Origin of the sequence: Ensifer sp. BR816 (assembly GCF_000378985.1) — a bacterium.
Classification (GTDB): Bacteria; Pseudomonadota; Alphaproteobacteria; order Rhizobiales; family Rhizobiaceae; genus Sinorhizobium.
In genome coordinates this window covers 3,104,306-3,332,258 of the sequence record NZ_KB905370.1, presented here as the reverse complement: position 1 = coordinate 3,332,258, position 227,953 = coordinate 3,104,306, and the positions used below count along the sequence as shown (strand labels likewise).

At 63.6% G+C, this 227,953-nt stretch carries 199 protein-coding genes and 7 pseudogenes (2 of these 206 cut by a window edge); 121 read left to right on the top strand and 85 right to left on the bottom strand.

Annotated elements, in window-relative coordinates; all coding sequences use genetic code 11:
• From RHIBR816_RS0115905 to RHIBR816_RS0115885, 5 genes are all read left to right on the top strand, one after another.
• Positions 1-1,258, top strand: partial view of an acetolactate synthase catalytic subunit gene (locus RHIBR816_RS0115905; protein WP_018237560.1) — the 3' portion only. It extends 455 nt beyond the left edge of the window; 1,258 of the gene's 1,713 nt are visible here — the last part of the coding sequence; the start codon falls outside the window, past its left edge; it ends in the stop codon at positions 1,256-1,258.
• On the top strand, positions 1,255-2,031 hold the full coding sequence (locus RHIBR816_RS0115900) for an SDR family oxidoreductase (protein WP_018237559.1): 777 nt from the start codon (positions 1,255-1,257) through the stop codon (positions 2,029-2,031). Before RHIBR816_RS0115905 ends, RHIBR816_RS0115900 begins: the two co-directional genes overlap by 4 nt.
• Positions 2,032-2,043: 12 nt before the next feature.
• Positions 2,044-2,745, top strand: a complete 702-nt coding sequence (locus tag RHIBR816_RS0115895) for a response regulator transcription factor (protein WP_018237558.1) — start codon at positions 2,044-2,046, stop codon at positions 2,743-2,745.
• A 393-nt stretch (positions 2,746-3,138) separates the two neighbouring features.
• Positions 3,139-3,405 carry a type II toxin-antitoxin system Phd/YefM family antitoxin gene (locus RHIBR816_RS0115890; RefSeq protein WP_018237557.1) on the top strand — a complete coding sequence of 89 codons (267 nt, stop codon included), beginning with the start codon at positions 3,139-3,141 and terminating at the stop codon, positions 3,403-3,405.
• Positions 3,402-3,848, top strand: a complete 447-nt coding sequence (locus RHIBR816_RS0115885; RefSeq protein WP_018237556.1) for a type II toxin-antitoxin system VapC family toxin — start codon at positions 3,402-3,404, stop codon at positions 3,846-3,848. The genes RHIBR816_RS0115890 and RHIBR816_RS0115885 overlap by 4 nt, the downstream gene beginning before the upstream one ends.
• A 99-nt stretch (positions 3,849-3,947) precedes the next feature.
• On the opposite strand, the gene RHIBR816_RS0115880 is transcribed toward RHIBR816_RS0115885, so the two are convergent.
• Positions 3,948-4,178, bottom strand: a complete 231-nt coding sequence (locus RHIBR816_RS0115880) for a hypothetical protein (protein WP_026187051.1) — start codon at positions 4,176-4,178, stop codon at positions 3,948-3,950.
• A gap of 146 nt (positions 4,179-4,324) precedes the next feature.
• On the bottom strand, positions 4,325-5,245 hold the full coding sequence (locus RHIBR816_RS0115875) for a nucleotidyltransferase and HEPN domain-containing protein (RefSeq protein ID WP_026187050.1): 921 nt from the start codon (positions 5,243-5,245) through the stop codon (positions 4,325-4,327).
• A 261-nt stretch (positions 5,246-5,506) separates the two neighbouring features.
• On the opposite strand from RHIBR816_RS0115875, the gene RHIBR816_RS0115870 reads away from it, so the two are divergent.
• The 6 genes from RHIBR816_RS0115870 (at position 5,507) to RHIBR816_RS0115840 (ending at position 12,318) form a co-directional block, all read left to right on the top strand.
• Positions 5,507-6,226: a response regulator transcription factor gene (locus RHIBR816_RS0115870; protein WP_018237553.1), complete on the top strand. Its 720-nt coding sequence runs from the start codon at positions 5,507-5,509 to the stop codon at positions 6,224-6,226.
• Positions 6,227-6,412: 186 nt separating this feature from the next.
• Complete coding sequence (locus RHIBR816_RS0115865) at positions 6,413-7,675, top strand: aminotransferase class I/II-fold pyridoxal phosphate-dependent enzyme (protein ID WP_018237552.1); 1,263 nt, start codon at positions 6,413-6,415, stop codon at positions 7,673-7,675.
• A gap of 64 nt (positions 7,676-7,739) precedes the next feature.
• Complete coding sequence (locus RHIBR816_RS0115860; RefSeq protein WP_018237551.1) at positions 7,740-8,057, top strand: hypothetical protein; 318 nt, start codon at positions 7,740-7,742, stop codon at positions 8,055-8,057.
• A 525-nt stretch (positions 8,058-8,582) separates the two neighbouring features.
• Positions 8,583-10,343, top strand: a complete 1,761-nt coding sequence (locus RHIBR816_RS0115850; protein WP_018237549.1) for a type I secretion system permease/ATPase — start codon at positions 8,583-8,585, stop codon at positions 10,341-10,343.
• The gene (locus tag RHIBR816_RS0115845; RefSeq protein WP_018237548.1) at positions 10,340-11,656 is read left to right on the top strand and encodes an HlyD family type I secretion periplasmic adaptor subunit; all 1,317 of its coding nucleotides are present in this window, start codon (positions 10,340-10,342) and stop codon (positions 11,654-11,656) included. Before RHIBR816_RS0115850 ends, RHIBR816_RS0115845 begins: the two co-directional genes overlap by 4 nt.
• 224 nt (positions 11,657-11,880) lie before the next feature.
• Positions 11,881-12,318: a hypothetical protein gene (locus tag RHIBR816_RS0115840; RefSeq protein ID WP_018237547.1), complete on the top strand. Its 438-nt coding sequence runs from the start codon at positions 11,881-11,883 to the stop codon at positions 12,316-12,318.
• A 265-nt stretch (positions 12,319-12,583) separates the two neighbouring features.
• Here the strand turns inward: RHIBR816_RS0115840 and RHIBR816_RS0115835 are convergent, their stop codons facing one another.
• Positions 12,584-13,912: an FAD-binding oxidoreductase gene (locus RHIBR816_RS0115835; RefSeq protein ID WP_018237546.1), complete on the bottom strand. Its 1,329-nt coding sequence runs from the start codon at positions 13,910-13,912 to the stop codon at positions 12,584-12,586.
• Between the two features lie 246 nt (positions 13,913-14,158).
• Here RHIBR816_RS0115835 and RHIBR816_RS0115830 point away from each other — a divergent pair, with 246 nt between their 5' ends.
• On the top strand, positions 14,159-14,635 hold the full coding sequence (locus RHIBR816_RS0115830) for an Lrp/AsnC family transcriptional regulator (RefSeq protein ID WP_018237545.1): 477 nt from the start codon (positions 14,159-14,161) through the stop codon (positions 14,633-14,635).
• A 36-nt stretch (positions 14,636-14,671) separates the two neighbouring features.
• Here the strand turns inward: RHIBR816_RS0115830 and RHIBR816_RS0115825 are convergent, their stop codons facing one another.
• The 8 genes from RHIBR816_RS0115825 to RHIBR816_RS0115790 form a co-directional block, all read right to left on the bottom strand.
• Positions 14,672-16,207, bottom strand: a complete 1,536-nt coding sequence (locus RHIBR816_RS0115825; protein WP_018237544.1) for a gamma-glutamyltransferase family protein — start codon at positions 16,205-16,207, stop codon at positions 14,672-14,674.
• Between the two features lie 198 nt (positions 16,208-16,405).
• The gene (locus tag RHIBR816_RS0115820) at positions 16,406-18,067 is read right to left on the bottom strand and encodes an ABC transporter ATP-binding protein (protein WP_018237543.1); all 1,662 of its coding nucleotides are present in this window, start codon (positions 18,065-18,067) and stop codon (positions 16,406-16,408) included.
• A complete protein-coding gene (locus RHIBR816_RS0115815) occupies positions 18,067-18,927 on the bottom strand; it encodes an ABC transporter permease (RefSeq protein ID WP_034815361.1) in 861 nt (286 codons plus the stop codon). Before RHIBR816_RS0115815 ends, RHIBR816_RS0115820 begins: the two co-directional genes overlap by 1 nt.
• A gap of 2 nt (positions 18,928-18,929) precedes the next feature.
• The gene (locus tag RHIBR816_RS0115810) at positions 18,930-19,880 is read right to left on the bottom strand and encodes an ABC transporter permease (RefSeq protein ID WP_026187048.1); all 951 of its coding nucleotides are present in this window, start codon (positions 19,878-19,880) and stop codon (positions 18,930-18,932) included.
• A gap of 189 nt (positions 19,881-20,069) precedes the next feature.
• Positions 20,070-21,680 carry an ABC transporter substrate-binding protein gene (locus RHIBR816_RS0115805; RefSeq protein WP_026187047.1) on the bottom strand — a complete coding sequence of 537 codons (1,611 nt, stop codon included), beginning with the start codon at positions 21,678-21,680 and terminating at the stop codon, positions 20,070-20,072.
• Between the two features lie 82 nt (positions 21,681-21,762).
• The gene (locus RHIBR816_RS0115800; protein ID WP_026187046.1) at positions 21,763-22,479 is read right to left on the bottom strand and encodes an HAD-IA family hydrolase; all 717 of its coding nucleotides are present in this window, start codon (positions 22,477-22,479) and stop codon (positions 21,763-21,765) included.
• Positions 22,480-22,758: 279 nt separating this feature from the next.
• Positions 22,759-24,132: an aspartate aminotransferase family protein gene (locus RHIBR816_RS0115795; protein WP_018237538.1), complete on the bottom strand. Its 1,374-nt coding sequence runs from the start codon at positions 24,130-24,132 to the stop codon at positions 22,759-22,761.
• Positions 24,133-24,145: 13 nt separating this feature from the next.
• The gene (locus RHIBR816_RS0115790; RefSeq protein WP_018237537.1) at positions 24,146-24,982 is read right to left on the bottom strand and encodes a GNAT family N-acetyltransferase; all 837 of its coding nucleotides are present in this window, start codon (positions 24,980-24,982) and stop codon (positions 24,146-24,148) included.
• A gap of 322 nt (positions 24,983-25,304) precedes the next feature.
• Here RHIBR816_RS0115790 and RHIBR816_RS0115785 point away from each other — a divergent pair, with 322 nt between their 5' ends.
• The 3 genes from RHIBR816_RS0115785 (at position 25,305) to RHIBR816_RS0115775 (ending at position 29,690) form a co-directional block, all read left to right on the top strand.
• On the top strand, positions 25,305-25,973 hold the full coding sequence (locus RHIBR816_RS0115785) for a haloacid dehalogenase type II (protein WP_018237536.1): 669 nt from the start codon (positions 25,305-25,307) through the stop codon (positions 25,971-25,973).
• Between the two features lie 12 nt (positions 25,974-25,985).
• Positions 25,986-27,263 carry an FAD-binding oxidoreductase gene (locus tag RHIBR816_RS0115780; protein ID WP_018237535.1) on the top strand — a complete coding sequence of 426 codons (1,278 nt, stop codon included), beginning with the start codon at positions 25,986-25,988 and terminating at the stop codon, positions 27,261-27,263.
• 294 nt (positions 27,264-27,557) lie between these two features.
• Complete coding sequence (locus RHIBR816_RS0115775) at positions 27,558-29,690, top strand: adenylate/guanylate cyclase domain-containing protein (RefSeq protein WP_018237534.1); 2,133 nt, start codon at positions 27,558-27,560, stop codon at positions 29,688-29,690.
• Positions 29,691-29,741: 51 nt separating this feature from the next.
• On the opposite strand, the gene RHIBR816_RS0115770 is transcribed toward RHIBR816_RS0115775, so the two are convergent.
• The 7 genes from RHIBR816_RS0115770 to argE form a co-directional block, all read right to left on the bottom strand.
• Positions 29,742-31,199: an NAD-dependent succinate-semialdehyde dehydrogenase gene (locus RHIBR816_RS0115770; protein WP_018237533.1), complete on the bottom strand. Its 1,458-nt coding sequence runs from the start codon at positions 31,197-31,199 to the stop codon at positions 29,742-29,744.
• A gap of 15 nt (positions 31,200-31,214) precedes the next feature.
• Positions 31,215-32,258, bottom strand: coding sequence for a tartrate dehydrogenase (locus RHIBR816_RS0115765; protein ID WP_018237532.1), 1,044 nt, complete (start codon positions 32,256-32,258; stop codon positions 31,215-31,217).
• Between the two features lie 19 nt (positions 32,259-32,277).
• Entirely contained in the window at positions 32,278-33,741 is a 1,464-nt protein-coding gene (locus RHIBR816_RS0115760; protein ID WP_018237531.1) for an aldehyde dehydrogenase, read from the bottom strand.
• A 441-nt stretch (positions 33,742-34,182) separates the two neighbouring features.
• Positions 34,183-34,305: a hypothetical protein gene (locus tag RHIBR816_RS38880; protein ID WP_018237530.1), complete on the bottom strand. Its 123-nt coding sequence runs from the start codon at positions 34,303-34,305 to the stop codon at positions 34,183-34,185.
• Positions 34,305-34,661: a cupin domain-containing protein gene (locus tag RHIBR816_RS0115750; protein ID WP_018237529.1), complete on the bottom strand. Its 357-nt coding sequence runs from the start codon at positions 34,659-34,661 to the stop codon at positions 34,305-34,307. Before RHIBR816_RS0115750 ends, RHIBR816_RS38880 begins: the two co-directional genes overlap by 1 nt.
• Before the next feature lie 27 nt (positions 34,662-34,688).
• A complete protein-coding gene (locus tag RHIBR816_RS0115745) occupies positions 34,689-35,612 on the bottom strand; it encodes a glyoxylate/hydroxypyruvate reductase A (RefSeq protein ID WP_026187043.1) in 924 nt (307 codons plus the stop codon).
• 125 nt (positions 35,613-35,737) lie between these two features.
• Positions 35,738-36,862, bottom strand: coding sequence for an acetylornithine deacetylase (argE, locus tag RHIBR816_RS0115740; protein WP_018237527.1), 1,125 nt, complete (start codon positions 36,860-36,862; stop codon positions 35,738-35,740).
• A gap of 240 nt (positions 36,863-37,102) precedes the next feature.
• Here argE and RHIBR816_RS0115735 point away from each other — a divergent pair, with 240 nt between their 5' ends.
• The 3 genes from RHIBR816_RS0115735 (at position 37,103) to RHIBR816_RS0115725 (ending at position 39,921) form a co-directional block, all read left to right on the top strand.
• Positions 37,103-37,993, top strand: coding sequence for a GNAT family N-acetyltransferase (locus RHIBR816_RS0115735; protein WP_018237526.1), 891 nt, complete (start codon positions 37,103-37,105; stop codon positions 37,991-37,993).
• A 95-nt stretch (positions 37,994-38,088) separates the two neighbouring features.
• On the top strand, positions 38,089-38,652 hold the full coding sequence (locus RHIBR816_RS0115730) for a methylated-DNA--[protein]-cysteine S-methyltransferase (RefSeq protein ID WP_026187042.1): 564 nt from the start codon (positions 38,089-38,091) through the stop codon (positions 38,650-38,652).
• A 39-nt stretch (positions 38,653-38,691) separates the two neighbouring features.
• A complete protein-coding gene (locus RHIBR816_RS0115725; protein WP_084811086.1) occupies positions 38,692-39,921 on the top strand; it encodes an adenylate/guanylate cyclase domain-containing protein in 1,230 nt (409 codons plus the stop codon).
• 58 nt (positions 39,922-39,979) lie between these two features.
• On the opposite strand, the pseudogene RHIBR816_RS35985 reads toward RHIBR816_RS0115725, so the two are convergent.
• Positions 39,980-40,140 (bottom strand): annotated as a pseudogene (locus RHIBR816_RS35985) (amino acid ABC transporter); the annotation flags it as partial.
• Between the two features lie 154 nt (positions 40,141-40,294).
• Between RHIBR816_RS35985 and RHIBR816_RS0115720 the strand changes: the two are divergent.
• Positions 40,295-41,134 carry a fumarylacetoacetate hydrolase family protein gene (locus RHIBR816_RS0115720; RefSeq protein ID WP_018237523.1) on the top strand — a complete coding sequence of 280 codons (840 nt, stop codon included), beginning with the start codon at positions 40,295-40,297 and terminating at the stop codon, positions 41,132-41,134.
• 196 nt (positions 41,135-41,330) lie between these two features.
• On the opposite strand, the gene RHIBR816_RS0115715 is transcribed toward RHIBR816_RS0115720, so the two are convergent.
• Complete coding sequence (locus RHIBR816_RS0115715) at positions 41,331-42,242, bottom strand: DMT family transporter (protein ID WP_018237522.1); 912 nt, start codon at positions 42,240-42,242, stop codon at positions 41,331-41,333.
• A gap of 147 nt (positions 42,243-42,389) precedes the next feature.
• Positions 42,390-43,844 (bottom strand): glycogen synthase GlgA, encoded by a 1,455-nt coding sequence (gene glgA / locus RHIBR816_RS0115710; RefSeq protein ID WP_018237521.1) that lies wholly within the window; start codon positions 43,842-43,844, stop codon positions 42,390-42,392.
• 253 nt (positions 43,845-44,097) lie between these two features.
• Between glgA and RHIBR816_RS0115705 the strand changes: the two genes are divergently transcribed.
• The 3 genes from RHIBR816_RS0115705 (at position 44,098) to RHIBR816_RS0115695 (ending at position 47,923) form a co-directional block, all read left to right on the top strand.
• Complete coding sequence (locus RHIBR816_RS0115705; protein ID WP_018237520.1) at positions 44,098-44,559, top strand: YbhB/YbcL family Raf kinase inhibitor-like protein; 462 nt, start codon at positions 44,098-44,100, stop codon at positions 44,557-44,559.
• Between the two features lie 102 nt (positions 44,560-44,661).
• Positions 44,662-46,779 carry a catalase C gene (gene catE, locus RHIBR816_RS0115700; protein ID WP_018237519.1) on the top strand — a complete coding sequence of 706 codons (2,118 nt, stop codon included), beginning with the start codon at positions 44,662-44,664 and terminating at the stop codon, positions 46,777-46,779.
• Positions 46,780-46,804: 25 nt separating this feature from the next.
• The gene (locus RHIBR816_RS0115695) at positions 46,805-47,923 is read left to right on the top strand and encodes an ATP-dependent DNA ligase (protein WP_018237518.1); all 1,119 of its coding nucleotides are present in this window, start codon (positions 46,805-46,807) and stop codon (positions 47,921-47,923) included.
• Here the strand turns inward: RHIBR816_RS0115695 and RHIBR816_RS0115690 are convergent.
• Entirely contained in the window at positions 47,897-48,445 is a 549-nt protein-coding gene (locus RHIBR816_RS0115690) for a DNA-3-methyladenine glycosylase (RefSeq protein ID WP_018237517.1), read from the bottom strand. The genes RHIBR816_RS0115695 and RHIBR816_RS0115690 overlap by 27 nt on opposite strands.
• A 154-nt stretch (positions 48,446-48,599) precedes the next feature.
• Between RHIBR816_RS0115690 and RHIBR816_RS0115685 the strand changes: the two genes are divergently transcribed.
• On the top strand, positions 48,600-49,886 hold the full coding sequence (locus RHIBR816_RS0115685) for a DUF763 domain-containing protein (protein WP_018237516.1): 1,287 nt from the start codon (positions 48,600-48,602) through the stop codon (positions 49,884-49,886).
• A 103-nt stretch (positions 49,887-49,989) separates the two neighbouring features.
• Positions 49,990-50,253, top strand: coding sequence for a hypothetical protein (locus RHIBR816_RS0115680; protein ID WP_018237515.1), 264 nt, complete (start codon positions 49,990-49,992; stop codon positions 50,251-50,253).
• A 287-nt stretch (positions 50,254-50,540) separates the two neighbouring features.
• Here RHIBR816_RS0115680 and RHIBR816_RS0115670 read toward each other — a convergent pair whose 3' ends face one another.
• Positions 50,541-50,870: a hypothetical protein gene (locus RHIBR816_RS0115670; RefSeq protein WP_018237514.1), complete on the bottom strand. Its 330-nt coding sequence runs from the start codon at positions 50,868-50,870 to the stop codon at positions 50,541-50,543.
• 162 nt (positions 50,871-51,032) lie between these two features.
• On the opposite strand from RHIBR816_RS0115670, the gene RHIBR816_RS0115665 reads away from it, so the two are divergent.
• The 3 genes and pseudogenes from RHIBR816_RS0115665 to RHIBR816_RS0115655 all read left to right on the top strand — a co-directional run bounded on the left by RHIBR816_RS0115665 (position 51,033) and on the right by RHIBR816_RS0115655 (position 52,306).
• Entirely contained in the window at positions 51,033-51,248 is a 216-nt protein-coding gene (locus tag RHIBR816_RS0115665; RefSeq protein ID WP_018237513.1) for a hypothetical protein, read from the top strand.
• A gap of 17 nt (positions 51,249-51,265) precedes the next feature.
• Positions 51,266-51,564, top strand: a pseudogene (locus RHIBR816_RS34215) (DUF3175 domain-containing protein).
• Between the two features lie 19 nt (positions 51,565-51,583).
• Positions 51,584-52,306, top strand: coding sequence for a glutathione S-transferase (locus tag RHIBR816_RS0115655; RefSeq protein WP_018237511.1), 723 nt, complete (start codon positions 51,584-51,586; stop codon positions 52,304-52,306).
• A gap of 4 nt (positions 52,307-52,310) precedes the next feature.
• Here RHIBR816_RS0115655 and RHIBR816_RS0115650 read toward each other — a convergent pair whose 3' ends face one another.
• Positions 52,311-52,952: a UdgX family uracil-DNA binding protein gene (locus tag RHIBR816_RS0115650; RefSeq protein ID WP_026187040.1), complete on the bottom strand. Its 642-nt coding sequence runs from the start codon at positions 52,950-52,952 to the stop codon at positions 52,311-52,313.
• Between the two features lie 88 nt (positions 52,953-53,040).
• A complete protein-coding gene (gene treZ / locus RHIBR816_RS0115645) occupies positions 53,041-54,810 on the bottom strand; it encodes a malto-oligosyltrehalose trehalohydrolase (RefSeq protein WP_018237509.1) in 1,770 nt (589 codons plus the stop codon).
• Between the two features lie 163 nt (positions 54,811-54,973).
• Here treZ and glgX point away from each other — a divergent pair, with 163 nt between their 5' ends.
• The 5 genes from glgX to RHIBR816_RS0115620 all read left to right on the top strand — a co-directional run bounded on the left by glgX (position 54,974) and on the right by RHIBR816_RS0115620 (position 59,436).
• Positions 54,974-57,061 carry a glycogen debranching protein GlgX gene (glgX, locus tag RHIBR816_RS0115640; RefSeq protein WP_018237508.1) on the top strand — a complete coding sequence of 696 codons (2,088 nt, stop codon included), beginning with the start codon at positions 54,974-54,976 and terminating at the stop codon, positions 57,059-57,061.
• 369 nt (positions 57,062-57,430) lie between these two features.
• Positions 57,431-57,676 carry a DUF2934 domain-containing protein gene (locus tag RHIBR816_RS0115635; protein ID WP_026187039.1) on the top strand — a complete coding sequence of 82 codons (246 nt, stop codon included), beginning with the start codon at positions 57,431-57,433 and terminating at the stop codon, positions 57,674-57,676.
• A 75-nt stretch (positions 57,677-57,751) separates the two neighbouring features.
• Entirely contained in the window at positions 57,752-58,189 is a 438-nt protein-coding gene (locus tag RHIBR816_RS0115630) for a CBS domain-containing protein (protein WP_018237506.1), read from the top strand.
• A gap of 61 nt (positions 58,190-58,250) precedes the next feature.
• Positions 58,251-58,736 (top strand): hypothetical protein, encoded by a 486-nt coding sequence (locus RHIBR816_RS0115625; RefSeq protein ID WP_157628192.1) that lies wholly within the window; start codon positions 58,251-58,253, stop codon positions 58,734-58,736.
• A 37-nt stretch (positions 58,737-58,773) separates the two neighbouring features.
• Positions 58,774-59,436 (top strand): DUF6766 family protein, encoded by a 663-nt coding sequence (locus tag RHIBR816_RS0115620; RefSeq protein WP_018237504.1) that lies wholly within the window; start codon positions 58,774-58,776, stop codon positions 59,434-59,436.
• A gap of 71 nt (positions 59,437-59,507) precedes the next feature.
• On the opposite strand, the gene RHIBR816_RS0115615 is transcribed toward RHIBR816_RS0115620, so the two are convergent.
• Positions 59,508-59,951, bottom strand: coding sequence for a DUF4168 domain-containing protein (locus RHIBR816_RS0115615; protein WP_026187038.1), 444 nt, complete (start codon positions 59,949-59,951; stop codon positions 59,508-59,510).
• Between the two features lie 231 nt (positions 59,952-60,182).
• A complete protein-coding gene (locus tag RHIBR816_RS0115610) occupies positions 60,183-60,992 on the bottom strand; it encodes a class I SAM-dependent methyltransferase (protein ID WP_018237502.1) in 810 nt (269 codons plus the stop codon).
• 102 nt (positions 60,993-61,094) lie between these two features.
• Here RHIBR816_RS0115610 and RHIBR816_RS0115605 point away from each other — a divergent pair, with 102 nt between their 5' ends.
• From RHIBR816_RS0115605 to RHIBR816_RS0115590, 4 genes are read left to right on the top strand one after another with little or no spacing between them, the layout of a single operon-like run.
• Positions 61,095-62,228 carry an ABC transporter substrate-binding protein gene (locus RHIBR816_RS0115605; RefSeq protein WP_018237501.1) on the top strand — a complete coding sequence of 378 codons (1,134 nt, stop codon included), beginning with the start codon at positions 61,095-61,097 and terminating at the stop codon, positions 62,226-62,228.
• Positions 62,229-62,280: 52 nt separating this feature from the next.
• A complete protein-coding gene (locus RHIBR816_RS0115600) occupies positions 62,281-63,417 on the top strand; it encodes an ABC transporter substrate-binding protein (protein WP_026187037.1) in 1,137 nt (378 codons plus the stop codon).
• The gene (locus RHIBR816_RS0115595) at positions 63,414-64,484 is read left to right on the top strand and encodes an iron ABC transporter permease (RefSeq protein ID WP_034815354.1); all 1,071 of its coding nucleotides are present in this window, start codon (positions 63,414-63,416) and stop codon (positions 64,482-64,484) included. Before RHIBR816_RS0115600 ends, RHIBR816_RS0115595 begins: the two co-directional genes overlap by 4 nt.
• Positions 64,478-65,239: an ABC transporter ATP-binding protein gene (locus tag RHIBR816_RS0115590; protein ID WP_018237498.1), complete on the top strand. Its 762-nt coding sequence runs from the start codon at positions 64,478-64,480 to the stop codon at positions 65,237-65,239. The genes RHIBR816_RS0115595 and RHIBR816_RS0115590 overlap by 7 nt, the downstream gene beginning before the upstream one ends.
• Before the next feature lie 54 nt (positions 65,240-65,293).
• Here RHIBR816_RS0115590 and RHIBR816_RS0115585 read toward each other — a convergent pair whose 3' ends face one another.
• The 6 genes from RHIBR816_RS0115585 to RHIBR816_RS0115560 form a co-directional block, all read right to left on the bottom strand.
• Positions 65,294-66,340, bottom strand: a complete 1,047-nt coding sequence (locus RHIBR816_RS0115585) for an ABC transporter ATP-binding protein (RefSeq protein WP_018237497.1) — start codon at positions 66,338-66,340, stop codon at positions 65,294-65,296.
• A gap of 24 nt (positions 66,341-66,364) precedes the next feature.
• On the bottom strand, positions 66,365-68,086 hold the full coding sequence (locus tag RHIBR816_RS0115580) for a GH32 C-terminal domain-containing protein (RefSeq protein WP_018237496.1): 1,722 nt from the start codon (positions 68,084-68,086) through the stop codon (positions 66,365-66,367).
• Between the two features lie 3 nt (positions 68,087-68,089).
• Entirely contained in the window at positions 68,090-68,983 is an 894-nt protein-coding gene (locus tag RHIBR816_RS0115575; protein ID WP_026187036.1) for a carbohydrate ABC transporter permease, read from the bottom strand.
• The gene (locus RHIBR816_RS0115570) at positions 68,976-69,917 is read right to left on the bottom strand and encodes a carbohydrate ABC transporter permease (RefSeq protein ID WP_018237494.1); all 942 of its coding nucleotides are present in this window, start codon (positions 69,915-69,917) and stop codon (positions 68,976-68,978) included. The genes RHIBR816_RS0115575 and RHIBR816_RS0115570 overlap by 8 nt, the downstream gene beginning before the upstream one ends.
• A gap of 89 nt (positions 69,918-70,006) precedes the next feature.
• Positions 70,007-71,299 (bottom strand): sugar ABC transporter substrate-binding protein, encoded by a 1,293-nt coding sequence (locus RHIBR816_RS0115565; protein ID WP_026187035.1) that lies wholly within the window; start codon positions 71,297-71,299, stop codon positions 70,007-70,009.
• A 41-nt stretch (positions 71,300-71,340) separates the two neighbouring features.
• Positions 71,341-72,345 (bottom strand): LacI family DNA-binding transcriptional regulator, encoded by a 1,005-nt coding sequence (locus tag RHIBR816_RS0115560; protein WP_018237492.1) that lies wholly within the window; start codon positions 72,343-72,345, stop codon positions 71,341-71,343.
• A gap of 285 nt (positions 72,346-72,630) precedes the next feature.
• Here RHIBR816_RS0115560 and RHIBR816_RS0115555 point away from each other — a divergent pair, with 285 nt between their 5' ends.
• On the top strand, positions 72,631-73,998 hold the full coding sequence (locus tag RHIBR816_RS0115555; RefSeq protein ID WP_018237491.1) for a nodulation protein NfeD: 1,368 nt from the start codon (positions 72,631-72,633) through the stop codon (positions 73,996-73,998).
• A 27-nt stretch (positions 73,999-74,025) separates the two neighbouring features.
• Entirely contained in the window at positions 74,026-74,799 is a 774-nt protein-coding gene (locus RHIBR816_RS0115550; RefSeq protein WP_018237490.1) for a slipin family protein, read from the top strand.
• 25 nt (positions 74,800-74,824) lie between these two features.
• On the opposite strand, the gene RHIBR816_RS0115545 is transcribed toward RHIBR816_RS0115550, so the two are convergent.
• Positions 74,825-75,214, bottom strand: a complete 390-nt coding sequence (locus RHIBR816_RS0115545) for a hypothetical protein (RefSeq protein WP_018237489.1) — start codon at positions 75,212-75,214, stop codon at positions 74,825-74,827.
• Between the two features lie 289 nt (positions 75,215-75,503).
• Between RHIBR816_RS0115545 and RHIBR816_RS0115540 the strand changes: the two genes are divergently transcribed.
• Positions 75,504-75,977: a pyridoxamine 5'-phosphate oxidase family protein gene (locus RHIBR816_RS0115540; protein WP_018237488.1), complete on the top strand. Its 474-nt coding sequence runs from the start codon at positions 75,504-75,506 to the stop codon at positions 75,975-75,977.
• A 7-nt stretch (positions 75,978-75,984) separates the two neighbouring features.
• Here RHIBR816_RS0115540 and RHIBR816_RS0115535 read toward each other — a convergent pair whose 3' ends face one another.
• Positions 75,985-76,968, bottom strand: a complete 984-nt coding sequence (locus RHIBR816_RS0115535) for a zinc-dependent alcohol dehydrogenase family protein (RefSeq protein WP_018237487.1) — start codon at positions 76,966-76,968, stop codon at positions 75,985-75,987.
• A gap of 126 nt (positions 76,969-77,094) precedes the next feature.
• Between RHIBR816_RS0115535 and RHIBR816_RS0115530 the strand changes: the two genes are divergently transcribed.
• Positions 77,095-77,568 carry an NUDIX domain-containing protein gene (locus RHIBR816_RS0115530; RefSeq protein WP_018237486.1) on the top strand — a complete coding sequence of 158 codons (474 nt, stop codon included), beginning with the start codon at positions 77,095-77,097 and terminating at the stop codon, positions 77,566-77,568.
• A 56-nt stretch (positions 77,569-77,624) separates the two neighbouring features.
• Here the strand turns inward: RHIBR816_RS0115530 and RHIBR816_RS0115525 are convergent, their stop codons facing one another.
• From RHIBR816_RS0115525 to RHIBR816_RS0115495, 7 genes and pseudogenes are all read right to left on the bottom strand, one after another.
• Entirely contained in the window at positions 77,625-78,779 is a 1,155-nt protein-coding gene (locus RHIBR816_RS0115525) for an SAM-dependent methyltransferase (RefSeq protein WP_018237485.1), read from the bottom strand.
• On the bottom strand, positions 78,751-81,408 hold the full coding sequence (locus tag RHIBR816_RS0115520) for a nitrate reductase (protein WP_018237484.1): 2,658 nt from the start codon (positions 81,406-81,408) through the stop codon (positions 78,751-78,753). The genes RHIBR816_RS0115525 and RHIBR816_RS0115520 overlap by 29 nt, the downstream gene beginning before the upstream one ends.
• Positions 81,409-81,410: 2 nt before the next feature.
• The gene (nirD, locus tag RHIBR816_RS0115515) at positions 81,411-81,749 is read right to left on the bottom strand and encodes a nitrite reductase small subunit NirD (RefSeq protein ID WP_026187034.1); all 339 of its coding nucleotides are present in this window, start codon (positions 81,747-81,749) and stop codon (positions 81,411-81,413) included.
• A 4-nt stretch (positions 81,750-81,753) separates the two neighbouring features.
• Positions 81,754-84,216 carry a nitrite reductase large subunit NirB gene (gene nirB / locus RHIBR816_RS0115510; protein ID WP_018237482.1) on the bottom strand — a complete coding sequence of 821 codons (2,463 nt, stop codon included), beginning with the start codon at positions 84,214-84,216 and terminating at the stop codon, positions 81,754-81,756.
• A 7-nt stretch (positions 84,217-84,223) separates the two neighbouring features.
• A pseudogene (locus RHIBR816_RS0115505) lies at positions 84,224-84,391 on the bottom strand (ABC transporter ATP-binding protein); the annotation flags it as partial.
• Between the two features lie 348 nt (positions 84,392-84,739).
• Positions 84,740-86,044: a CmpA/NrtA family ABC transporter substrate-binding protein gene (locus RHIBR816_RS0115500; protein ID WP_052522690.1), complete on the bottom strand. Its 1,305-nt coding sequence runs from the start codon at positions 86,042-86,044 to the stop codon at positions 84,740-84,742.
• Between the two features lie 34 nt (positions 86,045-86,078).
• The gene (locus tag RHIBR816_RS0115495; RefSeq protein ID WP_018237479.1) at positions 86,079-86,669 is read right to left on the bottom strand and encodes an ANTAR domain-containing response regulator; all 591 of its coding nucleotides are present in this window, start codon (positions 86,667-86,669) and stop codon (positions 86,079-86,081) included.
• Positions 86,670-86,859: 190 nt separating this feature from the next.
• On the opposite strand from RHIBR816_RS0115495, the pseudogene RHIBR816_RS34210 reads away from it, so the two are divergent.
• From RHIBR816_RS34210 to RHIBR816_RS0115475, 4 genes and pseudogenes are all read left to right on the top strand, one after another.
• Positions 86,860-87,264, top strand: a pseudogene (locus RHIBR816_RS34210) (ATP-binding cassette domain-containing protein); the annotation flags it as partial.
• Positions 87,261-88,044 (top strand): annotated as a pseudogene (locus RHIBR816_RS34205) (ABC transporter permease). The pseudogenes RHIBR816_RS34210 and RHIBR816_RS34205, both read left to right, overlap by 4 nt.
• 257 nt (positions 88,045-88,301) lie before the next feature.
• Positions 88,302-89,327, top strand: coding sequence for a sulfate ABC transporter substrate-binding protein (locus tag RHIBR816_RS0115480; RefSeq protein ID WP_018237477.1), 1,026 nt, complete (start codon positions 88,302-88,304; stop codon positions 89,325-89,327).
• 64 nt (positions 89,328-89,391) lie between these two features.
• On the top strand, positions 89,392-90,435 hold the full coding sequence (locus tag RHIBR816_RS0115475) for a sulfate/molybdate ABC transporter ATP-binding protein (RefSeq protein ID WP_018237476.1): 1,044 nt from the start codon (positions 89,392-89,394) through the stop codon (positions 90,433-90,435).
• Positions 90,436-90,496: 61 nt separating this feature from the next.
• Here RHIBR816_RS0115475 and RHIBR816_RS0115470 read toward each other — a convergent pair whose 3' ends face one another.
• A complete protein-coding gene (locus tag RHIBR816_RS0115470) occupies positions 90,497-91,264 on the bottom strand; it encodes a pyrroline-5-carboxylate reductase (protein ID WP_018237475.1) in 768 nt (255 codons plus the stop codon).
• Positions 91,264-91,983, bottom strand: coding sequence for a GntR family transcriptional regulator (locus RHIBR816_RS0115465; protein ID WP_018237474.1), 720 nt, complete (start codon positions 91,981-91,983; stop codon positions 91,264-91,266). The genes RHIBR816_RS0115470 and RHIBR816_RS0115465 overlap by 1 nt, the downstream gene beginning before the upstream one ends.
• A gap of 197 nt (positions 91,984-92,180) precedes the next feature.
• Here RHIBR816_RS0115465 and RHIBR816_RS0115460 point away from each other — a divergent pair, with 197 nt between their 5' ends.
• The 11 genes from RHIBR816_RS0115460 (at position 92,181) to RHIBR816_RS0115410 (ending at position 102,612) form a co-directional block, all read left to right on the top strand.
• Complete coding sequence (locus RHIBR816_RS0115460; RefSeq protein ID WP_018237473.1) at positions 92,181-93,014, top strand: ABC transporter substrate-binding protein; 834 nt, start codon at positions 92,181-92,183, stop codon at positions 93,012-93,014.
• A gap of 79 nt (positions 93,015-93,093) precedes the next feature.
• The gene (locus RHIBR816_RS0115455; RefSeq protein ID WP_034815348.1) at positions 93,094-93,873 is read left to right on the top strand and encodes an amino acid ABC transporter ATP-binding protein; all 780 of its coding nucleotides are present in this window, start codon (positions 93,094-93,096) and stop codon (positions 93,871-93,873) included.
• Positions 93,874-93,882: 9 nt separating this feature from the next.
• Positions 93,883-94,545, top strand: coding sequence for an amino acid ABC transporter permease (locus tag RHIBR816_RS0115450; RefSeq protein WP_018237471.1), 663 nt, complete (start codon positions 93,883-93,885; stop codon positions 94,543-94,545).
• Positions 94,546-94,556: 11 nt separating this feature from the next.
• Positions 94,557-95,222, top strand: coding sequence for an amino acid ABC transporter permease (locus tag RHIBR816_RS0115445; protein ID WP_018237470.1), 666 nt, complete (start codon positions 94,557-94,559; stop codon positions 95,220-95,222).
• Positions 95,223-95,250: 28 nt separating this feature from the next.
• Positions 95,251-96,129: a dihydrodipicolinate synthase family protein gene (locus RHIBR816_RS0115440; protein ID WP_018237469.1), complete on the top strand. Its 879-nt coding sequence runs from the start codon at positions 95,251-95,253 to the stop codon at positions 96,127-96,129.
• 87 nt (positions 96,130-96,216) lie between these two features.
• The gene (locus RHIBR816_RS0115435; RefSeq protein WP_018237468.1) at positions 96,217-97,251 is read left to right on the top strand and encodes a proline racemase family protein; all 1,035 of its coding nucleotides are present in this window, start codon (positions 96,217-96,219) and stop codon (positions 97,249-97,251) included.
• Between the two features lie 29 nt (positions 97,252-97,280).
• Complete coding sequence (locus RHIBR816_RS0115430) at positions 97,281-98,528, top strand: FAD-binding oxidoreductase (RefSeq protein ID WP_018237467.1); 1,248 nt, start codon at positions 97,281-97,283, stop codon at positions 98,526-98,528.
• A gap of 30 nt (positions 98,529-98,558) precedes the next feature.
• The gene (locus RHIBR816_RS0115425) at positions 98,559-100,034 is read left to right on the top strand and encodes an aldehyde dehydrogenase family protein (RefSeq protein WP_018237466.1); all 1,476 of its coding nucleotides are present in this window, start codon (positions 98,559-98,561) and stop codon (positions 100,032-100,034) included.
• The gene (locus tag RHIBR816_RS0115420; protein WP_026187032.1) at positions 100,034-101,068 is read left to right on the top strand and encodes a proline racemase family protein; all 1,035 of its coding nucleotides are present in this window, start codon (positions 100,034-100,036) and stop codon (positions 101,066-101,068) included. Before RHIBR816_RS0115425 ends, RHIBR816_RS0115420 begins: the two co-directional genes overlap by 1 nt.
• Before the next feature lie 10 nt (positions 101,069-101,078).
• Entirely contained in the window at positions 101,079-101,840 is a 762-nt protein-coding gene (locus RHIBR816_RS0115415) for an SDR family NAD(P)-dependent oxidoreductase (protein ID WP_018237464.1), read from the top strand.
• A 16-nt stretch (positions 101,841-101,856) separates the two neighbouring features.
• Positions 101,857-102,612 carry an SDR family NAD(P)-dependent oxidoreductase gene (locus tag RHIBR816_RS0115410; protein ID WP_018237463.1) on the top strand — a complete coding sequence of 252 codons (756 nt, stop codon included), beginning with the start codon at positions 101,857-101,859 and terminating at the stop codon, positions 102,610-102,612.
• A gap of 88 nt (positions 102,613-102,700) precedes the next feature.
• Here RHIBR816_RS0115410 and RHIBR816_RS0115405 read toward each other — a convergent pair whose 3' ends face one another.
• Positions 102,701-103,720 carry an AraC family transcriptional regulator gene (locus RHIBR816_RS0115405; protein ID WP_018237462.1) on the bottom strand — a complete coding sequence of 340 codons (1,020 nt, stop codon included), beginning with the start codon at positions 103,718-103,720 and terminating at the stop codon, positions 102,701-102,703.
• A 340-nt stretch (positions 103,721-104,060) separates the two neighbouring features.
• On the opposite strand from RHIBR816_RS0115405, the gene RHIBR816_RS0115400 reads away from it, so the two are divergent.
• The 10 genes from RHIBR816_RS0115400 (at position 104,061) to RHIBR816_RS0115355 (ending at position 115,022) form a co-directional block, all read left to right on the top strand.
• On the top strand, positions 104,061-104,528 hold the full coding sequence (locus RHIBR816_RS0115400) for an SRPBCC family protein (protein WP_018237461.1): 468 nt from the start codon (positions 104,061-104,063) through the stop codon (positions 104,526-104,528).
• A gap of 253 nt (positions 104,529-104,781) precedes the next feature.
• Positions 104,782-105,648: a DUF4118 domain-containing protein gene (locus RHIBR816_RS0115395; protein WP_157628191.1), complete on the top strand. Its 867-nt coding sequence runs from the start codon at positions 104,782-104,784 to the stop codon at positions 105,646-105,648.
• Positions 105,649-106,251: 603 nt separating this feature from the next.
• Positions 106,252-106,341 (top strand): K(+)-transporting ATPase subunit F, encoded by a 90-nt coding sequence (locus RHIBR816_RS34200; RefSeq protein ID WP_018237459.1) that lies wholly within the window; start codon positions 106,252-106,254, stop codon positions 106,339-106,341.
• A gap of 33 nt (positions 106,342-106,374) precedes the next feature.
• Positions 106,375-108,078 carry a potassium-transporting ATPase subunit KdpA gene (gene kdpA / locus RHIBR816_RS0115385; protein ID WP_018237458.1) on the top strand — a complete coding sequence of 568 codons (1,704 nt, stop codon included), beginning with the start codon at positions 106,375-106,377 and terminating at the stop codon, positions 108,076-108,078.
• A 10-nt stretch (positions 108,079-108,088) separates the two neighbouring features.
• Positions 108,089-108,262 (top strand): hypothetical protein, encoded by a 174-nt coding sequence (locus RHIBR816_RS37965; protein ID WP_018237457.1) that lies wholly within the window; start codon positions 108,089-108,091, stop codon positions 108,260-108,262.
• Between the two features lie 36 nt (positions 108,263-108,298).
• Complete coding sequence (kdpB, locus tag RHIBR816_RS0115375; RefSeq protein WP_018237456.1) at positions 108,299-110,383, top strand: potassium-transporting ATPase subunit KdpB; 2,085 nt, start codon at positions 108,299-108,301, stop codon at positions 110,381-110,383.
• Positions 110,384-110,394: 11 nt separating this feature from the next.
• Entirely contained in the window at positions 110,395-110,964 is a 570-nt protein-coding gene (gene kdpC, locus RHIBR816_RS0115370) for a potassium-transporting ATPase subunit KdpC (RefSeq protein WP_026187031.1), read from the top strand.
• Between the two features lie 152 nt (positions 110,965-111,116).
• Positions 111,117-113,822: a sensor histidine kinase KdpD gene (locus RHIBR816_RS0115365; RefSeq protein WP_018237454.1), complete on the top strand. Its 2,706-nt coding sequence runs from the start codon at positions 111,117-111,119 to the stop codon at positions 113,820-113,822.
• Positions 113,819-114,517, top strand: coding sequence for a response regulator transcription factor (locus RHIBR816_RS0115360; RefSeq protein ID WP_018237453.1), 699 nt, complete (start codon positions 113,819-113,821; stop codon positions 114,515-114,517). Before RHIBR816_RS0115365 ends, RHIBR816_RS0115360 begins: the two co-directional genes overlap by 4 nt.
• A 37-nt stretch (positions 114,518-114,554) precedes the next feature.
• Entirely contained in the window at positions 114,555-115,022 is a 468-nt protein-coding gene (locus RHIBR816_RS0115355; protein WP_018237452.1) for a PTS sugar transporter subunit IIA, read from the top strand.
• Here the strand turns inward: RHIBR816_RS0115355 and RHIBR816_RS0115350 are convergent.
• Positions 115,012-115,458: a thiol-disulfide oxidoreductase DCC family protein gene (locus RHIBR816_RS0115350; RefSeq protein WP_018237451.1), complete on the bottom strand. Its 447-nt coding sequence runs from the start codon at positions 115,456-115,458 to the stop codon at positions 115,012-115,014. The genes RHIBR816_RS0115355 and RHIBR816_RS0115350 overlap by 11 nt on opposite strands.
• A 176-nt stretch (positions 115,459-115,634) precedes the next feature.
• On the opposite strand from RHIBR816_RS0115350, the gene panD reads away from it, so the two are divergent.
• Complete coding sequence (gene panD / locus RHIBR816_RS0115345; RefSeq protein WP_018237450.1) at positions 115,635-116,087, top strand: aspartate 1-decarboxylase; 453 nt, start codon at positions 115,635-115,637, stop codon at positions 116,085-116,087.
• Between the two features lie 78 nt (positions 116,088-116,165).
• Here the strand turns inward: panD and RHIBR816_RS0115340 are convergent, their stop codons facing one another.
• Entirely contained in the window at positions 116,166-116,846 is a 681-nt protein-coding gene (locus RHIBR816_RS0115340) for a peroxiredoxin-like family protein (RefSeq protein WP_018237449.1), read from the bottom strand.
• Positions 116,847-117,085: 239 nt separating this feature from the next.
• Here RHIBR816_RS0115340 and RHIBR816_RS0115335 point away from each other — a divergent pair, with 239 nt between their 5' ends.
• Positions 117,086-118,561, top strand: coding sequence for an FAD-dependent oxidoreductase (locus RHIBR816_RS0115335; RefSeq protein ID WP_018237448.1), 1,476 nt, complete (start codon positions 117,086-117,088; stop codon positions 118,559-118,561).
• 289 nt (positions 118,562-118,850) lie between these two features.
• Positions 118,851-121,049 carry a catalase/peroxidase HPI gene (gene katG / locus RHIBR816_RS0115330; RefSeq protein WP_018237447.1) on the top strand — a complete coding sequence of 733 codons (2,199 nt, stop codon included), beginning with the start codon at positions 118,851-118,853 and terminating at the stop codon, positions 121,047-121,049.
• A 72-nt stretch (positions 121,050-121,121) separates the two neighbouring features.
• Here katG and RHIBR816_RS0115325 read toward each other — a convergent pair whose 3' ends face one another.
• Positions 121,122-122,009 (bottom strand): helix-turn-helix domain-containing protein, encoded by an 888-nt coding sequence (locus tag RHIBR816_RS0115325; protein WP_018237446.1) that lies wholly within the window; start codon positions 122,007-122,009, stop codon positions 121,122-121,124.
• A gap of 177 nt (positions 122,010-122,186) precedes the next feature.
• Here RHIBR816_RS0115325 and pobA point away from each other — a divergent pair, with 177 nt between their 5' ends.
• The 7 genes from pobA (at position 122,187) to RHIBR816_RS0115290 (ending at position 129,874) form a co-directional block, all read left to right on the top strand.
• The gene (pobA, locus tag RHIBR816_RS0115320; RefSeq protein WP_018237445.1) at positions 122,187-123,359 is read left to right on the top strand and encodes a 4-hydroxybenzoate 3-monooxygenase; all 1,173 of its coding nucleotides are present in this window, start codon (positions 122,187-122,189) and stop codon (positions 123,357-123,359) included.
• A 228-nt stretch (positions 123,360-123,587) separates the two neighbouring features.
• On the top strand, positions 123,588-124,760 hold the full coding sequence (locus RHIBR816_RS0115315; RefSeq protein WP_018237444.1) for an ABC transporter substrate-binding protein: 1,173 nt from the start codon (positions 123,588-123,590) through the stop codon (positions 124,758-124,760).
• Positions 124,761-124,925: 165 nt separating this feature from the next.
• Complete coding sequence (locus RHIBR816_RS0115310; protein WP_018237443.1) at positions 124,926-125,792, top strand: branched-chain amino acid ABC transporter permease; 867 nt, start codon at positions 124,926-124,928, stop codon at positions 125,790-125,792.
• A 2-nt stretch (positions 125,793-125,794) separates the two neighbouring features.
• On the top strand, positions 125,795-126,796 hold the full coding sequence (locus RHIBR816_RS0115305) for a branched-chain amino acid ABC transporter permease (protein ID WP_026187030.1): 1,002 nt from the start codon (positions 125,795-125,797) through the stop codon (positions 126,794-126,796).
• Positions 126,793-127,557, top strand: a complete 765-nt coding sequence (locus RHIBR816_RS0115300) for an ABC transporter ATP-binding protein (RefSeq protein ID WP_026187029.1) — start codon at positions 126,793-126,795, stop codon at positions 127,555-127,557. Before RHIBR816_RS0115305 ends, RHIBR816_RS0115300 begins: the two co-directional genes overlap by 4 nt.
• A complete protein-coding gene (locus RHIBR816_RS0115295) occupies positions 127,538-128,254 on the top strand; it encodes an ABC transporter ATP-binding protein (RefSeq protein ID WP_018237440.1) in 717 nt (238 codons plus the stop codon). Before RHIBR816_RS0115300 ends, RHIBR816_RS0115295 begins: the two co-directional genes overlap by 20 nt.
• Before the next feature lie 327 nt (positions 128,255-128,581).
• Positions 128,582-129,874, top strand: coding sequence for an NCS2 family permease (locus RHIBR816_RS0115290; protein ID WP_026187028.1), 1,293 nt, complete (start codon positions 128,582-128,584; stop codon positions 129,872-129,874).
• Positions 129,875-130,195: 321 nt separating this feature from the next.
• Here the strand turns inward: RHIBR816_RS0115290 and puuE are convergent, their stop codons facing one another.
• Complete coding sequence (gene puuE / locus RHIBR816_RS0115285) at positions 130,196-131,611, bottom strand: allantoinase PuuE (RefSeq protein WP_018237438.1); 1,416 nt, start codon at positions 131,609-131,611, stop codon at positions 130,196-130,198.
• 165 nt (positions 131,612-131,776) lie between these two features.
• Between puuE and uraH the strand changes: the two genes are divergently transcribed.
• From uraH to RHIBR816_RS0115260, 5 genes are all read left to right on the top strand, one after another.
• Complete coding sequence (gene uraH, locus RHIBR816_RS0115280; RefSeq protein WP_018237437.1) at positions 131,777-132,142, top strand: hydroxyisourate hydrolase; 366 nt, start codon at positions 131,777-131,779, stop codon at positions 132,140-132,142.
• A 6-nt stretch (positions 132,143-132,148) separates the two neighbouring features.
• Positions 132,149-133,630: a xanthine dehydrogenase small subunit gene (gene xdhA / locus RHIBR816_RS0115275; RefSeq protein WP_018237436.1), complete on the top strand. Its 1,482-nt coding sequence runs from the start codon at positions 132,149-132,151 to the stop codon at positions 133,628-133,630.
• Between the two features lie 12 nt (positions 133,631-133,642).
• Entirely contained in the window at positions 133,643-135,991 is a 2,349-nt protein-coding gene (gene xdhB / locus RHIBR816_RS0115270) for a xanthine dehydrogenase molybdopterin binding subunit (protein ID WP_018237435.1), read from the top strand.
• A 5-nt stretch (positions 135,992-135,996) separates the two neighbouring features.
• Positions 135,997-136,878, top strand: coding sequence for a xanthine dehydrogenase accessory protein XdhC (xdhC, locus tag RHIBR816_RS0115265; protein WP_026187027.1), 882 nt, complete (start codon positions 135,997-135,999; stop codon positions 136,876-136,878).
• Between the two features lie 73 nt (positions 136,879-136,951).
• Entirely contained in the window at positions 136,952-137,257 is a 306-nt protein-coding gene (locus tag RHIBR816_RS0115260) for a hypothetical protein (RefSeq protein ID WP_018237433.1), read from the top strand.
• A gap of 80 nt (positions 137,258-137,337) precedes the next feature.
• On the opposite strand, the gene RHIBR816_RS0115255 is transcribed toward RHIBR816_RS0115260, so the two are convergent.
• Complete coding sequence (locus tag RHIBR816_RS0115255) at positions 137,338-137,988, bottom strand: glutathione S-transferase family protein (RefSeq protein ID WP_018237432.1); 651 nt, start codon at positions 137,986-137,988, stop codon at positions 137,338-137,340.
• Positions 137,989-138,073: 85 nt separating this feature from the next.
• Positions 138,074-139,024: a LysR family transcriptional regulator gene (locus tag RHIBR816_RS0115250; protein WP_018237431.1), complete on the bottom strand. Its 951-nt coding sequence runs from the start codon at positions 139,022-139,024 to the stop codon at positions 138,074-138,076.
• Between the two features lie 356 nt (positions 139,025-139,380).
• On the opposite strand from RHIBR816_RS0115250, the gene RHIBR816_RS0115245 reads away from it, so the two are divergent.
• Both RHIBR816_RS0115245 and guaD read left to right on the top strand, forming a co-directional pair.
• On the top strand, positions 139,381-140,619 hold the full coding sequence (locus RHIBR816_RS0115245; RefSeq protein WP_018237430.1) for a urate hydroxylase PuuD: 1,239 nt from the start codon (positions 139,381-139,383) through the stop codon (positions 140,617-140,619).
• The gene (guaD, locus tag RHIBR816_RS0115240) at positions 140,616-141,962 is read left to right on the top strand and encodes a guanine deaminase (protein WP_018237429.1); all 1,347 of its coding nucleotides are present in this window, start codon (positions 140,616-140,618) and stop codon (positions 141,960-141,962) included. The genes RHIBR816_RS0115245 and guaD overlap by 4 nt, the downstream gene beginning before the upstream one ends.
• A gap of 135 nt (positions 141,963-142,097) precedes the next feature.
• On the opposite strand, the gene RHIBR816_RS0115235 is transcribed toward guaD, so the two are convergent.
• Both RHIBR816_RS0115235 and RHIBR816_RS0115230 read right to left on the bottom strand, forming a co-directional pair.
• The gene (locus RHIBR816_RS0115235; protein ID WP_018237428.1) at positions 142,098-142,607 is read right to left on the bottom strand and encodes an Hsp20/alpha crystallin family protein; all 510 of its coding nucleotides are present in this window, start codon (positions 142,605-142,607) and stop codon (positions 142,098-142,100) included.
• Positions 142,608-142,740: 133 nt separating this feature from the next.
• The gene (locus RHIBR816_RS0115230; RefSeq protein ID WP_026187026.1) at positions 142,741-143,220 is read right to left on the bottom strand and encodes an Hsp20 family protein; all 480 of its coding nucleotides are present in this window, start codon (positions 143,218-143,220) and stop codon (positions 142,741-142,743) included.
• A 267-nt stretch (positions 143,221-143,487) separates the two neighbouring features.
• Between RHIBR816_RS0115230 and RHIBR816_RS0115225 the strand changes: the two genes are divergently transcribed.
• Complete coding sequence (locus RHIBR816_RS0115225) at positions 143,488-143,793, top strand: DUF982 domain-containing protein (protein WP_026187025.1); 306 nt, start codon at positions 143,488-143,490, stop codon at positions 143,791-143,793.
• A 56-nt stretch (positions 143,794-143,849) separates the two neighbouring features.
• Here RHIBR816_RS0115225 and pbpC read toward each other — a convergent pair whose 3' ends face one another.
• The 7 genes from pbpC to RHIBR816_RS0115190 all read right to left on the bottom strand — a co-directional run bounded on the left by pbpC (position 143,850) and on the right by RHIBR816_RS0115190 (position 156,928).
• Entirely contained in the window at positions 143,850-145,901 is a 2,052-nt protein-coding gene (gene pbpC, locus RHIBR816_RS0115220) for a penicillin-binding protein 1C (RefSeq protein WP_018237425.1), read from the bottom strand.
• 326 nt (positions 145,902-146,227) lie between these two features.
• The gene (locus RHIBR816_RS0115215; protein ID WP_026187024.1) at positions 146,228-151,678 is read right to left on the bottom strand and encodes an alpha-2-macroglobulin family protein; all 5,451 of its coding nucleotides are present in this window, start codon (positions 151,676-151,678) and stop codon (positions 146,228-146,230) included.
• A 143-nt stretch (positions 151,679-151,821) separates the two neighbouring features.
• Positions 151,822-152,559, bottom strand: coding sequence for an aspartate/glutamate racemase family protein (locus tag RHIBR816_RS0115210; protein WP_018237423.1), 738 nt, complete (start codon positions 152,557-152,559; stop codon positions 151,822-151,824).
• Positions 152,560-152,564: 5 nt separating this feature from the next.
• Positions 152,565-153,386: an ABC transporter permease gene (locus tag RHIBR816_RS0115205; RefSeq protein WP_018237422.1), complete on the bottom strand. Its 822-nt coding sequence runs from the start codon at positions 153,384-153,386 to the stop codon at positions 152,565-152,567.
• Between the two features lies 1 nt (position 153,387).
• Positions 153,388-154,305: an ABC transporter permease gene (locus RHIBR816_RS0115200; RefSeq protein WP_018237421.1), complete on the bottom strand. Its 918-nt coding sequence runs from the start codon at positions 154,303-154,305 to the stop codon at positions 153,388-153,390.
• Positions 154,306-154,463: 158 nt separating this feature from the next.
• Positions 154,464-155,762, bottom strand: a complete 1,299-nt coding sequence (locus RHIBR816_RS0115195) for a PotD/PotF family extracellular solute-binding protein (RefSeq protein ID WP_018237420.1) — start codon at positions 155,760-155,762, stop codon at positions 154,464-154,466.
• A gap of 77 nt (positions 155,763-155,839) precedes the next feature.
• Positions 155,840-156,928 carry an ABC transporter ATP-binding protein gene (locus RHIBR816_RS0115190; protein WP_018237419.1) on the bottom strand — a complete coding sequence of 363 codons (1,089 nt, stop codon included), beginning with the start codon at positions 156,926-156,928 and terminating at the stop codon, positions 155,840-155,842.
• Between the two features lie 255 nt (positions 156,929-157,183).
• On the opposite strand from RHIBR816_RS0115190, the gene RHIBR816_RS0115185 reads away from it, so the two are divergent.
• The 9 genes from RHIBR816_RS0115185 to RHIBR816_RS0115145 all read left to right on the top strand — a co-directional run bounded on the left by RHIBR816_RS0115185 (position 157,184) and on the right by RHIBR816_RS0115145 (position 165,951).
• Complete coding sequence (locus RHIBR816_RS0115185; protein ID WP_018237418.1) at positions 157,184-157,891, top strand: GntR family transcriptional regulator; 708 nt, start codon at positions 157,184-157,186, stop codon at positions 157,889-157,891.
• 128 nt (positions 157,892-158,019) lie between these two features.
• Positions 158,020-158,766, top strand: coding sequence for a DeoR family transcriptional regulator (locus tag RHIBR816_RS0115180; RefSeq protein WP_018237417.1), 747 nt, complete (start codon positions 158,020-158,022; stop codon positions 158,764-158,766).
• A 153-nt stretch (positions 158,767-158,919) separates the two neighbouring features.
• Entirely contained in the window at positions 158,920-159,933 is a 1,014-nt protein-coding gene (gene deoC / locus RHIBR816_RS0115175) for a deoxyribose-phosphate aldolase (RefSeq protein ID WP_018237416.1), read from the top strand.
• A gap of 4 nt (positions 159,934-159,937) precedes the next feature.
• Entirely contained in the window at positions 159,938-162,322 is a 2,385-nt protein-coding gene (locus tag RHIBR816_RS0115170) for an aldehyde dehydrogenase family protein (protein WP_018237415.1), read from the top strand.
• A 138-nt stretch (positions 162,323-162,460) separates the two neighbouring features.
• A complete protein-coding gene (locus RHIBR816_RS0115165) occupies positions 162,461-162,916 on the top strand; it encodes an RbsD/FucU family protein (protein WP_018237414.1) in 456 nt (151 codons plus the stop codon).
• A gap of 16 nt (positions 162,917-162,932) precedes the next feature.
• A complete protein-coding gene (locus RHIBR816_RS0115160) occupies positions 162,933-163,361 on the top strand; it encodes an OsmC family protein (protein WP_018237413.1) in 429 nt (142 codons plus the stop codon).
• A gap of 21 nt (positions 163,362-163,382) precedes the next feature.
• Complete coding sequence (locus tag RHIBR816_RS0115155) at positions 163,383-164,183, top strand: arginine deiminase family protein (RefSeq protein ID WP_018237412.1); 801 nt, start codon at positions 163,383-163,385, stop codon at positions 164,181-164,183.
• A 163-nt stretch (positions 164,184-164,346) separates the two neighbouring features.
• Positions 164,347-164,889 (top strand): hypothetical protein, encoded by a 543-nt coding sequence (locus RHIBR816_RS0115150; RefSeq protein WP_018237411.1) that lies wholly within the window; start codon positions 164,347-164,349, stop codon positions 164,887-164,889.
• 285 nt (positions 164,890-165,174) lie between these two features.
• Positions 165,175-165,951 carry a sulfite exporter TauE/SafE family protein gene (locus RHIBR816_RS0115145; RefSeq protein ID WP_018237410.1) on the top strand — a complete coding sequence of 259 codons (777 nt, stop codon included), beginning with the start codon at positions 165,175-165,177 and terminating at the stop codon, positions 165,949-165,951.
• 9 nt (positions 165,952-165,960) lie between these two features.
• Here the strand turns inward: RHIBR816_RS0115145 and RHIBR816_RS0115140 are convergent, their stop codons facing one another.
• Complete coding sequence (locus tag RHIBR816_RS0115140; protein ID WP_018237409.1) at positions 165,961-167,337, bottom strand: FAD-containing oxidoreductase; 1,377 nt, start codon at positions 167,335-167,337, stop codon at positions 165,961-165,963.
• Positions 167,334-167,795 (bottom strand): membrane protein, encoded by a 462-nt coding sequence (locus RHIBR816_RS0115135; RefSeq protein WP_018237408.1) that lies wholly within the window; start codon positions 167,793-167,795, stop codon positions 167,334-167,336. Before RHIBR816_RS0115135 ends, RHIBR816_RS0115140 begins: the two co-directional genes overlap by 4 nt.
• A gap of 347 nt (positions 167,796-168,142) precedes the next feature.
• Here RHIBR816_RS0115135 and RHIBR816_RS0115130 point away from each other — a divergent pair, with 347 nt between their 5' ends.
• From RHIBR816_RS0115130 to RHIBR816_RS0115085, 10 genes are all read left to right on the top strand, one after another.
• A complete protein-coding gene (locus tag RHIBR816_RS0115130; RefSeq protein ID WP_018237407.1) occupies positions 168,143-169,060 on the top strand; it encodes an ABC transporter substrate-binding protein in 918 nt (305 codons plus the stop codon).
• 65 nt (positions 169,061-169,125) lie between these two features.
• Positions 169,126-170,325, top strand: a complete 1,200-nt coding sequence (locus RHIBR816_RS0115125; protein ID WP_018237406.1) for an ABC transporter permease — start codon at positions 169,126-169,128, stop codon at positions 170,323-170,325.
• Positions 170,322-171,260, top strand: a complete 939-nt coding sequence (locus tag RHIBR816_RS0115120) for an ABC transporter ATP-binding protein (RefSeq protein ID WP_018237405.1) — start codon at positions 170,322-170,324, stop codon at positions 171,258-171,260. Before RHIBR816_RS0115125 ends, RHIBR816_RS0115120 begins: the two co-directional genes overlap by 4 nt.
• On the top strand, positions 171,260-171,997 hold the full coding sequence (locus RHIBR816_RS0115115; RefSeq protein WP_018237404.1) for an ABC transporter permease: 738 nt from the start codon (positions 171,260-171,262) through the stop codon (positions 171,995-171,997). Before RHIBR816_RS0115120 ends, RHIBR816_RS0115115 begins: the two co-directional genes overlap by 1 nt.
• A gap of 163 nt (positions 171,998-172,160) precedes the next feature.
• Positions 172,161-173,321: a Gfo/Idh/MocA family protein gene (locus tag RHIBR816_RS0115110; protein ID WP_018237403.1), complete on the top strand. Its 1,161-nt coding sequence runs from the start codon at positions 172,161-172,163 to the stop codon at positions 173,319-173,321.
• A 13-nt stretch (positions 173,322-173,334) separates the two neighbouring features.
• Entirely contained in the window at positions 173,335-174,219 is an 885-nt protein-coding gene (locus tag RHIBR816_RS0115105; protein WP_018237402.1) for a carbohydrate ABC transporter permease, read from the top strand.
• The gene (locus RHIBR816_RS0115100; protein WP_018237401.1) at positions 174,216-175,073 is read left to right on the top strand and encodes a carbohydrate ABC transporter permease; all 858 of its coding nucleotides are present in this window, start codon (positions 174,216-174,218) and stop codon (positions 175,071-175,073) included. The genes RHIBR816_RS0115105 and RHIBR816_RS0115100 overlap by 4 nt, the downstream gene beginning before the upstream one ends.
• A 34-nt stretch (positions 175,074-175,107) precedes the next feature.
• Complete coding sequence (locus tag RHIBR816_RS0115095) at positions 175,108-176,322, top strand: ABC transporter substrate-binding protein (RefSeq protein WP_018237400.1); 1,215 nt, start codon at positions 175,108-175,110, stop codon at positions 176,320-176,322.
• 86 nt (positions 176,323-176,408) lie between these two features.
• Positions 176,409-177,539, top strand: coding sequence for an ABC transporter ATP-binding protein (locus RHIBR816_RS0115090; protein WP_018237399.1), 1,131 nt, complete (start codon positions 176,409-176,411; stop codon positions 177,537-177,539).
• Between the two features lie 2 nt (positions 177,540-177,541).
• A complete protein-coding gene (locus RHIBR816_RS0115085) occupies positions 177,542-178,042 on the top strand; it encodes a GNAT family N-acetyltransferase (protein ID WP_018237398.1) in 501 nt (166 codons plus the stop codon).
• Positions 178,043-178,069: 27 nt separating this feature from the next.
• Here the strand turns inward: RHIBR816_RS0115085 and RHIBR816_RS0115080 are convergent, their stop codons facing one another.
• The 3 genes from RHIBR816_RS0115080 to RHIBR816_RS0115070 all read right to left on the bottom strand — a co-directional run bounded on the left by RHIBR816_RS0115080 (position 178,070) and on the right by RHIBR816_RS0115070 (position 180,584).
• The gene (locus tag RHIBR816_RS0115080) at positions 178,070-178,849 is read right to left on the bottom strand and encodes an SDR family oxidoreductase (RefSeq protein ID WP_018237397.1); all 780 of its coding nucleotides are present in this window, start codon (positions 178,847-178,849) and stop codon (positions 178,070-178,072) included.
• Between the two features lie 74 nt (positions 178,850-178,923).
• Entirely contained in the window at positions 178,924-180,114 is a 1,191-nt protein-coding gene (locus RHIBR816_RS0115075; protein WP_018237396.1) for an aminotransferase class V-fold PLP-dependent enzyme, read from the bottom strand.
• The gene (locus tag RHIBR816_RS0115070; RefSeq protein WP_018237395.1) at positions 180,111-180,584 is read right to left on the bottom strand and encodes a RidA family protein; all 474 of its coding nucleotides are present in this window, start codon (positions 180,582-180,584) and stop codon (positions 180,111-180,113) included. The genes RHIBR816_RS0115075 and RHIBR816_RS0115070 overlap by 4 nt, the downstream gene beginning before the upstream one ends.
• A gap of 110 nt (positions 180,585-180,694) precedes the next feature.
• On the opposite strand from RHIBR816_RS0115070, the gene gcvA reads away from it, so the two are divergent.
• Positions 180,695-181,591 carry a transcriptional regulator GcvA gene (gcvA, locus tag RHIBR816_RS0115065; protein ID WP_026187022.1) on the top strand — a complete coding sequence of 299 codons (897 nt, stop codon included), beginning with the start codon at positions 180,695-180,697 and terminating at the stop codon, positions 181,589-181,591.
• A 37-nt stretch (positions 181,592-181,628) separates the two neighbouring features.
• Here the strand turns inward: gcvA and RHIBR816_RS0115060 are convergent, their stop codons facing one another.
• Both RHIBR816_RS0115060 and RHIBR816_RS0115055 read right to left on the bottom strand, forming a co-directional pair.
• Positions 181,629-183,104 carry a M81 family metallopeptidase gene (locus RHIBR816_RS0115060; RefSeq protein WP_018237393.1) on the bottom strand — a complete coding sequence of 492 codons (1,476 nt, stop codon included), beginning with the start codon at positions 183,102-183,104 and terminating at the stop codon, positions 181,629-181,631.
• Positions 183,105-183,117: 13 nt separating this feature from the next.
• The gene (locus RHIBR816_RS0115055; protein ID WP_018237392.1) at positions 183,118-183,606 is read right to left on the bottom strand and encodes a hypothetical protein; all 489 of its coding nucleotides are present in this window, start codon (positions 183,604-183,606) and stop codon (positions 183,118-183,120) included.
• Positions 183,607-183,722: 116 nt separating this feature from the next.
• Here RHIBR816_RS0115055 and RHIBR816_RS0115050 point away from each other — a divergent pair, with 116 nt between their 5' ends.
• From RHIBR816_RS0115050 to RHIBR816_RS0115025, 6 genes are all read left to right on the top strand, one after another.
• On the top strand, positions 183,723-184,124 hold the full coding sequence (locus RHIBR816_RS0115050) for a RidA family protein (protein WP_018237391.1): 402 nt from the start codon (positions 183,723-183,725) through the stop codon (positions 184,122-184,124).
• A 66-nt stretch (positions 184,125-184,190) separates the two neighbouring features.
• Positions 184,191-185,054 (top strand): MurR/RpiR family transcriptional regulator, encoded by an 864-nt coding sequence (locus tag RHIBR816_RS0115045; RefSeq protein WP_018237390.1) that lies wholly within the window; start codon positions 184,191-184,193, stop codon positions 185,052-185,054.
• Positions 185,055-185,073: 19 nt separating this feature from the next.
• A complete protein-coding gene (locus RHIBR816_RS0115040; RefSeq protein WP_026187021.1) occupies positions 185,074-185,850 on the top strand; it encodes an SDR family oxidoreductase in 777 nt (258 codons plus the stop codon).
• Positions 185,851-185,872: 22 nt separating this feature from the next.
• Positions 185,873-187,792: a beta-N-acetylhexosaminidase gene (locus tag RHIBR816_RS0115035; protein ID WP_018237388.1), complete on the top strand. Its 1,920-nt coding sequence runs from the start codon at positions 185,873-185,875 to the stop codon at positions 187,790-187,792.
• 8 nt (positions 187,793-187,800) lie between these two features.
• A complete protein-coding gene (locus RHIBR816_RS0115030) occupies positions 187,801-189,234 on the top strand; it encodes a M81 family metallopeptidase (RefSeq protein ID WP_018237387.1) in 1,434 nt (477 codons plus the stop codon).
• Between the two features lie 79 nt (positions 189,235-189,313).
• Positions 189,314-190,525: an MFS transporter gene (locus RHIBR816_RS0115025; protein WP_018237386.1), complete on the top strand. Its 1,212-nt coding sequence runs from the start codon at positions 189,314-189,316 to the stop codon at positions 190,523-190,525.
• Between the two features lie 43 nt (positions 190,526-190,568).
• On the opposite strand, the gene hutU is transcribed toward RHIBR816_RS0115025, so the two are convergent.
• The 13 genes from hutU to RHIBR816_RS0114960 all read right to left on the bottom strand — a co-directional run bounded on the left by hutU (position 190,569) and on the right by RHIBR816_RS0114960 (position 205,824).
• Positions 190,569-192,242, bottom strand: a complete 1,674-nt coding sequence (hutU, locus tag RHIBR816_RS0115020) for a urocanate hydratase (protein WP_026187020.1) — start codon at positions 192,240-192,242, stop codon at positions 190,569-190,571.
• 113 nt (positions 192,243-192,355) lie between these two features.
• Entirely contained in the window at positions 192,356-193,162 is an 807-nt protein-coding gene (gene hutG / locus RHIBR816_RS0115015; RefSeq protein ID WP_018237384.1) for an N-formylglutamate deformylase, read from the bottom strand.
• A gap of 1 nt (position 193,163) precedes the next feature.
• Positions 193,164-194,699: a histidine ammonia-lyase gene (gene hutH / locus RHIBR816_RS0115010; RefSeq protein WP_018237383.1), complete on the bottom strand. Its 1,536-nt coding sequence runs from the start codon at positions 194,697-194,699 to the stop codon at positions 193,164-193,166.
• Positions 194,696-195,943 carry an imidazolonepropionase gene (gene hutI, locus RHIBR816_RS0115005; RefSeq protein WP_018237382.1) on the bottom strand — a complete coding sequence of 416 codons (1,248 nt, stop codon included), beginning with the start codon at positions 195,941-195,943 and terminating at the stop codon, positions 194,696-194,698. The genes hutH and hutI overlap by 4 nt, the downstream gene beginning before the upstream one ends.
• 177 nt (positions 195,944-196,120) lie before the next feature.
• Entirely contained in the window at positions 196,121-196,708 is a 588-nt protein-coding gene (phnN, locus tag RHIBR816_RS0115000; RefSeq protein WP_018237381.1) for a phosphonate metabolism protein/1,5-bisphosphokinase (PRPP-forming) PhnN, read from the bottom strand.
• A complete protein-coding gene (locus RHIBR816_RS0114995; RefSeq protein WP_018237380.1) occupies positions 196,705-197,844 on the bottom strand; it encodes an alpha-D-ribose 1-methylphosphonate 5-triphosphate diphosphatase in 1,140 nt (379 codons plus the stop codon). The genes phnN and RHIBR816_RS0114995 overlap by 4 nt, the downstream gene beginning before the upstream one ends.
• 1 nt (position 197,845) lies before the next feature.
• Positions 197,846-198,553 (bottom strand): DUF1045 domain-containing protein, encoded by a 708-nt coding sequence (locus RHIBR816_RS0114990; protein WP_018237379.1) that lies wholly within the window; start codon positions 198,551-198,553, stop codon positions 197,846-197,848.
• 124 nt (positions 198,554-198,677) lie between these two features.
• On the bottom strand, positions 198,678-200,192 hold the full coding sequence (gene phnE / locus RHIBR816_RS0114985; RefSeq protein ID WP_018237378.1) for a phosphonate ABC transporter, permease protein PhnE: 1,515 nt from the start codon (positions 200,190-200,192) through the stop codon (positions 198,678-198,680).
• A gap of 9 nt (positions 200,193-200,201) precedes the next feature.
• Positions 200,202-201,164 (bottom strand): phosphonate ABC transporter, permease protein PhnE, encoded by a 963-nt coding sequence (phnE, locus tag RHIBR816_RS0114980; protein ID WP_018237377.1) that lies wholly within the window; start codon positions 201,162-201,164, stop codon positions 200,202-200,204.
• A 108-nt stretch (positions 201,165-201,272) separates the two neighbouring features.
• On the bottom strand, positions 201,273-202,178 hold the full coding sequence (gene phnD, locus RHIBR816_RS0114975; protein WP_018237376.1) for a phosphonate ABC transporter substrate-binding protein: 906 nt from the start codon (positions 202,176-202,178) through the stop codon (positions 201,273-201,275).
• A gap of 88 nt (positions 202,179-202,266) precedes the next feature.
• On the bottom strand, positions 202,267-203,109 hold the full coding sequence (phnC, locus tag RHIBR816_RS0114970; RefSeq protein ID WP_018237375.1) for a phosphonate ABC transporter ATP-binding protein: 843 nt from the start codon (positions 203,107-203,109) through the stop codon (positions 202,267-202,269).
• A gap of 388 nt (positions 203,110-203,497) precedes the next feature.
• Positions 203,498-204,877: a hypothetical protein gene (locus tag RHIBR816_RS0114965; protein ID WP_018237374.1), complete on the bottom strand. Its 1,380-nt coding sequence runs from the start codon at positions 204,875-204,877 to the stop codon at positions 203,498-203,500.
• A 320-nt stretch (positions 204,878-205,197) separates the two neighbouring features.
• A complete protein-coding gene (locus tag RHIBR816_RS0114960; RefSeq protein ID WP_018237373.1) occupies positions 205,198-205,824 on the bottom strand; it encodes a TetR/AcrR family transcriptional regulator in 627 nt (208 codons plus the stop codon).
• A 90-nt stretch (positions 205,825-205,914) separates the two neighbouring features.
• Between RHIBR816_RS0114960 and RHIBR816_RS0114955 the strand changes: the two genes are divergently transcribed.
• Together RHIBR816_RS0114955 and RHIBR816_RS0114950 are read left to right on the top strand one after the other, a co-directional pair.
• Positions 205,915-206,949: an HlyD family secretion protein gene (locus RHIBR816_RS0114955; protein WP_018237372.1), complete on the top strand. Its 1,035-nt coding sequence runs from the start codon at positions 205,915-205,917 to the stop codon at positions 206,947-206,949.
• Positions 206,946-208,571 (top strand): MFS transporter, encoded by a 1,626-nt coding sequence (locus RHIBR816_RS0114950; RefSeq protein ID WP_018237371.1) that lies wholly within the window; start codon positions 206,946-206,948, stop codon positions 208,569-208,571. The genes RHIBR816_RS0114955 and RHIBR816_RS0114950 overlap by 4 nt, the downstream gene beginning before the upstream one ends.
• A gap of 11 nt (positions 208,572-208,582) precedes the next feature.
• Here RHIBR816_RS0114950 and RHIBR816_RS0114945 read toward each other — a convergent pair whose 3' ends face one another.
• Positions 208,583-209,710, bottom strand: a complete 1,128-nt coding sequence (locus tag RHIBR816_RS0114945; RefSeq protein ID WP_018237370.1) for an FAD-binding oxidoreductase — start codon at positions 209,708-209,710, stop codon at positions 208,583-208,585.
• A gap of 85 nt (positions 209,711-209,795) precedes the next feature.
• Positions 209,796-210,752 carry a LysR family transcriptional regulator gene (locus RHIBR816_RS0114940; RefSeq protein ID WP_018237369.1) on the bottom strand — a complete coding sequence of 319 codons (957 nt, stop codon included), beginning with the start codon at positions 210,750-210,752 and terminating at the stop codon, positions 209,796-209,798.
• A 174-nt stretch (positions 210,753-210,926) separates the two neighbouring features.
• Here RHIBR816_RS0114940 and RHIBR816_RS0114935 point away from each other — a divergent pair, with 174 nt between their 5' ends.
• Both RHIBR816_RS0114935 and RHIBR816_RS0114930 read left to right on the top strand, forming a co-directional pair.
• Positions 210,927-212,111, top strand: a complete 1,185-nt coding sequence (locus RHIBR816_RS0114935; protein ID WP_018237368.1) for an acyl-CoA dehydrogenase — start codon at positions 210,927-210,929, stop codon at positions 212,109-212,111.
• Positions 212,112-212,122: 11 nt separating this feature from the next.
• Positions 212,123-213,313, top strand: coding sequence for a CaiB/BaiF CoA-transferase family protein (locus tag RHIBR816_RS0114930; protein WP_018237367.1), 1,191 nt, complete (start codon positions 212,123-212,125; stop codon positions 213,311-213,313).
• 161 nt (positions 213,314-213,474) lie between these two features.
• Here the strand turns inward: RHIBR816_RS0114930 and htpG are convergent, their stop codons facing one another.
• Entirely contained in the window at positions 213,475-215,361 is a 1,887-nt protein-coding gene (htpG, locus tag RHIBR816_RS0114925; protein WP_018237366.1) for a molecular chaperone HtpG, read from the bottom strand.
• Positions 215,362-215,761: 400 nt separating this feature from the next.
• On the opposite strand from htpG, the gene RHIBR816_RS0114920 reads away from it, so the two are divergent.
• From RHIBR816_RS0114920 to fabI, 4 genes and pseudogenes are all read left to right on the top strand, one after another.
• On the top strand, positions 215,762-217,963 hold the full coding sequence (locus RHIBR816_RS0114920) for a DUF3141 domain-containing protein (RefSeq protein WP_018237365.1): 2,202 nt from the start codon (positions 215,762-215,764) through the stop codon (positions 217,961-217,963).
• A 19-nt stretch (positions 217,964-217,982) separates the two neighbouring features.
• Positions 217,983-218,939 (top strand): phosphate acetyltransferase, encoded by a 957-nt coding sequence (locus tag RHIBR816_RS0114915; protein ID WP_026187019.1) that lies wholly within the window; start codon positions 217,983-217,985, stop codon positions 218,937-218,939.
• 4 nt (positions 218,940-218,943) lie between these two features.
• Positions 218,944-220,127: pseudogene (locus tag RHIBR816_RS34195) on the top strand (acetate/propionate family kinase).
• A 15-nt stretch (positions 220,128-220,142) separates the two neighbouring features.
• On the top strand, positions 220,143-220,928 hold the full coding sequence (fabI, locus tag RHIBR816_RS0114905) for an enoyl-ACP reductase FabI (protein ID WP_018237363.1): 786 nt from the start codon (positions 220,143-220,145) through the stop codon (positions 220,926-220,928).
• 21 nt (positions 220,929-220,949) lie between these two features.
• On the opposite strand, the gene RHIBR816_RS0114900 is transcribed toward fabI, so the two are convergent.
• Together RHIBR816_RS0114900 and RHIBR816_RS0114895 are read right to left on the bottom strand one after the other, a co-directional pair.
• Complete coding sequence (locus tag RHIBR816_RS0114900; RefSeq protein ID WP_018237362.1) at positions 220,950-222,425, bottom strand: NAD-dependent succinate-semialdehyde dehydrogenase; 1,476 nt, start codon at positions 222,423-222,425, stop codon at positions 220,950-220,952.
• Between the two features lie 125 nt (positions 222,426-222,550).
• Positions 222,551-223,819, bottom strand: coding sequence for a 4-aminobutyrate--2-oxoglutarate transaminase (locus tag RHIBR816_RS0114895; RefSeq protein ID WP_026187018.1), 1,269 nt, complete (start codon positions 223,817-223,819; stop codon positions 222,551-222,553).
• A gap of 228 nt (positions 223,820-224,047) precedes the next feature.
• On the opposite strand from RHIBR816_RS0114895, the gene RHIBR816_RS0114890 reads away from it, so the two are divergent.
• The 4 genes and pseudogenes from RHIBR816_RS0114890 to RHIBR816_RS0114875 form a co-directional block, all read left to right on the top strand.
• Positions 224,048-224,875, top strand: coding sequence for a MerR family transcriptional regulator (locus RHIBR816_RS0114890; RefSeq protein ID WP_018237360.1), 828 nt, complete (start codon positions 224,048-224,050; stop codon positions 224,873-224,875).
• A 378-nt stretch (positions 224,876-225,253) separates the two neighbouring features.
• Entirely contained in the window at positions 225,254-226,441 is a 1,188-nt protein-coding gene (locus tag RHIBR816_RS34190) for an acyltransferase (RefSeq protein WP_034816348.1), read from the top strand.
• Positions 226,442-226,457: 16 nt separating this feature from the next.
• Positions 226,458-227,561: a glycosyltransferase family 2 protein gene (locus tag RHIBR816_RS0114880; RefSeq protein ID WP_026187017.1), complete on the top strand. Its 1,104-nt coding sequence runs from the start codon at positions 226,458-226,460 to the stop codon at positions 227,559-227,561.
• 1 nt (position 227,562) lies between these two features.
• Positions 227,563-227,953, top strand: a pseudogene (locus RHIBR816_RS0114875) (glycosyltransferase family 2 protein); it runs 650 nt beyond the window's last position.

Below are 227,953 nucleotides of genomic sequence, written 5' to 3'. Positions count from 1 at the left end.
CGGCCGGGCCGGACCGGCCGCTCTGCTGCTGCCGGCCGACCTTCTTCGTAGCGAGGCGCAAGCGCCGACAGCCGCGCGCTCGAGGAACCTGGGCCATTGGCCGCTGGACCGCGTCCGCCCCTCGGATGGTGCACTGGCAGAGGTCGCCTCTCTCATCGCCGCCGCGAAAGCGCCGATCATCATCGCCGGCGGCGGCGTTCATTGCGGCGGCGCCGCGGCGGAGCTTGCTGGCCTACAGCAGGAAGCAAGCCTGCCGGTCTTCACCACGAACATGGGCAAGGGAGCGGTTGACGAATACCATCCGCTGTCGGCCGGCGTACTCGGCTCGATGGTCGGCCCACGCTCGCTCGGACGCCACTCGTCTGTCTTGGTCGAGGGCGCGGATCTCGTCCTTCTGATCGGAACGCGAACCAACCAGAACGGCACCGACAATTGGCGCCAAATCCCCCCGGACGCGACGGTCGTGCACATCGATGTCGATCCGGTGGAGATCGGGCGCAATTACGAATCGGTCCGGCTCGTCGGCGACGCGCGGGAGACGCTTGCGGCGTTGCGAGCGGCGCTCAGCCGCGTCGACCTCACGCGGCGGCATGCCGATCGCGCCGGGCTGGAGGAATCGATCGCCGAATACTGGAAGCGGTTCGAGCTTGACCGGCATGAGGTGGCGACATCGCGCTCGCGCCCGATCCGCCCGGAGCGAGTGATGGCAGAGCTCCAGGACCTGCTGACCGACGACATTACGGTCGTTGCCGACGCGAGCTATTCGTCCATGTGGGCATTGGGCCAGCTGCGGGCGCCGGCGAGTGGGACGCGCTTCATCACGCCGCGTGGCCTGGCGGGGCTTGGCTGGGGCGTGCCGCTTGCGATCGGCGCCAAGGTCGCCCGGCCGGACAAGCCGGTCATCGCCATCGTCGGCGACGGCGGTTTTGCGCACAGCTGGGCGGAGCTCGAGACAATGGTGCGGATGAAGCTTCCGGTCACCATCGTCGTTCTCAACAATGGCATTCTCGGTTTCCAACGCGATGCGGAGACGGTCAAGTTCGGCAGCTACACATCGGCATGCCACTTCGCCGAGGTCGACCACGCGAAACTGGCGGAGGCCTGCGGCTGCCCGGCGGTTCGCATCGAGGATCCGAGCGAACTTGCCTATCATTTGCAGCGCGGCCTGGAGGAGGGGCCGCTTCTGATCGAGGTGATGACCGATCCAGAAGCGCATCCTCCGCTCTCGCTCTTCGCCAAGATGGATGAAGCAGCATGACGAGCGATACCACACAAAGGATTGCCGTCGTGACCGGCGGCACTTCGGGAATAGGGCTGGCAACGGCCCGACATCTGCTCAAGCGTGGATGCCGGGTCGCCGTCTTCGGTCAGAGTCCTGCCAATGTCGAAAATGCCGCCCGGGTGTTGTCGCGGGAGTTCGGCACCGAGCGCGTGTTTGCGCGGGTCGTCAATCTGGCCGAACCGGCGCAGATAGCGGCCTTCTTTCGCGAACTGGATGAGCGTTGGGGCAAGGCCGAGATCCTGGTGTGCAACGCCGGAATCTCGCCGAAGGGGCCAGATGGCCCCGCTCCATTCCAGGAGATCATGCTCGAGGAATGGAACACCGTTCTTGCCGTCAACCTGACCGGAACAATGCTGTGCTGCCAGTCGGCGTTGCCGGGCATGGTCGAAGCCCACTTTGGCCGGATCGTGTTCGTCGGCTCCATCGCCGGGCGCGCCATGCCGAGGATTGCCGGCACAGCCTATGTGGCTTCGAAAGCCGCACTTTCCGGCCTTGCCCGTTCGCTCGTGGCACGCCACGCCGCGCAGGGGATCACAGTGAATGTCGTGGCGCCCGGCCGGATCGCCACCGACATGGCCGGGCCGCGCGACAGCGCGGTCAACCGCGCGGCCGTTGCCCGCATTCCGGCGGGTCGCATGGGCGAGCCGGAGGAGGTCGCGGCCGCCATCGGCTTCCTGACCTCCGACGAAGCGGCGTTCATCAACGGCGCGACGCTCGACGTCAACGGCGGAGAGTATGCGCCGCTCTGAGGTGGAGGTCCTATGCATGCGGATGTGCTGATTTATACGGGCGATCCCGAACTCTTCCTTCTCCTGGAGTATATTCTCGAGGCGGAAGGTTTCCCCGTTCGGCTGTGCGTTCATGAAAGCGAGCTGCTTGCTGCGATCCGGGCCGAAGAGCCGCTGGCCGTACTGGCCGATTGCTCCGATTCTCGCCCGGGGGAATTTAGCCTTTGCCGCCGCATCGGGGAGGCGGGTGGTGACAGCATCCCCGTTGCCGCGTTGACAAACGCGTCGCGAGCGGAATTCAGCCGTGATACCCCCGCGGTCGACGCCGTCATATGCAGTCCCTACGACCCACGTCGGCTGCTCGATTTCCTCGAGGGCATTCGAGCAAACTTGCCAAACGATAGACGCTCAGGCGCCGCGCCCGAGCAGATCTACAGGCACGCGGATATTGAGCTGAGCGTCCCGAGCGTTCGAGTCACGCGGAGCGGTCACGCCGTGTACCTCTCCGCGCTCCAGTTCAGGCTGCTTCTGCATCTCATGAGGATGCCCGCTGTCGTGCACAGTCGCGACGACCTGATCGCGGCATGCTGGCCCCGAGAAGCCGAAGTAGAGCCCCGCACCGTCGATATCCATATCGGCCACGTCAGGCGTGCGCTCAACCGTTTTGGGCCAGACGTAATTCGCACCGTGCGATCCGTTGGCTATGCGCTCGACGCGCTCAATCAGCCATTTTGAACTTGATCGTTTTCCAAGGCGGTTCAGCCGCGCTATCGTGCCGGGACAGGCTCTCGGAAAAGCGGAGTCAGAGATCGCCCGGACCGCCGAGCGGCGCATGTGGACGGCGACGCCGATCAAGCCCGCGCAACTTCTCATCCCGGTCGCCAAGACGACCGCGCCGACGACCTCTGGACCATCGTCTACGTGCCGTAGAAAACCTCCATCAGGGGTGATTTGCGCGGCGTTTTCCCTAGCCGAGTGGGACCCCGCCCTCGGGTCTGGAACCGCCCCGTCTGATAGGTTGGGGAGAGGCACCGACTTCGCCCTCTGCCTTGAAAGTGCGGGTCCCCATTGATTTCATCGGCCGCAACGCCTAAAAAGGTCACATATGACCACTCTTGGGAGGCCATAATGTCAACCATCAGCCTCAAGGACGCCAAAGCCGGCTTTTCGAATATCGTCGATCAAGCTGCCGCTGGTGAGTTTGTCACGATCACGCGGCACGGCCGCGCGGCTGCCGTGCTCGTCTCTGTAGGAGCCGCGGAAGCGGCAAAGAAGGCGCTTCATAAGGAACGCCCCAGCCTCGTTCAGTACCTGAGATCATTCCCCGCCGACATCGATCTTGACGACGATGTTTTCGCCCGAAATCCGGCGCCCTCGCGTGAGGTCGATCTGTGACCGGCTACCTTCTTGATACGAACGCGATTTCCATGTTCTCGCCCTCCAGGGCCACGGCCACGCCGGAATTTGCGGACTGGCTGGAAGAGCAGGAGCAGGTTAGCGCGGTCTACCTCTCAGCCGTTACCGTCCACGAACTTGAAAAGGGCCTTCGGCTTCTGGAAGCCAGGGGCGCGAGGGCCAAGGCGGCAGGAATCGCGTTATTCTTGCAAGGCTTGATCGCCGGTTACGGCGACAGGATTTTGCCTGTAGACGCGGACGTTGCACGCGAAGGCGGCAAGTTGGAAGCCAGGGCCATTGCAGCCGGTCACAATCCCGGCGCGTCCGATGCCATGATTGCGGGAACCGCCAGCTTTCACCGCCTGACGGTTATCACCGCGAACCTGAAACACTTCCATCCTTTCGGGATCAAGGTGAAATCACCGGTTCAAGTGGCCCCCTAACACGGCCGATCGGAACCCGCGATTTTGGCCAACTCGACGAACGTTGCCCTCGCTTCTCCCGACATGCCGCTCAGTGTTCATCTGAGCAGATGAACACCGCTACTCCATACGGTCTCTAAGCCGCAGGAACACCTCGAACCAGAAGCCGTAGTCGCTGTGTCGGCGTTCGGTCCAGGCCTCGAGCGCGCAATAGGCCGCCGCCGTTGCGGCTTCGCTGCCGTAGAGATGGATCGCCGCCTCCACCATTTCAGCCTGTTGGTGCTTTTGCCAGAAGCCGTCTCGCCGGGGGCTGTGCTCCCCGGAAGCGGGAATTCGAAAAACTTTGGACACGCTGAACCTCCTGCTGTCCGGCGCAGGGGATCGAGGGGTTTGCCGGACGTTGGAACTCAGCATTCGCGAGCCACAGAACCCATTCGGGTTAAATCGTGCCGTCCCTGGCAAACGTGTCCTATTGGAGAAGTGTGGAACAGGTGAACTCAATCGCTCCTGTTTTCCGCTTCCACGCGCAATCGGTCGAGGTGATCTTTACATAAGTGCTCTACTTGGGCGATCAGGTCGCCAACCCTTTCCGCGAGCCAATCGAGTGCCTCCTGGGTGATTTCGTAGTGATCGGAGTACCTGGCTTTCACATAGGCTTCGTTGATGATGTTGAACCAGGCGTTGTGACGTTGCCTGTCACGTGGCCAGACATCAACGAGACGTTGGTCCCTGTCTTCAGCCAACTGACGCAAATGCTTTAAATTGTGCGAGGGAGGGGAGTAGTTCGTCAGTGTGAGGAGTAACGTCGCATACGAATGCTCGATTGCTTGATGAAGGAGAAACGCTGAGTCGTTGAACATGACGGACTCAGTTGCAGCCGTTTGCGCGAGCTTCAGGGCATTAATTGCCCTCTGGATGCGAACGAAATGCCTCCTCGCGGTTTCGTATTCGTCAGCCGGACTAAGTGGCTTTGGCGTGGCTAAGGGCTCGTCGTCCAACTCGTAGAGAACGATACCGTCCTTGCGGATATCGACGAAGAAATATCGTCCCTCGCGCAAGGCGGTGTTCACCTCGCGGCGAGAGTGGACGATAAAACTGACCGGCGTTTCCACCCCCTGGAGCCGAAGCAAGCGATCCTGCGCCTTGTGCCAGTAAGCCGCGAAATCCGTCAGCTTCCGGTTGTTGACGATGATAAGCAGGTCGTAGTCTGACTTGTACCCCTTCCTCGTATGCGGCTCGTCGACCCATGTTCCTCTGGCATAAGACCCGAAGAGGATGATCTTCAGGATCCGGCCAAGCTTCTTGAAATCCGCCGTTCCCTCCTTGAGGGCGTCCTCGAACTCCTCGTGCAACACCTCGACGATCCGCGCGAGTTCGCGCTGCTTTCGATGTGGAAGGTGGTCGAGATTGGTCTTCATCGGTTCTGCGGTGCTTTCTGAGGTCATCGTGCATGCATAGCGAACCCGGTTCGCTGAATCCACAGAGTGCCTATCGCGCGCCGAAATTCAATAAGGTGTTGCAACAAAAAGAAGGAAAAAATGCAAATTTTATGCGTCAATGTCGCTGTTATAGACTGATGCAATGAATTTTTGGGGGTTACACGGCCGATACGAACGTATTATTCCCGATTTTTGTGACATCAAATCTCGGGACGAGAGCAGCGACGAGGACAAAGACTGATGAAGGCTCAGCATACGAAACCCTCTGTCCTGATCTGCTCGGACGACGCCAATTTCTATGTGTTGCTCGCATATATCCTCTCTCGGGAAGGCTTCCAGACGACCCTGGTCAGCGAGAACGAGGTGGCGGACCAGGCGGCGATGAGACCCGTCACGGCAATCATTTTGGTTGCCGCTGAGGATTCCGGCCCGGCGTTGAGAGCCTGTGCGGCGATCAAGGCCTCCGACACGACCGCGCATGTCCCGACGATCGCCGTCGTTTCGTCGGGGGATTATCTGGCATTGCTCAAGGCGGGAGCGGACGAAAACTTCGTGCGCCCGATCTCGCCGGCGCGGCTGATGGCCTATCTTGGTTCTCTGCCAAAGAACGACGCAAATCATGCCCGGCTGCCCGATGAGGATCTGGAAGAGGCAAGAGCCTGCGGGCCGCTGAGTATAGAGCCTGGGCGCCGTATCGTCAGATATGGCGGTCAAGAAGTGCAATTCGGCCCGATCGAATTCAATCTGCTGCGGTGCTTTCTGGAGGCGCCGGGCCGGGTGCGCAGCCGCTCGGACTTGATAGAGGCGGCGTGGCCGCCCGATCGCTACGTTCAGCCGCGCACAGTGGATGTGCATGTCGGTCGCTTGCGCCGATCGCTTGAGGGCCTGACCGGCCGCACTTTAATCCGCACGGTCCGGGCCACGGGCTATGCCATCGAACTGGACGAGAGATCGGGCTGATCTGGAGCGTGTTCACAATTCGCGTGTTGTTTTGCACTGCATAACAATAAAGTTTGATTTGTGAAACAACATTGCCAATTTTGCAAAATGATGCTTGGAAATAATTTGCATATAGTTTGTTGATTCTGGCGGTCAACGAAGTAAACCTCCCAATCATTCATGTTCAGGCATCGGGAGATATTTCGGATGGAAAACAAAGCGCCAAGGCAAGGCAGTATCGCGGGCGGCGGTTCTCAAAGGAACACCAGCAGCCTGATCCAGTACGCCCAAAGCCATTTCGATGCCGCGCATTTTCAGGGGCTGATGGCGATTTACGGGCGTCCCCTCGAGGGCCGCGCCGTGGCGCTTTCCCACGACCGCGGGCGCAAGGTCGTCGACTTCGTGCGCTGTTCCTATCTCGGCCTTGACAACCATCCGAAGATAATCGCTGGCGCGATCGAGGCGCTGAACAAATACGGCGCGCTCCATTGGTCATGTGCAAGAACGCGCCTCAATTTCTCGATCCTTGGTGACCTGGAGGCGGCCTTGTCGGACCTGTTCGCCGCGCGGGTGATCACCTACACCACTGTTCTCGCCGCAAACATGAGTGCATTGCCGCTGATCGCCTCCGGACACCTGACCGGCGGTGAGAAGCCGGTGATGGTGTTCGACCGCTTAGCCCATGCAACGCTTGCCTTTCACAAAGGCACCATCGCCGCCGAAACCAGAGTGGAGACGATCGCGCACAACGATCTCGATGCCCTGGAGACCCTCTGCCGCAGCAATCCCTGTGTCGCTTACGTTTGTGACGGCGTTTATTCGATGGGCGGAAGCGCCAACATCGAGCAACTGCGTCGGCTTCAAGACCGATACGGACTGTTTCTTTACATCGACGACGCCCACGGAATATCGATTTTCGGCGCGCGGGGGGAAGGTTTCGCCAGGTCTCAAATCGCAGGCTCCTTGGGTGAACGGACGATCATTGCCGCGTCGCTCGGAAAAGGATTCGGAGCTTCGGGTGGTCTGATCATGCTCGGCACGGCGCGACAGGAAGAGCTGTTTCGCAGGTTCGCCGTAGCGCACGCGTTCTCGGCATCGCTGAACGTTGCAGCCATCGGCGCAGCAATGGCATCCCAGGAGCTGCATCGGACGGAGGAGCTTGCGCTCCTTCAGCAGACGCTCAGGAAGAGGATCGCCCTCTTCGACAGCATTGTTCCAACGGAACAAAACGGTTCACCCCTGCCGATCCGGACGGTGGAAGTGGGTGACGAACTCACGGCGATCGCGGCGGCAAGGGGCCTGCTGGATGGCGGCTGTTACACGTCGGCAATTTTCTTTCCCACAGTTGCGAAGGGAAGGGCGGGACTGCGGCTGTGCCCGACAGCGGGTCACTCGCAGGATGAAATCCGTGCGTTGGGGAGCGCGCTCCAAGACGTTCTTGGAGAAATTGGCGATGCCTCGGTTAGATAATTCACGCTCACGCACTCAACGTGCTTCAGGCCAGACAGTAGGTGCGTGGAGCGGGAAGCGCTATATGCGTGCTTTCGTCTTTGAGTGCCGTATTTCCCTCCCGAACACGACGTGGTTCGTTGATCAAACGCGCCTGCGACTTGCCGGATACTACGAGTTTATGATCGACCATGGGACTATAAAAACCTTCGTGTTCAGCGATGGTTATGCAGCTACGGGGGCTGTGGATGGTGGCCTTCGAATGCAGGTAGGAGCGACGAACCTCGTTTCGTCCCACGCGATCAGAACAGCTTTCGAAGAGTCCATTGTTGACGTCCTCCCATCTGCACCAGAGAAAATCGCTTGGTATTCGATCCGTCAGGGGCAGCCTGTCACGATTTAAGGTGCCAGGCTGTCTAACTGATGTCCGAAATTGCTCTCGGGCTTTGAGGTTGCAGCCGGCATAGCGCCTGCCTATTGGCGCGCCGACGGCCGTCGATCTCTGCGAGACTGGCGCTCACCATCATCAGCCGAAATAGAATAGCACTCGGTTCCGTCGGGAGGTCATCCTGGTCGCACTACCAGAAGTGCGTCTGCAGCTGCGCGTGTCCCATCGACCTCAAGTTCGCGTCGCCCCGCACATAGAGCCTTTCCGGGTCAAATGGAACCATTCTGTTGGCGAGCGAAGTGCTGGTACACGCCGCACGACTGCCTTACGCGCCCGTTGGCCAACGAACAACCTTTGGATTAAACTCTGTTTCCCCGGGAACAACTGATCCGTGCGCGCTTTGAAAAATTAATGCGGCATGATTTAAGCTGCGGATAACGAACATGACCGTGCATCCCCTTTCTCCGGCGCGCCGGCGCCGGAAGCCCATCATCAAAGCCGCCGCGGCGGCGGGACATACCTACCTGGAGACCTTGGCCAGTGCCTGAACCTTACACTGCATCGAACGGCAGGAACGTCGATCCCGCCACCGCCCTGCGCGATTGCCGATCCGCCTTTGTCGGCGTCGGCATTGCCAGCGCGCTCGTCAATATCCTCTATCTTACCGGCTCGTTCTTCATGCTCGAGGTCTATGACCGGGTTCTGCCGAGCCGCAGCATTCCCTCGCTGATCGCGCTCTGTCTGCTGGCTTTGCTGCTCTATGCCTTTCAGGGTGCCTTCGAACTGATCCGCGGGCGCATGCTGGTGCGCATCGCCGGCGCGCTCGACGAGAGCCTGAGCGGCCGCATCTATCGGGCCGTTGTGAGGGCGCCGCTGAAGCTTCGGATGCAGGGGGATGGGCTGCAGGCGCTGCGCGACTTCGATCAGGTCCGCTCGTTCCTTTCGAGCGCAGGGCCGGCGGCGCTGTTCGATCTGCCGTGGCTGCCCTTCTATGTCGCAATCTGCTTCCTGTTCCATCCCGTGATCGGCTTCGTGGCGATCGGCGGCGGGCTGATCCTGACGCTGCTCACCTATCTCACCAACCGCGGCACCCAGGCGCCGGCCAGGAAGGCATCCGAAGCGGGAAGCCTTCGCAACGCCTTTGCCCAGGCCTCGCAGCGCAATGCAGAAGTCGTCCAGGCGATGGGCATGACCGGCCGGCTCACCGAACTCTGGGAGCGCCGCAACACCGAGTTCCGCGAACAGAACAGGCGCACGTCCGATATCGGCAATGGCTATGGCGCGCTTTCCAAGGTTTTTCGCATGGCGCTGCAGTCCGGGGTGCTCGCCGCTGGCGCGGTGCTGGTGATCGAGGGGCAGGCTTCGCCCGGCATCATCATCGCCGGCTCGATCCTGACCGCCCGGGCGCTTGCCCCGGTCGAGCTCGCCATCGGCAACTGGCGCGGGCTCGTCCAGGCGCGGCAGAGCTGGCAGCGACTGAAGGAACTCCTGAAGGCGTTGCCGGAGGCCGAAGCGCCGCTGGCACTGCCGAACCCGCACGAGCGCTTGACAGTCGAGGCCCTGGGAAGCGGACCTCCGGCGGCGCAGCGGCTGGTTTTCACCGATGTCAATTTCACCGTCCGCGCCGGCAGCGCCCTCGGCGTCATCGGGCCGAGCGGTTCCGGCAAGTCGTCCTTGGCGCGCGCCATCATCGGCGTCTGGCCGGCCTATCGCGGCTCGGTGCGGCTCGACGGCGCGGCCCTCGACCAATGGGACGGTGACGCGCTTGGGCGGCATATCGGCTACCTGCCACAGGACGTGGAGCTTTTTGCCGGAACCGTGGCGCAGAACATCTGCCGCTTCGCCGCGGATGCGACCTCCGAGGCCATCGTCGCGGCCGCAAAGGCGGCGCGCGTCCATGAGCTGATCCTGCGTCTTCCGAACGGTTTCGATACCGAGATCGGGGACGGCGGCACCGCACTCTCGGCCGGCCAGCGTCAGCGCATCGCGCTCGCCCGAGCGCTCTATGGCGATCCCTTCCTGGTGGTCCTCGACGAGCCGAATTCGAACCTCGATGCGGAGGGCGAGCAGGCACTCGGCGAGGCGATCATGAATGTGCGCGCCCGCCACGGCATCGTAGTGGTCATCGCCCACCGGCCGAGTGCGCTTCAGAGCGCCGACCTCGTGCTGATGATGAACGAGGGGCGGCAGCAGGCTTTCGGTCCGAAGGAGGACGTGCTCGGCAAGGTGTTGAGGCCGCAACAGGGCGATCGTCCGGCGCCGCTGAAGGTCGTCTCGGAAGGCCAGGAGGCAAAACAATGAGCGACAGCACACATGAGACGCCGAATGCGCGCCGTTCGCTTTCTCGCCACATGATGGGGGTCTCGGTCCTGGCGCTTGCGCTCGTCGCCGGCGTAGGCGGTTGGGCGGCGACGACGGAACTGTCGAGCGCGATCGTCGCCGGCGGCGTGGTCGTCGTCGACGACAACGTCAAGAAGGTCCAGCATCTGACCGGCGGCATTGTCGGCGAACTCAAGGTCAAGGAAGGCGACCGCGTCGAAGCCGGCCAGGTCCTGATCCGCCTCGATGGCACCACGGTGCGTGCGAACCTTGCGATCGTCGATAGCACGCTGGCGCAGCTTTATGCACGCCGCGCCCGGCTCCAGGCGGAGCGGATCGGCGCCGCGTCGTTCGAAATCGACAAGGACCTCGAGAATTTGATCTCCGGGGCGGCTGCGGCGAAACTCGTCGACGGCGAACAGAAGCTCTTCGCCAGCCGCCGCACGGCGCTCATCGGCATGAAGGGTCAGCTTCAATCGCGCAAGGCCCAATTGGCCGATGAGATCGAAGGCCTGACCGTGCAGTTGAAGGCGATCGAGGACGCCCTGGCGCTGATCGCCGAAGAACTGGTCGGGGTCGATTCGCTCTACGGCCAGGGACTGGTGCCGATGCAGCGCGTCACGACGCTGAAGCGGCAGCGGGCGGAACTCGAGGGCGACCGCGGGCGGCATATCGCCTCGCGTGCCCAGGCGCGCGGCAAGTCGAGCGAGGTCGACCTGCAGATCCTGCAATTGGACGAGGACCGGCGCACGGAGATCTCCAAGGAACTAACCGACGTCGAGGCGAAGATCGCCGAGTATGAGGAGCGGCGCACGGCGGCGACCGACCAGTTGCGCCGCCTCGACATCACCGCGCCCTTGCCCGGCCGCGTCTATCAGCTGGCCGTCCACACCGTAAACGGCGTCGTCAATCCCGGCGAGACGCTGATGCTGGTCGTGCCGGAGGCCGATGACCTGACCGTCGAGGCGCGGGTGGCGACCCATGATATCGACCAGATCCATGTCGGCCAGCCGGTCGAGATCCGTTTCAGCGCCTTCAATCAGCGCACGACGCCAGAGGTCGAGGCGGAGGTCGTGACCGTCGCCCCGGACCTCGTCAGCGACGAGCGGACCGGCGCCAGCTACTATCCGCTGCGCATTCGCCCGAAGCCGGAAAGCCTTGCCAAGCTCAAGGGGCTTTCGCTCTATCCCGGCATGCCGGCCGAGGTGTTCATCAAGATCGCCGACCGCACGGTCATCTCCTATCTGGCGAAACCTCTCACCGACCAGATGCGGCACGCATTCCGCGAGGATTGAGGCGGCCTCGCGACACGGCCGGCGCGTCTCAAGCAGGCACAGGAGGCCCGCCCATCTTGCGTGGACGGGCGCCGCCGGAGCGCGGTTGGCCCGGATTCGGCCGCTTCGCGCCGGATAAGCGTTTGCGGGTATTTTCGTGATTGGACTTCCCGCCCGGTTGGAGTCAGTTTTATCAGGCGTATGAGGTGGAATGGGGGACCAACTAAGGTGATTAGGAGGTCACAATGAAGCACCATGCAATCGAGGAACTGCAAAGCGTCGCCGAGGTCAAACAGGACCTTCCACGCCGGACCCTGTCGCGCAGCGAGCGTCTGGAGCGCTGGGCGGAACTCCTGGAGCGCAGCCCGCACAGACGGCTCTCGACATTGCACGAGACCGAGTATCAGCCGGCGCATGTACGCGCAACGATGCGCAGCGACGGCACGCCGATCTCCGTTGCATTCGAGGACCCGGTCCTTCGGACAGCCGGACTGGACAATGACAGCTACGGCGAGGCGAAGCGGTTCTTTGAACTGAGTGACGAGCAGTTGCACAAGGTCATCTGCTATTGCCATTTCGGCGCCACGGTCAGTGCGTCGACGGCCTCACGTCACATTCGCGCGATGCTTGTCGAAAATCAGCCGGGCCTGTTTGCACGCCTGCGTCAGATATTCTTCGGCTGAGCAGGCGACGTTTGCGCGACCGCGGCTTCTGCTGGCGGCCCGCGATGCGGGCCGCGGAGAGGGTATGTTCGGCGGCTGGTCCGCCGCTCCCGCAATGACGTGGCCAGTGTGACGTGGTCTCGGGAACGTCTTCAGCCCGGATACGAAGCGGGGGAAGCACTTCGCCGCTGCGCAACCCGGCATCTTCGGACGCCAGGGTCGCGGGAGCGGCGAAGTGTGCGCACAGCGATTCGTTGCCCTGCGCCGCCGCGCATGTCCTTTCGAGTCAGAAATCGGCGACCTTGCCCCAGGCCGAGCCTTTCAGCCGGTCCGGCTGATAGGGCTTGGGGTCGACGATCGGTTGCTCACCGGTCACGAGGTCGGCGACGAGGTGGCCGGCGCCGGGACCGATGCCGAAACCATGGCCGCTGAAGCCGGCAGCCAGCACCAGCCCGGGCAGCGAGCCGATTTCGCCGATCGCCGGGACCCCGTCCGGGGTGCTGTCGATGTAGCCGGCCCAGGCGGCGCTGACCGGCACCTTTCCAAGAGCCGGCAGGAGTTTTCTGGCCCGTTCCAAGGTCAGCCGTATCTGCGTCCGGTCGGGGCGAGGATCGAGGACGCGGTTGAACTCCATCGGCGTCGGCGCGTCGAGCCGCCAGCGTCCAAGCGTCTCATGGCCGGATTTCCAGCCTTCGATCCCGCCCGGTGCAAGGCTGCGCCAGCGTCGCGCGAACATCGGCGCGAAATGCCGGGCAAAGCGGATCTGCTGGGCCGTCGGGTCGACCCGGGCGCGGCCGCTGATCGCCAGCGTGTACCCGCCGTCGCCGCCGCGCCGCGTTACCGAGACCGCGGCGGTGTGCAGCGCCGCCGGCAGGTCTTTCGGGCCGGGCGCGACGGAGAGGATCGAGGCGCGGACCGAGGCCTGCGGAAAGCGGATGCCGAGTTGCCGGCAGAAGGAAGAGGCCCAGGCGCCGCCGGAAAGCACCGCGACGCGGGTGCGGATCGTGCCGGCTTCGGTGACGACGCCGCTGACGCGGCCTGCCTCCAGTTCGATGCCGCGGGCGGCGCACATCTGGTGGACGGTTCCGCCGAGCTTCATGACGGCGCGGGCGACCACAGGCGCGGCGCGCGACGGGTCGGCCGTCCCGTCTGTCGGCGAAATGACGCCGCCCTTCCAGCGGCGGCCGGTCGCCGCGCCGTGTTCACTCGCTTGGATCCCGTCCAGCATATGGGTCGTCACCCCGACGGTGCGGGCGAATTCACCCCAGCGCGCCCAGCCGGCAAGCTCGCTCTCGTCATTGCTGAGATAGAGCAGGCCGCAGCGCCGGAAGCCGGTGTCCTCGCCGGTCTCCTCGGCGAAACTCTCCCAGAGCGACAGGCTCTTGGTCGCCATCGGCAGTTCGCGGGCATCGCGGTTCTGCTGGCGGCACCAGCCCCAATTGCGGCTGGATTGCTCGGCGCCGATCAAGCCCTTCTCGACGAGGGCAACCTTGAGGCCGCGCCGCGCGAGATGATACGCGGCAAAAACCCCGACAATGCCGCCGCCGATGATGACGGCGTCGGCGCTCGCGGGCAGGGCGGGCGTCGTTTCGATATGAAGAAGCGGGGCAGGCATCGAAGGTCTCCGGTATAACCGAACGGAATTCTAGCGATTCGGCAATAGCAAGACTGCCGCACATCAGGCGTTCGCAGCATATTCTTCCGTTCGCTCGGCCATTGGCCAATGCTTATTCTGAGCGAAATCTCATACGCTTATCAGAGCAGAATAGGCTTATTCAGCTTGTCAGTGAGCCCAGGCCGCATAAAATGCTGAGCAGAGCAGGGAACCGCACCCGGCCCTGCAACAATTGGAGAGCGCCCGATGAAACTCGACCGGATCGACATCAAGATCCTCTACGAACTGCAGAAGAACGGGCGCATCACCAATGTCGAGCTTGCCGAGCTCGTCAATCTCTCGCCCAGCCCATGCCTGATGCGGGTGAAGAAATTGCAGGCGGAGGGCTACATCGTCGGCTATTCGGCGCAGATCAACATCGCCAAGCTCGGGCAGACCCTCACGGTCTTCACCGAGGTCACGCTCAAGAACCATCGCCAGATCGACTTCGCCCGGTTTCTCGCGGCCGTCGAGAAGCTCGACTCCGTCGTGGAGTGCCACCTGGTGTCCGGCGGTTACGACTATCTTCTGAAGTTCGTGACCGGCGGCATCGTCGAATACCAGACGATCATGGAGCGGCTGATCGACATGGATGTCGGCATCGACAAGTACTTCAGCTATGTCGTGCTGAAATCGCCGATCGTCAAATCGCACATGCCGCTGACCAGCCTCTTTCCGGTCTGAAGCCCGCGGAGCAACTGCTCCGATATCGGTTACTGATTAGAAACCGAGCGCGCACCCGTCCTTGCGAGAGTCGGAGCCGCCGATGAGAACGCCGCGCTCGTGATCGATCCATATGGCCTGCGCGCCGCCGAGCGGTCGAAGAGCCGTTTCAACGCGATGTCCGCGCAGCGCGAGGGTTTCGAGCGCCGATGCTTCGACTGCCGGCTCCACCTCCAGGATGCCGTCATGGGCAAAGCTGCGCGGCGCATCGATTGCCTGCTGGATGTCGAGGCCGCGGTCGAACAGCCCGGAGAGGAAGGCAGCGTGGCCCGCGGTCTGGTAGTGTCCTCCCATCACGCCGAACGGCATCACCGTCCGTCCATTCTTGCGGACCATGCCGGGAATGATCGTATGCAGCGGCCGTTTTCCGGGGCCGATGGCGTTGGGATGACCCTCGATCATGCGAAACGACATGCCGCGGCTCTGCAGCAGGATGCCGGTTTGCGGGTCGAGCCGTGCGGAGCCGAAGGCGTGGAAGAGCGAATTGATGAAGGAGATGGCATTGCCGTCGCGGTCGACGGCGCACAGATAGACGGTATCCTTGTGCTCCGGCTCGTTCCATAGCCTCGGCTCGAGGGCCGTATCCATAGCGATCTTTCGCCGCAGCGTCGCGGCCGTCTGTTCCGACAGCAGGGTTTCCACTGGATAGGGCAGATGCGCGGGGTCCCCCAGCAGTGCGTCGCGATGAAAATAGGCGAGCTTCGTTGCTTCCGCGTGCAGGTGGATGCGGTCGGCAGGCGGCATCTTCTCCGAGAGCTCGAAGCCCTGCAGAATGTTCAGCATCATCAGAGCTGCGACACCCTGTCCGTTCGGCGGGCACTCGAAGACGTCGTGACCGCGATAGGAGGTGCTGATAGGTGTGACGTAGTCGGCCCCATCCACAGCGGCTGCGAAATCATCGAGCGTATGCAGGCCGCCGATGGAGCGGAGATAGGCAACCAGCGATTCCGCTGTCCGGCCGAGGTAAAAGGCCGCGGCTCCGTCCCTTGCAATCGCGCGGAATTGTTCTGCGAGCTTCGGCTGTACATGGCGCTCGCCCGCTTCCGGCGCCCGGCCGCGCGGTAAGAAGACGGCGCCAGCACCCGGATCGCCGGCGATGATGCCGGCTTCCCTCTGCCAGTCATAGGCAACGCGTGGCGTGACGGGATAACCGTTTTCGGCATAGCCGATGGCACGGCGGAAGAGCCTGTCGAGCGGCAGGCTGCCATGGTCGCGGTGGAGCTTCGTCCAGGCGGCGATGCAGCCGGGGATGGTGACCGCATGCGGGCTGGTTTGCGTGATCTCGGTTACGCCCAGTTCCTGCAGCCGGGAGACGCTCGCCGCGGCGGGCGCGCGACCGCTGCCATTGAGGCCGATGACTTCACCGCCCGCCGGCGCATAGAGAACAAAGCAGTCGCCGCCGATACCGGTCATCAGCGGGTCCACGACGCATTGAACCGAGACGGCGGCAATTGCCGCGTCGACCGCGTTGCCCCCCGCCGCCAGCACCTCAAGCCCAGCAGTGGTCGACAGCGGGTGGGACGTGGCGATCATCGCCTCACCCGCGAGGCTTGGCCCACGGCTAGGAGTGAAGAAATCGCGGGTGCTCAACTGTCCCTCCTGGCTCTACCGGTCTTGAGGCGCCCGCGACTGTAGCACTTTGATCTCGCGCATCTATCCGCAAATCGGCTCCGATTGGCGGATAGATGCAGCGAGCGGGAGGAGGAGCGTGTGCGGCCCTCGGCTGCCAGATTATCCGGCTCTACCGTAAGCGCGGGCCAGTTCCGGCTGCTGGTCGAGGCCGTCGAGCCAGCCGGTGTCGAGTTTCGGCACGGAAGCGAAGAGCAGCTTGGAATAGGGGTGCTTTGCCCCCATTGCGAGGTCGGACGCGGCAAGCTGCTCGACTTTCTCGCCCCCATACATGACGACCACCTCGTCGCAGATCGCCTGGACCGTCGACAGGTCGTGGCTGATGAACACGTAGGAGAGGCCGAGTTCGCGCTGCAATTCCTTGAGAAGATCGATGATCGCAGCGGCGACGACCGTGTCGAGGGCGGAGGTGATCTCGTCGCAAAGGATCAGCTTCGGCTCGGCGGCGAGCGCCCGGGCAAAATTGACGCGCTGCTTCTGGCCGCCCGAGAGTTCCTGCGGGCGGCGGTGGCGCAGGTTGCGCGGCAGGCGCACCATGTCGAGCAATTCGTCGATGCGGGCGCTGCGAGCGCTGCGGCCCATGCTGTGGTAGAAGGCGAGCGGCCGATCGAGGATATCCTCGACCGATTTTGCCGGGTTGAGCGCCGTGTCGGCATATTGGAAGACGATCTGCATTTCGCGCAGCTGTTCGCGCGAGCGCTCGCGGGCGCTACGGCCGAGTTCGCGCCCGTCGAACTGGATGCTGCCCGAAGCCGCGGGCAGGATGCCGGCGATGGCGCGGGCAAGGGTCGACTTGCCGCAGCCGGATTCGCCGATGATGCCGAGATTGCGGCCCTTTTCCACTTCGAGGGACACGTGCTGGACCGCACGCACGAGCGGCAGACCGTCCGCCTGCCGCGGCCCGTAACCGGCGACCAGCGTGTTGATCTTCAGAAGCGGCGCCGGTTGAGGCTCGGCGGGACCGGCCGCGCCGCGCGGCTTCGGCTCGAAGGCGTCGAGCAGTTCGCGCGTATAGGGGTGCTTGGCGTTGGTGAGGATCTCTTGCGTCGTGCCGGTTTCCTGCATTTCGCCGCCCTTCAAGACGACGATGCGATCGGCGATCTGGGCGACGACGGCGAGGTCGTGCGAGACATAGATGCCGGCAATGCCGCCGGCCTTCATGACGGACTTGAAGGCGCGCAGCACCTCGATCTGGGTCGTCACGTCGAGCGCGGTGGTCGGCTCGTCGAAGATCACCAGCTTCGGGTCGCCGATCAGCGCCATGGCGGCGGAAAGGCGCTGCAGTTGCCCGCCGGAAACCTGGTGGGGATAGCGGCCGCCGATCGTCTCAGGCTCGGGCAGCGACAGCGCCCGGAAAAGCTCCACCGCCTTGGCGCGCGCCTCATCGGGCGTCATCAGCTGGTGGATGCGGGTGATCTCGATCACCTGGTCCATGATGGTCGCGGCCGGGTTGAACGCGGCGGCGGCCGATTGCGGCACATAGGCAACCTCGGTGCCGCGGATACGGGAACGCTCCTTTTCGCTGAGCCGGACCATGTCCTTGCCGGCGACGGAAACGCTGCCGCCGGAAATACGGCAGCCGGGGCGGGCGTATCCCATCAGCGTCAGGGCGATCGTCGTCTTGCCCGAGCCGCTTTCGCCGATCAGCGCTACGATTTCGCCCTCGGCAACGTCCAGGCTGATCCCCTTGATGATCTCGACCCGGCGTCCGGAATCGGTGGTTGCCTCGACCTTCAGGTCACGGATTTCGACGAGGTTTGCCATTATGCGCGGTCCCTGATTTTCTGCGGCAGGTTGTCGATCAACAGGTTCACGCTGATCGTCAGGCTGGCGATCGCAAGCGACGGAAACATCACCGCCGGCGCGCCGAAGGGCAGGCCGCCGATGTTCTCGCGCACCAGCGCGCCCCAGTCGGCATAGGGCGGCTGGACGCCGAGGCCGAGGAAGGAGAGGCCGGAGAGCAGGAGAACGATGAAGACGAAGCGGATGCCGAGATCGGCAAGCACCGGCCCGACGATGTTCGGCAGGATTTCCGAGCGGATGAGATACAGCGTGCTCTCGCCGCGGATGCGGGCGACGGTGATGAAATCCATCGCATTGATGTTGACGGCGAGCGCCCGGGAAAAGCGGTAGGCACCGGGGATGTAGATCACCGACAGCGTCAGGATCAGCACCGGAATGGAGGAGCCGACGGCGGCGACGACGACGAGGCCGAAGAGTTTGCTCGGGATCGAGTTGAGCGCGTCAAGGAAGCGGCTCAAGATCGTGTCGAGCCAACCGCCGGCGACCGCTGCGATCATGCCGAGCACCACGCCCGAGAAGCAGGCGATCGTCACGGCCGCAAGCGAGATGCCGACCGTGTAGCGGGCGCCCATCAGGATCCGCGAGAGCATGTCGCGGCCGAGATAGTCGGAGCCGAGCCAGAAGTCGTGGCTCATCGGACCGAAGTAGTCGAGGTCGACGATCTCACCGACCGGATAGGGGATGATCAGCGGCGCGAAGACCGCGACAAGTGCCCAGGACAGGATGACCGCGAGGCCGATGACGCCGACGAGATTGAAGCGATAGCCGAGCCGGCTTCCCGACTTTCGGACGGAGGTGGTCGATGTGCTCGAAGTGGTCATTGTCATCGAAGCCTCGGATTGGAAAGAATGGCGATGATGTCGGCCGTGGTGATCAACAGCAGGTAGCCGAGACAGAAGATCATCGCGCAGCTCTGGATGAGCGGCAGGTCGCGGGTGGAAACCGCATCGACCATCAGCTTGGCGATGCCCGGATAGTTGAAGATCGTCTCGACGATGATGACGCCGCCAAGCAGATAGGAAAGCGAAAGCGCGACGGCGTTGACGATCGGACCCAGCGCATTCGGAAGCGCGTGGCGGAATACCATGCGCGGCCGGGAGGCGCCCTTCAACAGCGCCATCTCGACATAGGGCGTATTGAGCGTCTCGATCACCGCTGCCCGTGTCATGCGGATCATCTGCGCCGAGATGACGAAGGTGAGCGTGATCACCGGCATGGCATAGATGCGAAGCATGTCGGTGAGGCTATGGATCTCATTGGCGAAGGAGAGCGCCGGCAGCCACTTCAGATAGACTGCGAAGATGAGGACAGCGGAAGTCGCTATCATGAATTCCGGCACCGAGATGACGCCGATCGTCAGCACGGTGACGATGCGGTCGTAGAGCGAACCGCGCAGCATCGCCGCGGTGATGCCGAGTGTCAGCGCGATCGGCACGGCAAAGAGCGCAGTGACGCCAGCAAGCTTCAGGGTGTTGACGAAGCGACCGCCGATCAGATCCGCCACTGGCATCTCGTTGGCATAGGATCTACCGAGATCGCCCTGCACGAGGCCGACGATCCAGCGCAGGAAGCGGAAGATGGCCGGCTCGTCGAGATGCATGGCCTTGCGCAGGCCTTCGACGGCTTCCGGCGTGGCGGCCTGGCCGAGCAGGATGGTCGCCGTGTCACCCGGCAAGAGCGTCGTCGCGAAGAAGACGGCGAAGGAGACGATCACCAGGGTGATCAGGGCGATGAGCAACCTGCTCAGGACAAGAGATAGGACCCGGCTATTCACGCGCGCCCCCTTTCGGCATTCGAGACAAGGACTACCGCATGTCTGCTCAAATCGACCTCGATTTAAGGACAAAGACATACAGCAATTCAAAGTGCTACAGCCACCTTTGCGCGTCTGATAAGACGCGCGGCGCTGTAGATCGGAGAGGGGCTGCAGCGGCGCCGCTGCAACCCCCAGCAGTTTGCCTCGTCAGGCTTCGAGCCAGACATACTCCGCGAAGGCATAGCCCATCTGTCCGCCGAGCGGATTTGGTTGCAGGCCCTTGAGCTTGGCGGTGATCGCGTCGACGTTGGAGATGTAGGCCGGGATGATGGTGCCGGCTTCGTTGGCGACCATGACCTGCATCTCGTTGTAGATAGACTTGCGCTTCTCCTGATCGAGCGAACCGCGCGCCTCGATCAGCATCTTGTCGAACTTCTCGGACTTGTACCGGCTCTCGTTCCACGGTGCTTCCGAAGTATAGAGCAGCGAGAACAGGATGTCAGGCGTCGGGCGCGGGTTGATGTTGCCGAAGTGGACCGGCGCCTTCAGCCAGTAATCGTCCCAGTAGCCGTCGGACGGAACGCGCTGGACGTCGAGCTTCAGGCCGATCTCGGCGGCGGAGGCCTGGATGATCATCGCCATGTCGACCGATGCCGTGGCCGCCTCGGAGGCAACCACCGGGATCGATTGGCCGAACACGCCGGCCTTCTCGAAATGGAACTTCGCCTTTTCCGGATCGAAGGCCCGGGATTTCAGGTCGGCGTTGTGATAGACGTTCGCTGGCGAAACCGGCTGGTCGTTGCCGACTTCGCCTAGGCCGCGCAGCGCCGACTTGACGATCTGCTCGCGGTTGACGAGGTATTTCATGCCCTCGACGAAGTCCCGCTTGCTGCCGGGCTCCATGTCGAGGCGAATGTTGAGGTTGGTGTAATTGCCGGAGGTCGTCTTCGACAATGCGAAGCCTTCGCCCTGGGCCTCGACGAGGCGCATCGAGCGCGGGTTGATCGCGGCGGCGAGATGGATATCGCCCGAAAGCAGAGCGTTGACGCGTGAACTGTCGTCGCTGATCGCGAAATACTCGAAGGAGTCGACGTTCGGACCGGCCTTCCAGTAGTTCTTGTTCTTGATGCCGACCGAGCGGACGCCCGGCTCGAAGACTTCCCTGACGAAGGCGCCGGTGCCGTTCCCCTTGGAGAAGTCGGTGGTGCCGTCGGCGACGATCATGAAGTGGTGCATCGACAGGATCGTCGGCAGATCGGCGTTCGGATTGGCAAGAGTGATCTCGACCGTCTGCTTATCGACCGCCTTGAAGCCGGTCATCTGGGCGGCGATCTTGGCGACCTTCGAACCGACCGACGGATCGAGATGGCGTTTCAGCGAGAAGATCACGTCGTCGGCCGTCAGCGGCTTGCCGTCGTGGAACGTGACGCCGCTCCTGAGCTTGACGGTCCAGGTCTTCGCGTCCTTGGATTCGATCGCTTCGGCAAGCTCCATCTGCGGTGTGCCGCCCTGGTCGAGGAAGGTGAGGCGGTTATAGAAGGAGCAGCAGCGCACGTAGTCGGTGGAAAGCGAGGCTTTCGCCGGGTCGAGCGTATCGGCGGTGGAAGCCGACCAGCCGGCCGCCTTCAGCGTGCCGCCTGCGACCGGCGTTGCTGCAACCGCATTGCCGGCGCGGCCGAGCACGAGGCCGCCGGCCGACATCGCGACGCCGCCGGCCAGCAGCATCTGCAGGAGCTCGCGGCGGGTGGCGCCGCGGCGAATGGCGTTTTCGACGACTGCGTCGTCTTTTCCGGTCCAGTTGGTAATTTTGTCAGTCATGTCGTTCCCCATTCGTTGGTGGTTGGTCGGATCGCCCCGTCTTCTTTGCATACGGGGTTCAGGTGGAATGCTTCGCTCCCTTTCAGGCGGCCTTGACTTTCTCCACGGCGTCGGCAAGGCCCGCCATGGAGGTGAAATGAAAATCGGGCTTGGTGAACTCGGCCGGTTCGATCGTGCCGCCATAGCCCTGCTGCGCGTGACGCCGCTCGATCCAGCAATTGGTCAGCCCGAGTTTCCGCGAAATGCCGATGTCGTGATACTGGCTCTGGGCGACGTGGAGGATGTCGTCCTTCGAATTCCCTTCTGATGCGACGAAGGCGAAGACCTTCTCGAAGAAAGCCGGATCGGGCTTTTCCGTGCCCGTGTCGTCGGCTGTGAAGGCGGCGTAGAAGGGATTGCCGAGCTCGCGGGAGAAATGCTCGAAGGCCCAGCGCCGGGCGTTCGTCATGGCGACAAGGCGGTAACGCTTGGCAAGCCGGGCAAGCGCCTCGGCGCTGTCGGCAAAGCCTTTCCAATCTTTTGCGGAATCACGCAGTCGTTCGCCATATTTTGCTTCGACGGGAAGACCGAGCTCCGGAGCAATGGCGAGATAGACGCGCACCAGATCGTCGGGGAAGAGGTCGGCATCGGCAGAATAGCGCGCCGCGCGGTAGAGCTTCAGCGCCTCTTCGCCATCAACCGCGACACCCACTTCCGTGGCGATGCCGGCCAGGCAATCCTTGATGCCGCCCTCGAAGTCGATCAACGTCCCGACGACATCGAAGGTGAGATATTTGAAATCCGCGAAGGTCTTTGCCAAGTCTCTTTCCTCGATTTGGCGCGGGCGGAGTTCGCTCGCGCTGGGCTGCATCAGAAGAAAATGCTGTTCTCAACTGGCCGATGGCGCCGGCAAAATTCGGGAAAAACCTGCTTTCCCGGGCATTCCTGCGCCCCTTAACCCATACAGTTTCGCAGCATCGGCTCGCCGGATTCTCTGAATGGCAGAAGGATCGCGGCACAAAATTGCGAATACGAGAATAAACCGGTATTTCGCCGTTCCGACCGCCGATCCGCTCTTCGTGCGACCGGATGCCGGATCTCAGGCGAGGGCCGCGCGGACGTCGGGGTCCTCCAAAGTCTGGTCGAGCGTCAGCCGCGTGCGCTCGACGATGGCGTCGATTTCCGCTTCGCTGCAGCAGAGCGGCGGCGCGTAGCCGAGAACGCCATTGCCGAAGGCGCGGATGACGAGGCCATTGTCCCAGGCACGGTCGAATATGCGCCGCGCCGGCTCTGCCGCGGCGGGAAGCGGCGTCTTGGCTTCCTTGTCGGTGACGAGCTCGATCGCGGCCAGCATGCCGCGGCCGCGGACATCGCCGACCAGCGGATGATCGCCGAGGCTCTGCAGTCCTGCCATCAGCCGCTTTCCGGCCCTGACGCCGTTTTCCAGAAGCCCGTTCTCGTAAAGGCGCAGCACTTCGAGGCCGACGGCGGCGCTGACCGGATGGGCGGAATAGGTGTAGCCGTGACCGACGGCAGCGGCACCGGCGCCATCGGCGATCGTGTCGTAGACCTTGTCCGAGAGAAAGACGGCGCCCATCGGGACGTAGCCGGAGGTGAGCCCCTTGGCGGTGGTCATCAGGTCGGGGACGATGTCCTCGTCGCTACAGGCGAAGAGCGGGCCGGTACGGCCGAAAGCGGTGATCACCTCGTCGGCGACGAACAGGATGTCGAGTTCACGGCAGAGGTCGCGCATCGCCTTCATCCAGCCGGGCGGCGGCACGAGCACGCCGCCCGAGCCCTGGATAGGCTCGACATAAAACGCCGCCACCCGATCGGCACCGAGCGCCTCGACCTTGGCCCGCAGTGAAGCGACCGAAGCGGCGATGATTGCGGCCGGCTCGCTTCCGGCGGGGTTGCGATAGGCGTAGTGCGAAGGGATCTTGTGCTGCCATGCGAACGGCACGCCGAAGCCCGCATGGAAGGCCGGCAGCGCCGTCAGGCCCGCACCGACAGTCGAAGAGCCGTGATAGCCCTGTTCGACCGAGATGAACTGGTCCTTCTGTGGCCGTCCCTGCGCATTGTAATAGTAGCGGATGAAGCGGATCGTGCTGTCGACGGCGTCCGATCCGCCAAGCGTGAAATAGACGTGGTTGAGGTCGCCCGGCGCCCGGTCCGCCAGTTCGGCCGCAAGCCGGATCGCCGGTTCGGAGCCGAGGCCGAAATAGCCGGTGGCATAGGGCAGTTCACGCATCTGCCGGGCCGCCGCCTCGACGATCGATTCATGACCGTAGCCGGCATTGACGCACCAGAGGCCCGCAAAACCGTCGATCATCATATGCCCCGAGGCATCGGTCACGGTGGCGCCCTTGGCGGATTTGAGGACGCGCACGCCGACCCGCTCGTGGCCGCGATAGGAGGCGACCGGGTGGACCAGATGGGCGCGATCGAGTTCGATGAGGGAATTGCTGTACATCTAAATCTCCAGATCAGCCGAGCGCCTGGTTGGCGAGGGCGAAGGTGAAAGCCGCGCGGTCGGCGGCGCGGTCAACGGACGGCCTTTCCATGGCGATCCCGCCGCCGACATGGCCAAGTCCCTGGTCGGCGAGCCACGGGGCGAGGCCGGTGTCCGCGGTGGTATCGACCCGGACGAATTGGCCGGTACGCCTTGCGATGAAATGGGTTATGAGCGCCTTGGCATCGTCGACATTTGCAGCAACGACGGGCCCGATGACATCGCCACGACCAAAGGCGCGCAGGGCGGCGAAGCCGACGACGCGGCCGCTGCGGCGGATGACCGCGAACGCGCCGACCTTGGCGAGATAAGCGATCAGATCCCGGCGATCGGCACCGAAGGCGACGCTGTCGAGCGCGGCGATCGCGGCAGTATCTTCTGCGGTCGCCGGCTCGGTCTGAGCGGCGCCGGCGAGCGCTCTCGCGATGCCCTGGTGCTGCAGAACGGTACCGGTTTCGCGGAAGCCGAGCTTTTCATAAAGAGGCAGGCCGTCCGCCGTCGCCACCAGCCGGAGCGGGCGGTTACCGGCGATCCGCAGGGCCGCATCCATCAGGCCGCGGCCGAGGCCGCGACCGCGCATCGCCTCGTCGACGATCACCATGTTGATCGTGGCGCAGTCGTTCCCATAGGCGGTCACAAATGTGGTTCCGACGACCCGGCCGGCCTCGAGAGCAACGACGCCCTCGCTCAGCGCCAGCGCCATCTGCCAGTCCTCCGGCCGGTGCGGCCAGCCGGCCTGGCGGGAGAGGCGCACGGCACTCTCCAGGTGCTCGGAGCCGAAGGGGGCAAGTTCGATCTGACTTGGCTGCATGAAAGGGTCCTTGATTTCCTGCAGCAAGTGTTACGGAGAGCCGACCGGCAGATCGCCCGAAGGCGGCGCTCGGGGCGGTATCTTATACCTTTGCTTCGGCGGGTCGCCGCATCTTATGCCGTCAGGGCTCCGGGAAAGGCCGATGCCGGGCGGGAAGGCGTCCAGCGGGACGGCAAGGGCACACAACCATGTGCCAAAGCCAGCCGCGGATACGGTACAATCTGCTTCGATCCATGCCAAAACACGCAGGTCGATGGGCGGACGCTTGCCTATGATCCTTCTTAGACATTCCGGATCGCGTCATTGAAGAGGAGAAATGCGCATGGCGAGCTTCCGTCCGAAATACATCACCTTCGACTGCTACGGCACGCTGACCAACTTCCAGATGGCCGAGGCGGCGCGCGACCTTTACGGTGAGCAGCTCGATGAACCGCGCATGGCCGAGTTCATCAAGAACTTTGCCGCCTATCGCCTCGACGAGATCATGGGCGACTGGAAGCCCTATGCGGAAGTGGTGCACAATTCGCTGGAACGCACCTGCAAGCGCAACGGCATAAAATTCCGCGACGAGGCCGCCCGTGTCGTCTATGAGCGAGTGCCGACTTGGGGTCCGCATGCGGACGTTCCGGCCGGCCTCGCCAAGGTCGCCAAAGAGATCCCGTTGGTGATCCTGTCGAACGCTATGAATTCGCAGATCATGTCGAATGTCGAGAAACTCGGTGCTCCCTTTCACGCGGTCTACACAGCCGAGCAGGCACAGGCCTACAAGCCGCGCTTCAAGGCTTTCGAATATATGTTCGACATGCTGGGCTGCGGCCCGGAGGACATTCTCCACTGCTCGTCCTCGTTCCGCTACGACCTGATGTCCGCGCACGATCTCGGCATCAAGAACAAGGTCTGGGTCAACCGAGGCCACGAGCCGGCAAATCCCTTCTATGGATATACGGAAATCAAGGATATTTCCGGCCTGCCCGGCGTCGTCGGGCTCTGACAGGAGATGGCCATGCAGCTCAAGTCCTACTGGCACGATACGGCTCGCCCATTTGAAATGGGCAGCCGCGCACCGGTCGAGGGCCACTATGACGTCGCCGTCATCGGCGGCGGCTTCACGGGGCTCGGAGCTGCACGTCAGCTTGCATTGGCCGGCGCGAAAGTGATCGTGCTGGAGGCGGGGGCGGTCGGATCGGGCGCCTCCGGCCGCAATGGCGGCCATCTCAACAACGGCATCGCCCACAGCTTCGTCGCCGCCAAGGCGGAACTTGGACCCGAGCGGGCGGCGGCGCTCTACCGCGCCTATGACGCCTCCGTCGACACGATCGAGCGCATCGTGGCGGAGGAGGGGATCGACTGCAGCTTCCGGCGTGCCGGCAAGCTGAAGCTCGCCTCGAAGCCGCAGCATTTCGAGGCGATCGCCCGGAACTTCGAGGTGGTGAACCGCGAGGTCGACCCGGACACGGCGCTTCTGACGAAAAATGATCTGAAGAGCGAGGTCGGCTCGGACTGCTTCCACGGTGCAATGCTGTCGAAGAAAAGCGCCATGATGCATATGGGCCGCTTCGTCGTCGGTCTTGCGGATGCGGCCGTCCGCCACGGGGCGATCGTCGTCGAGAATGCCCCGGTCACCGGGCGGCGCCAATCGGGCGGCAAGCAGGAACTGACGACGCCGCGCGGCAGCGTGACGGCCGATACGGTGCTGTTGGCGACCGGCGCCTATACGACGGGCGCTTTCGGCTATTTCCGCCGCCGCATCGTGCCGGTCGGCAGCTTCATTATCGCAACCAAGCCGCTGACCGAGGCCGAGATTGCCGCGACGATGCCCGGCAACCGCACCTGCGTCACCTCGCTCAATATCGGCAACTATTTCCGGCTGTCGCCCGACAACCGGCTGATCTTCGGCGGCCGGGCGCGGTTCTCGGCAACCTCGGACCAGCGCTCCGACGAAAAGAGCGGCGCCATCCTGCGTGCGAGCCTCGCCGAGATCTTCCCGCATCTCGCCAAGGTCGAGATCGACTACTGCTGGGGCGGCCTCGTCGACATGACCAAGGACCGTTTCCCGCGGGCGGGATTTACCGACGGGCTCTGGTACGCCATGGGCTATTCCGGCCACGGGGCGCAGATGTCGACCCATATGGGCATGCTGATCGCCGACGCCATTCTCGGCAAGGCCGATCGCAACCCGGTCAAGGACCTCGCATGGCCGGCCGTGCCCGGGCATTTCGGCAAGCCATGGTTCCTGCCTCTGGTCGGCATGTACTACAAGATGCTCGACAGGGTGCAGTAACGAGCGCTGCCAAGCCGCGCCTGCCAAGTCCTCGTCGGGGCCGCCCGCGCGGCGCTGTAGCGCTGAAAATCTGCGGCTTGATCCCGACGCGGATACCCCAACGGGCGACGCGTCTCTGCCGGACCAAAAAAAGCGCTGTCATCGGGTCGCGAGTCCGGTAGCATCTGTCATCGGAAGCAGATGTTGCGGGCGATGGTCTGACCGAACCGCGACCGGAGAGGGTCTTGTCGACGTGCGGCTGTGATCGCCGCTGATATCTGCGCGACGTTTGGCGTTGTGGTTTAGAGGTCGAGGATGTCTTTCAAAGGCGTGACCGGCACACCGCGCCCCGCGCGCTGGGGCCTGGCCGCAAAGCTGTTCACGACTCTCGCGCTGCTTGGCGCGGTCGCCGTCTTGCTGACTGCGGTGCTCGGTTACTTCCGCGCCCGCGAGGCCCTCGAACAGGCCATCTTCGACCAGCTCACGACAGCGCGGCAGACCAAGGCACGGCAGATCGAAACCTACTTCCGCACGATCCAGGCCGAGTTGCGCCTGCTTGCCACCTCGAAGATGGTGGTCGAATCGACACGCGAGTTCCGCGCCGCGGTCGAACAGCTCGACCGGGCAGGCGTGTCATCCGAATTGAGCCAGAAGGTCAGCGAGTGGTATGCCGAGAATTTCATCCCGCAGATAACGGCCATACAGGGCAGGAAACCGGCCCTGTCGGACTACTTGCCGGTCGGCGGCGCCCCCTACTATCTGCAGTATCACTACATCGTGGCCAATCCCAACCCGGCCGATCGGCGCGGGCTTGTCGACGACGCCGGCGACGGCAGCGAATACAGTCGTCTGCACGCCATCTACCATCCGATGATGCGAGCGGCGGCGGCAACGGTTGGGTTCTTCGACTTCATGGTGGCCGATCCGAAATCGGGGCGGCTGATCTATACCGTTCAGAAGGAGACGGACTTCACCACCTCCCTCCAGTTCGGTCCCTACCGGCGCTCCAACGTCGCAGCTGCTGTCGCCCGCTGCTCGCTGACCCCCGACCAGTCGGCCTCCTGCCTTGCGGATTTCGCGTCCTATGAGCCGTCGGGCGGTGCGCCGATCGCCTTTTTGGGGGCTCCGGTGATCGACAAGGGCGTCGTCATCGGCGTGTTGGTCGCGCAATTGTCGAACGAGGAGATCGACAACGTCGTCACCGGCAGTCGCCGTTGGCGGCAGGACGGATTTGGCGACACGGGCGAGGCATATCTCGTCGGGCCCGACTATCTCGTGCGCTCGGCCCCGCGCGCGTTCTACGAGAATCGAGACGGTTATTTCGCCGGACTTCAGAGCGTAGGCACCCCCGAAGACGAGATAGCAGCCATCCGCCGCTACGGGACACCGGTGCTGCATCAGCGCATCGACACCCAGGCCACCAGGGCTGGGCTGGCGGGTGTCGAGGGTACGGGCGAGATCACCGGCTATCGTGGCGTTCCGACGCTCGCTTCGTGGGGGCCGCTCGCAATTGACGACGTCAAGTGGGCGCTTGTCGCCAAGATCGACAGCGCCGAGGCCTTCGCGCCGATCGACCGACTGCGCCGGGATCTGATGGTTGTCGGGGGATTGGCGGCGCTGGTGGTGGCTGCCGCGGCGGCGTGGCTTTCGCGCGCGCTGCTGGAGCCGCTGCGCGAGCTCACCACCGGGGTGAAACGTTTCGCCGCCGGCGACTACGGGGCGAGCGTCCCGGTCCGCACCGGCGACGAGATCGGGCAACTCTGCTCGGCCTTCAACAGCATGGTCGAGGATATTCGACAGAAGAACGTCGCGATCGAGGATAAGAATCGCGAGAACGAGCAACTGCTGCTGAATGTGCTGCCGGCGCCGATTGCCAACCGGCTGCGCAGTGGCGAAGTGAGGATTGCCGACGGCTTCGCGGAGGTCACCGTCGCTTTCGCCGACATCGTCGGCTTCACCGAGCTGACGTCTGACATGCCGCCGCAGGAGGTCGTGACCCTGCTCAATGGGCTCTTCACCCGCTTCGATGCCGCTGCTGACGATCTCGGTGTCGAAAAGATCAAAACGGTGGGCGATGCCTATATGGCGGTGTGCGGCCTGCCCGTGCCTGCGGCCGACCACGCCGAGCGTATGGTCCGCATGGCCATCCGCATGGTTCACATTACCCGCGAGCACGCCCTGGAGCACAACGCCTCGTTTAGCATCAGGGTGGGCATCAACACCGGCCCGGTCGTGGCCGGCGTCATCGGCAAGAGCAAATACATCTATGACCTTTGGGGCGACACGGTGAACCTCGCGAGCCGGATGGAGGCAGGCGGCATTCCCGGATCGATCCAGGTTACGCGCGCGGTCTACGAAAAGCTCAAAGACCAGTTCGTCTTCGAACCGCGCGGCGCAATCGACGTCAAGGGCAAGGGGAAGGTAGAGGCATGGCTCCTGCGATTATAGAATTAGGAAGCGCCATGCCTGCCAGCCTCTCCATCCCATGCCCCGAGCTGGTCACGCCAGCCCGCCGATGTGGAAGCTCTTCATTTCGAGATATTCGTCGATGCCGCATTGCGCGCCCTCGCGGCCGAGGCCGGATTGCTTGACGCCGCCGAAGGGCGCGACTTCGGTGGAGATCGCGCCGGTGTTGAGGCCGATCATGCCGAATTCCAGTGCTTCGCCGACCCGCCAGGAGCGCTTCAGGCTTTCCGTGTAGAAATAGGCGGCGAGGCCGAAGGGCGTCCCGTTGGCGATCGTGATCGCCTCCTCCTCGGTCTCAAAGCGGAAGAGCGGCGCGACCGGGCCGAAGGTCTCTTCGCTGGCGAGCAGCATTTCGGTGGTGGCGCCGGTGAGCACCAGCGGGGCCGTATACTGCCGGCCCTCCGGTACGGATCTGCCCCGCGCTGCGAGCTTCGCGCCCTTGGCAAGCGCATCTTCGACATGGCGGTCGATCTTGGCGATCGCAGCCTCGTTGATCATCGGGCCGATTTCGACGCCTGGCTCGGTCCCCGGTCCGACCTTCATGGCGTCGACGCGGGCGGCGAGCTTTTCCGCGAAGGCGTCATAGACGCCCGCCTGCACCAGGATGCGGTTGGCGCAGACGCAGGTCTGGCCGCCGTTACGGAACTTCGAGGCGATCGCGCCTTCCACCGCAAGGTCTAGATCGGCGTCGTCGAAGACGATGAACGGGGCATTGCCGCCGAGCTCGAGCGAGAGCCGCTTGACGCTGTCGGCGGCGCCGCGCATCAAGAGCGAGCCGACACGCGTCGATCCGGTGAAGGAAATCTTGCGGACAGTCTCGTTCGCCATGAATTCGTCGCCGATCTTCGTCGGCATGCCGGTGACGATGTTGATGACGCCGGCCGGAATGCCGGCGCGCTCGGCAAGCACACCGAGGGCGAGCGCTGAGAACGGCGTGAATTCCGAGGGTTTGATGACGACGGTGCAGCCGGCGGCGAGCGCCGGGGCGACCTTGCGGGTGATCATCGCGTTCGGGAAGTTCCAGGGCGTGACGATGGCGCAGACGCCCACCGCTTCCTTGAGCACGACGATGCGACGGTCCGCCGTCGGCGAGGGGATGGTGTGGCCGCCGATGCGGCGGGCCTCCTCGGCGAACCATTTGACGAAGGCCGCGCCATAGCGGATCTCGCCGCGCGCTTCGTCGAGCGGCTTGCCCTGCTCCAGGGTGAGGAGCAGCGCCAGGTCCTCGAGGTTTTCGATCATCAGCGCGTGCCAGCGTTCGAGCAGCGCGGCGCGCTCGGCATGGGTCTTCTTCTTCCACGGCCCGAAGGCGGCTTCGGCTGCCTCGATTGCAGCCCGGGTCTCATCCGTCCCCATGTCCGGGACCGTGCCGAGGACGTCCTGAGACGCGGGGTCGATGACCTCGACGACCTCTCCGGAGGCTGCGCCGATCCATGCGCCATTGATCAGGCCGGCCTGGCGGAAAAGGTCCTTGTCGTTCAACTTCAGCATGTCGTTCCCCTGTGATCAGTCGAGCGCGGCAAGAACCGCGGCCGTGATGAATTCCGTTCTGTCCTTGCCGGGCACTGTGCCGATGCCGGCGGCAGTGGCCGCCGCAATCGCCGCCATGATCGATTCCGACGCGGCCGCCTCGCCGAGATGCTCCAGCATCATCGCCGCCGACCAGATCGCGGCGATCGGGTTGGCGATGCCGAGATGGGCGATGTCCGGCGCCGATCCGTGCACCGGCTCGAACATCGAGGGGGCGCTGCGATCGGGATTGATGTTGGCGGAGGCCGCGAAGCCGAGACCGCCCTGGATGGCCGCACCGAGATCGGTGAGGATGTCGCCGAAGAGATTGGAGGCGACGACGACGTCGAGGCTTTCCGGCGCCATGACCATGCGGGCGGCCATCGCGTCGATGTGGTAGCTGGCGACCGTCACATCCGGATATTCCCCGGCAAGACGCCCGGTGATCTCGTCCCAGAAGACCATCGAATATTTCTGCGCATTCGACTTCGTCACCGAGGCGAGCTTGCCGCGCCGGGCGCGGGCCTGCTCGAAGCCGAAGCGGAGGATGCGTTCGACACCGGTCCGGGTGAAGATCGAGGTCTCGACCGCGACCTCGTCCGCCGTGCCCTGGTGGACGCGGCCGCCGGCGCCCGAATATTCGCCCTCAGTGTTTTCGCGAATGCAGAGGATGTCGAAGTTGCGTGCCGTCAGCGGACCTTCGACGCCGGGCAGCAGACGATGAGGTCGGATATTGGCGTACTGCACGAAGGCCTTGCGGATCGGCAGCAGCAGCCCGTGCAGCGACACCGAGTCGGGAACCTCCGCCGGCCAGCCGACCGCGCCGAGCAGGATGGCGTCGAAGTCGCGCAGCGTCTCGATGCCGTCGGCCGGCATCATCACCCCGGTCTCCTTGTAATAGGCGCAGGACCAGGGGAAAGCCGTGGCCCCCAGCGCGAAGCCCGACCGGGCCGAGACCTTCTCCAGCACCTCCCAGGCGGCGGCCGTCACGTCCTTGCCGATGCCGTCTCCGGGGATCAATGCGATCGAATAGCTCTTCATCTTCGTCTGTGCCCCATTTTCACAGATTGATCAGCACGCTCTTGCTGCGGCGGTTGGCGAGATAGGCGTCGCGGCCGAGATCCTTGCCGATGCCGGAGCTCTTGTAGCCGCCGGTCGGCAGGATGTGGTCGCGCGAGCGGCCGTAGCGGTTGACCCAGACGGTTCCCGCCTCGAGCCGGCGCGTTACCCGCACGGCACGCGACAGATCACGGGTGAAAACGCCGGCGGCGAGCCCGTAGGTCGGGTGGTCGGCGAGCGCCAACGCTTCCTCCTCGTCGTCGAAGGTCTGCAGCGTCAGCACCGGCCCGAAGATCTCCTCGGTCACGGCCGGAGAGGACTGGTCGACGCCGGCGATCAGCGTCGGCGCGTAGAAATAGCCCTCCCGCTCAAGCTGCCGGCCGCCGAGCAGGCATTCGCCGCCGGCCGCCGCGGCTCTCCGCACGATCGCATCGATGCGGCCGATCTGGCGCTCGGAGATGATCGGAGAATATTGGCTTGCCTCGTCCCAGGTCGGTCCGGGCTGGATCGCCGACATGTGCCCGACGATCGCCGCGGTCAGGCGCTCGGCGATCTTCCGGTCGGCGATGAGCCGCGAACCGGCGACGCAGGCCTGGCCGGCATTGGCGGTGATGTTGCGGGCGATCGCCTCTGCGGCGCGGTCGAGATCGGCATCGGCGAAGACCAGCTGCGGGCTTTTTCCGCCGAGTTCGAGCGTCATCGGCTTGATGCCGGTGCGGGCGACGTTTTCCATGATCGCCGTTCCGGCCGCCGTCGAGCCGGTGAAGCTCACCTTGGCAATGCCTGGATGACCGGTAATGGCATTGCCGGTGGTCGGCCCGTCGCCGAGCACGATATTGACGAGACCGACCGGAAGGCCGGCGCGCACCGAAAGCTCGGCGAGATAGAGCGTCGAGAAGGGCGTCATCTCGGACGGCTTCAAGACGACCGCATTGCCGGCGGCGAGCGCCGGCCCGAGCTTCCAGCCGGCCATCGAGATCGGAAAGTTCCAGGGCGTGATCGCACCGACGACGCCATAGGGCTCGGTCACGATCATTCCGAGATTGTCGTCGTCGGTCGGCACCAGGTCGCCGCCTTCCTTGTCGGCGAATTCGGCGAAGAAGCGGATCTGCTCGGCGGTAACGGCAATATCGCCATCGACGAGATGAGCGACGGGGCGGGTGGAGGCGACCGCCTCGAGTCGAGCAAGCGTCGCCGCTTCCGCTTCGATCAGGTCGGCCCAGCGCGAAAGCGCTCGCGTTCTTTCGCGCGGACGCAGACCCGACCAGCCGCTTTCCTTCAGGGCCCGCCGCGCACTCGCGACCGCCTGATCGACCAGGTCTTCGCCGGCGATGGGGCACTCGGCATAGGCGACGCCATCGGAAGGGCGATGCATGGCGAGCCCGCCGGCCGCGGGCACGTAGCGGCCGCCGATGAAATGGCCCTTGGGGAGTTCGAGCATATCGGGATTGAAACTGAGGGTCATCGCTGCTCCTTGCCTTCCGGGCAAGATTAGCGGCGGTTTTCCGGCAGTTTCACTCGACTGTGCCGATGGCGATGATCGAATACGCTGTTTGACGGGAGCGTTTCAGCGCAATCTTCGGCCGTGTATTCGGTCGCGAGGCTAGCGAGGGACGGCTTTGCGAAGGCGAGGCAGGACGGACGTCATAGGTTGCCATGACGGCTTGCATCGCGGTGCGTGGCTGAAAAGGGCGGGCGACCGGCCCATCGAAATCGCCACAGCGACGAGCCTGTCGAGAGAGCCATTCCCAAGCCCCCCGCAGGTGATCGGGTTCGGCATGCTGGCGGATGTCCTTTGCTAACTCGGCGGCAAATCCTCGCCCGCGATCAGCGGGCAGGGTGAAGAGGTCGCGGAGATGGCGAAGACGGCGAGGGCGCAGAAAAGAGCGCAATCGGAACCGAGAGCCTAGGAGATTTCATAGGCAAGATGCCTGTGGATCAGGTTGAGGTTGAGCCGGCTACGGGCAATGCTGAGCCAGTAGCCGTCCCCCGGGATCTCCTGGTGCTGGAGATCCCGAAATGCCGCCATCAGCCGACCGTCAAATAAATCTTGCGCACGGTCTCGACCGTTCGCCAGACGCCCTTGAAGCCGGGTTTCATCACGAAGCTGTCGCCGGCGCGGTAGGTGACCGGAGCCGCACCACCTTCTTCCGTCAGTTCGACGACGCCCTCGATGATATGGCAGAACTCGAATGTCTCACCCTTGATCGAGCGGGTCTCGCCCGGCGTCGCTTCCCAGACGCCGGTATTGATCATGCCGTCGCGGGCGACGTCCTGCGCCCAGGTCTTGAAGGACGGGTTGCCGGAAATCAGCCGCTCAGGCGTCGGCGTCGCCCGCTTCGGCTCGAACTGCGGATCGGTGTCGATTTTCTTCAGAAGAGACATGGCTTTCCTTTCGGGGTTGCGCTTGATTCAATAGCCGCGATCGCGGTCGATGAGGCCGATGAGGTCGAGGCCGGCTTCATGGCGCCGGATATTGGCGATGACGGTTTTTGCCGCGGTCTCCGGCTGGGTGACGCTGGCGATGTGGGGCGTGATGATCACCTTCGGGTGCCGCCAGAGCGGGTGGTCCGACGGCAGCGGTTCCGGGTCGGTGACGTCGAGGACTGCGCCGGAGAGCTGCCCGCCATCCAGTGCGGTAACGAGCGCGTCCGTATCGAGCTGTGGCCCGCGCCCCGCATGCACGAGGCCGGCGCCGCGCGGGAGTTTCGAAAACAGCGACGCGTCGAGGATGCCGCGTGTCTCCGGGGTGAGCGGCAGCAGGCAGATGAGGATGTCCTGGGCGGCGAGAAAATCGGCAAGACCTCTTTCGCCATGGTAGCACGTGACCCCCGGGATCTCGTGCGGCGAGCGGCTCCAGCCGGCAAGCGGGAAGCCGAAGGGACGGAGGCGGTCCAGGACCGCCTGGCCGAGATTTCCGAGGCCCATGACGCCGACCCGCCGCTCCGTCGCCTGCCGGACCGGGCGCATGCGCCATTCGCCGGCACTCTGCTGGCCGATGTAGCCGGGAAGGTCGCGATGCAGCGCGAGGACGGCGAGCGTCGCATATTCCTGCATCATCCGGGTGATGCCGTCCTCGATCATTCGGACGAGCTTGACCCGTTTCGGCAGGCGGTCGAGCGCGAACTGGTCGACGCCGGCGCCGATAGAGAACAGGACTTCGAGATTGACGTAGCGCTCGAGATCCGGCGGTGCGGTCCATGTCAGCAGATAGCGGACCGCGGCGGGATCGACGCTGCCGGCATCCGTGACGAAAGAAAGCGAGGGAAGCTCGCCGGCGAATTCAGCCGCAAAGATCTTCGCCCGTTCGGCATCCGAGTTGAACAGAAAGGTCATCGTCTTCCCCATTCCTTTTCACGCATCGTTGCCGCATTGCCCCGGCAGAATGCTCCGAAGCTGGCGGAATCGACGGCATTTGGCACCGATTTAATGGGTGGCTTTGACTTGCCGGTCGACCGGATTCAGGCACACAGCCTTTGCCCCAGCGCCTCGATCATGGTTCGGCAGACTGCAAGCTCGCCGATCTCGATATACTCGTCCGCCCGGTGAGCGCGTGCGATGTCGCCCGGACCGCAGATGATCGCGTCGATGCCGGCCGCCTGATAGAGACCCGCTTCCGTTCCGTAGCTGACGGCGGGAAGCGGCTCCTGACCTGTGAGGTCGCGCAGCAGCGCGGCAAGCGGCGCATCTTCATTGAGCGACAGCGACGGATAGGTGCTCAAGCTATCCCAGCGGGTCTTGAAGCCGCGGTCGGCCAGGCTTTCGAGCTTCGCTTCGACGGCCGCGACGAGCCGAGCAGGATCGACCCCCGCCACGGCGCGGGCTTCCAGTTCGATCGTGCAGCGGTCGGGAATGATGTTGACGGCCTGGCCGCCGGCAATCGTGCCGACCTGCAGCGACGAATAGGGGGGCTCGAAATTGCCGTCGAAAGGCCCTTCGGCCAAGGCCTCGGCGGAACGGACCGCTTCGGCGACGATCTCTGCCATGGCGTGAATGGCGTTGAGGCCGAGGTCCGGCCGTGAGGAATGGCCGGATCGGCCGACGATCTCGATGCGGGCGGCGGCCTTGCCCTTGTGGGCACGAATGGCGCGCATTCCGCTAGGCTCGCCCACAATGCAGCCCTCGGGCTTTGCGCAGAGATCCGCAAGGCGCGTGATCAGATGCGGGACGCCGCGGCAACCAGCTTCCTCGTCATAGGAGAAGGCGAGGTGGAGCGGCCGGGAAAGCGGCAGGGAGGCGATCGCCGGCAGGGCCGCGAGAGCGCAAGCCAGAAACCCCTTCATGTCGCTGGTGCCGCGGCCGTAGAGCCGCTCGTCTTCGCGCCGGAGGGTGAACGGGTCGCTGGTCCACGTCGGCTCATTGGCCGGCACCACGTCCATGTGTCCCGACAGCATGATACCCGGCCGGTCGACGGGGCCGATACTGGCGAAAAGGTTGGAGCGATCGCCTTCCGGACCCGGTAGCACGGTCACCTTGGCTCCGAACTCGGTGAGGTAGGTGCGGATCCACTCGACGATGTCGTGGTTCGCCGTTCCGACCACCGAGGGAAAGGCTACGAGCCGGGCGAGGATTTCTTCTGTCTTCATTCTTGCCTCACAGCATGCCGGGTTGGCCGGGGTCGAGGTGGCGTCGCATCAGGATAGGTCCAGAGCGGGCAAATGCCTGCCGAATGATTTGCGGCTTCGGTGGAAAGTGCTGAACTGGGAAAGATCTGAAACGTTTTGTGTTGGGGGCAAGCGGCTACAACTGAACTGGGGCACTCGCTTCCGCCGAGCGAATGCCCATAACGCAGATATCGAGCCAGTGCCTCCGGGGGCGGAACAAACATGGAAAGAACCAATTCGATACAGTTGGATTCCTACGAACTGACCATCGCCGACATCGCCGAAGCCGATCTCGACGCGCTCCATGCCCTATCCATGTCCGTGGGCTGGCCGCATCGGGACGAGGATTGGCAGATCGCCCGCGAGCTTGGCCAAGGCGTCGTGGCGCGCGATGCGATCGGGCGCATACTCGGCTCCGCCATGTGGTTCAACTACGCTCCGGATTTCACCAATATAGGCATGGTCATTACTTCGCCGCGCCTGCAGATGCTTGGCGCCGGCCGGTGGATGATGAACCACGTGTTGGCGCAAATAGGCTCGCGGGCGATCGGACTCAACGCCACCCGCTCGGCGCGGCGGCTTTATGGATCTCTCGGTTTCGTCGCCGAGCGAACCGTCTTCCAGTGTAACGGCGAGGCGGTCGCGCCGCCGGAGGGCTCACTTCCGCCGGGAACGAGGTTGCGCGCTCTGGTGCCGGACGATCTCGACGAAATCACCGCGCTCGATCTCGCCGCCTATCACGCCGATCGCACGCATGTGCTGGCCCGCCTTCTCGGCGTGTCGAAAGGCGTGGCGCTTGTGCGCGACGATCGGATGGCGGCCTATTCGCTCTGCCGGCGCTTCGGGCGCGGCCATCTGGTTGGTCCCGTCGTCGCGGCAAACGACGCCGACGCGATTGCAGTGACGAGGCCGCATGTCGCTGACCATGCGGGAGCGTTCCTCCGTCTCGACACCCGCGAGAAGAGCGGCGCTTTCGCGGAATTCCTCGCGCAGTCGGGCCTTCCGGTCTTTGACACGGTTACCAGCATGTCGCTGGGGCGACGTTGGTTGGTTGAGAAAACGGTCAGCGCAATGCCTGTTATCTATGGCCTCGCCACCCAGGCGCTGGGATAGGGGATCGCGCTTACCGCAACGACAGCCCAAGAAACGGGTTGAATTCGCAGCCTTGCCGCACGATTTTCATGGAAACTCCAGAATCGTGGGAGGCTGTGGCTATGACAGCGCACCAATACCGGATCTTCGAAACGGCGGCCGGCTTCTGCGGCATCGCCTGGAGCGAGCGGGGGATCACACGCTTCCAATTGCCGACGAAAAGCGCGGAAGCCGCCGAGCGCCTTCTGCTCAGGCGCCTGCCCGAGGCGGAACCGCATGAGCCGCCGACGGCAGTCGTGGAAGCCGTTGCCGCGCTGAAACGCTATTTCGAGGGGAGGGAGACGGATTTTTCCGGATTCCCGCTCGATCTCGAAGGACAGGACGCCCTTTTCAAGCAGATCTATGCAGCAGTACGAAATATCCCCTGGGGGCACACGACCACCTATGGCGCGCTCGCCAAGGCGCTCGGTGCCGGTCCGGAAGCGGCGCGCGATGTCGGCCAGGCAATGGCCAAAAATCCGGTGGCGCTGATCATACCGTGCCACCGCGTGCTGGCGGCCGGCGGCAAGGTCGGCGGGTTTTCCGCACCGGGTGGCGCCACCACGAAGCTGCGCATGCTCGAATTGGAAGGCGTTCATCTCGGCCCGCCGGCGCCGGCCCAACATTCTCTGGGATTTTGAACCATGGCTGCGATGGAACCCCGGCCGAAGGAGGGAGCAATGCAGACTTTATCTGAGGCGCGGTTGGGTTCCGCTCGCATGAGCGATACGGCATGGTCCGTCGAGCGACGGAAGATTCTCGACTGGCTCGTGATGGAGACGCGCGAAGAACGCTTCATCGACAATATCTTCGTGGATCTGTGCCGGAGATTGTCGGAGGCCGGGTTGCCCGTTGCCCGCGCAACGCTGCATTTCAGGATTCATCACCCGCAATGGATCGGGGCGCGGATTCTGTGGCGGAAAGGATTGTCGGAGGCGGAAATCGACACCTATGAATATGGCGTCGAAGACAGCACGCAATATCTGAACAGCCCGTTGCACGAGTTCAACGAGGGGGCCGACGAGGTGCGCCGGCATCTGGACGACCCGACGGCCGACGGTCCGGACTACCCGCTCTACGACGAGCTCAGGGCCGAGGGGCTCACCGATTACATGATCTGGCCGCTCTACCACACGCTGGGCAAGCGCCACGCGATCACCTTCGCGAGCGACCGGCCGGGCGGATTCGACGCCGATGATACCGCCTTCCTTTCGGACATTCTCCCCGCGCTGGCGCTCGTCAGCGAAATCCGCCTGAAGAACCGTATGGCTCGAACGCTGCTCGAAACCTATGTCGGGCCGCATGCGAGCGAGCAGATTCTGGCGGGAGCGACGACGCGCGGCAGCGGCGTGACGGTCGGCGCGGCGATCCTGATCTGCGACCTGCGCGACTTCACCAGATTGTCCGATCTCTGGCCGCGGGACGACGTCATCGAGCTCCTCAACGACTACTTCGATGCGATGTCCGAGCCGATCGAGCGGCACGGTGGGGAGATACTGAAATTCATGGGCGACGGGCTGCTGGCGATCTTCCCGCTTGCCGATCCTTGCGCCTGCAGCCAGCTTCTTGCCGCCATCGACGAAGCACAGGCGGCGCTTTCCAGGCTCAACGAGGCCAATCTCAAAAAGGGCCACGATCCGCTCGGCTACGGCATAGGCGTCCATGTCGGCGACGTGATGTACGGCAATATCGGCTCGCGCAAGCGCCTCGATTTCACCGTCATCGGACCGGCCGTCAACATCGCCTCCCGGCTCGAGAGCCTGACCAAGGAACTCAAGCGCCCGGTTCTTCTTTCGAGGGCCTTCGTCGAAAGGGCAGGTTGCGCCGGAGAGCTTGAAAGTCTCGGTTCCTATGCCCTGAGGGGACTGGACGAGCCTGTCGATGTGTTTGCGTTCTCCAACGGCAAATAGGGCAAGGGCGATCAACATCCTTGCCCGTGCATCCGGCCCGTCCTGACGTCGCCGGCTCTTACTTCATCGTATAGACGTTGATCGTGAAATACTTGTCGTCTTGTAGGTGCCGTCGGCGCGAATTTCCTCAAGTGCTTTGTTCAGTTTCTCTCGTAAGTCGTTGTCTTTTTTGCGGGTGGCGATGCCGACGCCGTCGCCGACGAATTTCTTGTTGGCGATAATCGATATTGCTTCTGTTGATCCCCTGCCTCGGCTGGGGCCTCTGGCTCGCATGCGCTTTTCCGCCGGTCACCTTGGAAAACAACTTTACATCCACCGCGTCGTTTGGTTTGTCAGGCGCAGACTTTCGTCGCGATCGTTTTGGAGGAATGGAATGAAACTGCTGCGCTATGGACCCGAAGGGGCGGAGAAGCCCGGCCTGCTGGACGGTGCCGGCAAGATCCGCGATCTCTCCGGTGTGGTCGCCGACGTCGCCGGCGGAGCGCTCGCCGACCTTGGCTGGGCGCGCGGCCTCGAGATCGAGAGCCTTCCGGTGGTCGAGGGCGCGCCCCGGCTCGGCGCCTGCGTTGGCGGCAGCGGAAAGTTTATCTGCATCGGCCTCAACTACGCCGACCACGCGGCGGAGTCCGGTCTCGAGGTTCCGCCGGAGCCGGTGGTCTTCATGAAAGCGACCTCGGCGATCGTCGGCCCCAACGACAATGTCATCATCCCGCGTGGTTCGGTCGCAACCGATTGGGAGGTCGAACTCGGCGTCGTTATCGGCAAAAGGGCCAAATACGTGTCGCAAGCCGAAGCGATGGACCATGTCGCCGGCTATTGCGTCATCAACGACGTCTCGGAGCGCGACTTCCAGACGAAGCGCTCGGGTCAGTGGACCAAGGGCAAGTCCTGCGACTCCTTCGGTCCGACCGGGCCGTGGCTCGTGACCCGCGACGAGATCGCCGATCCACAGAAACTCGCGATGCGGCTGACGGTCAATGGCGAGACCAAGCAGGACGGCTCGACCGAGACAATGGTCTATGGCGTCGCCTATCTGGTCAGCTATCTTTCGCAGTTCATGACGCTCCATCCGGGCGACATCATCTCCACCGGCACCCCGCCCGGCGTCGGCATGGGCTTCAAGCCGCCGCAATACCTGAAGCCCGGCGATGTCATTGAACTGGGCATAGAAGGTCTCGGCACGCAGAAGCAGACCGTCGTCGCGGATGACTGATTGATGGCGTGCGGGGATTGCCCCTCCCCAACCCCACAAGGGGGAGGGGCTCGGCGGGCGCCGCGGTCAACCCACCATTCTCTGCCTTTGCGACTGACAAAAGGAACAATATCGGGGAAGCAGTGCGGCCCAGTAAGTCCCTCCCCCTTGTGGGGAGGGGTTGGGGAGGGGCTGATTGCCGCGTGCTCTTTTCTCGCTAAGCCTTCAGCCGTCCCTGCCGCTTGAGCTGCTGTTCGCGGAAGAAGATGAAGAGGCCGGAGGCGACGATCAGCCCGGCGCCGAGAACCATCGACAGGCGAGGCGTGTCGCCGAAGAACAGCCAGCCGAAGACGATCGCCCAGAAGAGCAGCGTGTACTGAAGCGGCGCGACCGTCGCGGCATCGGCGAGCTTCAGCGCGCGATTGACGAGGACATGGGCGATCATGGCGACGACGCCCAGCAGGCAGAGCAGCCCGGTGTCGATCGGCTTCAGCGGTGTCCAGTCAAAGGGCGCCCAAAGGAGGCCGGCAAGCGCCGCGCCGACGAGCTGCCAGAAGGCGAGCGTCGTATCCGGGGTGCCGCGCAGCGAGCGCCCGGATACCATCATGAATGCAAAGCACATGCTGCCGAGGATGGAAATCAGTGCCGGCAGGGTGAAGGCCTGCGACGAGGGGTCGAGCGCGATGATGACGCCGACGAAGCCGATGCCGATCGCCGTCCAGCGCCGCCAGCCGACATGTTCCTTCAAAACGAGCGGCGACACTGCCGCGACATAGATCGGGGCCGCCAGCCAATAGGTCATGACATCGGCAAGCGGCAGATAGATGACGGCGAAATAGAAGGCGAAAACCTCGGCGGTGGAGGTTACGACTCGCGCCAGTTGCAGGCCCGGCCGCTCGAGGGCGAGAAGCTTGCGTGGGCCGCCAATCCAGAGGAACGGGATGAGCAGCACGACCGCCGCGAGGCTGCGAACCAGCACGACCTGGCCGACCGAATAGGTCGCTACCAGCCATTTGCCCATGACGTCGTTGAGCGAGAACATCAGCATGCCGAGGAGCATAACCAGTACGCCGGCGCGGGCGGCGTTCGATGCAGTGGATGGGGCGGCGGGTACGGTCTCGACGGCCATGGCGGGTTCCTCTTGGAATGCGCAGCCACTGGCATATTCCGACGCTGCAATCCATGCTGCGTTCCTGATCAACTCATCAGCATTGCGAATGAGAGGCTGCGTTCAGCCATCAAGCGCATCGATCCGGCGGGGTAATTCGGCGCCGCGCTAGCCTGCCAACCGCATGTCGGCCCTGGTAAGACCGCCATAGAGTTCGGCATATTTGGCTGCGCTATCGTGCCAGGAGGAGTCCGTCTTCATCCCCTGTTGCTGCAATCCCTCCCAGATGCGCCGGTGCCGGAAGAGCTTCAAGGCGCGGCGCAGCGCAAGCCGCAAACCGTGCGCATCGACCGGAGAAAACTGTATCCCGGTGGCGGCCTGCGCCTGTAGCGCGGCGACATTGGCGTCGATGATCGTTTCCGACAGACCGCCGGTCCGCGCCACGATCGGCACGCAGCCGTATCTCAGCGCATAGAGTTGGGTCAGACCACAGGGTTCGAAGCGGGAGGGAACGAGCATCGCGTCGGCCCCTGCATGGATCTTGTGGGCGATGTACTCTTCGTAGCCGAGCTTCATGGCTATGTGCTGTGGAAATCGCCGGGCGGCATTTTGGAAGGCCTGTTCGATGTCCGCGTCGCCGTTTCCGTGCACGATCAGACGGCCGTCCATCGCGACGATTTCGTCGACGACGGCCGCGAGAAGATCCATGCCTTTCTGCCATGTCAGCCTGTTGATGCTGGCGAACACCGGACCGCTGGTTTGCGGCAAGCCGAAAAGCTCAAGCAGCGACTCGCGGTTCGGCAGCCGCCGGAGAAGCGTTCTCGACGAGTATTGATGCTCGATATGAGGATCCGTGGACGGATCCCACACGTCGACGTCGATGCCGTTGACAATGCCGACGACGTCGTCATGACGTGCATTCATCACGCCTTCGAGGCCCATTCCGAAGGTCGGCGACATGATTTCGCGCGCATAGGTGGGGCTGACCACGGTGACGGCATCTGCGGCCTGCAGGCCGCCCTTCAAGTATCCGAGATCACCATAATATTCGAGGCAGTCGATGGAATAGGCCTCGTCCGGCAAGCCGAGTTCGGAGAAGAGGTGGGCGGGAAATTGTCCCTGGAAGGCCATGTTGTGGACGGTCAGGACGCGCGGGACCTGCGCGTCGGATGCGTATTTGAGATAGACGAGGCTCAAGGCCGCGTGCCAGTCGTGAGCGTGAACGATGTCCGGTCGCCAGTGCTGAACGACGCCGCGCCCGATCTGCGCGGCGACGAGCGAAAAGGCGGCGAAGCGCTTCCAGTTGTCCGGATAGTCCTTGCCGTACTTGTCGGTATACGGGCCACCCGACCTGTGAAAGAAGCCGGGCGCATCGAGGACGAAGAGCTCCAGCCCCTCTGCACGTCCCGCAAGGAGCGTCGCGCTCTCGCCGAAAAGGTTATCATAGCATGCAACCGGCGTGGCTTCGTCGAGTGTCTCCGTCACGGACCGATAGCCCGGCACAAGGCTACGCGTGCGTATGCCGTGCGGTTTCAAGGCCTTGGGAAGCGAACCGGCAAAATCGGCCAGCCCGCCGGTCTTCACCAAGGGAAAAATCTCAGCCGTCACCGAGAGAAGGTTCATCGATCATGTTCCGGAAATTGTCTTGGCCGTTGCCGGCCAGCCGCCGCCCACCTATGCACTACCTTCAACACCAACCACTGCGCAAAGTTCCGCACCGGAATCGAAATTTTTGGACCGCCGGCGGCGCGGGCGGCGGCGGGGCCATTCTGTTGGGGGCGTTTCCCGCCGGCGGCCTCAACTCCGACCCGCTTTGGGGGTACAATCATGATGGTCGTGCGCTCGTTCAATGTGCCAACATGGAAGGAGACTGGTGATGACTTTCAGCCTGATAAGCCCCGCCTTCGCCGAAGGCCAGGCGATCCCGAAAAAATACACGCGCTTCGGCGAGAACATTTTTCCGCCGCTGAAATGGACGGGTACACCCGACGGGACGCAGAGCTTCGCATTGATCGTCGAGGATCCGGATGCCGTCAGGGGCGTTTTTCGGCATTGTGCCATCGTCAACATACCTGGCAATTGGACCGAGCTTTCCGAAGCCGTCGATACCGGACCGGAACATGCCATCAAGTTCATCAGGAACGATTTCGGCAATGCGCGCTATGACGGGCCGCAGCCGCCGGCGGGAACGGGCGTCCATCACTATCACTTCAAGCTCGCCGCGCTGGACACCCGCAATATGTCGATCTCGGATGATGTCGGGGCAGCGCAGGCCTGGGCAGAAGCGCACAAGCACCGGATCGCGGAGGCTGATCTTATCGGCACCTATCAAGGCTGACGACCTCCAGCACCGAGAATTCCTAAAATTCGGCTCGCGGGGGAACCAACCTCCGCGGCCAAGGTTTCGTGGCCATTCCATCCCCGATCAAGGAGCGTTGCGATGGCCAAGAAACCCTCTGCGCCGAACAAATCGAAGCCGGCCACCATCCACGACCAGAAGGCGACCCGCGGCAACGGCGGAGAACTTCATCAGATCGCCGAAGGCGACACTCCCATCTTGACGACGGCGCAGGGCGGACCGGTTGCCGACGATCAGAACAGCCTGCGCGCCGGCGCGCGCGGCCCGACATTGATCGAGGATTTCCATTTCCGCGAAAAGCTTTTCCACTTCGACCATGAGCGTATCCCGGAGCGTGTGGTGCATGCTCGCGGCTATGGCGCGCATGGCTTCTTCGAGACCTATGAATCGCTTGCCGCCTATACGCGGGCGGACCTTTTTCAGCGGGCCGGCGAAAAGACGCCCGCCTTCGTGCGCTTCTCGACGGTTGCCGGCAGCAAGGGTTCCGTCGACCTTGCACGCGACGTGCGCGGTTTCGCCGTCAAGATCTACACCAAGGAGGGCAATTGGGACCTCGTCGGAAACAACATCCCCGTCTTCTTCATCCAGGACGCAATCAAATTTCCGGACGTCATACACGCGGTAAAGCCGGAGCCCGACCGGGAGTTTCCACAGGCGCAATCGGCGCACGACAATTTCTGGGATTTCATCAGCCTGACGCCGGAAAGCATGCATATGGTCATGTGGGTCATGTCCGACCGGGCAATCCCCCGTTCCTTCCGCTTCATGGAGGGCTTCGGCGTTCACACCTTCCGCTTCGTCAATGCCAAGGACGATTCCACCTTCGTCAAGTTCCACTGGAAACCGAAACTGGGCCTGCAGTCCGTTGCCTGGAACGAGGCGGTGAAGATCAACGGTGCGGACCCCGACTTCCACCGGCGCGACCTGTGGCTGGCCATTCAGTCCGGGAATTTCCCGGAGTGGGAGCTGCAGGTGCAGCTTTTCGACCAGGACTTTGCCGACAAGTTCGATTTCGACATCCTCGATCCGACCAAGATCATTCCGGAGGAGGTCCTGCCGACGAAACCTGTCGGGCGGCTGGTTCTGGATCGCATGCCGGACAACTTCTTCGCCGAGACCGAGCAGGTTGCCTTCATGACACAGAACGTGCCGCCGGGCATCGACTTCAGCGACGATCCTTTGCTGCAGGGTCGCAACTTCTCCTATCTCGACACGCAGTTGAAGCGGCTCGGCAGCCCGAATTTCACCCATCTGCCGATCAACGCACCCAAATGTCCCTTCCAACACTTCCAGCAGGACGGTCACATGGCCATGCGCAACCCGGTCGGCCGGGTGAACTACCAGCCGAACTCCTGGGGCGAGGGACCGCGCGAGTCGCCGACGAAGGGCTTCCGCCATTTTGCATCGGAGGAGCAGGGGCCGAAGCTTCGCATTCGGGCGGAAAGCTTCGCGGATCACTATAGCCAGGCGCGCCAGTTCTTCATCAGCCAGACCCCGCCCGAGCAGCGCCATATCGCCGACGCCCTGACCTTCGAATTGAGCAAGGTGGAGACGCCGGTGATCCGCGAGCGGATGGTCGCCCATCTTCTCAACATAGACGAGTCGCTCGGCAAGAAGGTCGGCCATGCGCTCGGCTTCAAGACCATGCCGAAGCCGGCAGAAGCGGCAGTGGCGACCCGGCAGGATCTCGATCCGTCGCCGGCGCTCAGTATCATCGAGCGCGGTCCGAAGCGGTTCGAAGGCCGCAAGCTCGGCATCTTGGCAACGGATGGCGCGGACGCCCAGTTGCTCGACGCAGTCACGGCGGCCGTCACCAAGGAGAAGGCCCTGTACGAAGTGATCGCCCCGAAGATCAGCGGCTTCACCGCCTCGGACGGGAGGTGGGTCGCAGCCCACCAGATGCTCGATGGCGGTCCGTCCGTGCTTTACGATGCAGTGGTGCTGCTCCCTTCGGCAGACGCGGTAGACGAGCTGATCGATGTCGCCACCGCCCGCGACTTCGTGGCCGATGCCTTCGCCCATTGCAAATTTATCGGCTATGCGGGGTCGGCGCTGCCACTGATGCAGCGAGCGGGCATCGCCGATTCTCTCGACGAAGGAACGATCGAATTGAAAGACGCCAGGAGTGTCGCCTCGTTCCTCAAGGAACTCGGCAAGCTTCGCGTCTGGGCGAGGGAGCCCTCCGTCAAGCTGAAATAGGCCAGAACCGCCAGGGGCGTGAAAGATGTCGTCACCCGCGAATCGAAAACCGAGCAAGGAAGCCGGGCTGCCGCGCCCGACCAGAAATGCAAAGGTCGCGACCGGCGCGGCATCGGCCGACGGCTTCGGCCTGCCGGTGAGCACCGCACCGATGGAAGCACGCTCGGCTACGCAGCTCCCGAGTGACGGGGCATGGCAATATGAGCCGAAATGGGACGGGTTTCGCTGCCTCGCCTTCAAATCCGGCGAGGCGGTCGATCTCCGGGCAAAATCCGGCAAACCGCTCGGGCGCTTCTTCCCGGAAATCGTCGAGCAGCTGCGCCAGCTCGACGCTACGCAGTTCGTCGTCGACGGCGAACTGGTGATCGAAGTCGACGGTCGTCTTTCCTTTGACGCCCTGCAGATGCGCCTGCATCCGGCGGCAAGCCGCGTTGAAAAGCTCTCTCGGCTGACGCCTGCTCGGCTCATCCTGTTCGACATGTTGGTCGACCGGGAAGGAGCAATCCTGACCGACAAGCCTCTTCCCGTCCGCAGAGCGGCACTCGAAGCCTTTGTCGCCGAGAACGCCGTTGCGGATAAGCTCGAGCTTTCGCCCTATACGCTCGACCGTCAGGAGGCCGAGCGCTGGCTGGCCTCATGGGAACCCGGCGCCACCGACGGTGTCGTCGTCAAGCGGCGCGACGGGCCCTATGCGTGCGGCGAGCGGGCGATGGTCAAGGTCAAGCGCCTGAAGACGGCCGATTGCGTTGTCGGCGGCTTCCGCTACGAGAACAAGAGTGACGCGGTTGGTTCCCTTCTCCTCGGCCTTTACGACGCGGACGGCACGCTTAACCATGTGGGCTTCACTGCGACGATCTCCGACAAGGAACGGCCCGCATTGACGCGGCGGCTCGAGTCGTTACGCGAGCCGCCCGGCTTTACCGGCAAGGCACCCGGCGGCCCGAGCCGCTGGAGCACGGAGCGCAGCGGCGAATGGGAACCGGTTCGGCCGGAACTGGTGGTCGAGGTGAGGTTCGATCACGTCAGCAGCCGTCGCTTTCGCCACGGTACGAAATTGATGCGCTGGCGTCCCGACAAGGACCCGCGCCAATGCACCTATGAGCAGATCGAGCCGCGTTTAGAACTTGCGGCTGAGGAAGGGTGAGTCCTTCAATCCGAAGCGCCATGGGTGCTCGACGGCTTTGGATATTCCGACGCGAAGGCCGGTTGCAAGTGGTGGGCGCTTCGTCGGCGGGCTCAGTTGGAACGGCTTTCCGTCGAGTGGCAAGCCGTCCTGTTCCTTGCCGATCGCGAGCGCCTGGCCGACCCTTCCCGGCCCGGAACAGAGCAACCTTTCTTGCGAGACGCCGCGCCGCCGCCGCATCGTCTCCTGCCCCCATTTGGGCTCGATCGCGCGGATGAGCACGGCACTGCCGGGAAGGCAGACGAAGTTCAGGCACCAGTGGAGGCCGTAGGACAGGTAGACATAGGCATGCGCCGGCGGGCCGAACATCGCACGATTGCGGTTGGTCGCGCCGGCGAAGCTGTGGGATGCGGCGTCGCCCGGCAGATAGGCTTCCGTCTCGACAATGATGCCGCCAACGCCGGAAACGCAAAATTCGGCGCCGATCAGGTCGGCGGCGACCGCGACGGCGTCGCGCGCAAAGAAACTGTCATCCCACTTCAATCGATCGCGCCTCCCGGTCCGTGCCAATCTTAAACGCTCCCCTCGCGCTCGCCAACGTTGTCTTCCGGTTTCATCATGTGTCCATTGAGAACTTTCCGCGAACATCCGAAACCTGTAGTGTGACGCCCATATCGCATACGAAGGATCAAACACGATGGCGCAACGAGCGGGCAATGCGGATCTTCCCCTGCATGGTGGGCGGGTTCCGAAGTGGCTCGGCGACCGCATGACGCGGCTCGGCGCGCTGATCACCGAGGCGATCGTCCAGCATTACGGGCGCGACGAATTCCTGAGGCGGCTTGCCCACCCGTTCTGGTTCCAGTCCTTTGGCTCGGTCATGGGCATGGATTGGCATTCGTCAGGCATCACCACCAGCGTCATCGGCGCCCTGAAGCGCGGCTTGACGCCTCTTTCGGGCGAGCTTGGCATTCACGTCTGCGGCGGCCGCGGCCAGCATTCCCGCAAGACGCCGGGCGAACTCGTCACGATCGGCGATCGCATCGGTTTTGACGGTGCGGCGCTTGCCGATGCGAGCCGCCTCGTCGCCAAGGTCGACAGCGCCGCCGTCCAAGACGGCTTCGACCTCTATCTCCATGGCTTCATCGTCACCGACGATGCAAAATGGGTCGTCGTCCAGCAGGGGATGAACGGCGACCGGCGGCAGGCGCGGCGCTATCATTGGCTTTCCGAGGGCCTGGAAAGTTTCGTCGACTCGCCGCATGCGGCGATCGAGGGGCGGGAGCAGGGCAAGATCATCAACCTTGCGGACCGGCGGGCGGGCGCCTCGCGAACGAGCCAGCTCGATCTCTTGCGTGCGCTCGGACCCGATGGGTTGGTGCGCGAGCTGGCGACAATCGAGGCGCGCGGTGCGGGACCAGCGGCGCCGGCCCAGCCGATGCTGCCGCACCTCTTCATGCCGGCCCATCACGATGTCCGCGAAAGCGACGTGAACATGCGGCGCCTGCACGGCAATCTTGCCGCCGCTGCCGATCGAGGACCGAAAGACTTCGAGGAACTGCTTCTCGTGCCGGGTGTCGGCGCGCGCACCGTCAAGGCGCTCGCCATGGTCGCCGAGGTAGTGCACGGCACGCCGTGCCGTTTTTCCGACCCGGCGCGCTTTTCGCTCGCCCATGGCGGCAAGGACCGCCACCCCTTTCCGGTGCCGCTCAAGGTCTATGACGAGACGATCAACGTGATGAAATCGGCAGTCCAGAAGGGACGGCTCGGGCAAGAGGAGGAACTCGCTGCCTTGAGGCGGCTCGACGACCAGTCGCGCCGTCTGGAGCGTTACGTCACCGGGCCGGACCTCAAGGAAATCGTCGCCGGGGAGTTCAGGGATTCGGCCCGCTTCGGTGGCCGCAGCGTGTTCGGCTGGGAGCGCGAGCATGAGGGCGGCAGGGACGGCGACACAGCCGCCGTTAGAAGCCGTACCCGCAACTGATTCAGGAACAATCATCCAGCCGGTCGATTAGGGTGCGCGAGTTCCGGGCGAAGACGGTGCTTGGCCTCGCCCGCGCAAGACAACCAAGCTGGAGGAGGTTCCGGTGAGCGCTTCCAAGACCACGACCAACCACGACATAATCCGCAAATGGGCAGAGGGACGCGACGGCCACCCGGCTCGCGTCAGGGGCGCATCCGATGGCGGATTGCTGCGCATCGACTTCGGCAAGCCCGAGGAAAGGCTGGAGGCAATCCCCTGGGAGCAGTTCTTCGAGATTTTTGACGAGAACAAGCTCACCTTCCTCTACCAGGACCGGACCGAAGACGGGAAAGTCAGTCGATTCTTCAAGTTCATCGATCGCGACTGAGTTCGCGGAGCGTTCACTGGAACGCTTTCCTTGCCCGGTGGTTCCCGTTGGACCACCGGAGGATTTGATGATGGTTACAATCACAAACCCGGTTGCCGCGGAGGAGGAGGACAAGAAGAGACGTCCATTGCTGCCGGAGGCCGGGGGCGCGGCCGGCGGAGTACCGACTGCGCTATAGAGTTGACGAGCACGAAGACCTCGACGGCCCGACTTCGCTCTTCTGGCGCGGCGTGTGGATGACAGTCTTTTAATGGCCGTCTGCAACGGCGACGGTTCAGCCGGAGCGGCTACTCGGTCGCAACGAGCCTCTCGATATCCTCCAGACGCGACTTCAGCTTCTGAATCTCGTCGCGCTTCTCGGCCACCACATCCTTTGCCGTTTCAATCCGGTCGGCACCGGGCAATGTACCTATGGCAGTGTGTGCCTCGGTCGCGATCGCGTCGATTTCGGCTTCGAGCCCGCCGATGCGCTCGCGTATTTCAATGATTTGTTGCCGGATCGACGCCTGCGATCTTGCCGTCTGGCGTTTCCGCGCATCGACGGGCTCGTCGACGCCCGGCGGATCGAGCGGGCGTGCGGCACTCGACGATGAACGGGTTTTTCCATACTTGTTCATGGTTCGCCTCCCGTAAGCGCACTTAACTCCGGGCAGGCGCCGATGTTCCCGGGCACGTGACGCCAGACGGCGAAGGATGCGGATTTTTCGGGACCTCGTCGCGGCGGTTGGAACTTCCTCTCCCAAGGACCGTTTTAATCGATCATGTCCGGGAGGGATTTCATGCAGGACGAAGTATGCCTGGAGCTGCATTTCGATCTGATGAGCGGCAGGGCACTGCTCTGCTGCGGCGACAAGGACTATGTATTGCCGGATATCTATCCCACGAAGGAAACGGCGAGGGTCGCCGCCCAGCAGTTCGCCTGGGAAAAGCTCGGCTGGAAGGACCGGGCACGCGAATTCCGGCAGGCTTCCGAGTTGCCCGTCTGGTTGCGCTGAAATGCCCATAAGGCTCGATGGGCAAGAGCATTAAAAAGAAGACGAAATGGTCGCAAGGGGTGACGGCGCACAGCAACGCGCTGGACATCGAAGCGGGGATTTTTGCGTCTAAGGATCCCCATCAGATTGCAAGCTCCCTGAAACGATCTGCAGAAGCGAGCGACCGGCGCAAGTCGAGCGCGTACCGGTCCGCCATGTCCATGCTGACCTTCTACATCAACGGGCAGGATCGGGATTGAGCCGGGAACAGAAGCACGTGCTGGAAAAGGCGAAAGACGAGCTCAGAAGGGATTTCGGGCGCACGCCCGCAGGGTAACTGCAAACGAGGGCATCTCATGGCGTTCAAGCTCTACTACTGGGACGGTATCCCCGGCCGCGGCGAATTTGTGCGTCTCGCTTTCGAGGAGGCGGGGGTCGACTATCTCGACGTCGCGCGCCAGCCAGGCGGCACCGACGCGATGCTAAGGATGATGAAGGACGCCGGCGAGGCAACCGTACCCTTCGCGCCGCCGTTTCTGGTCGATGGCGAACTGGTGATTTCCCACGTTGCCAATATCCTGTTCTATCTCGGCCCGAGATTGGGGTTGGCGCCGGAGGAAGAGGATCTCCGCTACGTTGCCAACGGTCTGCAACTGACGATCACCGATTGCGTCGCAGAGGTACACGACACGCACCACCCGATCGGCGTGTCACTCTATTACGAGGAGCAGCGGCTCGAAGCGGAAAAGCGCACCGCGAACTTTCTGTCGGAGCGCCTGCCGAAATATCTCGGCCATTTCGAGCGTGTTCTCACGGAAAATCCCGAGGGCCGGGAGCACAGTGTCGGCGGGCAACTGAGCTATGTCGATCTTTCACTGTTTCAGCTGGTCGAGGGGCTGCGCTATGCGTTTCCAAACGCCATGGGTGCCTGCGAGGATCAGGTCCCGACGCTCATTGCGCTGCACGATGCGGTAGCGGCGCGCCCGCGCATTCGCAGCTACCTAGCCTCCGATCGGCGCTTGCCCTTCAACGAATCCTGCGTTTTCCGACATTATCCCGAGCTCGATCGTCAGGCGTGAGCCTCTACTCGACCTGGGCCGCGATCTTGGCGAGATCCTTGACGAAGCGTCCGCGTTCCGCCGCGGCGTCCACTCTGTTCCGGATTCTCAGGAGATAGGAGGGATGGATCGTAACGAGGACAGGATAGCCGGCGGGCGTGGTGATCAGGTCGCCGCGGTTTTTCAGCACGCCGGCGCGGCGTCCGAGCAGCGAAGCAAGTGCCGTTGCGCCGAGCGCCACGACGACCTTGGGGTGTAGCTCCTCGAGCTCTGCGCCGAGCCACCAGGAACAACGCTCGATCTCGCCGGCGTTTGGCCGCGAATGCAGCCGGCGCTTGCCGCGCTCTTCGAATTTGAAATGCTTGACCGCATTGGTGAGATAGCAGCTCGAGCGATCGATACCCGCCTCGTGCAGGCATTCGTCGAGAATTCGCCCGGCTGGACCGACGAAGGGACGACCCGCCAGATCCTCGCGATCGCCAGGCTGTTCGCCGACCAGGACGACGCGCGCCTCGCCCGGTCCTTCGCCGAACACGAGCTGCGTGGCGTGTTTGTAGAGGTCGCAGCGTTCGCAGCCCTCGGCCTGTTTGCGCAGCGCCGCGATGGAGTTTGCCTCGGCATGCTCGCCGGAGAGGGCCGGGCCCATTTTGACGGGTTCACGCGGCATGTGTCGAAAGGCGGAAGCCTCGATCCATATCAATCGTCTCAAGGACCAAACTACCGGGCCGCTGCCATGTTCCGATCACCAACCTGGCTCAACGCCTGACGGCAGCAACGAAACCCGGCCCCGGCAATTCGGAGCCTTCCAGGTTTTCGCCACCATAAATGGGTTCGCCGCGGATCGGCGGAACGGATCGCCTCTCTGCCAGGAGATTGGCCCGGAGCTCGAGAACGGGCCCTGCGAACGACCAGTCGATGGCGACAATGCCGTCACCGGCCGGATGGACCTCAAAGCTCGGGAGACCGCAATCCGAGAGGAGCGGTACGATGTGCCGTTGCCGGATATCGGCGAGTTGACGCATGAAGGCGAGATGGAGCCTGCCCGCCGGGCTCTCCGCGCGTTCCCAGCGAAGCTTGGAATCGGCGAAGGTGCGAGGATCGAGCGGATCGGGAAGATCATCGGCCGTCTTGCCGTGCGGCATGCCGCCGAAATTCTCGGCCTCGCCTTGCCGCCCGCAACGAACGGCCTCGCCGAGTTCGCCCTGATAATCGGCGAAGAACAGGAATGGCTGGTCTTCCGCATATTCCTCGCCCATGAAGAGCAGGGGAATCTGCGGCGAGAGCATCAGCATTGCGGTCATCACGTGTAGCTGTTCACTGCCGACAAGCGAAACGAGGCGCTCGCCAAAGGCCCGGTTTCCGATCTGATCGTGGTTTTGAAGGTAGCTCACCCGCGCCTGCGGTGGCACAGCTGCCTGATGAGCGGGCACTCCTTTGGACGTCTCAAACGAAGCGAAGCCGTCGGTCATCGCTTCGTGCAATGCCTTCCAGGGGTTCTTGGCGAAAGGCCGATAGTGGCCCTTTGCTTCGCCTGTCGTCATTACATGGTGGGCGTGGTGAACATCGTCGTTCCATCCGGCGGTGAAGAACGCGACCGCCCCGTCGGCGTCGCGCCGCAGCAGAGTGCGGCGATGGGCGGCATCCTCGATCACCAGATGGACGCTTCGATCGGTAAATGTCTCGCGTACCTCGCGCGCCAGCGCGGCAAGAAAATGCGGCTCGCTGGTGTCGCGTATCTGGTCCGTCGCATCGAGGCGCAGCCCGTCGAAGCGGTAGTCACCGAGCCAATAGAGTGCATTCTCGATGAAAAAGCGTCGCACCGCGGGCTCCTCGAAGGCTATCGAGGCCCCCCATGGCGTCGGTCGATCGCTGTTGAAGAAGCGGCCGGCGTAGCGGCCTAGGTCATTGTGCAGTGGTCCGAAGTGATTATAGACGACGTCGAGCAAGACCATCATATCGAGCCCGTGCGCCGCATCGACCAGCGCCTTGAGGTCGTCCGGCGTTCCATAGGCATGGTGTGGCGCGTAGGGCAGCACGCCGTCATAGCCCCAGCCGCGCACCCCCGGAAACTCGACGACCGGCATGATCTCGATCGCGGTGATCCCGGCTTCGGCGAGATCCGGCAGCCGCCTGGCCGCCGCGCGAAACGTGCCTTCCGGCGTAAAGCAGCCGACATGCAGCTCCGAGATGATCGCCTCTTCCCACGGGCGACCGCGCCAGGAGGCGGCCCGCCACTCGTAGACCGACTGATCGACGAGCACCGACGGGCCGCTGGCCCCCTCCGCCTGGGCGCAGGAGGCGGCATCGGCGACGCGCGTCCCGTCGGAAAGCTCGAACCAATATCGGTCTCCCGCTCGCGCCCGCGCCGAGACTTCGAACCAGCCGCCCTCGAGCGCCCGCATCGGGTGCGGGGCACCATCGAGAACGAGGCGAACGGCAGGCTCGTCGGGCGCCCATAGGCGAAAGTGCGCGACATCGCCAGACGTGAGGACGGCGCCCCAAGTCTTCCGGACATGGTTGGGCATTCGTTTTTCCTTGCTGCTATCAGATCGGCAAGAGATGAAAACTGCCGGGACACGCCGAAAGTTCCGCCGCACCTTCGGCGTGGGGCCGGTCGCCGGAACAAATTTCCACCCGTCGGCGTTGCCCCCTCACTTCCACGACGCTGCAGGGGGCGCGACGACACGAATGAATGTGGCTTTCTCCGAACTGGATTTCCTGAAGCCGGAACTCGGCGCCGAATATACCGGCCAGGGCACGCATTTCGCGGTGTTTTCCGCCCATGCCGAGACCATCGAGCTCTGTCTCTTTTCCGAGGATGGCAGCAAGGAGACGGCCCGCCTTCCCCTGCCGAAACGGGAAGGCGATATCTGGTCCGGATATATCGAGGGGCTTGGTCCAGGCACGCTCTACGGTTACCGCGCCTACGGGCCCTATGACCCGCACAACGGACATCGTTTCAACCCGAACAAGCTGCTGCTCGATCCCTATGCGAAACAGGTGGCTGGGCAGTTCGCCTGGGACGACGCGCTGTTCGGCTACACCATCGGCAGCCCGGAGGGCGACCTCTCCTTTGACGAGCGCGATAGCGGACCCCTCATGGTCAAGGGCGTCGTTCAGGATCCGACCTTCGACTGGGACGGCGAGGAGGCGATCCGCCGGCCCTGGACGGAGACGATCATCTACGAGACCCACCTTCGCGGCATGACCATGACGCATCCGGGCGTGCCGGACGAGTTGCGCGGCACCTTTCTCGGCATGGCCAGCGATCCGATCATTGATCATCTGACGAAGCTCGGTGTCTCCGCGGTCGAGCTCCTGCCGGTGCAATATTTCCTCGACGACCGGTACCTGGCCGAACGGAGCCTCAGAAACTATTGGGGTTACCAGCCGCTCGGGTATTTTGCGCCGCAGGCGCGCTACCTCACGGGGACCAGGATTACCGAGTTCAAGACGATGGTGAAGCGCTTCCATGCCGCCGGCATCGAGGTTTTGATGGACGTCGTCTACAACCACACCGCCGAGGGTTCGGAACAGGGGCCGACGCTCAGCTTCCGCGGCCTCGACAATCTCAGCTATTACCGCCAGTCGCCGGAGCAGCTCCGACACACATTTGACATGACCGGCACCGGCAATACACTGAATGTCGCGCACCCCATGGTGCTGCGCATGGTGCTCGACAGCCTCCGCTACTGGGTCGGCGTCATGCACATCGACGGTTTCCGCTTCGACCTGGCGAGCGCGCTGGGGCGCGAATACATGGAGTTCGACCGCGAGGGCGGTTTTTTCGACGCGATCAGGCAGGATCCGATCCTCGCCGGCGTTAAGCTCATTGCGGAGCCCTGGGATATCGGCGAGGGCGGCTACCAGCTCGGCGGCTTTCCGCCACCCTTCCGCGAGTGGAACGACCGCTTCCGCGACGACGTCCGCCGCTTCTGGAAGGGAGACGGCGGCGTTGTGCCGGTGCTTGCCGAACGGCTCGCGGGCTCGCCCGTTCAGTTCAACCATTCCGGCCGCGCCGCGACCACGTCGGTCAATCTCTTGAGCGCGCATGACGGCTTCACGCTGATGGATACGGTTTCCTATGCGGAGAAGCACAACGAGGCCAACGGCGAGGACAATCGCGACGGCCACTCGGACAACCACTCCGACAATATGGGTGCCGAGGGGCCAACCGATGACCCCGCGATCGACCGGGCACGGCGGCGCCGCCGCTCCGCCATGCTCGCCACCCTGATGCTCGGCCAGGGCGTTCCGATGGTTCTCGGCGGCGATGAACTCGGCAACAGCCAGGGCGGAAACAACAATGCCTATTGCCAGGACAACGAGATCGGCTGGATCGACTGGAGCCGGACAGACGACGCCTTCCTCGACTTCTGCCGCAAGATGATCGCCTTCCGGCGGGAGCATCCGGTGCTGCGCCAGGAAAACTTTCTCGAAGGCGCCATCGACGAGCACGGACGCATCGAGATCGCCTGGTACAAGCCCGATGGCAGCCAGATGGACGAGGCGGAGTGGGGCGATGGCGAATTGCGCATTCTTGGCGTCTATCTCTGCCGCCTCTCAACCGCCGAGGCGCCGGGAGAGCTATTCCTCGTCTTCAATGCCGGCGGCGACTGTGACGTCGTGCTGCCGCCCGCACACGGCGCCGAGGATTGGCGATGGGCGCTCAACACCGCCGAGGACGAGGCCTTCGTCACGCACATCGCCAAGGATCGGGAGACGATCCCTGCGCAGAGCGTCGCCGCTTTCGTCCCTCTGGCTCCTCGGGCGTGAGGTCGCCCGCCAGCGAAACCAGTCCCGGGCAGTCATAGCCGCCCTCTCGTGGAACATTCCCGAACGAGGGGGATTGTCTCATCGACAACCCTTTCGACGAACGGAGGCAGGAAATGCCAAATCCGCGTCAGCCGGATCCGACTTCGCCCCAACCTCCGCCTTGGGAGCCGGAGCCGCCGATCGGCGAGCCTGAACCAGATCGCCTGCCGGACGAGGCGCCCGTACCAAATCCCGACGAAAATCCGGAGCCTCCCAAGCATTTCGCCGACTAGGCGTTCGATGCCAGAATAGCTTCTGGCCCATGGAACAAATGGGCGGTCGTCCCGTTTGCACTTCGCCGACAAGGCTTCCAACAGCGAGGTAAGGGACATGGAAAAAGACAGGGAAGAACTGATCAAGCGGCGGGCTTACGCGATCTGGGAACAGGAAGGCCGTCCGGACGGCCAGCATCAGCGCCACTGGGAACAGGCAGCGCGTGAAATGCAGGGCCAGGGTGCGTCGAACCCCGATGGAGGCGAAAGCCTCGAAAGCGAGGGGGCGACCAATGCCGTGTCGACGCCGAAGACGCCTTCGCCGCGGGGAAGATCGACGAGGAACGGAGCGCGGGCCCACTAGGGGCCCGCCTGCTTGGGCGTGGCCGTGAACGGCGGGCACGGACCAGGGATCGACTTCCAAGAAAGGAGCAGGACAATGCATGTATCGGAGATCATGAGCAGAGACGTTCATCTGGTGACCCCCAACGACACGATCAGAGACGTGGCGCGGCAGATGGCGGAAAACGACATCGGCTTCATGCCGGTCGAGGACCATGACCGTTTGGTCGGAATGGTCACGGACAGGGACATCGTCGTCCGTGGCGTGGCGGATGGACTCGATCCGCAGGCGAAGGTGCGGGACGTCATGACGACCGACGTCAAATATTGCTTCGAGGACGAAGAAGTGGACGATGTGGCGCGGAATATGGGCGACATCCAGGTCCGGCGCCTGCCCGTCGTCAGCCGCGACAAGCGCCTCGTCGGCATCGTGTCGCTGGCTGATGCCGCGCGTGAGCAGCCCGCGGTCGCCGGGACCGGTCTGAAGGGTGTGACCATGCCCGGCGGAGACCACAATCAGAGCGAGCGGCACTAACCCTCGACAAAGTTACGGCTCGGCGCCCTCGTTGGCGCCAGCCATGGCGAGCGGAGGCAGCATGCCGAAGAAACAGGAAAACGGAGATCACCGGGAGCGTGGCGCCACGGAGCGACGTCCCCAACGGACGTCGTCCGAGGTGTCGTGGCCGGCCCGCCGCCTCGGCCCGCAGCCCGAGAGGTTGGGAGAGCGCGAACCGCCGCGGCTACTGAACGCGTCCGGCGAAGACCATATTGCCGACGCCTCGGACGCCGGCAGCGGCGGGCAAGACTTGCGTGTCGAGAGCACAAGGTCGGCTGACCCGCCCCAACCGGCGCCGCGTGACTACAGCGGCGGCGGCAAACCCATTGGGCCGAAAGATGCCGACAACGGGATGGTCCAGGCGATCTCGCCGCAGGAACATCAGGAGAGTGACGACGACGCTACCGGCGGGGATGCCTGGAACAGGGTCCTCGGCGATACGACCAATGCAGGCATGCTTCGCCTGCTTGGAGGCGTCGGGCTCTTCATTCTCGTGGCGGGCGCCCTGTTCTGGCTCGTCGCGTAATGGTGGCAGGGTGGCACGCAATGGGCGGAGAACGTCGATGTCGTTTCTGCGTGACAACGGATTGAGCATTACGCTGGCCATCCTCACGACCGCAACAATCGCAGGCATGATCGTCGTCGGTACGCATGCCTTCAATCAGGAGGCGATGATACACGGCGAGCCGACCGTGACGATCGCCAGCTATCTCGCTACCGGTCACTTCCTATCCGCTCTCTTCGAGAACTGGGAAAGCGAGTTCCTGCAGATGGCGGCTTATGTCTGTCTCACGGCGTTCCTCTTCCAGCGCGGCTCGGCGGAATCCAGGGATCCGGACGCTCCCTGGTCCGAACTGGACGAAGATCCTTTGAAGAAAAAGGATGATCCAAAGGCCCCCTGGCCCGTTCGGCAAGGGCGACTGATCAGGACGCTCTATTCCTATTCGTTGGGAATTGCACTTGCCGGACTGTTTGTCCTGAGCTTTGTTTTGCACCTCCGCGCCAGCGCGGTGGCCGGAAATGTCGAGGCCATCCGCAATGGCGAACCGCCTGTGGACCTGTGGTCACGCCTGACGGACGCCGAGTTCTGGTTCGAGTGCCTGCAGAACTGGCAGTCGGAGTTCCTGTCTACCCTGCTGCTGGTCGTCCTTTCCATTTTCCTGCGTTTCCGCGGATCGCCGGAGTCCAAGTCGGTCGCGGCGCCGAGCAGCGCAACAGGAAAATAGGAGGCCACAAAACGCTTCGGCGTTCCGACCGCGGAAGTCGGAACGCCGAAATCGATCGCGCCGGTGCGCGCTTACTGCTGTGCTGGCGCCTGCTGTGCAGGCGCGGTGCCCTGAAGCTTTTCCTCGACCTTCTTGGCCAGCGCCGGATCGTTCTGTGCGGCCGTCAGAATGGTCGTGTATTCCTCGACCGAAATGGGTGAGGCCTCGACCGCCTTGACCATCTGCTGGCTGGCTTCGGTCTTCAGCTTTTCCTTGGCCGCCGTGTCCTGCGTCGCCCCTATCTTGGCGGAATATTCCTGCCGGACCTTGTCAACCTGGAGGTAGGCGACCGCGAAGGCCTCAATCTTCTGTTCGCTGATCGGGGCGCCCTTGGCGCTTGGCTGCGCCGGGGCCGTCTGCTGCGCCGGCTGTGTTTCCTGGGCCTGGGCAAGTTCCAGCGCCGAGGCCGGGCTCACGACCATCAGGCCGAAGACTGCAGCGGTCAACGATGCAACGGGGGTGTAACGAGTGATCATATTCATTCCTCTTGGACGTGCCCTCTTTGGACGTGCATGACGTGATCGGCAGCATTACCGCCTTGCTCAACCGCTCCGTGTCGAATAACGACGGGCGACGATCGACCATGGAGCGCTCAAAAGTGCTCGATTGGGCGATGCCGGGGCAATTTGCTGACCATTGCGCGGCAGCTTTGTGGCCGGTGCGCCATCTCAGGCATGCAGATGTGTGCATCCAGAGGTGGCGTCAGTCTAGATCGTAGGCTTGGTTGCACGGATCGCGTATCGGTGCTGGCTCTTTCGCGCGAGCCCCTTGAAGAGGTTCCAGTTCTTCGCCTGTGTCCGGTGAATTTCGTCGAGGTCGGTATCGATCTCGACGTCCGTGAAGCCAGTTGTCCGGAGAAGTTCGACGACCACGTCGGCGCGTGCCCCCTCGGAGAAGTAGACGCGGGAGAGGATGCTGCGATGTGTTTCCATCATCTCCCGTGAGTGCATGGGGGTATCTGGCTTGAAAAGCCCGGCGCGCTGTCCCCAGGCACTGAATTTCGAGAACAGCCGTTCCAGCGCACCCGTGTTGACGAAATCGCCGTCGACGACCAGGAGCGTGCCGCCGGGCTTCAGTACGCGCAGCCATTCTGCGAAGGCCGCGGCTGGATCGACGAGCGTCCAGACCAGATGCCGGTTGACGATGATGTCATAGTGGTCGTCCGGCTCCATCGTGCTTTCCGCATCGCCGATGCGGAAGGAAATGGCACGCTTGCGGCTTAGTGCCTTCTGCCGCGCCCGCTCCAGCATGGGCTCGGCCCAGTCGAGACCGGTGACCTTGAAGCCGAGATCGTCGAGCAGGTGCGAGATGACACCGGTGCCGCTCGCAAGGTCGAGTGCGGCGCGCCCGTCACCGCGACCGAGATGGCGCAGAAAGAGCCGGTGCCAGGCGGCGCGCTCTTCTTCCGAAAAAATCTCGTGTCCCGGAGAGAGATCGAAGGTGGCGGCACGCTCCGACCAATAGGCCTTGATTTCATCGCGAAGATCGTAGTTCCGGCCCGCCGCCACATCGCTCATGTCTGTCCAGTCCTGCCTGTTTGGAAGCGTTCTAAAAGATATATGTTGACTGGTAAAGTCATGAAATATTAGAAGGCAGCGATTTCCAACGGAGCAGGATCGATGAAGGTTTTCAACAGGGTGGCTGCGGCCGCCGCGGGCCTTTGCGTGCTTTTTTCAAGCGCCGCACTCGCTGACACGATCAAGGTGAAGGACATCACTGGCCGCGAGGTCGAGGTGAATGTACCCGTTCAACACGTGATTCTCGGCGAGGGACGGCAGATCTATTTTGTCGGCGCCCTGGACAAGGACGAGCCCTTCAAGCGGGTCGTCGGCTGGCGCGACGACCTGACGAAGGCCGATCCGGAAACTTATGCCGCCTATCTCGCCAAATATCCTGACATCGCCAAGCTGCCGGCCTTCGGCGGCATGAAGGACGGCACCTTCGACATCGAGCAGGCGGTCGCTCTGAAGCCCGACGTCATGCTGATGAATATCGATGCAAAGACGGCAACGGAAGAGGCGGGCTATATCGAGAAGCTCGAGAAGGTCGGCATTCCGCTCGTCTATGTCGATTTCCGCGAGAAGCCGATGGAAAACACCGAACCGAGCATGCGCCTGATCGGCAAGCTGTTCGGCAAGGAAGAAAAGGCCGAGGAATTCATCAAGTTCCGCGCCGACAGCATCGCCAAGGTGACGGACGTCCTGGCCAAGGCCGATCCGAAGAAGCCGCTCGTCTTCATGGAACGCGCCGGCGGCTATTCGGACGATTGCTGCATGTCCTTCGGTGATGAGAATTTCGGCAAGATGGTCGAGTTCGCCGGCGGCATCAACATGGCGAAGGACATCATTCCGGGGACGTTCGGGACGGTCAACCCGGAGCAGATCATCGCTTCGAACCCGGACCAGGTCATCATCACCGGCGGCAACTGGGAAGGTTACGTGCCCGGCGGCAACTGGGTCGGCGTCGGCTACGGTGCCGACGAGAAGGAAGCCTTCCGCAAGCTCGAGAACCTGACGAAGCGCCCGGCCTTCACTGGTGTGAAAGCGGTGAAGGAAGGCAATGTCCACGCCATCTGGCACCAGTTCTACAACAACCCGTACCAGTTCGTCGCCATCCAGCAGATCGCCAAGTGGCTGCATCCGGACCTCTTCAAGGATCTCGACCCGGAGGCGACGTTCAAGGAATTGCACGAGCGCTTCCTGCCGCTTCCCTACAAGAGCGGCTACTTCGTGTCGCTGAATGTCGGCCAGTAAAATCACGATCGGAGGGCTTCCGCCCTCCGATCGCTTTTTGCGAGGTTTTGAAATGCGAATGCTGAAGAATGTCGTCTTCGCACTTGTCGCCGCGGTTATCGCCGCGGCGCCGGTCGTTGCGGCGGAGATCACCGATGTCACCGGCCGCAAGGTCGAAATCGAACTTCCGGCCAAGCGGATCTTGCTCGGCGAGGCGCGGCAGATCCACATTGCGGCGGCGCTCAGGGGCGAGCACGTTTTCGACACGATCGTCGGCTGGCGCGACGACCTGATCATGAAGGATCCGGATTCGTACGAGGGCTACCGCGAGCGCTTTCCGGCGATCGAGAAGCTGCCGCGCTTCGGCTATATCCCGAGCGGCGATTTCAGCCTCGAGGCGGCGATCGCGCTGAAGCCGGACGTGTTGACGTTGAACCTCGAAGCACAAAAGGCAGTCGAGGAGTCGGGCTTCATCGAGAAGGCCGCTGCCGCCGGCATTGCTGTCGTCTACCTCGATTTCCGCGTCGATCCGGCGAGGAACAGCGAGAAGTCCGTCGAAATCCTCGGTCAGATATTCGGTGCTGAGGAGCGCGCGAAGGAATTCATCGCCTGGCGCCAGACGCAGATTGCGATCGTCACTGACCGATTGGCAAAAGCCGGCGCGATCAAGCGCCCGAAAGTGTTCATCGAGCGCTCGCCCGGGATCACCGGCGACATCGCCTGCTGCCGGACCTTCGGCCCGGCAAATTTCGGCGAGATGGTGGAAAAGGCCGGTGGCCACAATATCGGCTCAGACGTGATCGCGGCGACCTTCGGCGACCTCAATCCCGAGCAGCTCGTCGTTGCAAACCCCGACCATGTGATCGTCACCGGCAGCAACTGGTCGGCCGAGTCCGATGTCAACCAGTTCGTTAGTGTCGGTCGCGGTGCCGATCCGGCAATCGCACAGCAGCGGCTGAACGGGCTGATGCAAAGGCCGGCCTTTGCCACGCTCGACGCCGTCAAGGCGGCCAGGGTGCATGCCGTCTGGCACCAGTTCTATGGCGCGCCCTATGAATTCGTGCCGATCCAGCAATTCGCCAAATGGTTCCATCCCGACCTTTTCGCCGATATCGACCCGGACCGGACCTTCCGCGAATTTCATGAGAAATTCCTGCCGATAACGTATCGGCCCGGTTATTTCGTCTCGCTTTCGGACGGGGGTGAATGATGGTCGCGATCGCCGACGAAATCTCCGGCATCGAGGGGCGCGGCCGCTATCGCGCCCTTGTCGCGCGCCGGCTGCTGATTCTTTCCGGCCTTATCGCCGCCTTGTTCCTTTCCGTCGCGGTGGACATGGCGCTCGGACCCGCGAACTATCCGCTTGCGGACGTGCTGACGGCGCTGTTCAGCTCAGATACGGTGACCGATCAGCTGCGCGTCGTGATCTGGGATATTCGCATGCCGATCGCGCTGATGGCGGTGACGGTCGGCGCTTCGCTGTCGGTCGCCGGCGCCCAGATGCAGACGATCCTCGCCAATCCGCTCGCGAGCCCCTTCACGCTTGGTATCTCGGCCGCGGCCGGCTTCGGTGCCGCCCTCGGGCTCGTTGCAGGCGTAGCGGTGTTTCCCGTTGCAGTTCAGTACATGGTGCCGCTCAACGCCTTCCTGATGGCGATGCTGGCGGCGCTTTTCATCCATTTCGCCTCGACCATGCGCGGCGTCACGGTCGAGACCATCGTGCTGCTCGGCATCGCGCTCGTCTTCACCTTCAACGCGGCGTTGTCGCTGCTCGAATACCTCGCTTCCGAACAGGCGCTCGCTGCGGTCGTCTTCTGGACCATGGGCAGCCTCACCAAGGCGACCTGGCCGAAGGTCTGGCTCACTGCGGCCGTGCTCGTCGTCGCGGTGCCGCTGTTTGCCCGTCATGCCTGGGCGCTGACGGCGCTTCGGCTCGGCGACGACAAGGCGGCGAGCTTCGGCATCAATGTCCGCCGGCTGAGGCTCGAGACAATGCTGATCGTCAGCCTGCTTGCGGCGATTCCCGTCTCCTTCGTCGGCACGATCGGCTTCGTCGGCCTCGTCGGACCGCACATCGCCCGCATGCTGGTCGGCGAAGACCAGCGCTTCTTCCTGCCGGCCTCCGTGCTTTGCGGCGCGCTCCTGCTGTCCGTCACGTCGGTCGTCAGCAAGATGATCATTCCGGGCGCGGTGCTGCCGATCGGCATCATCACGGCGCTGGTCGGGGTGCCGTTCTTCTTCGTGCTGATTTTCACCAACAGGAGACGAGCATGGTAGCCCTGAGGTTAGACGCGGTCGGCGCGACCTACGGTCGTCGCACCGTGCTGTCCGGCATCGACACCGGCACACTCAAGGGCGGAGGGCTGACTGCCGTCATCGGCCCGAACGCCGCCGGCAAATCGACGCTCTTCAAGCGCATTGCAGGGCTTGCAGCCGGACCTGGCCTCGTTCACCTCACCGATACGGAGAAGGGGCCGGAGACGATCTGTTACATGCCACAGGACACCGGCGCAAATGCGGTGCTGACGGTCTACGAGTCCGTCCTGCTTTCGGCCAAGCAGGGTTCCGGCTGGAAGGTGAAGGATGGCGAGCTCGCCGAAATCGACCGGGTGCTTGCGGCACTGAGGATCGACGACCTTGCTTTCCGCGGTCTCGGCGAACTCTCCGGTGGCCAGCGGCAACTCGTCTCGATCGCCCAGGCGCTGGTGCGCAAGCCGGAAGTGCTGCTGATGGACGAACCGACCTCGGCGCTCGATCTCTTTCGCCAGATCGAAGTGCTAGGCTTCATGAAGCGCCTCGCCGCGCAAGAGGGCATGGCCGTACTGATCGCGCTGCACGACCTGAACCACGCGCTTCGCTATTGCGACGACACGATCGTGATCAGCGGCGGCTCGGTGGCCGCGAGCGGGCCGACAGAGCAGGTGATCACCGCCGACATGCTGAAATCCGTCTATCGTGTCGAAGCCCGGGTCGAGGCCTGTTCGCTCGGGCGGCCGGTCATTATCGTCGACGATTCCATTCCCGTCCGGTGATCGGTGTCGCGCCGCGCCAACGCGGCGCGACACGTGAAGGTCGGGGCGACGACGTCAGTTGACGCGCGTTCCCTGCGCCGAAAACAGATGCAGCTTGGCGAGGTTCGGAGCGACATGCACGCGTTGTCCGGGCTCAAGATCGATCCGGTCCCTGAGGACCAGGTTGGCATCCGCCGAGCCGAGCTTGACGAGCACATGGGTTTCGGAGCCGGTCGGCTCGACGACGACCACCGTCGCCGGCACACCGGCCTCGGCGATGGTAAGATGTTCGGGCCGGATGCCGTAGACCTCTGCGGTTGCTCCCCGATAGCCGGCTGGCATTGGTAGCGACACGCCGTCACGCATGACGAATCCGCCATTCCCGACCGAACCTTCGAAGAGGTTCATGGCCGGTGAACCGATGAAGGTCGCGACGAAGGTATTTGTTGGCCGGTCGTAGAGTTCGAGCGGCTTGCCGATCTGCTCGACATTGCCGCCGCGCATGACGACGATCCGGTCCGCCATGGTCATCGCCTCGATCTGGTCGTGAGTAACATAGACGGTCGTCGTCTTGAGGCGCTGGTGCAGGTCCTTGATTTCGGCGCGCATGGTGACGCGCAGCTTGGCGTCGAGGTTCGAGAGCGGTTCGTCGAACAGGAAGACCTGCGGATGGCGGACGATCGCTCGCCCCATTGCGACGCGCTGACGCTGGCCGCCGGAAAGCTGCTTCGGCAGGCGGTCGAGCAGCGGTCCGAGCGCCAGGATGTCGGCCGCTTCGCGCACGCGCTTCTCGATCGCGGCCTTGCCTTCGCCTTTGAGCTTCAGCGCGAAGCCCATGTTCTCCGCGACCGTCATGTGCGGATAGAGCGCGTAGCTCTGAAACACCATGGCGATGTCACGCTCCTTTGGCGCGACGTCGTTGACGAGGCGACCGCCAATGCGGATCTCGCCGCCGCTGATGTCCTCGAGCCCGGCGAGCATACGCAAGAGGGTCGACTTGCCGCAGCCGGAGGGGCCGACGAGAGTGACGAACTCGCCATCCTCGATGTCCATCGAAACGCCGTGGATCACCGGCACGGCGCCGTATTGCTTGCGAACCTGTTCGATCGTGACGGATGCCATCTTTTGTTCCTCCCTTCCTGTCCTTCAGAGCTTGAGCTGCCAGATGCGTGCGGTGGCGATATTGCCGTCAGGTGCGGCAAGGCGCGCCGAACGGGCGCCCTCGAAGCCGGGCAGGCGCTTCGTCCCCGTCCAGCGGCCGTTGTCGGCGAAGACTTCGATCGATCCCTTGTCGAGGAAGATGCGAAGCGTCGAGGGGCGCGCGCCAGCCGCGATGTAGCGGGGCAGCCATTTGCCGTCCGGAACGTCGTAGAGGATGCTCAAGCCTTCCTGGTCGATCCTGAGGCCGAGCTCGACGTCGGGATGATCGAATTCGAGGTCGAAGGCCGCGCCTGGGGCCGCAAGGTCGATGACGATCTCAACGGCGCCGTTGCCGAGCTCGACGGTTTCACCGGACGATAGCCGGAACTCGTCGATCACGTGTTGGCGCAGGCTGTCGACGGCGTCGACCGGCGGTGTCAACAGAGCGCCGTCGTTGAGCAGGACGCGTCGCGGCAGCGTCATGGCGGTCGGGAAATCGGCCTTCTTCGAGATCTCCGTCCAATTCGCCAGCCAGGCAATGCCGACCGGCCCGGACTGGTCGACGAATGCCTGAAAGGCATAGGCGTCGGTGCCGAAATCGAGTTCCTGCTCGAATTCCTTCACGAAACTCCGGCCGTCGAAGCGGCCGACGGTCGCGATGGTGATGTTGCGGCGGCCGGTCGCCGGATCGCGGCTGGTCAAGAGGCCGAAGATCAGTGCCCAGCGGGTTTGCGGATCATCGGCCGGCCCGTCGACCGGGACGATGCACGGGCATTCGGCGGCGGTCATGCCGAAACGGTCCTCGCGGTGCAGGATGCCGAGGAAGTTCCAGCCGCCAGCCGCCGCTTCATCGACGGTGTCATAGAGCAGGATGACGCCGCCGGCGTGGTCGCGGCTGCCGAGAAGCATCTTCCAGCGGCCATCCGGACCCTTGATCACATAGGGATCGCGGAAATCGAGCGTCAGGTCGAGGTCCGCCGGACGCTCAGGAAGAATGACTTCGGCGGCATCGGCGGTTATCTGGTCGCGGGTGACAGCTGTCAACTGGATCTGCTCTTCCGGCGCGCGGTCCTTGACCTGCTCGGTGAAGAAGACACGGATCCCGGCCTCCTCTCCGGCAAGCGGGATTGCCGAGCCGGAGAAGGCGCCGCCGCGGCCGTCGGCGCGCGCCGAAAGCTCCGCCGAGGGCAGGAGGAACACGGGTAGATGCTTCCAGCGGAGATAGTCGTCGGAGACCGCATGGCCCCAATGCATCGTGTTCCAGCGCAGGCTGTGCGGATAGTGTTGGTAGAAGAGATGCACCTTGTCGCCGAAGCGGCCGACGCCGTTCGGATCGTTCATCCACCCGAAGGGCGGGCGGAAATGGTAGCTGCCGGGTGCGGCCGGTGTCGCATTGGTTTCGCCGGTGAAGAGGATGCGGATGCCGGATTGCAGCACCTCCTTTTCCGAAAAGGCATAGACGACGGAAAGGGCGGTGGTCGTTGCGTCATAGGTCAAGGTCGTTTCGCCGCCGCCCTCGATCACCAGCGTCTGGAACTCGAATTCCTCGCTGTTGCGCGCCGTTAGGTGGCCGGCGTCGCGTCCTTCCTGGCTGGCTCGCAGCACGGCCGGAGTTGCCGCGTCGACTGCCTTCAGCCAGGCATGGATGGTCGTTCCAGCGGGAAGGACGGCGCTCAGCGTCTTGAGGCTGCCGTCGAGAAGCGAGGAGGGGTTTGCATGGCTTGTCATTGATCAACCTTTCACGGCGGAGCCAACAAAGGAACTTACGAACCAGCGCTGGAAGGCGAGATAGAGGGCGAGGATCGGGATCATCATCAGGACGGAGGCCGCCATGGCGCGATCCCAGTAGATGCTGTCCTGGCCGAAGAAGGTGGCTATGGCGACTGCGATCGGCCGAGCGTAGTCGGTCTGTGTCACCAGGATCGGCCAGAGATACTGGTTCCAGGCCTCGATCCCCATGAGGATCGAGACGGTGGCGAGCGCCGGCAGGCTGAGCGGCAGGAAGATCGAGCGGTAGATGCGGAAGACCGAAGCACCGTCCATCTCGGCGGCCTCGAACAGCTCCTTCGGAAGCTGGGCGAAGAACTGGTAGAACAGGAAGATGTAGAGCGGGCTGGCGACCCAGGGCACGATCTGCACCGCGAAGGTGTCGGTCATGCCGGCACGCGACACCATGATGACGAGCGGCATGATGATGCTTTCCTGCGGAATGACGTAGAGGGCGATGACCAGCGACAGGATCAAGGCCCGGCCGCGCAGCGACCCCCAGGCGAGCACGAAGCCGGCCATCGAATTGACGATCAGCCCGGCGCCGACCGTGCATGCGAGAATGAACAGCGAATTCAGGAGATAGCGGCCATAGGCGAGCTCGCCCGTCAGGTTGCCGACTTCCGCGAAGTTCGACAGCGTCGGGTTCGACACCCAGAAGGCGCGGAAACTGCCCATGTCTGCCAGAATCTGGAAGCGATCATCCTTGAGGCTCGCCACCAGCAGCATGAACAGCGGCGAGACGATGACGAGGGCGATGACGAGGATGCAGGCGGTCTGCACGAGGCGCAGCGAACCGATGGCGGAGCGCTCGCGCTTTACCTCCATTTGCGTTGGGGAAAGGACGAGATCAGACATCGAAACGCCTCAGAAGCTGGCGCTGCAGCAGCGCGATAACGAGAACGATGAGGAACAGAATGACCGACACGGCCGAGGCAAGCCCCAGCTTCTGTTCTTCGAAGCCGGTTCGCACCATGTAGTGCACCACGGTTTCGGTGCTGCTTTTCGGCCCGCCCTGGGTGAGGACTGCGACCTGGGTATAGAGCTTGAAGGCCTGGATGGTAGTGATCACAAGCACGAAGACATGCGTCGGTCTCAGCCCCGGCATGGTCACATGCCAGAAGCGCTGGAACGCATTGGCGCCGTCGATGCGGGCGGCATCATAGAGCTCGTCGGGAATGCCCTGCAGCCCGGCGAGATAGACGATCATCTGGAAGCCGTAGGCCTGCCAGGCCGAGAGCAGCACGATCGAGAACATCGCCCAGTTGGGATCGCCGAGCCAGTCGATCGGCTGGATGTGCCCGCCGGAGAGGAAACCGATCACCTGGTTGAGTGGCCCGGTCGGATACTGGAAGAGCGTTCCCCAGATGACGCAGACAACGACCATCGAGGTGATGGCGGGCAGGAAGAACAGCCCGCGGAAGAAGTTGCGGAAGGGCAGCTTCTGATGCAGCAGCAGGGCGGTCGCGAAGGCGAGCCCGCATTGCACCGGCAGGATCCAGAAGGTGAAGCGCGAAACGTTCCAGAGAGAAGTCCAGAACAGGTCGTCCTTCAGGATCCTCAGGAAGTTGGTGAGGCCGATGAAGCGGACCGGCGTCGGACGCGGCACCAAGGGTTGATTGGTCATGGCCGTCCAGAACGACAGGAGGAACGGCACTATGAGGAAGATCGTCAGCAGCACCACCGCGGGCGCAAGCATGCCGATCTCCTGGAACAGTCGGCCCTTGTCCCGGCGTCGAGCTGGGCGCGCCACGGCTGCCGTCGCAGTCAGCGCCGGTTGCTGCAAGGTCATGATCTCCTCCTCATTCAATCGTGTACGTCGATCGCCCATGCGAGCGATGTGGGCGGTCGCGCGGACTGGCCCGCGGCCGCCCGTCAGCGTTACTGCTGTTCGTCGAAGGGCGGGTAGCCGTCGTTTTCTTCGATGTCCTCGTCGATTTTCTCGGCCGCTGCGGTCAGCGCCGCCTTGACGTCGCCGCCGTTGAAGATCTCGTCGACGGCTCCCATGAAGGCCGAGGTGATCGCCGGATAGGCGGGATGCGGCGGCCGTGCGATCGCGGTCTTCGATGCCTGCTCGAAGGCGACGGCCATCGGGCCGCCGGCATTGTACAAGGGGGAATCGGCGGCAAAGCTCTTCAGCCCGGGATAGGCGGAATCTTCCCTGGCATAGTCGCGATACTGCTTGTCCTTCAGCATGAAGCTCACGAACTTGCCGGCAATATCGGGATGCTCTGAGGCGGTCGTGATGCCCCAGATCCAGGTGCCGTTCGGGCTTACGCCTTTCGGCCCGAACTTCGGCAGCGGCATGACGACAATGTCGTCCTTCATCGAGGCGGCGGCTTCCGCATAGATCCAGTGGCCGCCGAACGCCAGCGCGGCCGGGTGCCCCTCGGCGAAAAACTGGTTGGTGCCGGAGGATTGCGGCACGACCCAGCCGTTCTTCACCCATGTCTGCATCATCGTCAGCGCATCGACACAAGGATCGCTGTCGAGCGTTCCGACCGATTTCCAGGTCTTGCGATCGATCAAGTCGCAGCCTGCCGATTGCAGGATCGGGCCATAGGCATAGGTGATCCATTCGGTTTTGATGCCATAGCCGCGGAAGGTGTCGATCGGCCATTTGACGCCTTCGACCTTCGAAAGCTTCTCGAGGTAGCCTTCGAATTCCTCGCGCGTCCAGGCGTCATCCACTCCCTTCGGGATGCGGGCACCGATCGCTTCCAGATATTTCCTGTTGCCATAGAGGACGACGGAGGAGTCGGTGAGGCCGACCGCGTAAAGCTCCTTGTCGATCGGATAGGTGCCCTGCGCGACGTTGGACTCCGTCATGTCCTCGAGGATGTCCTGGTCGATCAAAGGCTTGATCGGCTGCAGGTATCCTGACCAGACGTAGTTGGCGAGGAAGGGCGCATCCAGTTCCATGACGTCCGGCAACTGCTTGGACATGACGGCGGCGCTGAACTTCTCGTTATAGGCGTCGTGCGGCGCGTAGATCAGTTCAATGTCGACATCCGGATTGGCCGCCTCGAAACGCTTGGCGACTTCACCATAGGTCGAGACCCAGCCGGGATCGCCCTGGTGCATCACCTGGATCACGGTCTTGGCTTCGGCCTGGCCCATCACTAGACCCAGGGCGGCCGAGGTCGTCAGTAGTGAAAGTAAACGTTTACCCATCATAGTCACTCCTCCTCAACGGGTTTTTGCTGCAACTGAATTCATACGGATAGCCGCTCCACCAGTTGGAACGGCAACTTTCGCACCTCTCCCGGCGCTGCATCGCTGGTGAGCAGGATGTTGGCCGCCATGCGGCCCATCGCGCGATGCGGGAGGGCCATGGTCGTCAAAGGCGGATCGAGGCGCGTGGCGATGTCGACCTGGTTGTCGAAGCTCGCGACGGCGACGTCGTCCGGGATCTCGGCGCCGACCCGGCGGAGCGCCGCATAGACCTCCATCGCAACACGATCGTTGCCGCAAAGGATCGCGTCCGGGCGGCGAGGTCCGCTCATCAGTTCCGTTACGTGGGAATGGACGAGGCTCGGCGCCCTGTCGCTGTAGATCGCGCGCCGCGCGGCCGGCAAGACTCTTGCGCCGACACCGTCGAGCCCGGCTTCCGTCATCGCCTGACGAAAACCTGTCTCGCGCAGATCGCCGGCGAGCAGGCCCGGCAGGTTGATGAAGGCGATGCTGCGCCGCCCTGCATCGATCAGGTAGCTGGTGATCTCATGCGCTGCGCCGACCTCGTCCGGCACCAGCGAGGTCACCCGGTCGTTTGCCTCGCGGCAATTGATCATCACGCCGACCGTGCCGGCAAATTCCTGCGGCAGCGTGACGGTCTTGTGGTACATCGCCGCATACGCGATCGCCCGCGGCCGGAAGCGGCGCACTTCCTCCAATACCGAGGCGACGTCGCGGCTACCCGAGAGCGTCATTGCGAAGACCGCCATCTCGGAGGCCCGCGCCGCGCCGTCGAGCCCGCGAATGATTTCGGTCGCGAAAGGCGAGGTGATCAACTCGTCGGCGACGACGCCGATCAGCGGCATCCAGCCCTGCCGCATGCTGCGCGCGGCGAGATTGGTGACATAGCCGAGTTCCTCAGCGATCTCCTTGATCCGCTGCCGCGTCTCTTCCGACATGCGCGCCGACCCGCCATGCAGGGCACCCGATACGGTCTTGACGGAAACGCCCGCGCGCTCGGCTATGTCGCTCAAGGAGGTGGTCACGAAGCTTCCTTGGGTTAACGATTACTCAAATCAATATCATTCTCGAAGGGAGGGAGTCAATCGCAGATCTTGGCCGGTTCTTTTCGGTCTCGTTCCCGGTAAGTGGCGAAGGCAGCGCGGCAGATACCGATGCAACTTTCGCGGCAGGGCGGCGAGGTTAGATCACTTACGCTTTTTCAGGTTCTGACCTATATTAGGAAGCATGAATTTCGACGAAAGGTAGAGAGCGGGCAGGGCAGAAGCCTCTCGCTCAGCCGGGTCGCGAAACCAGAGGCTTGACGGCGAATGTCCCGAATCCTCACTCTTTTGCTGTTCTCCCTGCTGGCTTTTGCATTTCCCGTCCCACCTGCGTCCGCAGCCGAGCGCGTCGCACTCGTCCTGCATGTGAACGGGGCGATCAGTCCAGCGACGGCGGAATATGTGATCCGGGGATTGCAACGCGCCAAGCAGCGCGACGTGACGCTGGTGGTCTTGCAGATGGATACGCCTGGCGGTCTCGACACGTCGATGCGGGATATCATCCGCGCCATCCTCGACTCGCCCGTGCCTGTCGCCAGTTTCGTCGCGCCGAGCGGCGCTAGGGCCGCGAGCGCCGGGACCTACATCCTCTACGCAAGCCACGTGGCGGCGATGGCGCCGGGAACCAATCTCGGCGCCGCGACACCGATCGCCATCGGGGGAGGGCTGTTCGGCGGCGACGAGAAAGACGACAAGGACAAGCCCGCAGGAGAAGGCAAGGCGGATGCTCCCAAACCGCCGGCCAACGCCGGTGAGGCAAAACTGATCAACGACGCCGTTGCCTATATCCGCGGGCTTGCCGAATTGCGCAATCGCAATGCCGATTGGGCCGAGAAGGCGGTGCGCGAGGCCGCCAGCCTCTCGTCGTCGGCGGCGGTGCGCGAGAAGGTCGTCGACTTCACCGCCGCGACCGTCGAGGACCTGTTGAAACAGGCACAAGGCCGGACGGTTCGCGTCGGCCAGGCCGACAGGCGTCTCGATACGACGGGGCTCTTGGTCGAAGACGTGCTTCCCGACTGGCGCACGCGCCTGCTGTCAGTGATCACCGATCCGAACGTCGCGCTGCTCCTGATGCTCGTCGGCATCTACGGGCTGATCTTCGAATTCATGGCGCCCGGCACGGTGCTGCCCGGCACGATCGGCGGCATCAGCCTGCTGCTCGGTCTCTACGCGCTCGCGGTATTGCCGGTCAGTTATGCCGGTATCGGCCTGATCATGCTGGGCGTTGCGCTGCTGGTGGCCGAGGCTCACGCGCCGTCCTTTGGCGTCCTTGGGCTCGGCGGCGGGGTCTCGATTGTGCTCGGGGCCGCCATCCTGTTCGATACGGACGTGCCGGGACTTCAGGTGTCCTGGCCGGTTCTCGGCGGTGTGGCGATCGCAAGCCTGGCCTTCAGCCTCATTGTCGCCCGTCTGGCATTCGCTTCTCGCCGGCACAAGGTCGCCACGGGCGCCGAGCAGATGATCGGCATCTTCGGCAAGGTCGACACCTGGGCCGGTGTCGATGGCTACGTCATCGCGCATGGGGAGCGGTGGAGGGCGGTGAGCGGCGAGCCGCTCGGTCCCGGCGAGGACGTGATGGTCGTCGGCCGAGACGGGTTGACGCTCGAGGTCGAACGGCGGGCAAAACGAAGTTAGCTTCTGAGCCCAGAAGAGGAGGAATTGATGCCCTGGTTTGGAAGTCTCGTCCCGCTCGCCGCGGCGCTGTTTCTCCTACTGATCGTCATCGCCTATGCGATCCGGATTCTCAGGGAATACGAGCGCGGCGTCGTCTTCACCCTCGGCCGCTTCACGGGCGTCAAGGGGCCAGGTCTCATCCTGCTCGTTCCCTATGTGCAACAGATGGTGCGCGTCGATCTCCGGACCCGCGTGCTCGACGTGCCGAGCCAGGACGTCATTTCTCACGACAACGTGTCGGTCCGCGTAAGCGCGGTCATCTATTTCCGGGTGATCGATGCGGAGAAGTCGACGATCCAGGTCGAGGACTTCATGGCGGCGACAAGCCAGCTCGCCCAGACGACCTTGCGATCGGTGCTCGGCAAGCATGACCTTGACGAGATGCTGTCCGAACGCGACAGGCTGAACGACGATATCCAGAAGATCCTCGACGTGCAGACCGATGCCTGGGGCATCAAGGTCGCAACCGTCGAGATCAAGCATGTCGACATCAATGAGTCGATGATCCGGGCGATCGCCCGCCAAGCGGAAGCCGAACGCGAGCGGCGCGCCAAGGTCATCAATGCCGAGGGCGAGCAGCAGGCTGCGGCAAAGCTGCTCGAGGCGGCGCAGATCCTCGCCCGCCAGCCGCAAGCCATGCAATTGCGCTACCTGAGCACGCTCAACGTCATCGCCGGCGAGAAGAACTCGACGATCATCTTCCCTTTCCCGATGGAGATCGCCGAATTGCTCTCGGCCAAGAAGGCCGAGAGCTCGGAATAGCGTCTACGGGGAAAGATAGGTCGGGTCACATGGCAATCTGCCGCGCGACTTTGCCGGTGAATTCTTCCTGTTCCTCGCTGACGCGCTTCGCCGTCTGGGTTGCAAGGTCCGCGCCGATTTGCGTGAAACGCTCCGCTTCCTCGGCATAATCCTGGAAGGCATTGCGCCAGAAGGCGCAATAAAGGTCGAAGCCGTCGCGCGCATAGTCCGACGCGAGCAGATCCTCCCAGAGCTGCAGATGCTGTTCGCTGCGGTTCTTCATGAAGCTGAGCGCCTCGATCTGTCCACGCAGGGCCGTTTGCAGCATGTCAGCCTGGAAGCGCGCCGCCGAAAGCATCAGCGATTGCCCTTCGGGCCCCGCCGGCCACCGCGGCCAGGTCGCGGGTGCAAGAGTATCGGGTATTTTCTTCGCCATCGCAGAACCTCCTTTTTCTGCAGCATCTCGCTGACTCATCGGCAGCCAAAACTCATGCATGACGACTTATCGGGTCGTTCGGAACATTGCGGGCGCCGTCTGCGGGGCGCGCGGAATAGCGGTGTCTCCTGGGTGCCAGGCTAAGATGGCCGGTCCGTGCGATCATTGATCCGCATCAATCGCACGGCCGTCGCCGCAGCACATCTCCTGCCTTGACCTCGGTCAAGATCCGTCGGGTCGCTCGGGCATAGACTAGAGTATTTGGACCGCTTGATGAAGGGATTGATTGATGCTCATCAGGGAAATGACGGAGCAGGAGTGCACCGCCGTCGTCGCGTCTGCGCGGCTCGCCAGGCTTGCCTGTTCGAAGGACGGCCGGCCCTACGTCGTGCCGATCCATTATGCCTATGCCGGCCGTCGCCTCTACAGCTTCTCCATGCCGGGCCGGAAGATCGACTGGATGCGCGCGAATCCGCATGTCTGCGTGCAGATCGATGCATTTTCAGGCAACGACCAATGGAAGAGCGTGCTCCTGTACGGGCAGTATCAGGAGCTTCCGGAGACGGCGCAATGGCATCACGAACGCCTGCACGCCTGGTCGCTCCTCCAGGACCACATCAACTGGTGGGAGCCCGGAGGATTGAAGCCGGCGCCCCAGGAAACGCTCCGCGCTTCGCCGCACCTCTTTTATTGCATCTGCGTCGACGAGATGACGGGGCGTGCCGCCGTGGCAGAAGACCTCCGCGCCGCGCGTCTCTCGTAACGCAGGCTTACGGCACCAGCACGGCAGCGCCGGTCAACCGGCCGGCGCGAAGGTCATCGAGCGCTACATTTGCCTTGTCGACCGGATAGACCGTCGTCCGGGTGTGCACGCCTGCCTCGGCGGCGATCGCGAGGAACTCGCGCGCGTCCTGGCGCGTCAGGTTTGCGACCGAAAGGAGCTCGCGCTCGCCCCACAGCACCGCATAGGGCATGGCGGGAAGGTCGCTCATATGGATGCCGCCGCAGACGACACGTCCGCCCTTGCGCACCGCCTTCAGTGCCGCCGGGACGAGATCTCCAACCGGGGCGAAGATGATCGCCGCATCCAGTGGTTGCGGCGGTGCTTCGTCCGAGGCGCCCGCCCACGCGGCGCCGAGTTCAAGGGCGAAGTCCTGTGCCGCCCTGTCTGCTGGCCGTGTGAAGGCGTAGACTTTCCTTCCCTGCCACAGGCAGACCTGTGTGATGATATGCGCGGCGGCGCCAAAGCCGTAGATGCCGATGTTCCGGCCGTCGCCCGCGCGCTTCAGCGAGCGCCAGCCGATAAGGCCGGCGCAAAGCAAGGGCGCGAGTGCTACTGGATTGCCGACCGGGTCGAGATCGAAAGCGTAGTCGGAATCTGCGACGACATGCGTGGCAAAGCCGCCGTCGCGCGTATAGCCGGTGAACAATGGGTCATCGCAGAGGTTTTCTGCGTTCGAGCGGCAGTAGAAGCACGTCCGACAGGTGTGGCCGAGCCACGGCACGCCGACACGCCGACCAATCCTGGCAGGGTCCACCACAGCGCCGACTGCCTCGACGATGCCAACGATCTCGTGGCCGGGAACGAGCGGCAGCTTCGGCAGCGGCAGGTCCCCATCGACCACGTGCAGGTCCGTACGGCACACGGCGCAGGCCTCAACCCTCAGTCGCAATTGGCCGGGCCGTGGCTGTGGCAGAGGCCGATCGACCGCCACCAGCGGCTTGCCGATTTCTTCGAGAACCATCGCGCGCATGGCTGTCGGCCCGGTTGAAAAGACATGTCGTGCTGCGGACTTTCATCCGAAGCTGGTTGCTTCGATGATATCCTGCCCTGGCCATCAAGGTCGAGGCCGGGGGCGGGCCTATCGGAGGGATCGCAGATGCCGAAGAAAAGCGCGGGCATTCTGCTCTACAAATACGAAGCGGGTGCGCTCCTCATCCTGCTCGTTCATCCCGGTGGACCGTTCTGGAGCAACAGGGATCTCGGCGCCTGGTCGATCCCGAAAGGCGAATACGATGACGGCGAGGAGCCGGAAGCGGCGGCGCGCCGCGAGTTCCTCGAGGAGACCGGCATCGCCGTGACGGGGCAGTTGGAACCGCTTGGCGAGGAGCGCCTGAAAAGCGGCAAGCTGATCACCGCCTTTGCCGGCGAAAGCGAATTCGACATCGCCAGCATTCGCAGCAACCTGTTCGAGATGGAGTGGCCGCCGAAAAGCGGGCGCATGCAATCCTTCCCTGAGGTTGACCGCGCCGAATGGTTCTCGCTCGATGATGCGCGGGAAAAGATCAATGCTGCCCAGAGGCCGTTCATCGATCGCCTGCAAGCCCGATGCGACGCAGAATCGTCAGGCTGATCGTTTGATGGATCGGCAGCGGGTGGACGTTGCCAGTCGCGGCACCGGAAACAGCCTCAATGGCCGGCGATGCGAAGGCGCTCACTGGCCTGTTCGGCCCGGCCGGCGACAATGACCGCCTTGGTGTCGTCGCTCTCCCATGCACCCCGGTAACGGCGGACGGAGACACCCGGTATGATCTCTACGGGAATGCCGAGTTCGCCGAGCCATGCAGCTTCTTCCTGCGCGGCGGCACTGGCGACCGCATCTCCGGCCTGGAGGCGCACGACGCGTTTTCCGGCCCTCGCCAGAGCGCCTATCGACGCGCCGCCGTCCTGGCCCGGCAGGTTGACGAGGATTCGCTTGGCTTCGCGCCGCGCGAGTTCCAGAACATCGTTGGAAATCCGTTCATCGTAGAGGATGACGTCGGCGGCCTGCAGGGCGCGGACCGCTTTCAGCGTTAAGAGTTCCGCATCGCCCGGACCGGCCCCGACGATGGTGACGCGGCCGATGGCGGGGCGGGGCGTCGCCAGACGATCCAACTCCACCATCAGCCGCGCCTCAACACCCTCCTCCGGTGTGTCCACAAAAGCGCGATCGACGAAACGTTCCCAGAAGGTGCGGCGCTGAGCACCCGGTTGCAGGCGCGCATTCACGCGATCGCGGATCGCCTGTGCGATCCCCGCCCAATTCTTGATCGCCGGCGGCAACAGGGCCTCGATGCGGCGGCGGATGGCCTGCGCCAGGATCGGTGCCGCCCCGTCCGTCGAGATCGCCACGACCACGGGCGAGCGATTGACGATCGAGCCGAACTGGAACTGGCAGAAGTGCGGCTTGTCGATGACGTTGACGGGAACCCCGGCCAAGCGCGCCGCGGTGAAGAAGGCGTCGGCCTCGAGATCGTCGTCACAGTCGGCGATCGCCAGCGCCGCATCGCCGAAAATGCCGTCGTGCCAGGGCTGATCGTGATGTACGAAGGAACCGCCATTATCCGCCGCGCCGCGCGCGAACAGGTCGAGAAAACCGTCGCCGAGTTCCGTCTGCAGTGCATGGACATGGACCTCGGCGCCGCAGGCCGCCAGGAGCTCGGCCTTCCAGGCGGCGCCGTCGCTGCCGCCGGCAACGACGACGCGCTTGCCTTTCAGCGTCCAGAAGAGCGGCAGCGTCGCGAGCGCTGCGACGCGCTGCGGCTTCGAGGCCCGATCATTCGGCAGCGGCGGCAAGGCATGCATGGATGATCCCCCTGATTTCGGAGCGGCAAGAGCCGCAATTGGTTCCGGCGCTGGTCTTCTCGCCGACGGCTTCGATGCTGTGACAGCCTTCGCGGATGGCGGCGGTGATCTGGTTGACGCCGACGCTGAAGCAGGAACAGACGGTTGCGCCCGGGTCGGGCTTATCGGCACCGGGGCGGCCGGCGGCCATGGCGAAGCGCTTGCTGAGATTGGCGTGCGAGACGCCAAGCTGCGAAACCGCCCAGTTTCGCGCCACGGCGACCGGCCGGGGCGAGAGGAAGAGCGCCGCAAGCAGCCTGTCGCCGTCGAAGAAGGCAAGGCGGAGCTCGCCCGAAGTCCGGTCCGTATAGCCGATTGGATCGATGTCGGCAGGAATGGAGAAGGCCTGCCGGCACCAGTCGATCCAGTCTCCGTCCATGTCGGTGAAGGCGAGTTCCATCCGCCATCCGCCTTCGGCCGCGGCGATCGCCCAATAGGCGGCATCGAGCCCCTCGGGCTTTCCGGTCGAGACGGCGAAGCCGTAGGTCTTGGCGGCGAAACGCTTCGCCCGAACGGCGACGTTCTTCGAAGCTGGCTGACCGGAGACCGGATCGGTGACCGGCGCGACCAGCGCGTCGATCCGCGCCTTGGAGGCGAATTGATCGTTCCAGTGCATCGGCACGAAGAGATTGCCTTCGGCCTGCCGCTCGGTGACGAGCGCCCGTACGATCGCCGCGCCATGTGGGCTTTCGAGCATGACAAGATCGGCGATAGAGACGCCGATCTTTTGCGCATCGCGCGGATGGATTTCGACGAAGGGTTCGGCGAGATGGCTGGAAAGCCGCGCGCTCTTGCCGGTGCGGGTCATCGTGTGCCAGTGGTCGCGCACCCGGCCGGTATTGAGGGTATAGGGAAAGGCCTCACTGACGCGGCGCGCCTGCTGCGTCTTTACGGCGACGAAGCGAGCGCGGCCATCCGGATGATAGAACCCGCCCTCGGCGAAGAAGCGCCTCACCTGAGGCGCGGTACCTTTCGGCTGCGGCCACTGGAAAGGCGCGAGGTCGTCGTAGGCCGTCCGGTCGATCGCCGCATGGGCGCTGATGTCGAAGTCGCGGCGGCCGTCATTCTCGAAGCCGGACAGGGCGGCATGCTCGGCAAAGATCTCGGACTGCGACGCGTAGTTGAAGCCCCCCTTGAAGCCCATCCGTCGCGCGACCTCGGCGAGCTGCCACCAGTCGGCGCGTGCTTCGCCCGGAGCTGCAAGAAAGGCGCGCTGGCGCGAGACGCGCCGCTCTGAGTTGGTCACCGTGCCGTCCTTTTCGCCCCAGCCGAGCGACGGGAGAGCCACATGGGCGTGGCGGGCCGTATCGGTCTGTCGCTGCATTTCGGAGACGACGACGAAAGGACAGGCCTTGATTGCCGCTTCGACCGTATCCGCGTCGGGCAGGGAGACGACCGGATTCGTCGCCATGATCCACAGCGCCTTGATGCGCCCGTCGGCAACGGCGCGGAACATGTCCACCGCCTTGTGGCCCTGCTTCGCGGCGATGCTCGGCGCGCCCCAGAAGCGGCGCACCAGATCGCGGTCGACCGCCTTGTCGATATCCAAGTGGGCGGCAAGCATGTTCGCCAGCCCGCCGACTTCGCGGCCACCCATCGCATTGGGCTGGCCGGTCAGCGAGAACGGGCCCATGCCCGGTCGGCCGATGCGTCCGGTGGCGAGGTGGCAATTGAGGATGGCGTTGACCTTGTCGGTACCGGCGGAGGATTGGTTGACGCCCTGGCTATAGCAGGTCACGACCTTTTCGGTCGCTTCGAACAGCCGGAAGAAATCGCGCAACTGCTTGTGTGCAAGGCCGGATGCGTCCGATACGGCAGCGAGATCGAGCGCCCCGGCAGCCTGAACGGCGTCCGCGAAGCCGGTGGTATTGGCCGATACGTAGTCGTGGGCGATGGCGCCGCTCTCTGCGAGATGGGCAAGCAGGCCGTTGAAGAGCGCCACGTCGCCATCCGGCGCGATCGCCAGGTGCATGTCAGCGATGTCGGCCGTCATCGTCCGGCGGGGATCGATGACAACGACCTTCATCTCCGGCCGGTTGGCCTTGGCCGCCGCAAGGCGCTGGTAGAGAACCGGATGGCACCAGGCCATGTTGGACCCGGTCAAGATCACGAGATCGGCGAGTTCAAGGTCCTCGTAGGTGCCCGGGACCGTATCGGCGCCGAAGGCGCGCCGGTGACCGGCGACCGAAGAGGACATGCAGAGCCGCGAATTGGTATCGATATTGGCCGAGCCGATGAAGCCCTTCATCAGCTTGTTGGCGACGTAATAATCCTCGGTCAGCAATTGCCCCGACACATAGAAGGCAACCGAATCCGGCCCATGCTCGGCGATCGCTTGCGAGAACCGTGCGGCCACGAGATCAAGCGCCTCGTCCCATTCCACCCGGCGACCGCCGATCTCCGGATGGAGGAGGCGGCCGTCGAGATCGAGAGTCTCGGCGAGTGCCGAGCCCTTCGAGCAGAGCCGGCCGAAATTGGCCGGATGCTCGGGATCGCCCTTGACGCTGACCGCACCGTCACCATCCACACGGGCGATGACGCCGCAGCCGACGCCGCAATAGGGACAGGTGGTCTTGACCTCGTGCGCCATGTCTACTCCGCGGCGGCCAGCGTCAGGTTTTCCAGCGCGATGGAGAGCGCGCCATTGTCGTTCCTGACCGGGATGGTTCGTACCGCGCCTTCGTCGGCGCCGAGCGCCTTGCCGGTCTCCAGCGAGATCACCCAATTGTGCAGTGGGCAGGTGACCGCGGTGCCGTGGACGATGCCCTGGCTCAGCGGCCCGCCCTTGTGCGGGCAGTGATCCTCGATTGCGAAAACTTCGTTCTCGGCAGTCCGAAAGACGGCGACCTTACCGATCGGTGTTTTGACGCAACGGGCCCCGCGCAGTGGAATGTCGCTGATGTCGCCAATAGCAATCCAGTTCATTGTCATCACCTCATTCCGCTGCCTGATTGAATCCGACCGTCGCCATCGGCCGGAACTCATGCTTGTCCTTGCCGGAGACGCGCTCCGACCAGGGATCAACCTGGGCGAATTTCTGGCTGAAGACGAAGCGGTCGTAATAACCCTTGCGCTTTTCGGCATCGTCCATGATCTGCCGGCGGATCTCGTCGAGGCCGATGCGCTTTGCCCACTTGTAGATGCGCTCCAGATAGCGGGCCTGCTCGCGGTACATCTGCGTCAGCGCGACGATATGTTCGAGCGCCTCGTCCTCGGTCTTGACCAGCCCCAGGATCTCGGTGCCCTTGATGTCGAGGCCGGCGGCGCCGGCGAAGTGGATCTCGAAGCCGGAGTCGACGCAGACGACGCCGATGTCCTTGCAGGTCGCTTCCGCACAGTTTCGCGGGCAGCCGGACACGGCCATCTTCAACTTGGCCGGCGTCCAGGAACCCCACATGAATTTCTCAATACGGATGCCGAGGCCGGTCGAATCCTGGGTGCCGAAGCGACACCAGTCGGAGCCGACGCAGGTCTTCACGGTTCGGAGGCCCTTGGCATAGGCCTGGCCCGAGACGAAACCGGCCTTGCCGAGATCGGCCCAGACGGACGGCAGGTCCTCCTTCTCGATGCCGAGCAGGTCGATACGCTGGCCGCCGGTGACCTTGACCAGCGGCACGTTGAACTTGTCGACCACATCGGCGATGGCGCGCAATTCCTGCGAATTCGTGACGCCACCCCACATGCGCGGCACGACCGAATAGGTGCCGTCCTTCTGGATGTTGGCGTGGACGCGCTCGTTGATGAAGCGCGACTGGTAGTCGTCGGCATATTCGTCCGGCCAGTCGCAGACGAGGTAGTAGTTGAGGGCCGGGCGACATTTGGCGCAGCCGCAGGAGGTCTTCCACTCGAGCTCCTGCATGACGGCGGGAATGGTCTTCAGCCCCTTCGCCTTGATCAGGCGGCGCACATCGTCATGGCCGAGCTCGGTGCAGTTGCACATCGGCTGCACGGCGGCCGGATTGTAGCTCTCGCCAAGCGTGAGCGACATCAACTGCTCGACAAGGCCGGTGCAGGAGCCGCACGAGGCGGATGCCTTGGTGTGGGCACGCACCTCGTCGAGCGAGGTTAGGCCCTTGGACGTGATCGTCGTGACGATCTTGCCCTTGCACACGCCGTTGCAGCCGCAGATTTCCGCATCATCCGGCAAGGCTGCAACGGCCGCCGTAGGGTCCAGGGGGGCTCCTCCCTGGTAGGCCTGGCCGAAGATCAGTGTGTCGCGCATTTCGGAGATGTCGGTGCCGCGCTTCAACAGGTCGTTGAACCAGGCGCCGTCTGCGGTGTCGCCGTAGAGAACCGAGCCGATGATGCGGTTCTGCTGGAGTACCAGCCGCTTGTAGATGCCGGCGGTGGCATCGCGCAGCACGATCTCCTCGCGCCCGTCGCCATCGGCGAAGTCCCCGACGGAATAGAGGTTGATGCCGGTGACCTTCAGCTTGGTCGGCGTGTCCGAGTGGACGAAGGCGGCCTTGCGGTCGCCGGCGAGATGGGAGGCGGCAACCCGCGCCATCTCGTAGAGCGGCGCCACGAGGCCGTAAACCATGCCGCCGACTTCGGCGCATTCGCCGAGCGCCATGATGTCGCCGTCGGAGGTCTGCATGCCGGCATCGACGACGATGCCGCGGTTGATAGCGAGCCCGGCGTCCTTGGCAAGGCCGGCATTCGGCCGGATGCCGACCGCCATCACGACCAGCGTCGCTGGGATGATCCGGCCGTCCTCGAGCTCGATGCCCTCGACCTTTTCCTCGCCGACGACGCGTTTGGTGTTTGCCTTGGTGATGACCTTAATGCCGCGCTCTTCGACCGCCTTCTGCAGCAGGTAGCCGGCGGCCGGGTCGAGCTGGCGCTCCATCAGCGTCGGCATGACGTGCAGCACGGTCACGTCCATGCCGCGCTGGGCAAGGCCGGCCGCCGCTTCCAGCCCGAGCAGGCCGCCACCGATGACGATCGCCTTTTCGCGCGACTGGGCCGCGAGCAGCATTGCCTGCACGTCGTCGAGGTCGCGATAGGTGATGACGCCGCGCAGGTCCTTGCCGGGCACGGGAAGGATGAAGGGCACCGAACCGGTGGCGATCACCAGCTTGTCGTAGCTTTCCGTGACGCCGTGATCGGACGTCACGGTCTTGGCGGCGCGGTCGATCGCGACAATCTTGTGGCCCTTGTAAAGGGTGATGCCGTGCTTGATGTACCATCCGTCGCCATGGATGATGATCTCTTCATAGTCCTTCTCGCCGGACAGCACCGGCGAGAGCATGATGCGGTCGTAATTGACGCGCGGCTCGGCGTTGAAGATCGTCACCTGATAGCGCCCTGGCGCCTTTTCGAAGAGCTCTTCGAGCATCCGGCCCGGCGCCATGCCGTTGCCGACGATGACAAGTTTTTCAGGGGTGCGTTCAGCCATTGGGTAATTACTCCGCAGCTTCGACGAAGCGCACGGCTTCGCGACAGTTCAGATAGGTTCGATCGGAGGCAAGCTCGATGCGCCGGCGCAGGCCCGCAAGCGGCACATTGAGGATTTCGCCAATTCGTGCAGACGGTCCTTTGGCCATCATCACGATGCGGTCGGTCATTCGCACGGTCCCTCAAGCTTGTTGGCCGGTCGGAAACCGGCATAAAAAAACGCCGCTCGGCTGCACTCGGAGAACCTGGAGGAATCCCTTTGAGGCAAGACCTTGCGACGTCGGTGTCTTTGGCAGGCGCTATCGGTAGCCTGAACCCGCCTCAATCGCCTTTGATTGAAGCAATTCTAGAAAAGCAAACGTCGTGCCAATTCCTGAAGGCTTTCTTATGTGATTGATATAAAAAGAGAAAAATTGGCTCCCTGTCAATTGCCTAAAAAATGGACGTGGTATCGAGTGATTAATTATTGTGCGACGCGGCAATCGGGAGAATTCACTGCCGCTTAAACGGGCAGCGCTTGGCGCTCAGATGTCGTCGAGCGACGGGTGGGGAAGGCCGGTCGCCTTCACGGGAAAGGCGTCGATATAATCGGCGATATGCTCCGGATCGAACACGTGTCCGTCCATGAAGCGATCGCCAGGCATTGCGCCTTCGCGAGCGATATCGGCCTCGGCGGTCGGGGCGTTGCTTCCGAGGGCCCGGCGGTAGAGATCGGGCCGGTAGGCGGAAACGCTTGCCTCCAGTCCGTCGGCAGACAGGGCCGCCTGACCCCAGCGGACCATCTGGCTGTAGATCCATAGGGCCTGGCTCGGGCGGGGGAAATTGGCAAAACCTGCGTGGAACACGAAATAGTCATCGACGACACGCTGGTTGCCTTCGGGGTCGATGGTGAATTCGCCCGCGAGCACCCGGCGCAGGATATCGACGGGGGCGGCGACATAGCGCTGCTCTGCGAGGACCTCTGCCAGCGCGGAGCGGTTCGCCGCCGCATCGCACCAGCGGGCGGTAGCATCGAGCGCGACCACAAGGCGGGAGACGGTTTCGGTGTTGGCGTCGGCCCAGTCGGGTCGCATGCCGATTACCTTTTCCGGCGCGGAGGGCCAGATGTCCTGCTTGGTCGCGACGATACGGCCGACGCCGCGCTCCGAGGCGACCATGTTCCAGGGGGCGCCGACGCAGAAGCCGTCGATCGCTCCGGCCGCCAGTGCGTCCGAGGTCATCGGCGGCGGCACGACGACGAGCTTGACGTCGCGGTCCGGGTCGATGCCGCCGGCCGCGAGCCAATAGCGGAACTCGTAGTTGTGCGAGGAAAACGGGTAGGTGACGCCGAGCGTGAGCGGCGGGCGGCCGGTGGCCCGGTCGCGCCGGATCACCGCTGCCAGGGCTTGTGCATTCGCCAGGGCGCTGTCGCTCGCGTCGAGTTCGCCCTCCTGCCGCATCTCGCCATAGAGCCGCGTCGACAGCGTGATCGCATTGCCGCCGCGTCCGAGTGAGAACGGCGTGATCGTCGGTGACGGATTGGAGCCGAGGCCGAGCATCGCCGCGACGGGCATGGGCGAGAGCATGTGGGCGATGTCGAACTGGCGGAAGGCAAGCCGGTCGCGCACGTTCGCCCAGGAAACGTCCTTCACCAGATCGAGGGTGATGCCTTCCTTTTGCGCGAAGCCGAATTCGGCGGCGGCGATCAGTACGGCCGCGTCGACGAGCGGGATGAAGCCGGCGCGCACGGTGCGCGAGCCGTCACTGGCGATATGGGCGGGATTGGGCAGGGCGTCGCCGGCGGAGAGTTTCGCGGCCCTCGACTCGTCGATTTCCGTCAATGCGTTCACTCCGGTTTCTCCCGACGGGCGCTGCATCCTCCACTCATCGGATCAGCAATCCGGCAGCGGTCACGACGCTCTGCGCGATTTCCGAGATCTTCTTCTTCTCGTTCATCGCGGTCTGGCGCAGCAGCGTGAAAGCCTCCTCCTCGGAAAGCCCTCGCATTTTCATAAGGATGCCCTTGGCACGTTCGACGAGCTTGCGTTCCTCGAGTGCCGATTTCGCCTCGGCAAGCTCGCGTTGCAGCCGGCTGAAGGCCTTGAAGCGGCTGACCGCCATGTCGAGAATCGGCTTGACGCGCTCCTTTTTCAGCCCGTCGATCACGTAAGCCGAGACGCCCGCCTCGACCGCCGCCTCGATCGAGGCGGTGTCGGAGCGATCGACGAACATGGCGATCGGCCGGCCGACGGTGCGCGTCAGCTGGAAGAGGTGCTCCATCATGTCCCGGTTGGGATTTTCAATGTCGATGACGATAACGTCCGGCTGCAGCGTCTCGATGATGCGGGCGACACCGTGCACTTCGTGAATGACCGTGACATTGCCGTGGCCGGCCTCGCGCAGGTCTTCCTCGATGATCGAGGCGCGAATGGCGTTCTCGTCAATGACTAGAATGGTCAGGTCTCGATGGGACATGCCGCATCATGATGCAGTGCAGCAAGTTTCGCAATATAGCCTGCCTAAAATATTTGCGAACGCGCAGTCTGCACTAATTTAAGGCGAAATCGCCCCGCAAGACACACGTTTCATGAGAAGAATGGGAGGGGAAGCGATGAGGTTCGCAAATTGCTGCGCGTCGGACAGCGAGTCCGGCAGATGGCGTTCACGCCCGGCCGCTTTGGCAATCGACGCGGCGCTGACCCAGCTCGGCATGGCCGAGCGGGCGGATGAGCGGGTTCGCGCCCTCAACGGTGGACATCGGCGGCGCATGGAGATCCCACGGGCGCTGATCCACGGCCCGGAAGTCCTGCTGCTCGATGAGCCGACGGTCGGATTGGACGCCGCCTCGCGGCAGGCGATCACCGATTACGTGCATCTTTTGGCCGAAACCGGGCTTGCGGTGCTGTGGGCTACGCATCTGGTCGACGACATCCGGCCGGACGACCAGATCGTCGTGCTGCATCGCGGAAAGGTCCTCAGGAATGGCACTGCCCCGGACCTCGCCGGCGGGGAGGGGCTTGCCAAGGCATTTCTCACGATGACGGCCGAGGACCGGGAGGTGCTGGCATGAGGGCATGGTTGACTGCGCTTTCCGCCATTGTCACCCGCGAGAACCTGCGCTTCGTTCGCCAGCGGGGGCGGTTTCTGGCAGCACTCGTTCGCCCCCTCGTCTGGCTCGTCGTCTTTGCCGCCGGCTTCCGGGCCGCGCTCGGCTTGTCGATCATCCCGCCCTACCAGACCTATATCACTTACGAACTCTATATCCTTCCGGGGCTCTGCGGGATGATCCAGTTGTTCAACGGCATGCAATCGTCCTTGTCGCTGGTCTACGACCAGGAAATGGGATCGATGCGGCTCCTCTTGACCTCGCCGCTGCCGCGATGGTGGCTGCTGTTCTCAAAGCTTTTGGCCGGCGTAATCGTATCCATTCTGCAGGTGGCCGTGTTCCTGGGGATTGCGGCGCTCACCGGCATTACCGTGCCGGCGGTCGGCTATATCGCGGTGCTGCCGGCATTGCTGCTCAGCGGATTGATGCTCGGCGCCCTCGGGCTGTTGATTTCGTCGACCGTCCGGCAACTCGAGAATTTCGCCGACGTCATGAACTTCGTCATCTTTCCGATGTTCTTCCTCTCCTCGGCGCTTATGGAAGATGGCGGAAAGCTCGCCGCTCTTGCGCGACATCTGTGCCGTGAATCCGTTCACCCATGCGGTCGAACTGATACGCTTTGCGCTTTACGGCGAGCTTCATCCAACGGCGCTCGCCGGGGTCTGCACCAGCTTCGTGCTGTTCATGCTGGCTGCGCTGTGGGGCTATGATCCGGCCCGCGCCATGCTGCGTTCAAGGGGCTAGCCGGGCACCAGGCACCGCAGTTCGACGTTTAGTCTAGCGCGATCGGTGGCACTCCCCATATCGTCGGATGCCCAAAATCATCGGGTGTCCGCGATCGGCATCTGGCGAACTGGCACGCCGCCGCATGGAACCAAGGCGGCAAGTCGATGATTATCGACCTTGGACAGGGAGCACGCGCGCCGCAAAGCGTCGCCGATCCCGGCTTTCCCTCGTAGCATCCGCGGGATAGTTTCTTCGGGCTGGGCATGGAGGTGGAGATGGGAGCGGATAGACTTGCCGGTGTCGCAAAACGAGCCCTCGTGGTCGGCGTCTTGCAGCTTGGCGCTATTGGTCTCGCACTCGCCGACACGACGATCCTGAACGTGTCCTATGACTCGACGCGCAAACTCTACAAGGAATTCAACGCCGCCTTCGCCGAAAAATGGCAGGCGGACACGGGCGAGACCGTGACGATCCACACCTCGCATGGCGGCTCGGGCAAGCAGGCCCGATTGGTGATCGACGGGCTGGAGGCCGATGTGGTCACGCTGGCGCTCGAGGCCGATATCGACGCAATCGCCAAGGCTACCGGCAAGATCCCGGCCGACTGGAAGTCCCGCCTGGAGAACAACAGCTCTCCTCATATGTCGACGATCGTCTTCCTGGTCCGCAAGGGCAACCCGAAAGGCATCAAGGATTGGGGCGACCTGACCAAGGACGGCATCCAGGTCGTCACGCCGAACCCGAAGACCTCGGGCGGCGCCCGCTGGAACTTCCTCGCCGCCTGGGCCTGGGCCCGCGCCGCCAATGGCGGTGACGATGCCAAGGCGCAGCAATATGTGGCGCGGCTCTTCGAGCATGTTCTCGTTCTCGATACCGGTGCCTGGGGAGCGATGACGACCTTCGTCCAGCGCGGCCTCGGCGACGTGCTGCTCGCCTGGGAGAACGAAGCCTATCTCGCGCTGGAAGAAATCGGCCCCGACAATTTCGAGATCGTCACGCCGTCGATTTCGATCAAGGCGGAACCGCCGGTGGCGCTCGTCGACGGCAATGTCGACGCGAAGGGTACGCGCAATGTGGCCGAAGCCTATCTCGCCTATCTCTACAGCGACGCCGGGCAGAAGATCGCCGCCAAGCACTACTACCGGCCGTTCAAGCCGGAGCTTGCCGACCCGAAGGACGTCGCCCGCTTCGCCGAACTCAAGCTGGTCACGATTGACGAATTCGGCGGTTGGAAGGAAGCTCAGCCGAAATTCTTCGCCGATGGCGGGATTTTCGACCAGATCTATATGCCAGGACGATAGGATTCCCTCGGCCGCGGAGCGTAGAACTTCGCTGGCCGCAGGCATCGAAAAGGACCAGACATCGATGGAAGTCCGTGTCCAGAACCTACGCAAGGAATTCGGCAGGTTTCCGGCGCTCGTCGACGTGAACCTCAATATCCGCTCTGGCGAACTGATCGCACTGCTCGGCCCCTCCGGCTCGGGCAAGACGACGCTGCTCCGGCTCATTGCCGGGCTTGAAAGCCCGACCGAAGGCATGGTCTTCTTCGATGCCGAGGACGCCTCGAAGAAATCAGTGCAGGAACGAAACATCGGCTTCGTCTTCCAGCACTACGCCCTTTTCCGGCATATGACCGTGCTCGACAATGTCTCCTTTGGTTTGAGGGTTCGGCCCGGCAACAAGCGGCCGCCGGCAGACGAGATCCGCCGCCGGGCGCTCGACCTCATCGAACTGGTGCAACTCGCGGGGCTCGAAAGCCGCTATCCGGCCCAACTTTCAGGCGGCCAGCGCCAGCGCGTGGCGCTTGCCCGCGCCATGGCAGTCAAGCCCAACGTTTTGCTCCTCGACGAGCCCTTCGGCGCACTCGACGCGCAGGTGCGCAAGGAACTCCGTCGGTGGCTGCGCGAGATCCACGATCGGACCGGGCACACCACGGTTTTCGTTACCCACGACCAGGAGGAGGCGCTCGAGCTTGCCGATCGGGTCGTCGTGATGAACATGGGTGCGATCGAGCAGGTCGGCACGCCGGACGAGATCTACGATCATCCGGTCTCGCCCTTCGTCTACGGGTTCATCGGCCAATCCAACTGCCTGAACGTCACCATTTCGCGCGGCGAGATCTGGTTCGAAGATCGGCCGGTCGGCCTTAGTGCCGCAAACCAACCGGATGGACCGGCAGCCCTCTACTTCCGACCGCAAGACGTCGAGCTCATCGATGGTTCCAGTGGCTGTCTCGCCGGCCGCGTCACGGCAAGCCGCCGTGTCGCAGGCACGCGGCACCTGGAATTGGATCTCGGCAAGCCACAGCCTTCGATCGAGATCGAGTTGCCGCCCGAGCGTGCCTCCTCGACAGACCACACCCGCATTGCGTTCCGACCCACCAAGTGGAAGCTGTTTCGCGAGGAATAGCAGGGCGCGGTTCACAAGAACCAATCCTCCGGCCCGGAAAGACGAAGGGCAGATATAGTTCTTAGCCTCGAACTCGGTGCAATACGCGTTCGAGGGCGCCTGCCAACGCTCGGCTTCCACCATTGCGGTCAAAATCCTCGAAGACCTGCTCGTTCAAGCCGCCAGGCGTCGAAAACTCGCGCCTTAGGGTATCGAGGGGCGTCGCCTCGGCCTTGACCGCCGTTTGCGCCAGACTTGCGAAGAGCGGCGCCAGGTAGGCACGCGCTTTCTCCCTCGCGAGGCCCTTCTCGACCAGCCAGTCGGTCGATCGGTCGAGGATGCCGAAATAGGTTCCCATCAGGGCGCTTGCGGCGGCGAGCAGGTCGTATTCCTCCTTCGTCTCGCATTCGACGGTGCTGCCGAGGGCGGCGAAGATGGCGGCGATCTCTGGGTGCGGCGGGTAGAGTGCGGTCACGCCTTCGCGCCCGGCGACGAAGGGCAGGGGGATTGCCTGGGTGAGGTCCACGTCCTCCTTGATCCAGTTGAGGAGCTTCGCACGATCGGTCGCCGCGATGACGCTGACGACCCTCTGGCCGCTGCGGAATGCGAGGCCGCCGATCACCTCTTTTGCGATCTGAGGCCGGACGGCGAGAAACAGGACGTCTGACGCATCGACGACGTCCTGATTGTCCTTGGCGATCCGCACTGGTGGGAACCGGCGCGCGAGCCGGGTCGCGATTTCAGCATTCCGCGGTGAGACGACGATGTCCGTGACATCGAGGCTCGAGCCGACGATGCCGGTCACCATCGCCTCTGTGATCGTCCCTGTGCCGACAAAACCGATACGCATTATTCCGCTGCCTTCCGTCGTCCGAGCGAGACGTCCGTCGTGTAGTTCTCGCGCATGAAATTGATGAAGTTCTGCTGGAACTGGCGCGTATGGGCGTGGGCCAGTTCGTCGGCAAGATCGACATTCTTCGCCCGGATCGCTTCGAGCATCTGGTTGTGCTCGTCGGTCAGAAGATAGCCTTCGTGGGTCCGCTCCAGATATTCGAAGTGGAGATGCAGCATGCGCTGGCCCTGGTTGAGCAGCCGTTCGTAGAAGGATGCCAGATAGGGATTCCGGCCGGCATGGGCGATCGCCATGTGGAACTGCTTGTTCGCCTCCGACATCTCGAGGTGATTGCCGGTCTTGACCGCCGCTTCGAATTCCTTCTGCCGCCTGGCGATGGTCTTGAGGTCCATCTCGGTCCGCAGTTCCGCGGCGAGCCGGGTGTTCATGCGCTGCGCGATGTCGAGCGCCTCGACATATTTCGGAAAGGTCGCGACTTCGATCGGCGCGACGATCGTGCTGCGGTTCGCAAGCGTGACGACCAGATCCTCGCCGGCGAGCCGGATCAGGGCCTCGCGCACCGGCGAGCGGGACATGTCGAACCGTTCGGCCAGCGTGTTCTCGTCAAGAAGCTGACCGGGAGCGAGCGTCAGCGCCAGGATCTCGTTTCGGAGCGTCTCATAGACATTTTTCCAGCCTGACCCCTTGGCGCGCTTGGTTTCAGTTTCGTCAGACACTTACGTCCCTTTCCGTCATTTGGACGCATAAGGCCAGAAGAGCCCCGTCGAGACAATGTAAATTCTCCGCTTGACAATGTCGACACGTTGCCGACATAAATATCGTGTCGACACGTAGACGACACAAGAAGAGCAAGATCGGCGATAGCCGACGGGTGGAACCGCGCACCGCGCACATCAAACAGAGGAAATTGAAGATGCTTTCGAAGATGCTTGCGTCCGCAATGCGGGCGATGCCTGCGCTTGCCCTGATCGCTGGACTTTCAACCACCGCCGCATCCGCCCAGACCGCCGAAGGTTATTGGCAGGGTGTGCAGAAGGCGGGCGTCCTTCGTTGCGGCGCGGCTGTTGCTCCGCCCTATGTCATGCGCGATCCGGCGAGCGGCGAATATTCCGGCTTCTTCGCCGATCTCTGCCGCGAATTCGCCGAGACGCTGAAGGTCAAGCCGGAATTCGTCGACACCACCTGGGACAATATCGTCGCCGGCCTGCAGGCGGGGAAATGGGACCTTTCGCTGGCGCTGAACAGGACGCCGGCGCGTGCCATGGCCGTGCAGTTCTCCGTTCCCGCCATGGAGTACCAGATCTCGCTCGCCTACAACAAGGAGAACCCGAAGATCCCGGCCGGAGCAGCCTCGGTTGCCGATATCGACAAGGCCGACGTGACGCTGGCAGTCATGTCGGGCACCGCCCAGGACAAGGCGATCACCGCCGCGGTCAAGAACGCGACGATCCTGCGGCTGCCGGGTAACGATGAAACGCGCCTCGCCGTCGTGTCACGCCGTGCCGACATCCTCGTCGATGCCTCGGACACCAACCAGCTCTTCACCCAGTCGAACCCCGATTGGGCGGTCGCCCTGAACCCGACGCCGGCGCTGGCGAAGCAGGGCGTCGCCTTCGGCCTGCCGCATCAGCTGTCCGCTGCCGACGTCGAGGTTGTGAACATCTTCCTCGAGGAAAAGGTCGCGACCGGTCACGTAGACGAGCTGATCCGCAAGGCCGTCGATGAGGTGCTGAAGAGCGCCCAGTAACGAAACTGGGAAGGGGCCGGGCGCGGCCATGCGCCAGCCCGGCCACTCTCATCCCTTCTTTTGACCAGCGAGGTCGGCGATGACCATGTCCTTCAGTGCTCCCCTTGTCAAAATCCAGTCCCTCCACAAGAGTTACGGCCCGCATATCCAGGTGCTCAAGGGCCTCGACATCGAGATGAAGCCCGGCGAACGGGTCGTCGTCATCGGCCCGAGCGGCGGCGGCAAGAGCACGCTGCTGCGCGTCATGATGGGGCTAGAGAAGATCGACAGCGGCTCGATCAGCTTTGGCGGCAAGCCCTATATCTCCTCCGAGGGCGCCGACAGGAAAACTGAGATCGACACCGAGGTGCGGCGCTCGATCGGCATGGTGTTCCAGCACTACACGCTGTTCCCGCATCTCTCCGTCATTCAGAATCTGATCCTCGCGCCCTGCAAGGTCCGGGGTGAAGCCAAGGCGAGCGCCACCAAGCGCGCCCAGGCGCTGCTGGAGCGCTTCGGCCTCGGCGCCAAGGCCAATGCCTATCCGGCGCAGCTCTCCGGCGGCCAGAAGCAGCGGGTCGCAATCGCCCGCGCCCTGATGCTCGATCCGAAGCTGATGCTGTTCGACGAGGTGACCTCGGCGCTCGATCCCGAACTCGTCGCCGAAGTCGAGCAGGTCATCCTGCAGCTTGCCGCCCAGGACATGCCGATGATGATCGTCACCCACGATATGTGGTTTGCGAAGAACATCGCCTCCCGCGTCATCTTCTGCGCCGGCGGTGTGGTCGTCGAGGACGGCCCGCCGGAACAGGTGCTCGGTTCGCCCAAGGAAGAGCGCACCCGCGACTTCATCGACCGCGTCTTCCATATCCGGCACTAGGAGGGCGAGATGGGTTACTCCTTCGACTTCCAGTCCGTCTCTTTCGGGCCGCTCTGGGAAGGGCTGATCGTCACGCTTGAGCTGACGGTCGCCGCCAATATCATCGGCGTCGTGCTCGGCTTTCCGCTGGCGCTCCTCATCATGAGCCGCTTCGCGCCGGTGCGGCTGCCGGCGATGCTCTTCGTCGAATTCTTCCGCTGCACCCCGGCGATCGTCCAGATCGTCTGGTTCTTCTACTGCGTGCCGATGCTGTTCAACGTCTTCCTCGGCTCGATGACGATGGGCATCCTGGCGCTCGGCCTCAACCTGATGGCCTTCAATGCCGAGGCCTATCGCGCCGCGATCCAGGCGGTTCCGCGCGAGCAGCTCGATGCCGGCATCGCGCTCGGTCTCAACCCGCTGCAGCGTACCCTCTATATCGTCCTGCCGACCGCCGTGCGGGCGTCGATCCCGGTCCTGCTCACCAACGGCATCGGCATCTTCCAGCAGACCGCGCTGGTCGCGATCGTCGCCGTCCAGGACCTCATGTACCAGGCGAAGACGCTGGCGACGGAGACGTACAGGCCGATCGAGACCTTCACCATCGTCGCTCTGGTCTACTTCGCCGTCTCGTTCCCCGTCTCGCAGATTGTCGGCTATCTCGAACGCCGCCGCCAGCTGATGATGAGCTGAGGAGAACACCCATGGCCCTCGACTTTTCCATCATCCTTCGTTTCCAGGAAGCGCTGCTTGTCGGCCTCTGGATGACCATCAAGCTGACGCTGATCTGCATCGTTCTCGGCTGCAGTCTCGGCTTCTTCATCGGCCTCGCCCGCACATCGCGCAGCACCATTCTGCGCGCCGTCTCCAGCGTCTACGTTGAGTTCTTCCGCGGCACGCCGGTGCTCGTCCAGCTCTTCTGGATCTTCTTCTGCCTGCCGCTGATCCTCGGCGTCGAGCTCTCCAACCTCACCTCAGGCGTGATCGCGCTCACCCTCTACATGGGCGCGATCACCAGCGAGACCTTTCGGGCATCGCTGAAATCGATCGGTCCGGAACAGTTCGACGCCTGCGTCGCACTCGGCCTGCCGCGCCGCGTCCAGGTGACCAACGTCGTCCTGCCGCAGGCGGTGCTGCGCGCCATCCCGACGCTGCTTTCGAACTGCGTCAGCCTGTTCAAGGAAAGCGCGCTCGTTTCCGCCGTCGGCATGGCCGATCTGATGTTCGTTGGCCAGAACATTTCCAACAATACGGCGCGGCCGATCGAGGTACTGACGGTCGTCGCTCTCATCTACTTCGTCATCGCCTTCCCGCTTACCCGTGCCGTCACGCTCGTCGAGCGGCGCGTGCTCGCCAAGCTGGCGATCTGAACCGAACTCTTTCGAAAGGAGACATCCGATGAAACTGTCTGGCGTCATGCCCGCCCTCGTCACCCCGTTCGACGCGAACAACAGGGTCGATTTCAAGGCCTTTGAAAAGCTGCTGGCCCATCTGCGCGAGGCCGGTGTTACCGGCTGGGTTCCCAACGGCTCGACCGGCGAGTATTTCAGCCAGTCCACGGAAGAGCGCCGCGACGTGCTGCAATTCGTCAAGGACTTCGCCAAGCCGGGCGAAATCCTGATCGCCGGCACCAATGCCCCCGCCACCCGCGAAGTCATCGAGCAGACGGCGATCGCCAAGGAGATCGGTTATGACACTGTGCTGCTCGCCCCGCCCTTCTACACCCGGCCGACGCAAGCCGAACTGATCCGGCACTATGAGACAGTGCTTGATGCCGTGGATGTGAACCTGGTGCTTTATTCCTATCCGGCCAAGGATGGTTCGGACATCAGCTTCGAGCTGATGGACCATATCGCCGACAATCCGCGCGTCATAGGCATCAAGGAAAGCTCGGGCGTGCTGCAGCGCGCGGTCGACATCGCCAGCCGCTACGAGGGGCGCATCCAGCTGGTGTCCGGCTCCGACGACATCGCCCTCGATTTCATGTTCTGGGGTGCCGATTCCTGGATCTGCGGGCCGTCGAACTGCATGGCCAAGGCCTGCTGCGACCTGGACCGCACCTTCCGTTCGGGCGATCTCGACAAGGCGCGGGCGCAGATGAAGACGCTCTACCGGGCGATGAACATCCTCGAAAGCGGCAAGTTCGTGCAGAAGATCAAATATGGCTGCGAGCTTCAGGGCCTGCCCGTCGGCAATTGCCGTGCGCCGCTCGGGCCGCTGACCGACGATGAAAAGGCCGAGTTCCGCGCCGCCATGGAGCCGATCCTGAACTGGTAATTGCCAGTCGAAGCGCCGCTTCCCGGCCGTTCGACAATCAGGGAGGCGGCGCCTCGACAATTTTTCCGCGGCTTTGGAGCTAGAGAGATGCGCTTCAGCAAGGTCCTTTCGGTGGTCGACTGCCATGCAGAAGGCGAAAGCGGCAAGGTGATTGTCGGCGGCGTCGGCCAGGTTCCCGGCGAGACCATGTTCGACAAGCGGGTTCATCTCGAAACCCACATGGACGACATACGCAAGATGGTGCTGTTCGAACCGCGCGGCGCCGTATGGCACAATGCCAATATCGTGCTCCCCTCCAGTCACCCCGAAGCCGACATGGGCTATGTGATCCTGGAGACGACCGAGTATCCGGCGATGTCGGGTTCGAACACGATGTGCGTGGCGACGGTGCTGCTCGAGACCGGGATCCTGCCGATGCAGGAGCCGGTCACTCAATTGACGCTCGAGTCTCCAGCAGGCCTGATCAGGGTGCGCTGCGAATGCAGGGACGGCAAGGTGACGAGCGTCCGGCTCGTGAACCAGCCAGCCTTCTGCTACCATGTCGACGCCAAGATCGAAGTCGCAGGCCTCGGGACCGTTCGGGTCGACATCGTCTATGGCGGCATGACCTACACCATGGTCGACGCCGCCGACCTCGGCATCTCGATCGATCCCTCGGAAGCCCGCGAGCTCTGCGAAATCGGCCAGAAGCTCAAATTCGCGGCCGCCGAGCAGCTCACCGTCGAGCATCCCGAGAACCCGGGCATACCGGGGATCACCAACACCGAGTTCATGGGACCGCTTCGCCGGGAGAATGGCCGGCTTATCGCGAGGAACTGCGTCGTCGTCTCGCCGGGGCGCTGCGACCGCTCGCCCTGCGGCACCGGCTCGTCGGCGCGGCTGGCGCTGTTGCATAAGAAAGGGCTTATCCAACCCGGCGAAACGCTCATTCACGAGTCGATCACCGGCAGCCGCTTCACCTGCACAATCGACGGACTGACGAAAGTCGGGACGTACGACGCGGTGATACCGGCGATTGCCGGTCAGGCCTGGATCACCGGTCTCTACCAGATGGGCATGGACCCGACCGATCCCTATCCGGAGGGCTTCACGGTGGCCGACACCTGGATGACCACGGTTTGAATGCAGCACCACTTCGAGAAAGGAAAATGATGAGCAATAACGAGGGTCCAGTCGTTGTCGTCGGCGCCGGCATTATCGGCACCACCATCGCCTACGAGTTGCAACGCCGCGGGAAGGGCGCCGTGCTCGTCGAGCGGGATCCGGACGGCAAGGGCGCCTCCTACGGCAACATGGCATCGATCGCCGTCACCGAATTCATGCCGGCCTCGCGGCCGTCGGTCTGGGCGCAAATGCCGAAATGGCTGGTCGATCCTGAAGGGCCGGTGCGTATCCGCCCCTCCTATCTGCCGAAGCTCACGCCGTGGTTCCTCCGGTTTCTCGAAGCAAGCCGCCCGTCGCGGGTGAAAGAGCTGGAGGCGGCAGGCGCCGTGCTTTGCCGTCGTGTCTACGAAGATCTGATGCCGCTGCTGCAGGCGGCGGAACTGACGGACATGCTGACCGAGGAGGGCTGCCTGAGCCTCTATGCGGACGAGGCCGAGTTCAGGGCTGACCGCGAGCATATCGCGGGTCTCGAGCGCTTCGGCTTCCGCCACGAAGTCCTCGGCGGCAACGCCATCCGCGATCTCGAACCCGCTTTGACGACGGAGATTGCCAAGGCGGTGCTGTTTCCCGACAACCGCTCGATCCGCGACCCCTACAAGCTGCTCCTGAAACTGCGCGAAAAGTTTCTCGCTCTCGGAGGCAGGATCGAGCAGGGCGAGGTCGCGGGTTTCGATCATGGGGATCGCGTCAAAGCTGTCCGCCTGAAAGATGGCCGTTCGGTTGCTGCCTCTCGAGTCGTGCTCGCAGCCGGCGCCTATACCGGCAAGCTGGCGCGGCTTCTCGGCGAACCGGTCCCGCTCGAGACCGAGCGTGGTTACCACACCCAGATCATGGCGCCGGGCATTTCGATGCGCCACTCGATCATCTGGCCGGCGCGCGCCTTCATGGTGACGCCGACGGCCGGCGGCATTCGCGTCGGCGGCACGGTTGAGATGGCCGGTCTCGAGGCGGCGCCTGACTACCGGCGGGCGAAAGTGCTGGTCAAGCGGGCGCGGGAGGCGCTGCCGGATCTGCGGGCCGAGAAGGCGACGGAGTGGATGGGGCACCGGCCGGCGCTTCCCGATACGGTGCCGATCATCGGCCCTTCCGCGAAACACCGCGGCATCTTCTACGCCACCGGCCATGGGCATCTGGGCCTTACCTATGCGGCGACGACCGGACGGCTGATCGCCGATCTCGTGACGGGCGCTGAGCCGCCGGTCGATCTCAAACCATACCGCGTCGACCGGTTCTGACGGCGAGCGCGGGAAACAATGGAGCGAACAATGCGCAGCGAACTCTATATCGATGGAAAATGGACGCCGGCCGCGAACGGCAGGACGTTCGACGTCGTCAATCCGGCGACGGAAGAAGTGGTTCACCAGATCGCGGCCGCAACGGCGGAAGACGTCGATCTCGCGGTGAAGGCGGCACGCCGCGCCTTCGACAAGGACGGCTGGCCGAAGCTTTCGGGCGCACAGAGAGCAAAATACCTGCGCGCCATTGCCGAGGGCATCCGCGCCCGGCAGGCGGAGATCGCCCGTCTCGAGGTCATCGACAACGGCAAGCCGTTTCCCGAAGCCGATTGGGATGTCGCCGACGCGGCCGGCTGCTTCGACTTCTATGCGGGGCTTGCCGAACAGCTCGACAACAATCCGGAAGAGCCGATCGCGCTTGCCGACGCCCGCTTCACCTCCAAGGCGATCAAGGAGCCGATCGGTGTCGCCGGCGCGATCATTCCCTGGAATTATCCGCTGCTGATGGCGGCCTGGAAGGTCGCGCCGGCGCTTGCCGCCGGCTGCACGGTCGTGCTGAAGCCGGCCGAGGTCACCTCGCTGACGGCGCTCGAACTTGCCGCGATCGCCGATGAAGCGGGCCTGCCGCCGGGCGTTCTCAACATCGTCACCGGCTCCGGCTCGGTCGCCGGCCAAGCTATCATCGATCACAGGGGTGTCGACAAGCTGGCCTTTACCGGCTCAGGCCCGGTCGGTTCGAAAATCATGGCGGCGGCGGCCCGCGACATCAAGCGCGTCAGCCTCGAGCTCGGCGGCAAGTCGCCCTTCGTGGTCTTCGACGACGCCGATATCGACGAGGCGGTCGAATGGATCATGTTCGGCATCTTCTGGAACCAGGGCCAGGTCTGCTCGGCGACGTCGCGCGTCCTCGTCCAGGAGCGAATCTACGACCGGCTGCTGTCGCGGCTCGTCGCGGAGACGCAGAAGATCAGGATCGGCGATGGTCTCGAAGACGGCGTGCTGCTCGGGCCGCTCGTCTCCAAGCGCCAGCATGAGCAGGTCGTCGCGGCGATCGAGGCGGCGAAGGCCGCCGGTGCGACGGTTTCCTGCGGCGGCAAGCGGCCGGAAGGTTTCGACAAGGGCTACTATCTCGAACCGACGGTGCTCACCGACGTGCCGCTGGAGAGCGACGCCTGGCGCGAGGAGATTTTTGGGCCGGTCGTCTGCATCAAGCCGTTCGCGACCGAAGAGGAAGCGATCGAGCTTGCCAATGATTCCCGCTTCGGTCTCGCCGCGGCGGTGATGTCGAAGGATGACGTCCGCGCCGAGCGCGTCGCGAGCGCCTTCCGCGCCGGCATCGTCTGGATCAACTGCTCGCAGCCGACCTTCACCGAGGCGCCCTGGGGGGGCTACAAGGAGTCGGGCATCGGCCGCGAACTCGGCCGCTGGGGTCTCGAAAACTACCTTGAGACGAAGCAGATCACCCGCCTTGCCGCCGGCGAGAAGTGGGCCTGGTACATCAAATGATGAACTGGGATCGTTCGCTTGATTTGCTCGAGGTCCATTGCCAGGGCGAGATCGGCAAGGTGATTGTCGGCGGCGCGCCGGAAATTCCCGGCGCGACCCTGCTCGACAAGATGAACCACATCAACCGGGTCGACGACAGCCTCCGCCGCTTCGTCACCTTCGAGCCGCGCGCCAGCGTCGCCATGTCGGTCAATCTGCTCGTCGCGCCGACGCGGCCGGATGCCGATGCCGGCTTCATCGTGCTGCAGGCGGACCGTGCCCATCCGATGTCCGGCAGCAACTGCATCTGCGTCGTCACCGCCCTGCTTGAAAGCGGTCGCGTCGCGATGCAGGAGCCCGAAACGATCGTGCGTCTCGATACGCCCGCCGGGCTGATCGTCGCCCGCGCCAGCTGCCGGGAAGGCCGCTGCCTGTCGGTCAGCCTCGACAATGTGCCCAGTTTCGCCGAGGCGCTGGACCGGGAGATCGAGACGCCGCGCTGGGCTCGCATCAAGGTCGATATCGCCTTCGGCGGTGTCTACTACGCGATCGTCGACGTCGATCAGGTCGGAAGCGAGATCGCGCCGGCCAATGCGCGCTATCTGGCCGAAGCGGGGATCGAGCTGAAGTCGCTGATCTCCGAGCAGGTGGCGGTGAGGCATCCGACGCTCACCGGCGTCGACGAGATCGCCTATGTGATGTTCCGCGGGTGCGAGCCGGACGGAGCGGTGCGCACCTGCACGACGCTGAAACCCGGCCGGGTCGATCGCTCCCCCTGCGGGACCGGCAGTTCGGCAAATCTCGCGACGCTTTACGCACGCGGCGAGGTCGCGGTGGGCGATCGGCGGACGTCGCGCTCGATCATCGGCGGCGAATTCGTGGCGGAGGCGATCGGTGTCACCGAAGTCGGCGGACGTCCCGCCGTGCTGCCGCGGATCAGCGGGCGCGGCTGGATCTACGGTCGCGAACAGCTCCGCGTCTTCGACGAGGATCCGTTCAGGAGCGGCTTTGCGCTCTCCGACAGCTGGGGTTCGCAGGTCGATCAGCTCGGTTGAGGAGGCTACAATGTCCATCGAGTCCCTGTCGGGCCAGACCGTTCTCGTCACCGGAGCTTCCGGCGGCATCGGCGCTGCCATCGTCGAGCGCCTGGCGGAAGAGGGCGCCCGTCCGATCATCCACTACGGCCGCGACCGGGCGGGAGCGGAAGCGCTGCTGGCGCGTATTTCCGGCGAGGGGTTCCTTGTTCAGGCCGACCTTTCGGCGGCCGAGGGGGCCTTCGACCTCTGGCGCCGGGCGGAAGAGGCGGCGGGGCGCATCCATGCGCTCGTCAACAATGCCGGCATCCGCACCGAGATTGCGATCGACGCCGACCCCGAGGTGTGGCGGCAAGCGTGGCAGAAGGAGTTTCAGGTGAACGTCTTCGCGGCTGCCGATCTCTGCAAGCAGGCGCTTACGCATTTCAGGGCGCAGGGCGGCGGGCGGATCGTCAACATGGCGAGCCGCGCCGGCCAGCGCGGCTATGCGGCCGATGCGATGCCCTATGGGGCGACCAAGGCGGCGCTCGTCAATCTCACCAAGTCGATCGCGCGCAGCTTCGGCGCCGACGGCGTCGTGGCGCTGGTGATCGCGCCCGGCTGGGTGCGGACCGAGATGGCCGAGGATTTCATCGCGAAATTCGGCAAGCAGGCCGCCGTCGCCGACATACCGATCGGCGAGATGGCTGAGACCTCCGAAATCGCCGAACTCGTCGCCTTCGCGCTCAGGCCGTCGCAGCGTTCGTTGAACGGCGCGACGCTCGACGTCAATGGCGGCAGTTACATTCGATAACAGTGAGGTGAGGCACATGAAGAGGTTCGAAGACAAAGTTGCCATCGTAACGGGCGGAGGCGGCGGCATCGGTTCTGCCATAGCACGGCGGCTGGCGGATGAGGGAGCGCTGGTGGTCGTCTCCGACGTCAACGCCGACGCGGCCGACGCCGTCGCGGCCGAGATCGTCGCGGCGGGCGGTTCCGCGATCGCCATTGCCGCCGACATATCCCGGAAGGAGCCCTGTTTCGGCCTGATCGAGGAGGCATTCGCGAAAAAGGGTCGCATCGACATTCTCGTCAACAACGCAGGTATCAACCGGCGCGGCAACCTCCTGTCCTTGACCGACGAGGACTGGCACACGAGCTTTGCGGTCAATCTCGATTCGATGTTCCACCTTTGCCGCGCTGCCATCCCGCACATGGTCGAGGCGGGCGGCGGCGCGATCGTCAACACGGCGTCGCAATGGGGCCTCTACCCGGCACCGAACCATATCGCCTACAACACCACCAAGGCGGCAGTTGCGGCCTTCACCCAGAATCTCGCCCGCGACTATGCTCCGCACAAGATCCGCGTGAACGCGGTCTGCCCAGGCGAAATCCACACGCCGATGCTCGAGGCAGGTGTGAGGCGATCCGGTCGCACGATCGCCGATCTTGACAAGCTCGTACCGTTCGGGCGCATAGGCAAGCCGGAGGAGGTTGCTGCACTTGTAGCCTTCCTGGCGTCGGACGAGGCCGCATTCATGTGCGGATCGCTGGTCGAGATCACCGGCGCCCAGGCTGTGGCCTGACACCATCTGCCGAACGGCCGGCATGCGGCCGTCTGGCTCCGTCGAAGCTCCTCGCTGCCGGCCTGGCCTTCAGCTCTTCCAGTTTGCCCTATCGTCTTGGGCCGCCGTAGCGCGACCCGTCCGCACGCTTCTTCGTGTCCGAAGGGTTTTCTCCATAGGCCGCTCTGTAGGCCGCTGAAAATCGCCCGAAATGGAAGAACCCCCATTTCAGGCAGATTTCGTTCACAGCCTGATTGTTCCCGGGATCAAGCAGGTCCTGTCGCGCTGCCTGCAGGCGAAGCGTCATCAGGTAAGCGGCCGGCGATGTGTCCCTGAAGGCGCGAAAGCCGGTTTGCAGCGCTCGAACGGACACGCCAGCCGCTTCGGCTACCATCGGTATCGTGATCGGCTGGTTGATATTGGCCTGCATGAATTCGATCGCACGACGGACATGCCGTGGGGCGATCAGGCAAGGCTTCCTGTCAAGCAAATGCGATAAACGGTGGGGAACCAGGCGCACGACCAGATCGGCCAGCGCCTGCGTAAGATTCGCCATCGCCATCGGAGAGCGCAGCAACGGGCCGTCGTCGCGCATGCCGTGCATCATCGTCGCCGCCAGATTGCCGATGGTCTGGCCCGCCGGGGTGGTCAGGTCCAACTCCGGCAACAGATCCAGAGAGCCGTTGAGCGGCTTCTCGAAGATCTGGCCGACAGTCTGCAGAATGACGGACCAATTGATCAGCAATTCATCGATCAAATTTGCCTGGCCATGCATAAGCACGCTGTTTGGCTCGAAATTGTTGTAGAGCAGCAGCTTTCCCGGTCCGGCCTCGGCGGTGCGGCCTCCATATGTCACGCCCATTCCGCCATTGCGTGGTATGACAAGCGACAAATACTCCGCCGTGGTGCTGGTCGGCTCGATGTTGAACTGGAACTCGTCCTGATGATAACCGCTGAGCAAGACGGCGTTGCCGCTGGCAGCGAGATCGATCCCCCAATGAAAATCCCGCGCTCGCCCGACCGGCTCGGCGCTGAATGCCCCGAAAGCGCCCCCGAGCGTTTCGATCATGTTGTCGAAGGACGACCCACGAAACCGAAATGAGAAGTGCGGAGTGTTGTCTTCTGGCATGCCCTATCCCGACCGTCGCTTGAATTCTGCTTTCGCCTGCGCTCCGGCCGGTATAGCAACAAAAGGCCGGCTCTGCCGCATCGCCTCTTATGGCCGCGCTGGCTGGTCCGCAGCTTATCAGCAAAGCAGGATATACGCTCGGCTGGCATTGCCAGCGGACCTCCGGAATCCGCGCGCGAGTTTGCGCCACTGATACCACGCCGGTGGCCTGGCCTCGCTCCGGGTGCCTGGCATTCGTTCTCGAGGACGCCCGGTCCCTGCTATTTCGGCTGCCGGTCGGATGGCCTATTGTTGCAAGTCCGTATCGTCAGACCGCCGCGTGCGCAAAGCTGGATTTGCGATGTCATCGACCGAGTTCCATCTTGTTACCAATTGGACGATTGACGCCTCGGTCGAGGATGTCTGGCGGGTGCTGAACACGCCCGAAAGCTGGCCGGACTGGTGGCCCTCGGTAAAGCAGGTGACGCTTCTGCGCCAGGGCGACGAGACCGGCATCGGCGCCGTCCGCCGGATGACATGGTCCACTGCATTGCCTTATGAGCTGGCCTTCGACATGGAAACGACCCGGATAGAACCGCTGTCCGTCATTGAGGGGAGGGCTTCGGGCGAGCTAGAGGGTCTCGGTCGATGGACGCTGCGACCCGACGGTGCGAAGTGCAATGTCCGCTATGACTGGATCGTCAAGGTCACCAAGCCGTGGATGGTCAGGCTTGCTTTCATCCTGAAGCCAGTTTTCAGCTGGAACCATGCAGTGGTCATGGAACGTGGCCGGCGAGGTCTTGTGGCTCGGCTAGCCGCGGCTACCTAAGAAGTGTCGCATCGAGGGTTGCCCTGCAAAGCCGCTGCGGCTGACGGCGGCGATTCCTATGATTTCTTGATGTTATCGTGCTCTGCCTCATATGGAATTCCTAGCTGGTCCTTAATAAAATTGGAGAAGTCGGGTTTGAGATGAGACGCCCGACCGGCAGATTGTGAGAAGGATCATGCAACGCCCGGTGCTCGAGGACCCGCTCACACGGGTTGACCCGCAAGAGGGCGTATATGGGCAGGAGTTTGGAACCATGGTCGATGCCAAACTGAATCTGCGACGGGACTTCCTTCCGATGGCGAATGCCGATCCGCTTTCAAGCTCGGCGCCATCGGATTCCCCCGCTGTCGTGGGCTATCTTGCTTCACTTGCGATGACCGTCCTCGCCACGATCGTGGCGGTCGGCGTCGACAACTCGGTGAAGATCCCGAACCTTTCCCTCGTCTTCGTCGTGCCGGTGGTCATCGCCGCCGTGGGCTTCGGCCTGGGGCCGTCGCTTTGCGCGGCCCTGCTTGGTGCTCTCTCCTACAATTTCTTCCTGACCGAGCCCCGCTACTCGCTGCTCGTCGATGACCCGGCAAACATCTGGGCGATAGCGTTGCTCTTTGTCGTCGGACTTGTCGTCAGCTACGTTGCCTTCACCTCCGAGCGCAGAGCGACCGATGCGGCGCTTTTGAGAAGGCAGGCGACTGCGCTGCAAAAGTTTAGCCGTGATGTTGTCGCGGCCACCGATGTCGAGGCGATCGTCTCGATCGCCACCCAAGCGCTTGCAGCGCTCTTCAAAGTTCCTGTCGTCGTCATGCTCGTCGACAGGGACGAGGTGGTTTCCGTCGGCAGAGCCGGCGGTATGGAGCCCCAGGAGCAGGAATACGAGGCGGCGCGATCGTCGTTGGAAACGGGAGCGATTGCGCGAGCCGGAGTCTATCCGGCTGACGCCTCGCGCTTTGACTTCTGGCCTGTGAAAACCACCGGACATGGCGCTGTTATTGGTCTTGCATTCGACCCCGACGATCGGCCTTCGGCACCCGATACCCTCGTCGATATCGTCGGCAGTATTTTGGCATTGGCGCTTGACCGTCAGCATTTCCCAGTAGACCACGGTGCTCGGTCCGTGCGCTGAGCCGACAGCGACGCTGGCCCCGGTCGACGCGCACTCCCGGTTCAGCGTAGGCGACACGGCCGCGCTGAGCCCTGCGTTCTTCTCCTTCCAAATCGAAATCCCTCGCCGCGGGGCGTATTCCGATCGCGACGTTCGTCGCTATTCGCCGGGCTCAGCTTCGATAGCGCCCGCTACGGCCGCAGCACCTCGGCCCAGCCGAATTCCTATAGGAATCCTATTTCTTTCCCGTGGTGCCTCTCTCGAACCTTTATGCGGTTCGGAGCCATATTCCTGCCAAGATTCATCCACGCGCCGCATCGCCTCGACGCTTGCGGCCGGGACGTGCACGCCATTGCGATCACCTGGCCCGGCGCTGCCACCGGGTGACGCGTCGTCAGTAGCAACAACGCACAGGAATTGCCGACATGGACATTGTCGTTCTCGCCATAGGCATCGTGTTCTTCGCCTTATCGTTTGCCTACGTCCGGGCGTGCAGCAACCTCTAGCGCATCGGCCCGAAAATCGGACCCGATTTTCGGAAAGCTCGATGCGTAGATTCGAAAACTTACAGCGTCCTTTGTGCGTCCTAAAGGACGCACGGCGCTGTAGCAGCGGAGCGGAAAGATGCTCGTCGAATACACTCTCGGTGGCGCAGTGACCCTGTTCCTCCTCGTCTACCTGACCTACGCCCTCATTCGCCCGGAGCGGTTCTGATCGCCAAGGCATAATGCTCGGAAAGCCATACTCATGACTATCAACGGATGGATACAGATCCTTGTCTTCTGCGGGATCGTCACCTTGCTGGTGAAGCCGCTCGGCGGCTACATGACGCGCGTCTTCAACGGCGAGCGCACGCTTCTTTCCTGGATCTTCGGTCCGGTCGAGCGCGGCCTCTATGCCGTCGCCGGAACAAGCGAGCGGGAGGAACAGCACTGGACGACCTATGCGGCCGCCCTTCTGTTCTTCAATCTGGCCGGGTTCCTGCTGCTCTATGTTCTCCAGCGTCTTCAAGGGGCGCTGCCGTTCAATCCGGCCGGCATGGCCGCCGTCCCGCCCGAGCTCGCCTTCAACACCGCCGTCAGCTTCATGACCAACACGAACTGGCAGAACTACGGCGGCGAGAGCACGATGTCCTATCTCGTGCAGATGGCCGGTCTTACCGTGCAGAATTTCGTCTCGGCGGCGACCGGCATCGCCATTGCCGTGGCCCTGATCCGCGGTTTTGCCCGGGCATCGGTCAAGTCGATCGGCAACTTCTGGGTCGACCTGACCAGGGCCACGCTTTACGTTCTGCTGCCGCTCTGCGTGTTGCTGACCCTCGTCTATGTCTATCTCGGCATGCCCCAGACCCTCGGCGCCTATGTCGAGGCCACGACGCTCGAAGGTGCGCAGCAGACGATCGCCCTCGGTCCGGTCGCCTCGCAGATCGCCATCAAGATGCTCGGTACCAATGGCGGCGGCTTCTTCAACGCCAATGCCGCCCATCCCTTCGAGAACCCCGACGCGATCTCGAACTTCATCCAGATGGTGTCGATCTTCGCGATCGGAGCGGCACTCACCAACGTCTTCGGCCGCATGGTCGGTAATCAGCGCCAGGGCTGGGCGATATTCGCGACGATGGGCGCCCTGTTCCTCGTCGGCGTCGTCGTCTGCTACTGGGCCGAGGCCGCCGGCAATCCGCTCGTCCACGCGCTTGGCCTCGAAGGCGGCAACATGGAAGGCAAGGAAGTCCGATTCGGCATTTCCCTGTCGGCGCTCTTCGCCGTGATCACGACGGCGGCCTCCTGCGGCGCCGTCAACGCCATGCATGACAGCTTCACGGCGCTCGGCGGTCTCATCCCGCTGATCAATATGGAGCTCGGCGAGATCATCGTCGGCGGCGTCGGCGCGGGCTTCTACGGCATCCTTCTGTTCGTCGTCCTGGCGATCTTCGTGGCAGGCCTGATGGTCGGTCGTACGCCGGAATACCTCGGCAAGAAGATCGAGGCGAAGGAGGTCAAGATGGCGGTTCTTGCCATCCTGTGCCTGCCGCTCGCAATGCTGGTCCTGACCGCGATCGCGGTCGTGCTCCCGGACGCCGTGGCGTCGATCGCCAATCCCGGCCCGCACGGCTTCTCGGAAATCCTCTACGCCTACACGTCGGCGGCGGCCAATAACGGCTCGGCCTTCGGCGGCCTGACGGGCAATACGACCTGGTACAACCTCACGCTCGGCATCGCCATGCTGATGGGCCGCTTCCTCGTCATCATCCCGGCCCTGGCGATCGCCGGTTCGCTCGTCGCCAAGAAGACCGTCCCGGCTTCGGCAGGCACGTTTCCGACCGACGGCGCGCTCTTCGTCGGCTTGCTCGGCGGCCTCATCCTGATCGTCGGCGGCCTGACGTTCTTCCCGGCGCTCGCGGTCGGCCCGATCGTCGAGCATCTCGCCATGCTCCTCGGCCAAACCTTCTAAGGGTGACGTCATGGCTCAACTCGTCCGTCAATCACGCAAGCCGATCTACCCGCGCGCCGCAAATCCGGCGCGGGGAGAAGCGCCGCCGCCGCGGGTCTCGACCATTCTCTGCCTGGTCCTGGCCGGGATGACGCTGCTCGTCGTCATCGGCAAGGCGTTCACCTATCTGCTCGCCGCGAGCTGATCGCGGGCGTGCACAAACATTCAGCTGGAGTCTCCTATGAGCCAGTCCAAAACCACGAGCATCATGGACGCTCGCATTCTCATACCCGCCATCGGCGATGCCTTCCGGAAACTCAATCCAAAGACGCTCGCCAGGAACCCGGTGATGTTCGTCGTCGCCGTCGTCTCTGCGCTGACCACCGTCCTGCTCGCCCGCGACCTGATCACCGGCGGAAACATCGGCTTCTCCTTCCAGATCGTCGTCTGGCTCTGGTTCACCGTGCTCTTCGCCAATTTTGCCGAAGCGGTGGCCGAGGGCCGCGGCAAGGCGCAGGCCGAATCGCTGCGCCGCACGCGCACGGAAACCCAGGCGAAGCTCCTGAAGGGCGACGATATCAGGAACGTCAAGATCGTCCCCGGAACGAGCCTGAAGGTCGGCGATGTTGTGCTCGTCGAGGCGGGTGACATCATCCCCTCTGACGGCGAAGTCATCGAAGGCGTCGCCTCGGTCAACGAGGCGGCCATCACTGGCGAATCCGCGCCGGTCATCCGCGAATCGGGCGGTGACCGCTCCGCTGTCACCGGCGGCACGCAGGTGCTCTCCGACTGGATCCGCGTTCGCATCACCGCGGCGGCTGGCTCGACCTTCATCGACCGCATGATCGCTCTCGTCGAAGGCGCCGAGCGGCAGAAGACACCCAACGAGATCGCCCTCAACATTCTTCTGGCCGGCATGACGCTGATCTTTGTTCTGGCGACGGCGACGATCCCGAGCTTTGCCACCTATGCCGGCGGGTACATCCCGGTTCTCATCCTCGTCGCGCTCTTCGTCACGCTGATCCCGACGACGATCGGTGCGCTTCTGTCCGCGATCGGCATTGCCGGCATGGACCGGCTCGTGCGCTTCAACGTGCTTGCCATGTCCGGCCGTGCCGTCGAGGCCGCGGGCGACGTCGATACGCTGCTGCTCGACAAGACCGGCACGATCACGCTCGGCAATCGCCAGGCCACCGAATTCAAGCCGGTTCGTGGCGTCACCGACCAGGAACTGGCAGACGCCGCACAACTGGCTTCGCTCGCCGACGAGACGCCGGAGGGCCGCTCCATCGTCGTGCTCGCCAAGGAGAAATACGGTATCCGCGCCCGCGACATGGGAAGCCTGCATGCCCACTTCGTGCCGTTCACGGCACAAAGCCGGATGAGCGGCGTCGATTTCGACGGCTCAAGCATCCGCAAGGGGGCGGTCGACGCCGTTCTTCGGCATGTCGACCAAACCACGGTCGCGAGCACCGACGGCACGGCGAGCGTTATCGTGCGCGAGCCGCAGACGGCCCGCGATATTCAGGCCATCGCCGACGAGATCGCCAAGGCGGGCGGCACGCCGCTTGCCGTCGTCAAGGACGGCCGGCTGCTCGGCGTCGTCCATCTCAAGGACATCGTCAAAGGCGGCATCAAGGAACGCTTTGCCGAATTGCGCCGCATGGGCATCCGCACCGTGATGATCACCGGCGACAATCCGATGACGGCCGCGGCGATCGCGGCGGAAGCGGGCGTCGACGACTTCCTCGCCCAGGCGACGCCGGAAAACAAGCTCAGCCTCATCCGCGAGGAGCAGGCGAAAGGCAAGCTCGTCGCGATGTGCGGCGACGGGACGAACGACGCGCCGGCGCTCGCCCAGGCGGATGTCGGCGTGGCGATGAACACCGGCACGGTGGCGGCCCGCGAAGCCGGTAACATGGTCGACCTCGATTCCGACCCGACGAAGCTCATCGAGATCGTCGAGATCGGTAAGCAGCTGTTGATGACGCGCGGCGCGCTGACGACCTTCTCGATCGCCAACGACGTCGCCAAGTACTTCGCCATCATCCCGGCGATGTTCCTGGCGTTCTACCCGCAACTCGGTGCCCTGAACATCATGGGGCTCAAGACGCCCGAGAGCGCCATTCTCTCGGCGATCATCTTCAACGCGCTCATCATCGTCGCGTTGATACCGCTTTCGCTGAAGGGCGTGAAATATCGGCCGATCGGCGCAGGCGCGCTGCTGTCGCGCAACCTCTTGGTCTACGGCCTCGGCGGCATCATCGTTCCCTTCATCGGCATCAAAGTCATCGACGTCGTCATCACGACGCTCGGCCTCGCATAAGGATCGCTCCCATGTGGAAGCAAGTAAGACCCGCGATCGTCATGATCATCGCACTCACCGTATTGACCGGACTGGTCTACCCCCTCGGAATGACCGGCATCGCCCAGGCCCTCTTCCCGCACGAAGCAAACGGAAGCCTCATCGAGAAGGACGGAAAGGTGATCGGCTCCGAACTGATCGGCCAAGCCTTCACCGGCGACCAGTATTTTCACGGTCGGCCCTCCGCTGCGGGCGACGGCTACAACGCCGCCGGCTCCAGCGGATCCAACCTCGGCCCGACCAACGCGAAGCTGATCGACCGCATCAAGGCCGACGCCGAGGCGCTCAAGGCGGAAAACCCGGCGGCTCCAGTGCCGATGGATCTGGTGACGACGTCAGGCAGTGGCCTCGATCCGCATATTTCGCCTGAAGCGGCCTATTTCCAGGTGCCCCGTGTCGCCAAGGCGCGCGGTCTCGAGGAGGCCGCGGTCAAGGCGCTGGTCGACGGCCATATCGAGGCGAGGGAGCTTGGCTTCATGGGCGAGCCGACGGTCAATGTTCTGGCATTGAACCTTGCGCTTGACGGCGCTGCTGCCCAATAAAGAAATGGGCTGGGGTCGATACGGCCCCAGCCTTTGACCGCTACGGTGCCGCGCGTCTTATTAGACGCGCAAAGATCGCCGTAGACTTTGAAATGCTGCATGTTTTTACCTCGATCGGCTGTGATTCAAGGAAACATGGTGGGGAAGTGCGAATGCCTGACGAAAGACGCGACGTCGATGCAAGGCCTTCGCCCGACGCTCTGCTCGAGAATGCCGAACGCGAGGCGCGCGGACGCCTGAAGATCTTTCTGGGCGCGGCGCCGGGCGTGGGCAAGACCTACGAGATGCTTCTTTCGGGCCGGGCGCGCAAATCCGAGGGCGTCGACATCGTCATTGGCATTGTCGAGACCCATGGCCGCCAGGAGACCCAGGCGCTCGTGGAGGGCTTCGAGGTCGTTGCCCGCCGCAAGGTCGAATACAAGGGCCGCGTTCTCGATGAGATGGACCTCGACGCCATCCTGGCGCGGCGCCCGCAACTGGTCCTCGTCGACGAACTGGCGCACACCAATGTCGACGGCAGCCGCCACTCGAAGCGCTATCTCGACGTGGAGGAAATCCTCGCCCAGGGGATCGATGTCTATTCGACGCTGAATGTGCAGCATATCGAAAGCCTCAACGACATCGTCGCGCAGATTACCCGGATCCGGGTGCGGGAGACAGTGCCCGACTCGATCATCGACCGCGCCGGCGACGTCGAGATCATCGATCTCACCCCGGAAGATCTCATCAAGCGCCTGCATGAGGGAAAGGTCTATCTGCCGACGACCGCAAAGCGGGCGATAGCGAACTACTTCTCCCCCGGCAATCTGACGGCGCTTCGCGAACTGGCGCTGCGTCGCACCGCCGAGCGTGTCGACGACCAGCTCCTGAGCCATATGCAGGCGCACGCGATCCCGGGTCCCTGGGCGGCGGGCGACCGCGTGCTCGTCTGCATCGAGCATGACCAGCGCGGCGCGGCGCTCGTCCGTTACGCGAAGCGGCAGGCGGACCGGCTGCGGGCACCCTGGACCGCGATCCACGTCGAGACCTCCCGATCCGTCAACCTGCCCGACGCCGACAAGGACCGGCTGGCGTCGCACCTGCGGCTCGCCGAGCAACTGGGCGGCGAGGCCATGACGATTCCGGGGCAGAGCGTGGCGCGGGACATTCTTCGGCACGCCGCCGCCCACAATTTCACGCATGTGGTGACCGGAAAGCCGAACAAGCCGCGCTGGCGGGAACTGATCGAAGGATCGGTATCGCATGACCTGATCCGGCATGCCGGCGATATCAGCGTGCACGTGGTGTCCGGCGCGGACCGCACCCCGACAGCCTCGAGGGGCTTCAAGACCGCGCCGCCCCCGGGAAAGTTCAAGTTCCAGCCCTATATTCTCAGCACGCTTTATATTTCGATTGCGCTCGCGTTCGGTGCGCTTCTCGACCAATTTCTGGACGTCCGCAATCTGGCGCTCGTATTTCTGATCGCGGTTCTCACCTCGGCGGTGACGGCTGGCTTGAGGCCGGCGCTCTATGCCTGTGTCGTCAGCGCGCTGGCCTTCAACTTCTTCTTTCTGGAGCCGCGCTACACGCTGACGATCCGGGATCCCGAAGGCGTGCTGGCGCTGGCCTTTTTCCTGGTGGTCGCGGTGACGGCGAGCAACCTGACGGCGCGGGTGCAGCGCCAGGCGGCTGCGGCACGGCAGCGCGCCAGGACGACCGAGGATCTCTATCTCTTCTCCAAGAAGCTCGCGAGCACCGGAACGCTCGATGACGTGCTGTGGGCGACCGCGCATCAGGTCGCGTCCATGCTCAAGGTTCGCGTGGTGATTCTTCTGCCCGAGGACGATACGATTGCGGTCAAGGCAGGCTATCCGCCCGATGATACGCTGGTCGACGCGGACATCGCCGCGGCGCGTTGGGCATGGGAAAATGACCGGCCGGCGGGTCGCGGCGCCGACACGCTGCCGGGTGCCAAGCGTCTTTACCTGCCGCTGAGGACCGGGCGCACGGCCATCGGCGTCGTCGGCCTCGACAATGACAGGCAGGGACCACTTCTGACACCGGAACAGCAACGGCTGTTCGATGCCCTGGCGGACCAGGCGGCACTTGCGATCGAGCGCGTGCAATTGGTCGCCGACGTCGACCGGGCGCTGCTCGCCGCCGAAGCGGACAGGCTTCGTTCCGCCCTCCTGACGTCCATCTCCCACGACCTCAAGACACCGTTGGCCGCCATCATGGGCGCGGCCGGTACGTTGCGCGACTATTCCGGCTCGATGCCGGAAGACGACCGCGCCGACCTGCTTTCGACGGTCGTGGACGAGTCCGAGCGGCTCAACCGCTTCATCGCCAATCTGCTCGACATGACGAGGATCGAGTCCGGCGCGACGGAGCCAAACACCTCCTTCCATGACGTCGGCGATGTCGTCGGCACGGCGCTCCGCCGGGCCGGCAAGATGCTGGCGCGACACAGGACGGCGATCGATATCCCCCTCGATCTGCCGATGCTGAACCTCGACCCCGTCCTTTTCGAACAAGTGCTGTTCAACCTGCTCGACAATGCGGCCAAATATGCCCCGCCGGGCTCGACCATACGGATTCGCGCCTGGGTCGAGGATAGCGCCGTCACGCTTCAGGTCATGGACGAAGGTCCCGGTATCCCGAGCGGTGATCTCGAGCGCGTCTTCGACAGCTTCTATCGCGTCCGCAAGGGTGATCACGTGCGCGCTGGCACCGGCCTCGGTCTTTCGATTTGCCGGGGCTTTATCGTGGCGATGGGCGGAACGATTTCGGCGGGAAACAGGACCGATCGGTCGGGAGCGGTCTTTACCATCACGATGCCGATCCCGACCGGATCGCCTAATGTGGAAGAGCTGACATGACAGTCTCAAACGTGAAAATACTCGTCGTGGACGACGAACCGGCGATCCGGAAACTGCTCAGAGTCGGGTTGACGAGCGAAGGCTATGCGGTGCTCGAAGCCATCAATGCCAGGGATGCGATGACCCAGCTTGCCGAAGGGCAGCCGGATCTGATCCTTCTCGACCTTGGCCTGCCGGACATGGCCGGCCACGATCTTCTGGCGAAATGGCGCAGCGACGAACTGGAGCTGCCGATCGTCGTGCTTTCCAGCCGGACGGACGAAACCGGCATCGTCAAGGCGCTCGAAATCGGTGCAGACGACTATGTCACCAAGCCGTTCGGGATGAAGGAACTCGCCGCGCGCATCCGCGTCGCGCTTCGGCACAGGCTGCAGCAGCAGGGCGAGCGGCCGATCTTCAAGACCGGCGACCTTTCCGTCGACCTGGTGAAGCGGATCGTCCGGGTGGCGGACAAGGAGGTCAAGCTGTCGCCCAAGGAATACGACATCCTGCGCATTCTCGTGCAGTACGCGGGCAAGGTCATCACGCATCAGCACCTCCTCAACCAGATCTGGGGAGGATCGACGGATGTCCAGTATCTGAGGGTCTATGTGCGCCAGCTTCGCCAGAAGATCGAGCGCATCCCTGACCAGCCCCAGTACATCACCACGGAAACAGGCGTCGGCTATCGTCTTCGCGAAGCGGAACAGAGTTGAGTCGTTCGGTCACAAACGTTCGGGACGCGATTACATCATGAAAATATCTGAAATTCTCACGCCGGAGCGCGTCGTCGTCGATCACGCCGCTGCGTCGAAAGTGCAGCTCCTTCATCGTTTCTCCGAAAGCGCAAGCAGGGCTCTCGGCATCGACGAGGCCGAGATATTCCGCGCGCTCAGCAACCGGGAGAAGCTTGGTTCTACGGGGATCGGCGAAGGAATTGCCATTCCGCACGCGCCCCTTCGCGGGCTTGCGGCTCCGTTCATCCTTTTCGTGCGCCTCAAGAAACCGATCGATTTCGAATCCATCGATGACGTTCCGGTGGATATCGTCTGCTTCCTGCTGACGCCGACGGAGGGCAGCGCCACGCACTTGAATGTCCTTGCGGCAATCGCAAGAAAGCTGCGCTCGCCCGAAACCCTGAGATCGATACGCGCGGCATCGGAGCCGGAGGAAGTCTATCTTGCGCTCCTGGACGACGGGGACGCGGCTTCTACGGGATGAAGCGATGCCTGTCTTCCGCTTTCGGTACGAAACAGGCCGTGCTCCGCCCAGCGAGCCGGTACCGGTTGCGGGCGACGACGCGATAGAGTGCGTCCGCCCACTTTTGCGGAACGAGAAGGAGCAGGCGGCAGATCGACCAGGGAAAGCCGATGCCGGCCACGAACCGAATCGAGGCTGCCGAACGAAGATAGGCCCGACCGTCCTCGAGAAACAGATTTGTCTCGTAATCACGGTCGTCCAACCCGTAGTGCCGAAAGAGCGCGCTACCGACTTCCGACTGCGCCGCCGCAAACCGATATTTCGCGCCTCTGTCGTGCTTCAACGCGAACTTGACCCAGCCGGAACAAAAAACACATTCAGCGTCGAAAATGAAAATGGGGCGATCGTCCGGAAGGGGCGGTACCGCCGGGTCCGTCTTGTAGCTGTAGCGGTTCATCGCGCGACGTTCCGTGATTCTCGCTTCCAGCCTGTATCACGGCTGAGACTTCTTGCCACGCCTTGACCGTTGACGTTCCCGGGGTGCGAGGCGGACCGGAATTCCAGCGTCAGCGCATCACTTTCACTTCGGCCTCTGTTGCTTTATGACGACCCGGCGGAAGCGAGGGGTAGGACATGAGAAAACTGGTTGCTGGCAAACTTCACGGCATCTGCGTGACCGAGGCCAACCTCAACTACCATGGCTCGATCACCTTGGATCCGGATCACTGCGAGGCAGCAGGGATCCTGCCGATGGAGTTCGTCGAGATCTGGAACAAGAACTCCGGCGCGCGCATCTCTACCTACGTCATTCTCGGAGAACGCGGCTCGCGCTGCTGTATCCTCAACGGCGCGGCCGCCCGGACCTGCCAGCCCGGCGATCAGGTGATCATCTGCAATTCGGTCTATCTCGACGAGAGCCGCATCACCGAATTGAAGCCGAAGATCCTGACCTTCGACGAAAACAACCATATCCGCGATCGTCTGACCTACTCGGTCGAGTTCGATCAGCGCGGCCAATACACGTTCAGCATTCTCGATGAAGAGGACAGGCGGCAGCCGATCCCGCTCCCCGTCGCCGGCACATAGCCTCGTCAAGGGCTTCGCAGCCAGCCATGCCTGTAGTGGCGGGGGCCGCGGCCGCAGAAACGGCAGCGGGAAGCCGGGTCAATGTGCGACGTGCGAAGCGGCCGACATCAATTCTCCGCGGTTCAGGGCCTGGCACACGTTGCGGCCGTCCGCCTCGACTTCCGTGAAGCTCCAGCGCACCACGCCATCGCGGTCGAGCAGGAAGTGGCCGACAAGCTGCAGACGGTCGGCTAACTTAATCTGCTGATCGGCTTCCGTAATTTCATACGGATCCTTCTCGCTGAGAAGGTCGCCGGCTGCGGCCGGGTTCATCGGCTCGGGCAATTCGCCCGGCAAATCGACTCGCATTGCCATGATCGCATCCATCCCAACCTTGGACGGCCAGTCGGTCTCGTTCTCGGTGAACTCGACGATGGGCAGGCCGAAGGCACGGTGCGAAGTCCGCGCCGGATCGGAGGCAGCAAGAAGATCGGCGATCGGATGGTAGCGGAAGTAGAGACGCGCCCGTTCGACCGGGGTGTTGACCACCGCCAGGGATTGGATGCCTTTCTCGCGCAGCGCCGGGTTGAGCTGTGCCATCGCTGCGACATGGCGGCGGCAGAACGGACAGTGCAGGCCCCGATACAGACCGACGAGCAACGGGCTCCGGCCGCGAAAGTCATCGAGGGCGATCTTGCCCTCCCGTGAGATCGCGTCGAATACGATGTTCGGGGCCCGATCGCCCGGTTGCAACGGATTGTTGGCAGGATGCGTAGACATCGGACAACCTCCTCGCCTGAAGGAATGGCGGAGAAAGGCTGTACGGCAGCTGTTTCGAGGTTGCTGAGCAGGGTCCGACCTCTCGCATGACCGTACAGCCAGGATCCCGTCTCACAATGGCCTCACATCGGTCCACGATCAAGCGTTAAACAGCCAGCGGTCATCCGTGACGAGAGCGACCAGCGGAACATTCCCGAACTGCCGTGGTTATCAGCCCACCCAAGCGAGGACATGCCACAATGGTCAATCTGCCGGGAAATCGCGGAAGCTGCTGGGTGGATGGCGCCGGCCCGACGGGCTATTCGCTGCTCGAGGGCTCCATCCATGCCGAAACGGTCGTCGTAGGGGGCGGGATCGTTGGGCTCACCACGGCGCTTCGCCTTCGCGAAGCCGGACGGTCCGTGATCCTGGTCGAAGGGTTGCAGATCGGCGGGCAGGTGACGGGCGGGTCGACAGCCAAGATCACGACGCAACACGCGTTGATCTATCGCCAGCTCATCGATCGCTGCGGGTTGGCGACGGCGCGCAGCTATGCCGAAGCGAATTCGGCCGGGGCCGCGCAGATCAAGGACTGGATTCGGGAATACGCAATCGATTGCGACCTCGAACGCAAGGCTGCCTATAGCTATGCGACAAGCGCGAATGGGCGCGAAGATATCGTGGCCGAGGCAGAGGCGGCGCGTCAGGTCGGGTTTGAGGCACGGGTGCTCGACCGCGCGCCGCTGCCCTTCGAGACCACGGGCGCACTTTGTTTTGCCGACCAGGCGCAGTTCAATCCCGCGAAATATCTCGTCGGGTTGGCACGTGCCGTGGCGGACCGGGGCGGTCGCGTCTTCGAACGCAGCCGTGCGATACTGGTAGACGAGGCGAGCCGCTGGCGGGTCGTCACCGCGGGCGGGACAGTTCACGCGGAACATGTCGTCGTTGCGACCAACATTACCGTCAAGAGTCCGGTCGGCATGGCGAACCGGACGCAGCCGCGATGCCATACCGCGTTGGCTTTCCGTGTCGACGATCCGCGCGTGATCGATGGCATGTTCATCGGCATAGACGATCCGACGCACTCGATCAGGACGGGGCGGGATGGCACGGGCCCGCTGCTCGTGGTGTTGGGCCCGAAATTCGACACCGGCCAGGATGGGAACGTCGCGGCACGCTTCGTCGCGTTGGAGGATTGGGCGCGCAACAATCTGCCCGTCGGGGATGTCGCCTGGCGCTGGTGCAATGAGGACTACGACACCACGGACCGGATACCCTATGTCGGCGAACCCGATCCCGAGAAGGCTCCGGGCTTCCATATCGCCACCGGGTTCAATGCGTGGGGCATCAGCAACGGGACGGCGGCCGGCATCATGATCGCCGACGCGATCCTGGGTCTCGCCAGCCCCTGGCGAAACCTCTATGACCCGACTCGGCCTTACCCCAAGGAATTTCACAAGAATGGCGATAGCCAATCTATCGTCCGCAGCACGGACGACATTGGACCCGGGGAAGGCGGGGTCATAGTGAGAGGCGACCACAAGACCGCGGTCTGGCGGGATGGTGACGGGACCTTGCATGCTGTTTCCGCGTCCTGCACCCACAAAGGCTGCACGGTTACCTGGAACAATGCCGATTGCACTTGGGATTGCCCTTGCCACGGCTCCATTTTCGCCGCCGATGGATCGGTGATCCACGGTCCGGCCCGCAAGCCGCTTGCTCCGGCGGAACTGTAGCGATCCTTGTGCAGCGCGCCTCATCGCACGGCCACCGCCGCAGGGTGGAGTTGCGGCTGCTTGGACCGGAAAAGCTTCAATAGCTTTCGCTTATCGCGACAATCGGAAATTCCAACTTAAACTAATGGTGCGGCTTGGGTATGGTGCCTGAGATGCAGCCCCGGTCACCCATCCGTGCAGCGGCGCAGCTTTGACATCGGCCTACCCGGAACGACCGACGCCCCAAGTCTTACGGCTTGACGGCCGACGTGCTCTGGATGGCCCAAGAGAGTTTACAATGGAGAGAGTTATGGATTCAAAGGTCGATAGTGCGGGCAAGTGTCCGGTGGTGCACACCCACACGGCCCATGGCGGGAGATCGAACCGGGACTGGTGGCCGAACCAGTTGAACCTGAAGATCCTCCATCAGAACTCGTCCCTGTCCAACCCGATGGGCAAGGCGTTCAACTATGCCGAGGAGTTCAAGAAGCTCGACCTGGAGGCACTGAAGAAGGATCTCCTCGCGCTGATGACCGACTCGCAGGAGTGGTGGCCGGCGGACTTCGGCCACTACGGCCCGCTTTTCATCCGCATGGCCTGGCACAGCGCCGGCACCTACCGCACCGGCGACGGCCGCGGTGGCGCAGGGGCGGGTCAGCAGCGCTTCGCGCCGCTCAACAGCTGGCCAGATAACGTCAATCTCGACAAGGCGCGCCGGCTGCTCTGGCCGATCAAGCAGAAATACGGCAACAGCATCTCCTGGGCCGACCTGATGATCCTCACCGGCAACGTTGCGCTCGAGTCGATGGGCTTCAAGACCTTCGGCTTTGCCGGCGGCCGCCCGGATGTCTGGGAGCCAGAGGAAGACGTCTATTGGGGCGCCGAGGATACCTGGCTTGCCGACAAGCGCTACACGGGCGAGCGCGACCTCGCAAAGCCGCTCGCCGCCGTGCAGATGGGCCTGATCTACGTCAATCCGGAAGGACCGAACGGTAACCCGGATCCGCTGGCGGCTGCTCGGGATATCCGCGAGACCTTCGCACGCATGGCGATGAACGACGAGGAAACCGTCGCGCTCATCGCCGGCGGCCACACCTTCGGCAAGACCCACGGCGCCGGCGACGCCTCGCATGTCGGCATCGAGCCCGAAGGGGCGGACATCGCGGAGCAGGGCCTCGGCTGGACCAGCAGCTTTGGAACGGGCAAAGGCGGCGACACGATCGGCAGCGGCCTGGAAGTCACCTGGACGAGCACGCCGACGAAGTGGAGCAACAACTTCTTCTGGAACCTGTTCGGCTACGAATGGGAACTGACGAAAAGCCCGGCAGGCGCACATCAGTGGACGCCGAAAAACGGCATGGGCGCCGGCACGGTTCCGGATGCGCATGACAAGTCCAAGCGCCACGCGCCGGCCATGCTCACCACCGACCTTGCCCTCCGGTTCGACCCGGCCTACGAAAAGATCGCGCGGCGCTTCTTCGAAAATCCGGATCAGTTCGCAGATGCCTTCGCGCGCGCCTGGTTCAAGCTGACCCACCGCGACATGGGGCCGCGGGTGCGCTATCTCGGCCCGGAGGTTCCTTCCGAGGAACTGATCTGGCAGGATCCGGTCCCGGCCGTCGATCACCCACTGGTCGACGCACCGGATATCGCCGATCTCAAGGACAAGATCCTCGCCTCCGGACTGTCGATCTCCCAGCTGGTCTCGACCGCATGGGCGTCGGCATCGACCTTCCGCGGCTCCGACAAGCGCGGCGGCGCGAACGGTGCACGTATTCGCCTTGCCCCGCAGAAGGATTGGGAGGTCAACCAGCCGGCCCAGCTCGCAGCCGTGCTCGAAACGCTCGAAGGCATCCGGAAGACGTTCAACGAAGCTCAGTCCGACGGCAAGAAGGTGTCGCTCGCCGACCTGATCGTCCTCGGCGGCGCGGCAGCCATCGAGAAGGCGGCAAAGAACGCCGGTCACGAGATCCAGGTCCCGTTTGCACCCGGCCGCACCGACGCCACTGAGGAGCAGACCGATGTCGACTCCTTCGCCGTCCTGGAACCGATCTCCGACGGCTTCCGCAACTATCAGAAGGGCGATTATCTGATTTCGCCCGAGGAACTGCTGATCGACAGGGCGCAGCTTCTGACGCTGACCGCGCCGGAAATGACGGTTCTCGTCGGCGGTCTGCGCGTCTTGAACGCCAATGTGGATCAAGTCCAGCATGGCGTCTTCACGACGCGGCCCGAGACGCTCACCAACGACTTCTTCGTCAACCTCCTCGACATGGGCACGGCGTGGAAAGTCTCAGCGGATTCGAAGTACGTCTTCGAGGGCCGCGACCGCAATACCGACGAAATCAAGTGGACCGGTACCCGCGTCGATCTCGTCTTCGGTTCGAACTCACAGCTGCGGGCACTCGCCGAGGTCTATGGCCAAAGCGACTCGCAGGAAGCGTTCGTGCGCGACTTTGTGGCCGCCTGGACGAAGGTGATGAACGCGGATCGCTTCGATCTCGTCTGATCGGAGCGCAAAGACGCCCGGGCGCGGCTGGTCCCAGCCGCGCCCGAATTTGCCGACGGGACTCGCGTTCCCTCACACACCAAGCCTCTGCCGCTCGGCGATCCGCCAAGTCCGCGGCGTCCTGCCGACATGGCGGACGAAGAAGCGCGAGAAATAGGCCGCGTCTGAAAAGCCGAGGCGGAAGCTGATTTCCTGGACGCTCGCACGGGTGAAGACGAGCTGGCGGCGCGCGGCATCCAGCAGCCTTTCGGCAATGACCTCGTGCACGCTCTTCCCGGCCATTACGCGGACCACGCGGTTGAGATGGGTCTGCGACAAACCAAGCTCGCGCGCATAGAATGCGGCCGGACGGTGGGTGAGATAATGCTGCCGGAGCAGGGCGTCGAAGCGTTCCATGCGCCGCTCATTTTCGCTGTCCCCGGCTGCGTCGCTGCCGCGCGGCGGTTCTGCGAGCCGCGCCGTCAGGCCCAGGACGGTCGTGAGATAGGCATCCATCAGGCCGATGCGGTGGCCGCGTCGCGCCTCCCATTCCTCGGCCAGGCGCTGCAATGTCTCGGAAATGTAGTGGCCGACCTCGCTGTCGCCGAGCGGCGTCAGGCGGGGTATAGCCAGCCAGCTGCCGAGCCTGTTGCGGCCACCCGGCGCGACCGGCAGATGCGATGCGAGCACCGTGAAGACGAAACCGTCGATATCTGGCGAAAAGCGGAAGCCATGGCTGACGGCGGGCGGGATGGTGATCACCGCCGGTGGCGAAATCGCCAAGACCGTCTCGCCGAACAGGGCATCGCCCGAACCCTTGGCGATGTACAGGATCTGAAAGAAGCTCTCGTGGCGATGAAGACCGATTTCCCAATGGTGCAGGCGGCTGCGTGATGGGATCGTCTCGCAATGCAGCCAGAAATCCGGTCGGTCTCCGGACTCCTCGCCGTAGAGCTCGTAGGTCGGGACGGGTCGCTTCATCTGTATCACGCAACGCTGATGTTCGAGAAGTCCAATTACTTGACAGAAATGTCCATTGAGACAAGGGCCGGCGGCGCGCAAACTTCCTGACAAAAGACAATTCTGGAAGCGGAAGGGAGACGCGGCTTCGCGGCCAGTCCGACGCCCCCAGGTGAGAAGGCATAGGTGAGGAGGTACATGCGAACCCAGGTCGTCATCATCGGTTCCGGACCGTCCGGTTTGCTGCTCGGGCAATTGCTGACGCTGGCAGGTATCGACAACCTTGTTCTCGACCGCGCCAGCAAAGACCACATTCTCGGTCGGGTGCGTGCCGGTGTGCTGGAGGAGGGCACGGTGCGGTTGATGGACGAGGCGCAATCCGGGGCCCGCATGCATGCCGAAGGCCTCCCGCATGACGGCTTTTCGCTCGCTTTCGACGGTCGCGATCATCGGATCGACCTCCACGGTCTGACGGGCGGCAAACGGGTGCTGATCTATGGCCAGACGGAACTCACCCGCGACCTGATGGATCATCGCGAACAGTCGGGCGCGTCATCGATTTACGAGGCGGGGAATGTGAAGCCGAATGACTTCGACGGCCATCGGCCTTACGTCACCTACGAAAAGGACGGCGTCACGCATCGCATAGACTGCGATTTCATTGCGGGCTGCGACGGTTTTCACGGGGTGAGCCGAAAGTCCGTGCCGGAGCGGGCGATCCGCGCCTTCGAGAAGGTCTATCCCTTCGGCTGGCTCGGCATCCTCGCCGACGTGCCGCCGGTCGATCACGAACTGGTCTATGCCAACCACCCGCGCGGCTTTGCGCTCTGCTCCATGCGGTCGCTCACCCGCAGCCGTTACTACATCCAGTGCCCGCTCGACGAGAAGCTAGCGGACTGGGACGACGAGCGTTTCTGGGACGAGTTGAGACGCCGCCTGCCGGCCCATCACGCCGAACGGGTGGTGACGGGACCTTCCTTCGAGAAGTCGATCGCACCGCTTCGCTCCTTCGTCGCCGAACCGATGCGCTTCAATCGGCTGTTCCTGGTGGGCGATGCCGCCCATATCGTGCCGCCGACCGGGGCGAAGGGACTGAACCTTGCCGCAAGCGACGTGCACTACCTGTTTGAGGGCTTGCACGAGCACTATCAGGATCGCTCCAATGCCGGCCTCGACGCCTATTCCGGCCGGGCGCTCGGGCGTGTCTGGAAGGCGGTCCGTTTTTCCTGGTGGATGACGACGATGCTGCACCGTTTTCCCGAGACCAGCGATTTCGACCAGAAGATTCAGGAAGCCGAGCTCGACTATCTGACCCATTCGCGGGCTGCCGCGATGGCGCTCGCGGAGAATTATGTCGGGTTGCCCTTTTGACTTAACCGTGCCGAGATCCGCGCAAGCGGGGCATCATGCATCAACGGTGAAGGATGCTCATGACCATGCGCTGTCCAAATGGCCGATTCATAACTGGAAAGTTATGTGGGGCGGGCTATCTTTCATTTTTCAACGCCGTTCCGCATGTCAAACTGACGGCGATCAAGTCTTGCAACTGATCTTGGGCGGCGCCGGACGGGAGTGAGCCGGGTGCCGTGGGGAGGAAAAATGAAACGGACTATTCTCGCCGCGCTTGCGGCACTCACAATTGCCGGTGCCGCACAGGCCGATACGATTAAGATCGGCGTCATTGGACCGTTTTCCGGTCCGTTCGCGCTGCAGGGCAAGAACTTCAAGGCCGGCATAGACGCCTATATGGCGCTGAACGGCAGTAAGGTCGGCGACGACGACATCGAGGTCATCTACCGGGACGTGCCCCAGCCCGATCCCGCCCAGTCCAAGGCCCTTGCGCAGGAACTGGTTGTCAAGGAAGGCGTGCAGTATCTTGCCGGCTTCTACTTTACTCCCGATGCCATGGCGGTGACGCCGCTGCTCGAGCAGGCGAACGTGCCGCTGGTCATCATGAATGCCGCAACCTCGGCGATCGTCACCAAGAGCCCGCTGGTCGTGCGTACGTCGTTCACGCTCTGGCAGACATCGACGCCGATCGCCAAGGTGGCGAGGGACGCAGGCGTCTCGAAGGTCATCTCGGTCGTCAGCGACTACGGCCCGGGCGTTGACGCCGAGAACGCCTTCAAGAAGGGCTTCGAAGCGGTCGGTGGGCAGATCGTCGAGGCGATCCGCATGCCGCTCGCTACCAATGATTTCTCGCCGATCATGCAGCGCGTCAAGGATTCGGGCGCCGAAGGGGTCTTTGCCTTCCTGCCGTCCGGCCCGACGACGCTGGGCTTCGTCAAGTCCTTCAACGAAAACGGCCTGAAGGGAGCCGGCATCAAGTTCTTCGCGCCGGGCGACCTGACGCAGGAATCGGACCTGCCGGCACTCGGCGAAGCCGCGCTCGGAATCCAGACGACTTTCCACTACGCCGTCTCGCATGATTCACCGGAAAACAAGGCGTTCGTCGAGGCGGCCGGCAAGGCGATCGGCAATCCGGCCGAGCTTTCCTTCCCCTCGGTCGGCGCCTATGACGGCATGCATGTCATCTACAAGATGATCGAGGCGACGGGTGGCGAGCAGGACGCTCAGAAGGCGGTCGATGCGGTCAAGGGGCTTTCCTGGACGAGTCCACGCGGGCCGGTATCGATCGATCCGGAATCGCGCCACATCACCCAGAACATCTATCTGCGCGAGGTCGCCAAGGCCGAAGACGGCACCTATTACAACAAGGAGATCGCGACTTTCGAGAAGCAGGGCGATCCCGGCCTTGGGGCGCTGAAGTAGGGATCGGTCGGCGAATTGGATGCGGGGCCCGCTGGTCCCGCTCACTGCATGTTTCCTTGAATCGTAGCCGATTCAAGGACAAAAACATGCAGCAATTCAAAGTGCTACAGCGACCTTTGTGCGTCTGAAAAGACGCACGGCGCTGTAGTGAAACGGGGTGGGCTTATGCAAACCGTCTTCAGCATCGCGGTCGACGCGCTCGCTTACGGCATGGTGCTGTTTGTGATCTCGATCGGACTTTCCGCCACCATGGGCCTCATGCGGGTCGTCAACCTCGCCCATGGCGCCTTCGCCATGATCGGTGGGTACATCGCCTCCTATGCCGCGCGCGATCTCGGTCTCGGCTACGGGGTTGCTGTGCTGCTTGCGATATTCGGCACGATCGTCATCGCCGTTCCGATCGAGCGCCTGCTTTACCGCCGCATCTACGGAGCGTCGGAACTCACCCAGGTGCTGATGACGATCGGCATCACCTTCTGCATCATCGGCATTGCCAATTACGTCTTCGGTCCGACGCTGAAGACGGTTCCGCTGCCGCCGTCATTGCAGGGTTCCGTCGATCTCGGCTTCCGCTCGATCGCCACGCATCGGATCTTCGCCATTCTTTGCGGTCTCACCGTCGCCGCCGCCCTCTGGTATCTGATCGAGCGAACCGGGTTCGGCGTGAAGCTCCGGGCGGCCGTCGACAATGCGGCGATGGCGGCCGCGCTCGGGGTGCGCACCCAGATCGTCTATGCGGTAAGCTTCGCCGTTGCCGTCGGGCTCGCCGCCCTGGGCGGTGTGGTGGGCGCCGAACTGCTGCCGGTCGAGCCCTATTACGCACTGCGCTACATGGTGACCTTCCTCGTCGTCGTCTCCGTCGGCGGCGCGGGGTCGATCCCGGGTGCGCTCATCGCCTGCCTGTTGCTCGGCGGCATCGATACGGCCGGCCGCTATCTCGTGCCGGAGTTCGGCGAATTCTTCTTCTACCTCGCGGTCATCGCCATCGTCTGCGTCTTCCCACGCGGCCTTGCCGGAAGGACAGGTTCATGACCATGGCGACGATGAACGATACGCTGGCAGGCGCGCGGGGCAAGGGACGCAAGTTCGGCCGCGACCTTGCCGGTCTGGCGGTGATCCTCGGGCTGGCCGTCGTCGGTTACCTGTTGTTTCCGAACAACCTCGCGCTTCTGACGCGCATTACCGCGATCGCGCTTCTCGTGCTGTCCCTTGACCTCGTGACCGGCTATTGCGGCGTGGCAACGCTCGGCCATGCTGCGCTCTTCGGCACGGGCGCCTATGCGTCCGGCATCGCCGCGGTCCACTTCGGCATTACCGATCCGCTTCTGATGCTTGCCTGCGGCATTCTCGGCGGCGCCCTTGCGGGCCTTGTCTGCGGCGTGGTCATTCTTCGTGCCCATGGTCTTCCGCAGCTCGTCCTGTCGATCGCGCTCATTCATCTGTTTCACGAGTTCGCCAACAAGGCCTCCTCCTGGACAGGCGGCAGCGACGGTCTGGCGGGTATCGCGCCCGATCCGCTGCTCGGTCACTTCGAGTTCGACCTCTGGGGCCGCACCGCCTATGTCTTCGGCATCGTCCTCCTTGCAGTCGTCTTTACGATCTTGCGGCTCATCGTCCGATCCCCCTTCGGCATGCTTTGCCGCGGCATCAAGGAAGACCCGGTCCGCATCCGCGCGATGGGCGCCTCGCCGAAGCTCGCTTTGATGAAGATGTACGTCATATCCGGCGCGGTTGCCGGCACGGGCGGCGCGCTCAATGCGATCTCGACGCAGGTCGTCGGCCTCGACAGCCTGTCCTTCACGCTCTCGGCCGAGAGCCTCGTGATGGTCGTCCTCGGCGGCACCGGTTCGCTTTTCGGCGCGCTCACCGGCACGATCGTCTTCATGTTCTTCGAGGACCTCGTCTCCGCCGCCAATCCGTTTCACTGGCTGACCATGGTCGGGGCGTTGCTGATCGCCGTCGTCCTCTTCGCCCCGAAGGGTCTTTACGGCACCCTTGCCGGTCTGGCGTCCAGATGGCGGAGGACGCCCCGGTGAGCGCGATCTTCGAAGTCAGGAACTTGAAGCGCGCCTTTGGCGGCCTCGCCGTCACCAATGACGTCAGTCTGGCCATGGCGCCGGGCGACCGCGTCGCGCTGATCGGCCCGAACGGCGCCGGCAAGACGACCTTCGTCGACATCGTCACCGGCAATCTGGCGCCGGACTCCGGCGATGTCCTGCTCGGCGGCGAGAGCGTCACGCGCACCGATGCGATCGGGCGGGTGCGGCGGGGGCTCGTACGCTCGTTCCAGGTGACGCGCCTCTTCCAGGAGATGACGCCTGCCGAACACGTGGCGTTGGCGATCCTGCAGCGCGATGGAGAGGCTGGTCGCATGTTCGGCCACTTCCTGATGATGCCGAAGGTCATGGCGGAAGTCGGCGAACTGCTCGGCAAGCTCGGGCTTCGCGAGCTGATGCACCGGCGCGTCGCCGAAATCGCCTATGGCCAGCAGCGGCTGCTGGAAATCGCCGTGGCGCTGGCGCTGAAGCCGAAGGTGCTGCTCCTCGACGAACCGGCGGCGGGCGTGCCGCAGAGCGACACCGGCCGCATCGAGCAGGCGCTCGCAGACCTTCCGGCCGATCTCGCCGTGTTGATGATCGAGCATGACATGGATCTCGTCTTCCGTTTTGCCAAGCGCGTGATCGTGCTTGCCGCCGGCACGATCATCTTCGACGGTTCGCCGTCGGACGTCACCAAGGATCCTCGCGTGCGCGAGGCCTATCTCGGGAGCTATGCCAATGCCGGCCACGCCGCTTGAGGTCGAAAATCTGTCGGCCGGCTACGGACCGACACGGGTGCTGGAGGGGATCTCCTTTTCCGTGCCTGCCGGCGCGCGGCTTGCCGTGCTCGGCCGCAACGGCATGGGCAAGACGACGCTGCTCGCCACGCTTGCCGGCCAGACGCGGCGTTACGAGGGGTGCATCCGGATCGGCGAGACGGATGTCACGGCGATGCCGAGCGCGTCGCGCGCGTTGAAGGGCCTGGGTTTCGTGCCGCAGGCGCGCTGCGTCTTTCCCACGCTCACGGTCGAGGAAAACCTCTTCGTCGGTCTCAAGGGCCGCCCGAAGAGCGCGCTCAAGGAAGCCTACGAGATGTTCCCGCGTCTCTACGAGCGGCGCAAGAATCTCGGTTCCCAGCTCTCCGGCGGCGAGCAGCAGATGCTGTCGACCGCCCGCTCGATCCTCGGGCGTCCCTCCGTCTTGCTTCTCGACGAGCCGCTGGAAGGGCTGGCGCCGGTTATCTGCGAGGAGCTGATGAAGGCCTTCGCCGAACTTGCGAAGACCGGCGACATGACCATCCTGCTCGTCGAACAGCGCATCCAGAGCGCCCTCGATTTCGCCGACCATGTCATCATTCTCGAACGGGGGCGGCTCGCCTGGAGCGGAACGCCGGCAGCGCTGACGAAGGATCACACGGCTGTCGAGCGGCTGCTCGGAGTCGGCGGCTTGCACTAACCTGCCGTCCGCTCGCCGCCGCGGGCCGCTTAGTCGTTTCGCCGGCCTGAGCGCGATTTTCCCAAGAGAATCCGGCTGAATGCCCTCAAAAATTTGAAAGTCTTTCGCTTTCGCCGTCGAAATGGGCGGCTAGCGATCATGCGCGCGACGCCGCACAATTAGGGCGCTGCATGGGTATCCCATCCGGCGCGGCCCAATGGTCGCCATGACCGCCCGACGAAGAATTCCGGAGAGGGGTCAAAAATGCAACGGCCGGACGCTGGAGGAGCAGCGACCTGGCCTCTGTTGTTCGGCTGCGTCGAGATGACGGCTGCCAAGGGAGGAAATATGCTTGAGCGACTGTTCAAACTGAAAGAGCACGATACGACGATCCGCACGGAGGTGGTCGCCGGTCTAACGACATTCCTAACGATGTCGTACATCATCTTCGTAAACCCCGACATCCTGTCGACCACCGGCATGGACCGTGACGCCATCTTCGTCGCGACCTGTCTTGCGGCGGCGCTTGGTTCCGCCGTCATGGCGCTCGTCGCCAACTGGCCGATCGGCATGGCGCCCGGTATGGGCCTCAATGCCTTCTTCGCCTTCACGGTCGTGGCCGCTCTCGGCTTCACCTGGCAGCAGGCACTTGGCGCGGTGTTCATCTCCGGCCTCATCTTCCTGTTCCTGACGGTCACCGGGGTCAGAAGCTGGCTGATCGCCGGCATCCCGCATTCGCTGCGCAGCGCGATTGCGGCCGGTATCGGCCTGTTCCTCGGCATCATCGCGCTCAAGAACGCCGGCATCGTCGTCGACAATCCGGCAACGCTGGTCGGCCTGGGCGACCTCAAGCAGACCGGGCCGCTGCTCGCAATCCTCGGCTTTTTCGTCATCGCCGTGCTCGACTCGCTGAAGGTCCGGGGCTCGATCCTGATCGGCATTCTCGTCGTCACGATCCTGTCGATGTTCCTCGGCGTGTCCGAGTTCAAGGGCGTGGTTTCCGCGCCGCCGAGCATCGCTCCGACCTTCCTGCAACTCGACATCATGGGCGCGCTGCATGGCGGCCTCGTTCATGTCATCCTCGTCTTCGTGCTCGTCGAGGTCTTCGACGCGACCGGTACGCTGATCGGTGTGGCGAAGCGGGCGAAACTGGTCGAGGAGGGCAAGCCGAATCGCCTCGGGCGCGCGCTGCTTGCCGACAGCTCGGCGATCATCGCCGGCTCGCTGATTGGCACCAGCAGCACCACGGCCTATGTCGAAAGTGCCTCCGGCGTGCAGGCGGGCGGCCGCACCGGTCTCACGGCGCTGACCATTTCGGTGCTGTTCCTCGCCGCGCTGTTCATCTCGCCGCTGGCGGCCGCCGTTCCGTCCTATGCAACGGCGCCGGCGCTGCTCTACGTGGCAGGGCTAATGATGCGCGAGCTTACCGAAATCGAGTGGGACGATCTGACCGAAGCGGCACCGGCGGCGCTGACCGCGATCGCCATGCCGTTCACTTACTCGATCGCCAACGGGCTGGCCTTCGGCTTCGTGAGCTACGTGGTCCTGAAGATCTGCACCGGCCGCTGGAGCGTCATCCATCCCGCCACGCAGATCGTCGCCGCCCTGTTCGTCGTGCGCTTCGCCTTCTTCGGGGGTTAGGACAATTCCCCTCCCCAACCCCTCCCCACAAGGGGGAGGGGCTTACAATGCCGCACGGCCCGCGTTCCGGTGGCCACATTTTCACCAGATGCAACGGTCCGAAATGGCAGGCGGTTGCGGCGCGTTAAGCCCCTCCCCCTTGTGGGGAGGGGTTGGGGAGGGGTGCTTCGAAAGGCTTTTTTTGAATCAAGCAATGAACGCAGTGCGTGCCGAAACGACGTCCAAGCTAAGTTCGCTTGGCACTACCGGGATGTACGAAACGGCCGGCCCGCAATATCGCGCGCCGGCCACCTTCGTGCGAAGTATCGCCGTTTTGCCTGCTCAACCCGCCAGCATCTCGCGAAGCCGCAGCAGGGCGATCCGCTCCACCTGACGGCAGGCGGTTTCGAACTCCGTCTCGCGGTCGCTGTCGATGCGGCTTTCGAAGGCGGCGAGGATGTCGTCCTTGCTGCGCCCCCTGACCGCAATGATGAATGGGAATCCGAATTTCTCGACATAGGCCGCATTGAGCTCGGTGAAGCGCTCGCGCTCCCGATCCGTGAGCGCATCGAGACCGGCCGAGGCCTGCTCGTTGGTCGAGCTCTCGGTCAGGCGCTTTGCCTGGGCAAGCTTGCCGGCAAGGTCCGGGTGGGCGTTAAGCACGGCAAGTCGTTCCGCATCGCTCGCCTCGCGGAAGACCGCGGTCAACGCCGCGTGCAGGCCAGTTGCCGTGTCGGTTGCCGGAGAAAGCTCGCCCGCGAAGGCGCGCTTGGCGATCCAGTCGGAATGCTCGAAGATGCCGCCAAAGCGGGCGACAAAGGCCTCTTCGGAAAGCCGCGACGGTCGATCGCCGTTGGGCTGGAACGGATAAGCCTCCGCCCAATAGCGGGCAATGTCGATGCGGCGGGCCAGCCAGACCTTGCTGTGGCTCTTCACATAGTCGATGAAACGGGCCAATGCAGCGGCCCGGCCCGGCCGGCCGGCGAGGCGGCAGTGAAGGCCGATGCTCATCATCTTCGGCGATCCCGCCTTACCCTCGGCATAGAGAACGTCGAAGCTGTCCTTCAAATAGCTGAAGAACTGGTCGCCGCTGTTGAAGCCCTGCGCCGTGGCGAAACGCATGTCATTGGCGTCGAGCGTATAGGGGATGACGAGTTGGTGCCGATTCTGGTGCTCGTGCCAATAGGGCAGGTCGTCGGCATAGGAGTCGGAGACATAGTCGAAGCCGCCGGCTTCGGTGACGAGGTCGAGGGTGTTTTCCGAACAGCGGCCCGTATACCAGCCGCGCGGCCGCTCGCCTGTTACGATCGTGTGGAGCCGGATCGCCTCGGCGATCTCGGCGCGTTCCCGTTCGGTGCTGAAATCCTTGTGCTCGATCCATTTCAAGCCGTGGGAGGCGATCTCCCAACCGGCATCCTGCATGGCCGCGACCTGTGCCGGCGATCGCTTGAGCGCCGTCGCGACGCCGTAGACGGTGACCGGCACCTGCCCCTCGGTGAAAAGCCGGTGCAGCCGCCAGAAGCCGGCACGCGCGCCATATTCGTAGATCGACTCCATGTTCCAGTGGCGCTGGCCGGGCCAGGCCTGCGCGCCGACGATTTCCGACAAGAACGCTTCCGACGCCGCATCGCCGTGCAGCACGCAGTTTTCGCCGCCCTCTTCGTAGTTGACCACGAATTGCACGGCGATCCGTGCTTCGTTCGGCCAGCTGACCTTTGGATTGGGGCCATATCCCTGGAGATTACGGGGATATCTCATGCAACTCTCCTCCTGATATTGTGTGCGGATGCCAATTCGTACCGGTAATGAAGCAGGCCCATTCCCCTCGAAAAATTTGAAAGTCTCGAAGCCTACGCCCGCTACACAAAGGTGGCGTCGCTTCGGATACTTCATTCGTCGAAAGTGAGTGGAGGAGCGACACGCATGCAGATTCATGGCGGAAACGCTGGTCGCCTGACGACCCATGTGCTGGATACGGCGAGCGGCAAACCTGCCGCGAACCTGCGCATCGAGCTTTACCGCCTCGATGGCGAGTGGCGCGAGCGCATCGCTTCTGCGCGGACCAACGAGGACGGCCGATGCGACGAGCCGCTGCTCAGCGGCGAGACGATGACGACCGGCATCTACGAGCTGCGCTTCCACACCGGCGAATATCTGGGCGCTGAGAGCGGCAGCAATCCGTTCCTCGATCTCATCCCGATCCGCTTCGGCATCGCCGATCCCGCCGCGCATTATCACGTGCCGCTGTTGCTTTCGCCCTACGGCTATTCCACCTATCGCGGGAGCTGACCGGCCATGACGATCGAAGTCCGCAATACGATCCGCTTTCACCTGAATGACCGGCTGGTCGAGCTTGGCGATGTCTCGCCGGTCCAGACGCTGCTCGATTTCCTGCGCATCGACCGCAATCTGCGCGGCACCAAGGAAGGCTGCGCCGAAGGGGATTGCGGCGCCTGCACGGTGCTTGTCGGCCGCCTTCACGACGGCAGGCTGAAATACGAATCCGTCAATGCCTGCATCCGTTTCGTCGCCTCGCTCGATGGCTGTCATGTCGTCACCGTCGAGGCGCTTGCAGAGCCGGACGGGCCGCTTCACCCGGTGCAGCGGGCGATGGTCGACACGCATGCGTCGCAATGCGGCTTCTGCACGCCGGGCTTCGTCATGTCGCTCTACGGCCTCTGGATGGAAAACCCCAGGCCGAGCGTTCAGCAAATCGAGAAGGCGCTGCAGGGCAATCTCTGTCGCTGCACCGGATATGCCGCCATCATCCGCGCCGCTGAGGCGATTTCATCGATCGGCGAGGTCGGAAAGGACCCGTTGGTTGCCGAACGCGAGAAGATCGCGCGCGAGCTGGCGGACCTAAGGGATGGCCGGCGCGTCGAGATCGGCAACGAGGCCGACCGCGTGGTGCTGCCGGCTTCGCTCGACGATTTCGCAGCAGTCGTCGAGGCCAACCCGAAGGCGACGATCGTGGCCGGCTCCACGGATGTCGGGTTGTGGGTGACGAAATTCATGCGCGACATCGCACCGGTCGTCCATCTTTCCCACCTCGAGGAATTGCGTCGGATCTCCGTCGACGAAGAGGGCATCACGCTGGCGGCCGGGGTGAGCTACACCGAAGCCTATCCCGTGATCGTCCACCACTTCCCGCAATTGCGCGAACTCTGGGACCGGATCGGCGGCGAGCAGGTCCGCAACATGGGCACGATCGGCGGCAATATCGCCAACGGCTCGCCGATCGGCGATACGCCGCCCGCGCTGATCGCGCTTGGCGCCTCGGTGACGTTGCGGAAGGGCGGGAACAGAAGGACGGTGCCGCTCGAGTCCTTTTTCATCGCCTATGGCAGGCAGGATCGTGAGCCCGGCGAATTCGTCGAGTCCGTCCGGATTCCGTTCCTGGGCGATGCCGACCGCTTTGCCGTCTACAAGGTTTCCAAACGGCTGGACGAGGATATCTCCTCCGTCTGCGGTGCGTTCCGCGTGACGCTTGATAGCGAGGGCAGGGTCGCGGATGCGACGATCGCCTTCGGCGGCATGGCCGCGACACCCAAGCGCGCAACGAATGTCGAGGCCGCTCTCAAGGGGCAAGGCTGGACCGGTGCCGCGATCGAAGCGGCCGTCGGCGCCTTCGAACAGGATTTCACGCCTTTGACCGATTGGCGCGCCTCGGCGGATTATCGCATGCTCGTCGCCAAGAACCTCCTGCGTCGCTTCTATCTGGAGACGCAGGACAAAGCGATTGTCCGTATCGACCGCACGGTTGCGGTCGCTGTCTAGGAGGGTGGAGCGATGAATGTGATGCAGCCCATCGACCGCATCCGCGGCGGCGTCCACGAGCAGGAGCGGCATGAATCCGGTCACAAGCATGTGTCGGGCACGGCCGAATATATCGACGACATTGCCGAACCGGCCGGCACGCTGCACGGCTATCTGGGACTGTCGCAACGCGCCCATGCGGAAATCCTGTCGATCGATTTCGAGGCGGTGGAGAGCAGCCCCGGCGTCGTCGGCATCCTGACGGCCGAGGATATTCCCGGCGAGAACGACATCAGCCCGGCGCACAAGCACGACGACCCGGTCTTCGCGACGGGGAAGGTCGAGTTCCATGGGCAGCCGATCTTTGCGGTGATCGCCACCTCGCGCGACGCCGCCCGCCGGGCCGCGGCAAGGGTGAAGATCGAGTATCGCGACCTGCCGCATGTGACCGACGTCGTCAAGGCGGCGGCCGCCAACTACCCGCTGGTGATCGATCCCCTGAAGCTCGAGCGCGGCGATATCGACGCCGGTTTCGCCAAGGCGCAGAACATCGTCCAGGGCGAGATGCGGATCGGCGGCCAGGATCATTTCTATCTCGAAGGACACATCTCCTTCGCCATCCCCGGCGAGGACGACGAGGTGACCGTCATCGCCTCGACTCAGCATCCGAGCGAGACACAACACATGGTCGCCCAGGTGCTTGGGCTTCCGTCGAACGCGATCACCGTCAACGTCCGCCGCATGGGCGGCGCCTTCGGCGGCAAGGAGACGCAGGCCAACCTCTTCGCCGCGGTTGCGGCCCTGGCCGCGAGGAAATACCGTCTTCCGGTGAAGGTGCGTCCCGACCGGGACGACGACATGACGGCGACCGGCAAGCGCCACGACTTCCATGTCGACTACAAGGTCGGCTTCGACGACGATGGCCGCATCGAGGCGGTGGACGCGGTCTTTGCGGCGCGCTGCGGGTTCTCGGCCGATCTCTCCGGTCCGGTGACCGACCGCGCGCTGTTCCATGCCGACAATTGCTATTTCTATCCCAACGTGCGGCTGCGTTCGCGACCGCTCAAGACGAACACGGTGTCGAACACCGCCTTCCGCGGCTTCGGCGGACCGCAGGGCATGGTCGGCGGCGAGCGGATGATCGAGGACATCGCCTATACGCTCGGCAAGGATCCGCTCGAAATCCGCAAGCTGAATTTCTACGGCGGCGAGGGACGCAACCTGACGCCCTATCACCAGACCGTTGAAGACAACATCATCGGCCGGATCATCGAGGAACTCGAAGCTTCCGCGGATTATGCCGCCCGGCGTGAGGCAGTGCTCGCCTTCAACCGCGAGAACCATGTGATCAAGCGCGGTATTGCGCTGACGCCGGTGAAGTTCGGCATCTCCTTCACCAAGACCGAATACAACCAGGCCGGCGCCCTCGTCCATGTCTATACGGACGGCTCGATCCAGCTGAACCACGGCGGCACCGAGATGGGGCAGGGGCTCTATACCAAGGTCGCCCAGGTGGTCGCGGATGAGTTCCAGGTCGATCTCGACCGCATCAAGGTGACGGCGACCTCGACCGGCAAGGTGCCGAATACCTCGGCGACGGCCGCCTCCTCGGGCTCGGACCTGAACGGCATGGCGGCCGCCAATGCGGCGCAGCAGATCAAGGCACGGCTCGTCCGCTTCGCGGCGGAACGCTACGGAGTCAGCGAAGCCGATATCGTCTTCGAACCGAACGTGGTCAGGATCGGCAGCGAACGCATCGCCTTCGGAGATTTCATCCGGTCGGCCTATGCGGCCCGCGTGCAGCTTTCGGCGGCCGGCTTCTACAAGACGCCGAAGATCCACTGGAGCCGCGCGGAAGGAAGGGGACGTCCGTTCTACTACTACGCCTACGGTGCTTCCTGCTCGGAAGTCAGCGTCGACACGCTGACCGGCGAGTACCAGGTCGAGCGCACCGACATCCTTCATGACGTCGGCAAGTCGCTCAATCCGGCACTCGATCTCGGCCAAGTCGAAGGCGCCTTCGTGCAGGGCATGGGCTGGCTGACGACTGAGGAATTGTGGTGGGATGCGAAGGGGCGGCTGCGCACCCATGCGCCGTCCACCTACAAGATCCCGCTCGCCTCCGACCGGCCGCGCGTCTTCCACGTGCGGCTGGCGGAATGGTCGGTCAATCGTGAGGAAACGATCCGCCGCTCGAAGGCGGTCGGGGAACCGCCCTTCATGCTGGGCATTTCCGTGCTTGAGGCGATATCCATGGCAGCGGCAAGCGTTGCGGAGTATCGTATCCCGCCGCGCATCGATGCTCCGGCGACACCGGAACGGGTGCTGATGGCGATCGAGCGGCTGCGCAACGCGGAGCCGCGCCGCAAAGCGGACGGATGACAGGCATGACGGGCAGAGAGGATATTCGGCATTTCCTGGGCGGCGATGCGGCCTGCATTCTCGTCGAAGTGACCGGCGCCGCAGGCTCGACGCCGCGCGATACGGATGCCTGGATGCTCGTCTCGAAGGAGCGCACCTTCGCCACGATCGGTGGCGGCCAACTGGAATACATGGCGATCGACCATGCCCGCCAACTGCTCAAGGGAGCCGCAGCCGATGACCGGCTGGCGATCCCGCTCGGGCCGGAGATCGGCCAGTGCTGCGGCGGGCGCGTGGCGCTGGCGTTCAAGGCCGTCGGTCCGGAAACCCGGGCCGCATTGATGGAGCGCAGCGACGCTGAAATCGCGTGCCGGCCGCATGTCTATGTCTTCGGGGCCGGCCATGTCGGCGACGCGCTCGCCATTGCGCTGTCGCTGGTGCCGGTCCGAACCGTGCTCGTCGACACCCGCGAAAAGGAGCTGTCGGCGGTCGACGTGCCGGGTATCGAAACCCGCCTGACGGCGATGCCGGAGGCGGTCGTCCGTGACGCCCCGCCGGGGAGCGCCTTCGTCATTCTCACCCATGACCACGCGCTCGATTTCCTGATCGCCGCGGAAGCGCTTGGCCGCGAGGATGCCTGCTATGTCGGCATGATCGGCTCGAAGACGAAGCGGGCCACCTTCAAGAATTGGCTGTCGCGCGAGGTTAAACGTCCAGGGCTGTTCGATGGTCTCGTTTGCCCGATCGGAGGCACGGCGGTGAAAGACAAGCGGCCCGCCGTCATCGCAGCGCTGGCCGCCGCGGAAATCATGACGGCTGTACTCACGCAGCAGCAAAAGGGCGCGGCGCCGTCCAACGAGCGGAAACGGGTGAAGGCGAAGGCCGGTTCCTCATCACCCCGGTGGTGAATATCCGATTTGCGTTGACCGTTTCCGCTGGCGAGGCGACACTTGCTACCTGCAGCAAGGCGGGAGGAAAATAATGGCCGAGCCGGACAGTTGGCGCCACATGGCAAGCGCACCGAAAGACGGCAGTCGAATTCTCGTCACGATCCGCCCGTCCGAACAAGGGGCGGCAGAAGTTGACCTCGCCTATTGGTCGAATGGCGACCAGTTCGGTGCAGAAGGCTGGCGCGCCTCTGATTCCTCGCCCGGCCGCATCGTCGAATACGCCGAGCCGGAATTGAAGTGCTGGATGCCGATGCCCTCGGCCAATCTCAATCGCACGTCGATGCCCTCACCCTGGGAAGGCGACGACGATCAAGAGCTCGACGGGTCGGGGATTTAAGACCTGTTCCGCCATGCTGCGAAGCTGATACGAAACGAGTGGCAAGATCCAACGCGACGACAGTGCACCACGAAGCTTTGTCAGTCGGTCGATGCGGCGGTGAAAACCGCCAATTGAGCGTCGAAAGCACGCTTGTATGCGGGTCGCGCTTCGCCGCGGGCGACATAGGCGGAAAGGTTCGGATACTCGTCCAGAATAGCCGATCCTTTCAACCTGAGCAGCACCGACACCATCAGAAGGTCGCCGGCGCTGAATTCTCCTTCGAGCCAGTCGGCATCGCCGAGGCGACGGGAAAGGGCGCCCAGCCGGTTCCGGATGCTGTCCTCGAGGGCATGCAGGCGCTCTTCGTACCAAGGCTTGTCGCGCTCGAGGATCATGGTGAGAGCCCGGTCGAAGACCGGCGGCTCCACCGTGTTGAGCGCGGCGAACATCCATGTGATCGCGCGCGCCCGGGCATTAGCATCGGCCGACAGCAGGCCCGCATGCCGCTCGGCGATATGGAACACGATCGCCCCCGACTCGAACAGGGCGAGACCGCCTTCTTCATAGGTCGGAATCTGCCCGAATGGTTGCAGCGCCAGATGCGCGGGTTCCTTCATCGCCTTGAACGAAAGAAGACGAACGTCGTAAGGCTCGCCCACTTCTTCGAGCGCCCAGCGAACCCGCATGTCGCGCGCCAGCCCCTTGCCGCGGTCTGGCGACCGTTCAAAGGCGGTAATCGTAATCGTCATCGCTGTTCTCCATAGCTTGTCCGTCTTGAAGACGATTGGCTAAACGAGAGTCCGACACACATGCTCGAGAGATAGTCCTCGCGCTCTACGCCAGGGTTTCCTGCACCCGCGCTGTCGCAGGCTCGGCAAGAATCCTGCCGATCAGCCGCTGGCAGCGCTCGGCCATGAAGTCGATCATCAGCCGTACCTTCGGATCCTGGAACCGCTTGTGTGGATAGATTGCCGCGAGCTGCGCGCCCAAGGGCGGGGTCTCTTCGAGGATCGGGACGAGCAGTCCTTCGTCGATATACTGCTTCACCTCGAAGAGCGGCTTGTTGATGATGCCGCGGCCGTCGAGCGCCCATTGGGTGAGCACATCGCCATCGTCGGAATCATAGGGGCCGCCGACCTCGAACTTGCGCGCGCCCTCTGGCGTCTGCAGCGTCCAGTAATATTCCTTCGATCCGGGATAGCGCAGCAGCAGACAGTCGTGGCGCTCGCTGATCAGCTCGTCCGGCGTAATTGGCACGCCGCGCTTCTCGAAATAGCTTGGCGCGCCGCAGATGACGCGATCGCAATTCATGATGCCGCGCATGCGCAGGTTCGAATCCTCGAGAATCCCCAGCCGGAAGGCGACATCGATGCCCTCGCTCAGGATATCGACATTGCGGTCGGAAAGACGAAGACGAACCTCAATGTCCGGATAGCGGTCGTGAAATTCTGGCACGCCCGATGCGATCAGCCTCCGACCTATGCCGAGCGGCGCGGTAATCCGCACGGCCCCCTTCGGATTGCGCGACAGATCGGCAATGGCGCTTTCCGCCTCGTTCACCGCCTCGAGGATCTTCACGGCGCCGTCGTAGAAGACCCGGCCATGCTCCGTCGGCGTCAACTTCCGGGTCGTGCGATTGAACAGGCGCACGCCCATATGCCGCTCCAACTCCTTGATTCTGTTGCTGGCGACCGCAGGGGTCACCCGCTGGTCGCGGCCGGCGGCCGACAGCGTTCCAAGTTCCACGACGCGTACGAAGACGCGCACATTATCGAGATAGGACATGCTCCCGCCTCCGCTCCTCAGGGGTCAGATTACCGCTCCGGTGACCAGCCTATTTTATAGTTTTTTTTGAAAGAGTTGGCGATCTCGCGGCATTTCTCGCCGCCTCAAGCAATGACACATAATGCGGCCCAATGCATGTCGCCCGAAAGTGCGCAGCGGTTTTGGGACAACGGCATGCATGAAGACAAAGATCTAGCGCATCGGCCCGAAAATCGGGATCGATTTTCGGAAAGCACGATGCGTAGATTCAAAGTGTTACAGCGTCCTTTGCGCGTCCGAAAAGACGCGCGGCGCTGTAAAGCGCGTCACGTCAACTCGTTTGAACGCGACGCGCTTTAGAGAAATGGGAGGCCTCTATGTACGAATATGCCATTGCCTGGGATTGGCTGACATTTGCGGTGCGGTGGCTGCATGTCATCACTGGCATCGCCTGGATCGGATCGTCCTTCTATTTCGTAGCGCTCGATCTCGGCTTGCGGCAGCGTCCGGGCATGCCCTTGGGCGCCTATGGCGAGGAGTGGCAGGTCCACGGCGGCGGCTTCTACCACATACAGAAATATCTGGTGGCGCCGGAAAACATGCCGGAGCACCTGATCTGGTTCAAATGGGAATCCTACGTCACCTGGCTTTCCGGCTTCGGCATGCTGGCGCTCGTCTATTATGCCGGTGCAGATCTCTACCTGATCGATCCGAGCGTGCTCGACGTGTCGAAGCCGACGGCAATCGCCATCTCGCTGGCATCGCTCGCCTTCGGCTGGCTCGCCTATGACACGATCTGTCGTTCGCCGCTCGGCAACGACAACACCCGCCTGATGGTGCTCCTCTATTTCATTCTCGTCGCCGTCGCCTGGGGCTTTACCCAGCTCTTCACCGGCCGCGCCGCCTACCTGCATCTCGGTGCCTTCACCGCGACGATCATGTCGGCGAATGTGTTCTTCATCATCATCCCGAACCAGAAGAAGGTTGTCGCCGACCTGATCGCCGGCCGCACGCCGGATCCGGCCCTCGGCAAGCAGGCGAAACAGCGCTCGACGCACAACAACTACCTGACGCTGCCTGTCCTGTTCCTGATGCTGTCGAACCACTATCCGCTCGCCTTCGGCACGGCGTACAACTGGATCATTGCCTCGCTGGTCTTCCTGATGGGCGTCACCATCCGCCACTGGTTCAACACGCAGCATGCCCGCAAGGGCAGCCCGACCTGGACCTGGCTCGTCACCGTGCTCCTCTTCATCGTCATCATGTGGCTTTCCACCGTGCCTAAGGTCCTCTCCGAGGGCGGGGAGGCGAGGGCGTCCACCACAGAGCAGGCGGTCGTTGCCACCGCGGATTTCTCGAAGGTGCGTGACACGGTGCTCGGTCGCTGCTCCATGTGCCATGCGCGGGAGCCCGGCTGGGAGGGCATCGTCGTGCCGCCCAAGGGCGTCATTCTCGAAAGCGACGGCAATATCGTCGAGCATGCCCGCGAAATCTATCTGCAGGCGGGGCGTTCGCGCGCCATGCCGCCCGCCAATGTCACCGGCGTCACCGAGGAGGAGCGGCAGTTGCTGGCCACCTGGTACGAGACGGCCGTGAAGGAAGGAACAATTCAATGAGTGATTTGCTGATCCGCGGCCGTGTGCTGACCTTTATCAAGGAGCCGGAGGGCATCGACGATGCCGGCGCCTATCGCTATCACGAGGACGGCGCCGTTCTCGTCCGCAATGGTAAGGTGGCCGATATCGGCACCTATGATGACGTGGCGAAACAGGCCGGCAGCGGCATCCGGATCGCCGATCATCGCCCCAATCTCGTCCTGCCGGGGCTTATCGATACGCACCTGCATTTCCCGCAGACGCAGGCGATCGCGTCCTATGGCGCGCAGCTTCTCGAATGGCTGAACACCTATATCTTCGTCGAGGAGCAGAAATTCAGGGAGCCGCAACACGCCGCCTTCATCGCCGGACGCTTCATGGACGAGCTTCTCGCGAACGGCACGACGACGGCCGTCGCCTATTGCTCCGTGCATCCGGAAAGCGTCGATGCCTTCTTCACCGCGGCCGAAGAGCGCAACATGCTGATGATCGGTGGCAAGGTGATGATGGACCGCAACGCACCCGAGGCGCTGCGCGACACGCCGCAAAAGGGTTATGACGAGACGAAGCAGCTGATCGGCAGGTGGCACGGCCGGGGACGGGCGCATTACGCGATCAGCCCGCGCTTCGCCATCACCTCGACGCCCGAGCAGATGGAGATGAGCGGCGCGCTCGTCGCCGAGCATCCGGACTGCTACGTGCAGACGCATCTTTCCGAGAACAGGGACGAGATCGCCTTTGCCACCTCGCTCTATCCCGAGGCGAAGGACTATACCGATATCTATGCGCGCTACGGTCTTCTCGGCCGCAAGACGCTGCTCGGCCACTGCATCTATTTGAGCGACCGCGAGATATCGTTGCTTGCCGAAACCGGTGCGGTCGGCGTGTTCTGCCCGACCTCCAACCTGTTCCTCGGCAGCGGCCTGTTCGATCGCGACCGCTTCGACAAGCTCGGTGCCCGCCATTCGGTCGCAACCGATGTCGGCGCCGGTACGAGCTTCTCGATGCTGGAAACCATGGACGAGGCCTACAAGGTGCTGCACCTCCAAGGCCAGCGGCTCTCGCCGTTCAACTCCTTCTATATGATGACGCTCGGCAACGCCCGTGCGCTCGACCTCGAGCACCGGATCGGTTCGCTGAATGCCGGGGCCGACGCCGATATCGTCATCCTCGACAGCCACGCCAAGCCGGCGATGGAACTCAGGATGCAGGTGGCCTCGTCGCTTGCCGAAGAGCTCTTCGTGCTGCAGACCATGGGCGACGATCGCTGCGTCGCCGAAGTCTATGTGGCGGGGCGGTCGATGAAGCACGGCAGGAGAGAGCACGCCAAAACTCCGATTGAAAGAGCGGAAGCGCTGGCATAGATGGCGGCGATTGGCAGGCTCCGATCTGGAATTCGAAAGTTAGGAAGCCGTAGTAGAGGGTTGAAATAATGCAAGATTCCCGCGTCCGAGAAGCTGCGGGAATCCTCTATCACGGATTCGGACTCTCGTCCCGGCCTACTGCCTGTTGATCGCGATGCGTTTCGCCTTGGATTGGCCCTGTTCCGTCTTCGGAAGGGTGACCGTCAGCACGCCGTTGCGGAACGTCGCATTCACCTTGCTTTCGTCGATGTCGTATCCAAGCGGGATGCGCCGCTCGAAGCGGCCATAGAAGCGCTCGGAGAACTGGTTCTCCTGGTCTTCGGTCTCGGAGCGCTTTTCACCGCGGAGCGTCAGCGCGCCCTCGGAGATGAACAGCTCGACATCCTTTTCCTCAAGCCCGGGCAGTTCCGCCGTCAGCTTGATTTCCCTCTCCCGATCGGAGACCTCGACGCTCGGCCAACCGGCTCCGAACCCGGAATATCCGGAGGCCATAGGCAGCCGGCTGTCGAAGCCGCGGAAGACGTCGTCGAACAGGCGGTTCATTTCCCGGTGAAGCGCGAGGAACGGGTTGCGATCGCCTTCACGATAGGCTGCCGGAAATTGTCCCTGTCCGCGGCCCCAGGGGATGAGATCACGTACGTTCATTTGTCAGCTCCTTTCCTTGGCGGATGGAGCGGGATACTCTGGGGGGATTTCCCGGATCCCGCCCCTCTAGCTCTGTAAGGCCGAAGCGCCGACATCGCCGGCGCTTCGGCGGGGATTTTGCCGCGCCGTCCCGCTAGGCGGCGTGCTTGTCGCCGTCGATCTGCTTGTTCACCTCGCCGGCGGGCAGCGCGTCGGCCTGCTGGATATCGATGCGCCGCGGCTTCATCTGCTCCGGAAGCTCGCGGACGAGATCGATCGTCAGCAAACCGTTGGCGAGGTTTGCGCCGGTGACCATCACATGGTCGGCAAGCTGGAAGCGGCGCTCGAAGTTACGGGCGGCAATGCCGCGATAGAGATACTCCGCATTGTCCTCGCCGGCCTTCTCACCGCTGACGACGAGCAGCCGCTGCTCGTGCGTGATGGTGAGTTCATCCGGGCTGAAGCCTGCAACAGACATCGCTATGCGATACTGGCTCTCACCAAGGCGCATGATGTCGTAGGGCGGCCAGTTGTCGGCGGGCGCCATGCGGTTTGCAGAATCGAGCAGTTCGAACAAGTGGTCGAAGCCCACGCTGGAGCGTGACAGCGGCGAAAAATCGAAGGTTGTTCTCATAGCCATATCCTCCTTGAGCAACATGGACGATGAGGAGCGCCGAAGAGTACGGCGCTCCTCGACTGTAGGGCCCCTGAAAGGCGGTCCCACCATCGATTTAGTCACTCAAATCGTGGATTCAAGAGGTATTTCACGCCCATTTGACCGCTTCTCGGACGCCGCGAGACGAACTGCGTGGCGGGGGCTTGTCGGGTTCTTGAATCTGGCTTCTCGACGCCAAATATCTCTGTGCGTGCGATCATTGACGGCATCAGAAAGGAGGAAAAAATGCTTCTCAATGAGATTCCCTGGACGATACCCCTGACAGTGCGCCTTTCGAACGGCCTGGAACGGACCTTTACCTCCGTATACGAGGCCGTCGATTTTCTCGAGAACGAGTGGCCGCTGCGCAAAGGAGAGCGCTACGAGCGCGCGCTGCGCACCTGCCTCCGGGCACTGAACAGGATGACACCGGCGGCGGTGGCGCGGGAGGCCTTCATTGCGGCCTGCCTCGAGGCGGGGATGCCGCTGGTGATGGTGACGCCGCGCCACGAACCGCGAGGCGCCGAAGCAAAGACAGCCCTATCAGCCTGATGGAGGGAGTGATTGGTCGGAAGCGCTGCGTCCTTCCGACCAATGGGCTTCGAGCATCATTCGACAAAAACGCGCACCGTAGAGGCTCGGCCCAGCGCGTCGATGACGGTCAGCGTCGAATAGCCGCCGCCGTCGGGCAGCCATTGGCTGACGCGGCGGCGCGTCACGTCCGGCAGCGGTTGGCCGTTCGCCAGCCAGCGGAACGGGGCCCGGCCGCCCTGCATTTTCAGCGTCAGCGGCGTGAGTGTCAGGCCGGCGCTTGCGCCGAGATCGACGCGCGCTCCCTCCGGCGGGAAGACGATCTGCGGTGCGCCCTCGCGTATCGATGTCGATGGCAGGCCGTTCGCCGTCAACGAGAAGCGCCGGTGCCCGATCGGCAGGTCGGCCTGGGCGAGGCGGAGGGCGCCGGCCGGTGCATCCGGCAGCGGCGTAATGGCGATGCCAGTCTTGGCAAAGCCTTCAAACAGGATCGGCGCGGCCGCGCCATAGCCGGTCAGCCCCGGCACGGCGCCATTGTCCGGCCGCCCCACCCAGACCCCGAGCACATACCGGCCGTCGAAGCCGACCGACCAGGCGTCGCGATAGCCATAGCTGGTGCCCGTCTTGTAGGCGATGCCGCGCTGGCGGGTCCCGGCCGGAGGCAGCACGCCGGAGAGGATGTCGGCGACCTGCCAGGTGGCGACCGTCGAAAGCAGCGGCTCGCCGTCGATCAACCCCGGCTTTCCCTCGATACCGTCGCCGAGCCGAACCGGCCAGCCGCGATTGGCAAGGCCAGCGTAAAGCTGCACGAGATCGCGAAGCGTGATGCCGACGCCGCCGAGGCCGATGGCCAATCCCGGCGCTTCGTTCGGCGGCAGCTTCGGCCGCACCTCGGCACGGCGGAAGCGCACCATCAGCCGCGCCGGCCCGACCGCATCGAGCAGCCGGATTGCCGGCACATTGAGCGAAAGCTGCAGCGCCTCACGCACGCTGACATCGCCCTGGTAGCTCATGTCGAAGTTGCGGGGCCGATAGCCGAAGAAATCCGCCGGCCGATCCTCGATGATTGTCTCCTGGCTGACGATGCCCTCTTCGAAGGCAAGCCCATAAATGAACGGTTTCAGCGTCGATCCGGGCGAGCGGGTGATCCGGGTCATGTCGATCCATCCGGATCGGCTGGCGTCGAAATAATCGGCCGAACCGACCTTGCCGACGATCTCGCCGGTTCTCGCATCGGCCATGACCATTGCCACGGAAACCTTCGGCCCCAACCGCTCAGCGCCCTCTTGCGCCACCGCTTCCAGTCCGCGCTGGATTTCGCGTCGGAGCGTCGTCTCGTGGCGGAGCGCCTTCGGGTCCTTGCGAAGCGCAGTTTCTGCGAGGTGCGCCGCATGGGCCGGCAGTTGCAGCCGGCGGGTCGGAATGGCGGTCATCGCCGCGCGCTCCGCCTCGCCTTGGCCGATGACTTTGGCGACCGCGGCGCGGCCGAGCACCCGTTCTCGTGCGGCATCGGCGGCCGCCAGGTTGCGGTCCGGGCGACGCTTCTCGGGCAATTGCGGCAGCGCGACGAGCAGGGCCGCCTCGCCGACCGAGAGCCGGCGCGGCTCCTTGCCGAACCAGGCGAGACTTGCGGCACGCACGCCTTCGAGATTGCCGCCATAGGGGGCATGGGTGAGATAAAGGTCGAGGATCTGATCCTTGCTGAGGCGCCGCTCGATCTGGATGGCGCGTGCGAGCTGCAACAGCTTCGCCGTCCATGTCCGCCGCTCGCGCGGCTCGATCAGCCGCGCCACCTGCATCGAGAGCGTCGAGGCGCCGGAAACGATGCGGCCATTGGTGACGAATTGCAGCGCTGCCCGTCCGAGCGCCAGCGGGTCGACGCCGTGGTGATCGCGAAACCGCTGATCCTCATAGGCGATAAGCATGTCGAGGAAACGCGGGTCGACATCCTTGACCGTCGTCTTCAGCCGCCAGCGACCGTCGGGGGTGGCGAAGGCGCGCAACAGGCGTCCATCCTTGTCGACAACCTCGCGCGAGAAGATCTGGGCGCGCTCAAGTGGCGGCGGGAATGCCCGGTCCGCCCATTCGAGGCCGAGGGCGAGACCAGCCAGGATGAAGCCAGTCGACAAGGTGCTTAGGACGATTGTTCGAAGCCGGAACTGTCGGGATCCGACCGGATTGATTGGGCCGGTGCTACCCCCCTCTGCCCTGCCGGGCATCTCCCCCACAGGGGGGGAGATCGGCAAGTGGTTAGCCCCCGGTCTGCAAAACGTGGCGGATTTGGTGGCGCCGCCCAAAGCTGACGAATGCGCCTGGAGCTCGTCCGCTGAGGTAGCTGCCTCGTCTATCTCCCCCCTTGTGGGGGAGATGCCCGGCAGGGCAGAGGGGGGTGATGCCGCACCTTCGCGGCTCGCTCTCATCCGTTCAAGCAACTGCCAAATGGACATCGCGCCTACTACTGTGCCGCCAGCACCTCCATGCGGCCCGTCGCCGTGCGTGCCGAGAACTGCGGCCGGTACATGTCCTCGACGCTTGCGGCCGGATGATCGTAGGTTCCGGGCGTCACCGCGCGCACGACATAGGCGAGCGTAATCTCGCGATTGTCGCCGGTCGACCGGTCGAAGGCCGCGACGAAGCGGTCGCTGCGGAACTCGGTGTGGGCGGCCTGGACCTCGCCGATCCATTCGAAATTCGAGAGTTGGGCACTGTCGACGAGGCTCGGATTGTCGATCTCGAAGCCGGCCGGGAGCAGGTCGGTGATCAGCACGCGCGACGGCCAGTCGTTGCTCTCCGTCGCCTTCAGCACGACCACGTAGCGTTCGTTCTGCCGTGCCTGGCTGACATTCGCCTCGGCGCCGTCGAGTGTGTAATAGGTTCGCTCGATGGCGAAGCCGTCGCCGCCGGCCGAGAGCGGCTGGGCGGGTGCCGCAACGGTGGTCACCACGGCGGAAACGGGGTCAGTGCCATTGTTGCGGATGACGACGGGATGCTCGATCAGCGCATCACCCGTCATCCGTGCGGCATAGCTGCCGGTGCGCTGGGCGCCGTTGACCTCGAGCTTCATATCCTCGTCGCCGTGCTGGACGGCGCGCGCGGCGAGCAGCATCCAGGCCTGTTCCTGGGTGCTGGTGTAACGGGCCTGCTCCCACTCCCTGGCGACGATCTTCGAAAGTTCCGGGATGATCGGCGGCACCGGCCGGCTTTCGGCCGCGAGCGCTAGCACCGCCGCATCGTCGCGCAGCGACGAGCCGTAGTCGGAACGGGCGAGGCTGACATTGACGAGCCCGGTCGACATGTTGACGGCGGCCGCGAAGATGTCCTGCGACCGTCCGGCATCGCCGTAGAGCCCGAGTGCTGCGGCGATGTGCGCCTTGGCAAGCGGTGTCGGGAAATCCGAAAGCAGCGTGTCGGCATAGTAGCGAAGATCGCTGATCGCGGCCTTACGGTTGCGGGCGAGCACGTAGAGCGCATAGGCGATCTCGTTGCCGCGATCCTTGACGTTCGTCTCATAGCTCAGCGCGTTCTGCAGGTTCTCGAGCGCCTGCACCATCGCCTGTTCCGGCACGTCGAACTTCTGCTCGCGGGCGCGGGTCAGGAAGTCGGTGACGTAGGCGTCGAGCCAGAGATCGCCGGAGCCGGGGCTCCACAGGCCGAAGCTCCCCGAAGAGGACTGGTAAGAAAGCACGCGGTAGATCGCCTCCTGCACCCGCTTCGCCACCTCGCCGTCTTCGGCAAGCCCGGATTGTTTGGAGAGCTCGCTGAGATAGAGCAGCGGCAGGGCGCGGCTCGTCGTCTGTTCGGCGCAGCCATAGGGATAGCGGTCGAGCGACATCAGCAGCGCCGGGATGTCGAAAGCGGCCGAGCGGGTGACGTTGAGGCTGACCGAGGCACCCTGCAGCAGGCTGTCGGCGAGCAATTGATCGTCGACGGTCAGGCTGCTGCCGGCGGCGATGCTAACGACCTGGCGCTCGGTGACCGGCAGTGCGGCCGGGCGGACCGGGATGTTGACCGCCTGCTCCAGCGACAGGCCGGCGGCGTTCGAAAGCGTGACGGTGACGAGCCCGCTGCCCGGATATTGGCCGGTGAGCGGCAGCGTCACGGCCGATTTGCCACCGGCTTCGAGTTGCACGGTTTGCGAAGGACCGGTCTGTTCGACGGTCACCGGGCCGTTGGTGGTCACCTGCAACTGATAGTCGCCGGCCGGTCCGTCCGTGTTGGCGATATCGAGCCTGAGATCGGCCCGGTCTGCGGGCGCCAGGAACTTCGGCAGGCTGGCGGTGACGACGATCGGGTCGCGGATGACGACGTCCTTCACCGCATCGCCGACGCCGGACTTCGTCCAGGCGACCGCCATGACGCGGGCCGTGCCGTTGAACTGCGGGATGTCGAAGCGCACATGCGCCGTGCCTTCGGCGTCGAGCTTCACCGGCCCGGAGAAGAAGGCAACCAGCTTCTCGGTCGGAGGGCTGCCCTGCAGCGGCATCTGCCCGCCGTCGCCGCCCGTGCGCAGCCGTCCGGTCGCGCCGAGCGAGCCATCGATGAGCCGGCCGTAGAGATCGCGGATTTCGAGACCGAGCCGCCTTTGGCCGAAATACCAGCCGTCCGGGTCGGGCGCCTCATAGCGCGTCAGGTTCAGGATGCCGACATCGACGGCGGCGACCGTGACATAGGCGTCCTCGTTCGCGCCGGCGCCGCGTACCTGGAGGTTGATCTCGAGGGGTTGGCGCGGCTGAGTCTTCTCGGGAGCGTCGAGACTGACTGCAAGCTTGCGATCGGCCGGATCGACGGCGAGCCACTTGATGCCGATCGCCCGCATCGGCATGCGGCTTTCCTGAGCCTCGCCGGGGCGATAGAGCGTCGCAGTCACATAGGCGCCGGCACCCCAATCGGCGGTCACCGGCAGCTCCACTTCGCCGCCCGTCTCGGCGATCGTTGCGGTCTTCGTCGCAATCAGGTTTTCCGTGCCGACGGTCACCAGCAATTCGCCCGCGAAACGGGGCGAGACCTTGAGCTTCGCCGTCTCGCCGACCGCGTAATTCTCCTTGTCGAGGGCGATCTCGAGTCCATCCGGCGTTTCCGTCGACGTGGCCTCGACATACCAGCCGGCATCGAACTCGACGCTGGAGGTCGGGCCATCGGCGGCCGCGGTCTCGATTTCCAGACGATAGCGGCCCCAGCCGACCGGCACGGCGACGGACGCACCGTCCTCGGTCACGTCGACAGTCCCGTTCGCTACCTGTTTCGTCGAGATGACCGGCTCGTATTTCCAGGCGCTGCCGTCGCGATACCACTGGTAGTTCCGCTCGACGCTGATCAGCTTCCAAAAGAGGCCGGGCATCGAGACTTTTGCACCATTGGCGTCGATGGCGATGACATGGAACTTGCCGACGGAGTTCTCGGCAAGGTCGCCGGGAAATTCCGGCTTGATGCCGATCATCGGCCCGTCCGGCTGGACGGGCAGCGTCAACGCGCGCTCGACGGCGCGGCCGCCGGCCTCGCGCATACGCACAGTGACCGTGGCATCGAGCAATTGCGTCGTCGCCGGCACCTCGCCGAGATCGACGGCAAAAACGGCCTTTCCGTCCTGATCGAGCGGTTCGAGCCCTTCGAGCGGCACGCGGGTATCTTCGCTTGCTTCCTCATCGGCGAGGCCGAAGAAATAGCCCTTGAAGGCTTCGCTCTCACGCGTCGGCTTGACCGCAACGTCGCCTTCGAGTGTCAGGCCCGCGGCCGGCGCCCCGTAGAGAAAGCGACCGTCGACGGCGACCTCAATCGGCGTGCCGACTTCGATGGTCTTTGCCTCGCTCGTCAGGTCGAATTCGGTGCGGTCGGGTACGAAGTCATCGACGAGGAACTGCTTCTCGCCGATCGCCGAGCCCTTGGGGTCTGTGAAGATCTGCATCGTCCAGGTGCCGCGCATCGCATTTTCCGGAACGGGCAGATCGAGCGTATGGCCGCCGAGCTTGCCGCCATTGCTGATCATACGGCGGTCCTCGACCCCATCCGGGCGCAGGAAGACAAAGGTGAGCGGCAGGTTCTCGATCGCCTGGCCATTGACGTCGCGGGCAAGGGCTGCGGCATGTACCGTCTCGCCGGTCCGGTAGATGCCCCGCTCCGTCCAGGCGTAGATGTCGATCGCGCCGGGTGCGGCGCGGCCGGTGACGCCGCGGTCGGAAAGATCGAAGCCGGCGCGCGTCATATCGAGGAAGACGTAATCATCCTCGCCTTTCCTGGCCGAGATGACGGCCGGCATCATGCTCGCCGTGCCGCGGATCAACCCGGCGGCGAAGATCGCTCTGCCTTCCGCGTCGGTCGTGGCGGTGCCGAGCACTTCATTGTTCTTGGCAACCAGCTGCAGTTCGACGTCGGCCAGCGGCTTGGCGCTGGCAAGCGAACGCGCGAAGACGGAGAGCCCATCGGTTCCGGCATAGGTCGAGATACCGATATCGGAGACGACGAACCATTGCGTGGCGCGCGCGTCCCAATCCTGGCTGAGGGCGGTCGCGGACGCCGCCGTCAGCACATAGACGCCGGGTTTGCGCTTCGGCAGCGCCTCGTCGACCGGGAAGCTCGTCACGACTTCCTTGTTGAGTTCGGTCCTGATGTCGATGCTGCCTTGCCAGACGAGCTCGCCGCTCTCGGCCTCGATGCGCTCGGCACTATAGCCGTCAAGCTGGGTGAGGAACTGCGAGCTCGTCAGCAGCGACGAGATGCTGCGGTCGCCGATGCGATAGAGCTTGAGATTGGCGCTTTCCGTATTGACCGAGACGATCGGGATGCCGCGCCGTGCGGTCGACGGCAGCACGAAGCTGTCGCCGGTGAAGCGCACCATCGGCGCGCGGTCTTTGACATAGATGTCGAGGCTGACCGGCGTCTCGATGACTTCGTCGACGGAGGAGGGCAGTCCCTGCCGCAGCACGAGCTTGTAGCGCTGGCCATGCGCCAGGCCTTCGACGCAGATCTCGCTGCCCTTGGCCTCGACCGCCTTCGGGGCAACGCCGTCGAGCGTCACGAAGGAGGCGTAATCGGGGCCGTTCTTCAACAGCTGCTCGGAGAACTGAACGCAGGCGCGCGGGCTTGCGCCATCCGCATCGATCGTGTTGCCAGTGACGCGAAAACCCTGGCGCGCCTTGAGGTCGAGATAGGCCGTTTCCACGGTCTTTGCCTGCACGAGCTCAAGGCTTGCCTTGTAGGCGCTGAGGGCGGCGCGATAGTTCTGCAGGTTGTCGAGCGCCTGGGCGAGAACGGCGAGTGCATCGGCGCGGCTCTGGGCGGTCCTCGTCAGTTGATAGCCGTTGAGCGCGGCAAGGGCCGCCTCGCTCGCCAGATCCGTGCCGCCGCTGAACCGGTTGGCCGTTCTGGCGGTCTCCAGCCACAAATTGCCGTCTTCCGGGGTGATCGCCAGCGCGCCGCGCAATGCCTTGAGCGCGGCGACGAAGTTGCCGGCTGTCAACTGACGACGCGCCGCTTCGATCAACCCGTTGACGCCGAAACCCATTTGATCATCGGCCAAGGCGAGCCCGGCCTTGACGTCGCGCGCCTGCTGCAAGAGGTCATCCGAGACGAAGGAGAGGCGAGGGGGTGCGCCGAGATCCGGCTCGCCGGTGACGGTCTCGACGACCTTCCCGGCAATGGCCCCCTTGAATGTGTTCAGTTGATTGAAATCCGATTTCAGGAAGCACCACTTCACCTTTGGATTGTAGGTGAAGGCCTTGCAGGCGCCGTCGGCAATGCAGGCGCTATGGCACTCGTCGAGCGAGACATTCTGCTCGGTGCGCAGGTCGAAGCCGAAATAGTCGGCATCGCTGGTAATCTCGATCTTGCGCTCGGGTTCGGCCGCGGTAACCGGCGTAACAAGGGGAAGAAGCGTGAAGAGAAGAGTGGAAAGGGCGAGAAACGCGCGCATCGACATAGTCCTCCCAACGCTGCCCGCTTCGAGTGTGCATCACTCTTTCAACCTTCGAAGAGCGTTGTCAACCGAGCATTAAGGGAGCAACTGCGGCGACGCCACCTTTCCCGCTGCAACCAGAGGGATCCGTTAGGCGCAGATCAGGCAGATGCTGGCGCGAAGGCGCTCATCAGGCCCGTATAGGGCTTCGGGAGGGGGGAGGCATAGGAGCCGCGCTTGCTGGTCGAAAGTCCCTGCGCCACCAGCGCTTCGGCCTGCTTGACCGCCGCCGAGACGCCGTCGATGACGGGTACGCCATAATCGCGTTGCAGAGACTGCGCAAGGTCCGCCATGCCGGCGCAACCGAGCACGATCGCCTCCGCGCCGTCTTCCTCGAGCGCCCGCTCGACCTGTCGCTTGAGCCTGACGAGCGCGCCGGAGGCCTTGTCCTCCAGTTCGAGGACCGGGATATCGGCGGCGCGGACCTTCGCCCGATCGCCCATCCCGTAGTGCCTGATCAAGTTTTCGATAAGGACGCGTGAGCGCTCGAGCGTCGTGACGACGGTGAAGCGCTGCGCAAGCAGAGCGGCGGTCATCACCGCGGATTCACAGAGCCCGACGACCGGGATATCGGCGAGCGCTCGCGCAGCCTCCAGGCCCGTATCGTCGAAGCAGGCGATGATCGCGGCATCCGCTCCCGCCGCTTCTCCCGCGCGGATTTCTGCAAGCAGGCCGGGCACGGCGATCGCTCCGTCGTAGTGCCCTTCGATCGAGGCAGGTCCGCCCTTCGACGTGGCCGCGATGATTTCGGTGCCGTGAGCAGCGACCGCTCGCGCAGCCTGTGCGGCCTTTTCGGTCATCGAGACGGTGGTGTTCGGATTGACAATCAGAATGCGCATGGATGTCAGCTTATCCTTGCCGGCCGGCGCCTCAGCATCAGAATGATGGCAAGCGCCACGAGGATGATGGTGAAGGAGAACAGCGTCGTCACCGTGCCGAGCGCGTAAAGCACCGGCGTCGTCACATTGGTGGTCATGCCGTAGATTTCGAGCGGCAGCGTGTTGTAGCTGCCGGAGGTCATCAGCGTGCGGGCGAACTCGTCATAGGAGAGGGTAAAGCCGAACAGGCCGACGCCGATCAGGCTGGGCGCGATCATCGGTAGCACCACGTGGCGGAAGGTCTGCCATGGCGTTGCGCCGAGATCGCGCGCGGCCTCCTCGTAGGCGGGCGAGAAGCGGTTGAACACCGCGAACATGATCAGCACACCGAAGGGCAGCGTCCAGGTGAGATGCGCGCCGAAGCCGGATGAGTACCAGGCGGGCTTCAATCCGAACTGCTGGAAGACGACGCCGATCCCGAGCGAGATGATGATCGACGGCACCACGAGGCTTGCGACGGTCACGTAGAACAGCGCCGTCGAGCCGCGGAAACGATAGCGGAAGGCAAGGCCGGCAAGCAGCGCGACGACGACGTTGACCACCACGACCATCAGCCCCAGCGTGAAGGAACGCCGAAACGAGGCGCCGAAATCGCCGACCGCCTGCTTCTCGAAGAGATTGTAGAACCAGTGCAACGAGACACCGTTCAGCGGGAAGGTGAGGCCGCCGTCAGGTCCCTGGAAGGAGAGGATCAGGACCGCCGACAGCGGGCCATAGAGGAACAGCACGAACAGCGCGAAGAAGGCTGCGAGCACATAGAATTCCTTGCCGCGTCTTTCGTGGTTCATGTCAGAGCTCCTTGCGAATATCGACGACACTGAGGATCGCCGCGACCATCAGCAGCACCACGATGAGCAGCACGACAGCATTGGCGGCCGCCGCCGGGTATTGCAGCAGCGACATCTGGTTCTTCATCATCAACGCGACCGACGCGCTCTGGCCGCCCGACATGACTTGAACGGTCGAGAAGTCGGCCATGACCAGTGTCACGACGAAGATCGAGCCGATCGCCATGCCGGGCTTCGCCAAGGGCAGGATGACATTCCAGAGCACCTGCCAGCCGGTCGCGCCACAATCGCGCGCCGCCTCGATCAGCGAGCGGTCGATGCGTATCAGCGTATTGAAGATCGGCGTCACCATGAACAGCGTGTTGAGATGCACCATGGCGAGCACGACGGCGAAATCGGAATAGAGCAGCCATTCGATCGGCTGGGGTATGATGCCGAGTTGGACCAGCGTGGAGTTGACGAGGCCGTTGCGGCCAAGGACCGGGATCCAGGAGATCATCCGGATGATGTTGGAGGTGAGGAAAGGCACGGTGCAGACGAGGAAGAGCACCATCTGCATCGTCGTCGTGCGGATGTGAAAGGCGAGGAAATAGGCGACCCAGAAGCCGATGACGAGCGTCAGTGCCCAGGTGATCGCCGTGAACTTCAGCGTATTGAGATAGGTCTTCCAGGTGACCCAGGAGCCGAGCGTATCGGCATAGTTCATCGCCAGGAAATCCGGGTAGAGCCCGGCGAAATCGTAGTCCCAGAAGCTGACGACAATGATGGTGAGGATCGGCAGGATGAAGAAGAAGCCGAGGATCAGGAGAAGGGGTGTGGCCTGGAGATAGGCGACCAGCGAGCGCGGGGGCAACCGGAGGCCGCCGCTTCGCGCGCGCCCGCTCGTCTCATTTGGTTCTGTGGAAGCGATCGTCGCCATCTGCCATCCTGACCGACATTGTGGAAACTTCTATGGGGAGGAGCCGGAAGACCCCTCCCCAACCCTCCCCACAAGGGGGAGGGAGCTTTTGTGCGCGCCCTCTCCGGACCCCCTCCCCCTTGTGGGGAGGGTTGGGGAGGGGAATGAGGTAGCGTAGCTTAAGCCGCGATGAATTCGTTCCAGCGGCGCACCATGTAGCGGTCCTCGTCCATCACCGAGTTCCAGCAGGCGACCTTGCCCATGCGTTCCTCGAACGAGCCACCGTCGCGGACTGCTCCGGCCTTTTCCATCACCTTGCCTTCCGGAGAGAGGATATCGCCCTTGGCGGGCTTGCCCTCGACCCAGAAGCCCCATTCATCCTCGGACATGTGGGTCTTCGCGGTTTCCATGGCGGCCGAATAATAACCCTGGCGGTTGAGATAGGCGCCGACCCAGCCGGAGAGATACCAGTTGATGTATTCGTAAGCCGCGTCGAGCTGTGCGCCCTCAAGATGCGCGGCAAGGCCGAGGCCGCCGCCCCAGGCGCGATAGCCTTCCTTCAGCGGCTGGTACTTGCAGGCAATGCCCTTCGAACGCACGGCGGCAACGGCCGGCGACCACATCGACTGGATGACGACCTCGCCGGAGGCCATGAGGTTGACGCTCTCGTCGAAGGACTTCCAGAAGGCGCGGAACTGGCCATCCTGCTTGGCCTTGATGAGGAAATCGATCGTCTGGTCGATCTCGTCCGTCGTCATGTTGCCCTTGTCGGCATATTTGATGTTGCCCATGGCCTCCATGATCATTGCGGCGTCCATGATGCCGATCGACGGGATGTTGAGGATCGCCGCTTTGCCCTTGAAGGCAGGATCCATGATGTCGGCCCAAGTGGTGATCTCGCGGCCGACGAGATCCGGGCGAATGCCGAGCGTGTCGGCGTTGTAGATGGTGGGGATGAGCGTCATCCACTGCGTCGGCTCCTTGGCGAAGGTTTTGGAATCTTGCGCCTCGACGAAGCCGACGGTGTGCGGCGCCGTGCCCTGGGCGACCACGCTGTCGGGTTTCAGCTTGCCGTCGATGAAGAGCGGCACGATCTTGTCGTAATACTTGATCTTGCTGACATCCATCGGCTGCATGACGCCGCTCGGGAAGACCTTCTTGGCAATCCAGTATTCGATGTCGGCGATGTCGTAAGAATCCGGCTGGGTGACGGCCCGCTGGGCGGCGGCGTCGGAGTCGGTCGCGGTCATTTCGAGCGTGATGCCGAGGTCTTCCTTGCACTTCTCGGCGATCGCGTTGATGTTCGAGACACCGGTGCCGAACTGGCGAAGCGTGATCGGGTTCTGCGCCCAGATGGTCGGGAAGCCGGTGATGGCGCCGGAGCCCGCGATGGCGCCGACCGCGGCGGCACCGGTCTTCAAGAGCGAGCGCCGCGAGATGCCCTTCGCCGGCGAGGCAGTCTTCGTTTCAGTGGTCATGCTGTCGTTCCCCTTTTTGGTGGTGCTTGATTGACGGTTTTTTGCAGGATCGGGCGGATGGTTGCTTCTGGCCCCGTTCAGGCTGAAAGACGGCCGAGAGGGATCACGTCCTCGAGGGCCCAACTGAGCGACACCGCGTCGCCGACCGATACCGGTCTCCTGAAGTAGTCGGCATCGGAGACGACCACTGTGAAGTCGTCGCTGCCGGCGCCGATCACAGTGATCTTCACGGACGCGCCGCGATATTCGACATTCGAGACGACACCCTGGAAGCCGAGCGACCTTTCGGATGCCGGCTCGAGGCGCACCCGGTCGGTGCGGATGCCGATGTCGATCGGCTTTCCGACTTCCTGCGCGATGTCGCGGACCGTAAACGTCTGGCCTTCGGGCGCAGTGAGCGTGACGATATCGTTGTCGATCGCGGCTACACGGCCGGAAAGTACGTTGTGGTCACCCATGAAGCGGGCGACGAAGGCGGTTGCGGGCTTTTCGAAGACGGTCCGAGGTGGCGCCGCCTGCTCGATGCGGCCGTTGTTCATGATGACGACGAGGTCGGCGAGCGCCATCGCCTCTTCCTGGCTGTGCGTCACATGGACGAAGGTGATGCCGAGTGTCTTCTGCAGCTTCTTGAGCTCGGCGCGCATGCGGATCTTCAGGAAGGGATCGAGCGCGGAAAGCGGTTCATCGAGCAGCAGCGCTTCCGGATCGGTGATCAGCGCCCGGGCGAGCGCCACGCGCTGTTGCTGGCCGCCGGAAAGCTGCGTCGGCCGGCGCGCCGCATAGGCCCCCATTTGCATGAGGGTCAACATTTCCAGCCCCTTCGCCCGGCGCTCGTCCTTCTCGACGCCCTTCATCTTCAGGCTGAAGGCGACGTTGTCGACAAGGTCGAGGTGCGGAAACAGGGCGTAGGACTGGAACATCATCGCGGTGCCCCGCTTGGCTGGCGGGAAATCGGTCACCACGACATTGCCGAGGCGGATATCGCCGGAGGAGATGCTTTCGTGGCCGGCTATCATCCTGAGCGTCGACGTCTTGCCGCAGCCCGAGGGCCCGAGGAAGCAGCAGTAGCTGCCGGCCGGAATCTTCAGGCTGATGGCATGGACTGCGGTCGTCGTGCCATACACCTTGGAAACGGAAGCGATATCGATCTCTGCTGCTTTGGACATGCCGCTTTCTCCTTGCGACAGGAGCGAAGCATCAAGCGTGCCAGTTTTCTAAGGGCCTGATTCCGTGGCGAAGTTTCTCAGGCGCCGCCGATCCAGTGGCAAACCGACCGGATTGGTTGCACATTTAATAGGCGTTTGTTGCCAAAAATTGCCTATTATCGTATACAATTAAAAGGACTGGTTGCGTGCAATTAATGATTAACTTCGAGCATTTCGCGCGCTACAGTATCGGCTCTGTCCCGGATTCCCTGTTCTATGACCTCAGCCAATCCTGCCCCGGCGGACAACGCCATCGATATCGGCGCCCATATCCGTGACGCGATCCGCGAAGCGATCGTCGAGCGGCGGCTGGCGCCCGGTACGAAGCTTTCCGAAAACGACGTCGGCAGCCTGTTCAATGTCAGCCGCACTTTGGTTCGCGCCGCCCTTCAAGCCCTCTCCTATGAAGGGCTGGTCAATGTCGAGAAGAATCGTGGCGCCTTTGTCGCCTATCCGTCCGTGACCGAGGCGCAGCAGATCTTCGCGACGCGTCGCCTGCTGGAGCCGGTCATACTCCGCGAGGCGGCGCCCCATATCGGCAAAGCGCAGATCAAGGAACTCAGAGAGTTGCTTGCGGAGGAGGAGCGGCTGACGAACCAGCGCGGCGCGCCGGCCCGCCGTGCCGAGATCAAGGCCTCCGGCGATTTTCACCTTGCCGTCGCCGCCATCAGCGGTAATGCCATTCTCATGCGTTTCATGGACGAGCTCGTTGCCCGCTCTTCGCTCGTGATCGCGCTTTACGGGCAATCGGTGATCTCGAGCTGTGGTCACAACGAACATCAGCAGATCGTCGATGCCCTGGAAAAGAAGGATGTCGAAGGAGCCTGCACGCTGATGCTGCGGCACATCGATCACATCGAGGCGGACCTCGACCTCCGACTGACGAAAAAGGGCGGCGGCTTGCGAGACGCATTTCATGTGTAAGCGCCGCAGGTTCCTGCTGAGCTTGCCGAGACGCCTGATTTTGTGATATTTCTAACAAAACTTGTTGGGCTGCAGGTCGTCGCTCGCGGGGGCGCAGGCTGACCTGGGACGCAGACTCGGGATGGGCCATGGCCAGTCGCAAGACCACACGGATTATCGCCTTGGCCAATGCGCTTTCGGCGCGTCGCGTGCTGCATCTGAGAGACGCGGCCGCTTTCCTGGGCGTTTCGGAAATGACCGTTCGCCGCGACGTTGCCGACAATCCGGACCTGTTCGGATATCTCGGCGGGCATATCGTGCCTGCGGCCGATATCGAGGCCGACGTCCCTTATGACCTCGCGCTCGCGGCCGACAGTCATGCGACGGCGAAGCGCGAGGCTTGCATTCATGCTGCCCGGCACATCCGTCCCGACGACACGATCTTCATTGATTGTGGCACGACGCTTGAGTATCTCGTTGATGTGATACCGGAAAATTATTCAATCACGGCGGTATGTTACTCCCTCAACGTGGCCGACCGGCTGACGCGCAAGCCAAATGCGCGGATCGTCATGCTTGGCGGTGTCTACTACCCGTCATCGGCGTCGTTCTCGGGCAATTCAGGTCTCGAGACGCTCGATCATCTAGGCATCAACGTCGCCTTCGTTTCGGCCGCCGGCGTCGACCCCGCCCGCGGCGCGACATGCGTTCACTTTCACGAAGTGCCGGTCAAGCAGAAGGTGATTTCACTCGCCCGCGAAAACTACCTCGTGGTGGACAGGAGCAAGATCGGCAAGTTGAAACCGGCATTTTTCGCGCCACTCACCGCATTCCGGGCGGTGATTACCGAAGACGGTGAGGCATCGCTTTCGGCGCTTGAGGCGCTGGCGGGATAAATATGATAGTCTCGCGACTTCGTCCGGCGTCGTCGCTTGACACTCACCGGTCTTGATGGAATGATAACAAAAATCCGATAGAAAAATAACAATCCACTGGGGCTGCTCTGCAGGCTGCCCGGTCCCGGCAGGGAGAAATCGAGGAGTAGTCGCTTGGAAGACCTTGCTCTCAAGGCGGTGTCGGCGATTTCTGCCAAGCCCGCTGGCGCCGGTCATAACTGGCCGCGCAACGACGGCGTCGATCTCGACCTTTCCTGGGTGTTCGACCAGCGCGTCAATCTTTCCGCGGCCGAGAGGCGCGTCGCAACACTACCGGGTCGCCGGACGGTCAAAAAGGATGCGCAGGCCGCCTGGCTCTTGAAGGCGGTCACCTGCATCGACCTTACGACGCTCAACGGCGACGACACGACGGAACGCGTGAAGCGTCTCTGCGCCAAGGCGCGCCAGCCGGTGCGCCAGGACCTTCTCGATGCGCTCGGCATGGGCGATCGCGAAATCACGACCGGCGCGGTCTGCGTCTATCACCGTTTCGTGTCGACGGCGGTGGAGGCGCTTCAGGGTTCCGGAATTCCGGTGGCCGCGGTTTCCACGGGCTTTCCGGCTGGCCTCGTGCCGCATGATGTCAAGCTCAAGGAAATCGAGGCCTCGGTCGCCGACGGCGCAAAGGAAATCGACATCGTCATCACCCGCGAACATGTGCTGACGGGCAACTGGCAGGCGCTCTATGACGAGATGCGTGATTTCCGCGAGGCCTGCGGCGATGCGCATGTCAAGGCGATCCTCGCGACCGGCGACCTCAAGACGCTGCGCAACGTCGCCCGCGCCTCGCTCATCTGCATGATGGCCGGTGCCGATTTCATCAAGACTTCGACCGGCAAGGAGGGTGTGAACGCGACGCTGCTCGTGACCCTTATCATGCTCAGGATGATCCGCGCCTATCAGGAGCGCACGGGCATCAAGGTCGGCTACAAGCCCGCCGGCGGAATCTCCGCGGCCAAGGATGTGCTGAACTACCAGTTCCTCATGAAGGAAGAGCTCGGCCGCGAATGGCTCGAGCCGGATCTCTTCCGCGTCGGGGCATCGAGCCTGTTGGCAGACATCGAGCGCCAGCTCGAGCACCATGTCAGCGGCGCCTACTCGGCCCTCAACAGACACCCGATTGGATAATCCGATGAGCGTCGCCAGGTTTTTCGACGAAATGTCATACGGCCCTGCACCCGAGGGCGACACCGAAGCCCGGGCCTGGCTCGCCCGCCACAAGGGGGAGCTCGGCCACTTCATCAACGGCCGCTTCGCCGCTTCCGCGTCGGGCAAGACATTCGACAGTTTCGAGCCGGCGACCGGCGCGCTGCTGGCGAAGATCGCGCTCGGCGGTCGTGAGGACGTCAACGCGGCGGTCGCCGCCGCCCGCAAGGCGCAAGGCCCCTGGGCGAAGCTCTCCGGCCACGCCCGGGCCCGGCATCTCTATGCGCTGGCGCGAATGATCCAGCGTCACGCCCGGCTGATCGCCGTGGTCGAGGCGCTCGACAACGGCAAGCCGATCCGCGAGACGCGCGACATCGACATTCCGCTTGCCGCCCGCCACTTCTACCACCACGCCGGCTGGGCGCAGCTGCAGGAAACGGAATTCGCCGATCAGGTGCCGGTCGGCGTCGTCGGCCAGGTCATTCCCTGGAACTTCCCCTTCCTGATGCTCGCCTGGAAAGTGGCACCGGCACTGGCGCTCGGCAACACGGTCATTCTGAAGCCGGCGGAGTTCACGCCGCTGACGGCGCTGCTCTTCGCCGAGCTTGCCTCTGCTGCCGGCCTGCCGCCGGGCGTGCTGAACGTCGTCACCGGCGAGGGCGAGACCGGTGCGCTGATCGTCGAGCACGACGACATCGACAAGATCGCCTTTACCGGCTCGACCGAGGTCGGCCGCCTGATCCGCGAAAAGACCGCGGGCACCGGCAAGTCGCTGACGCTGGAACTCGGCGGCAAGTCGCCCTTCATCGTTTTCGACGACGCCGATATCGACGGCGCGGTGGAAGGCGTTGTGGACGCGATCTGGTTCAATCAAGGCCAGGTCTGCTGCGCCGGCTCGCGGGTGCTTGTTCAGGAGGGCGTGGCACACTTGTTTTACGAACGCCTGAAGCGGCGCATGGGGACGCTTAGGGTCGGCCATCCGCTCGACAAGGCGATCGACATGGCGGCGATCGTCGCGCCGGTGCAGTTGCAGCGGATCGAAAACCTCGTCAGCCAGGGCGTTACCGAAGGGGCCGCGCTTTACCAGCCGCAGATCGAGCTGCCCAAGGGCGGCAGCTTCTATCCGCCGACGCTGCTCACCGCTGTCCAGCCGACCTCGGTCGTCGCCACGGAGGAAATCTTCGGCCCGGTCGCCGTATCGATGACCTTCCGCACGCCGGAAGAGGCGGTCCAGCTTGCCAATCACAGCCGCTACGGCCTTGCCGCCAGCGTCTGGAGCGAGACGATCGGGCTCGCCCTGCATGTCGCCGCCAAGCTTGCGGCGGGCGTTGTCTGGGTCAATGCCACCAATCTCTTCGACGCCTCGAGCGGCTTCGGCGGAAAGCGCGAATCCGGCTTTGGCCGCGAAGGCGGCAAGGAGGGGTGCTACGAATATCTGAAGCCCAAGGCCTGGCTCGGCCGGAAACTCCGCGCCGAATCCGCTCTGCCGGCCGTGAGGCCGGCCGCTGGCGATTTCGCTCTGCCAACGCTCGACCGCACGGCTAAGCTCTTCATCGGCGGCAAGCAGGCGCGGCCGGATGGCAACTATTCGCGCCCGATCCTGTCGCCGAAGGGCAAGGTCATCGGCGAGGTCGGCGAGGGCAACCGCAAGGATATCCGCAACGCGGTCGTCGCGGCACAGGCGGCCTCGGCCTGGTCTTCGGCGACGACGCATAACCGCGCCCAGATCCTCTATTATATTGCCGAGAACCTCGCCGGTCGGGCGGCGGAATTTGCCGATCGCATCGCCGCCATGACCGGCGCCTCGGCGGCCAATGCGAAGGCCGAGGTCGAGGCCTCGATCGCCCGTCTCTTCAGCTATGGCGCCTGGGCGGACAAATATGAGGGCGTCGTGCATCAGCCGCCCTTGCGCGGCGTGGCGCTCGCGATGCCGGAGCCGCAGGGCGTCGTCGGGGTGATCTGCCCGCCGGAGGCGCCGCTGCTCGGCTTCGTCAGCCTCGTCGCGCCACTGATCGCCGTCGGCAATCGCGTCGTTAGTATCCCGAGCGAGCCGCATCCGCTTGCCGCCACGGATTTCTATTCCGTCCTCGAAACCTCCGACGTTCCGGCCGGTGTCGTCAATATCGTCACCGGATCGGCGATCGAACTTGCCAAGACTCTGGCAGCCCACAACGACGTCGACGCGCTCTGGGCCTTCGGATCGCTGGAACTGTCGACGCTCGTCGAGAAGCTGTCGGTCGGCAATCTGAAGCGAACCTTCGTCGACTACGGCAAGGCGGTCGACTGGTCGGACCGTTCGGCAGCCGAAGGGCAGCCGTTCCTGCGGCGCGCCGTCGACGTCAAGAACATCTGGATCCCCTACGGCGAGTAGGGGGCCGATGCCCGTCCCGTTCGCGGGAACGCCTCGGAGGCGTGGAGAAACCGAACATCCTGTTGACGACCGACCCCGGAAAAGGCCTGATGCGACCCAATGCGCCGCAGGTCCCGCCGGCGTTTGAGGAGAACAGGCATGCTCAAGAATATCGACCCGGCTCTCAATGCGGATGTGCTGCATGCACTCCGATCGATGGGACACGCCGACACGCTCGTGATTTCGGACACCAATTTCCCATCGGATGCGATCGCTCGGCAGACGACGCTCGGCAAGTTGCTCCACATCGACAATGTTTCGGCCGCGCGCGCGGTGAGGGCCGTGCTCTCCGTTCTGCCGCTCGACACGCCGCTGCAGCCGTCGGTCGGCCGCATGGAAGTGATGGGTGCCCCCGACGAGGTTCCAACCGTCCAGCGCGAGGTGCAGGCCGAGATCGATCGCGCCGAGGGCAAGCCGGCGCCGATGTATGGCATCGAGCGTTTCGCCTTTTACGAGCAGGCGAAGAAGGCCTATTGCGTCATCACGACCGGCGAGACGCGCTTCTACGGCTGTTTCATCCTGACCAAGGGCGTCATTCCGCCGGAAACGGCGTGAACGCAGAGGATCGGCAATGGCCGAGCTCAGAGTGAAGTCAAGGGAAACCGGCGCGACGGCGACCGTCGGGCGAACGGGTTTCCCGCATGTGACTTCTGTCACAGGCGGTACGCTCGACATCGTCACCAGCCCGTCGCAGGCTGGTTTCGGCCCGCTCGACCTTCTCTACGCCTCGCTTGCCAGCTGCCTGGTGCTCAGCGCGCGGATCGCTGCAAGCCGCTTCGGCGTACTCGACAGGCTTGTCGAAGTCTCCGCCAAGGTGACTGGCGAAAAGGCGCATGACGAACCATCACGGGTGGCGCGCTTCGATGTCGAATTCGTCATCCGCGGCGATATCGATGACGTGGTGCGCCACGCAATCGCCGAAGCGGCGGAAGAGGAAATCTGCACGGTCAGCAATACGCTCTGCGGCAATCCGGAATTCGTCAGCCGGGTCACCGGATAACTGAGAGGGGAAAGTTTCTCGATGACATCGCGTCCGGTCTATCACTTCAATTCGATCATCGCCCGGGAGCCGGCGCGTTCCGTTGTCGACGGCTTGCGGGCGCAGGACCGCGGCAGCCCGAGCTATGTGGGCGTCAAGGCCGAACACGACGCCTATCTGGCGGCGATGCGCGCGGCCGGCGTCGAGACGACGGTGCTGCCGCCGCTGGAGACCTTCCCGGATTCGATCTTCGTCGAAGACCCGGCGCTGGTCTTTACCGAGGGCGCGATCGTTCTGCGTCCGGGCGCCGCCACGCGTGTTCGGGAAGCCGAAGAGATGGTGCCGACGCTCCGCGACCTGTTCGACACGGTTCTCGATCTGTCGGCGGGCTACGCCGATGGCGGCGACGTTCTCACGACCCAGGAAAGCGTGATGATCGGTCTTTCTGCCCGCACCGACAGGGCGGGCGCCGAGGCGTTGCAGGCTTGCTTGGACAAGCTTGGCCGCAAGAGCGAGATTGTCGAAACGCCGGAGGGCGTCCTCCACTTCAAGACCGATTGCTCGCTGCTCGACGAGGAAACGGTGCTCTCCACCAGCCGCCTGGCGCGCTCGGGCGTCTTTGAGAAATTCCGGCAGATGCTCATTCCGGAAGGCGAGGAAGCGGCCGCCAATGCACTTCGCGTCAACGAGGTGGTGATGGTCGGCGCCGATTTTCCACGCACGATCGAGATGCTCGACAAGGCCGGTTATAGGGTCGTTGCCTTGAAGACGACCGAGATCGGAAAGATCGACGCCGGGCTTTCCTGCATGTCGCTGCGATGGTTCAGCCGGGGAAAAGGTTGATGAACGCGCGCCACTCGGGTGACGAGCGTTGCCGGCGCGGCCAGCCCTGCTGAATTGTCCGGCTTGGTCCGTTCTGCTATCATTTTAGCGGTCGCTAATGCGGCTGGGCACAGCCGCGGGCCGATAGCATGAAAAACCATGAACACGATCCGGGAGAACGGCCATGAAACGGCTTCTGACGGCTGCTGCCATTTTGGCGGCGAGCAGTTTGGTCGCAGGGCAGGGTGCAGCCGCCGACGACGCTGCGCTGATCAAGAGCGCCGAATCCGCAGCACCCGCGGCGGTCGCAAGCGGCGCTGCCATCCATGCCATGGATGAGAAGGGCACGATGCGCACCTTGAGGGAGGGCACGAACGGCTTTTGGTGCATGCCGGACAACCCGGTCACGCCCGGCCCCGACCCGATGTGCGGCGATGCCAATGCAATGGAATGGGCGATGGCCTGGATCGGCAAGAAGGAGCCGCCCAAGGGCAAGGTGGGCTTCATGTACATGCTTGCCGGCGGCACCGACGCGAGCAACACCGATCCCTACGCGACGAAACCCGAAGAGGGCAACAACTGGGTACAGACCGGCCCGCATGTCATGATCGTGAACGCGGCTGACATGATGCAAGGCTATCCGACGGATCCCAAGCCCGACACCTCCAAGCCCTATGTCATGTGGGCGGGCACTCCCTATGCCCACCTGATGATCCCCGTGAAGTAGCGATAGTGAGAACGGCGCGGGCGCGAACATGCGCCCGCAAATGGTGGCCCAGACAGCCAGTTGCTTGCGTTTTCGTCTGAACGGCCCACTCGCCACGCCGCGATCCCTGCAGTATTGAAGAACACGCCCGGATTGAGCCGTACTCGCGGAACAAGCCGGACGCATGCTCCGTTTATTTGCGAGCCCAAGGGCACCATGAACGCAGTTCCGTCGAGCGATAAGCCTCCGTGTCGGTGCACACGCGAGGCTTCGCTATATAAAACGAATCCTGTTGCGGAGCCTCCCATGGAAGACTTCCTACTGTTCGCGGCGGTCGGGTTTCTGGCTCAGGCGGTCGATGGTGCACTTGGAATGGCCTATGGCGTGATCTCCTCGACGGTGCTCCTCGCCTTCGGCGTGCCGCCGGCGCAAGCCTCGGCATCGGCCCATGCCGCGGAACTGTTCACCACCGCCGCATCCGGCTCGGCCCATCTCTATCACCGCAATATCGACTGGAAACTGTTCCGACGGCTCGTGCCCTTTGGCATCGGCGGAGGCATCATCGGCGCTTTCGTGCTTACCTCGTTCGATGGAGACCAGGCCAAGCCATTCGTCACGGCCTATCTCGCCATTGTCGGGAGCTGGCTGCTCTATCGGTCGTTTCATCGAATTCCGACGAACCCGGTCAAAATGCGAATCGTCGCGCCGCTCGGCGCAACTGCCGGCTTCCTCGATGCGGCGGGCGGCGGTGGCTGGGGCCCCGTCGCCACGACCGGCCTGCTCGGCGCCGGCGGACAACCGCGCTTCGTCATCGGCACCGTCAATGCGAGCGAATTCCTGATTGCGCTTTCGGTGTCGCTGAGCTTCCTTGCCACGATCGTCACCGGCCACTGGGAGGAAGCGGGCGATTTCCGCGACTATCTGGCATCGGTTGGCGGGCTGATCGCGGGCGGCGTCCTGGCGGCGCCGCTGGCCGGTTGGATGGTCAAGGCGCTGAAGGAGAAGACGCTCCTGCGGCTTGTCGGAATTCTGATCACCCTTTTGGCCGGCTACCAGACCCTCGAGCTGACTGGGGTGCTCTGAATCCGTGCACTATTTGGCAGGCGAGAGATCGCCGAACACGGTGGGGATCAGTTCCGACACGGTCGGGTGGATATGCATGGCGCGGCTGATCGTCGTATAGGGCCGCTTCGCATACATCACGTCGAGGATGCTCTGGATGGCCTCGTCGCCGCCCGTTCCAAGGATCGAGGCGCCGAGGATTTCCTTCGTGTCGGCGTCGACGATCACCTTCATGAAGCCTTGCGTTTCGCCCTTCTCGACGGCACGGCCGACGCGCGTCATCGGCCTTGTACCGATCATCAGCTTGCGGCCGCTCTTGCGCGCCTCGGTTTCGGTCATGCCGGCGCGGCCAAGCGGCGGATCTATATAGAGCGCGTAGGTCTGGATGCGGTCGCTGACCCGGCGCGGGTCGTTGTCGATGAGGTTTGCGGCGATGATCTCGAAATCGTTATAGGACGTATGGGTGAAGGCGCCGCGGCCGTTGCAGTCGCCCATCGCGAAGATATGCGGCACGTTGGTGCGCAGCATGTCGTCTACCTCGACATAGCCGCGCGCATCGGTCTTCACGCCGGCCTTGCCGAGCCCGAGATCGTCCGTGTTGGGCCGGCGGCCGGTCGCGAGCAGGACATCGGAGCCGACGACTTCCGGGGCGCCCGAGGTGCAATCCACGCCGGCGGCGATGCCGTCGGGATGCGGGGCGAAGCGGATGCATTCGGCATTGAGGCGAATGCGGATCCCCTCATTTTCGAGGATGGCGCGGATCGCGTCCGAGACGTCCGGGTCCTCGCGCGCGATCAGGCGAGGGCCTTTTTCGATGACGGTGACCTCGGAGCCGAAGCGACGGAACATCTGGGCAAATTCGAGCCCGATATAGCTGCCGCCGACGATAACCAGATGCCTGGGCAGATGGTCGAGCGCCATGATCGAGCTGTTGGTGAGATAGGGAACCTCGTTGATACCGGGAAAATCCGGGATCGCCGCGCGCCCGCCCACATTGAGAAATATCTGTCCGCCCGAAAGCAGTTCGTCGCCGACGCGAATGTCGGTCGGGCTTTCGAAGCGCGCATGGCCGGAGAGCACCGTGCAGTTCTTCATGCCCTTCAGCCAGGACTCGATGCCCCCACGGGCATCCAACGTCACCTTCTCCTTGCGCGCCATCACGCGGGCGAAATCGACGGAAACGGGGCCGGTCGTCATGCCGTATTCGGCGCCGCGCCGTGCCGTGTGGATGGCGTAGGCGCTCGCGACCATGGCCTTGGTCGGCATGCAGCCGGTATTGACGCAGGTGCCGCCGAAGAGATTGCGCTCGACGAGTGCTACCGATTTGCCGGCTTCCGTCAGCCGTCCGGCGAGCGACGGGCCAGCCTGGCCGGCGCCGATGATGATCGCGTCGAAATGCCTGGTCATGAGGACACCACCCACAATGCGAGAAGAATAGCGACAAGATCTTCGAGAAGAGCGATCGGCAGGTCCTTGCCGCCGATCATCGCGACGAGGCGCTTGCGTGCTTCATAGCCGCCAAGGGTGCCGATGATCGCACCGATCATTCCGGCAACTGCGCCGCCGATCAAGGAGCCGCTGGCCGTGCCAATCACCGCGCCGCAGAAACCGCCGCTGACGATGCGGGCGCCGAATTGCTGCGGAACCTTGCGGCTCGGTGTGCTCGGGAGTTGGTCGGTGACGTATTCGACCAGCGCCAGAAGCCCGAAGACATAGGGCGTGAATCGGTAGCCCATGAACGCTGCCCAGCTATTGGCGACGGGCAGCCAGCCGGCCGCGGCGGCGATGCTGACGGCTGCCGGTGCGGTCATCGCCCGCAGGCCAGCGACGACCCCGAACAGAAACGCAAGAACATAGACGGACATCAAATCCCCCGAGCTGGTTTTAAAGGCTGCGCGGGCGGCTACAGCAGTAGGCCGTTGGCTAGTTTCAGCCGCCTCGGGTCATGCTCGCATACAAAAATGGAATAAGGCCGATCGATCTAGGGTCCTGAGGGCTGAGGCTTCAATGGCGGACCTCGGGAGACAGTGACCGACATTGATGCGGATTGCAACCTGACAAGACGTACTGCGGCCCCGACATTCCGAAGTTCAACTCCAGGTCCTGTTGCGCGCTGCTCTATTCTTTGCCGAACCCTGACATATATGGATGGTTTGACCGGACGCTGCGGGGAACCCGTGACGAACGACGGGACCAATCGAGGGAGAAAATCATGCGCCTGACCCTGATGAAGACATTGATCGGCACTGCTCTGGCCGTTGCGCTGACCTCCGCGGCAGCCAAGGCCGACGTCGTGGTTTCCTCCAAGATCGACACGGAGGGCGGCGTTCTCGGCAACATCATTCTCGCGGTACTGAATGCCAACGACATCAAGACCACGGACCGGGTCCAACTCGGTGCCACGCCCGTCGTGCGAAAAGCGATCACGGCCGGCGAGATCGATGTCTATCCGGAATATACCGGCAACGCCGCCTTCTTCTTCGAAAAGGCTGACGATCCCACCTGGAAGGATGCCGGCAAGGCCTATGAGTTGGCAAAGAAGCTCGACTACGATGCCAACAAGATCGTCTGGCTGACGCCTTCGCCGGCCAACAACACCTGGGCGATCGCGCTGCGCAAGGAGGTGGCCGAGAAGAATAGCCTCAAGACGCTTTCCGACTTCGGCAAATATGTCAGCGACGGCGGCGAGGTCATCCTGGCGGCATCGTCCGAATTCGTGAACTCGGCGGCGGCATTGCCCGCGTTCCAGACCGCCTATTCCTTCACGCTGAAGCCGGAGCAACTGATCACGTTGTCGGGCGGCGATACGGCCGCCACCATCGCCGCCGCCGCCAACCAGACGAACGGCGCCAACGCCGCGATGGTCTACGGCACCGACGGCGGCATCGCGCCGTCCGGTCTCGTCGTTCTCGAGGACGACAAGAACGTGCAGCCGGTCTATCAGCCGACGCCGATCATCCGCGAAGCCGTGCTGAAGGAGAATCCGAATATCGAGGCGCTTCTGAAGCCCGTCTTCGAAAAGCTCGATCTCGTCACCCTGCAGGAGTTGAACGGCCGGGTGCAGGTGGGTGGCGAGCCGGCGAAAGCGGTCGCCGAGGACTTCTTGAAGAAGAACGGCTTCCTTAAGTAGCTGAAAAAAGCGTTGTCCGGCGCCTGTCGGGCAACGCCTCAATCGTGCGTCGAGCGGAACATTTCATGGCGATCGGTGTCATCCGAGAAACAGAGCGCAGGACCTTTCTTTTCGATAAGCTCGGCGTGATCATTGCGGCTCTCGCGGTCTATGGCGCATTTCTGGCTCCTTTTGCGACGTTCCGGGCAAACCGCATCGTGCAGGGCGAGGGAAAGGCGGTCCTCGAGGCCTTGCCGCCATCGCTGGGCTACGGGCTTCTAGCACTCGTGACGTTCGGCGCCGTCGTAGCGCTTTTGAAGACATCCGTTCTCGTCCGTATGGTGGCGGCCTTTGCGGTTCTCGTCGCGCTCTGCTTTCTGATCGGCAGCGCTGCCGGCAGCCTGACGCCGGCGGATAATGCCTATGCACGCGTCTCGCCGGCCGCCGGCTTCTGGATTCTCGTCTTCGCCTTCGCGCTCCTGGTTGCCGATGCCTTGACGCGGCTCACCCCCGGTCCCGGCCTCAGGCTTCTTTTCCTCGCCGGGGCCCTGGCGCTCATCGGCGGAATGCTGGCGACGGGACGTTGGGACGGGCTGTCGATCCTCAAGGAATATGCAAACCGGGCCGACACGTTCTGGGCCGAAGCCGGCCGCCACCTGACGCTGGCGCTCGGATCGCTTGCCGCCGCAGCGGTCGTCGGACTGCCGCTCGGCATTCTCTGCCATCGGGTCGACCGCCTGCGGGCAGCGGTCTTGAACGTCTTGAACGCCGTCCAGACGATCCCTTCGATTGCTCTCTTCGGCATTCTGATCGGGCCGCTCGGCTGGATTGCGACCCATGTTCCGGGCGCTCATGCAATCGGCGTGCGCGGCATCGGCGTCGCTCCGGCCTTCGTTGCGCTTTTTCTCTACTCGCTGCTGCCCGTGGTCGCCAACACGGTCGTCGGGCTCGCCGGCGTACCGCGCGCCGCCAACGATGCCGCACGCGGCCTCGGCATGACCGAAGGGCAGCGGCTCGTCCGCGTCGAGTTTCCCTTGGCCTTTCCGGTCATCCTTACGGGCATCCGCATCGTGCTCGTCCAGAACATCGGCCTTGCCACGATCGCTGCCCTCATAGGTGGCGGCGGCTTCGGCGTCTTCGTCTTCCAGGGGATCGGCCAGACGGCCATGGATCTCGTGCTGCTCGGTGCGGTTCCGACGGTCGTGCTCGCCTTCACGGCGGCGATCGTGCTTGACGGGCTGATCGAAGTGACGGGTCCGAAGCACAGTCGGGGTAAGGCGGCATGATCGAATTCGACTGCGTCACCAAGCGTTATGACGAAACCGAGGTGGTCAGCGACGTCTCGTTGACCGTGATGCCGCATACGATCACTGTCATCGTCGGGACATCGGGCTCCGGCAAGACGACGCTCATCCGAATGGTCAACCGTCTGGTCGAGCCGACCTCCGGGATGATCAGGATCGACGGCGAGGACAATCGCTCCGTGCCCGAATTCGAGCTGCGTCGCCGGATCGGCTATGCGATCCAGGGCCATGGTCTCTTCCCGCATCGCACTGTCGCCGAGAACATTGCCACCGTGCCGACGCTGCTCGGCTGGGAGAAGCCGCGGATAAAGGCGAAGGTCGAGGAGCTGCTGACGCTGTTCCAGCTCGATCCGGATTTTTTCGGGCCGCGCTATCCGCACGAGCTCTCCGGCGGCCAGCAGCAGCGGGTCGGCGTCGCGCGGGCGCTTGCGGCGGAACCGAACCTGCTTTTGATGGACGAACCCTTTGGCGCCCTCGATCCGATCATCCGCGCCAAGGCGCAGGACGATCTCATCGCCATTCAGAAGCATTTCGGCACGACGATCATCCTCGTCACCCACGATATGGAGGAGGCGTTTCATCTCGCCGACAAGATCGCCGTCATGGACAAGGGCGAGGTCCTGCAATACGCGGCGCCCGCGGAAATGCTGGTGCGGCCGGCGACGCCCTTCGTCGAGGAACTGATCGGCGCCACGGAAAGACCGTTCCGCCTGCTTGCCATCGAGACGGCCGGCGATGCGGTCGAGCCCGGCACGGCTGAAGGCACGGCGATTCCGGAAACCTTGAGCCAGCGCGAGGCGCTTTCCGAACTCCTGTGGTCGGGGCGGTCCGCATTGCCGGTCACGGCGGTGAACGGCGCCGTCATCGGCAAGGTCAGCCTTGATGGCCTGGTGAAACGCGCCGCGAGGCCGCGGTGATGCCATCGCTTCCCACTCTCTTGCGGCTGACGGTATTCGTGCTGTTGCTCGCCTTTCTGCTTCAACCCGGCTGGTTCGAACCGCTGCTCAACCCTCTGGTGCAGGAGAACGCCCCGGCGGTCTACAATCGAGGCAGCCTTTTGTGGCTGACGCTCCTCCATCTTCGAACCGTGCTCGTCGCGACCTTTGCCGCGACCGTCGTTGCCGTGTCGCTGGCGATCCTCGTGACGCGGGACGCCGGCGCCGAATTCTTGCCGCTGTCGCGCAGTCTCGTGAATATCGGTCAGACCTTCCCGCCGGTGGCGGTGCTGGCGCTCGCAGTCCCGATCTTCGGCTTCGGCGAAAAACCGACGCTGATTGCGCTTTTTCTCTACGGGTTGTTGCCGATCTTCGAAAATGCCCTGACCGGACTGACGACACTACCACCGGCTGTGATCGAGGCTGCGCGCGGCGCCGGCATGACCGAACGCCAAAGGCTTGTCCAGATCGAACTTCCTTTGGCCTTGCCGGTGATCCTGACCGGCATCAGGCTTTCCGTCGTGATCAGCCTTGCGACGGCAACGATCGGCTCGACAGTTGCGGCGAAGACGCTCGGCGAGGTCATTATCGCCGGGCTGCAGTCGAACAATCTCGCCTTTGTCCTGCAGGGCGGGCTCATCGTCGCAGCGCTCGCGGTGCTCATTCATGACGCGCTTCAAGCTTTGGAGCGTGCCCTCGCGGGCCGCACCCGCGCCTAGAGCCTCGTCGACCTCGAAGAGCGGACTGCGGCGGCGAACGTCATGCCTGAAGCGCCGTGAAAATGAATTTCACAATCTCTTCGAATATTCGAATTTTTGTTGACGCAACGAAAATTCTATCCCAGTCTACGAAAAATAATTACGAAATGGGAACGGCATCAGCATGAAGGTCGGGATAATCGGACTCGGATTCCGTCTTGGATATCTGGGCTATGTCTTCAAGGCGATCGACGAGAACTTCGAGATCGCGGGCTATGTCGATCCGGCGCCGGCCGGCCTTGCCACGCTCGCGGAAAACGGCATTTCGGCGGGAAAGGCCTATGCCACGCCCGAGGAACTGATCGCCGGCGAGAAGCTCGACCTACTGATGATCGGCTCTCCGAACCACATGCATCTCGACCATATCCGCATCGGTCTAGAGGCAGGCCTCAAGGTGTTCTGCGAAAAGCCGATCGTCAGCACCATCGAGCAGAGCGTCGAGCTTGCGGCGCTCCTGGCGAAACATGGCCACGACCGGCTGATGGTGGGGCTGGTCCTGCGTTATGCGCCGATGTATCGCGACCTTCGCGCCGCCCAGGCCGCCGGAACGCTCGGCGAGATCGTTTCGATCGAGGCGGCCGAGCACATCGAACCCTATCATGGCGCCTTCTTCATGCGCGACTGGCGCCGCTACGGACGCTATGCCGGCAGCTTCATGCTGGAAAAGTGCTGCCACGACCTCGATCTCTACAACGGCGTCGTCGGCGCCCGGCCGGAGCGGGTGGCGAGTTTCGGTGGCCGCAAGAGCTTCACGCCCCCCAATGATCCGGCCCGCGACGGCATCAACGACCTGCAGCTTTTCCATAGCAAGCCGAGCGGCTGGCTCGCTTCCGACAAGGTCTTCGACAGCGACGGCGACATCATCGACTATCAGGTTGCGATCATCGAATACGCCAATGGCGTGGCGATGAATTTCCACACCAACCTCAATGTTCCGGACCAGTTCCGCCGTTTCTGCGTGATGGGATCGCGCGGCATGGCGGAGGGCGACTTCATCCGCGGCTATCTCGACGTGCACGAGGTGCTCTCCGGCAAGAAAGTGGTCGAGAAGAAATATGCCAAGGAGACGGCGCTCTCCCAGCACTATGGTGCGGACGAGCAGATGGCGGCCGAGATCGTCGCCCACGTCCAGCATGGCGGTCCGCTCCCCGTCTCGCCGCTCGATGCACTGGAGGCCGGCATCCTGGCGCTCTCCATCGACGAGGCGCGCATGAAGCGGCAGGTCGTCGATCTCAGACCGCTCTGGGACCGCTTCGACGAAGCCCTGCACGCCCGTGCGGCCTGACGAGGAACGAGGGATGAGTGTTCGCCGCAGCACCGTCATCTTCGCCTGGATCCTGCTTTTTCCAGCCGTGCTCTACGTGACGGTGATCGTCGCCTATCCGCTGGTCGATACGTTCATCCTCTCCTTTACGGATGCCTCGCTGAAGAAGACGACCAACTGGGTGGGCACCGCCAACTACGATAAGATCTTCAACGCCACCTTTGCGGAAGTGATCGCCCGCACCTTCGTCTGGACCGCTTTTTCCGTGACGATCAAGATGATCATCGGCACCTTCGGCGCAGTGATGCTGAACGCCGCCGTGCCGGGACGGGCGCTGTTCCGGGTGCTGACCATGCCGCCCTGGATCGTGCCGATGGCGATCGGCATCTTCATGTGGGGCTGGATGTATAACGGCCAGTTCGGGATGATCTCCGGCATGCTGCAGAACTCGGGGCTGGTCGACGGGCCGGTCGCCTTCCTCGCGCACGGCTCGACGGCCTTCTGGGCGACGATCATCACCGACGTCTGGATCGGCGTGCCGCTGGTGACGCTCTACATGCTCGCCTCGATGCAGGCGATTCCGCAGGATCTCTACGAGGCCGCCTGGACCGACGGGGCAGGGCGCTTCTACCGCTTCCGCCGCATCACCCTGCCGCTGCTGGTGCCGTCGATGATCACCATGTCGATGCTGTCGCTGATCGCCACCTTCAACTCCTTCGACATCATCTGGATCCTGACCCAGGGCGGCCCGAACGGCGACACGACGACGATGATCATCGACACCTATCGCACCGCTATCGGCTCGAAGAAATACGGGGAGGGGGCGGCGCGCGCCGTGCTGATCTGCATCTTCCTGTCGATCTTCTGCATCGCCTATTTCCGCGTCACCCACCGTCTTGCCTCGGGAGAAAGCCGATGAACCAGCCCGCCATGATCAACCGCTATCGCTGGTACGAGCTCGCCGGCATCTATGCGGGTATCTTCGTCTTCCTGAGCTTCATCCTCTCCCCCTTCGTCGAGGGCTTCCTGGTGTCGCTGAAGCCGCTCGGGCTCTTGTTTTCCTCCCCCTATCGCTTCCTGCCGGAGAACGGTTCCTTCGAGGCCTATCGCACGATGTGGGTGAGCGTGCCGGGCTTTGCCCGCTACATCTTCAATTCCTTCTTCATCTCGACCATCGTCACCGCGGTCGTGCTGGTGCTGGTCGTGCCGTCCGCCTACGCCTTTGCCCGCTTCAAGTTCCGCGGCAGCGGCGCGCTGCTGGCGGCGTTCCTGGCGGTCAATATGTTTTCCGGCGCGGTGCTGCTCATTCCGCTCTTCCGGCTGATGCGCAGTCTCGGCGTGCTCAACACCTATTTCGCGATGATCGTGCCGGGCGTCGCTTTCCTCATCCCCTCGGGCATCTGGCTGTTGCGCACCTACATGATGCGCATCCCGCGGGAACTGGACGAGGCGGCCTTCGTCGACGGGGCGAGCCATTTCTACACGCTGCGCCGGGTGATCCTGCCGATCGCCATGCCGGGCATCACCGTCGTCGCGATCACCACCTTCATCGGTTCCTATGCCCAGCAATTCATCTTCGCGCTGACCTTCAACTCGAAGACCGAATACATGCCGCTGCCGATCGGGCTCTATGCCTATTTCGGCCGGCAGGAAGTCATCTGGAACGAGCTGATGGCGGCGAGTTTCGTCGGCATCGCGCCGGCAGTCATCCTCATCTTCCTGATGCAACGCTATCTCGTCGCGGGCCTGACCGCCGGCGCCGTGAAACAGTAACCGCAACAACGAGCTCATAAGCGAGGGGAATACCATGACAAAGCATGCCTCATTGATTGCCGGAACTTTCGCGCTTCTCGCCACGACAGCACTGCCTGCCTTGGCTGACACAGAGATCACCTTCCTCGCCTGCGGCGACAAGATGCAGCCGGCGCATGCCGATTTCATCAAGAAATGGGAGGCGGCCAATCCCGGCTACAAGATCGCCTCGGAAGTGGTCGGCTGGGGCCAATGCCAGGACAAGGTGACGACGCTTGCCGCTTCCGGCACGCCCGTGGCGCTCGCCTATGTTGGCTCGCGCACGCTCAAGGAATTCGCGGATAACGAGCTGATCGTGCCGATCACCTTCACGGAGGAAGAGAAGAAATCCTACTACCCCTATATCATGGACACGGTGACGACCGGCGGCAAGCAATGGGGCGTTCCGGTCGCCTTCTCGACCAAGTCGCTCTATTGGAACAAGGCACTGTTCAAGCAGGCCGGCCTCGACCCGGAGAAGCCGCCGACGACCTGGGCGGAAGAGCTGGAATACGCCAAGACCATCAAGGAGAAGACCGGCATTGCGGGCTTCGGCGTGGTCGCCAAGACTTTCGACAACACCATGCACCAGTTCCTGCATTGGGTTTACACCAATAACGGCTCGGTGATCGATGCGGACGGCAAGATCACGCTCGACAGCAAGGAAAACCTCGAAGCGCTGACGGCGCTCAAGGACATCGTTCCCTATGCCGAGGAAGGGCCGACCTCCTATGAGCAGAACGAGGTTCGGGCGATCTTCCTCGACGGCAAGCTCGGCATGATCCACGCCTCGGTCGGCGCGGTGAACCGGCTCAAGGAAACGAAGATCGACTGGGGCGTCGCACCGCTGCCGCTCGGCCCGAGCGCCAAGGGGCAGGGCACGCTTTTGATCACGGACAGCCTCGCCGTCTTCAGCGGCACTGACGTCGAGGAAAAGGCGATCGAATTCGCCAAATTCCTGACCAATGCCGAGAACCAGCCGATCTACGAGGCCCAGGAGGGCTTGACGCCGCTGCGTCCGGGCAAGGCGGTCAACGACATGGTTGCGGCCAACCCTTACTGGAAGCCGTTCATCGACGGTATTTCCTTCGGTGGGCCGGAACCGCTGTTCACCGACTATAAGGGTCTTCAGAACACGATGATCGAGATGGTCCAGTCGGTCGTTACCGGCAAGGCCGAGCCGGCCGATGCCCTGAAGAAGGCGGCGGCCGACCTCGAACAGTACAAGTAAGCGCATCGGGACCGCGAGGCTTGCCCCGCGCGGTCCCTCCTCATGTTCGCGGACAAGCCGCATTCGCCGTGGCCGGAGATAGTTACTTGGGACAGCTCAATCTCAAACGGGTTCAGAAATCCTACGGCACCTACGAGGTGCTGAAGAGCATCGAGCTCGAGGTGAAGAACGGTGAGTTCGTGGTCTTCGTCGGGCCCTCCGGCTGCGGCAAGTCCACCCTGCTTCGAATGATCGCCGGCCTCGACGAGACGACGGCAGGCGACATCGTCATCGACGGCAAGCGGGTCAACGACCTGCCGCCGGTCAAGCGCGGCATTGCCATGGTCTTCCAGTCCTATGCGCTCTATCCGCACATGACCGTGTTCGAGAACATCGCCTTTCCGCTGCGGGTGGAAAAGCTGGCCGAGGAGAAGCTCAAGTCGAAGGTCGAGCATGCGGCGCGCATTCTCCATCTCGACCAGCGCCTGCAGCAGAAGCCGGGCATGCTCTCGGGTGGCCAGCGTCAGCGCGTGGCGATCGGCCGGGCGATCGTGCGCGAGCCGAAGATATTTCTCTTCGACGAACCGCTCTCGAACCTCGACGCGGCGCTGCGCGCCGACATGCGTATCGAGCTTGCCAAGTTGCACCGGCAATTGAAGGCAACGATGATCTACGTCACCCACGACCAGGTCGAGGCGATGACGATGGCGGACCGGATCGTCGTGCTGAATGCCGGTGAAATCGCCCAGACCGGCGCGCCGCTCGAGCTCTATCACAAACCGGCCAACATTTTCGTCGCTGGCTTCATAGGCCATCCGAAGATGAACTTCCTCCCGGTCACCTGTACGGGTGCGAGCGATGCCGGCGTCGAGGTCGACTATCGAGGCCAGACGGCGCTTGTTCCCGTCGCCCCGCGCAGCGGCATGGTTGGCCGCACGCTGACGCTCGGCGTTCGGCCGGAGCATATCCAGATGGGCGCCGGCGACCTGACGCTGACCGTCAATCCCTCGGTCATCGAGCGCCTTGGTGCGCACACCGTCGCCTATGCTGGGATCGGTGGCGAGGGCGAGAATTATTGCGCCATGCTGCCGGGCACCGCTGCCATCCGGACGGACGATCAGGTCACGACCGGCATACGCGCGGCCGATTGCCACCTGTTCGACGAAAACGGCACCGCGTTCGAGCGTCGCGTCGAGATGACAGACATCGATCTTGCCCTGTTCGATCCGGCGGCCTGAGGGTGAGCATCTCGATACGACTGCTCGGCCAGGACGACGTCGAACCCTTTCGGCGCATTCGGCTCGAAGCGCTGCGAATGGAGCCCGATTCCTTCGCCAGCAGCGCCGAGGATTGGGAGAAGCTGCCGGACGACGAATGGCGTCGGCGGCTGACCGACAATCCCGTCTTCGTCGCATTCCGCACTGGTGAACCGGTGGGCATCATGGGCCTGCTGCGGCAGCGTGCCAGCAAGATGGCGCACCGCGCCACCGTCGTCATGGTTTACGTCAATCGGAGCACGCGAGGAACCGGTGTTGCCCGGCTGCTTCTCACGGCCGTGACTGACCACGCGCGGAGTGAAGGCATCCGGCAATTGGAGCTGTCGGTCAGCGCCGAGAACGCGACAGCAATCGCCTTCTATCGCCGAGAGGGGTTCGAGGCGGTCGGCCGCATTCCCGGCGGCTGCATTCGCAACGGCCGGGAAGTCGACGATATCATCATGGTTCGACGCATCGCCGACTGAACCCGGCGTCGCCGGGCGGCCCACACTTCACAGCGTCGAGTTCAGCGCGCCGCCGTCGAGCAGCAGGTTCTGGCCGACGATATAGCCGGCATACTGGCTGCAGAGGAATGCCGCGGCGGCGCCGAACTCGCTCGGCGTGCCGACGCGTCCGGTCGGGTTCTGCGCATATTCCTCGGCGCGAACCTGATCGAGTGAAACCCCGCGAGCCTTTGCGGATTTTTCGAGGAGCTTTTCCAGACGCTCCGTCTCATGCGAACCGGGCAGCAGATTGTTGATGATGACGCCGTGGCGGGCGACCTGACGGGCCGTGCCGGCGACGAAGCCGGTAAGCCCGGTGCGGGCGCCATTGGAAAGACAGAGTTCCGGGATCGGCGACTTCACCGAGGCAGAGGTGATGTTGACGATCCGTCCCCACTTCCGCTCGATCATGCCGGGAATGACCGCCTTCATGAGCAGGATCGGCGCCAGCATGTTTGTCCTGATTGCCTCCAGCCAGTTGCCTTCCGTCACGCTCGACCAATCACCCGGCGGCGGGCCGCCGGCATTGGTGATCAGTATGTCCGGCCGCGGCTCCGCCCGCAGGACGGCATTGCGGCCCTCCTCGGTTGTCACGTCGGCGGCGACGATTTCGACTTGAACGCCAAAGTCCTTGCTGATGGCGCGCGCCGTCTCGCGAAGCTGTTTCGGTTCGCGGGCATTGAGCGTCAGGATAACGCCCGCCTCGGCGAGTTTTTCCGCAACGCCGCGGCCCAGCCCCTTCGAACCGGCGCAAACCAGCGCCCGCTTGCCTTTTATACCCAGATCCATCGCATGCTCCGATTTTCACGTTTTGCCAGGCTGCCCTCACGCGTTCACAGGCTGGCGGATGATGATGAGCGCTGTCACGCTCGCCTTGCTATGTCGGCGACTGCCTCGGACAGAAAGGCAATCTCCGATGGGGTGTTCAGATAGCTTACCGATGCCCTGGCGATCTGGTCGAGTCCCCGTGCGGTCATGTCGAGCGGCGTATAGGGAACACCATTCGCACCGATCGCGATTTTCCTTTCGGCGAGGGCTGCGCGAGCGTTGGCTGCGGGAATGCCTTCGACGGTGAAGGAGACTATGCCGGAGAGTTCCGTTCCGAGATCCCGCAGCGTCACTTTCGGAATGCCGCGCAGATTGTCGCGCAATTCATTCGCCAGGGTGTTGATCCTCGCACGAATTGCCTCGATGCCGAGCGACCGTGCCTGGCGAATGGCAGCGCCCAATCCGAAAATCAGCGCCGGGGAAATCTCGCCTGCTTCGAACCGGCGGGCGTCGTTACGAATCTTGACGACCCCGTCGACGATCGGCCCCGAAAGCACATCGAGAGAACTCGGCGTCAGCCGTGGCAGGAACTCTTGCCTGACATAGAGGACCGCCGTTCCGCGCGGTCCTCGAAGAAATTTCCGGCCCGCGGCCTTCAATACGTCACATCCGAGCGTAGTGACGTCGATGGGGATCTGGCCGAGAGCCTGGCCCGCATCGATGAAATAGGGAATGCCGGACGCCTTGGTCACGCGGCCCACGGCCGCCGCATCGTTGATCAGGCCACCATTCGCGGGCACCCATGTGAGCGATACGAGGCGCACGTGATCGTCGATCATCGATGCCAGCGCCGAGGCGTCGACGCCGCCGTCGACACGGACGGGAATGGTCTCGATCCGTGCTCCGGCCCGGGCCGCGGCATTCTGCATCGTGGCGAGATTGCCGCCCCATTCCTGACGACCGACGAGAATGCGGTCGCCCGCAACAAGCGGCGGCAAGGCCGAGAAAGCCGCGCCCCAGGCGGTCGAGCCGCTGCCGAGGAAGGCAATCTCGTTCGGATTGGCACCGATGAGCGCGGCCATATCGGCGCGCACCTCTTCGAGAAGCGCGCTCGCTCCATTTGCCGCCTCCATCGGTCCCTCGAGCGCTTCGTGGCGGAGATAGTCCCAGATCGCCGCAAGCACCGATTGCGAGGGCAGCGAGGCGCCGGAATGATTGAAGTGCATTCCAGCCGCGCAGCCGGGAGTCTCCGTACGAAGCTGCTCCACGTCGAGTGCATCGTTCATGCCGCAGGCTCCAGATCCACCAGTGCATCGACCTCGACCATGGCACCGGCGGGCAGCGCGGCCACGCCCACTGCGGCACGCGCGTGCCGCCCCGCTTCGCCGAACACCGCGACGAACAGGTCCGATGCGCCATTGGCGACCTGCGAGTGCTCCGCAAAGTCCGGCGTCGAGGCGATGAAGACCCCGAGCCGAACGACACGCCGGACCGCTGCCAACGTGCCATCGGTCGCAGTGGCAATCTGCGACAGGACGCTGATCGCAGCGTATTCGGCCGCGATGCGACCTTCCTCGTGCGAAACACCGGTGCCGAGGATCCCGGTCAGGACCTCGTCGTCTCTGACGCTGATCTGGCCCGAGACGATAAGGAGGTTGCCGGCTCGAGCCGTCGAGACGTAATTCGCCGCCGGCGCTGAGGCTTCCGGCAGTCGATGGCCGAGGGCGGAGAGTTTGGATGCGATGGTTGCTGACATGGCGGTCTCCCGTTGGAAATGCCGGGAGAATGCGACGGTCCTGCGATTGCTTCCAATTCAAACTGCGCTATGGTGCGATCGATCAGGCTAATGCCATAGTGAAAAAACCCATGCGTACATCCAGCACCATGCCGCCGCTGCAGGCCTTGCGGGCTTTCGAGGCGGTGGGCCGCTTGCTCAGCTTCCGCAGGGCGGGCGAAGAGTTGCTGATCACCCAGAGTGCCGTAAGCCACCACATCAAGCAGCTCGAGGACACGCTCGGCGTGCGGCTGTTCGTCCGCAAAGCCAAGAGCATCGAATTGACGGCCGAGGGGGCGGCCTATCTCGGCAGGACCACCGAAGCCTTCGGGATCATCGCCGGCGCGACTTCCGAGATGCGCCGCCGCGCGGTCCGGCAACGCGTGCGCGTCAGCGTCCTTCCCTCCTTTGCCGCCAACTGGCTGGTCTCCCGCCTTTCCCGATTCATGATCGGGCATCCTGAGATCGAGGTCGAACTCGATCCGACATTGGGTCTCACGACCTTCGAAACCGGCGATGTCGACCTCGCCATCCGCTTCGGCGCCGGGCAGTGGGATGGGGTGATGGCGGAGCGGTTGATGAATGAAGAGCTAAGCCCCGTGTTGAGCCCGACGCTCTATGGGGATGGATCACGCTTCGCCAGGCCGACGGATTTGCTCGCCCAGACCCTGCTCGAGTCCAGCAAGCTCGTGGACTGGCAGCTTTGGTGCGGCGAAGCCGGTGTCGATTATCGGCGCGGCCGGATGCTTCAACTGACCGACTACAACATCGTGCTTCAAGCTGCTCTCAACGGGCAGGGCGTTGCGATCGGGCGCCTCAATATGGTGCGCGACCATCTGTCGGCCGGGCGGCTCGTGCAACCTTTCGCGCATTCCGTCCGGTCCGACCAGATCGCCTACTGGATCGTCTTACCGCAAAACCGACGGCTCAGCCCCGGCGCCGAGGCGTTCGCCTCATGGCTGAAAGAAGAGGCGGCATCACCGCCCTGACAGCAAGCTGGGACGCCCCCCGGCCGCGGCCTTTCCATCAAGCTGCGCCCAGCTCCGATGCGTGCGGATCGCTCATGATCGGCCAGATATCGCGCCGCGCGCGCCGATAGGGCGTTTTCGCCGGATCGTTGGGGTAGGGTGTTCCGGCCGAGCAGTAGAGAATTTGCGACGCGATCTTCGAGAATGAGGCGTAGAAGTGGTTCGTCGATTTGACCACCAGGATTTTCTTCGCGCTCGGATCGATACCCATGACCGAGAACAGGCTCGGGTCGAAGCTCTGGGCGCGTGTCGAATTCAAGATGATGTCGATACCGCGATACTGGATGTGTGCGGCATCGCCGAAGGGCGCGAAGCTCTCGCCGAAGCGCATTTCGGCATTGCGCACCAGCCGTACCACCGTGACGGTGCCGTCGATCGGATCGCCCGTGCCGGGAGCCGATTTTGCGCCGAAGCGCAAGGGGATTTCCGCGCCTTCGCCGGCCGCCATGCAGATCTGCACGGCCATCGGATCCCAGATCGTGCCGATCGCCGCATCGGTGACGCCTTTGGCGAGAAGCTCCTCCAGCACCACGGTCGCATCGCCCGCCGTGCCGCCGCCGGGATTGTCCCACATGTCGGCGATGACCACCGGGCCGGCGGGTGCTGCGATCGCCGCGGCGACCGCCTGCCTCTCGTCGATCTCCGGCATGCGGAAGGTGCCGCGCCTTTCGAAAAGTTCGAGGCCGAGTTCGCGGGCGAGCGTCTGACCCCTCTCCGGGCGGCCGTCGGTCACGACAACCATCTTGGTACCCATTTCCGGGACGTCGCCGGCCATGAAGCCGTGCACGACCGACAGCGACAGGACGTCCGGATCCTCGCGCTCGATCCCTATCAGCTTGTCGACGAAGCTGCGCATCGGTTCGCGCGATGTCGGAAACACGTCGATCATCCGGCAATCGAATACCGACATCACCGGGCGGATGCGCCCTTCGAGCGTATCGATGACGATGCGCCAGAGGTCTTCGGCGCGATCGACGAAATCCGTGTGCGGGAATTCCTTGAAGAAGACGAAGAAATCGGCGGCCGCGACGCGCTTTTCGGTGAGATGGCTGTGCGGGTCGAGCTCGACGCAGACGAGCACTTCCGGCCCGACGATCTCGCGCACGCGCGCCAGGAGGTCGCCCTCGGTGTCCTCGTAGCCGTCGGCGACCATCGCCCCGTGCAGGCCAAGCACGACGGCATCGACCGGGAGTGCCGCACGCAACTGCCCGAGGATCTCGTCGCGCAAATCCTCAAAAGTCTGCCGGTTGACCAGCCCGGCCGGGTCCGCCCAGGCGGCCGTTCCCTCGATCAGCTGCCAGCCCTTCTCGGCCGCCACGCGGCGGCCGACAGTGATCGGCGCGGTGCAGAGCGTCGGCGTTTCCGGATGCTTGCCCGGAGGCGCATAGAGCGACGCTTCGAAGGCGCGCCTGTCGATGCAGATCGGAGAGAAGGTGTTGGTTTCGGTCGCCAGGGCCGCTGTGAAAATGCGCAATGCCGTCGCCCTCTCAATCACTCATCGGGTTCGGCAGATAACCGGTGAAGCCAGAGATCTTCCACCGGCCTTCATGCAGCCGGCAATAATAGACCGTTTGCCACTTCAAGACATCGACGCTGCCGTCGGCCTTCCTGATCTCGCCATCGAACTTCTTGCGGGCGAGCGCCCGGTCGCCACTGACTTCGATGTCTTCGAGCGTCGTCGTCGTGAAGATCGCCGTGCGCACATCCTCGGCGAAGGACTGTTCGGCGAAGTCCCGTGCCTGGCGGAGCCACTCTTCGCGATAGGCGGCGAGCGACGGGAAGGTGAGCCGCCAGTCGTCAGGATCGGTCTTTCGCTTTCCGTCGATGCCGATGAAGCCGTCTTCGACGAAATCGCCCGCCACCATCGACCAGTCGGCCGAGAGGAAAGCGTCAATGTCCCGGGTCACCAGCATCTCCCAGATAGAGTGCCTGGCGGCGTCGCCGCCTGGGAACGGATTCCGGAAGGGATCCCGCATGTGTTTTCGCCTCGTATTGAAATTCTTTTCATGAACTATGTTTTTCTCTGGCCAAATTCCGCTTTGTATGGTGATTTGTCAACGCAACACGAAAATAATTTGCAAAAGGTCCGCTAATGTCACTCAAACGTTATGGCGCCGAACAGATGGGGGCGGGCGGTAAACCGCTGCCCTTCGCGCGAGCCGTGGAAGCTGACGGCTGGCTTTACGTCTCCGGGCAGGTGGCCATGGAGAACGGCGAGGTGATCGAAGGCAGCATCGTAGCGCAAACCCACAAGGCGATCGGCAATCTGCTGGCCATTTTGAGGGAGGCCGACTACGGTATCCAGCATGTGGTGAGAGTCGGCGTCTGGCTTGACGACCCGCGCGATTTCTGGAGCTTCAACAAGATCTATCAGGAATATTTTGGAGCTCATCCGCCGGCCCGTGCCTGCGTGCAGTCTTCGATGATGGTCGATTGCAAGGTGGAGATCGACTGCGTCGCCTACAAGCCTAAGGACGCCCATGTCGCGGGATAAGGAAAGGTGTGTGCGGTTTTCCGCCCGCATCCCGCGGCCCAATCAGAAATAGGAGTGGCCGTCCGGATGGATATTTTCGCAACCCTGCAGCATGAGAAGGAGCGGCTTTCGCAATCGGAAAGCCGGATCGCCGATATTCTGCTCAATGATTTCGAATTTGCCGTCAACGCATCGATCATCGAGCTCGCCGGCAAGGCTGATGTCTCCCCGCCGACGGTGACACGCTTCTGTCGGCGCTTGGGTTGCGAGAGTTTTTCCGATTTCAAGGTGCAACTGGCACGTACGGCCTATGTCGGTATGCGCTATCTCAAGCCCGAGCCGAAAAGCCAGGAGACCGGCGACGTCGCCCAGGACATCATCACCAAGGCGCAGAACGCGCTGTTCCTGCTGCATCGCTCGCTCGACCTTGCCGCCCTCGAACAGGCCGCTGACCGGTTGGCCGGGGCGGAAATGATCTATGCCTTCGGATCGGGCGGCAATTCCTCGATGATCGCGGGGGAACTGCAGAACCGCCTGTTCCGTCTCGGTTTGCGCATCACCGCGAGTTCCGACCACAGCATGCAATTGATGCTCGCGGCAGCGGCCAGGCAGAGCGACGTGATCATCGGCTCGTCCTTTTCCGGGCGCAACACCGAGCTGGTGCGCGCCTTCAGCCTCGCCCGCGACGCCAAGGTGCCGACCATCGCGCTCACCCAGACCGGCAGCCCGGTTGCTCGCGCCGCCGACGTCACCGTTCCGGTCGATCTGCCTGAGGGCAACAACATCTACCGTCCGACATCCACGCGCATCGCCTATGTGGCGCTGGTCGACATCCTTGCCAGCCTGGTGGCCTATCGGGTCCAGCCACAGGCCACTGCAACGCTCAGGCGCATCAAGCAGCAGCTGGTGGCGCACAGGGATGGCGACGATCGCCAGCTTCTCGGAGACTGATGTGGCAGAACAAGCCCGCATGCCGAAATCCGTAGCGATCGTCACAGGCGCAGCCGGCGACATCGGCCGGGCCATCGCCCGTCGCCTGTTGGATGGACACGACATCGTCCTTCTCGCCGATATCGATGGCGATGCGGCAGCTGAAGTTGCGCGCGATCTCGGCGCAGAGGACCGGTTCGCGGCCGTCGCCTGCGACGTGACGGATGCGGCGAGCGTGACCGCCATGGCCGCAGCCGCGGCCGCGCTTGGCGTCGTCCATACGCTCGTCAACAATGCCGGCGCTGCGCGCGCCGTCAGCCTGCAGGAAACGACGCAGGACATCTGGCGGATGGACAATGCCCTCAATCTCGAAGCCGCCTTCCTCTGCTTCCGGGCAGTCGAGGACATGCTGAAGGAGAGCAGGGGCTCGGTCGTCAACATCGCTTCCGTCAACGGAATAAGCGTTTTCGGTCATCCGGCCTACAGCTGCGCCAAGGCCGGCCTTCTGCATCTGACCCGGCTGATCGCTGTCGAATACGGCAAGTTCGGCATTCGCTCGAATGCGGTCGCGCCGGGCACGGTGCGCACCCGGGCCTGGGAGGCCCGCGCCGCTGCCAATCCGGAAGTCTTCGAGGAGGCGAAACGCTGGTATCCGCTGCAGCGCATCGTCAATCCCGAAGACGTCGCCAATGCCGTCCATTTCCTGGCCGGGCCGCAGGCGGGCGCCATATCCGGCGTCTGCCTGCCGGTCGATTGCGGCCTCACCGCCGGCCAGGCCGAACTCGCCCGCACCTTCTCGCAGTCCAGCCATTATTGACCAATCCCATTGGAGGATGCCCATGCAGCCGGTCTCATATCGCCTTGAATCTGCCTGGCAGCCGGATGGCGACCCCAACGGACGCTTCACTTTCACGCTCTTCAATCTGTCCGGTAAACCGCTTAGCGGCTTCCGTCTCGTCTACACCTCGCTCACCCGCGTCATCGATCCGGCTGCCTGCGAGAACGCCGTCTTCCTGCGCCGCAACGCCAATTTCCATGAATTCGCGCCACCCGAAGGGCTGGTCCTTCAGCCGGGGGAAGGCTGGACCTTCATCGTCAGCGGCCTGCATCGGCAGGCCAGGCATTGCACCGACGGGGCGAAATCGGCCTACCTGACGCTCTCCGACGGCAAGCATGTGCCGGTGGCGGTCTCGGACCTTCGGCTCGAGGGAGCCACCAGCGAACCGCCGCCGGCCCGTCTGCCCGAAGGCAGGCTTGACCTGCCATTCGCGCTACAGCCCTGGCCGGCGAAGATCGACGCCGTAGCAGGAGAAGGATTTCCCGTGGTCCTCTACCCGGCCGCGGGAAGCAGCGCGGAGGATGTCGAGGCGGTCTCGAACGTGCTGGCACTGTTTCATCGGCTCTTTGCCGCCGGGCACGCTCCCTTCAGCCTCGCACCATCGGAGCAAGGGGTGCCGGTTATCTTTGTGGAGAAAAGCGAACTCGGAGGCGAGGCTTACAGGCTTGGCTTCTCCGGCGATGACATCCGGCTCGAATACGGGGGTGCCGCCGGACGGCAGTACGGCCTGACGACGCTCGCGCAACTCCTCGACGGGGCGCGCAGCCATGCCGGCAAATTCCGTTTTCCTGCCTCGGGTACGATTGCCGACCAACCGCGCTATGCTTGGCGCGGCTGCCATCTCGACGTGTCGCGGCAGTTCTATCCGGCGGCCGACGTCCTGCGGCTGATCGACATTCTTGCCTGGTTCAAGCTCAACATCTTCCATTGGCACCTGACCGACGATGAGGCGTGGCGCCTTGAGATCAAGGCTTTTCCGACCCTGGCGACGCTCGGCGTGCTGCGCGGGCCGGACGAGCCACTGCTGCCGCAGCTCGGCAACGGGGCGGAGCCCGCGGGCGGCTTTTACAGCCAGGAGGAGGTCAAGGCCATCGTCGCGCATGCGGCCGCGCTTAATGTCGAGGTGGTGCCGGAGATCGACATTCCCGGCCACAGCACCGCGGCCCTCGTCGCGCTTCCCGAACTCGCGGATGGCCAGGAGGCGCCGGAGAGCTATCATTCCGTCCAGGGCTACCCCAACAATGCGCTCAATCCAGCCGTCCCACTCACCTACGAATTCCTCGAGAAGGTCTTCGACGAAATGGTCGAGCTTTTCCCGAGCCGCTATATCCACATCGGCGGCGACGAGGTGGCGAACGGCTCGTGGCTCGCCTCGCCGCTGGCGCGCAGGCTGATGGAGGAGGAAGGCATCTCCGGCACCTTCGCGCTGCAGTCCTTCTTCCTGAAGAAGGTGAAGCAGATGCTGACGGCGCGCGGCCGGAAGCTGGTCGGCTGGAACGAGGTCGCCCATGGCGGCGGTGTCGGAACCGAGGACACGCTGCTGATGGCCTGGGAGAACCCCAAGGTCGGCATCGAACTGGCGCACGAGGGTTATGACGTCGTCATGACGCCCGGCCAGGCCTACTACCTCGACATGGCCCAGGCGGAAGCCTGGCAGGAGCCCGGCGCAAGCTGGGCCGGCACGGCAACGCCGGCGCATACCTATGCCTACGAGGCGGAAGGCGAGTTCCCGGAAGAGCTGAAGAGCCGCATGAAGGGTGTGCAGGCCTGCATCTGGTCGGAGCATTTTCTGTCGCGCGGCTACTTCAACCGGCTCGTCTTCCCGCGCTTGCCGGCGATCGCCGAGGCGGCCTGGACGCCGAAGGCCGAGAAGGACTGGCTACGCTTTGCGGCGATCGCTCCCCTGAGCCCGATCTTGTGAGTTTGCGCATGCGGATCGCCGTCGGTGGAATCCATACGGAATGCAGCACCTATTCGCCCGTGCTGATGTCGGTCGAGGACTTTCGAGTCCTGAGGGGCGAGGACTTGCTGCGGGCCGACTATTTCAGCTTCCTCGACGCAGAGGATGTGGAACATGTTCCGCTGCTCCATGCCCGCGCCGTCCCCGGCGGACCCGTTTCGCGGCCGGCCTATGAGGCCTTCAAGGCGGAGTTCCTGGAGGGGTTGAAGGCCGCCCTGCCGGTCGACGGACTGTATCTCGCCATGCATGGCGCGATCAAGGTCGACGGCTTGGACGATGCGGAGGGCGATTGGATTTCGGCCGCCCGTGCCGTCGTCGGTCCCAGCTGCCCGATTGCCGTCAGCTATGACCTGCACGGCAATGTCAGCCAGCGGATCATCGACCAGATCGACATCTTCGCTGCCTACCGGACGGCCCCGCATATCGATACGCGCGAGACTATGGTGCGGGCTTGGACCATGCTGGTCGAGGCGCTGCGCACAGGCGCGCGACCGGGCGTCGCCTGGGCGCCGGTGCCGCTGCTTCTGCCCGGAGAGAGGACCTCGACGGAGGATGAGCCTGCGGCAAGCCTTTATCGAATCCTGCCCGAGATTGATGAACGGGCCGGGGTTCTCGATGCCAATCTGATGGTGGGTTACGTCTGGGCGGATGAGCCGCGCTCCACCGCCTGCGCGGTCGTGACCGGATCGGACCAGGAAGCCGCTTTGAAAGCGGCGGAGGAAATCGCCGCAAGCTACTGGGATTCCCGGGAAAACTTCCGCTTCGGTCCGGTAACCGGAACCCTTGATGCGATGCTCGACATTGCCGAAGGCGCGGCGACGAAGCCGGTCATTCTGGCGGACTCCGGCGACAACCCGACCGGCGGGGGCGTCGGCGACCGTGCCGATGTGTTGAAGGCGCTTCTGGCACGTGATTGGCAGGGCGCGCTCATTGCCGGAATTGCCGATCAGCCGGCGGTCGATGCCTGCTTTGCCGCAGGCGAGGGTTCGACCCTGGCCCTTCGGATCGGCGGGAGCCTCGACCCCTCGAGCGCTGCCGTCGAAGCCGCGGCGAAGGTCGTCAGGCTCGACGATCCCGGCTCCCTTGCGGAGCGCCAGGCGGTCGTTGATGCGGGCGGCATCACCGTCGTGCTTTCGGCCCGGCGGCGCCCCTATCACGATATCGAGGATTTCCGCCGGCTCGGTCTCGACCCAGAGGCGGTCCGCCTGCTGGTGGTCAAGTCCGGTTACCTTTCACCGGAACTCGCGCCGATCGCCAATCCCAACCTGTTGGCGCTCACCGACGGTGTCGTCAATCAGGACATCGAGAAGCTCGCGAGCGAGCGGCGGCAGCGGCCGATCTTCCCCTTCGATCGCGACTTCGACTTCACGCCCAAGGCGCGGCTGTCCGCCCGCTGGACCTGACGCCGCCACAGCCGCACGACCCCGCCCGATGGTTTGGGTGGGCAGAATTGACCTCGCCTCTTCCGCGGAATGCCCCTCCATGTCTTCGTCGCTGCTCACTGCCATGCGAAACCCGGTCATTCGGGCGAGCATGCTCGCCATATTCCTCTTCGGCTTCGCCGGGGCCGCGACCTCGCCGTATCAGTCGGTGGTCGGCATCACCGAACTGGGCCTGGGCGACGCGTTCTACTCGGCACTGATCTTCGCCGCCGCCTTGCTCAACGTCATTGTCAGCGTCACCGTCGGCATCGTCGCGGACCGCGTCGGCAATTACCGCACGCTGATGCTGGCGGCCATTCTCTTCGGTGTCGTCGGCTATGGGATGGTCTATGCCTGGCCGGCGAAGGCGAGCTTCGTGCTGGCTACGCTGCTGCTTCTGCCGATCTACGGTGCGCTCAATTCGCTCCTCTTCGCCAATGTACGCACAGCGGCCAACCACATGGGCGGCAGGGACGCGGCTGCGGTCAACTCGGCAGTGAGGGCAGCCATCTCGCTTTCCTGGGTACTGGTCCCGGGCGTGGTCGGCTTCGTGCTCTCGGCGCGCGGCAGCATGCTGCCGGCCTATCTGCTGGCGAGCCTTTGCTGCGCCGCCAACCTCCTGATGGTCGGCTTCCTGTTGCCGCCCACAGCCGGAGTCGGTCCGGCCCTTGGGAAACGGCTTTCCTATCTCGCTTCCTTCGCGGAAATCCTCTCGCCGCCTGTGATCGTGCGGCTTGCCGCAATCGCGCTCATCTCCTCGACCCTGCATGTCAATGCGGCGGTCCTTCCCTTGATAGTCACCGGGGCGGCCGGCGGCACCGCTACCGATATCGGCATCGTTGTTGGCGTCGTGGCGCTGTTGGAAGTGGCTTTCATCCTGGTCTGGGGCCGCGTTCAATACAGCCTCAGCCATGTCGATGCCCTGGCGCTCGGCACCGCTGTCTATGTGGTCTATCTGGCGCTGCTCGGCTTTTCGGACCGGCCCTGGCACGTCTACGCGCTGACGCTTGTCAGCGGTTTCGGTGCGGCGGCGCTGATCAGCATTCCGATCACCTACCTCCAGGACCTGATCGCCGATCGGCCGGGGCTCGGCAGTTCGCTGATCGCGGTCAACATCTTCCAGGGCGGAGCGCTCAGTGCTGTGCTCTTCGCGATCGGTACGCGCTTCAGCGACTATTCCGGGACCGCGCTGCTCGGCGCCGCCGCTGGGCTCGCAGGGCTCGTGCTGCTCCTCGTGCTCGACGGCAAACGCGCCCGGATTGCGGCATCGTAAGAGCCGGGCAGCGGGAGGCCGCGGGGCAGCCTCCCGCCATTCGTCAGTTGCCGAGAATGCCCGGGAGCCGTAGGCCCTGTTCCTTGGCGCAATCGACCGCGATGTCATAGCCCGCATCGGCATGGCGCATGACGCCGGTCGCCGGATCGTTCCAGAGAACCCGTTCGATGCGGCGGGCGGCATCTTCCGAACCGTCGCAGCAGATGACGACGCCCGAATGCTGCGAAAATCCCATGCCGACGCCGCCGCCATGGTGCAGCGAAACCCAGGTGGCACCGGATGCGGTGTTGAGCAGTGCGTTCAGCAGCGGCCAATCGGAGACCGCATCGGACCCATCCTTCATCGCTTCGGTCTCGCGGTTCGGCGAGGCGACGGATCCCGAGTCGAGGTGATCTCGGCCGATGACGACCGGTGCGCTGAGCTCGCCGGTCCTGACCATCTCGTTGAAGGCGAGGCCGAGGCGGTGGCGGTCGCCAAGACCCACCCAGCAGATGCGCGCCGGCAGGCCCTGGAGGGCGATACGCTCGGCGGCCATGTCCAACCAGTTGTGCAAGTGCTTGTTGTCGGGCAGCAGTTCCTTCACCTTCGCATCGGTCTTGCGGATATCCTCCGGATCGCCGGACAGGGCCGCCCAGCGGAACGGGCCGATGCCGCGGCAGAACAGCGGACGGATATAAGCAGGCACGAAGCCCGGGAAGGCAAAGGCATTTTCGAGGCCTTCTTCCTTGGCGACCTGGCGGATGTTGTTGCCGTAGTCGAAGGTCGGGACGCCCATGTTCTGGAAGGCGATCATCGCTTCGACATGCTCGCGCATCGAAGCGCGGGCGGCCTTTTCGACGGCTTTCGGATCGCTTTCGCGCTTCTGCTTCCACTCGGCCATGGTCCAGCCCTTCGGCAGATAGCCGTTGATCGGGTCATGCGCTGACGTCTGATCCGTTACCATGTCCGGGCGGATGCCGCGGCGGACCATTTCCGGCAGGATCTCGGCCGTGTTGCCGAGCAGGCCGACGGATTTTGCCTCGCCGGCAGCCGTCCAGCGGTCGATCATCTCCATCGCTTCGTCAAGCGTTTCGGCCTTGGCATCGACGTAGCGGGTGCGAAGGCGGAAATCGATGGAATCCGGGTTGCATTCGACGGCGAGGCAGCAGGCGCCGGCCATGACGGCGGCGAGCGGCTGGGCGCCGCCCATGCCGCCGAGACCGCCGGTCAGCACCCATTTGCCCTTGAGGTCGCCGTCATAGTGCTGGCGGCCGGCTTCGACGAAGGTTTCGTAGGTACCCTGCACGATGCCCTGGCTGCCGATATAGATCCACGAACCGGCGGTCATCTGGCCGTACATGGCGAGACCCTTCTTATCCAGCTCGTTGAAATGGTCCCAGGTCGCCCAGTGCGGCACCAGGTTGGAATTGGCGATCAGCACGCGCGGCGCGTCCTTGTGGGTGCGGAAGACGCCGACCGGCTTGCCGGACTGGACGAGAAGGGTCTCGTCCTCGTTGAGATCCTTCAACGTCGCGACGATCCGGTCGAAATCCGCCCAGGTGCGGGCGGCCCGGCCGATGCCGCCATAGACGACGAGTTCATGGGGGTTTTCGGCGACTTCCGGGTCGAGATTGTTCATCAGCATCCGGAGCGGCGCTTCGGTCAGCCAGCTCTTGGCGCTGATCTCGGTTCCGCGCGGGCTGCGCACGTCGCGGATGTTGTGGCGCGGATTGTTCATGTTCATGCCTCACTCCCTGTCAATTTGAGGTCTCGGCGGGTTGCTTGAGAATGTGCTGCGCTATCGGATCAGCATTCCGCCATAAGCATTTGAATTCGTGCATTTCTGCAAGTTTACGTGTGATCCCGAAGACCGAGGGCGATCGCTTCGATCTGTTCCAGTATCGCCTTCAGATGATGGCGGAGCAGCTTGGCCTTGCCTGCGTCGAGGGCGAATGGCGGCGCCTCCGTCGCCAGGTGCGTCGATTGGGCCAATTCCATCTGAATCGCGTGGACGCCGATCTCGGGACGGCCATAGTGGCGGGTCGTCCAGCCGCCTTTGAAGCGACCATTCAGGATGTAGGTGTAACCCTCTGCTTCGCTTGCAATTTCTGCCGCCGCGCGCTCGATCGCCGGGGCGCAGGTCTTGCCCATATCGGTGCCGATGTTGAAGTCCGGGAGCTTGCCCTCGAAGAGGAACGGGATATGCGAGCGGATCGAGTGGCAGTCGTAAAGGATCGCCACGCCATGAATGGCCTTGACCCGGTCGATCTCGGCGGCAAGCGCGCCGTGATAGGGGGCGTGAAAATCCCGCAGTCTCGCGGCGATATCGGCATCCGTCGGGCCTTCGCCTTCCTTCCAGATCGGTACGCCATCGAAATCGGTCTCCGGCACGAGGCCGGTCGTGTTCTGGCCCGGGTAGAGGCTGACGCCTTCCGGATCGCGATTGGCGTCGATGACATAGCGATGGAAGGTGGCGCGGACGGTGGTCGCTTCCGGCAGCAGGCCTTCATAGAGCTCGTGGATGTGCCAGTCCGTATCGGCGAGGATACGGCCATTGTCGTTCAAGCGCTCCCGGATCGGCGGGGGAACGTGGGTGCCCGTGTGGGGAAAGCCGAGAATGACGGGTGAGGTGCCCTGCCGGAGTTCGAAGACGGCCATGTCAAACCTCCAGTCGCGGGAGAATGCCGTCGGAGACGGCGGCGGCCAGCCGGCCGGAGGCGACGAGTTCGCCGGCGGACCTCAGGTCGTCTGCCATGTAGCGGTCTTCCTCCACCGTCGGGGAAACGGCGCGCACGGCCGCGGCCGCATTCTGCAGTTCCGGGCTGGTCGCAAGCGGCGCCCGGAATTCGATGCCCTGAACGGCGGCCAAGGCCTCGATGCCGATGATGGAGAACAGGTTGTCGGTCATCTGCAGCAGCCGGCGGGCGCCGTGGCAGGCCATCGAGACGTGATCTTCCTGGTTGGCCGAGGTCGGCGTCGAGTCGACGGATGCCGGATGCGAAAGCTGCTTGTTCTCCGACATCAGTGCGGCGGAGGTGACTTCGGCGATCATCAATCCGGAATTCAGACCCGGTTTCTTGGCGAGGAAGGCCGGCAGGCCGTAGCTCAAGGCGGGATCGACGAGGAGCGCAATGCGGCGCTGCGAAATGGCGCCGATCTCGCAGATGGCGAGCGCGATCTGGTCGGCGGCGAAGGCCACCGGCTCGGCATGAAAATTGCCGCCGGAGACAACGGAATTGTCGGAGAGCACCAGCGGATTGTCGGTGACGGCATTCGCCTCGATGGTGAGCGTCGCGGCCACCGAGCGCAGCAGGTCGAGGCAGGCGCCGTCGACCTGCGGCTGGCAGCGGATGCAATAGGGATCCTGCACGCGTTCGTCGCCCTCGAGATGGCTCTGGCGAATGACCGACCCGTCGAGCAGCCGCCGGAGTGCGGCGGCAGTGTCGATCTGGCCGCGATGGCCGCGGAGCGTATGGATATCCGGGTGGAAGGGGGCGGACGATCCCATGGCCGCATCGGTCGAGAGCGCGCCGGTGATGAGCGCCGCCTGCGCGGCCCGATGGGCGCGGAACAGGCCCGCAAGCGCCAGCGCCGTCGAAACCTGAGTGCCGTTGATCAGCGCCAGGCCTTCCTTGGCGGCGAGCGTCACCGGCATAAGTCCTGCCGCCCTCAAGGCAGCATCGCCCTTCATGCGCTCGCCGGCGACGAAGGCTTCGCCATGGCCCATCATCACGGCGGCCATATGGGCGAGCGGCGCAAGGTCGCCCGAGGCGCCGACTGAGCCTTTTTCCGGGATTAGCGGCATGACGCCCTTCTCGAGCATCCCTTCGATCAGGCGGACGAGTTCGAGGCGCACGCCGGACGCGCCGCGCCCGAGCGAGATGAGCTTCAGCGCCATGATGAGGCGCACGATGTTCTCCGGCAGCGGCTGGCCGACGCCGCAGCAATGCGACAGGATGAGGTTGCGCTGCAGGGTCGCCACATCGGCGCTGTCGATCTTGATCGAGGCGAGCTTGCCGAAGCCGGTATTGATGCCGTAGACCGGCGCGTTGCCGGCGACGATCTCGGCGATGCGCGCCGCGGCCTTCTCGATGCCGGCATCATAGGCGCGATCGAGGCGCGCCGGCTCACCCGTCCAGTAGATCGTCTCCAGGTCCTTGAGCGGTGCCGAACCGGGTTTCAGAACAATGGTCATTGGGCAATCCTTTCACCCTTGAAAATCCGCTCGGAGAGGGGGTTGAAACCGATGCGGTAGATCAGCTCCGCCGGCGCTTCGATGTCCCAGAGCGCCAGATCGGCCGACTTTCCTGCTTCGATCGTGCCGGTTTCGCCGAGGATGCCGAGCGCGCGCGCCGCCTCGCGCGTCACGCCGGCGAGGCATTCTTCGAGCGTCAGGCGGAAGAGCGTCGCCGACATGTTCATGGTCAGGAGAAGAGACGTCAGCGGCGACGTTCCCGGGTTGCAATCGGTGGCAATGGCGATGCGCGTGCCGGCGGCGCGCAGTTCCTCGACCGGCGGCAATTGCGTTTCGCGAAGGGTGTAGAACGCCCCCGGCAGCAGGACGGCGACGGTACCGGCCCTCGCCATCGCGGCAGCGCCGTCGGCGTCGAGATATTCGAGGTGATCGGCGGAAAGCGCGCCATAGGAGGCCGCGAGCTTGGCACCGCCGAGATCGGAAAGCTGTTCGGCATGAAGCTTGACCGGCAGGCCAAGTGCCTTGGCGCCGTCGAACACACGCGCGATGTCGGCCGGTGAGAAGGCGATCCCCTCGCAGAAGCCATCGACCGCGTCGACAAGTCCTTCCGCATGGGCCCGGTTCAAGCCGGGGAGAACGACGTCGTCGATATAGTCGGCATTCCGGCCCTTGTATTCCGGCGGCGTGGCGTGGGCGGCGAGATAGCTGGTGACGATGCGCACCGGGCGCGCTTGCGCGAGTTTACGCGCCGCCCGCAGCATGTTCAGTTCCGCCTCGATATTGAGGCCATAGCCCGATTTGACTTCGACCGTCGCTACGCCCTCGGAAAGCAGCGTGTCGAGCCGCGGCAGCGCGGCTTCGACGAGTTCGTCGACCGACAGCGCATTGGTTGCCTTCACCGTCGAGACAATGCCGCCACCGGCGCGGGCAATCTCTTCATAGGTCGCGCTATCGAGCCGCATCTGGAACTCGCGGGCGCGATTCCCACCGTGAACGAGGTGCGTGTGGCAGTCGATCAGCGCCGGCGTCATCCAGCGGCCTTCGCAATCGATCACGCGCTCGGCGCCGGACAGCGCGGAGGGGAGTTCGCTTTCGGCGCCGGCATAGACGATCCGGTCGCCGCGCATGGCGACAGCACCCTTCTCGATGATGCCGAGCGGCCCCAGATCCTCACGAAAGGTCGCAAGGCGCGCATTGCGCCAAAGGCTGGTCCGTTCCGCGCTGGAGATCTCGTATCCGTTCATCGCTTACGCCTTTCTCATGTAGATAATGTATATACATAATAAATCCGACAGCAAGCGAAAAATGTTTGGTCCCCGGCAAAGAGGTAACGCGACCTGCGTGCCGGGCGAGCGACCACAACGAAAAAGCCCCGGACCTTTGATCCGGGGCTTGGGGCGAGAATATCCGGTTGTCCGCGGTCAGGCGGGGTGATGCAGCTCCGTGCAATGCAGTTCGACGAGGGCGATGAAACGCTCGCCGGCGACGTCAAGCCGGCCGCTATTGTCGATCACGGTCACGTCCGGCCCCGCGACGACGTCAGGCACTTGCCGCTTCAGTCGACGCAGAACATCTTCCTCGCTTTCGCGCCCCCGTTGGGCGAGGCGTTTCGCCAGCACCGGCGCATCGGCGGTGACCAGGGCGACGGCCACCTTGCCGAAGGCGGCGCGAATGGCGGGAAGGGCAGCGCGGCTGCCGTTGACGATCGCCGTCATTCCGGTTTCGACCTTTTCGGCAATCTCGCGCGGGATGCCATAGCTCAAGCCGTGCGCCTGCCACGAAACGGCGAAGGCACCGCTTTCCCGCATTTCCTCGAACTCCGACGCCGATACGCTCTCATGCACTTCACTGCCGGCATCCGATGGACGGGTGATGACCCGCCGGACGAAGAGGATGTCCGGGCGTTGGGCGAAATGGCGGGCGGCACAGCCCATGACGCTGTCCTTGCCGGCACCGCTCGGGCCGACGACGACGATGAGCGCTCCGCGCGGTTCCCCAGCCGACATCATGCGACACGCCGCCCTTCGCGCCATACGGAGCGAACAACCGGAATGCCTTCGGGCCGATGGACACGCGCGACATCGGCGCGCAGGCCGACGGCGATCCGGCCGCGATCGGCGAGGCCGACGGTGCGCGCCGGCGTTGCGGTCACCAGGGCGATCGCGCTCGGCAGGTCGATGCTTTCGACTTCGTCGGCGAGGATGAAGGGTGCATGGATCAGGCTGAAGGGCACGTAATCCGACGAAAGCACGTCGAGCACGCCGCGCTCCGCGAGCTCACGCGCTGCGATGTTGCCGGAATGCGACTTGCCGCGCACGACGTTGGGCGCCCCCATCAGAACACTCAGTCCCGCCCGGTGGGAGGCTTCCGCCGCTTCGAAGCTCGTCGGAAACTCTGCCAGCCGGACGCCATAGCCGATCGACTCCTCTACATGCGCGAGGGTGGCGTCGTCGTGGCTGGCGACAGTGATGCCGCGTTCCGCGCACGCTTGCGCGAGCGCCGTGCGGTGCGGCGCCGCATAGCGTGCCGACAGCGCCTGCTGGCGCTCGACGAAGGCGGCGAAGGCCTCGTCCGTCAGGCCGCGCTTGGTCTTGTAGTAGAGGATATATTGCTCCATCGTCTGGAACTGCCGCTGGCCGGGGGCATGATCCATAAGCGAGACGAGACGAACCTGCGGGTCGTCGCGGAAATCGTCGTAGTGCTCCAGAACGTCGGCGGTCGAAACCTCGCAGCGCAGGTGGATGAGGTGGTCGGCGCGCAGCCGCCCCTCGTCCTTCGCCTGCGCCAAGGCGTCGGCCATGCTGCGCATTTCGCCCTTCGGGAAGCCGCTTTCCTCATCCGAGCCGAGGCGCAGACAGTCGAAGACGGTGGTGATGCCGGAGGTGACGACCTGGGCGTCATGCGCCTGGATGGCGGCGATCTTCAGCCAGCGCACGCCGGGTCGCGGCGAGTAATGCGCCTCCAGGTGGTCGGTGTGAAGCTCGATCAGGCCGGGAAGTAGGTAGTCGCCCTCGAAATCTTCGCCAACGCGACTCGCGCCTTCCGAGATGTCGGTAATCTTGCCGTCGCGTATCAGAACCGAACCATCGATAATTTCATCTTCGAGAACGATGCGGGCATTGCTCAGAACCTGTTCGCTGCTCATGTCATGCAATCTTTCGTGCGGATGCGCTGCCGAGGGGCAGCAGGGAATGAACCGTGAAGGGGGCGCCGCGCTGCGGCTCGACAAAAAGAGCGACCGTCGAGATGGTGAGGGGCTGGCCGATGAACGCGTCAAAGGCGACCTCAAGCGTTTCGCGCATGGCGCAGCGCATCTCCTCCGGCACGGGGCCGGTAAGCGTCAGATGAAACTGGAACTCCTCGAAGACATAGGGGTAGCCCCATGCCGTTAGGTAATCTCTCTGACGCTGCGTCAGCTTGTCCGGATTCCGGCGGCCGACATCGGCCTCGGAAAGGGGAGCACGAAAAGGCTCGAAGCGGCGAACCGCCTGCTCCCCCAAATTTTCCAGTCGCGCGGACGGCGCGCTCGGTACGAGCGCGAAGAACGGACCGATCTGGTGAAGCGTGATTTCGGGCACTTCGAAAGACTCGATCTCCGCTGCGAATTCATCGAAGGCGGCAATCAACTCGGTTTCGCTTCGTTCCGCCGCAAGCGCGAAGGGCGCTTTCAAGGTGCCATGGAAGCCGTAGCGGCGGGGCTCGGCTGTCAGGGCCCGCTGCTCCTCCCCTGCTAGCGCCATCATTTCCGGCCAAGCCAAGGCGCCGTCGAGGAAGGCATCGCGGCCGAGCCAACGGGACGCGGTCTGCGACAGCCGGTCATCGGCCGGCGGCGCGAAATAGATTGCGTAGCGCACTGGTCTTCACTTTCTTGATCGTCGCCTGGCGGTGAGGCGAGTCGACCACTTGTGGGTGTGATGCGCAGCTAGCCGATTTGCATGACAACATCATGATCGCATCGCTATGAAGCACAAAAAGAGTTCAGTGTCCGCTGCGCCCCATCAGCCGGGAGCGGCACGCGTTCGAGATGCTGTCGAAAACGAAGACAACCATCAAGATCAAAAGCACCATATAGGCGACATTTTCCCAATCCGAATTGGTCCGCATGGCTTCCCAAAGCTTCAGCCCGATGCCGCCGGCGCCGACCGCACCAATAATCGTGGCCGAGCGCGTATTCGATTCCCAGAAATAAAGCGCCTGGCTAGCAAAGACGGGAAGCACCTGCGGCAGCACGCCGAAGCGCTGTACCGCGATCGGAGGAGCGCCGACGGATTTGACGCCTTCGCGCTGCTTGTCGTCGATGTTTTCCAGCGCTTCGGAATAGAGCTTGCCGAGCGTGCCGGTGTCGGTGAAGAAGATCGCCGAGATGCCGGCAAGCGGCCCGGGACCGAAGGCGCGCGTGAAGAACAGCGCCCAGATGAACATGTCGACCGAGCGCAGGAAGTCGAAGAAGCGCTTGACCAACTGGTTGGTTACACGGCTCGGCGTGATGTTGCGGGCGGCAAGGAAGCAGAGCGGGAAGGCGATGAGCGACGCGAATACCGTTCCGACAAAGGCCATGACGACGGTCTGCAGCAGCTTCGTCCAGACATCGAGATGCTGCCATTCGGCATTGTAGAGGATGTTGTCCCAGGCGAGCGACAGGTTCGAGCGCGCCGGATCGATGCGGTCTCCCGACAGGATCAGGCGCGCTACCTCGCCATAGGACTTCCCGAAGAAGGGCGAATTGGTGTCGAAGAGGAAATTCGCCCAACCGAAGAAGCGGTTGCGGATCGAGACCTCGTTGCCTTCGATTTCAGCCCAGCCGGTGAGGCCGAAGGAAAGCGTGATCTTTGCGCCCCGACGCTTCTGGGTCGCCCAAGGAGGCAGGTCGCCTTGCGCCGTCACCCTGTCCGATCCGTCGACCATGATCGTGACGGTTTCGCCGGCATGGGTCGCCGCGACAAGCTTGTCGGAGACTTCAATGCGCGTCGCGCGATCGTAGGTTACGACTGCGCGCGTGACGACCTCTTCAGTGCGGGACGCGACAGCGGTCTGTTGGTCGGCTGCACTTGCGGCGCCGAGCGCCGCATCCGGCGCCATGAAGTTGAAGGAGGAGCTCGCCTTTGACCTCGCCTGAGTGGCGGCAGCGGGCGCCTCGATGGCGCGCGTCACCTCTTCCTTGTCGAGCATCACCCATTCCGGGTTCGGATCTTTCCCAAGCGGCGAATGACGCCCGTAGGACACCGCCATCGTTCCGTCGGGGTTTATCTCGATTTCCGGACGGACTTCATAGGACACCCAGTCGGCGAGGTAAGTGCCGGCAATGCCCCAATTGGCATTGGCGAGAACATGGCCAATCGAAAAGAACCACCAACTGAAGGCCAGGTAGAGGACCAGGCCAATGCAGATCAGCATCGGCTTCAGACCCTCCTTCGAAGAGGATTGCACGAGATGCGCGTGGCGGGCGGCAATCGCTTCCATTTCGAGCGCGCTGGGCTTTGTCGAGGCAATCATGACGAGCTCCTACTGGGCGAGCTGGAAGGCCTGGTCGCCGACGAGGCGGCGGCGGAGCCAGGCGGAAAAATGGTCGACGGCGAAAATCGTGGCAAAGAGCAAAAGCACGATCGCGAGCGTCTTGGCCTGATGGCCCTGGCCGATCGACAGGCGCAGAAGTTCGCCGATCCCGCCGCCGCCGACCGCGCCGATGATTGTCGAGGCGCGCACATTGATCTCCAGGCGCAGGAGAAAGTAGCTGGTGAAGTTCGGCAAGACCTGCGGCACGATGCCGAACCAGACCCGCTCGATCCAATTGCCGCCGACCGCGCGCAGCCCTTCCTCCGGCTTCATGTCGGCATTCTCGACCACCTCGAAGAACAGCTTGCCGAGCGCGCCGATCGTGTGGATCGACACCGCCGCGATCGCGGGGATCGGGCCGAGCGAGAGGATCGCCAGGAAGAAGCCGGCGATCACCACTTCCGGAAATGCGCGCAGAATTTCCATGACCCGACGAACCGGGCCGCGCACCCAAGCGCTGGGCGTCAGGTTGCGGGCCGCGAGGAAGCACAGGATGAAGCCGAAGAACGCACCGATCAGCGTCGAGAAGATAGCGATATTCACCGTCTCCAGCATCTTGTGGACGTATTCGGGAATGTAGAGGCTGTCGGTGACATATAGGCGGCCCTCGGGATAGTTGTACTTGAAGCTCCCGTCGTCATAGGGGGAGGGTAGATCAAACAGGGCGCGCAGGATTTCCATTGCATCGCGCGGCATCAGGTCGCCGACGAAATCGAAGAAATGCGGCAAGCGGTCGACGAACTTTCCGGCATTGGAATCGTTGGCAAACCACAGAGAGGCAAAGAGGGTCAGCGCCAGAACGGCAAGGCCGAGCGTCGTGTAGAGACGCCGGCGGTCGTTGAGTTCCCGCCAGTGACGCTCGATCAGTGCTCCATTGTCGCTTAACTGCCGGGAAAGCACGGAAGCAGGCATGGGGATTTCCGGCGGAAGCCGGCCTCTTGGAGGTCGGCGCCTTTGGGCGCCCATAAGATGAGGCGCTGGCCGCTTGGCAGCCAGCGCCAGGCATATGGTTTGAAGCGATCAGCCGCCGATCGTCGCCTTGCGGGCGTCGATGATCGGCTTGTAGAAGTCGGCGTTGACTTCGGTGTAGCCGCTGAATTCGCCGCCCTGGATGGCCGAGAAGCACGCGGCATCGGTTTTCGGCAAGTCCAGCATGAACTGTTTGAACTTCGCCTTCATGTCGTCGTTCAGCGAGGTACGCACGACGATCGGGCCGTTCGGGATCAGCGGCGAGCGCCACAATTCGACGAGGTCGTTCATGTCGAGGATGCCCTTGTCGACCATCTTGCGCAGGTTGCCGGACGTGTAGCCGTCCTTGAACTCGCCGACGCCCGAGCCGAAGGTCGTGCCGGCATCGAAGGTACCCTTCAGGACTTCGAGTACGAGGTTTTCATGGCCGCCACCGAAGCCGGTCTCGCCGAAATACTCCTTCACGGGGGCGCCGATCGTTTCCGGCAGCGTCACGAGGGGAATGAGGTAACCGGAGGTGGAGTCCGGATCGGCAAAGCCGAGCTTCTTGCCCTTGAGATCCTCGATCTTGGTGATGCCGGAATCCTTGCGGGCAACCATGATGGAATGATAGCCGGTTGAACCGTCGGTCTGGACCGTCGTCAGGATCGGCTCAGCGGCATCTGCCTTGGCCAGGTAGATCTTGGCATAGCCGGAGGCGCCGAGTTCGGCGTAGTCGAGCGTGCCGCCGAGCAGGCCCTGGATAACGCCGTCATAATCGGCAGCCGGGAACAGCGAGACCTTCTCGACGCCGATGGCGGCCGGGAGCTTGTCGACCAGGCACTGATAGTTGCGCAGGCGGTCGGCCTCGTTCTCGCCGCCGATGATGCCGACGCGGAACTCCTTGAGGTCTTCTGCCTGGGCATGGCCGACGACGGCGATGAGCGCGACGGCACCCAGAAGAGCTTTCTTCAGCATGAGGTTTGTCTCCCGTTTTTCCGGCTGCGCCGGACCAGTTTCGGTTCGAAAGGTGCGCCCTTGACGCGGGCATTCGATCGTGGCGGCCTCAAAGGCCGGCCAGTGCCAGCGGCTTTGGGCTGGCCGATGCGGTTTCCTCGCGGGCGGAGGCCGCGGGAATGTTGATGCTCGTCGAGGTCATCGATTCCTCGATTGCCGTGTCAGCGCCGTAGATCTCGGCGACGGCTGCGGCAGTGAGGTCCTTCGGCTGGCCGTCGAAGACGACCCGGCCATGCGCCATGCCGATGATCCGTTCGCAATAGTTGCGTGCCGTGTCGAGCGTGTGGAGGTTGGTGACGACGGTGATGCCGTCTCGCTCGTTGATATCGCGCAGCGCATCCATCACGATCTTGGCGTTGAGCGGGTCGAGCGATGCGATCGGCTCGTCGGCGAGCAGCACCTTCGGCTGCTGCATCAGGGCGCGCGCGATCGCGACGCGCTGCTGCTGGCCGCCCGAAAGCGTGCCGGCCGGCTGCAGCGCAGTCTGCTCGATGCCGAGACGCTCGAGTGCGCCGATCGCCATGATCCGCTCTTCGCGGCTGAACAGGTTGAGGATGCTCGAAACTGTCGAACGGTGGTTCAGCCGGCCGAGCAGCACGTTGGTCAATACGTCGAGGCGCGGCACCAGGTTGAACTGCTGGAAGATCATCGCGCAGTCGCGCTGCCAGTTGCGAAGCGCCGCGCCCTTGAGCGAGGAGACCTCGATACCGCCGAAGTCGATCGAGCCGGAGGAGGGGTCGACCAACCGGTTGATCATCCGCAGAAGCGTCGACTTGCCGGCCCCGGACCGGCCGATAATCCCGACCATCTGGCCCTGCGGTATGTCGAAGGAAACGGCATCGACGGCTTGCTTCTTGCCGAACTGGCGGGTCACGTTCTTCAGCTGAAACATCGGCGGCAGGTCCTTTCCGGGGAGTCCGGTGATCCTCGTGACCTTGCCATATCGGCGCTGCGTGAAGGCGCGATGTCAGTTTCTTATCGGTTCTGTTACAGTTCACAGGCGCCGGCGAAACGGCCCTGCCGGACGCCTGACCGTTGCAATCCATACGCATCTCCTACCCTCGGTCCTCTGCGTTCGATCGCAGACAGGTTCGCCGGAAAGGCGGTGGGCGCCGAAGGAAGATGGCCATGAATGGGCTCACAGCTACTTGGCGCATTCGGCCGGTGCGAAGGCAAGACCTGTTCGATGGATTGAGGTCCCTGCTATAGGGCGGCAGGAAGAAGAGGTGTGCCCCTGCTCCCTGACCGCGCGGCGCGATGTCTCCCCTATTGGGAAGCTGTCAGGCCATCTCGAGGTGAGAGGCTTTCGCCCCTTGCGCGATCAACGGAGCGGGCGACTCCCTTTGCAGGTGGGAAGCGTTAAGCCGGCGCGCCACGATATCGTGGTTGAGCCACCGGATGGGACCAATGGGATCTGAAGACGCGCCAAAAATGAGCTGCCCCGTCGCCTCCACCACGAGAGCACTCAGGAGGTCGCTGATCATCGCCTTGCTGTCCCGATGCATCTGCGTGATCTCGATGGACGTGCCGATGGTCAGATCGGCCTGGGCTTGGCTGTTGGCCATCGGCCACGCCGAGAAGTCGTAGAACGGATGCATGACCTCGTTGGCTTGCATATCGGTAATTTTTTGGAACACATCCTTCATCGTGAAGCCGTCTGCCAAAAGCTGCTGGCAGTCCCGCCACTGCTCCTCTGCCCATTGGCCCCCGTTCTCCTTCCTCAAGGCAAGTAGCAGCGGTATCAGGGGAAGCTCGATACCGGTGAATACGTCGGAAGAATTGGTCCGTATTTCGGGGCAGTTATAGACGGTTGCCTTGACGCCCGCTGCCCAGGCATCCTCCGCGATGCCTTCGAGCCGCATCTTGGCGTAACCTTGCGTATAGTTGGTGTAGGTCTGCCAGCGGTAGCTGCCGTCTATCAGGATTGCCGTTCCATGATAACCGTAGGCCGTATAGCGGACCTGACCGCCCGATGCCTCCACGCGCTCCCGGATCGCCGCGCTGAAGTCGATAAGATGTCGAAAGGTGATTGCCGAGACTTCGTCGAAATTCTGCAGGATGAGCTTGCCCATGTCGCTGTCGATCAGGGTTTGCGACGACATGTGGCGGGGACCAACACCCTTGTAGATTCGATTGGCAACGACCAGGAACACCTTCGCTTTCGGGATGCCTCCGGCCATCGTGTGGGCGAAAAAGACATTGCGGCCGTCGGCAATCATTCCGTCGAGGACGGCCATGACCTGTGAAAGCGAATTCGTGAACCGCGCGGTGGCGATGTCCCGGCACAGCCCAATGTAGTCCCAGTCGAGCCTGTCATGCTGCCAGCTCTCCAGCGTCATCGTCGCGAGGAGATCAGTCGGGGTGGGGCCGCCTGCCGGAGCGTCGAGATCGAAGCCAGCCATGAGAGGTATGTTGATAATCCTGCCACCCAATCGGCCTTCGGCGGCAGAAAGTTCCTCGGCGTTCAGAGGCCGCAGTGCGTTGTTCTCGTCGCGCCGCCCGACCGTAATTCCCACGATCTCCATTCCAGCCCGCCGAGCCTCCTCGACCAAGCCAGTCGCGTATCCGCGACCGAAGAGTTCGCCGAAGAGGACGAAAACATCACCTTTACGGAAGACGTTGTTTTCGGCAAGGCGGTTCAAGGCGATCGGGCTCTCCATGCTGTCAGCTCTGGTCCGTTGGTCGTCGAGCGGTGGCTCAGACAAGCTTCAATAGTTACATGACCGCGCTGATCCGTAATAGGAAGTCATTTTAAGTGACGGTTCATTTCAAAACGTGAAGTGCCGTTAGGACTTCCCGTTATTTGAACTATAAAAAGAAGGTAATGTCGGTCTTTGCAGGGCGATTGGTTCCGCAGCGTTTTTCCGCCAGGGGTGACAGGTTCAGCGGCATCCATGGGTGGCTCCCGAATAGCCGGACTTGGAAGGATCCTTGGTAGGACTTCTCGCTCTTCCGCAAAACTACCCTTGATGCGTCGGACCTATTTGCCCTGGCATGGCCGAACGCCGTTCAGGAAGATTTCCACGGCAGAAGCGACCGCGGCCTGCGCTTCCTCGTCCGACGGCGGCGGACGCAGCCCGAGAACGACTTCCAGGTGAAGGTTGTCGCGAATCATGCCGACAAAATGCCCCGCCGCGCGCCGGCAATCGGTGGTGCGGATGTCTCCTCGTTCGCGAGCGGCTTCCAGGACCTCGGCGAGCCGCGAGGTGGCGCGGGCCGGTCCTTGCTCGTAGAACGACTTCACGAGATGGGGGAAGCGATTGGCCTCGGTGACGGCGATGCGATAAATGCCGATCACTGCTGGTGACATGTAAACTGCCAAAAGATGCCGACCAAACGCTGTAAGCGTCTCCCGCAGATCGTGCCGCTCGATCTCCTCAATGCCCAAGGTCGACAATACCTTGTCTGAATTCTCGGTGACGATCGCCGCGAACAGTCCCTCCTTGTTGCCGAATTCGTTGTAGATGTTCCGCTTTGATCCACCCGCACGTTCGATGATCGCGTCAATGCTGGTGGCCGCGTAGCCTTGCTCGAAGAAGACCTCGGCAGCCGCTTGCAGAAGGGCTTCTCGGCGAACCGCCGGCCGCCCCGACTTTGCTTTGACCACAGACTTAACCTCTCATGACGATGAACCCACTTGACTGGTAACGATCATTACCGTAAGTGTCAATGGTAACGTCCATTACCGGAGGTCGTCATGGCGGGGCTCAACAAAAGAAAGATGGTCGGCCTGCTGCTGTGCCTCGGCGCGGTGGCGGCGGTGGCTGGTGGCTGGGCCAGGGCCCGGTCGAGCGACGCGGCGTCGACCGACAACGCCTATGTCCGCGGCGACGTTACCGCACTCGCCCCGAAGGTGGCGGGTTACGTCACGGCGGTGGAGGTCGAGGACAACCAGGCCGTCCGTGTCGGCGACGTCCTCTTCCGGATCGACGATCGCGACTACCGCGCGCGGCTGGCACAGGCGGTCGCCAATGTCGAGGCGGCCGAGGCCAGGCGCATCAATGTCGATGCGGAGACCGAACTCCAGCATGCCCTCATCCGGCAGGCCGAAGCCCAGAAACGCTCGGCCGTGGCCGAGTTGAACCTGGCGATCAAGGCCCATGACCGCCGCCGCGAACTGATCCGCAGCAACACCATCAGCGAGGCCCATGTCGACGAAAGCGAGGCGGCGCGCTCGAGAGCCGAGGCAGGCGTATCGGCCGCCGCCGCGACGGTGGAGGCGCAGCGGCAGCGCATCGCCGTGCTCGTCGCCCAGCGCGAAGCGGCGGTTGCGGCCGTGGCGCAGGCAGAGGCGGCCCGCGATCTCGCCGAGATCGATCTCGACAGCACCGTGGTGCGCGCCCCGGTCGGCGGCGTCATCGGCAACCGCCAGGTCCGCCTCGGCCGGCTGGTGGCGCCGGGCGCCGCCCTGCTCGACATCGTGCCGGTCGACAATGTCTGGATCGTCGCGAACTTCAAGGAAACCCAGCTCGAACATATCCGGCCCGGCCAGCAAGTCCGCATCACGATCGACGGCTATCCGAACGGGGCGCTTGAAGGCGTCGTCGACAGCTTCGCGCCCGGCAGCGGCTCCGCCTTCAGCCTGCTGCCGGCGGACAATGCGACGGGCAACTTCGTTCGCGTCGTCCAGCGCGTGCCGGTGAAGATCCGCTTTGCCGACAATCCGCTGCCCGGCCGACTGGTGCCCGGCCTGTCGGCGCGTGTCGAGGTCGATCTGGAAAGCGGCTCATGAGCACGGCCGTCGCCACCGTGCAGCGCCGCGACAGGTCTGCGGCCGGCGCCCTTCTCGTCGCCGGCATCGTGCTTGCCGCGCTGACCGAGGCGATCGCCGGCACCGTCCTATCGCTCGGGCGCGGCGACATCATCGGCGACACCTACGCCACGCCGGACGAGTTCGCCTGGCTCGATGTCGGCTACACCGCCTTCAAGCTCATCGGCTTCATCGCCGCCGCCGGGCTGACGAAGCGTATCAATCCGCTGCGCCTGGTCATCGGTTCGACCCTCGCCATGGGCCTGGCCTGCGGCATTGCCGCGATGACCGCGCGGCTGGAGCTGCTGATCGCGCTGCGGCTGATCCAGGGTTTTTCCGGCGGCACGCTGCTCGTCGCCGGGCAGGTGGTCATTTTCCTCGCCTATCCGCGCGCCCGCCAGCCGATCCTGCAGGCGCTGTTCGCGATCGGCGCGGTTGTCGCCCCGGCAACGATGGCGCCGGCGCTTGAGGGATGGCTCATCGACAGCCAGTCCTGGACGTGGATCTTCTTCAGCGTCGTGCCGCTGGCGCTCGCGGCCGCCGGCCTGCTGCTGATGGCAGACGGACCACCGCCAGCCCTGACCGTGCAGCGTCCGTTCGACTGGACCGGCTTTGCCCTGATCTCGATCGCGCTTTTCTGCTTCACCTATGTCTTCAGCCAGGGCAGCCGCTGGGACTGGTTCGAGGANCCGCGCATCCGCTGGCTGACGGTGATCGGTACGGCCGCTCTGCTGGCCTGTCTCGGCCAGCAGTTNCTGGCGAAGGGCCGGNGCCTCATCGACGTCACCCTGTTCGAAACGGAGGATTTTACCTTCGCCTTCATCGTCAGCTTCGTCGCCGGCGCCGCATTGTTCGGAAGCGCCTTCCTGATTCCGTCCTTTGCCGTGTCCGTCCTCGCCTTCACGCCGACCGATGCCGGCCAACTGCTGTTGCCGAGCGGCGGGCTGTTCATCGGCGCGCTGCTCATCGCCGCCTTTCTCATCCAGGCCTGCCGCGTTCCGCCCTTCGCCACGGTGCCGTTCGGCATCCTGATGGTCATGGTGGCGATGTGGATGCTGTCGGGATCGACCAGCGAGAGCGGCGCCGACGACATGATGGCGGCGATCCTGCTGCGCGGCCTCGGTCTCGGATTCCTGTTCCTGTCGATCACCCTGATCGCCTTCGGCAAGCTGGATGGCCGCAACCTCGCCGGCGGCATCGGCCTGTTCAACACCGGTCGCCAGCTCGGCGGGCTGATCGGGGTCGCCGCGCTGCAGACGCTGATCGACCATAACGTCGCCGCCAACGTCGCCGTCCTCGGCGCCAACGTCACCCCAGGAAGCTCCGCGGTCCTCGAACGGCTGGCGGGCACGGCAGCGCTGCTGACGGCGAAGGGAATGGATGCGGCCGCCGCCGGCCGGGCAGCGGCGAGCCTCATCGGCCGGGCCGTCACCGGCCAGGCCAGCGTGATCGCCTTCGACACCGCCTTCAACACCGTCGCCCTGCTCTTCGTCATCGCCGCGCCGCTGCTCGTCGCCATCAAGATCGGGCTCGCCCGACACGCGAAGGCCTCGAAGGCATCGGCCAATCTGCACCGCGGACAAAGTGCGCGAGCTTCGCGGTGAGGTCCTCGTAGCTACTTTTGGAAACGACGCGGATCGAAGCGGGCGGGATCGAGGCCTTCGCACCGGAAGCCTTCCGGCTCCGGCGTCTCGGCCAGCAGGCTTGCGCCGAGGGCGCCGAGCGCCGGTGCGGTGAGGATGCCATAGCCGCCCTGGCCGGCGAGCCAGAAGAAATGCGGGCTCTCCCGGGCAAAGCCGACGACCGGCAGCTTGTCGGGAGAAAAGCTGCGCAGACCGGCCCAGCTCTTGAAGATCCGCCGCACCGGCACCGTCGTCGCCTCTTCGACGTAGTGCGCCGCCCAGGCGACATCGATCTCTTCGGGCTGGACGTCGGACGGTTCGCAGGGCGTGGCGTCGGCCGGCGAGGCGAGTAGCCGGCAACCTTCATGCTTCATGTAAAAATCTTCGTCTATCTCATTGATTTCCGGTAGCGATGTCGCATCGACATTGGCCGGCAGATCGACGGTAATGGCGGTGCGGCGATGCGGCACGATGCCAAGCGGTGAAACGCCGAACAGCGCGGCGACGGGATCGGCCCAGGCGCCGGCGGCGTTGACGACGATCCTGGCGCTGACTTCGCCGGCGGACGTCTCGATGCTCCATCCGCTGCCATCGTGGCGGGCCGCCAGGATTTCACGACGCTCCAGAATGTCGCAGCCGTTGCGCCGGGCGCCCCTCACGTAGCCCTGAAGCAGGTTCTCCACCTCGATGTCCCAGAAATTCGGATCGTAGAAAGCGGCGGCGGCGTAGCCAGGCTTGAGGATCGGGACGCGGGCAAGCGCTTCCTCGACGGTCAACCTTTCGATCGCCGGCGTGGCCTCGCGTTCCTCGGCAAGGATCTGTTCGAAGCGGGCGAGCTTCTCCGAACTGGCGATCATCACGCCGCCGCGTCGCTTGAGCAGTGGCACCTCGGTAAAGCCTTGCGGCGGTTGATCGAAGAAAGGTTTGGATATCGCGGCGAGCCTGCAGACTTCGGGCGCGTTGTAGCGGAGTACGAACTCGGCCGCCGAACGGCCCGTGCTGTGGTAGCCGAGTGCATCCTCACGTTCGAGAACGACCACGGAACGGTGCGGGCTCAGGAAATAGGCAAGCGACAGGCCGGCAATCCCGCCGCCGATGATCGCCACATTGTAGTTCGGCATGCTGTCTGCTCCGTTTTGTCGAGAACGGCGCCGACCATAGGGCTGCGGAAACCGGCGTTCAAATTTATAGCTGGAAAGGTCGATATCAATCCTGATGATGCTCGAGGCAGTGGTCGAGCGGCTCCGTGTCGGCGACATGCGCGAGAAACACTGCCTCTGCCGGATTGAGGATCGAATTCGGGTTGGAGATGCGAAAGACGTCCGTCGTCGGCAGGTCGTGATAGGGCGGCAATTGCCAGAGGCGCCCGGCTTTGACCGCCGGCAAAGCAAGATGATCCGGCAGCATGCCGATACCGACATTGGACACGATCAGCCGCATGACCTCCTCGACACTGCAGGAGACGGCCCTGACCTGCTGGCCGAAAGAACCTGCGGCGCGAACCGCGGTGACGGAGTTCATATGTTCGCCGCCAAGCACGTCGGCGATGAAGGCGATATAGGGGTTGCCGCGCAGGTCAGTGAAGTCGATTCCCTCGACGCCGAAGAGCGTGTGGCCGCAGCCGCAATAGAGGGCGTATCGCTCACGGATATGGAACGCCTTGTCGAGCGCGTCGGGGATGATGCCGTCACAAAGCCCGATCGTCGCAATGTTGCGTTCGACGGCACGCAGGACGTCAACGGTCGTCGCGACGGTGATGGACATCGTCACCCTCGGATGCATGCGAAAGTAGCTGTCGAGTTTTCGATCCCAGGCCGGATTGTGGGCATGGCTGACCGTGTGGATGTTGAGATGGCCGGTCACCTCCTCACTCGCAGTGTCGAGCACATGCGGCAGCCGGATCACGGCCGCAAAGATATCGCGGCATTGAAGGTGCAGCTTCTCGCCCGCCTCCGTCAGGTCGAACCGGCCCGGCCGGCGGTCGATGAGCTTCTGCCCGACGGTCTGTTCCAGTCGTTTCAGCGCCATGCTGACGGCCGGCTGCTGCAACAGCAGCCGATTGGCCGCAGCCGTTATGCTGCCTTCCTCGACGACGACGACGAAGGTGCGCAGCAGGTTCCAGTCGAGATTGTGGGCGAAGCGTTCGAGGCGATTGCTGGTCATGGCTGAAGATGAGGTTGGTGGTCCATTGCGAATAATCCGCAGAACCGCACGCGGCACAACCCCATTCCCAGGATACCCATTCCCGGCGCGCATGAGGCAGTGCCTCAAATTCGTTTGAAACGGCGAAACTGGCTTGCCATAACCACAGGCGGAAAAATCCGATGGGAGAGCGTCATGGCCGGCAAAAGTCAATTCCAATGGGACGATCCATTCGTCATCGAGGACCAGTTGACCGAAGACGAGCGGATGATCCGTGACACCGCGCGCGCCTATGCCCAGGAAAGATTGCAGCCGCGGGTGATCGAGGCCTATCGCGAGGAGAAGACCGACCCGGCGATCTTCCGGGAAATGGGCGAACTCGGCCTGCTCGGCGTCACGGTACCCGACACCTATGGTGGCGTCGGTGCCTCCTATGTCGCCTACGGGCTCGTCGCCCGCGAGGTCGAGCGGGTCGATTCCGGCTACCGCTCGATGATGAGTGTGCAATCCTCGCTGGTGATCTACCCGATCTTCGCCTACGGCTCCGACGAGCAGAAGCGGAAATACCTGCCGAAGCTGATCAGCGGCGAATGGATCGGCTGCTTCGGCCTGACCGAGCCGGATGCCGGATCGGATCCGGCAGGCATGAAGACGAGGGCAATCAAGACCGAGGGCGGCTACCGCCTGATCGGCTCGAAGATGTGGATCTCCAATGCGCCGATCGCCGATGTCTTCGTCGTCTGGGCGAAGTCGGAGGCGCATGGCAACGCCATCCGCGGCTTCGTCCTGGAAAAGGGCATGAAGGGGCTCTCGGCGCCGAAGATCGCCGGAAAGCTTTCGCTCCGGGCCTCGATCACCGGTGAAATCGTCCTCGACAATGTCGAGGCGGGCGAGGACGCACTGCTGCCGAACGTCGAAGGCCTCAAGGGTCCTTTCGGCTGCCTCAATCGTGCCCGTTACGGCATCTCCTGGGGCGCGCTTGGCGCCGCCGAATTCTGCTGGCATGCGGCGCGGCAATACGGCCTCGACCGCAAGCAGTTCAACCGGCCGCTCGCCCAGACCCAGCTTTTCCAGAAGAAGCTCGCCGACATGCAGACCGAGATCGCGCTCGGGCTGCAGGGGTCTCTTCGCGTCGGCCGGTTGATGGACGAGGGGCGGATGGCGCCTGAGATGATTTCGATCGTCAAGCGCAACAATTGCGGCAAGGCGCTCGACATCGCCCGCATGGCCCGCGACATGCACGGCGGCAACGGGATTTCGGAGGAATATCAGGTGATGCGCCACATGCTGAACCTCGAGACGGTCAACACCTATGAAGGTACGCATGACGTTCATGCGCTGATCCTCGGCCGCGCCCAGACCGGGCTGCAGGCCTTCTGAGCGGCACGACGATGGAAGCACCGCTCAAGGGCATACGGGTCCTCGAACTCGCCCGCATCCTCGCCGGCCCCTGGATCGGCCAGACGCTCGCCGATCTCGGAGCCGAGGTCATCAAGGTGGAAAGCCCGGCCGGCGACGACACGAGGACCTGGGGTCCCCCCTTCGTCGAAGGCAAGGGGGGAGAGACGCTCGATGCTGCCTATTTCCACGCCTGCAATCGGGGAAAACGTTCGGTCGTCCTCGACTTCACGACGGAAGAGGGACAGGAGGCCGTGCGCCGGCTCGCAGCGCAATCCGACGTCCTTCTCGAAAACTTCAAGGTCGGCGGGCTCGCCAAATACGGGCTCGACTATCAGAGCCTCAAGAAGATCAATCCGCGGCTGATCTATTGCTCCGTCACCGGTTTTGGCCAGGACGGGCCCTACGCCCACCGGGCCGGCTACGACTACATCATCCAGGGGATGAGCGGCATCATGGACCTGACCGGCGAGCCTGACCGCGAGCCGCAGAAGATCGGCGTCGCCTTCGCCGACATCTTCACCGGTCTTTATGGGGTCATCGCAGTGCAGGCGGCTCTGGCGCAGCGGGAACGCACCGGAGAAGGGCAGCAGATCGACATGGCGCTGCTCGACTGCATGACCGGCGTGCTCGCCAACCAGGCATTGAATTTCCTCGTCTCCGGCAAGGCGCCGCGCAGGCTCGGCAACGCCCACCCGAACATCGCACCCTACCAGGTCTTCCCGACCGCCGACGGGCACCTGATTGTCGCTGTCGGCAACGACCGGCAGTTCGTCAAGTTCTGCGACCTGCTCGGCCGTCCCGACCTTTCCGCCGACGAGCGTTACCGCACCAATGCCGGGCGTGTTCAGCACCGCGATACGTTGACACTGGAGCTCGCCGCGGAAACTGCGAAATTCGAGCGCGATGCGCTGCTCGCCAAGCTGGAGGAGGCCGGCGTGCCGGGCGGGCCGATCAATACGGTCGCCGACGTCTTCGTCGATCCCCAGATCGTCCATCGGCAGATGCGGGTGGAAGCGCCGCATACCGGTGCTGCGGCCGGCACTTCGCCAGGGGTCAGGACGCCGGTTCGCTTTTCCGGTGCGTCGCTGGCGCTGGAGCGCGGCGTGCCGCGGCTTGGGGAACATACGGCGGAAGTGCTGGCGGAAATCGGCATGGGCGCAAGCGGCACGGAGAAAGGGTGAGGTCGTACAGACCTGCCCTGATTTTGCACGCACGTGTCTTGATTTGCCCCTCACCCGAGCCCTCTACCCGTCTTGACGGGGAGAGGGGATTTGAGAGGCCGCGAGTCTCCTTCGCCCCGCTTGCGGGGAGCAAGCGGCCGGCAGGCCGGTTGAGGAGCGAATTAGCTTTTCAAAGCTCTACCGAAAACACGTGACAGCCGCTCCGCAAAGCCACGCGGATCCTCGGGCCTGTCGCCGTCCAAAACGCGCGCCTGATCGAGGAGCAGTTTCACCGCATCCTCACGGAACGCACCATCTTCCGCCGGGCAGCCGGCCAGCGCGGCGATCAGGTGATGCCTGGGATTAACTTCGAGCACAGGCTTTGCCGCATCTTCGATACGCCCGGCACCCTGCAGCATCTTCTGCAACTGGCGGTCCGGGCCGTGTTCCGGCGCCACCAGGCAGACCGCGCTTTCCGTCAGGCGGTCGGAGGTTCTCACATCCGAAACCGCTTCGCCGAGCGTCGCCTTGGCAAAGCTTACGAATTCGGTGACGGCGGGGTTCGCCTCCGAAGCGGTGACTTCAGAACCCTGCTTCGCGATGCTGGCGAGGTCCGCAGCACCTTGAGTGATGGACTTGAACGGCTTGCCCTCGAAATCCGGTGCCGTCGTCACCCAGAAACTGTCGACCGGATCCGTCAGGAGCAGCACCTCGATGCCGCGGGCACGAAAGCCCTCGAGCTGGGGTGAAGCCTGCAACTGGGCGAGATTGTCGCCAGTCAGATAGTAGATAGCCGACTGACCGTCCTTCATGTCCTTCACGTAGTCGCTCAAGGCGCGCGGATTGTCAGCCGACGCGGTCGTGCGGAAGCGCGACAGGGCAAGGAGCTGTGTGCGGCGCTCGAAGTCTTCGTAGATGCCCTCCTTGATCACGCTGCCAAAATTTTCCCAGACCTTGGCGAAGGCTTCCGGGTCGCTTTCCGCGAGCTTCTCGATGCTCGTCAGCACCCGGTTCGTCAGGCCCTTGCGAATGCTCGCAAGCAGCGGGCTTTCCTGGATCATCTCGCGCGAAACGTTGAGCGGCAGATCGGCGGTGTCGACCAGGCCGCGGGCGAAGCGGAGATAGCGCGGCAGCAACTCTGCCTCGTCGGTGATGAAGACCCGCTTCACATAGAGTTTCATCCGGCCCTTGCGATCGGGATCGAAAAGGTCGAAGGGCTTCGAGCCGGGGACGAAGGCAAGTGCCGTATAGTCGTGGCGGCCTTCCGCCCGGAAGTGGACGGTCAGCGCCGGCTCATCATATTGGCCGGCAACACCGCGGTAGAAATCCGTATAGTCTTCCTTGGAAATCTCGCTCTTCTGCTTGGTCCAGAGCGCCGTACCGTCGGCGACCTGCGCGGCTTCGCCGCCGGGCTTCTCGACGATCGAGATCGGCACGGGCACATGGCCCGACTGGTCCTTGACGATGCGTTCGACGGTCCAGCGCGACGTGTAGGATTTCGCATCGTCCATCAGATGGAGGGTGATGCGCGTGCCGCGTGCCGGCGCGTCGGCGATATCGACGGCGGAAACCGTGTAGCTGCCCTTGCCGTCGGATGCCCAGTGCCAGGCCTTGTCGGAGCCTGCGCGGCGAGAGACGACGTCGACATTGTCGGCGACCATGAAGGCGGAATAGAAGCCGACGCCGAACTGGCCAATCAGCTGCGCGCCGTCCTTGCCCTGTACCGCCTCGATCCGCTCCATGAAGGCGCGCGTGCCGGAACGGGCAATGGTGCCGAGCGATTCGACCAGCTCGTCGCGGCCCATGCCGATGCCGTTGTCCTCGACGATCAGGCGGGCCTTTTCCTCGTCCAGCGTCAGCGTGATGCGCGGCTGAGGGTCACTGCCGAGCAGTTCGGGCGAGACGATCGCCTCGTAGCGCAGCTTCTCGCAGGCGTCCGCCGCATTCGAAATCAGCTCGCGGAGAAAGACGTTCTTGTCGGAATAGACCGAGTGCACCATCAGGTGCAGCAGTTTCGCCACATCGGCTTCGAAGACATGTTTCTCGACGGACATTTCGACTTCACTCATCGGGCTGCGGACCTCCTTGGATTTTTGCCCCAATTGGCAAGGCTCGCGATGAATTTCAAGGGTCGTCTTGCGGGACCGTCGTTTCGGTGCAATGCTAATCGCTGGATACGTCGCAGGAATGCTCGACGCTATCCGCCGAAGCACGCGAAAACGGATGCGGCTTCGCGAGGACAGGGGTACGCGGTCGGGAACGTTCGTTTGCCGAACGACAAATCGCCGTAACACTCCACCGCTATGCTTGTCGCACCCGTGAAGTCAGCCTTTCACGGTCATCAATGCCGGACAATGTTGCGGCCGCGCCGCCACCTTCTTTGACGCAGATCAACGCTCGACAAGGAGCGTTGCCCTATGTGCAGACCGGAATGGGACCGACCTTCGGTCAAGCCGAGGAGTGGACATCATGCCCAAGCAATCCACCATCCCGACATTCGCAGACGCATTCGCCTATTCGCTCGATGCCTGGCAGCGATCCATCCTGTTTCTCGACGTCATGCGCCAGCGTGGCGAGCAGTATGAGGAACACAAGACACAGACCGCTCCGCACGTGTTGAATTATGAAGCGGAACTGGCCGTTGACGGCCGCAAGCTCGGCCGACCGGTCAATTACGCGCTTGTCCGGATCATTCCGCCCGAAGCCATCAGGGTCGACCCGTTGAAACGACCCTTCGTCGTCGTCGATCCGCGCGCCGGCCACGGACCCGGTATCGGCGGGTTCAAGGCCGATAGCGAGATCGGCGTGGCGATGAAAGCGGGCCACCCTTGCTACTTCATCGGCTTCCTTCCGGACCCCGTTCCCGGCCAGACCATTGAAGACATCGCCCGCGCAGAGGCTGTCTTCCTCGAGACGGTGATTGCCCGCCATCCTAATGCTGACGGCAAGCCCTGCGTGATCGGCAATTGCCAGGCCGGCTGGGCGGTAATGATCCTTGCATCGCTCCGCCCGGAACTGTTTGGTCCGATCATCATCGCAGGCACGCCGCTTTCCTATTGGGCGGGTGTGAAGGGGCAGTACCCGATGCGCTATTCGGGCGGCCTGCTCGGGGGCAGTTGGCTGACGGCGCTGACCAGTGATCTCGGCGCCGGCATATTCGACGGCGCCTGGCTGGTCCAGAATTTCGAGAACCAGAACCCAGCCAATACCCTCTGGACCAAGCAGTACAACCTCTATTCGAATATAGATACGGAGGCCGAGCGCTACCTGGGCTTCGAGCGTTGGTGGGGCGGTCACGTGACGCTGAACGCCGAGGAAATGCAGTTCATCGTCGATGAACTCTTCGTCGGTAACAAGCTTGCCGCAGGCGAGATCCGCACCGCCGATAGCACTGCCATCGATTTGCGCAATATCCACTCGCCGATCGTCGTCTTCTGCTCGAAGGGCGACAACATCACGCCGCCGCAGCAGGCGCTCGACTGGATTCTGGACCTTTACGACAGCGTCGACGAAATCCGCGCACATGGCCAGACCATCGTCTACGCCGTGCATGAGAAGGTCGGCCATCTCGGCATCTTCGTCTCCGCCAGTGTCGCCCGGAAGGAACACGACGAGTTTGCCTCCAACATCGACCTGATCGATGTGCTGCCGCCCGGTCTCTACGAAGCGGTGCTGGAACCTGCGAGCGAGGTCGTGGAGGGCAGGGACCTGATCGCCGGTGAGTGGGTGATGCGCTGTGAAGCACGCACGCTCGACGATATCCGCGCGCTCGGTGGCAACGATCTCGAGGACGAGCGTCGCTTCGCCGCGGCGGCGAAGCTCTCGGAGATCAATCTGGCATTCTACAGAACCTACCTGCAGCCTGCGGTCAGGGCCATGGTGACACCGGCAATCGCCGAGGCGATGCGCCGCGCGCATCCGCTGCGCCTCCAATACGAACTTTTCGGCCCGAGCAATCCCTTCATGACCTGGATAAGGGAAGCAGCCGAACAGACCCGCGAAAACCGCAAGCCGACGGGCGCCGAGAACCCGTTCCTGGCGCTGCAGGAAAACATGTCGCGGCAGCTTGTCGACGGCCTGGAGGGTTGGCGGCGGACGGTTGAACGCCTTTCGGAGGAGACTTTCCGCACCGTCTATGGAGCGCCCGCCTTGCAGACAGCGCTCGGCATCGACAACAAATCAGACCGTCCGCGCAGACCGGCGAAAAGTCATCTGCACCAGGAGCTCGTGGAAACACGGATCGCTTCGCTTAAAGCCGAGATCGGCCAGGGCGGCCTCCGTGAGGCCGTGGCCAGGGCTCTGCTGTTCGTCGGAAAGGCACGCGGCGGCGCCGACGAGCGGGGCTTCGAGGCAATCCGCCGGTTGCGCCGCGCCCATCCGACAGCAAGCCAATTGACGCTTCCGGAGTTCAAGGCTCTGCTACGCAAGCAGTACTTCATGCTGCTGATCGACGAGGAAGCGGCGCTCGCGGCAATTCCGAAACTGCTGCCGGAAGACCTCGATGAACGCCGCTCTGCCTTCGACGCCCTCAGTGAAATTCTGCAAGCATCCGGAGCCGTGACCGGCGCCGCTGCCGAGCGAATGGGGCGCGTTGAGACGCTTTTCGGCCTCGACAGCGAGGCAGTGCCGTTCGTGGCGCGCAAAACCGCACGCGAGCGCAAGACGTCCTGACCGTTAGGAGGTTCCGCAAGTGTCCGAGGTAACTGCATTGACGGCCGAGCCGTCCAAGTACGACCGCCTGATCGCAGCCGCGCAAGCCGAAACGCCGGCGGTCACGATCGTTGCCCATCCCTGTGACGAAACCTCGTTGCGCGGCGCGCTTGAAGCGGCGGAAACGGGGCTCATCAAGCCGGTGCTCGTGGGGCCGGAAGCGAAGATCCGCTCCGTGGCGGCTGAGCATCGGCTCGAAGTCGGCGGCTGGGAGATCATCGACGTGCCGCACAGTCACGCCGCCGCCGCCAAGGCGGTCGCGCTCATTCGTGAGGGCAAGGGCGAGCTTCTGATGAAGGGAAGCCTGCATACCGACGAGCTGATGCACGCGGTCGCGGCCTCCGCCACCGGTCTCAGGACCGATCGGCGGATCAGCCACGTCTTCGTCATGGATGTCCCCGGCCATGCGGAGACGCTGTTCATCACCGATGCTGCCATCAACATCTTCCCGGATCTCGATGCCAAGCGCGACATCGTGCAGAACGCGATCGATCTCTGGGTCACGATCGGGCTTGGCGAGCCGCGGGTCGCGATCGTTTCGGCGGTGGAGACGGTTACCGCGAAGATCCCCTCTACAATCGAAGCGGCGGCGCTCTGCAAGATGGCCGAGCGCGGCCAGATCACGGGCGGCCTGCTCGATGGACCGCTCGCCTTCGACAACGCGATCGATCCGGAGGCAGCGCGCATCAAGGGCATCCGATCGCCGGTCGCCGGCCACGCCCAGATCATCGTCGTGCCGGATCTGGAGGCCGGCAACATGCTTGCCAAGAACCTGACCTTCCTTTCCCATGCCGACGCGGCCGGCATCGTTCTCGGCGCGCGCGTGCCGATCGTGCTGACGTCGCGGGCGGATTCGGTCAGAACCCGGCTCGCTTCCTGCGCCGTTGCCGCACTTTTCGCAGCTCGGCGGCGGGCGGCACAAGTCGCGGCGGTCTAGCGCCATGGACGCGATCCTCGTCGTTAACGCCGGCTCATCGAGCCTGAAGTTCCAGGTCTTCGGCATCGAAAACGCCAGATTGGTCCGGCAGGTGCGCGGCCAGATCGGTGGCATCGGCACGCGGCCGCGCCTGCAGGCGAAGGGCGCCGACGGCGACGTCCTTGTCGATCAGAGCTACGCGCGGAAACCGTTCGCGACCTTCCGGCCGCCATCGCGGCAGCACGCGACTGGCTGCTGACGCTCGAGGGATTCGATCTGCGGGCGATCGGCCATCGCGTCGTCCATGGCGGCCCCGACTACGCGCAGCCGGTGCTGATCGATACGACCGTGCTCGACCGCCTCGCCAGCTACCAGGATCTTGCGCCGCTGCACCAGCCCAACAATCTGGCGCCGATCCGGCTCGCCATGGAGATCAACCCCGATGTGCCGCAGGTCGCCTGTTTCGACACGGCCTTCCATCGCGGACACCCGGAGCATGCCGATTGCTACGCCCTACCGCGGGCCTTTTATGACCAGGGCGTGCGGCGTTACGGCTTCCATGGGCTTTCCTACGAATATGTCGCCGAGCGACTGGGCGAGATCGCGCCCGATGCGGCGCGCGGCAAGGTCATCGTTGCCCATCTTGGCAGCGGCGCCTCGATGTGCGCGCTGCGTGACGGCCAAAGCATCGAGAGTACCATGGGCTTCACCGCACTCGATGGCCTGCCGATGGGCACACGGCCGGGCCAGCTTGACCCGGGCGTGGTGCTCTATCTCATCTCGGAAAAGGGCATGAGTGCCGAGGCCGTGTCTGACCTCCTCTATCACGATGCCGGCCTAAAAGGTCTTTCCGGCGTTTCGAACGACATGCGCGAACTTCTGGAGAGCAACGACAAGCGCGCCTCCTTCGCGATCGACCATTTCGTGCACCGCTGCAGCCTCAGCGCCGGCATGCTTGCCGCGGCGCTCGGCGGGGTTGACGCCTTTGTGTTCACGGCCGGCGTCGGAGAGAACTCGGCGCCGATCCGCGCACGGATCGCCGAGGGTCTCGCCTGGCTTGGCGCCGAACTCGACCTGGCCGCAAACGAGGCGGGCGCCGCGCTGATCTCGACCGCTGCGAGCCGCGTCGCGCTTCACGTCGTTCCGACCGACGAGGAACTGATGATCGCCCGCCACACGCTCGCGCTAATCAGTGCCCCCAACGCCTGACCCGGAGGCAAACCGATGTCCATTCCTACCGCCAAGGCCAAGCTCCTCGAAGGCCGCAAGGGCCTGATCGTCGGCATCGCCAACGACCGCTCGATCGCCTGGGGCTGCGCCCGCGCATTCCGGGCCTTCGGGGCGGAAGTCGCGGTCACCTATCTCAACGAAAAGGCCAAGCCCCATGTGGAGCCGCTGGCGCGCGAGCTCGAGGCGCCGATTTTCCTGCCGCTGGACGTTGCCGTGCCCGGCCAGATCGAGGCGGTTTTCGAGCGCATCGCGGATACCTGGGGAGAGCTCGACTTCCTCGTTCACTCGATCGCCTTCTCGCCCAAGGATGCGCTTGGCGGTCGGGTAACCGACGTCCCCCGCGACGGGTTCCTGAAGACGATGGATATTTCCTGCTGGTCGTTCATCCGCATGGCGCACCTTGCCGAACCACTGATGAAGAGGGGCGGAACGCTCTTCACCATGACCTATCACGGCTCGCAGGTGGTGGTGGAGAACTACAATATCATGGGCGTCGCCAAGGCCGCGCTCGAGAGCGCCGTGCGCTACATCGCTGCGGAACTCGGACCGAAAGGCATTCGCGTACACGCGATCTCTCCCGGCGCCCTCGCGACCCGCGCCGCCTCCGGCATTCCCGAATTCGATGCCCTCCTCGAGAAGACGAAGATCAAATCGCCCGCCCGTGAATTGATCGACATCGACGACGTCGGCGTCGCGACGGCCTTCCTCGCGCATGAGGCCGCACGGCTGATTACCGGCCAGGTGCTCTATGTCGACGGCGGCTACCACATCATCGACTGATAGGGCAGTCGTCTGAAGAATTCAGATGTTGCCCATGCAGAGATACTTCATCTCGAGATAGTCTTCGAGGCCATGGCGCGAGCCCTCGCGGCCGATGCCGGATTGCTTGATGCCGCCGAAGGGGGCTGCCTCGGAGGACATGCGGCCGGTATTGATGCCGACCATGCCGTATTCCAGCGCCTCGGCCACATGCCAGACCCGTTTCAGGTTTTCGGCGTAGAAATAGGCGGCGAGGCCATAGATCGTGTCGTTCGCTTCCGCCACCACCTGCTCGGCGGTCTCGAAGCGGATGATCGGGGCGATCGGCCCGAACGTTTCCTCCTGGGCGACGCGCATGTCGTGCGAAATGCCGGTGAGGACGGTCGGCGCGAAAAAGGTGCCGTTGGTCCCGATCCGCTCGCCGCCGCAGCGCAGTTCGGCGCCCTTGGAGAGTGCATCGGCGACATGGGCCTCGATCTTCTCGATCGCATGGCCGTCGATCATCGGACCGATCGTGGCGCCGGGGGAAAAGCCGTCACCCACTGTAAGCTTGCGCACCCGCGCGACGAACTTCTCGGCGAAGGCGTCATGCACCGCCGACTGCACATAGATGCGGTTTGCCGAGACGCAGGTCTGGCCGGCATTGCGGAACTTCGCCTGGATAGCACCGTCCACCGCTTCGTCGATATCCGCATCGTCAAAGACGATGAAGGGGGCGTTGCCGCCGAGTTCGAGGCTCACCTTCTTGATCTGGTCGGAACATTGCCGCATCAGGAGCCGGCCGACTTCGGTCGAGCCGGTGAAGCTGATCTTGCGGACCTTCGGGTTGCTGCAGAGCTCGCGCCCGATCGGCGCCCCCTCCGAGGCGTAGAGCAGATTGAGGACCCCTTCGGGAAAGCCGGCCTTTTCGGCGAGCACGAACATGGCGCCGGCGACGAGAGGCGTCTGTTCCGCAGGCTTTAGGACGATAGCGCAGCCGGCGGCGAGCGCCGGCGAAATCTTGCGGGCAACCATCGAGGCGGGGAAATTCCAGGGCGTGATCGTGCCGACGACGCCGACCGGCTGCTTGATGACGAGCATCCGGCGATCGTTGGCAGGCGCCGGAAAGGTCTCGCCGTAGACGCGTTTCGCCTCTTCGGCATACCACTCGATATAGGAGGCGGCATGCAGGACCTCGCCCTTCGCTTCGCCGAGCGGCTTGCCCATCTCCGCGGTCAGGATGGCGGCGAGATCTTCGACATGCTCGACGATCAGGTCATGCCAGCGGCGCAGGATCACGCTTCGATCCTTGGCCGGCATTGCCGCCCAAGCAGCCTGAGCCCGGGCCGCCGCCTCGATAGCCACATGAGCGTCGCCGATTCCCATGTCGGGAAGCGTTGCCAGCAATTCGCCTGTCGAGGGATTGAAAACGTCGAAGGTTGCGCCGTCCCATTCGCCGGAGGGCCGTGTGACACGACCGAGTTCAGCGAATTCGTTCACTGCCCGAAGGTGTTTCGTGAGTGCGGATGTCAGGGCCATGGCGCGTCCTCCGGCGAGGCGGGCCACGGCTCAGCAAGCCTCGCTCTTTGTTTTGTTGCGGGGCACGCGTCTGCGCGCCCCGAGCCGGTGTCGGACGAGCGCGATAGCGCTCGCCCGGCTTGCCGTCAACCGCGCGCTTCGAGGATCGAAGCCTCGAGGATGTCGAGCGCCTCGGCAAAGACCTCGTCCTGGATGGTGATCGGGGCCAGGAAGCGGATGACGTTGCCATGGACACCGCAGGTAAGCAGGATCAGCCCCTTTTCAAGCGCGATGAGGCGCACTTTGTTGGCGAAGTCGGCGCTCGGCAGGTTGGTCTTCACGTCGTTGAACTCGACCGCGTTCATGAAGCCGGGACCGCGAATGTCGACGATCTCCGGCGCCTTTTCTCGGATCTCGGCAAGACGCTGCTTGAGCCGGTTGCCAAGCTGGTCGGCCCGCTCGCAAAGCTGTTCTTCCTCGATGACGTCGAGCACGGCATGGGCGGCCGCGATGCCGATCGGATTGCCGCCATAGGTGCCGCCGAGGCCGCCCGGACCCGGTGCGTCCATGATTTCGGCGCGACCCGTCACCGCAGCGAGCGGGAAGCCGCCGGCAAGGCTCTTGGCCATCGTCATCAGGTCCGGAGCGACATCATGGTGCTCCATGGCGAAGAGCTTGCCGGTGCGGGCAAAGCCGGTCTGGACCTCGTCGGCGATCAACAGGATGCCGTGCTGGTCGCAGATCTCGCGGAGCGCCTTCATGAAGGCTGTCGGCGCCGGATAGAAGCCGCCTTCGCCCTGGACCGGCTCGAGGATGATTGCCGCGACGCGGCCCGGATCGACATCCGCCGCAAAGAGCTTCTTCAGTGCCGCGAGCGACTGCTCGACGCTGGCGCCGTGGAGTTCGATCGGGAAGGGGGCATGGAAGACGTCGGCCGGCATCGCGCCGAAGCCGACCTTGTAGGGCACGACCTTGCCGGTCAGCGCCATGCCCATGAAGGTGCGGCCGTGGAAGCCGCCGCCGAAGGCGATGATGGCCTGGCGCCCGGTTGCGGCGCGGGCGATCTTCACCGCGTTTTCGACCGCCTCGGCGCCGGTTGTGACGAAGATCGTCTTCTTTGCGAACGTGCCGGGGGTAAGTGCATTCAACCGTTCGGCCAAGTGAACGTAGTTCTCATAGGGAACGACCTGGTGGCAGGTGTGGGTGAAGCGATCGAGCTGCGCCTTGACGGCCGCGATCACCTTCGGGTGGCGGTGACCGGTGTTGACGACGGCGATGCCGGAGGCGAAATCGATATAGCGATTGCCTTCCTTGTCCCAGATCTCGGCGTTTTCGGCGCGCTCGGCATAGATCTGCGTGGTCATACCCACACCGCGGGAAATGGCGGCGTTCTTGCGATCGGTCAGGCTGGTCATCATCGTTGTCCCTGTCTGGAAGGTTGGTAGATATATTGCATTTTTTCTGCAACTTTTCGCTGGAAGTGGTACATCTTTTGACATGGAAAGCAAATCAAATTTGGTGATGGAGCGAGCACGGCGACTGATGGCCTCTTCTTGTAAATCTGCGGGGCGCGCGCCTAGATTGCCGAAAACTGAACACGACAGGGAATCGCGCCATCTTTGGCGTCGGAAGGACGGATATCGATGAGCGGGCCGGGCAATATTCGCTACAAGGTGGCCGAAGCGGCAAGGCTCGCCGGCGTCTCGGCTTCGACGTTGCGCCTATGGGAAACCCAGGGGCTCGTGGTGCCCGGGCGTTCGGCGACCGGCCATCGGCAATATACCGAGGCGGACCTGGCGCGGCTGAAGCGTATTTCCTGGTTTCGCGCCGCGCGCGGCCTCAACCCGGCGGCAATTCGCGAGGCGCTGGAAGCCGAAGGCGCGGCGAATGACGACCCCGTGCCGGGGCCGTCGACGGAAGGCAATGCGGACCTGCAAGTCGGGCGCAAATTGAGAAGCCTCAGGCATGCGGCGGGCAAGACGCTGGAACAGGTGGCCGGCGAAGTCGGCATTGCGCCATCGGCGCTCTCGACGCTCGAGCGGACCTCCCAGGGCGTCTCGATTGCCGTCTTGCACAATCTTGCCGAATATTTCGGCACCACGGTCTCGAGCCTCTCGGGCGAGGAGGAACCGCAGGCACGCGCCCTTGTGCGCGCCGGCGAATGGCGCAACTGGCCGCGCACGACACCGGGCGTGACGGTGCAACTGCTTGCCGAGGGCAAGAACCAGATGGACTGCCACCGCTTCGTACTGGCACCCGGCGCCTCGAGCGAGGGCGCTTATCGGCACGAAGGTGAAGAGTTCGTCTATGTGCTTTCCGGGCGCGTCGAGTTCGTGCTGGATTCCGACCAGTTCTACGATCTTCACCCGGGCGACTCGCTCTATTTCGAGAGTCGCCGGCGCCATGCCTGGTCGAACCGCCACGACGGCGAGACAATTCTGCTCTGGATCAATACGCCGCCGACGTTTTAGGGCGGCGAAGGCGTGACTTAGCGCGACGTGTTAATGCGATGCGTCGGGCCGGACTTCTGCCGCGATGGATGTATAGTCAAGCTCAATGCAACTAAATCAACACGCCGCATCAAGTTTAACCCCAACCCGGGCGTGGCGTTGCATGCGTGACACAGCGCCGTTGCCACCACGGACGAACGGGCATCCTAGTGAGAGGGGCGCCAAAGTTTAGCCCTATTCGCCCATACAGTCGCCGATACCGCCTTAACCATTCTTTCACCTACCTAATTCTCACGGCTCTTGCCCAAGAGCGCCTACGGAAACCGGCGGCAACAATCAGATACCCAGGGAGTGATGCCACCAGGGGAATCCCGCAAAGGTTAACTCGGGGGGATGTTCATGCAGATTGCGCGCGACAGACAGTTGGACGGACTGCGAGCTGTTGCCGTTTCGATGGTCCTCTACGGCCATTTCTTCGCCGCGGATGGATCCTATTGGGGCCATATCGGCGTCCGGTTGTTCTTCGTGCTGAGCGGGTTTCTGATCACGCGACTGCTCCTCGAGGCGCGGGCCGATTCCTCCTTCGAGCGGGCTGTCGCGCTCAAGTCGTTCTATGCGCGCCGGGCGTTGCGTATCTTTCCTCCCTATTTCGCCGTCCTCGGATTCGTGTGGCTGACCGGTCTGGAGAGCTCCAGGGAAGTTCTGGCGTGGCACGCGCTCTATCTTTCCAACTTCTGGTACGCGCTGCAGAACGCGTGGACCCCGTGGGTTCTCTGTCATACCTGGAGCCTGAGTATCGAGGAGCAATTCTATATTGCCTGGCCGCTGGTCATGCTTCTGGCGCCGCGGCGCTCGATTCCGGCGATCTGCCTCGGCGTCATCGCCTTCTCGCTCGCCTACCGCTTCTACTGGCCCCTGACCGGCACGCCATCGCTGGGGCGCGACCTGCTGCCGCCGGCATCGATGGACGCGCTCGCGGTCGGCGCACTTCTGGCGGACAATCGATCAATGGGCGTGACCTGGCCGCGCTCCATCGAGCGGAGCTGGATGCCGCTTTTGGCCGTTTCCCTGATCCTCCTGTGGTTTCGTCCGACACCGAAGCCGCCGCTCCTCGAATGGCTGGCATGGATGGGCCTTGAGGTCTTTCCATTGTTGCCGCTGGCGCTACTCGTCGGCAGTTGCTCGCGTGGGATCGGGGGCGCTTTTGGCCGCCTCTTCGAATGCGCCCCGATGACCGCCCTTGGCCGCATCAGCTACGGCGTTTATCTTTATCATGCGATCGTGCTTGCTCTTGTCGTCCAGGCGCAGCCCTTCATCCCCGTCAATGTCTTGGAGCAGGGGCCGGGTCGCTTTCTCGTCGCGGGGCTCGGGACTCTGATCCTCGCTTCGATCTCCTGGTTCGCCTTCGAGCAGCCGCTTAACGCGCTGAAGCGCCACTTTCCCTATGTGCGCCGGACAGGCGCCAGGATCGCCCTGGCGAATGCAGGCAAAGGGGTCGGCGTGGGAAGAGGGACCGAGGAGACGCCGGCCTTTCCACGAGTGTCGGGCGAGCGCGCCAAAGCCTTCCAGACCTCGGATATTCAATAGATACGCGAGCCGAACCATGCCCACCCCATTGGTGTCCGTCCTCTTGCCCGTCTACAACGGCGAACCCTATCTCGCCGCAGCGCTCGAGAGCATTCTGCGCCAGGACTATGAGCATCTGGAGATCATCGCAATCGACGACGGTTCGACGGATCGGTCGCTGGAAATCCTCGAGCGCCATCGAGCGATGGATCGCCGGATCTCGATCCGCTCACGCGAAAACCGCGGCCTCATCGCGACCTTGAACGAGGGGCTGGCGCTTGCCCGCGGCGAACTCGTCGCCCGAATGGATGCCGACGACATTTCCTATCCGTCGCGGCTTTCGCGGCAGGTGGCGCTGTTCACTGAAGAGCCGGAACTCGCCCTATGCGGAGCCGGGGTCGATACCCTGATCGGCAACCGCGTCGTCCGCGGCACACCCAGCCCCATTTACCGGCCGGGCGCCATGCACATCCTCTCGAAGTTCTTCACCATCTTCATCCACTCGACGGTGATCTTTAACCGACGCGTGATCCCGGACAATATGCTCGCCTATGATGAAGGCTACCCGCATGCCGAGGATTTCGACCTGTTCCGGCGGATCGCCGGTCGTTTTCCGACGATGATGATCGACGAGGCTCTGGTCGCATACCGGCTGCACACGGGCAGCGTCACGAGCAAGCACCTGCTTCAGATGCGCCAGACGCATCTGAAGATCGTCGCCGAAAACCTTGTAATGGATGGTCTTTTCGAGGACGCAAGTGTGCTCCGCGAGATCGGGGCTGCCGTAACGCCGGAGACGATCCGCGTTGTTGCCGAGTTCATCGTCTCGCTCGAACGCAAGGTCGCTGCGTTTCCCCCGGAGCTGCGCCGGGCTTACGAGGACGGCCTCCTGTGCTTCTTCTATTTTCTCTACCAACTCATCGCCGACGAGAAACGCCCGGAACTGACGCACGCGTTCCTGACACGGACAGGCAAATGGCAGCTCATCCGGCGTCGTGAACGATACGGCTTGCTCGCCGGGGCTCGTGCCCCCTGGTGCAGCCGCCTTTCGCTGGCCGCCACCAAGCAGGTGGATGGCCTGGCACGCTACCTGCAGTCGGTGCCCGCCAGACGTGTACTTCCTCAGTATGGTGCGATCTGAAATGGTGCGCGACGGTCTTCAGGAAAGAGAGCACGTAGAGGCGCGGCGGGAACGCACGACTGCCGCTGCGGCTTCGGCTGGCCACGGGCCTTTCGCGAGCTTCATCGTCTGCACGCGCGATCGCATGCAGGCTCTCGCGGCATGCATCCGGTCGATCGAGGCAGCGTGCGCTGCCGCTTTCACGGTCTCAAGTGAGCTCGTGGTGGTCGACAATGGATCGTCGGACGGCACCCCGGCCGAATTGCGCCGCATCGTCGCGGCGTCGAGGATGAAAATCACACTTGTCGCGGAACCGCGTCCCGGCCTTGCCGTCGCGCGCAATGCGGGGATGGAATGGGCGCGCGGGCGGGTTCTCGTCTTCATCGACGATGATTGCGAAATCGCCCGCANNT

Excerpts from the sequence above, each read along its gene's own strand:
- RHIBR816_RS0115900 (WP_018237559.1), top strand. The coding sequence starts at position 1,255 with ATGACGAGCGATACCACACAAAGGATTGCCGTCGTGACCGGCGGCACT.
- RHIBR816_RS0115895 (WP_018237558.1), top strand. The coding sequence starts at position 2,044 with ATGCATGCGGATGTGCTGATTTATACGGGCGATCCCGAACTCTTCCTT.
- RHIBR816_RS0115890 (WP_018237557.1), top strand. The coding sequence starts at position 3,139 with ATGTCAACCATCAGCCTCAAGGACGCCAAAGCCGGCTTTTCGAATATC.
- RHIBR816_RS0115875 (WP_026187050.1), bottom strand. The coding sequence starts at position 5,245 with ATGAAGACCAATCTCGACCACCTTCCACATCGAAAGCAGCGCGAACTC.
- RHIBR816_RS0115870 (WP_018237553.1), top strand. The coding sequence starts at position 5,507 with ATGAAGGCTCAGCATACGAAACCCTCTGTCCTGATCTGCTCGGACGAC.
- RHIBR816_RS0115865 (WP_018237552.1), top strand. The coding sequence starts at position 6,413 with ATGGAAAACAAAGCGCCAAGGCAAGGCAGTATCGCGGGCGGCGGTTCT.
- RHIBR816_RS0115860 (WP_018237551.1), top strand. The coding sequence starts at position 7,740 with ATGCGTGCTTTCGTCTTTGAGTGCCGTATTTCCCTCCCGAACACGACG.
- RHIBR816_RS0115845 (WP_018237548.1), top strand. The coding sequence starts at position 10,340 with ATGAGCGACAGCACACATGAGACGCCGAATGCGCGCCGTTCGCTTTCT.
- RHIBR816_RS0115840 (WP_018237547.1), top strand. The coding sequence starts at position 11,881 with ATGAAGCACCATGCAATCGAGGAACTGCAAAGCGTCGCCGAGGTCAAA.
- RHIBR816_RS0115835 (WP_018237546.1), bottom strand. The coding sequence starts at position 13,912 with ATGCCTGCCCCGCTTCTTCATATCGAAACGACGCCCGCCCTGCCCGCG.
- RHIBR816_RS0115830 (WP_018237545.1), top strand. The coding sequence starts at position 14,159 with ATGAAACTCGACCGGATCGACATCAAGATCCTCTACGAACTGCAGAAG.
- RHIBR816_RS0115825 (WP_018237544.1), bottom strand. The coding sequence starts at position 16,207 with ATGATCGCCACGTCCCACCCGCTGTCGACCACTGCTGGGCTTGAGGTG.
- RHIBR816_RS0115820 (WP_018237543.1), bottom strand. The coding sequence starts at position 18,067 with ATGGCAAACCTCGTCGAAATCCGTGACCTGAAGGTCGAGGCAACCACC.
- RHIBR816_RS0115815 (WP_034815361.1), bottom strand. The coding sequence starts at position 18,927 with ATGACCACTTCGAGCACATCGACCACCTCCGTCCGAAAGTCGGGAAGC.
- RHIBR816_RS0115805 (WP_026187047.1), bottom strand. The coding sequence starts at position 21,680 with ATGACTGACAAAATTACCAACTGGACCGGAAAAGACGACGCAGTCGTC.
- RHIBR816_RS0115795 (WP_018237538.1), bottom strand. The coding sequence starts at position 24,132 with ATGTACAGCAATTCCCTCATCGAACTCGATCGCGCCCATCTGGTCCAC.
- RHIBR816_RS0115790 (WP_018237537.1), bottom strand. The coding sequence starts at position 24,982 with ATGCAGCCAAGTCAGATCGAACTTGCCCCCTTCGGCTCCGAGCACCTG.
- RHIBR816_RS0115785 (WP_018237536.1), top strand. The coding sequence starts at position 25,305 with ATGGCGAGCTTCCGTCCGAAATACATCACCTTCGACTGCTACGGCACG.
- RHIBR816_RS0115780 (WP_018237535.1), top strand. The coding sequence starts at position 25,986 with ATGCAGCTCAAGTCCTACTGGCACGATACGGCTCGCCCATTTGAAATG.
- RHIBR816_RS0115775 (WP_018237534.1), top strand. The coding sequence starts at position 27,558 with ATGTCTTTCAAAGGCGTGACCGGCACACCGCGCCCCGCGCGCTGGGGC.
- RHIBR816_RS0115770 (WP_018237533.1), bottom strand. The coding sequence starts at position 31,199 with ATGCTGAAGTTGAACGACAAGGACCTTTTCCGCCAGGCCGGCCTGATC.
- RHIBR816_RS0115765 (WP_018237532.1), bottom strand. The coding sequence starts at position 32,258 with ATGAAGAGCTATTCGATCGCATTGATCCCCGGAGACGGCATCGGCAAG.
- RHIBR816_RS0115760 (WP_018237531.1), bottom strand. The coding sequence starts at position 33,741 with ATGACCCTCAGTTTCAATCCCGATATGCTCGAACTCCCCAAGGGCCAT.
- RHIBR816_RS38880 (WP_018237530.1), bottom strand. The coding sequence starts at position 34,305 with ATGGCGGCATTTCGGGATCTCCAGCACCAGGAGATCCCGGGGGACGGC.
- RHIBR816_RS0115750 (WP_018237529.1), bottom strand. The coding sequence starts at position 34,661 with ATGTCTCTTCTGAAGAAAATCGACACCGATCCGCAGTTCGAGCCGAAG.
- RHIBR816_RS0115745 (WP_026187043.1), bottom strand. The coding sequence starts at position 35,612 with ATGACCTTTCTGTTCAACTCGGATGCCGAACGGGCGAAGATCTTTGCG.
- argE (WP_018237527.1), bottom strand. The coding sequence starts at position 36,862 with ATGAAGACAGAAGAAATCCTCGCCCGGCTCGTAGCCTTTCCCTCGGTG.
- RHIBR816_RS0115735 (WP_018237526.1), top strand. The coding sequence starts at position 37,103 with ATGGAAAGAACCAATTCGATACAGTTGGATTCCTACGAACTGACCATC.
- RHIBR816_RS0115725 (WP_084811086.1), top strand. The coding sequence starts at position 38,692 with ATGCAGACTTTATCTGAGGCGCGGTTGGGTTCCGCTCGCATGAGCGAT.
- RHIBR816_RS0115720 (WP_018237523.1), top strand. The coding sequence starts at position 40,295 with ATGAAACTGCTGCGCTATGGACCCGAAGGGGCGGAGAAGCCCGGCCTG.
- RHIBR816_RS0115715 (WP_018237522.1), bottom strand. The coding sequence starts at position 42,242 with ATGGCCGTCGAGACCGTACCCGCCGCCCCATCCACTGCATCGAACGCC.
- glgA (WP_018237521.1), bottom strand. The coding sequence starts at position 43,844 with ATGAACCTTCTCTCGGTGACGGCTGAGATTTTTCCCTTGGTGAAGACC.
- RHIBR816_RS0115705 (WP_018237520.1), top strand. The coding sequence starts at position 44,098 with ATGACTTTCAGCCTGATAAGCCCCGCCTTCGCCGAAGGCCAGGCGATC.
- catE (WP_018237519.1), top strand. The coding sequence starts at position 44,662 with ATGGCCAAGAAACCCTCTGCGCCGAACAAATCGAAGCCGGCCACCATC.
- RHIBR816_RS0115695 (WP_018237518.1), top strand. The coding sequence starts at position 46,805 with ATGTCGTCACCCGCGAATCGAAAACCGAGCAAGGAAGCCGGGCTGCCG.
- RHIBR816_RS0115685 (WP_018237516.1), top strand. The coding sequence starts at position 48,600 with ATGGCGCAACGAGCGGGCAATGCGGATCTTCCCCTGCATGGTGGGCGG.
- RHIBR816_RS0115670 (WP_018237514.1), bottom strand. The coding sequence starts at position 50,870 with ATGAACAAGTATGGAAAAACCCGTTCATCGTCGAGTGCCGCACGCCCG.
- RHIBR816_RS0115665 (WP_018237513.1), top strand. The coding sequence starts at position 51,033 with ATGCAGGACGAAGTATGCCTGGAGCTGCATTTCGATCTGATGAGCGGC.
- RHIBR816_RS0115655 (WP_018237511.1), top strand. The coding sequence starts at position 51,584 with ATGGCGTTCAAGCTCTACTACTGGGACGGTATCCCCGGCCGCGGCGAA.
- RHIBR816_RS0115650 (WP_026187040.1), bottom strand. The coding sequence starts at position 52,952 with ATGCCGCGTGAACCCGTCAAAATGGGCCCGGCCCTCTCCGGCGAGCAT.
- treZ (WP_018237509.1), bottom strand. The coding sequence starts at position 54,810 with ATGCCCAACCATGTCCGGAAGACTTGGGGCGCCGTCCTCACGTCTGGC.
- glgX (WP_018237508.1), top strand. The coding sequence starts at position 54,974 with ATGAATGTGGCTTTCTCCGAACTGGATTTCCTGAAGCCGGAACTCGGC.
- RHIBR816_RS0115635 (WP_026187039.1), top strand. The coding sequence starts at position 57,431 with ATGGAAAAAGACAGGGAAGAACTGATCAAGCGGCGGGCTTACGCGATC.
- RHIBR816_RS0115630 (WP_018237506.1), top strand. The coding sequence starts at position 57,752 with ATGCATGTATCGGAGATCATGAGCAGAGACGTTCATCTGGTGACCCCC.
- RHIBR816_RS0115625 (WP_157628192.1), top strand. The coding sequence starts at position 58,251 with ATGCCGAAGAAACAGGAAAACGGAGATCACCGGGAGCGTGGCGCCACG.
- RHIBR816_RS0115620 (WP_018237504.1), top strand. The coding sequence starts at position 58,774 with ATGTCGTTTCTGCGTGACAACGGATTGAGCATTACGCTGGCCATCCTC.
- RHIBR816_RS0115615 (WP_026187038.1), bottom strand. The coding sequence starts at position 59,951 with ATGATCACTCGTTACACCCCCGTTGCATCGTTGACCGCTGCAGTCTTC.
- RHIBR816_RS0115610 (WP_018237502.1), bottom strand. The coding sequence starts at position 60,992 with ATGAGCGATGTGGCGGCGGGCCGGAACTACGATCTTCGCGATGAAATC.
- RHIBR816_RS0115605 (WP_018237501.1), top strand. The coding sequence starts at position 61,095 with ATGAAGGTTTTCAACAGGGTGGCTGCGGCCGCCGCGGGCCTTTGCGTG.
- RHIBR816_RS0115600 (WP_026187037.1), top strand. The coding sequence starts at position 62,281 with ATGCGAATGCTGAAGAATGTCGTCTTCGCACTTGTCGCCGCGGTTATC.
- RHIBR816_RS0115595 (WP_034815354.1), top strand. The coding sequence starts at position 63,414 with ATGATGGTCGCGATCGCCGACGAAATCTCCGGCATCGAGGGGCGCGGC.
- RHIBR816_RS0115590 (WP_018237498.1), top strand. The coding sequence starts at position 64,478 with ATGGTAGCCCTGAGGTTAGACGCGGTCGGCGCGACCTACGGTCGTCGC.
- RHIBR816_RS0115585 (WP_018237497.1), bottom strand. The coding sequence starts at position 66,340 with ATGGCATCCGTCACGATCGAACAGGTTCGCAAGCAATACGGCGCCGTG.
- RHIBR816_RS0115580 (WP_018237496.1), bottom strand. The coding sequence starts at position 68,086 with ATGACAAGCCATGCAAACCCCTCCTCGCTTCTCGACGGCAGCCTCAAG.
- RHIBR816_RS0115575 (WP_026187036.1), bottom strand. The coding sequence starts at position 68,983 with ATGTCTGATCTCGTCCTTTCCCCAACGCAAATGGAGGTAAAGCGCGAG.
- RHIBR816_RS0115570 (WP_018237494.1), bottom strand. The coding sequence starts at position 69,917 with ATGACCTTGCAGCAACCGGCGCTGACTGCGACGGCAGCCGTGGCGCGC.
- RHIBR816_RS0115565 (WP_026187035.1), bottom strand. The coding sequence starts at position 71,299 with ATGGGTAAACGTTTACTTTCACTACTGACGACCTCGGCCGCCCTGGGT.
- RHIBR816_RS0115555 (WP_018237491.1), top strand. The coding sequence starts at position 72,631 with ATGTCCCGAATCCTCACTCTTTTGCTGTTCTCCCTGCTGGCTTTTGCA.
- RHIBR816_RS0115550 (WP_018237490.1), top strand. The coding sequence starts at position 74,026 with ATGCCCTGGTTTGGAAGTCTCGTCCCGCTCGCCGCGGCGCTGTTTCTC.
- RHIBR816_RS0115545 (WP_018237489.1), bottom strand. The coding sequence starts at position 75,214 with ATGGCGAAGAAAATACCCGATACTCTTGCACCCGCGACCTGGCCGCGG.
- RHIBR816_RS0115540 (WP_018237488.1), top strand. The coding sequence starts at position 75,504 with ATGCTCATCAGGGAAATGACGGAGCAGGAGTGCACCGCCGTCGTCGCG.
- RHIBR816_RS0115535 (WP_018237487.1), bottom strand. The coding sequence starts at position 76,968 with ATGCGCGCGATGGTTCTCGAAGAAATCGGCAAGCCGCTGGTGGCGGTC.
- RHIBR816_RS0115530 (WP_018237486.1), top strand. The coding sequence starts at position 77,095 with ATGCCGAAGAAAAGCGCGGGCATTCTGCTCTACAAATACGAAGCGGGT.
- RHIBR816_RS0115525 (WP_018237485.1), bottom strand. The coding sequence starts at position 78,779 with ATGCATGCCTTGCCGCCGCTGCCGAATGATCGGGCCTCGAAGCCGCAG.
- RHIBR816_RS0115520 (WP_018237484.1), bottom strand. The coding sequence starts at position 81,408 with ATGGCGCACGAGGTCAAGACCACCTGTCCCTATTGCGGCGTCGGCTGC.
- nirD (WP_026187034.1), bottom strand. The coding sequence starts at position 81,749 with ATGACAATGAACTGGATTGCTATTGGCGACATCAGCGACATTCCACTG.
- nirB (WP_018237482.1), bottom strand. The coding sequence starts at position 84,216 with ATGGCTGAACGCACCCCTGAAAAACTTGTCATCGTCGGCAACGGCATG.
- RHIBR816_RS0115495 (WP_018237479.1), bottom strand. The coding sequence starts at position 86,669 with ATGTCCCATCGAGACCTGACCATTCTAGTCATTGACGAGAACGCCATT.
- RHIBR816_RS0115480 (WP_018237477.1), top strand. The coding sequence starts at position 88,302 with ATGGGAGCGGATAGACTTGCCGGTGTCGCAAAACGAGCCCTCGTGGTC.
- RHIBR816_RS0115475 (WP_018237476.1), top strand. The coding sequence starts at position 89,392 with ATGGAAGTCCGTGTCCAGAACCTACGCAAGGAATTCGGCAGGTTTCCG.
- RHIBR816_RS0115470 (WP_018237475.1), bottom strand. The coding sequence starts at position 91,264 with ATGCGTATCGGTTTTGTCGGCACAGGGACGATCACAGAGGCGATGGTG.
- RHIBR816_RS0115460 (WP_018237473.1), top strand. The coding sequence starts at position 92,181 with ATGCTTTCGAAGATGCTTGCGTCCGCAATGCGGGCGATGCCTGCGCTT.
- RHIBR816_RS0115455 (WP_034815348.1), top strand. The coding sequence starts at position 93,094 with ATGACCATGTCCTTCAGTGCTCCCCTTGTCAAAATCCAGTCCCTCCAC.
- RHIBR816_RS0115450 (WP_018237471.1), top strand. The coding sequence starts at position 93,883 with ATGGGTTACTCCTTCGACTTCCAGTCCGTCTCTTTCGGGCCGCTCTGG.
- RHIBR816_RS0115445 (WP_018237470.1), top strand. The coding sequence starts at position 94,557 with ATGGCCCTCGACTTTTCCATCATCCTTCGTTTCCAGGAAGCGCTGCTT.
- RHIBR816_RS0115440 (WP_018237469.1), top strand. The coding sequence starts at position 95,251 with ATGAAACTGTCTGGCGTCATGCCCGCCCTCGTCACCCCGTTCGACGCG.
- RHIBR816_RS0115435 (WP_018237468.1), top strand. The coding sequence starts at position 96,217 with ATGCGCTTCAGCAAGGTCCTTTCGGTGGTCGACTGCCATGCAGAAGGC.
- RHIBR816_RS0115430 (WP_018237467.1), top strand. The coding sequence starts at position 97,281 with ATGAGCAATAACGAGGGTCCAGTCGTTGTCGTCGGCGCCGGCATTATC.
- RHIBR816_RS0115425 (WP_018237466.1), top strand. The coding sequence starts at position 98,559 with ATGCGCAGCGAACTCTATATCGATGGAAAATGGACGCCGGCCGCGAAC.
- RHIBR816_RS0115420 (WP_026187032.1), top strand. The coding sequence starts at position 100,034 with ATGAACTGGGATCGTTCGCTTGATTTGCTCGAGGTCCATTGCCAGGGC.
- RHIBR816_RS0115415 (WP_018237464.1), top strand. The coding sequence starts at position 101,079 with ATGTCCATCGAGTCCCTGTCGGGCCAGACCGTTCTCGTCACCGGAGCT.
- RHIBR816_RS0115410 (WP_018237463.1), top strand. The coding sequence starts at position 101,857 with ATGAAGAGGTTCGAAGACAAAGTTGCCATCGTAACGGGCGGAGGCGGC.
- RHIBR816_RS0115405 (WP_018237462.1), bottom strand. The coding sequence starts at position 103,720 with ATGCCAGAAGACAACACTCCGCACTTCTCATTTCGGTTTCGTGGGTCG.
- RHIBR816_RS0115400 (WP_018237461.1), top strand. The coding sequence starts at position 104,061 with ATGTCATCGACCGAGTTCCATCTTGTTACCAATTGGACGATTGACGCC.
- RHIBR816_RS0115395 (WP_157628191.1), top strand. The coding sequence starts at position 104,782 with ATGGTCGATGCCAAACTGAATCTGCGACGGGACTTCCTTCCGATGGCG.
- RHIBR816_RS34200 (WP_018237459.1), top strand. The coding sequence starts at position 106,252 with ATGCTCGTCGAATACACTCTCGGTGGCGCAGTGACCCTGTTCCTCCTC.
- kdpA (WP_018237458.1), top strand. The coding sequence starts at position 106,375 with ATGACTATCAACGGATGGATACAGATCCTTGTCTTCTGCGGGATCGTC.
- RHIBR816_RS37965 (WP_018237457.1), top strand. The coding sequence starts at position 108,089 with ATGGCTCAACTCGTCCGTCAATCACGCAAGCCGATCTACCCGCGCGCC.
- kdpB (WP_018237456.1), top strand. The coding sequence starts at position 108,299 with ATGAGCCAGTCCAAAACCACGAGCATCATGGACGCTCGCATTCTCATA.
- kdpC (WP_026187031.1), top strand. The coding sequence starts at position 110,395 with ATGTGGAAGCAAGTAAGACCCGCGATCGTCATGATCATCGCACTCACC.
- RHIBR816_RS0115365 (WP_018237454.1), top strand. The coding sequence starts at position 111,117 with ATGCCTGACGAAAGACGCGACGTCGATGCAAGGCCTTCGCCCGACGCT.
- RHIBR816_RS0115360 (WP_018237453.1), top strand. The coding sequence starts at position 113,819 with ATGACAGTCTCAAACGTGAAAATACTCGTCGTGGACGACGAACCGGCG.
- RHIBR816_RS0115355 (WP_018237452.1), top strand. The coding sequence starts at position 114,555 with ATGAAAATATCTGAAATTCTCACGCCGGAGCGCGTCGTCGTCGATCAC.
- RHIBR816_RS0115350 (WP_018237451.1), bottom strand. The coding sequence starts at position 115,458 with ATGAACCGCTACAGCTACAAGACGGACCCGGCGGTACCGCCCCTTCCG.
- panD (WP_018237450.1), top strand. The coding sequence starts at position 115,635 with ATGAGAAAACTGGTTGCTGGCAAACTTCACGGCATCTGCGTGACCGAG.
- RHIBR816_RS0115340 (WP_018237449.1), bottom strand. The coding sequence starts at position 116,846 with ATGTCTACGCATCCTGCCAACAATCCGTTGCAACCGGGCGATCGGGCC.
- RHIBR816_RS0115335 (WP_018237448.1), top strand. The coding sequence starts at position 117,086 with ATGGTCAATCTGCCGGGAAATCGCGGAAGCTGCTGGGTGGATGGCGCC.
- katG (WP_018237447.1), top strand. The coding sequence starts at position 118,851 with ATGGATTCAAAGGTCGATAGTGCGGGCAAGTGTCCGGTGGTGCACACC.
- RHIBR816_RS0115325 (WP_018237446.1), bottom strand. The coding sequence starts at position 122,009 with ATGAAGCGACCCGTCCCGACCTACGAGCTCTACGGCGAGGAGTCCGGA.
- pobA (WP_018237445.1), top strand. The coding sequence starts at position 122,187 with ATGCGAACCCAGGTCGTCATCATCGGTTCCGGACCGTCCGGTTTGCTG.
- RHIBR816_RS0115315 (WP_018237444.1), top strand. The coding sequence starts at position 123,588 with ATGAAACGGACTATTCTCGCCGCGCTTGCGGCACTCACAATTGCCGGT.
- RHIBR816_RS0115310 (WP_018237443.1), top strand. The coding sequence starts at position 124,926 with ATGCAAACCGTCTTCAGCATCGCGGTCGACGCGCTCGCTTACGGCATG.
- RHIBR816_RS0115305 (WP_026187030.1), top strand. The coding sequence starts at position 125,795 with ATGGCGACGATGAACGATACGCTGGCAGGCGCGCGGGGCAAGGGACGC.
- RHIBR816_RS0115295 (WP_018237440.1), top strand. The coding sequence starts at position 127,538 with ATGCCGGCCACGCCGCTTGAGGTCGAAAATCTGTCGGCCGGCTACGGA.
- RHIBR816_RS0115290 (WP_026187028.1), top strand. The coding sequence starts at position 128,582 with ATGCTTGAGCGACTGTTCAAACTGAAAGAGCACGATACGACGATCCGC.
- puuE (WP_018237438.1), bottom strand. The coding sequence starts at position 131,611 with ATGAGATATCCCCGTAATCTCCAGGGATATGGCCCCAATCCAAAGGTC.
- uraH (WP_018237437.1), top strand. The coding sequence starts at position 131,777 with ATGCAGATTCATGGCGGAAACGCTGGTCGCCTGACGACCCATGTGCTG.
- xdhA (WP_018237436.1), top strand. The coding sequence starts at position 132,149 with ATGACGATCGAAGTCCGCAATACGATCCGCTTTCACCTGAATGACCGG.
- xdhB (WP_018237435.1), top strand. The coding sequence starts at position 133,643 with ATGAATGTGATGCAGCCCATCGACCGCATCCGCGGCGGCGTCCACGAG.
- xdhC (WP_026187027.1), top strand. The coding sequence starts at position 135,997 with ATGACGGGCAGAGAGGATATTCGGCATTTCCTGGGCGGCGATGCGGCC.
- RHIBR816_RS0115260 (WP_018237433.1), top strand. The coding sequence starts at position 136,952 with ATGGCCGAGCCGGACAGTTGGCGCCACATGGCAAGCGCACCGAAAGAC.
- RHIBR816_RS0115255 (WP_018237432.1), bottom strand. The coding sequence starts at position 137,988 with ATGACGATTACGATTACCGCCTTTGAACGGTCGCCAGACCGCGGCAAG.
- RHIBR816_RS0115250 (WP_018237431.1), bottom strand. The coding sequence starts at position 139,024 with ATGTCCTATCTCGATAATGTGCGCGTCTTCGTACGCGTCGTGGAACTT.
- RHIBR816_RS0115245 (WP_018237430.1), top strand. The coding sequence starts at position 139,381 with ATGTACGAATATGCCATTGCCTGGGATTGGCTGACATTTGCGGTGCGG.
- guaD (WP_018237429.1), top strand. The coding sequence starts at position 140,616 with ATGAGTGATTTGCTGATCCGCGGCCGTGTGCTGACCTTTATCAAGGAG.
- RHIBR816_RS0115235 (WP_018237428.1), bottom strand. The coding sequence starts at position 142,607 with ATGAACGTACGTGATCTCATCCCCTGGGGCCGCGGACAGGGACAATTT.
- RHIBR816_RS0115230 (WP_026187026.1), bottom strand. The coding sequence starts at position 143,220 with ATGAGAACAACCTTCGATTTTTCGCCGCTGTCACGCTCCAGCGTGGGC.
- RHIBR816_RS0115225 (WP_026187025.1), top strand. The coding sequence starts at position 143,488 with ATGCTTCTCAATGAGATTCCCTGGACGATACCCCTGACAGTGCGCCTT.
- RHIBR816_RS0115215 (WP_026187024.1), bottom strand. The coding sequence starts at position 151,678 with ATGCGCGCGTTTCTCGCCCTTTCCACTCTTCTCTTCACGCTTCTTCCC.
- RHIBR816_RS0115210 (WP_018237423.1), bottom strand. The coding sequence starts at position 152,559 with ATGCGCATTCTGATTGTCAATCCGAACACCACCGTCTCGATGACCGAA.
- RHIBR816_RS0115205 (WP_018237422.1), bottom strand. The coding sequence starts at position 153,386 with ATGAACCACGAAAGACGCGGCAAGGAATTCTATGTGCTCGCAGCCTTC.
- RHIBR816_RS0115200 (WP_018237421.1), bottom strand. The coding sequence starts at position 154,305 with ATGGCGACGATCGCTTCCACAGAACCAAATGAGACGAGCGGGCGCGCG.
- RHIBR816_RS0115195 (WP_018237420.1), bottom strand. The coding sequence starts at position 155,762 with ATGACCACTGAAACGAAGACTGCCTCGCCGGCGAAGGGCATCTCGCGG.
- RHIBR816_RS0115190 (WP_018237419.1), bottom strand. The coding sequence starts at position 156,928 with ATGTCCAAAGCAGCAGAGATCGATATCGCTTCCGTTTCCAAGGTGTAT.
- RHIBR816_RS0115185 (WP_018237418.1), top strand. The coding sequence starts at position 157,184 with ATGACCTCAGCCAATCCTGCCCCGGCGGACAACGCCATCGATATCGGC.
- RHIBR816_RS0115180 (WP_018237417.1), top strand. The coding sequence starts at position 158,020 with ATGGCCAGTCGCAAGACCACACGGATTATCGCCTTGGCCAATGCGCTT.
- RHIBR816_RS0115170 (WP_018237415.1), top strand. The coding sequence starts at position 159,938 with ATGAGCGTCGCCAGGTTTTTCGACGAAATGTCATACGGCCCTGCACCC.
- RHIBR816_RS0115165 (WP_018237414.1), top strand. The coding sequence starts at position 162,461 with ATGCTCAAGAATATCGACCCGGCTCTCAATGCGGATGTGCTGCATGCA.
- RHIBR816_RS0115160 (WP_018237413.1), top strand. The coding sequence starts at position 162,933 with ATGGCCGAGCTCAGAGTGAAGTCAAGGGAAACCGGCGCGACGGCGACC.
- RHIBR816_RS0115155 (WP_018237412.1), top strand. The coding sequence starts at position 163,383 with ATGACATCGCGTCCGGTCTATCACTTCAATTCGATCATCGCCCGGGAG.
- RHIBR816_RS0115150 (WP_018237411.1), top strand. The coding sequence starts at position 164,347 with ATGAAACGGCTTCTGACGGCTGCTGCCATTTTGGCGGCGAGCAGTTTG.
- RHIBR816_RS0115145 (WP_018237410.1), top strand. The coding sequence starts at position 165,175 with ATGGAAGACTTCCTACTGTTCGCGGCGGTCGGGTTTCTGGCTCAGGCG.
- RHIBR816_RS0115140 (WP_018237409.1), bottom strand. The coding sequence starts at position 167,337 with ATGACCAGGCATTTCGACGCGATCATCATCGGCGCCGGCCAGGCTGGC.
- RHIBR816_RS0115135 (WP_018237408.1), bottom strand. The coding sequence starts at position 167,795 with ATGTCCGTCTATGTTCTTGCGTTTCTGTTCGGGGTCGTCGCTGGCCTG.
- RHIBR816_RS0115130 (WP_018237407.1), top strand. The coding sequence starts at position 168,143 with ATGCGCCTGACCCTGATGAAGACATTGATCGGCACTGCTCTGGCCGTT.
- RHIBR816_RS0115125 (WP_018237406.1), top strand. The coding sequence starts at position 169,126 with ATGGCGATCGGTGTCATCCGAGAAACAGAGCGCAGGACCTTTCTTTTC.
- RHIBR816_RS0115120 (WP_018237405.1), top strand. The coding sequence starts at position 170,322 with ATGATCGAATTCGACTGCGTCACCAAGCGTTATGACGAAACCGAGGTG.
- RHIBR816_RS0115115 (WP_018237404.1), top strand. The coding sequence starts at position 171,260 with ATGCCATCGCTTCCCACTCTCTTGCGGCTGACGGTATTCGTGCTGTTG.
- RHIBR816_RS0115110 (WP_018237403.1), top strand. The coding sequence starts at position 172,161 with ATGAAGGTCGGGATAATCGGACTCGGATTCCGTCTTGGATATCTGGGC.
- RHIBR816_RS0115105 (WP_018237402.1), top strand. The coding sequence starts at position 173,335 with ATGAGTGTTCGCCGCAGCACCGTCATCTTCGCCTGGATCCTGCTTTTT.
- RHIBR816_RS0115100 (WP_018237401.1), top strand. The coding sequence starts at position 174,216 with ATGAACCAGCCCGCCATGATCAACCGCTATCGCTGGTACGAGCTCGCC.
- RHIBR816_RS0115095 (WP_018237400.1), top strand. The coding sequence starts at position 175,108 with ATGACAAAGCATGCCTCATTGATTGCCGGAACTTTCGCGCTTCTCGCC.
- RHIBR816_RS0115080 (WP_018237397.1), bottom strand. The coding sequence starts at position 178,849 with ATGGATCTGGGTATAAAAGGCAAGCGGGCGCTGGTTTGCGCCGGTTCG.
- RHIBR816_RS0115075 (WP_018237396.1), bottom strand. The coding sequence starts at position 180,114 with ATGAACGATGCACTCGACGTGGAGCAGCTTCGTACGGAGACTCCCGGC.
- RHIBR816_RS0115070 (WP_018237395.1), bottom strand. The coding sequence starts at position 180,584 with ATGTCAGCAACCATCGCATCCAAACTCTCCGCCCTCGGCCATCGACTG.
- gcvA (WP_026187022.1), top strand. The coding sequence starts at position 180,695 with ATGCGTACATCCAGCACCATGCCGCCGCTGCAGGCCTTGCGGGCTTTC.
- RHIBR816_RS0115055 (WP_018237392.1), bottom strand. The coding sequence starts at position 183,606 with ATGCGGGATCCCTTCCGGAATCCGTTCCCAGGCGGCGACGCCGCCAGG.
- RHIBR816_RS0115050 (WP_018237391.1), top strand. The coding sequence starts at position 183,723 with ATGTCACTCAAACGTTATGGCGCCGAACAGATGGGGGCGGGCGGTAAA.
- RHIBR816_RS0115045 (WP_018237390.1), top strand. The coding sequence starts at position 184,191 with ATGGATATTTTCGCAACCCTGCAGCATGAGAAGGAGCGGCTTTCGCAA.
- RHIBR816_RS0115040 (WP_026187021.1), top strand. The coding sequence starts at position 185,074 with ATGCCGAAATCCGTAGCGATCGTCACAGGCGCAGCCGGCGACATCGGC.
- RHIBR816_RS0115035 (WP_018237388.1), top strand. The coding sequence starts at position 185,873 with ATGCAGCCGGTCTCATATCGCCTTGAATCTGCCTGGCAGCCGGATGGC.
- RHIBR816_RS0115030 (WP_018237387.1), top strand. The coding sequence starts at position 187,801 with ATGCGGATCGCCGTCGGTGGAATCCATACGGAATGCAGCACCTATTCG.
- RHIBR816_RS0115025 (WP_018237386.1), top strand. The coding sequence starts at position 189,314 with ATGTCTTCGTCGCTGCTCACTGCCATGCGAAACCCGGTCATTCGGGCG.
- hutU (WP_026187020.1), bottom strand. The coding sequence starts at position 192,242 with ATGAACAATCCGCGCCACAACATCCGCGACGTGCGCAGCCCGCGCGGA.
- hutG (WP_018237384.1), bottom strand. The coding sequence starts at position 193,162 with ATGGCCGTCTTCGAACTCCGGCAGGGCACCTCACCCGTCATTCTCGGC.
- hutH (WP_018237383.1), bottom strand. The coding sequence starts at position 194,699 with ATGACCATTGTTCTGAAACCCGGTTCGGCACCGCTCAAGGACCTGGAG.
- hutI (WP_018237382.1), bottom strand. The coding sequence starts at position 195,943 with ATGAACGGATACGAGATCTCCAGCGCGGAACGGACCAGCCTTTGGCGC.
- phnN (WP_018237381.1), bottom strand. The coding sequence starts at position 196,708 with ATGATGTCGGCTGGGGAACCGCGCGGAGCGCTCATCGTCGTCGTCGGC.
- RHIBR816_RS0114995 (WP_018237380.1), bottom strand. The coding sequence starts at position 197,844 with ATGAGCAGCGAACAGGTTCTGAGCAATGCCCGCATCGTTCTCGAAGAT.
- phnE (WP_018237378.1), bottom strand. The coding sequence starts at position 200,192 with ATGATTGCCTCGACAAAGCCCAGCGCGCTCGAAATGGAAGCGATTGCC.
- phnE (WP_018237377.1), bottom strand. The coding sequence starts at position 201,164 with ATGCCTGCTTCCGTGCTTTCCCGGCAGTTAAGCGACAATGGAGCACTG.
- phnD (WP_018237376.1), bottom strand. The coding sequence starts at position 202,178 with ATGCTGAAGAAAGCTCTTCTGGGTGCCGTCGCGCTCATCGCCGTCGTC.
- phnC (WP_018237375.1), bottom strand. The coding sequence starts at position 203,109 with ATGTTTCAGCTGAAGAACGTGACCCGCCAGTTCGGCAAGAAGCAAGCC.
- RHIBR816_RS0114965 (WP_018237374.1), bottom strand. The coding sequence starts at position 204,877 with ATGGAGAGCCCGATCGCCTTGAACCGCCTTGCCGAAAACAACGTCTTC.
- RHIBR816_RS0114955 (WP_018237372.1), top strand. The coding sequence starts at position 205,915 with ATGGCGGGGCTCAACAAAAGAAAGATGGTCGGCCTGCTGCTGTGCCTC.
- RHIBR816_RS0114945 (WP_018237370.1), bottom strand. The coding sequence starts at position 209,710 with ATGCCGAACTACAATGTGGCGATCATCGGCGGCGGGATTGCCGGCCTG.
- RHIBR816_RS0114940 (WP_018237369.1), bottom strand. The coding sequence starts at position 210,752 with ATGACCAGCAATCGCCTCGAACGCTTCGCCCACAATCTCGACTGGAAC.
- RHIBR816_RS0114935 (WP_018237368.1), top strand. The coding sequence starts at position 210,927 with ATGGCCGGCAAAAGTCAATTCCAATGGGACGATCCATTCGTCATCGAG.
- RHIBR816_RS0114930 (WP_018237367.1), top strand. The coding sequence starts at position 212,123 with ATGGAAGCACCGCTCAAGGGCATACGGGTCCTCGAACTCGCCCGCATC.
- htpG (WP_018237366.1), bottom strand. The coding sequence starts at position 215,361 with ATGAGTGAAGTCGAAATGTCCGTCGAGAAACATGTCTTCGAAGCCGAT.
- RHIBR816_RS0114920 (WP_018237365.1), top strand. The coding sequence starts at position 215,762 with ATGCCCAAGCAATCCACCATCCCGACATTCGCAGACGCATTCGCCTAT.
- fabI (WP_018237363.1), top strand. The coding sequence starts at position 220,143 with ATGTCCATTCCTACCGCCAAGGCCAAGCTCCTCGAAGGCCGCAAGGGC.
- RHIBR816_RS0114900 (WP_018237362.1), bottom strand. The coding sequence starts at position 222,425 with ATGGCCCTGACATCCGCACTCACGAAACACCTTCGGGCAGTGAACGAA.
- RHIBR816_RS0114895 (WP_026187018.1), bottom strand. The coding sequence starts at position 223,819 with ATGACCAGCCTGACCGATCGCAAGAACGCCGCCATTTCCCGCGGTGTG.
- RHIBR816_RS0114890 (WP_018237360.1), top strand. The coding sequence starts at position 224,048 with ATGAGCGGGCCGGGCAATATTCGCTACAAGGTGGCCGAAGCGGCAAGG.
- RHIBR816_RS34190 (WP_034816348.1), top strand. The coding sequence starts at position 225,254 with ATGCAGATTGCGCGCGACAGACAGTTGGACGGACTGCGAGCTGTTGCC.
- RHIBR816_RS0114880 (WP_026187017.1), top strand. The coding sequence starts at position 226,458 with ATGCCCACCCCATTGGTGTCCGTCCTCTTGCCCGTCTACAACGGCGAA.